A 229,665-nucleotide genomic window follows, 5' to 3' on the forward strand; every position below is an offset into this window, starting at 1 on the left:
TGATCAGCAGGAATTTGCCGATCGCCGACGCACACGCGTGCTGAGACGACTCGTGACCGCGTTGGCAGCTGCGTCGGTGATCGCTCTCGTGTTGGCGGTGGTCGCCACCGTCGCCGGTATCGGCGCGAATCGTCAACGTGTCCAAGCAGATACCGCGCGCGACGAGGCGATGTCGCGTCAGGTGGCCACCGAGTCGATCAGGATGCGTGAGCGGGATCCGTCGCTGGCGTCGCAGCTTGCTCTGGCGGCATTTGCGGTCAACGAGACGACCGAAGCCCGCTCGGCATTGCTGGATGCGTCCGGCGTTCATTCGGCTACCCGCATCATCGGACCACCCGGCGCGATGAAGGCCCGGATCAACCCAGCCGGAACTGTTGTGGCGGTTGGTGGTTCGGATGGAAAGGTCAGAATGTATCCGATGGTGAACGGTGTGGCATCAGCCGTCCCGCAGGCGGAGTTCCTCGGAGTCTCGGAGGGCACGGCTCTCTTTGCCGTCGCCTACAGTCCGGACGGCCGGCTGCTTGCCACTGGTGGTGCCGGCGGCGCTGCACTGTGGGACGTGTCGGATCCGAAGAATCCGGTTCGTGGAACACTTCCCGTCGACGGTGAACGCGTAGTGCAGGATATGGAGTTCAGTCCCGACGGAACCAAATTGGTCGCCGGTACCTCGACGCCCGACGTTCTTCGATGGAACATCGACGCCTCCGCGAACGCCGTTGCCTTGCCTGCTCTTCCGCACCCGGCTGACGGGATCGTCACCGCGACCTTCAGTCCCGACGGACGTTTCCTCGTGGCGGGTGGGCGTCAATCGACATTGCGTGTGTGGGACGTCGCGAAGTGGAGTGAGGAATCGGCGCCGATCTTCGCGACCGAGCCCAACGGCACTACCGTCCACTACCTCGGCGTTGCCTTCAGCCCGGACGGACGTGAGCTTGCGGCGGGAACCACTGGCAGAGAGGTGGTTCGGTGGGACATGAGCGATCCGGCACGCCCTGCTCCACTGACGGCACTGACGGGATTCTCCAGTTACGTCAACGAACTCAACTACGGCAAAGATGGAACACGCCTTGCTGCAGGGAGTTCCGACAACTCCGTGCGCGTATGGGACCCCCGAACCGGGGCGTTGATCGAAACACTTCCGGACAGTGGGGCGGTGACCACCGTCGACTTCAGCGACGACGGCCGCAACCTGGTCACCGGGGGACTCAACGGTGTGACTCGCGTGTGGGCTCTACCGGGTCCGGTCTGGGCGGGAGCTCGGGACACGATCTTCACCAGTCCCTTTGCCGCGGACGGCTCGCGTCTGGTGGCCGGCGTCGGCGCCAGGGGTGGCGCGATGTTGGCGTGGAACACCGAGGATCTCGATCGCCCCGCGATGATGCCCGAGTTGAAACCGCAAGGGGCCGACTCTTTCAGTGGTGCGTCGGCGGTGTCGGCAGACGGGAACCTGGCTGTGAGCGGCACCGGCGGCGGCGGTGCCTATCTCTGGGACCTGAGTGATCCGGCGTCGCCACGGATCTACAGCGAACCCGCTGTGTACGTGAAGGGCATCGTGGCGGTTGTCGCCCTGAATCCGGGCGGAGATCTGCTGGCAGTGTCCTCGCAGGACGACAACAGTGTGGCCTTGGTCGATGCCTCCGATCCGTCGGCCCCGAAACTGTTGTCGTTGACCGATGTCGGCTCTTACCCGCAGATGATGGCATTTCAACCGGGTGCCGACATACTGGCGATCGCGAACGCCAAGAATGACGTTGATCTGTGGGACGTGTCGAACCCAGCGTCGCCCAGGGTGGCGGCAACGGTGGGCGGGTTCCAAAGTTACGCACTAGCAGTGTCTTTCAGTGCCGACGGAACTCTGTTGGCCGCCGGAAGCGCGGATCACGGTGTCGCCGTCTGGGACGTACGCACACCGTCGGCACCCGAGGAACTCGCCCGTCTTCTCGGCCCAGAGGGCGCAATCTATTCGATCTCGTTCAACCGTGCCGGTGATCGGCTCGCTGCCGGTGTCGGAGACGGAACCGTGTGGCTGTGGGACATCGAAACGCCTTCACGGCCAACACGGTTTGCGACGCTGTCCGCCTACCCGGGTCGCGTCAACGACGCTCAGTTCGCCGGTGAGAGTGACATAATCGCGGGCAGTGGGTCGGACAAGACCGTTCGCTTGTGGGGAATCGACCCCGACAGCGTCGTTGATCGATTGTGCCGCACCGCAGGTTCTCCCATCACGGAAGCCGAATGGGAGCGTTACCTGCCCGGTGTTCCCTACCAAGATCCGTGTGCCGGCTGACGTGGGTCAGTTCATCCAGAACTCGATGGCGGCTTCCCTACCCAGCTCGCCTCCGCTGCCGGTGATCACCAGTCCGCCGGAGGTGAGCTTGTATGTGACGTCCTTGTTGGTGACGGTGAATCCGTTGCCGGTGGGGGTCGGATCGTCGAGTTCGATTGTGGCGCCGTCGCTCAGCCGCTGACCCTTGTAGTAGTAACGGCCGACTCCGGTTTCGCAGATGACGATTCGTGATCCGGTCGTGACGGCAATGGCGACGGCAGGATTGGTGGAGTTGCAACTGGGACCGCCGGAGATGAAGCCCTGACGGTCGGTGCCGGAGACGGTAGGCGCTGAACCGACAGAGGTCGTGGCGCGTGGGGGCGTCGTCGTTCTCGGCGCTGTGGTGGGTGCACTCGGCGCCCGAGTCGTGGTCGTGGAGTACGAGTACGGCGTCGTGTAGGTGAAACTCCGCGAACTCGCCTCGTTCGCGGCGTTGCCGAAAGCGGCGGCGAGCAACCCGAAGAACGCGATCCACACCACCACTGCCAGGATGCCCAGTGCGGTGAAGATGTATCCGATGATCAGGCCGGCAAGAGCGAGTCCGTCGCCTTCTTCGCCGGTCCGTTTGATCTGGCCGCGTGCGATGTGCCCGAAGACGATCCCCAACGGCGCGATGAGGAAAGCGAAGACAAGAGCGAGTACCGCGAGCGTGTTCGTGGGCCGCCTGCCGTACGGATCAGGCTGCCCGTACGGAGCCGGTTGCCAATTCTGATTGCCCTGGTACCCGTACCCACCCTGATCGCTCATGAGGTGAATCTTGGCATGGACTCGGCCGAAGAGTGCAGGTGATCGCTAGTTTCGGGTACGTGTCTCGAGCTGAGGTGCGATGGTCGGCCAGTCGTCGTCGGTCATCGCGAACAGCGCCGTTGTGCGCCAACTGCCGTCGAGGCGGCGTCGGTGCTTGCGCAGCAGGCCCTCGAACTGAGCGCCGAGCTTTGCGATCGCTGCCCTGGACTGTTCGTTGAACTCGTCCGTGTGCCATTCGACGCGTACGGCTTCGAGCTGGTCGAAGGCATGGCGAAGCAGGAGCAGTTTCGATTCGGGATTGATCCCGGTTCCCTGAACCGATCGCGACAACCACGTGTATCCGATTGCAAGACTGCGGTTTACCGGGTCGATCTGGTACATGGACGTGGTGCCGACCACGGCGTTCGTCGCGATGTTCACCTGCGCGAAGGCGATCCGATTCGGGTCGTCGGTTGCTGCAGCGATGTACTTCTGTGCCTGTTCCCGTTCGGTGATCGGCGCCGCGGTCCAGCGAAAGATCGCCGGGTCGTCGGCGGCCGCGAGCAGTGCGTCGGTGTGCGCGACGCTCAGGGGTTCGAGTCGTACTCGATCACCGGTCAACGTCGGTGATTCGAACCACGATGCAGTCATCAGGCGTGCTCCCGTGAGTGAGTCGGAAGGTTGTTGTCGGAGTTGGCAATCTGATCGGTCCCGCCGGCAAGTGGATAGCGCAGTGGGACTCGCAGGAACAGGAAGAAGAACACGGCGAGCAGGATGACGTGGCCCCAGACGCTCGCCTGGACGACGGCCTCGTACTTGCTCGGATCGAGATTCATGTCCAGTTGGTAGAAGTACCGGAAGACGCCGATGCCCAACGCCGCATCGACGATCAGATAGGCGACGATCCAGAACCACCGGATCTTGAACAGAACGAGGAACGGCAGGATCCACAGCGTGTACTGCGGTGAATTGACCTTGTGCAGCAACACGAATCCGCACAGCATCGCGGCACTGACGGCAATCCACGGAAAGTAGCCTTCGCGGACGTAGCGTCGCCAACCCAGATACATCGCGAGCGCGAACGACGCCAGGATCATTACTGGGGACAGGATGCTCACCAGTGCGTCGTAATCGGCGTTGAGTTCGCGAACTCCGAAACCGTAGAACGGTCGCAACCCCCAGAACCACAGCGAGTTGGTGGTGATGTCGGCGCTTCGCTTCTCCTGGAAGCTGAACGACGCGCGCCAGCCTTCGTACGAGATGAGGGCGAACGGCAGGTTGACGAGGACGACGGTGGCGATCGCCGCACCCGCCGTCATCAGCGCTCCACGAACGTCGTAACGCTTGCTTTCGTTGCCGCGTAGGAGCACGTAGGCCATGAGCGGCAGCACGAACATTCCCGGGTACAGCTTCAAGCAGAAGCCGATCGCCAGGATGACGGCTGCCAGAATCGCACGGGTTCGCAGCGGGATCCGCTCGAACGTCATCAGGAAGATCGCGCCGACGCTGGTGGCTACTACCGGGAGCTCCCAGTTGTGGAATGCGTACAGGACCAGCGGCGGTGTTGCCGACCACACCAGCGCGTACGCGCCGCTCATCTTGCCGAGCATCCACGCGGTGAGCAGTCCGAAAGGAGCCAGGATCAGTGCCGAGTGCAGAAGGAAGTCCGTGTCGGTGTGTGAGCCGATACCGCCCAGCCACATCAGAATTCCGCTGAGTACCGGATATTCGACGGTTCCGCCGGTCAGGAATCCTTCGGGCGTTATCCCTCCGGTGACGAAGGGGAACAGATGCTGATCGATACCTCGTCCGAGCCAGAGCAACTGAATGTCGGAGTAGCAGACGTCGATGTTCTTGTTGACGTCGAAGTTCAGGCTTCGGCCGTCGGGAGCGAACGGTGCGCCGCCGCATCTGGCCTTGTTGAAATAGCCCAGTGCCAGCGTCAGGCCGCACAATCCGACGACCAACGCCAGGATCGACGCCGGGGTCTTGCGGTCTGTTCGCATGATTCTCACCCTAGGGGGCGGAGTGGCTCGCGGGGCGACGTGTCTGCACCACGCGTCGCGTATCGACCTGGTGATCTTCCCGGAGGGCCGGGACGATTTCCCTGGTCAAGGCCCCTCGTGTAACCTACGAGGGTTGCTGACGCAACGACCCTCCTGCCACGGATAGTCCGTGGCCGTTTTCACTTAGTCCACAGGAGGTGATGAGGTCTTATGCGTCATTACGAATTGATGGTCATCCTTGACCCCAGCCTGGACGAGCGCACTGTCGCTCCTTCACTGGATACGTTCCTCAATGTTGTGCGCCAGCACGGCGGCACGATCGACAAGGTCGATGTCTGGGGTAAGCGTCGTCTCGCCTACGAGATCCTGAAGCATGCTGAAGGTATCTACGCGGTGATCGACATCAACGCCACTCCCGCCACCGTCGCTGAGCTCGATCGTCAGCTCGGTCTGAACGAGTCGGTTCTGCGCACGAAGGTTCTGCGCCACAACAAGTAATTACTGTCGGTAGCGAGCTCTACTCTCGCGCCCAACGGTCTTACATCAATGCAGGAGGAACCACATGGCTGGCGACACCATCATCACCGTCATCGGAAACCTGACGGCTGATCCTGAACTTCGTTTCACCCCGGCGGGTGCCGCGGTTGCAAACTTCACGGTTGCTTCCACGCCCCGCACCTTCGACCGTAATTCCAATGAATGGAAAGACGGCGATGCACTGTTCATGCGTTGCAACATCTGGCGCGAAGCAGCCGAGAACGTCGCGGAGAGCTTGACCCGTGGCTCACGAGTAATCGTGAGCGGCCGGCTCAAGCAGCGTTCGTACGAAACTCGCGAGGGCGAAAAGCGAACTGTCGTCGAGCTCGAAGTCGATGAAATCGGTCCTTCACTGAAGTACGCCACGGCAAAGGTCAACAAGGCCAACCGTGGCGGCGGCGGTGGAGGCGGCAACTTCGGCGGTTCCTCCGGCGGATCGGGTGGCGGACGTCCGAGCGCTGCACCTTCGGGTGGAGACGATCCTTGGGGCAGTGCGCCTCAGGCTTCGGGCTCCTTCGGTGGTGCGGGCAGCGACGAACCGCCCTTCTGATCCGTACCTGATCAGGAACATCCAGAAAAGAGCAAAGACATGCCGAAGCCGCCCTTGCGCGACAAGGTTATGAAGAAGAAGGTCTGCACCTTCTGTAAAGAGAAGAACACGCAGATCAACTACAAGGACACGACGTTGCTGCGTAAGTACGTCAGCGATCGCGGAAAGATCCGTGCTCGCCGTGTCACCGGCAATTGCGTCCAGCACCAGCGCGACGTTGCCATTGCCGTCAAGAACTCACGTGAGGTAGCACTGCTGCCTTACGCCACCGTGGCTCGCTAAGGAAAGGGAGGAAAGAACATGAAGCTCATCCTCACCGCTGACGTGGACAACCTCGGTGCGCCTGGCGACACCGTGGAGGTCAAGGACGGCTACGGCCGTAACTACCTGCTCCCCCGCGGACTGGCAATCGTCGCCACCCGTGGCGCCGAGAAGCAGGTCGAGGGCATCCGTCGTGCACAGGAAGCGCGCGCTGTGCGCGGCCTGGATCACGCCAAGGAGCTCAAGGCAGCTATCGAGGGCCTCGAGTCCGTAAAGCTGACGGTCAAGACCGCCGGTGGCTCGGGCAAGCTCTTCGGTTCGGTTACCGTCGCTGACGTCGCTGCTGCGATCAAGGCTGCCGGTGGACCGGTTGTCGACAAGCGCTCCATCGTGTTGCCGAAGGCTCACATCAAGAACACGGGCAAGCACGCCGTGGTCGTGAACCTGCACCCCGATGTGGTTGCCAAGTTCAACCTGAACGTCGTCGGCGCATAGTCGACTGTTCGTCTCGTCGGCGCATTGTCGACTGTTCGTCTCGTCGGGCCCCGCACACTTCGGTGTGCGGGGCCCGATGTTTTGTTTCGAGGTTGTGCGACCGCGCGTCAGGGTCCCGAATCGGACCTGGGGATAACTCTCACACTGTGATGTTCGACTTCGGTGATCGGTGACGAATCGGGCGAGGCAACACGCCCGACACGCCGACGCGCCGACTGTGGAAGAACTATTTTCATCAACAGGCCTGTGAAATTGTGGATAGCCGTCTACCTGGCCTTTTGTAGTAATTGCGCAAAGTAGTCCCCAAATGCTCCACAGGCGGTGCACATCGTGGGGCGGGAGTTTCCACAAAGCATCCACAGGTTTATCCACAGTCCGGTTTGTATGCGGACCTACTAGTCCCTAACGTCATCTCGGCGTCTATCTACAGACCGGCCGTCAGCGGCTAGGGGATGTCGGTGGGGGCAGGTACAAATGATGAGGGCGCTGCGGTTTCTGGCAGTGTCGTCGAGTGTTTTACGGGAAGGTCTCGCTTGTGGCTGTTGTAGATGATCGAGGACCTTCCGACTTCTCAGGGCCGGACTACCCGGGCCCTCCCGAGGCTGAGCCCGACCAGGAGTTCGGACGCCAGCCACCTCAGGACATGACTGCCGAGCAGTCGGTGCTCGGCGGCATGCTGCTGAGCAAGGACGCCATCGCGGACGTCCTCGAGGTACTGCGTCCGGGTGACTTCTACCGGCCCGCCCACCAGTCCGTCTACGACGTGATCCTGGACCTCTACAGCCGTGGTGAGCCCGCCGACCCGGTGACAGTTTCCGCCGAGCTCGACCGTCGAGGTGAGCTGCGCCGTATCGGAGGTGCTGCCTATCTGGTGACCCTGACCCAGACAGTGCCCACTGCAGCCAACGCCGCCTTCTATGCCGAGATCGTGGCTGAGAAGTCCGTGCTGCGTCGTCTGGTCGACGCCGGTACGCGCATCGTCCAGTACGGCTACGCCGGCACCGAGGGCCAGGATGTGGCCGAGGTTGTCGACCGCGCGCAGGCCGAGATCTTCGAGGTCACCGAGCGCCGCACCACCGAAGACTTCGTACCCCTCACCGAGCTCCTTCAGCCCACGATGGACGAGATCGACTCCATCGCCAGCCGAGGCGGAATCTCCCTCGGTGTGCCCACCGGATTCAAGGATCTCGACGAGATCACCAACGGTCTTCACGCTGGTCAGATGATTATCGTCGCGGCCCGTCCCGGCGTGGGCAAGGCACTTGCCCTCGACACTCCCCTCGCAACACCCAGTGGCTGGACCACGATGGGTGACGTTGCCGTCGGCGATCTGTTGATCGACAACCACGGCAAGCCGACGCGGGTTGTTGCCGCTACCGATGTGATGGTCGACCGCCCTTGCTACGAGGTCGAGTTCTCTGACGGCACGGTTCTGGTCGCGGATGAGCAGCATCAGTGGCTGACGGAGACCTCCAGCGTTTCGGTCCGCACTACCGCCGATATTTACTCCGATCTGGATTCCGGGCATCGAGTTGCCAACACTGCTGCCTTGGATTTTGCGGCCCAGGAACTCGTGACTCCCGCTTACACACTCGGTGCGTGGTTGGGCACCGATGGTGCTCTCGATTCGGTTGACCCCGAGATTGCCATGTTTCTCGAGGGCGAGGGTTCCGCTCAGGTTTCCTTGGAAGACAAGCGCATTCCGGCCGAGTACCTCCGTGGCTCCATGGGGCAGCGACGCGACCTGCTGGCAGGCATCCTCGATGTTGCGGGTGTTGTCGGCGACGACGGTTCGATTGCATTGGTACTTGCACATCAAGGTCTGTCAGGCGATATCGCGAAGTTGGTTGTTGGTCTCGGTTTCGGGGTAACAATTGCAGGCGAATCAGTTCTGTCGCTTGTGGCAGACACCGATGTGTTCCGCGTTTCTCGGAAGATGTTGTTCCACAAGGAATTGCGTGCCGAAGGTCGCGGATCACGCTACATTGTCGACGTTCGGCCAATTGCGAGTGTGCCGGTTCGCTGCGTCGAGGTCGACAACGCCGATCACATGTACCTGGCCGGTCATTCGATGGTCCCGACGCATAACTCCACTCTTGGAATGGATTTCCTGCGTTCCTGCTCCATCACCCACGGCATGGCCAGCGTCATGTTCTCCCTGGAAATGAGCAAAACCGAGATCGTCATGCGTCTGCTGTCGGCGGAGGCAAAGATCAAGCTCGGTGACATGCGCTCCGGAAAGATGACCGACGACGACTGGACCAAGCTCGCGCGTCGCATGAGTGAGATCAGTGAGGCGCCGCTATTCATCGACGACTCCCCCAACCTCACGATGATGGAAATTCGCGCAAAAGCGCGGCGACTCAAGCAGAAACACGATATTCGCCTGATCGTGATCGACTACCTCCAGCTTATGAGCTCGGGTAAAAAGGTCGAGTCCCGTCAGCAGGAAGTTTCCGAATTCTCCCGTAGCCTAAAGCTTTTGGCGAAGGAGCTCGAAGTTCCGGTCGTCGCGATCTGTCAGCTCAACCGTGGTCCTGAGCAGCGAACCGACAAGCGTCCTCAGGTCGCCGACCTTCGTGAGTCCGGTTCCCTCGAGCAGGACGCCGACATGGTGATTCTGCTGTACCGCCCCGACGCGACCGAGCGAGACGATCCCCGTGGCGGTGAAGCCGACCTGATTCTGGGTAAGCACCGTAATGGTCCGACCGCGACAATCACTGTGGCGCACCAGCTTCACCTGTCCAAGTTTGTCGACATGGCCCGGGGGTAGTGGCTACAAAAGCAGGCTGAGGCCTCTCTCGACTCCTGAAGGGGTAGCTGCGATCTGGTGGAGGCGACCGATATTGTTCTGCCCGGGGATGTCCGGAGTCTTTCCCGGACGGTCGTCGCCGAGCATGCCAAACGGGTGATGGGGAATCGCGGCCGGGGTGGTCACGCGACGGAACGGCTTTGTTCGGTCGATTCGATTCCGATACCCCAGAACCGGTGTGAGCGGGTTCTGAGGTATCGGAGTATCGGTTTCGCTACCGCACCATGAACTTGTGGACCGCTAGTGCGACTGAGCCTGGGTCAGCGAGATTCGCGAAGTGGCTTTGCCCCTCGAGTACCACTTTCTCGACATCAGGGAGTGCAGTTTCGAGGTGTGCAGACGCTCCAACAAGGCGCGCCGGACTCTGTTCACCCACCAAGAGCAGCGTTCTGGCCGCAAGCGAGCCGTACTCGGGTACTACCGAGACACACCTGTCGATCTCGGCTAGTTCGCGAGTCCAGGTCGGTGCGAGCGCGAGGAATTCGTCCCAGAGAGGAGTCGCCGCAATCATTTCTGTTTCCGCGCTGGGAGCTCGAATGAAATGCTCCATCGCGATGCGCATCGCCGCGTCGTTGTCGGAGGCAGCGATCGCCGCTGCGTACGGTTCGAGATGTTCCCCGGCGACCGGACCGTCCACTGGAAGCGGGGGTTCGTACAAAACGAGGGAGGCGACCTGCGCTCCGCGGCGTACTGCTTCGAGGGCGCAGATCGCTCCGTACGAGTGACCGACGAGAGCCGGCTCAACGCCGGTCTCTTCGGCAACTCTGGCGAGAACCGTCGCGATATCCGACGCCTCCGTGGCCAGCGAGTAGTGTTCCGTGTCGCCGCTCAGCCCGCGCCCGCGTCGATCGAGCACGAACACGGAATGAGTCGATGCAAGAATCGATGCCACCGGTAGCCATGATTCCGCCGTTGAGACGCTGCCGTGGACGATCACGACTGGCGAGCCGGATCCCAACCGGTGGATCCCCAGCGAGGTTCCGTCCGGGGATGTCACGGTATCTGTCCTGACATCGGTTGCCGCTGAATCGGTTTGGGCCATGTTCATTTCCTTCTGGTGTGTTGGTGGTCGATGTGTGGACTGTGTCACTTGAGGAGGCGAATCGAATGCTCGTCGACGTATTCACGCATCCCGGCTCCGCCGAATTCGCGACCGATACCGCTTTGCTTCACGCCGCCGAAAGGCATTCTGAGATCGAGTGATTCGAATGCGTGGGTGTTGACGAACGTGCTGCCTGCCTCGATGCGCCGCGCAATGGCAACCCCTCGATTGTGATCGGTGGTCCACACCGAGGATCCGAGTCCGTACTCGGAGTCGTTGGCCCAATCGATGACCTGGTTTTCGTCGTCGTACGCGATCAGTGGGATCACGGGTCCGAACTGTTCGCTGCTGCTGATTGGTGCGGAGTGTTCGACGTCGCGAACCACATGCGGTAGCACGTAGTAACCGTCGGTAGCAGAATCGAGCTTACGTCCGAGCTGCACGATTTTTGCCGATGAGTTCTTGGTGTTCTCGATGAGCGCGTTTACCGAATCGAATTGGGTCTTGTTGTTGAGCGGACCGAAACTGGCGTTCTCGTCCAGACCGTGTCCTACCGCGTACTGATCGACACGCTCGGTGAAGGCGTCGGCGAACGCTCCGTATAGGGTACGCGGGACGTAAATGCGCTTGACCGCGAAGCAGATCTGCCCTGATCGAGTGAAAACACCCTTGAGTATTCGATCGAGCGCGGCGTCGATATCGACGTCGTCGAGGATGATGGCCGGATCGTTGCCGCCGAGTTCGAGGGTCAGATTCTTGATTGTTCCTGCCGCGGCCGCCATCACCTGGCGTGCAGTGGCCGTTCCTCCGGTGAATCCGATCTTGCGGACGAGCGGGTGTGAGGTCAGCGCCTGTCCGACATCGGAGTTGCCGTGCACGACGTTGATCACTCCGGCCGGCAGCTTCTGAGCCATACGATGGAGTGCGAGAGTGAGCGCGGCAGGCGCAAAGGGGGACGGTTTGATGACGATCGTGTTGCCGGTTGCCAGCGCGGGAGCCAGTTTTATCATTGTCAGAATGACCGGCATGTTCCACGGAACGATCGCGCCTACGACTCCGCGGGGAATGCGTTCGACGCTGATGAAGCTCTCGGGGTCGTCGTACTGAACGGGCTCGAAAAAGCTCTCGACGAGGCTCGCGGTGTGCTGGAGAGCTCCGGTGCCGAGTCCGAAGTCGGTCTGGGCCTCCCAGAGCATTCCGCCATGCTCGCGAACGAGCAAGGGGGCGAGATCTTCCGCGGAAGCCGCGAGGACGTCTGCGATCTCGAGGAGCAGGCGGGACCGTTCGGAGGGTGCGACGTTCTTCCACGACTTGAACGCCTCGTGTGCCACTTCCACTGCTCGATTGACATCTGCGGGGGTACCGACGGCGACTCGTGCAACGACGTCATCCAAACGGCCTGGATCGAAGAGGTTGTCGTAGTTGTCTGCAACGGTGAGCTCGTGGCCGATGAGGTGGCCTACCGACAAGACTTCGTTCGTTGTTGTCATTGGCTTTTTCTCCTTGTTGTGGCGCTGTTGGGCGAGTGTGTAGCTGTGGGAGGAGGATTCAGAAAACGACGATAGGTTTGATGGTCGATCCGTTCTCGGAATCCGCGAACGCGGTGTTGATGTCGTCGAGTTTGTAGTTCTTGATGAGTTTGTCGATGGGGAATCGTCCCTGCTCCCAAAGGAGAACAAGGCGAGGTATGAACTGCTGTGGGACCGAGCTTCCTTGAATGATCGTTTTGAACGTCCAGCCCTTCACGAGTGAAGCGCCGATCTCGAATGTCACGTCCGTCCCTGGTGCTGCCGCGCCGACAAGGGCCACGGTGCCGCCGATGCCCAGCGAGGCGGCGGCCTGCTGGAGGACTGCTGGAACGGCGGTGGTGTCGAGTGCGAAGTCCAGTCCTTCACCGCCGGTGATCTTCTCGAGTTCGATAGCCACGTCGGTCGTCCTACTGTTGATCGTGTGGGTGGCCCCGATGGTCTTGGCCAATTCGAGTCGCGAATCGTGGAGATCGATCGCCACGACCGTGCTACATCCGGCAATCTGTGCCGCCATGATCGCGGCGGAACCGACAGCGCCGGTTCCGAACACGGCGATGGAAGTTCCCGGTGAGGGACGAAGGTCGTTGAGAACCGCTCCGGCACCAGTCTGCAGACCGCAACCCAGGGAAGCGATGATCTCCAACGGAGCCTTCTTGTCGACCTTGATCACGCTGGTCTCGACCACGTTTGCATAGGACGAGAACGAAGACTGTCCGAAGAAGTGAGAAGAAATAGGTCCGTCGTCATCGGAGAGTGAGGTGGACCCGTCGCGCCGCGCACCTCCGAAGTCTTCCGCAAATAGGTTCTCGCAGTAAGCGACTCGGCCTGATCGGCACTGCACGCACTTCCCGCAGTAGGCAGCTGAAAGAACAACATGATCGCCGACGTCGACGGTGGTGATGTCAGAACCGATCCCTTCGACGACACCCGCGCCCTCGTGGCCGAGTACGGCAGGCAGCGGGGTGGGATAGACGCCGTCGCGGACGATCGCATCGGTGTGGCATACACCCGACGCGACGATTCGTACGCGGACTTCGTTAGGGCGTAGGTCGTCGAGTTCGAGACATTCGACGGTCAGTGGTTCGCCGGTGGCGCGGGCAACGGCGGCAGTAACTGTGGTGGTCACGGGTGAACTTCTTTCGATTCGGCGACGACGCGGGGTGTGGTCGACGGCTGTGTGGGTGTCGGTGTGGCGACCCGCGGCTTGTCCTGCGCGTCGGAGGCGGGGCGTTTATTCCCGACGAGAGCTACTGCAAAGCAACCGATTCCGGCGAAGGCTGCAAACGCGTAAAAGTTCCATTCGACATCGAGTGCCGAGGATGCGATCCAGCCGTCCAGGATGGGTCCGAAGATCGCCCGACGCGACCGAGGCCGGCCATTACGACGACGGTCATCGCACCGTAGAGCGGAAGGCCGAAGCCCAGGGTAAGGATGGCAAGCACGGCGAGGAGGAACGACGTCACTGTGACCGGTTTGCTTCCGAATCGATCTGCAATTCTCGAGGCGATCAGCGCCCCGGCGACGGCGCCTACGTTCAGCACGAGAAGGAGGCCGAGAGAACTGCCGAGGGAGTACGCGGCATGCCGCATGATGTTGGGAAGCCATGTGTCGGCGCCGTACACGAGCAACAGTCCAGAGAAGGGGGAGATCAAGACTAGCGGCAACGGTAGCTTGCGTGGACCGTTGGTAGGCGACCAGGTCGTAGCCGTCGGAGACGATGATCACGAAGCAGCGTGCTACGACGGCCGAACTGGCGCGGCGAGCGCACGATGCGTAGAGACGCGACGCGGCCTGGGAATTCACCCGATTCCTCCGATGATGAGTTTTGAGAGACTGGTGCCGAAGTCGCTGGTGTGCAGTCGCCATCCCAGGTGAGAGTCGGTTCAGTGCGTGAACACAGTCACTATGTGTCACAATGTATCAAGAAGTCAATATAAATGACACATTTAAAAGTCGATGGACGGCTGATATTTGCGAAGGAGGCACCGATGCGACCACGTGCTCTGGTGTTTGATCTGTATGGCGAGTACTTCCGATACATGGGTGGGTCGGCCAAGTTGGGAGCCTTGACCGAGTTGATGGCTGTCTTCGGGATCGAGTCGGCAACGGTTCGCGTGGTGATGGCGCGCCTGCGGAAGGAGGGTTGGTTCGACTCGACGAAGAGTGGCCGGGAGGTCTCCTACGTGCTCAGCGAGAAGAGTTGGCGACTCCTCGACGATGGCCGTGCACGAATCTTCGAAAGGCACTTCGATGACTGGGATCGCACCTGGACGCAGGCTCTTGTAGATGAGGGTGGGCTTGGTCGCGAACAGCGTAAACGCATCGAAACCGCGCTGAACTGGTACGGCTTCGGGGCATACGGCAGCGCTAGTTGGTTTTCGCCGCACGACAGGGAGAAGCAACTCCGAGAAATGCTCAGAGGCGACGACGAGTTGAGGATTCAATTCCTGAGAAGCCACACGGTCGGACTGACCAGTGACCGCTCTATTGCGGAGCATTGTTGGGACCTTGCCGAGCTCGGTGTCGAGTATCAGCGGTTCATCGAGGAGTTTCAGCCGCGATTGGCCGGCTTCCGTCGTGGTCTGGACGGGGAGCGTGCGCTGGTTGAGCGTATGAAACTGATTCAGGAATACCGTCGGTATCCGTTCCGGGATCCTGATCTGCCGGATTCGCTGTTGCCGCCTCGATGGCGAGGGCGGGACGCGCACGAGATCTTCACCGAGTGTCACGACGAGCTGCGTGGAAGTGCGGAGGAATTCGTTCTGCTGGTGGCCGGCGATTCGGCATCGACAGAATCAGGTTCCGTAAATATGTAACAAAAATATTGACTTGAATCACTTCAATGACACATGATTAGGTCAGTGGCCCGAAATTCGGGCCCACACTCCACGCGAGGGGCCGACATCGATGTCTATCCCAGATCGACAGCAAGATTCCACCGCTGCGCCACTGCGCATCGCATGCATCGGTGGCGGGCCGGGCGGACTCTTCGCCGCAATCGCCTTGGCGCACAACGTCCCCACTGCGATAGTCGACGTCTTCGAACGAAACCAGGAAAGTGACGTCTTCGGTTTCGGCGTCGTGTTCTCCGATGCCACGCTCGACAACATCGATCGCGTCGACCCGATCCTTCGGAACACGTTGGCCGAGCACGGTCGGCACTGGGACAGTATTGAGGTACACGCACACGACACGATCACCGCCGCAGGCGGAAACGGTATGTCCGCGGTCCATCGCCGAGTGCTCCTGGGCGCACTCAGAAATCGCGCAACCGCGTTGGGTGCCACACTGCACTATTCGGCTGACACCTCGGTGCTATCACTTGACGCGACCGGCGACTACGACTTGGTCATTGCGGCTGACGGAACCAATTCGGCTTCTCGTGAGTCGTTCGCCGACGATCTCGGACACTCCGTCGAAGAAGCTGCAGTGAAGTTCATCTGGTTCGCTACGACATTCCAGTTCGACGGACTGACATTCCTCCACAAACAATCCGAACACGGCAATTTTGCGGTACATGCCTATCCGATCGGTTCCGGCCTGAGCACATTCATCGTCGAGACCGACGAAGACACCTGGAGCCATGCCGGTCTCGACGGCTTCGACATGACTTCACCGCCCGGTGAGTCGGACATGGTGTCGCAGCGTTACCTCGAAGAGCTCTTCGCGGACCAGATCGACGGTGCGACATTGGTCGCCAACAACTCCCGCTGGTCCAACTTCCGCACTCGCCGCACCCACCATTGGCACAGCCATACCGACCGTGGAACCCCGGTCGTGTTCCTTGGCGACGCAATGCATACTGCTCATTTCTCGGTCGGATCGGGAACGAAGATGGCGATGGAGGACGCAGCCGTCCTGGCGCAGACAGTGGCCGAACACTCGTCCGACCTCGATACCGCCCTGGAGGAGTTCGAGCAGATTCGCAAGCCGCAGGTAGCGAAGGTCCAGAACTCCTCGATACCGAGTCTTGCCTGGTGGGACCATTTCGGCGAGTACTACCGCGAGTTGGAGTCGTGGCAGTTCGGTTTCCATTTCTTCACTCGGTCCATTTCCGCGGAGAAGATTCGTCTGCGTGATCCCCGGTTCGTCGAAGACGCGGAACAGTCCTGGTACGAACAGAACGGGGCGAAGCCTCTCGACACTCCGCTGAACCTTGGTCCCGTAGCCCTCGATTCACGGTTGTTGACACTCGAACAAGTGGACACCTATTTGCTACGTCTGACCGACGGAAGCGGTATGTCCGACGCGTTGCCTGTGTACTCGGCTTCCGACTCCGACCGTACGAGCCTCGACGCAGACGCTGTTTCGCGACTCGACGTGTTGTGCGCCGGGGGCGCAGATGCCGTGATCGTCCGTGACGGAACAGAGCTCTCACGCGTACTCGCCGCCGAGTACGTCCGCCTGCGCCGGCATGTTCCCGCCATCATCGTAGACAGGGAAACATCGGTGCGAACGCGACGCGCAGTCGACGAACGAGACTGCGCAGCCACGCTGGTCTTGTCCGGTCGGGCCGATGCAGTCGTTTTCGAGAAGAGCCAAGTGTACGACGCCGCGAACACGACACCGGAGGTCTCGAAGTGACCGCAGTGCAGGCAACGTCGATCGCGGAATGTGCTGACGGCGCACGGTCGCTCGACCCTATGTTCCGGCCGTCGTCGATAGCAGTGTTCGGCGTGTCGACGTCACCGGGGAAGCTCGGCTCAGTGATGTTTGATGCCGTCGGACGCGGAGGCCATGGGTCGATCGCGACCTTCGGAATCAACCCGCGCGGCGCCGAAGACGGCTATCACACCTCGATCGCAGCGGCCACCGAAGCGCATGGCGCTCCGATCGACTTGGCCGTTCTGTGCATTCCGGCAGCGGCAACGCCTGCCGCCCTCATTGATGCGGCCGCGTGCGGAGTTCGTGCAGCTCTGATTTGCTCCGGTGGATTCGCAGAGGCCGGCGAACGGGGCGTCGCACTTCAGAACCGCCTGGCGACGATCACCGCCGAGACCGGTATACGTCTGCTGGGACCGAACACGTCCGGCTTCTTCCGTCCACAACAGACCACAGTCAGTTTCGTACCGACTGTCGAGCACATCTCCAACGGTACCGTCGCCGTCGTCGCCGCAAGCGGAGGTATGAATCACGCTTTGTCGTTTCTACTGTCGGAGAGCGGAGTCGGCGTCGGACTCGGGGTTGGACTCGGAAACAGCGTCGATGTGACCGATGTCGACGTTCTGCGCTACCTGCAGTACGACGAGTCGATCACCGCGATAGCCCTGTACGTCGAATCGGTCGAAGACGGACCTGCCTTGCTGTCTGCTGTTCGCGACGTGAGCGCGGTCAAACCCATTGTGGCCATTGTGGTCGGACGCAGTGACATCTCGGCGTTCTCCGAATCTCACACAGGCGCGCTCGCCACGTCCTGGCGCACCACGCGAGCGTTGCTCACCGAAGCAGGCGCTGTCGTGGTCGACGACGAGAACCAACTGGTCGACGCGCTCGCGGTGCTGAGCCGAACCCGTCTCCCGGCATCGGCATCGCCTGGCATCGGCCTTGTGACGGCTCAGGCGGGGCCAGGCCTCATGGTTCTCGACGCGCTACTCGCGGGCGGCGTGCGCGTACCGACACTCACTGAGTCGACGCAAGCTGCATTGTCGGATCTTCTGCCTCCGTTGACTTATCAGGCTAACCCGGTCGACACCGGCAGGCCGGCAGACACGTTCTCTGCCGTACTGCGCGCCACGGCCAACGACGCCCAGGTCGACGGACTCGCCGTGTACGCGTTGGCCGAGCCGGACGCCATCGATTTGGCTTGGGTGGTGGGGGAATCCGGCGTGCCTACCAGCCTGCCGGTGGTCCTCGGAATCGGTGGGCCGCGGCAGGCTGTGTCCTCCGCGACCCAGTCCGCAGCGGAGTTCGGCCTGCCTGTACTGGGTAGCCCGACGTCTCTTGCCAACGGTGTTCGCGCACTTGTCGACGATGCGAAGGTTCGACACGGTCGCCGCGACGGGAAGACCTCGCGTACGTCGATTGCCCCGGCGGTCACGTTGCCGGTCGACGAAGCGGAAGGCAAAGATCTTCTCGATGCGTTGGGGATTCGCACACCCGATCGGCGCGTCGTACGTGACCGGGCCGACGCGCACCGAGCCTTCGCGGAACTAGAACACCCTGTCGCTGTCAAGATTCTCGACGCGTCGGTACTGCACAAGACTGAGATCGGTGGCGTGCACCTGTCCATTCGAACCGCGACGGAGCTCGATACGGCTCTCGATGCGCTCGACGCGATCAACTCGCCGGCTTACCTGCTGGAGAGCATGGCCGGTTCTGGTGTCGATCTGTTTCTCGGTGTGCGGAGAGATGCGGTGTTCGGGCCCATTGTGGTCGCGGGTCTTGGTGGCACGACAGCCGAAGCAATCGGTGACGTCGCGATTCGCAGCGGTGATGTCACATTGGCTGCAGCAACGACGATGCTCGACGAGCTCCACACGACCGCACTCCTGCATGGGTGGCGTGGCGGTCCGAGTTTGGACCGGGACGAGTTCGGCCGTGCTGCAGTAGCTCTCGTCGAATATGTGAAAGAGCACGAGGAGATCGGTGATCTGGAGGTCAACCCCTTACGTCTGACAGTCGACGGTTTGATCGCGCTCGACGCCGTGGTCGTCGGAGCGTCGCTCTCTGCTACTGAAGGAGTTTGGTGATGAGTACGAAGGCAACTCTCTCCATCGACGGCGTCGTGCCGTGGCCCGAGGACGTGGCCCGGCAGTACCGCGAAGCGGGTTACTGGAGTGGACGCTCGCTGGGCTCCTACGTAGCCGAGCAAGTGCGTTCTGCCCCGGACGCGGAAGCTCTCGTCGACGGATCGACCAGGTTGACCTACCGCCAATTGTGGAACACCTCAGCGGCGTTCGCACAGAAGGTGCTCGATCTGGGCATCGCCCCTGCCGACCGAATCGTTCTACAGCTTTCCAATTCGTGGGAGTTCGTCGCTCTCACGTTGGGATGCTTCCGAATCGGCGTCGTCCCGGTCATGGCACTGCCCGCGCACCGGCGGCACGAATTGACCCACCTCGCTGCGCTGTCCGGCGCCGTCGCGATCGTCGTGGCCGACAGCGACAAGGACACCGATCTGCGGACAACGGCGCAAGAGGTCGCTGCGGAGGTTCCGACGGTCAAAGTGGTTCTGGTTCACGGAGCGCTCTCGGTTGGGCCTACCGCGACCCCTGAGTGCAGCCTTGCCGAAGCCGCGCGGACAGTCCCTGTCTTCGCCGAGAACGAGTACGAGCCCTCGGGCGGCGACGTGGCGTGCTTCCTCCTCTCCGGCGGCACCACCGGTCTCCCCAAGCTCATCGTTCGTACGCATGACGACTACGCGTACAACATCATTCGCTGCAATGCAGTCACCGAGATCACCTCGGACAGCGTGTACCTGGGCGCGCTGCCGAGCAGCCACAATTTTCCCCTCGCATGCCCCGGAATTCTGGGAACGTTGTTCGCGGGCGGTCGGACGGTCATGCTTCCGTCTGCCCGACCCGATCGAGCATTGGTTGCGATCGACGCCGAGGGTGTGACCGTTGCTACCGTCGTTCCCGCAGTCGCACAATCCTGGATAGAGCATCAGCGTGAGCATCACACGCTGACGGGGTCGAGTCTGAAAGTTCTGCAGGTCGGCGGTTCGCGTATGCCGGACGAGTTGGCGGTGCGGGTGGAACCGGTACTCGGTGCTCGTCTTCAGCAGGTCTTCGGTATGGCCGAAGGTCTCATCAACATGACGCGATTGGACGACGACCTGGAGGTCATCACCAACACGCAGGGACGGCCCGTTAGTGAAGCCGACGAGATCGCCGTCGTCGACGAACACGGAGATCCGGTCGAAGACGGCGCACCCGGTGCGCTACTGACCCGTGGTCCGTACACGCCGCGCGGGTACTTCCGTGCGCCAGAACACAATGCACGCGCATTCACTCCGGACGGCTGGTACGGCAGTGGTGACATCGTGGTCCGGCGACCGGACGGCAACCTCATTGTTGCCGGTCGCGACAAGGACATGATCAACCGTGGTGGGGAGAAGATATCCGCAGAAGAGGTCGAGAATTTCGCCTACCAGGTCGACGGCATAGAAATGGCGGCCGCGGTCGCAATGCCCGACTCGAAGCTAGGTGAACGACTTTGCCTCTACGTCTCGGTGGTGCTTGGGAAAACGGTGGAACTGGACGATGTGGTCCGCGTGATGAACGCAGCAGGCGTGGCTCGATACAAACTGCCGGAGAAGCTGATCGTCGTCGATTCCATTCCAACCACCAAGGTAGGCAAGTTCGACAAGAAGGCGATGCGCGACGACATTCTTGCCCGCCTCGCTGCAGATCAGGAGAGACACCGATGACCGACACCGATATACAGCCCGTAGATCCGGCACTCGATCAGCTCTATCGAGACTTCGAGACCGAGAACCTCATGCCGCTCTGGACTCAGCTGGGTGACCTCATGCCCACGGCGCCGAGGTCCAAAGCAATTCCCTTCGTGTGGAAGTGGTCGACGCTCTACCCGCTCGCGCAGCGCGCAGGCGACCTCGTGCCGGTGGGGAGAGGCGGTGAGCGTCGCGCAATCGCACTGGCGAACCCTGGTCTGGCCGGCGTCCCGTACATCACTCCGACGTTGTGGGCGGCTATCCAGTATCTCGGACCGAAAGAGGTTGCGCCCGAGCATCGTCACGCCCAGAACGCATTTCGATTCGTCGTGGAGGGCGCAGGGGTGTGGACCGTCGTGAACGGTGACCCCGTTGCAATGCGACGAGGCGACTTCCTGCTGACTCCTGGGTGGAACTTCCATGGCCATCACAACGAGACCGATCAGCCCATGGCCTGGATCGATGGACTCGACATTCCGTTCGTCCACTACACGGACACTGGATTCTTCGAATTCGGTTCCGAGAAGGTCACCGACGACTCGACACCCGACATTTCGCGCTCGGAGCGCCTGTGGGCCCATCCTGGTCTTCGCCCGCTCGTCGGATTGGATGCCAAGTCGAGTTCCCCGATTGCGGCATACCGGTGGGAACACACCGAGGCGGCTTTGAGGGCACAACTCGAACTCGAAGACGAGGGTTTCGCGGCCACGACCGAACCTGGTCACGCGGCCGTCCGCTACACCAACCCGACAACTGGCGGCGACGTGATGCCCACTGTTCGCGCCGAATTCCACCGTCTTCGTCAAGGCGCCCACACCCGACCGCGACGCGACGTCGGCTCCACTGTCTACCAAGTATTCGAGGGCAGTGGACGATTCGTGCTGAACGGCGAGAGCAAGCCGGTCGATACCGGTGACATGGTCGTCGTTCCATCGTGGACCGAATGGTCGATCCAAGCGGACACCGAGTTCGATCTGTTTGCATTCTCGGACGCGCCGATCATCGAGAAGCTGCACTTTGCCCGCACCATCGTCTCCAAAGGAGCTTGAACTATAATGAAGCTTGCAACTCTGCGTCGAAATGCGAGCACAGTCGCAGTTCGTGTCAACGACTCGTCGGCAACCGTCATAGATGGCTACATCGATCTGACCGCCCTTCTCGAAGATCCCGCCTGGCGTGAAATTGCGGAAAATGCGGCCGGTGAACTAGTCGACTTGTCCGATGCAGACTATGCACCGGTAGTGCCGCGTCCGGGAAAAATCGTCTGCGTCGGACTCAACTACGCCAACCACATCAAAGAGATGGGACGCGACCTCCCCGAGTTTCCGACGCTGTTCGCCAAGTTCCGCGAGGCTTTGACGGGCCCGTACGACGACGTGGTGGTGCCTGCCTATGCGGCGAATCAGCTCGACTGGGAAGGTGAGCTGGCGTTCGTCGTCGGCAAGCAGGCGTATCAGGTCTCCGAGGCGGACGCCGAAGAGTACATCGCAGGATATTCGGTTATGAACGACTACACGATGCGTGACTACCAGTACCGCACCCTGCAGTGGGATCAGGGCAAGACCTTCGAGAAGACCAGTGGATTCGGTCCGTTTCTCACCACGACGGATTCGTACGCGTTCGGCGGAACGCTCGAAACCACACTCGACGGAGAAACGATGCAGACCACCACAACCGACGACCTGGTATTCGACCCTGCCAAACTAGTCGAATACATCTCTCACATCGTCACGCTGCAGCCAGGCGACGTCGTCATCACCGGTACACCCGGGGGCGTCGGGCATGCCCGTAAGCCAGGGGTCTACATCCAGGACGGTCAGACCGTCGAGGTGTCGATCGAAGGCTTGGGCTCCGTTCGCAACAAGACCATCGTCAAGTAGAGCATCCGACGTGAGCTTTCACGAATCCAGTCTCGAGGAACGGCTACTCGTCGTTCGTCGAGGAACGTCCTACTTCGCGCAGCGGCTGTCGGAGCTGACCGACGCCGAACTCGACGAGCCGTCTTTGTTGTCGGGTTGGACCAGAAGGCATCTCGTCGCACACGTCGGGTACAACGCTGCTGCACTGTGCCGACTGATGGATTGGGCGGCATCCGGAATCGAGACGCCGATGTACGAATCGACCGAGCAACGTGGGCGGGAAATCGAAGAAGGGGCATCTCTGTCTCCGGCCGCGATTCGAAACCTGTTCGACCACACCGTCGCTCGTCTCGACGAAAACTGGAGAAACCTTCCGTCTTCGGCGTGGGGAGCCGAGGTGAGGACAGCCCAGGGCCGAACGGTCCCCGCCTCGGAGGCGCTGTGGATGCGCACGCGCGAGGTGTGGACCCATGCTGTGGACCTCGGCAACGGTGGGCGGTTCGGGGACTTTCCCGAGGTTGTCGACGAAGGGTTGCTCTCCGACATCGTCGGCATGTGGCGGAAGAAGGGCGAGGGCAGCGGTCTTGCGTTGTGGGTTGAGGGGCGCAAACAGATCGAGGTAACGTCCGACGTCGCGGTCACCACGACGATCCACGGATCGCTCCCCGCCGTCACCAGGTGGGCGGCTGGGCGCGGTGGGATCGGAGTGACGGTAACCGGCGAGGGTGGTGAACCACCTCGTTGGTTGTAGAACAGAATCCCCCAGCTGGTGATTACGGTCAGACATCGCGCCTCGACGGTCATCATCAGCTCAGCGCTTTATCCGCAGGAGTTGGAGCTGGCGGCACCGGACAGAGAGATCAGCTGCGGAGCGGGAGCGGCGCAGCAACCGCCTTCGGCTTCCGCGGTGTCGGGTTCGTCGAAAACGCCTGCACCACCGCAGACTCCGGTCTCGGGGAGGATCAACTCCACCCGCGTAGCGGCTTCGTGGTCACCGGCCAATTCGGCGGCGATGCTGCGCACCTGCTCGTATCCGGTCATGGCCAGGAACGTCGGTGCGCGGCCGTAGCTCTTCATCCCGGCGAGGTACACGCCCGGTTCGGGATGGCGAAGTTCCTTCGCGCCGTGCGGGTACACGGTGCCGCAGGAGTGGACGTTCGGGTCGATCAACGGAGCGAGTTGCGTCGGCGCCTGCAGTACCGGGTCGAGGCCGAGGCGGATTTCCGACAGCCACGACAGGTCCGGGCGGAATCCGGTCAAGGTGACGACGTTGTCGACGTTCTCGATCCGGGCACCGGCGTCGGAAATCAGTGTGAGCTGCCGATTTTCGGCAGATTCGACGGCTGCGGTGCGGAAACCGGTGACGACGGTGAGAAGCCCGTCGTCGACGGCCTTCTTCGCACGTAGTCCGAGGGCGCCGCGAGCGGGTAGCTCGTCGGATTCGCCGCCGCCGAACGCGGAACCGACGCTCCCGCGGCGAACAGCCCACGTGATCCGGGTACCGGGGGCATCTTCCTCGAGACCGGCCAACGCGACGATCGCGGTCAATGCGGAATGGCCGCTGCCTGCGATGACAGTGTGCTTGCCGACGAACTGGGCACGCACTGCCGCGTCGTCGAGATCAGGCACACGGTAGGTGATCGCGGCTGCGGCAGCCTTCTCGCCGAGGGCGGGCAGTCCTTCCCCTCCGAGCGGGTTCGGGGTGCCCCAGGTGCCGGAGGCATCGACGACGGCCTGAGCGAAGACGCGGTCCTCGCTGCCGTCGCCGCGGCGCAGGTGAACGGAGAGGGGCTCGGTATCGCGGCCGGCGTCGACGACCAGGTCGCGGCCACGTCGGGCGACACCGACCACCTCGGTGTCGAACTGCACGGCATCACCGAGGGCTGCGGCGAGGGGTTCGAGGTAGAGCTGTCGCCACTGCTGTCCGGTCGGATATGCATCTCCGTCGGGAGCGCTCCACTCGGTCTGCTCGAGGAGGAGGCGGGCAGCTGGATCGACCAGCTCTGACCAGCGGGAGAAGAGCCGGACATGATTCCATTCGGCGATCGCCGCACCAGCGACGGCACCTCGCTCGAACACCAGCGGCGTGAGTCCTCGTTCGCGCAGTTGCGCGGCAGCGGCGAGGCCGATCGGTCCGGCTCCGATCACGACAACGGGTAGTTCGGTCATCACTATTTCCTTTCATCGACAACAATCGATCTTTAATGGACTGTATCGATATCGATCAATGAAGGCAACCATCGACGAAGATCGATATAGTGTGTGCATGACATCGCTGCAGACCCCGACGGTGCGCGTCGGCGATTCGGATCAAGGCTGGATCGACTCGAACGTGCTCGAGCAGGCTGACGCTGACACGTACGCACAGTGGTTCGCGTGCCTGGCCGAACCGATGCGAGTGCGGCTGCTGCACCGCGTCGCGAGCGCTGCCGGCGGGATCACGATCGGGGCTCTCGCCGAGGCGTTGGGAATCGGGCAGCCGACGGTCTCCCACCATGTGCGCAAGCTCGCCGATGTGGGATTCGTCAGCCCGCGCAAAGAGAGGACCAGCACCGTGGTCGCGATGAATCCGACGTGCTGCGTCGCTTTGCCGCAGGCCGCCGACATCGTGATGGGAGTTCTCGCGCCGCGGCCGTGCTGCCCGAGCGATCTTCCCGACGACGTCGCCGTCCGGGTCATGTCCGATGACGACTGGGACGCCGTTCTGCGGATCTACGGCGAAGGAATCGCCACGCGCAACGCCACTTTCACCACCGAAGTCCCCAGCCGGGAGTACCTCGATGCGCTGTGGCTGCCGAACCATCGCTGGGTCGCCACCATCGACGATGTCGTCGTCGGCTGGGCAGCCCTGAGTCCGGTGTCCGGGCGGGACTGCTACCGCGGAGTCGCCGAAAATTCCGTCTATGTCGCCGACGGTATGCGCGGGCGAGGGGTCGGAAAAGCGTTGCTACGCAAGCAAGTCATGTTGGCGGACGACGACGAGCTTTGGACCTTGCAGACATCGATCTTCCCCGAAAATCGCGCCTCGGTCTCATTGCATCACTCGGCAGGTTTCCGCACCATCGGGATCCGGGAAAAGATCGCCCAACTCGACGGGATCTGGCGCGACACGGTCCTGCTCGAACGGCGATCAGCGGCTGGCCCCACCTGAGTTTCCCTGACGGCGGTAGTGCTCACTACGGCATTCGAGTGCGGTCAACGCGTGCTGGAAGTACGCATCTTCCTGTTGCGAGTTGATTCGAAAACTGTCAATATCGAAGCATGTCGAATCAAGACTTGCCGGATTCAGGCGCCTGCTGCTCCCCGCTGGTTCGTGAACCGCTGACCGAGGACTGGGCCCGCGACCTGTCACGGATGTTCAAAGCGCTCGGCGATCCGGTTCGCCTGCGGCTGCTCAGCTTGGTGGCAAGCCACGAGGGCGGTGAAGCCTGCGTCTGCGACATCTCGGATACGTTCGACCTGTCCCAGCCGACGATCTCGCATCATCTCAAAGTGCTGCGCCAGGCCGGACTTCTCGACTGTGAACGCCGCGGCACCTGGGTGTACTACTGGGTGATTCCCGCTGCACTGCAGCAACTCTCGGCCGTGCTCCTGGTCGAAGGCTCCACCGTGACCGCAGCGGACGCGTGCGCGGAGGTCACTGCATGAACAACAATGCTGCCACCACCGAACACCCCGCTGTCGTCGGAAAACTCTCCACTCTCGACCGCTATCTGGCGGTCTGGATCGGCGTGGCCATGGTCGTCGGCCTGCTGATCGGACGCTGGGTCCCCGGCGTGAACACTGCCCTGGACAAGGTGCAGATCGACGGCATCTCGTTACCGATCGCCCTCGGCCTGCTGATCATGATGTACCCGGTCCTGGCGAAGGTCCGCTACGACCGCCTCGACACGGTCACCGGGGACAAGAAACTCCTCGCCGGCTCCCTGTTCCTGAACTGGGTTCTCGGCCCGGCGCTGATGTTCGCCCTCGCCTGGCTGTTCCTGCCCGACCTCCCGGAATACCGAACCGGTTTGATCATCGTCGGTCTCGCTCGCTGCATCGCGATGGTGATCATCTGGAATGACCTGGCCTGCGGAGACCGCGAAGCCGCCGCGGTGCTGGTCGCCATCAACTCGGTGTTCCAGGTGATCATGTTCGCCGTGCTCGGTTGGTTTTACCTCTCGGTCCTGCCCGGGTGGCTCGGCCTCGAACAGACCACCATCGACACCTCGCCCTGGCAGATCGCGAAATCGGTCCTGATCTTCCTCGGTATCCCGCTGCTGGCAGGTTTCCTGTCCCGCTTCTTCGGCGAACGCGCCAAAGGCCGCGACTGGTACGACAACAAATTCATCCCCAGGATCAGCCCGTGGGCGCTCTACGGTCTGCTGTTCACCATCGTCGTGCTCTTCTCGATGCAGGGCGAACAGATCACCTCCCAGCCCTGGGATGTCGTCCGGATCGCGTTGCCGCTGCTGGCGTACTTCGCACTCATGTGGGGCGGTGGCTACATCCTCGGCGCCGCAATCGGATTGGGCTACGAACGCACCACGACCCTCGCATTCACGGCTGCGGGCAACAACTTCGAACTCGCGATCGCCGTCGCCATCGCCACCTACGGAGCCACCTCGGGACAAGCATTGGCGGGTGTCGTCGGTCCGCTCATCGAGGTACCGGTGCTCGTCGGATTGGTCTACGTCTCCCTCGCTCTGCGTAAACGCTTTGCCGTCAAGGAGATTTCACCCGCGCCCACCGGTACGTAAGTCCCGACACGATCGACCAGCCCAGTCGGCGCACCCTGACTTCTCAGGTCCAACGAAAGGAACCTCGATGAGCAAACCTTCAGTGCTGTTCGTGTGCGTCAAGAACGGCGGCAAATCCCAGATGGCTGCCGGTCTCATGCGCAAAGCCGCCGGCGACAACGTGGACGTCTATTCCGCCGGTACCAAACCCGGCGACGCGGTCAACGCGCTGTCCGCCGAAACACTCCTCGAAGTCGGCGTGGACATCACCGGTCAGACTCCGACATTGGTTGACCCGCAACTCGTGCGCGATGTCGACCTCGTTGTCACACTGGGCAACGAAGCAAAGGTCGAACCCATCCCCGGCACCGACTTCGAGAACTGGGACACGGACGAGCCGTCCGAACGCGGCATCGACGGAATCGAACGAATGCGCCTGGTCCGCGACGACATTGCTGCCCGCGTCGACGCTCTCGCCGAGCGTCTGGCGACCCGCTGACGCCGGATCGACAGAACCGGCACCATAAGCATCGTCGAAGTATTCGAACCCGCATAGTGCTGCAACGCCGGCGTCTGCGGCGACGATGTCGACCAGGCATCGCGCCTCAACTGTGGATCCTGTCAGGCGCTGACAGGATCTAGGAGGCTGGCAAGTCGACTCGCAATCAGACCTTCTGACTCTGTGACAATCCGCTCCACTAATGCACCCACGGTGGGGATGTCGTGAATCAGTCCTTGCACAGTCCCAGCCGTCCAGATGCCCACCTCCGGGTCGCCGCTGTCAAACACCGCTCGGCCTCGCGCCCCGGCCACAAGATGTCGAACATCTTCGAATTTGCCACCATTGGCGAGAATTTCGACAACTTCTGCGCTGATGCTGTTGCGCGCTACGCGAGCGGTATTGCGTAGTGACCTGAAAATCAGTTCGGTGTCGACCTCGGAGGCGGCGACTATCGCATCCTTGATGTTGCGGTGAATCGGAGACTCCTCGGTACACATGAACCGAGTGCCCATGTTGATGCCGTCGGCGCCGAGCGCGAGGGCAGCCACCAATCCTCGCGCATCGGCAAATCCACCGGACGCGATCATGGGAATGCTGATGCGCTCAGCTGCTGCAGCGATGAGTACGAGACCCGGTACGTCGTCTTCTCCTGGATGTCCGGCGCATTCGAACCCGTCGATGCTGATGCCGTCGACGCCGAGGGCCTGGGCTTTGACCGCGTGTCGGACGCTGGTGCACTTATGGAGAACCTTGATGCCTGCGCCGTGAAAGTGTGGCAGATGGGGTGCGGGAGACGAGCCGGCCGTCTCGACGACTTTCACTCCGCAGTCGATGATCACGTTTCGATACTCGTCGTAGGGCGGGGGCGTGATCGTGGGGAGGATTGTGAGATTGACTCCGAACGGTTGGTCGGTGAGCTCGCGGGTTCGGGATATTTCTCGGGCAAGATCGTCAGGTGTTGGCTGTGTCAGAGCAGTGAGCATGCCGAGCGCGCCGGCGTTTGCAACTGCCGCTACGAGTTCTGCTCTCCCCACCCATTGCATGCCGCCCTGCACGATGGGATGGCGAACTCCGAACGTCCCGGTAAATGCGGTGGTCAGCACAGGACATCTCCTTGATGGTGCATGGATATCGGTTTGTCAGTTTCGTTGTTGCCAAATCAATTTCGGCCCACACGCCGCATTCAAGGCGTCGACGATGCCCACTCGTTCAAGGCAGGAACCTGCGAAAGCCCAGTTCGTGCCATCGGAGGCTCGGCGCGATAGGGCGTGGCAGGCGTCAAGTATTGCTCGCCACGCTCGTTGGTGCCGGGGATGAAGGTACGGTTCGCGATCACATCGTCGGCGCAGATCACCTGGTCGTAGTCACGCACAAGTGCGGCAACCACTCCGGCCGCAGTAAGATGCTCTACCGCTTCAGCGGCGCTACGGTGGCACAGCTGCTTCTCGATCGTGGCGACGAGGTCAACACGGTTTTCCACGCGCAGCGCGTTGGTGGTAAACCTCGGGTCGTCGGCCAACTCGGGTAGGTCGATCGCCTTGCACAGTTCGATCCATGCGCGCGGTTGGTATCCGCTGATCACCAGATCGCCGTCGACGGCACGAAAGACGTCTGCCGCGGGTGCGACGCTTGGTTGCCCGTTCCCTTTGCGAGTCATTGGCTTTCCTGACACCTGCCACTCGATCCAGTTGGCGGTCTGCAAGTGGATTGCGACGTCGAGCAGGGAAACTCGGACGGAGGATCCCTTGCCGGTGCGCTCACGTCGCAGTAGCGCTGCCAGTACCGCTTGAGCGACGACGTAGCTCGTTGCATGATCTATGACCGGTGCGCCCACACGTTGCGGTGGGCCGTCAGCCTCGCCCGTCACCGACATCAAACCACTCTCCGCTTGCGCGGCGATATCGAGCCCGGCGCGGGTCGCGGACGGGCCTTCCGCCCCGTACCCGCTCACCGAGACGCTGATGATTTCTGGTCGCAGGCGTTGGAGTTCGGTAGAAGAGAATCCCAATCGATCAAGGGTTCCCGGGCGCAGATTGTGCAGCAAGATGTCGCTCGACGCGATCAGGTCCCGAGCTCGCTGCAGATCGGCGGAGTCCTTGAGGTCGAGGCAGATTGAACGCTTTCCTCGGTTGTACCCGTAGAAGATGCCACGCGCGTAGTCGGCGTCGATTTGTCGGGCTGGTTCACCGCCTGGAGGCTCGAGCTTGATGACCTCGGCGCCGAGGTCGGACAACTGCTGCCCGGCGCTGGGTATTGCGATCAGCTGACCGATCTCCACCACCCGGACACCTGCCAACGGCAGGTCTATTTCGTCGGTCATCGAATGATCTCCACATGAGGCGAAGTGACGTCCTCAGCAGGCTCCAGGCAGCGCGCCAACAGAATTCCTTCGGTGTGGTTGCAGGGGTTCAGCCGGTTTCTGTCGCCTTCTGCTCCCCCGATTCGGATCGTCACGGTTCCGTCGTCATTGCGCTCGAAGTGTGCGTCGTTGAGGTTGACGGTATGGTCGCGGTACTCGAAGGACTCGAACCAGTGGTTGTACAGCATCACTCCGAAGTAGGTGCAGTCCGGGATGGTGAATGTAATGTCGACGGCAGTGGCGTCTTTCAGCGACCACCACCCGGCAACGTACTGGTTGGAGCTGGTGCCGTAGAAGTCTCCCCAACCTCGTTGCTCCGAGGTCACGCGAATCTCGTTGGGCGACTGACTGAGTGTTTCGATGAGCTGAAGACTGCGTCGGAGGCTGACGTCCATACCCCGGGCAAGTTTCGTGAGACGTTGGACCAGCCATGCCGTATCGAGATCGGGGCGTGCACCAGGCGGCGGGCCGAGGCGCTCGATGTGGAGCACGGGATCGATCTCCGCGCTCCGCGTCTTGTGGTACACACGAACCACTACGTCGAAGCAGCGCTCGTCCAGCCGAATGCCGTTGCGCCCCTCAAGTTCTTGTGCGACGAAGATCTCGAAGTTGCCGTCCGCGTCGCACACCTTGTCGTCGATGACGATGTTGTCGGCGACCCTGTCGGTCCCAGACGCGCCAACACGATTGGCAAGGACGGCGACGTAGGGCACTGTGCCACGGTTACCGTGAATTCGATACGTCTCTTTGGGGTCGATCATCGCAGTCCAGTAGTCGACGTCGATGCCGTCTCCCCAGAACTTTCGCATCGGTGACATCAGAGTGAAGAGTTCAGGTCGGAGCACGTCTTGGCGTTCGATATTCATCTCGGCGAGGTAGCCGAACAGGCGAAGTGCGTGCCGCACACCTTCGGCGCTGTCCAGCGGCGATCCGGTGGCGGCAGCTGTCGAACCAAATGTGGCAAGGCTGTCGGTGACCGTGGACCATGCCTCTGTGAGCTGCCGGCGATCGTGCTGAGACTCGGATTGGGTTGCCTGGTCGGCGAGTTCTGTCATCGTTTCTTCTCTTTCGGTAGTTGTCGAACTGGTGTGTATGGCGTTCGGTCAGCAGAGGGGGTCGAAAGGTACGTCTGCGTCGGTCTTGCCCGAGGTCTGGTTGTTCACCCATGTGACGTTCTGTGTCCATCGGTGGGGTGAAATTTCGACCGGCCAGAGGTTCTTCTGAGAAGCCCACACCTCGGTGGCTTTGTCGGCAGGAACATTCATTCGCTCGTTGAGAAGTTCAGCTCCTGCTTGCTCGTTCGCGGGGTCGGCAATCCACCCTGCGGCGGCTTTGAGCGCAGCACAAACGGGGGCGGCGGCACCGGATTCAGCGAATGTAGCGGTCGTGACGAGCACGGTGCCCAAGCCGTATGAGCTCACGCCGTCAGAGTCCACTGGGTCTACTTCTGTAATCGGTGTCATCGGTATTCCTTGAGCATCGAATACGGCTTGACTGGCAGCGGTGAGAACGGCGGCATCGATGTCGCCCTTTCGTGCGAGTGGTATCTGACTCGCTGTCGGTGCCGCTGCGATGAATTGCACCGTGGAGGCATCGATGTTTCTCTCTGCGAGAAGCTGATTGACGAATTGCTCGGCCGCACCGCCACGTGACGGTATGGCGATCCGCTTGCCGGGTAAGTCGTCGACGGTGGTGATGCCGCTGTCTTTCGTTACGGCGATGGCAAGATCGATCGACCCGAAGGGGGACAGCGGACGCAGTCTCTGCCCTTGCTCTATGGCCGGCACGACGGTGCCGGGTGCACCGACTGCGAGGTCGGTCGTACCGCCGATGAGACCGCTGATGAGCTCGGGCCCGTTCTTTCCGTCGATGAGTTCGACGTCAAGGCCTTCCTTGTCGAACATTCCTTGTTGGGCGGCGACGTAAACAGGCAGGGACAGCGCGCTCGCAGGGTAGACCCCGATGGCGACGCTACCGTCGTTCGCGCGACCTCCCCCTCCACATGCGGAGAGCAGTAGGGCCGCTGCGATGACGGTGCCGACGAAAGGTCGAAGTTTCATGGATTTCCTGCTCCTTGATGGCTGGGCGCATCAATAGTCGAGCTGAGTTGGCTGGGCACATCAGTGGTCGAGCTGACCGCGCAGCCGGTTGAAGATTTCGATGTATCGAGGTTCGGCGGTGAGGGTTTCGAGTTCGCGGGGGCGTTCGATGTCAATGGAGACGTCGTCGATCACTCGGCCGGCCCCGAGCAGGAGAACGCGGTCGGACAGACAGATGGCCTCACCGAGGTCGTGGGTTACGAAGATGACCGTCCGGCCGACCTCTGACTGCCAAAGCTCGAGGAATTCGCGCTGTACTTCGACGCGGGTTTGCGCATCGAGGGCGGCAAACGGCTCGTCCATCAACAAGATGTCCGGATCCAGAGCCCACGTCCGGGCCAACGCGACACGCTGGCGCATCCCTTGGGACAGCTGCCAAGTCCACAGCTGTGAGGCCTCGGACATTTGAACGGCAGCAAGCCAGCGCGCTGATTGAGTTCGTCTCTCTGCCTTGGGTACTCCCCTCAATTCGAGACCGTACTCCACGTTCTTCCGCGCTGTTCGCCACGGGAACAGGGCATCGCGCGCCATCATGAAGCCCATCCGGGAGCGAGCCTCGAATGGTGTTGTGCCGAGGACCTCGGTCTTGCCTTCCGTCGCGTCCACCAATCCAGCGAGCGCGTTGAGCAGAGTGGTCTTTCCGCAACCGCTCCTGCCGACCAAGCTCACGAACTGTCCGCGAGGGATGGTGAGGTCGAGATTGTCGACCACTGTCTTCGCCGACCCGTCGGGCGAGGGGAAGGATATCGTCAGTCCGTTGAGTTGTACGGCGGGTGTAATCACGTTGGTATCCATGATGATTCCTGTCATCGTCGAGTCGGGGGCTGCCACCGAAGGAGGTAGCGCTCTGCGAAATTCATGGCCTGGTTGAGGACGACTGCGACGATTGCGAGAAGGATCAGGATCGCGTAAACGGCTTCCATTCGGAACTGGGCCGAGTAGATCGACACAAGCTGGCCCAGCCCGTCCCGCGAGGAGATCAGTTCCGAACCCACCACGCCGAGTAGCGAGTAGATCAGCCCCAATCGAAGACCGGCAAAAATGCCGGGGGTCGCGACGGGGAGAAGAATGTGCCAAAACACCTGCGTCTTACTGGCATTCAGGACAGTGGAAAGTCGGAGCCACTCGTCGTCGACCGACTTCACACCGGCTCGTGCGCTCGAACACACGATGAAGAAGACAAGTGTGAATGCGAGAGCGACCTTCGCCGTCATCGTGATCCCGAAAATGACGATAAGCAGAGGTGCCAGCGCAAGACGTGGCATGGCATTCGCAGCATCCAAGAACGGACTCATGATGCGTTCGAGGGTCGGGAGCAGGCCGAGCGAGAGTCCTACCGCCACGCCGACGGCACTCGCAAGGATCCAGGCGATCACGACTGCAGTCATCGTGGCGCGCAAGTTGGACGAGATCTCACCCGAATTCACCGCTGCGGTGAAGTAGCTCCACGCTTCTCCTGGCGTTTTGGCCAGAACCGGCTCGATCCAACCTCGTGATGCGACCAGCTGCCACGCTCCGAGTAAGACCAAAAGCAACGCGAACTGGGCCAGTCGCACCACGATGGTGAGTCGAGTGCCCGTGCGACGCTGTCGAGCGGGCTTCGGCTCAGAGCGTTCCCGCCCCGCAGCGTTGGGTGACATAGTGCCGGATGACGCACTCGTGGAGATGGTTTCGATCATTTCCGTGCCACCTCCCGAGTGCTCACAGGCGGCGATGGGTGCTCGACAAAAGCAGACGTATGCGTCTCGTCGAATCTCCCCGGGTTGTTGCTCACTGCGTTCATATGTGAAGCAGATCACGCGATTATTCTTCCCGTCTACGCCACATTCGAGAGGTATGCCATAGGGTTTCCCTATGGCTTGCGGGGCGCGGAACCGCGCGAGCACGCAGACTTCTACAGAGACGGGAGCCCCCGATGGACCGACGTCACCTGGAATACTTTCTCGCCCTTGCTGATCGCGGCAGCATTTCGGCTGCTGCTCGCGGACTCGGAGTGAGCCAGCCGACTATCTCGGAGGCTCTGGTCAGAATGGAAAACGAGTGCGGGCTGGCGCTCGTCCGGCGCGGCTCGCGGGGAGTCACCTTGACCGACGCTGGACGTGCGCTCACCGGTCCGGCGGCCCAAGTACTTCGGGCGTACCGGGATCTGGATCACGCTTTACACCCATCGAACGTGGTGGAGCGTGGGCGGTTGACGATCGTGTGCCCGCGGACATTGGCGCGTGATCCAGCGGCCACAGCCCTGGGCGCGTTCAAAAGTAAGTTTCCGAATGTTGCGGTGACGATGCTCAGCAACGACACCGACGGAATCGGAATGGTGGTCGCCTCGGGTCAGGCTGACGTGGGTCTCGGGGTGGACGAGGTGTTCGACGAAGGTGTTGAACGTAGCCTCCTCGGCCGGCAACGAATCGTGGCGCTGGTGCCGGCTGCACGAAGTAGAGGCGAGGGAGTAGCTGAGTTGACCGATCTGTTGCGTATCGGCTTGATCACCAGTCCACGGGGTGATGTGACTCGGCGACTACTGGCAGAACGCCTTGGCGAAGGGACCGTGGACGAGGCGGTGGTTGCGGAGACCATCTCTGCGGCCTCGATGATCCCCCTTGTACGCGCGGGAGTCGGAGTCGCATTCCTTCCCGAATCCGTCGCCGATACCGTTGGAGAAGGTGTGGTGCTGTGTCGTACTCGGCCCCCGCTCAGTCGAGATATGTGGATGTTTCACGGTTCGACGCCATCGCCTGCGGCACAAGCGTTTATCGAGACGACTACTCGCTTACGTGACGAAGGCGGCCTGGGGAATGCCGGATGAGCAACTTCGGAGAGTCTCCGGCGCCACGAATCGATCCGCGGCAACTTCAGGACTTCCTTGCGGTCGTTGAACACGGCAGTATCACGGCGGCAGCGGCGTACCGATTCACGGGAACATCGAGTGTCTCTCAATCAATTGCGCGACTCGAAAGGCGCATCGGGGGAAAGCTTTTCAACCGCGGTCGGGCAGGGGCGACGCTGACTGCGCGTGGACGGAATTTCATCGATCCAGCGCGCGATGCGCTGGCCGCACTCGACCGACTGGTGGTTGAGAGCGAGTTTGTGCTGTCGGCATTCCCCCACCTCAGTGTCGCCACGACAGCGAGTCTTGCGGACGATCCCACCGCGGTTCTGCTCGGAGCGCTGCGTACACAGGTGCCGAACCTGAGAATCACCATCTCGGATCCGCCTGGGTCATCGGTGGCCGATGCGATTCACCCGGTCATGGCCGGCACAGCTGACGTGGCAATAATGGAGTCGCCGCCTACCGGTGTCCCGGGGACGCGAATGGTGCGCCTGCCGGACCACAACTTGCGGCTCGTCTGCCCGCCTGGCACTCCAGCCCCGGCTGACGGGGTATTCATCGGCGAAGACCTCATGCGTATCGGCCTGGTCGTCGCACCGCGGTTCGAGACATCCGACGTCTATCGCCACTTGCGTTCGATCGAACCGCGGATCGACCACGCCTTCGTGATGAGGTCGCAGCACCGCGATGCCTTCGCGGACTTCGCGTTCGAAGGGATCGGTGCTGTCATCCTCGAACTCGCCAGTGCTGAGCGCGCATCCGCACGCGGTTGCACTGTGGGTGAGATATTCGAACTGCCACCGCGCAAGATCGCAGCCGTAGCAAGGGAAGGCCAGAACACCCAGATCGTCGAACATTTCTTACGGCTGTGCGCCGAGCAATCCGCGTGCAAGCCGTAGTAGGAGGCGATTTCGGCTTAGGGCTGCGGGTATTCGCGACCACCGACAGGCTGCCGAGAACGACGATTTTGTTTACAGACACAACACTTCTCGGATTATCGGTTTCCTCGAACAAAGCCGGCGCTTCGCCTCCCAGTGAACATGTAATACGCGTCACTTCGAATCAACTTCGAAAGGTTGACCTTCATGCGAAAATCTCGGAAATATTTCGCGAATGCTGCAGCGACGGTTGCGCTGTGCGCGACACTCGGACTCACAGGCGCGACCGGAGCGGCGTCGGCCGATACGCCCGGCATTCCGAGCGTCGGGCACGACTGGGCGAGTGCAGGGCCGTACACGCCAAGTGTCTCGATCGGGCTGGTGCACACTCTGTACTACCCGCGTCAGCTCGGCGCACGCGGCGAGAAGCACCCGGTTGTGATCTGGGGGAACGGAACCGGCGTGCTCCCCGGTGCATACACCTCGTTGTTGCGCCACTACGCGAGCCACGGATTCATCGTGGTCGCCGCCAATACCCCGGCAAGCAACTTCGCCATCACCATGCGGTCGGGAATCGACCTCATCGCAGACAATGCTGCCAACCCGTCGAGCGTCTTCTTCGGCAAGGTCGACCTGGAACACATTGGTGCGGTGGGGCACTCGCAAGGCGGGTCTGCAGCGATCAATGCCGCGATCGACGCCCGCGTCGACACCGCCGTCGCGATCCAGCCGGGCCCGCTCAATGACGTCGACCTCATCGACGAGCCCGTTCTCTATCTCGCTGGTCAGGCCGACGCAATCGTGTGGCCGGCGATCGTGCGGGCGATGTACGAGGACGCCGACCACGTGCCCGCCGAGTATCTGGAACTACGGGGCGCCACGCACTTCGGTACGGCGATCACCGGCGGCGATATGCGCGGACCGAGCACGGCGTGGCTGCGGTACTGGCTACTCGACGATCCGAACGCCCGCACCGAGTTCTTCGGAGCGAGCTGCGGATACTGCACTGACACCCAGCAGTTCTCGGACTTCGACCGCAACGATCTGGCCCTGCAGATCCCAGGCTGACGGTCAGCCTCGTCGAGTTATTCGGAGGTGAACAGCCGCTTCGGCGGGGTCGGCGGGGATCTGAACATCAGATGACGACGTAGCCGTACATTCGTTCGCCCTGAGCCACAGCTCTGGCAGCCAGTTCGGCGAAGGCGGTCAGGAACGGCACCGATTCCTCCGACGGTTCACTCGTCTCATCGATCGCCCAGGCAGCCGCCGCAGCTGCGACGCCGTCATCGTTCAATTCGGCTAGTGCATCACGCAATTCGTCGGAAACAGCGAGCACAAGAGTGTCGCCGTCGTCGCTCATTGCGACGAGTGTCCCGCGGCGTGGACCTTTTGCCACCTCGTCGTAGGGGCGACCGGTGAGAGAGGCCTCGAGCCGGCCGAGCGAGACGGCCGGATCGATGCCCTTCGCCTGCAGAATTGGAGTCCCGCTCGCGGCCAACTGAATCCGCGGGCGGGTGGCGACGTCCGGAGAGGTTCGGTAGAGGGCTTCGTTGGCCTCGATCACTGCCGGATCCAGGTCGACGAGTCCTTCGAGTGCAGCAGCGGCGTGCTCATCCGAGGGCGCCGTGAAGTAATCGGTGATGGCGGACATGGCGCGATCATCCCATACACGATGCTCACCAATGTCCCGGAGTCCCTCTGCGACTTGATTGATCGCCGTCAGGCAGGGCTTTGGTGTGCTTTCTCGACGGCCTTCGCGAACTGGCGAAGGCGGGGACATTCGAGATCGGTTCGCCACACGAGACCCAAAGCGGATTCGGGTAATCCATTGATCGGTACGAATCTGATGTCCGAGCGCTGGTTGTAGGCGGCAGTCGCGGCGCACAGGATGAGGCCGACCTGGCTGAATGCGACCTGCGACAGGCCTTCCTGGACCGTGCTCGCGCCACCCTGCGTGAGAACCTTGGCTCCGCCCGGAGTTGCGCTCGGGGAGTTCACACGCCGCCAATAGTCAGGGGCGGGTCCGGTGATGGGTACCAGGCATATCTGCGCTAACTGCTCGGCGTCGATCACGTCCAGTTCACTGAACGGGTGATGGACTGAGACGGCCAGCGTCTGGGGCTGTCGAGAAAAGACGAGCCCGGTTGTCAGTTCGGGTTCTTCTACGGGGAGCAGGGCAACCGCCGCATCGATTCGCCCGGCGAGTACGTCACTGAACGGATCGCCCAGCGGTAGTTCTTTGATGGTCACGCATGTTTGCGGATGCTGTTTCTCGAAACGAGAGACGGCCGTCGCGATCGAATCGTAAATTGCTCCTTGGAAACCCACCCGAAGCGGTGTCGGTATGTTGCGCGCCTTCGTTTGAGCGTCCTCGATAACTCCGACGAGTGCTCTGTGGGCGGGAGCCAACGACTCGAGAAATTCGGCGCCGAATTCTGTCAGCTGCACGCGGCGACTGGTCCGCGCTACGAGGCTTGTGCCGATACGACGTTCCAAGGCGCTGATCAGTTGACTGACCCGGCTCTGGGAGATGAACAGCCGTTCTCCGGTGCGACCGAAGTGCAGTTCTTCAGCGAGAACGAGGAAGCACTCGATCTCACGCATCGGAGGCTCCGACATGTTTCACCCCGATCCTCGACTTATTCGACCACTCCATCATGGCTCATCGATGAATTGAGCTAATGGGTGGATGAGCGATTCGCCGTTGATCCGGTGACCTGCGAGGGCTTCTCTGGTTACATGCCCCACTCTGCATCCGCACAGAACAGCGCTGCGCCCACTTCCTCCACCCGCGCACACAGCGTCGAGAACCACTGGGCTGCCATCGCCCTGATCGCAGCGTCCACATTCATCGTTGTCGCGGCGGAGATGATGCCAGTCGGACTTCTTACCCCTATCGGTGCCAGCCTGGTGGAGAGCGAAGGGACCATCGGGCTGTCGCTGGCCATCACCGGATTGGTGGCAGCGGCCACCGCGCCGTTCGCGCCCGTCGTGACCCGCCGCTTCGATCGCCGGTCGACGCTCGTCGTCTTGATGCTGTTGGTCGCAGCGGCGAACGCCCTCACGGCCCTTGCGCCGAGTTTCGCTGTCCTCGCTGTGGCTCGCGTCCTTCTCGGAGTGAGCATGGGCGGAGTCTGGGCACTTGCCGCAAGCCTGGCTCCCAAGTTGGTGGAGACCAGATCCGTCGGGTTGGCGACGACGATCATCTTCAGCGGAATCGCTGTTGCCTCAGTTCTCGGTGTTCCTGCGGGGACGTACATCGGGGCGGCCGCCGGGTGGAGCGTGGCCTTCTGGGCTCTCAGCTGCGCCGCGACGCTGATCGCGCTCGCCATGTTCGCTGTCCTGCCAACCATGCCTGCTGATCAAGCCCTGTCGCTCGGCAGTCTCGTGGAGGCTTTTCGGAACCCGGGAGTCCGGGTCGGAATCGCTATCACCGCTCTCCTCATCACCGCTCATTTCGCGGCCTACACCTATGTGCGTCCGGGGCTGGAGTTCTTCGCCGGGTTGAACGCTTCGCAGGTCGGCACGATGCTCCTGATCTACGGCGCTCTCGGTGTCGTCGGCAACTTCATCGCCGGGCCATCCGCCGCCAAGTCCCCGAAGACGGTGGTCGTCATCCTCAGCGTGGGAATAGCTTTGACACTCGCCCTGTTTCCGATCTCGGCTGCTACCTTGATCACCGCCGCTCTGCTCATGGCGGCTTGGGGCCTCTTCTACGGTGGTGTGTCCGTGAGTACTCAGACATGGATCGCGCATGCAGCTCCCGCCCACCGAGAGGCTGCATCCGCACTCTGGGTCTCAGTCTTCAATGCAAGCATCGCCCTCGGCGCGATCGCCGGCGGACGCATTCACGACCACGCCGGTTCCCAGTCGGTCTTCTGGATCGCAGCGGGAATCGCTGCTCTCGCAATCTTTCTCGCGACGGTCCGCAAACCCGTCGTAGCGGACATGAACTGACAACCTAGTCGACCACGCAAAACTTTCAGACAGGCTGGACAACAGATATGCGCCAGACACCCGATTCAACCTTCATGGACGTGACCGAGATGCTCCGGCGCTACCGAGACAAATCGCTGTCTCCGGTGGAAGTGCTCGAATCCACTATCGAACGTATCGAGACGCTCAACCCAACCTTGAATGCAGTGGGGCACACTTTCTTCGATGCTGCACGAGCACAAGCGAAGTCAGCGGAACGCCACTACGCCCGCGGCTCGGATGCAGGGCTTCCGCTCGCTGGTGTTCCCGTTGTCGTGAAGGAGGACGAACCGATCCAAGGGCAACCGTGGACTCAGGGTTCCAAAGTCTATGAAGATGTGATTGCCACCCACACTTCGACCTTCGTGCAGCGAATTATCGACGCCGGTGCGATCGTTCATGCGCGATCGACCGCCCCGGAATTCTCCTCGGCCGCGTTCACGCAGTCCGAACTGTGGGGAGTGACTCGCAATCCGTGGAACACGAAATACTCCTCCGGTGGTTCGTCCGGCGGGTCAGCGGTCGCGCTTGCCACCGGTATGACTGCCTTGGCCACCGGATCCGACGTTGCGGGATCGATCCGAACTCCGTCGTCGTTGAACGGCATTGTGGGGTTCAAGTCGCCTCACGGTCGTGTCCCGGTCGACCCGCCCTTCAATCTCGATCGCTATTGTCACTGCGGTCCGATGGCCCGTACCGTAAGCGATTGCCTCACAATGCAGTCGGTCATCGCGGGATCGACCTCCACCGACATTGCCTCGCACGTGCCGGCATCGCAGCTGCCCGACCCCGCAACGCATTCATGCGCAGGAATGCGTATCGCCGTGGTACCCGCATTAGGTGACTGGCCGGTCGATTCGGACGTCGCCGCCAACACCGCCATTTTGGTGGATACCCTCACTGTGCTGGGCGCACGCGCCGAGATCATCGAAGTCGACCTGTCCCGTACTGCCGTCATGCGCGCTGCCGCCATTCACTACGATCACGTATTCGGTGCCTCGATCGCCGCCGAAGCATCCGCGCACCCCGACAAGGTCACGGAATACGCGAAGGAATTTGCCCGATGGGCACGCCGCACCCGTGGTGACGCGACGTTCCTCGACGGACTCGCGATCGAAGCCGAACTGCATTCATCGATCGGATCCCTGTTCGACACCTATGACGCACTGATCACTCCGGCAGTGGCGACGGACGGCTTTCTTGCCGGTGACGACTACGTCGGGCACGGAATCGAAGTGGCTGGAACTGAATTGGAGTTCTACCTCGAGGCCGTACCGGCCATCGCCTTCAACATTCTGAGCAGCTGCCCGGTGCTGACAATTCCGACCGGTTTCGCTCGGAACGGAATCCCAACGGGCACACAGATCGTCACGCGGCCGTACGACGACCACACGGCCTTCGCGATTGGTCTCGCCCTCGAGAAGGTCCTGCCCTATCTCAGTACTCATCCGGACTGTCATGCCTTCGCGTGAGAATCTCGGGCAGGCGAGTGAAATCACGCCACGCAGAATTCGTTGCCCTCGGGATCGGCCATGATCACATGGTGACCCTCGAATCTTTCCAATTCTGATGCGCCCGCGCGTAGTAGCCGCTCGACCTCGCGAAGGATTGTCGCCCACTTCTGAGCCGGGGTTCCGTCTCCGGATACCCGGAGATCGAGATGTAATCGGTTCTTGGCCACCTTGGATTCAGGAACCTGTAGTAGACAGAGTCGAGGAGCCACTCCGAGCGGGTGGTGTAACCAAGCGCCGCCCATCCCGTCGTCTTCGTCATCGAAAGTGGCCAGCCACTCCTCCCGACTCGAAAAAGGCTGCGGTGGTGGCTCATCGATGTATCCAGCGGCGATCTTCCAAAATGTAGCCAAGCGGTCGGGGTCTGTGCAATCCATCGTCAGATCGACTCGAGTGAGCATCTGTCGATGTTAACGCCCAAGGCAATCGAGCGTAGGAAGGGAGAAAGAGGAGAAAGCTCGCGGTGTTGCTCCTACTACGACGCGCCTGGATGTGAACATCCAGACTGCTCACGCGGCACACAGGAATTGCGAGAGGTTTGAAACAAACTCTGGTGGGGTTGACCAAAATTTAGTTAGGTGCCATATTAGTTGCATGGCAGTGGACGGAACCGATCACGACTCACCCACGTTGGATCAGGCCCGGCGGCAGTTGGAGCATTACGGCCTCGGGGCCGACCCGCAGGCGGTACTTGTTGCGGTGCGGTTGATCTCGGCGGGCGCGCGGCTCGGCCGAGCGACCGAGGTTCACTTTGCGAGGTATGGCCTGTCGACTGGCCGGTATCGACTTCTTGCGGATTTGGAAGACCACGACGGGGAGAAGTCCCCCTCGCGTCTGGCGGCCGATCTCGGCGTATCGCGGGCCACGGTCACCGGCCTGGTCGACGGGCTTGAACAGGAGGGATTGGTCGCTCGGCGGCCCTCCGCGGAGGACGGGCGCGGTGCCGTGGTCGTCCTGACTGCTCGCGGTGCTCAGCGTTTGCGTGACATGGCGCCCGAGCATTTTGCTCGTCTCGAGGAAATGGTTGATGAGCTCACAGTCGACGAGCGTGCGGTGTTTCTGGATCTGCTCTCGCGGGTCGTTCGCGGAATCGGTGCGCTGACTGCGGAGTAGTCGACCTGGGTCCCAGATGTTCGCGTAACGATCCGAATCGCCGTCAATCTCGACAGTGACTTCTCTTTCCATGCCCAAATAGTTAGCCACCTAATCATAATCGGAAAGTTGGTCTCCTTCATGTCCGGACTCACCCCACCGATCTCACGCGAAAACAAAAGGGAGATAACCAATTCCAAACGAAGAGCCTCAGTTGCCGACCGTCGCGCCGCACGACCCTTCACCCTGTGGCGCGAGGTGCTGGTCGCCTACCTGGCCCCCGCGGTGATGGCGGGGGTGGGCGGACTCGCGTCTCGGCAGGCGGGTCTGACGCTTGCGGCATTCACGTCAATCGCGGGTACGTCGGCAGTGGTGGCGTTGCTGATCGGCTCCTGGCTGCAGCGCCGCGCAGGGTCGCGACCGTGGACCACGGCCCTGCCTCGCATCTTGGTGGCAGCAATTCTTGCCGTCGGAGCTGCCGTAATCGCCGGACTTGTCGGATGGTTCGCCTCTCAGTGGTTACCCAGCCACACGAACGTGGTCGACACCGCTTGGCTCGCTCGGCTGCAGTTCGATCTGCCGATATCTGCCGTGGTCGCTGCCGTCATCGTGAGCTGGCGATGGCGCCGTCAGAATCCTTGACAGGCAACACATATCAAATGGTCCCGGTTTTCCGGGGAACAACCGAAAGGAACACGATGATCGTCATCATGGGAGCGTCCGGAACCACAGGCGGCGCGTTGCTACGCAGTCTTGCTTCCTCGGGTGTGCCGAGCAGAGCGCTGTCACGCGACCCGGACGGGCTGCGCGCCCAGCTCGGCGACTTGGCCGACGGTTTGGTAGAAGTGGTGTCCGCCGATGCCGCAGACCCCACTTCGCTACGCACGGCCTTCAAAGGGGCCGAACAGCTTTTCCTCGCCATGGCCAACGGCCCGGAACAGGTCGAGCTCGAAATGCGTGTCATCGACATAGCCGCCGAGAGCGGCATCGAACACATCGTCAAGATCTCCGATCCCGCCGCCGCAGCCGACTCCCCCATCGCGCTATCCCGCGGCCACCATGCCGTCGGAGAACACCTGCGCACCTCCGGTCTCCGCCACACTCTGCTCCGCCCTTATGCGTTCATGCAGAATCTGTTGCTTCTGGCTCCGGCGGTGGCTGCGCAAGGGGTCATTCTGGGCGCGATGCGGGACGCGCCGTGCAACTGGATCGACTGCCGAGATATCGGTGACGTGGCCGCCGCCGTGCTCACGAACGCCGACCTCGCCGGCGGCACCTATGTCCTGACAGGCAGCGAGGCAGTCGGCTACGGCGGGATCGCCGATTCTCTGGCCAGCATGCTTGATCGCCCCGTCCGCTACATAGACCTGCAACCGCACGAACTGCGGCAAAACCTCGTCGACAATGCCCATATGCCTCCATGGCTCGCCGAGCACATTCTGGAGATCCAGCACCTTGCCATCTCGCGCCCGGAATCACCCACCGACACGGTGGTCCGTGTCCTGGGGCGCGAGCCCCGCAGCCTGGAAGCGTTTCTGCGTGAGCATCTGGACCGTTTCCGCTGACGTCACGCTGCGAGAGCAGCGCCCGGCAGAAGTCACTCGGTTGGTCAACGAGCCCAGCGAATCCTTATCGGACCTCGTGCGGATTCAAGGTCGACGACTTCGCCGCCCTGGGTGATCTGGACTTCGCCGTCAGCGACCATTCGGCGGGCAGCCTCTCGGACGGGTTCCATCAGCGGACGCCAGTTCTCGGGCGCCACCGCGCGAGCCACGTCTGAGGGGCAGATGCTCGACTCGGCTGATCGCGTGCTGAGTAGTTCGCGGATCTTCGCCGACAGATCCTTTTCTTCCACCATATGAAACACCTTCCGGTCGTGACCGCTCGCAGTCAACAGCGTATGAACCTTCGGTCCGGCGCGTTGTAGCGAAAGAAAGGTGCACATCGATAATTATTGACGGCGTGGAGAATTCGAGTGTAAAGCGCCGTGACGTAGTCCGAGAGTCGTATTCGACCCGATCCCAGGAGTACACGGATCTCTTCGGTTCCATGGATTCGACGCACGCATCCGATCGGGCCCTGGTGACCAGTTGGGCCGCCGCTCTGACCGGCCCCGTGCTCGATGCCGGGTGCGGGCCGGGGCAGTGGACAGACTTCTTGGCCCAGAGCGGGCTGACTGTGAGCGGAATCGATCTTGTGCCCGAGTTCGTCCAACGGGCCCGCACCCAATACCCAGATCTTTCCTTCGAGGTCGGGGGCTTCGAGGCATTGGACGCAAAACCAAGTTCACTGGGAGGTGTGCTGTCCTGGTACTCGCTCATTCACCACCACCCGCACGATATCGAGGCACCGCTCGCTGAATTTGCGCGAGTGATCCGGCCAGGTGGTGGTTTGCTGGTCGGCTTCTTCGAGGGCTCAATCGTGGAGCCTTTTGATCATGCCGCGACGACTGGCTATCGATGGCCGGTGACCGAACTTGCCCAGTTGCTGGTCACAGCGGGTTTCGACGTGATCGAGACCCATACCCGCACGGGGAGCGGTTACAGGCCGCACGGCGCAATCACTGCCAGAAGGCGCAACGGCGAATAAGAGATCGAGACCGAGCGAGCAGTCCTCTTTCATTCATTTCACGTGAGTGGTGTGCTGGAAGGGTCACTCACCCGTTTTTCAGCACCGGATCATCCACAGTTGAAGGAAGGCGCCATGACCACGATTCATCTTCACCAGACGACCACCGCGACGCCCGAACAGGTCCTTGCCGGCCTGACCGACTTCGGGCCGGGCCGCGAGGAAATCTTCGGCCGCAGCGCGGACAGCTACCTGAAAGTGCACCAACAAGGACCCCATGACGCGGATGTCACGGAGGGCTCCAGCGGTATTTGGGAACGCCTGCACTACGACTGGACCGATCCCCGTCATGTCGTGATGACAACCACCGACTCCAACTTGTGGGGCGGGGCGTCGAGCCACACCTACACCCTGACCCAGCAGCCCACCGGCCTGACCGATGTCGACGCTGTGGTGGTCCGTGACGGCAAGAACCTCAAGGGAAAGCTCCTGGCATCGGTACTCGGACTGTTCGGGACTCAGGTGCTGGGTAAGTCGTTCACGAAGTCCATCGAGGCCATCGAAGCTCGAAACGGCGGAGCCAATCGGCAGTCGGGCGAGGTTTGAAATAACAGTTCTCAGTCACACGATAGACGCCAAAACGGTTCAGAAGACTGCCCGATTCGGCGGAGCGAACACGTCGTCAGTGCACTTACAGCGATTACCCCCGGTAAGGATCGTCACTGGGTAGCCATATTCCGTCTTCGTGGATTCCGAGATCGGCAACGTCCCGAGTGAGGGCGTCGACGGCCGCGAGAACTGCAGGGCGCGTTTCATTCTCACGGCAGAGGAGTGACCACGTCCAGATTGCTGCCGGTTCGACCATCGTGCGTGCGGTGAGATCAGTTGGTAGCGTTGCGGTTTGGCCCTTGGGTGAGTTGGCTACGGGTCGTCCGATGGCTCGGACGTGATCGAAGAATGCGGGGCCGGTGATACCGCCGTCGTTGATACGCAGGATCTGCGCGCCGGTATCGCGGGCGAATTCTTCGGCGAAGACGTTCCACGACAACCAGGAGGTGGTGTCGTCGTCGACCAGTAGGACGACGTCTCGCGCCTGCACCGGTGCGGAGTCCGCACCGGCGGAGACCGCGTAAATCCGATCCGCGCCGAGCAGTCGGGCCGTCAGACCATGCTGGGCGACATCGGTTTTCCGCACCCAGGCGATGGCAAGGTCGAGGCTGCCGTCTGCCACACGCGCGGCCTGCGCATGCGAGGGCACCACCCACGGGTCGACGTGCAGTTGCGCGACCCCCGAGGTACGCGCGATCAGGTCCGTCGGAAGCCAATTGACGTAGCCGATCCGGACGGGCTCGGCCCCCGACAGGCGTTCCGCTCGACGACGCAGATTCTCGGCTCGCTCGAGCAGCGCGCGGACGTCGGGGAGCAACGTCGCGCCGGCCGGGGTAAGCGCAACAGAACGGCGGTCGCGGACGAACAGCTTGACGCCGAGGTCGCGTTCGAGCGCCATGATCTGCTGCGACAACGAGGGCCCGGCTATCAGCAGCCGTGCCGCTGCCCGGCCGAAGTGCAGTTCCTCGGCGACGACCTCGAAGTATCTCAGCTGACGAAGCTCCACAATCACAGATGCTACGTGCGGTGGGAGGCTGTGCCTATCAGTCAGGAGCAAAGCGGTCGTGGCGGCGGGCGCGGACGAGGCACAGGATAAATTCATGACCTCAGCCCAGAACGGAGTCTCCTCGCGAACGCACGCTGTCCAAGCTGCCGCTGCGCTGGCCGCGAGCATGGGAATCGGTCGATTCGTCTACACACCGATCCTGCCGTTGATGCACACTCAGGCTGGTCTGTCCGCCTCGCTCGGCGCCACCTTGGCGACTGCCAACTACATCGGGTATCTCATCGGCGCGCTCGCCGGAATCCTCGTTCCCGGGGTCGTGCGCTCGGCAGTGGTGATGCGTACTTCGTTGGTGATCCTCGTCGCGACGCTGGCGCTCATGCCCACCACGCACGACGGATCGATCTGGTTCGCCCTGAGGCTCGTCGCAGGCATCGCCAGTGCGCTCATCTTCATGATCGCCGTCAGCGCTTTGCATGCGCACCTTCGGGGAAAGTCCCAACACCTCGCCGGATGGGGGTTCGGTGGAGTCGGGCTGGGTATCGCGTTGTCCGGTGTCCTCGTGTTCGTCATCCGCTTCATCGGCACCTGGGCCACTGCCTGGTTGGCGTCCGCGGCCCTGGCAGTGGTGTGCGGGGTCATAGCCTGGGGGCTGACACCGGAACCGCGTCCGATCATCACACCGGACGCCCCGGGAACTACCGGTCCCCGACGCGCCCATCGCTGGTTCACTGCCCTGTTCATCAGCTACTTCCTGGAAGGGATCGGCTACATCATCGCGGGCACGTTCCTCGTTGCCGCCATCGATCTCGCCGCACCCGAATGGGTGGGCAGCGGCGCCTGGATCGTGGTCGGGTTGGCCGCATTTCCGTCCTGCGCCCTATGGGCCTGGCTCAGCCGGCGTTGGTCGCGACCGACCTTGCTGCTCGTCGCGCTGTTGATACAGGCGATCGGCATTGCGCTGCCTGCCGTGATCGGCGGCGTCGGCCCCGCGCTGATTTCCGCTTTCCTGTTCGGCGTGACCTTCCTCGGCGTCGGGTCCATCGTGTTGGCAATCGGCGCATACCTGCAGTTCCCACGCGCCGTGGCGCTGCTGACCGCTGGCTACAGCGTCGGTCAGATTCTCGGTCCACTCGTTGTCACTCCGTTGCTGCGAGACGGGTATCGCGACGCTCTGATGCTCGGCAGTGCCGTCGTCCTAGCCGCGGCAGTCGTGGCCGCAGCATTGCGGTTCCGATTCCCTTCCGATCTCGATGCGGTCCCTCGGATTGGCACCCAGACTGAGGAGGTAGTTTTTGATGTCAGATGATGAAACCGCCGGAGCAGTATCCGGCGGAGCACTATCCGTCGAAGGACTGGAGATGTTCGAATGAGCGCACTCACAACCGATCTCGATCTGAAAGTTCCGGTCATCGCGGCCCCCATGGCCGGCGGTGCGTCAACACCGGCTCTCGTCGCAGCTGCTTCTCGGGCCGGCAGTCTCGGCTTCCTCGCCGCCGGATACAAGACGCCACAGGCTCTGGCCGACCAGATCGATATCGTTCGTTCCGAGGGAGTGTCGTTCGGAGTCAATGTCTTTGCGCCCAACCCGGTACCCGTCGACGCCGCCGCGTTTCGGACCTATGCCCAGGCGATCCAGGTCGAGGCGGATCGTTATGGCGTTGCACTTGCCAAGGGCGAACCGGTCGAAGACGACGACTATTTCGAGGACAAGGTCGATCTGCTCCTGGCAAACCCGGTTCCGTTGGTCAGCTTCACTTTCGGCTTTCCTGGGACCGCGGTGATCAACGCGCTGCGCGCGGCCGGTTCACTAGTCGTGCTGACCGTGACTTCGGAGGCAGAGGCAATTCTCGCCGTCGAGGCGGGAGCTGATCTCTTGGTCGTTCAATCTTCGGCTGCTGGTGGTCACTCCGGAACCATTGCTCCCTTGCGAGTTCCGGCTGAAACACCGATCGCCGAGCTGATCGCTCAGATCCGTCACCGCACGTCGGTTCCGTTATTGGCGGCCGGCGGACTGGCGACCTCCGCCGACGTCGCAACGGTACTGCGCGCCGGAGCGGAGGCCGCGGTCGTCGGTACTGTGCTGCTTCGCACCGAGGAGAGTGGTGCCTCGGCCCCGCACAAGGCGGCTCTGGCCGACACATCGCGCAGAAGCACCGTCGTCACACGAGCTTTCACGGGACGTCCCGCACGGGCACTTCGGAACGAGTTCATCGACCGTTACGACACACAGGCGCCCCTCGGATATCCGGCCATCCATCACCTGACCAATCCCATGCGCAAAGCCGCCGTCGCGCAGAGTGATCCCGAGCGAATGCACTTGTGGGCCGGGACCGGGTACCGCCACGCCACTGCGGAATCGGCAGAGGCAGTGCTCACGCGATTGACTAACTTGTGATGGCGCGGACACAGGACATCACATTGCCGGAGGTAGTGACGTACGACGGTTTGCCGGCCTCTGCGGGTGGTGCACACTCGCTCCGAGCCAAGCGGCCTGACAGGGCATTTGAGTGCCTGCGCACGTTCGTGGAGTCCTGCACCGAACCAGTGTCGTTGCCGTCGTGGACGTTCGAAATCTACAAGGGTGCACCGCAAGTGCCGACTGAGCAGTTGTCATCTCTTGCCACCGAGCTCTTCGGTGGGCCCCGCCACAAAGCGCCAACCCATACCGAATGGAACGTTGCGTCCGGATCCGTCAACGAAGCGCTCGACGCCCTCGTTGCGGTCGGCCCCGAGGCCGTGACGGCCTACGGGCGCTCGCTCGCGGCATTGACCTACAGTGCGCGCGTGCGTCTACTCGACCCGGACACCAGCGCGCCGTACCCCGATGTGACTCCGGACGCGTTCGGCCGATTCGCCGTTGACGGGTACGGTCGGCTGTTGGGGGATTCTGGAATTCGCGCAACGTTCGGCAACGCCGCGTCCTCACTGTCCCTGTGGCTCAACCTGCCTGCAGACGACCGGTTGTCGCCCGGTGCGCGTCACCTACAAGACCATCTCCCGTTCCGGCTGTCCACAAAACACTGGCGTCTCTGGCGGCCGAACCGGAGCGGAGACTCCTACCGTTCCAACAAGATTCCGTCGCAGGTTCTCGATCAGGTTTGAATCACGCAGCAAGCGTTCTCATCTCGAGCAGAGTTCGCCGATCTCTGCGACTATGCGATCCGTGCTTCGAACCACCCATACTGCGCGTCCGTCTCGTATTGACGGCATCAAAAATCGATCTTTCTCAATGGGCCAGTGCACAAAGGGAAATCCGCGGGCCAGCTCATCTTGGACTTCTCCGGCGATCAGAGCCCTCAGCTCCTGCGCAGGCTGTTCGATGTGTGGCCCGCCGAACCCGAAGCCCCTCAGTGGGCTGGTTCCTGCACTCTTGTACTTCGGTCGCGGACCAGCGTCGAGCGCGAGGTGACAGTAGCCGTCATCGAGCATCGACACCGTCCACACGCAGTTCTGCATGTAGGTAGAAGGGCCGTGCCAGCGGCACTGCAGATCCCTGCCGACAGCCTGGCACGCAGTGGCGACATCCTAGAACGCTTCTTCCTCCAGTTCCATGATCTCGTTGTCGAGGGAACTCAGGATTTCTTTCGTCGACGCCAGGATGGGCAATATATTCTTCGCGAAGTACGACGCGATGACCACCTTGCCCCGATAGAAGTACCGATCCTTTTCCGACGCGTCGCGATCCAAGGCTGCCAGCGCGATTTCGGCCTGTACGAGTAGTCGCCATCCGATGAGCAGGTCACCCACCGCGTACAGAAAGCGCACCGAGCCGAGGCCTATTTTGTACAACTCGGAAGGCTGGTCTTGGGAACCCATCAGATAGCCGGTGAGCGTCCCGGCCATCTCTTGCACGTCGGTCAACGCGGTTTCGAGCAAGACCCGCTCGGCCTTGAGGCGACCGTTGCCGGCCTCGCTCTCGATGAACTCTCGTATGCGACCGGCCACGTGAGCGAGTGCAACGCCACGGTCACGGGCGATCTTCCGAAAGAAGAAGTCCTGCGCCTGGATTGCCGTGGTGCCCTCGTACAGGGTGTCGATCTTGGCATCGCGTATGTACTGCTCGATGGGGTAGTCCTGTAGATAACCGGAGCCGCCCAAAGTCTGCAGGCTCTCGGTGAGCAGTTCGTAGGCTTTCTCGGATCCGACGCCTTTGACGATGGGCAGCAGTAGGTCGTTGACCCGCGCCGCCAATTCGGCGTCGGCGCCCGAAACCAATTCGGCGACATCGGCGTTCTGATGCGCGGCGGTGTAGAGGTAAACAGCTCTGAGGCCTTCGGCGTACGCCTTCTGCATCGCCAGACTGCGTCGGACGTCGGGGTGGTGGGTGATGGCCACGCGGGGTGCGGTTTTGTTTGTCAGTTCGGTGAGGTCCGCGCCTTGAATTCGTTCTTTTGCATACTCCAAGGCGTTGAGGTAGCCGGTGGACAACGTTCCGGTAGCCTTGGTGCCCACCATCATCCGGGCATTCTCGATCACCTGGAACATCTGGGCGATACCGTTGTGAACATCACCCACGAGCCAGCCTACGGCGGGAACGTCAGTCGCCCCGAATGTGAGTTCGCAGGTTGGGGAAGACTTGAGGCCCATCTTGTGTTCGACACCTGTGACGTAGACGCCGTTTCGCTCGCCCAATTCGATTGTCTTCGAATCGAAGTGGAACTTCGGAACGTAGAACAGACTCAACCCTTTGGTGCCGGGTCCGGCACCCTCGGGGCGGGCAAGCACCAAGTGGAAGAGGTTCTCGGCAGTGTCTCCGACGTCGCCGCCGGAGATGAACCGCTTGACACCCTCGATGTGCCACGTGCCGTCATTCTGCTCGATTGCTTTCGTTCGGCCTGCGCCAACATCGGATCCGGCGTCGGGTTCGGTCAGTACCATCGTTCCGGCCCAGCCACGCTCGAATCCTTCTTTGGCCCAGTGCTTTTGCTGTTCGTTGCCGATGCTGTAGAGCACGCTCGCCATCAGCGGACCCATGTTGAAAAAGCTCGCCGATCCGTTTGCCGCGACCAACATTTCGCCGATCGCCCAGACCAACGGCGCAGGAGCAGGAACGCCGCCCATGCCCTCCGGTAGTCCGAGCCGCGACCAACCAGCCTCGTTCACCGCCTCGACGGTCTTGCGTAGAGGTTCCGGGACCACGACGGCGTGGTTGGGTGCGTCGAATTCGACAGGGTTCCGATCCGCGTCGGCAAAGGATGCGGCGACCGGGCCCTCCGCCAGCCTCGCTACTTCGGCAAGAATGTTGCGCACAGTGTCGGTGTCGAGGTCCCCGTAAGTACCGGCATCCAACAGTTCGCCGATCCCGAGTACTTCGAACAGATTGAACTCGATATCGCGCACGTTGCTTTTGTAGTGACCCATTGTTCTCCGACCCTGGTGTTGTCAGCAATACGGTGTTGTCAGCAATACGGCTCGTCAGCGGTACACAAGAAAGCCTGCCCCACAAGGAATTCAGTACGCAACCGTAGGTTGAGACTGGTGCCGTTGCTGTGAAGTAACGCCGTTGCGGTGTGCTTCGAAACATGCACTCTTACAATCGGTTGCCGAATGTGGGCGGGAGGCGGTCGAGGAATGCCTGTGCGGCGCCCAGATCGGTTCAAAGAGGTTGCACACCAAACGAAGTAATGATCCTCACCTCAGGGATTGCGCGCAGTCGCCGTGATCAGTGTGTACGCAGCTCGGTGAACCAGGAGTGTCCCCCGTTGGTAGCGGAGGTGTTCCTTGATCGGTCGCGGCGGCGCCGAACGCCAAGTCGCTCCCGTTTCATGGACCAATTCGCGCTACCGTCGGGGTAATTACTGTCCGAACAGGGGAGAGGCGCCCATGACACGACGACAGATCCGAGGACTGGGCGCCGCCGTGCTCGTATCAGCCTTGATGACTGCTTGCAGTACCGAGGACACGGAAGGGCCTGGTCCGGGGGCAAGCACGGCAACACGATCGGCGCCCGCCGCGGCGTTCGGCGAACCCGAGACCTTCGCCGACGGCTTGGACGCGCCCTGGTCGATCGCTTTCCACGGCCGGACGCAACTTGTCAGTGAGCGCGACACCGCGCGAATCCTCGAAGTCGACGACAGCGGAAGCGCCCGTGAGGTGGGAGTTATTGACGGCGTCAGCCCTAGGGGCGAGGGTGGTCTCCTCGGGATCGCAGTACACGAAAACGACCTGTATGTGTACTTCACCGCCGACGGCGAAAACCGGATCGAACGTCATGGAATCACCGGCGATCCCGGAGCGCTTGCCCTCGGGCCGGCCGAGACGATTCTCGACGGCCTCCTGTCGGCCAACTACCACAACGGAGGTCGCATCGCGTTCGGCCCGGACGGGATGCTGTACGCCACCGTCGGTGATGCCGGTGGTCGCGACCGGGCTCAGGATCTCGATTCGTTGTCCGGGAAGATCCTTCGCATGACGCCGGATGGTGATGTGCCGCAAGATAACCCGTTTCCGAACTCGTTTGTTTACAGCTACGGGCATCGCAACTCGCAGGGTATTGCCTGGACCGAGGACGGCACGATGTATGCCAGCGAGTTCGGGCAGGACACCTGGGACGAGCTCAACAAAATCGAAGCAGGCGGAAACTACGGGTGGCCCGAGGTCGAAGGGATTGCGGGCGAAGACGGATTCATCGACCCGCTCCAACAATGGTCACCTGATGACGCCAGCCCCAGCGGAATCGTCATCCACGAAGGCACGATCTACATCGCCAATCTCCGCGGTGAGCGACTCCGGGCTGTGCCGTTGACCGACCCCACAACGGCTGACGAGCAGTTCGTCGACACATACGGACGCCTTCGCGACGTTGCCATCGCTCCCGATGGATCGCTGTGGATACTGACGAACAACACCGACGGTCGCGGCGATCCGAAAACTGGCGACGACCGCATCATTCGCGTCCCGTTGCGCTGACGTCGATATCCGGTGAACGCGCCCTCCATCTCGAGGATCCTCGCCGCGGCCAGTGATTCATTACTATCGGTGCGACGGATAATGAGGGCACGGATCGGAGAGACGGCATGGGGACTTGGGGTTCAGGACCTTTCGACAACGACGTAGCGGGCGACCTGCTCAGCGCAGTACAAGCGGGTGACTACGACATCGACGATTACGCACGCCACCCCGACGACGGCTACCTCGATGCCGACGATGCTCAAACAGCGATCGCTGTCGCCGAGATCCTTGCGGTTGCGCACGGGGTTGCGCCGAAGCCTGTGCAGCTAAGCGAAATTGATGCCGCCGGTTACGTCGGAACCTTGAGTCCGGAGCAGAAGGCGTGGGTCCTCGCCGCTCTCGAGCGCGCAGTCTCCGGCAGCGACTCGTCGGAGTTGCACGAGTTGTGGGAAGAGAACGGTCCGGAAGACCTCGAGGCTTGGCGGGCACCGATTCTGAGTAGATTGGCCAGTCTCAAAGCCCTGGGATGAGTGTCACCCGCCAAAAGGATCTTGGTCATGCGGAGTTCGACGAGGACAGGCTTTGCTTGACGTATCGGGTGGTGTCGTCGGCGAGGATCTCGGCCAACCCGCTTTCGATACCGTCCAGTGCTTGAGTGGCGACATCAGCGGGATCGGTTTTCTGTTCGGCGGGTACGCCCGCGGCCATGTCGGTGTCCATGTATGCGACATGTAGTGCCGAGACGGAGATTCCGCGCGGCGCCAGTTCTTCACGAACGGCGTCGGTCATCGCCCACGCCGCGGCTTTCGATGCCGCGTAAGACCCGAGTGCGGCCGGATGGAACCAGGACAGTACCGAAAGAACGTTGAGTACTGTTCCGCCGCCGTTGTTTTCGATGACGGGGGCAAAGGCTCGGGTCACGGTGAGTGGGCCGAAGAAATTGACGTCCAGTTCGCGGCGAACGTCGGCTATGTCGCCCCCGATCAACGGCGCCGAGGTAGAGATTCCGGCGTTGTTCACCAGTAACGTCGCATCGGAGGCGGTGCGTGCCGCGGCCGCGATCGATTCGGCGTCCGTCACGTCCAATTTCAGGGGGATGACACCGGGCAGATCGACACTCTCCGGATTGCGGGCGGCCGCGTACACCTTTGCGCCGCGTTCGACGAGTCCCGCGGCCAGATGGCGTCCGAGCCCGCGATTGGCTCCGGTCACAATGGCAACCGTCTTGTTCAGATCCATGATTCTCCCAGTGCTGTGGCTAGCATCTGTGGCCAGCGTCGGCGGCTCCGACAATTAGATTATGAATCAAATCTAAGTTCGAGCTAGGATAGATGTCAAGTGAAATCCAAACAGGAGGGATTTGATGGGCCGCGTATCGCAGCAACAAGCGGAAGAGAACCGTCGGCGCGTCGTGGAAACCGCAGCTCGCCTGTTCCGAGAGAAGGGCACTCAGCTCAGCGTTGCCGACTTGATGAAGGCGTCGGGGCTGACCCACGGTGGTTTCTACAAGCAGTTCGCGTCCAAGGACGCGCTCATCGACGAGGCGACCGCCCATGCCTTTGCGGAACTGACTCAGCTGCACGCTGCGGGCCTGGAAAGGCATGCCGGGCAACGTGACGAGGCTCGGCAAGCCCTGATCGACAACTACCTGTCCGTGGAGCATCGCGACAACCCGGCAGACGGATGCCCCGCTGCCGCGCTCGCCGCCGACATGGCGCGCGAGCCTGCAGACAGCGAGGCCCGTCGGGTTTACACGGAGGGAGTGGGTGATTTTGCCGCAGCCCTTGCCGATGAACGAGCCGACGAACGAGCCGACGGTCTCGTCCGGCTCTCCACCATGCTCGGTGCACTGGTCCTTGCGCGCGCTACCAAGGATTCTCCTCTCTCCGAGGAAATTCTCGATTCTGCGCGTGCTGCACTGATCAGAGGGCTTCGAGAGCCTCGGTCATCTTCTTGACGGTCTCGGGTGCCACTTTGGCCTCGAATCCCGCTTTCAGGAGTGGGGAGGCGATCTTGGCCGCTCCGTTGAATTCGACATTCGCGCGATAATCGATTTCAGTGGAGTTCGCGCCGATCGCGGTCAAGGTGATGTCGTCGGTACTGGTGGCGGTCTTGTTCTTTCCTTCGAGCACAATGTGATTCGGCTCGTCGGTCACCAAGGTGTACGTCAATTCGGTCCCGATGCCGAACAGCTTGGACACGTTGTGCCACTGGGTTCCGATTGCGATCGAACCGGTCGAGGTCTGGGTGCAGCTCTGGGTGCCCGGATCCCAGAGTGGAGCGTTGGCGAAGTCGCGGAGAAACGCGGCCGCCTTCTCGATCGGTACTTCGGCGGTGAACTTTCGAGTGACTTCGACCATGTTTCGTGCCTTTCGGTTCGGTCTCGTGGGTCTAGCTCTCGCGCATCTGGCTCCAGGAGTTGGACGCCGAGATTCTCGATTGAGCGCCCTAGTTGATTCCGACGACTTCCTGGGCAATCGCCGCGAGCCTTGCCTGGGCGGCGGAGACGACGCCATGTCGGTTCTTGTGCGCTTCCTCGTAGGCGACGATATCGTGCACCTGTGCGGCCTCGGTCAGTTCCTTCACCGCGGAAACGGCTTGGGTGACGTTGAGTTCGTCGAAGTCTTCTATGGGAAGTTCCGTGGGCTCGAGTAGCCCACTCGACTTCCGTACCGAACGGAAGACATCTGCGGCACCGTCCGCGCCTTCTCGGCGAGTGACTTTTTCTGCAGTGGCAATGGCCGCATCCCTACTAGCCGAGAGCGTCTTCACTGTCACATCGCCGGCGTATGCGCCCCAGCTGATCAGCTCACCCAATACCGGCGGTGAGGTGCGAACAGCGTCGATGGCACGGTCGAGACTGCGGGTAGACCAGGAGACCGGAACGTTGACCAGCCGTATCGCTGCGCCGGTGGCAGCTTGCATCGGAGTGCGCCGCAAAGCTGCCGGTCCGCCGAGTGCCTCCTCAGCCAGGACGGTCGTCAGCCAGTCCACAGTCGCCGAATGTGCAGTGATGAGTCGGTCGGCCAATGTTGCGACGGTCTGATCGCCGCCGGCGGTGGCCAGTGCCTTGAGATAGCGGGAACGGTCGAGGAGCTGATGTTCGAGCCCGAGGTCGCCGAGGATCGCCTCGTCGAAGGGCTGAGCCTGTTCGACCATTGCTTTCATTCCGGCAGTCGCCCGTCCGATGAACGGACCGATCAGTTCGGGTACGCCGCCCAGATCGCGAATGGTGGCCTCGATCGAACCGGCCCTTTCGCGACCGTTCTCTGCATTTTCCGTGAGTTCGCGTCGAACAGCTTCGGTTCTGGCCTGCGCGACGCGTGTTTCGGCGACCTGAATTTCGGCGTTCGTCAAACCCAGCAGGATTCGTAGCTGCGTGATCAAGTCAGCCGTGGTTTCGGAGTTACTCATAACGGGGTCGTCCCTTCGTCGGTGCGTGCTTTACGTGATGTTCAGCTTCTGCTCGACGAGTGCTCCGCGGGCCGCGGATCCACCGCCGCTACGCGGGCTACCCCGACCTACCGTGTAGTAACCACGAAAGATGAAGGGATTGTCATTGCCTGGCCGAGCGAGATGCCGGCCACTCCGAGGTTTCGATTCTTATTCGGCGGGAAGATGGCATGTGCAGTGCGTCCAGCCAGAAGTACATCCAGAAACTGCGTCAACCGAGGAGCACCGACATGCCGGACCAGTACGAAATGCAGGACCCGACGACGCGTTTTCCTGCCCCCGAACGTGAGCGGCAGCCCGAGATCGCCCATCCCGGTCTCACCGCAGACATGATCTCTCCTCCAGACCACGGTGAAGAGACTTATCGGGGGAGTAGTCGACTCGAAGGTAGACGCGCGATTGTCACCGGAGCAGATTCTGGAATCGGACGAGCGGTCGCGATTGCGTTTGCGAGGGAAGGCGCTGACGTTGTCCTGAGTTATCTCGACGACGAAGAACAAGACGCTCGGGAAACCGCACGCTGGGTCGAGGAGGCAGGTCGGAAAGCCGTCTCGGTGCCGGGAGATCTCCGAAGTGAGGAACAGTGTTCTGCGCTGGTCGAAACCGCGGTGCGTGAACTCGGAGGACTCGACATCTTGGTGAACAACGCAGCGTTTCAGATGGTGCAGATGGGCGGCATCGCCGATATCACCACCGAACAATTCGACCGTGTGATGAAAACCAACCTCTACGCACTCTTCTGGCTCTCCAAGGCAGCGATTGCGCAGATGAAGCCCGGATCGACGATCGTGAACACCTCGTCCATCCAAGGTGCGTCCCCTTCTCCCGAGTTGCTCGATTACGCCACGACGAAGGCCGGAATCATCGACTTCACCAAGGGGCTGGCCGCCGATGTCGCGCGAAAGGGGATCAGGGTCAATGCCGTTGCACCTGGGCCGATTTGGACGCCACTGATTCCGGCGACGATGCCCAAGGAGAAGTTCGAGACATTCGGGGACGACGTTCCGCTGGGGCGGGCAGGTCAGCCGGCTGAGCTTGCACCCGCCTATGTATTTCTCGCATCCGGCGAATCCAGCTACACCACTGGGGAAGTCATCGGCGTGACGGGCGGGAAACCACTCACCTGATTGCCCTGGCCTAACCGTGCTGAGTTACAACCTCGACTTCTGCACCTTTCCGGTTGCAGTCAAAGGTAGCGCGTCGATGAACTCGACTGCATGAATACGCTGATAGGGAGCCACCTTCCCGCTCACGTATTTCACGAGTTCAGATGCCGAAACCCCTTCCATGTCAGCTGATCTGACGACAAAAGCCACCGGGATCTGTCCGACTTCGGGCTTGGCCCTGCCGACCACCGCACTCTGCGCGACGCCGGGGTGGGAGCACAGCACCTCCTCGAGTTGAACCGGATATACGTTGTACCCCTTGTAGATGATCATGTCCTTGCTCCGGCCGACGACAAACAGATTGCCTTCACTGTCGAATCTGCCCAAGTCTCCGGTCTTGAGCCAACCGTCACGAAATTGGAGTGCGGTCAGTTCGGGTGCGGCAAAGTACCCGGCGGTGACTTGCGGTCCACTCGCCCATATCTCGCCCACTTCGCCGGTGGCGACTTCTTCTTCGGTCTCCATGTCTCGCAGTGAGATTCGTGTGTCGAAGACCGGTAGGCCTACACTGCCGATCGGTGATCGCGCATCTGGGTTGTTGAGTTGATTGGTGAGAATGGTTGTCGCCTCGCTGAGCCCGTAACCCTCGATGACCTTCGCGTTCGGGAATGTCTCGCCCATTCGACGCAACGTGGTCGTGTCGATGGGTGCGGCACCTGAGAACACCGAACGCACCGAACTCAAATCGTGAGTCGATGTGGTCGAGGCCTCGAGGAGTAGGTGGTAGAACGCCGGTGCGCCGATCAGTCTGTCGATCTCGAGGCGCTCGATGGTTGCGAGGTACTCGTGTGGATCGAACCTGCCCATTACGAGGGTGGTGGTACCGGCAAGTACGTGATTGCACTGTCCGACGAGAGCCAGTCCGTGAAAGTACGGTGCAACGACGGCAATGACCCCTTCGCCCATTCGCTCCGAATTCTCGTGTACAGCAGCGGGTACCGGAACCATCCGAATGCCACCGTCTTCGTCGCTTTCCGGAAGAGACGAGCTACGCCACGCTGTGGTCTGAATCGTGCTGGCCACCAGATTGCGGTGCAGAACCTGAACGCCCTTCGAGCGACCGGTGGTGCCGCCGGTGAGCTGAAGATGCGCGACGCCTTGTGAACTTGCCAGTCTTCGGGTGAGGGCCGGCGACTCGAGAAGTTGAGCGAGATCGACGTCCCCGGTTGCGCGGTCTTGCGACGGGCAGTTCTCCGGGGCGGCCGCGGTCGGGGGAGTGACGACGGTGAATTCGAGGGCCGAGTTCTGTGCCTCATGGAGTGTTGCCACACTGGTCGGGTGAACCACTGCGGCCCGAGGTGCGAACTCTGCCAATAATTCTCGCAGTGTATCCGTCGGCTGAGTGTGGTTGACCGGGCACGCCACGGCTCCCGCACACAGAATTCCGAAGTAGACGACCGGATACCACAGGGAATTGGGCATCAGGAGAACTACGCGATCGCCAGGACGAATGCCCCTGTCAGACAACCCTTGCGCTATTCGGAGTGCGTGATCGTAGAGTTCGGTGAACGTGAGAGCCTCGTCGCCGTCACGAAGAGCAACACGGTCTCTGTAGGCGCGTGCGGAGCCGGCGAGAATAGCGTCGAACGCAACATCCGGGTAATCGAGAGATACTGGCATGAAGGGCATTCCGTGCACATCTACTCCTGACGTAGTTAACCTGCCTGAATGGTCGCGGCGAGCTTCGGCCGCGTTTCGATAGTTGGTGCGTACTTTTCGCGAAGAAGAACTTCCTGAGTGACCGTGGCAACCAAAATTCCGTTGCCAGTCCAGAATTCGCCACTGGCCAGACCCCGTCCGTCTCCCGACGTAGGGCTGCGTTGAACGAACAGCAACCATTCGTCGGTTCGGCAAGGGCGGTGGAACCACACGGCGTGATCGAGTGAAGTGAGAAAAAGCCTCTGGGGCGGACTTCCACCGCCGAGCAGGTCGAGATGGCCGAGAGCAGCGGTTCGGGCCAGCGTGAGGTCCGAGCAGAACGCGAGTGCGGCGGAGTGCATCCCGTGATCGCTCGACACATCGCCTGCGATGCGAATCCACATGCGGCGGTCCCTGCCGCCGCCGTGGTCGGCCGCATCGTCGTCGGCCGAATCGCCGCTTATCGGGCGCACCTGCACTGCCTGACGGATAGCCGAGGATGTGATGCCCGACCAAAATCGATCAACGGATTCACTTTGTGCCGGAAGTGATTCCGGTGTGGGAACGTGGGGCATCGCAATATGGCGATCGGGTCCGAATTCCTCCTTTTTGAAGGAAGCGGTCAGTGTGAGCAACGCATTGCCGCCCTGGAAGGCGGTCACCTCTCGCAGTGCATAGGTGCCACCGTCTCGGAGGATTCGCACTCGGTACTGCACCTCGGCGCCCGGTCGACCCATGGACAGGAAGTACGCGTGGAGCGAGTTCACGTACCGTACAGGGTCGACGGTGTGGTGCGCAGCGAGTAGGGCCTGCGCGACAACATGACCGCCGTAGGCGCGATCTGGGCCACCGGCACAGCATCTTCCGCGAAATTCAGGTGCCCCGTCGAAAGCGTTGCCGGCGTGAGTGAGCTGCAACAGTTCGTCCATCGGGTCTCCTACCGGCTCAGGGATTTTGCGATGATCGTTTTCATGACTTCGCTGGTGCCGCCGTAGATTCGCGACACCCTCGTGTCCGCGTACAACCGTGCGATCGGATATTCGAGGATGTACCCGTAGCCGCCGTGCAGTTGTAGACACTTGTCGATCACGCGGCCTGCCATCTCGGTGCAGAAGAGCTTGCAGATTGCAGCATCGACGGCGCTCAACTCGCCGGCGTCTTCGAGCGCGACGGCGTGATCGACCATTGTCTGACCTGCGGCGAGATCCGTAGCGCATTCGGCAAGAACGAATTTGGTGTTCTGGAAGTCCGCGACCGGTTTCCCGAAGACGCGTCGGTCGCTGGTGTAGGAAACCGCGTGGGCGATGGCAGCGGCCGCGGTGGCGCACCCTCCGGCCGCCATGGCGAGGCGTTCGCGGGGCAGGTTCTGTCCGAGGTAGCCGAAGGCTGCTCCTGCCTCGCCGAGTACATCGGTGACCGGTACTGGGACGTTGGTAAAGGAGACCTCGCAGGTATCGCTGAATTTCAAACCGATCTTGTCCAATCGGCGACCGACTTCGAAGCCTGCGGATTCGGTGTCGACGACAAACAGCGAGAGCCCGCCCCTGCGATTCTCACCTGGATCGTCGGTACGGGCGACCACGACCATGTGTGTTGCCTGAGACGCGTTGGTGATAAAGGTCTTTGCACCGTTGAGGATGTAGCTTTCTCCGTCGTCCGAGAGCTTCGCGGTGGTGCGAATGGCAGCCAGATCCGAACCCGTCCCCGGTTCGGTCATCGCCACGGCAAGCACGGCCTGCCCACTTGCGCAGGCGGGCAGCCAGCGCTTCTTCTGCTCCTCGTTTGCGAGAGTGAGCAAGTAGGGCAGAACGATTCCGGCGCTCGCGTGGTAGTTACCCAATGAGACACCGGCCAGCGCAGCTTCCTCTCCGATGATCATCAGATAGCGATAGCTCGTCGGCCCGGCGCCGCCGTACTCCTCCGGGATGTCGAAGCCCATGACTCCCAATTCGCCGAGCCTGCGGTAGAACTCGCGTGGGGCGTATCCCTGCTCCTCCCACTTCGCGAATTCCGGGACGACCTCCTTGTGTAGAAAGGCCCGGAACACCTCGCGAAAGGCATCGTGCTGATCGTCGAAGATTGTGCGCTTCATGGGAAGTCTCCTTGTTCCGCGGACGACGCGGGGTTGGCTAGGTGTAGAGGCCGCGCAGTGACCGTTTGTCGGTCTTACCGGTGGCCGTGGTCGTCAGTGCTTCGACGAAGGCGACTGTGCGCGGCGCTTTGTACCCTGCGATTTGGGTTTTGACGTGCTCTCGAATCTCTTCTGCGGTGGCAGTCAATTGGGGGTTGAGGACCACGACTGCGTGCACGCGCTCGCCCCACTGATCGTCGGGCAGACCGATGACTGCGCAGCGCAACACTGCGGGGTGGTTGGTGACGGCGTCCTCCACCTCGGCCGAATAGACGTTCTCGCCGCCGGTGATGATCATGTCCTTGGCGCGATCGACGACGAAGATGTACCCCTCGTCGTCCATGTACGCGAGGTCTCCGGTGTGCAGCCAGCCTCCGCGTAGCGCTTCGGCGGTCTCTTCCGGGCGGTTCCAGTATCCGAGCATGATGTGCTCGCCTCGGGTGACGATCTCTCCGACGGCGCCCCGTGGCACCTCGTTGCCTTCTCGGTCGACGATGATGATTTCGGCGTGCAGGCTTGCACGGCCCGCAGAGCGCAGTCGAGGACCGCCGGCACGGTGGTCCGAACCGAGCAGGGAGACGATGACCGCGGTCTCCGTCATGCCGTATCCCTGGACGAAGTTTGCGTTGGGGAAGCTCGACATCGCGCGGTGCAGGACGGCCGCGGGCATCGGGGCGGCTCCGTAGACGATCGATCTGACGCTGGTGACGTCCGTGTCCGGGAAGGCCGGATGGTTGTAGAGCATCTGCAACATGCTCGGGATCGAGGTCATGGTGGTGACCCGTCGGCCCGCGATCAGCGCGAGCACTTCGCCGGCGTCGAAGCGGTTGGCGAACACCACTGTGCCGCCGACTACGGTCTGGGCCAGCATGCCGAGCAATGCGGCAATGTGGAACAGAGGAGCCATCACCAGAGTGATGCCACCGATCTCGCAGGACCGGGCAAAGCCGGTTCCGCCGAGCAGGGCGGTCGAGAGACTGCGATGAGAGTGCATGACGGCTTTGGGAGTGCCGGTGGTTCCGCCGGTGTAGATCAGCGCGGCCAAGGTGTCGCCGCCGGCACGCACGTCGTCGACTTCGGGGCCTTCGATGATCAGGTCTTCGAAACCCGCCATTCCGGCGGGAGCCGGCTCGTCGCCCATGTAGACGAGCGTGACGGTGGCGTCGAGTCCGGTCACCAGTAGCCGGCATTCCTCGTCGACGAGTACAAAAGCGCTGCCGACTCCGGTGACCGCGTCGGTGACTTCACGGACCGAACCGTGACGGTTGACGAGATTGACGACAGCGCCGATCCACCACGTCGCCATCAACGACTCGAAGTAACGGTCGGAGTTGAACGCCAGGATGCTGACCCGGTCGCCCGGACCGACGCCGCGCTCTCGCAGGGCTCCGGCGAGTCGGGCGACTCGCTTCGCGATCTGTGGGGCGGTGCGCTCGCGATGCTCGCAGACGGTCAAGGGTCGGTGCGGCTGTTGTTGAACCGCCCTGTGCAGAAGGTGGGTCAGATGCATGGGCTCGCGTGCTCCTCGAGTCGGGTGGTGCAGACGGCGGATGGTCGGGGCGCCGACGAATCGACACCCCGACGACGAGTTAGTCGATCAGGAATTCCGCGTCTCCGACGAGGGCGTTGACACCGTTCTGACGAGCGCAGACAAGTTCGACACGGGCACGTCGACCGTCCTCGGCCTCGTAGATGTCGACGACGACAGCAGAGCAGGTGAGTTCGTCACCGGGCCAGACCTTGTCGGCGAATCGAATCTTGAACCGACGCAGGTTCTCGACACCCAGCCATTCGGTGACGTAGCCGGCCAGCATGCCTGCCTGAAGCATGCCGACGGAGAACACGGACGGGAAGCCGGTCTCACGGGCGAACGTGTCGTCGTGGTGCAACGGATGGAAATCACCCGAGGCACCCTGATACTTGACGAAGTCGGTGCGAGTCAGTGGAGGGAAGGTCTTGCTCTCGGCCTGCTGTCCGGTTACGACGGTTTCGGTCGTGGTGGTCATTTCCCCTCCTCCTTGCCGCCCGTTGTGGCGGTCTCGATGATCGTGCTGTTCTGCGTCGCGATCAATTCTCCGGACTCGTCACGGAACTCGGTGATCATCTTCGCGAAGGTCATCACGCCACCGCGTTTTCCGGGCTTTTCGAAGCGGTCACCGACGGTGGTCTCGGCGGTCAGCTTCTGGCCGGCTCGTGGAAGTGGCCCGTGGAAGATGTACTCCTCCTCTCCGTGCAGGATGCGACGACGGTCGAATCCGAGCTTGGCGAAACCGGATTGGTCTGCGGGCTCCCAGATCATTCGGCCGCTGGTGAGCATGGTCGGCGGGATCACCGCATCCTCACCGGCATGCTGTTCGGGGTTTGCCTTCACGGCCCGGACGAATTCCTGGACCTTGCTGTAGTCGAGCGGGAAGGTGTAGCTCACTTGGTTTCTCCTTCGATCTTCGGGATGCCGGCGCGCCGGGTCTCGACCGACTTGAGGAAGGCATCGTCGCCGAGAAGCTTTGTCAGTTCACCGATGTCCAGCTGTCGGTCCTCGCGAATTTCGTCGGCGATCGAGTAGCCGCCGTAGAGACCCACGTAGCCGCCGTAAACGGCAAAAACCTGTCCGTTGAAAGCGCATTCGGCGCTCGACAGATATGCCACGAGCGACGAGCAGTTGGCGGGGTTGTAGCGGTCGAAGACAGCCTCGTCGACGGGCTCACCGACCAAATCCTTGATGCCGGGCGTGGCTTTGACAGGTTCGGTGCGCGCGACGGGAGCGATGGCATTGGCCTTGACGCCGAATCTCTCGAATTCGCGAGCGGCATTGACTGCCTGGATGGCCAGACCGGCCTTGGCTGCTGAGTAATTCCACTGTCCGTAGTTGCCGTGCAGTCCGGATCCGGAACTGGTGTTGACGAGGTTGCGTGTCTCGTGCACGCCTGCCTTCGACTGGTCGCGCCAGTATCTTACGGCGGCGCGGGTAGCCGAGAAGGTGCCCTTGAGGTGCACAGCGATAACCGAGTCGAACTCTTCCTCGGTCATGTTCCACAGCATCGCGTCGCGGATGATGCCGGCGTTGTTGACCACCGAGTGCAAGTTGCCGAAGGTGGATACTGCTGCCTCGGTGAGCTTCTCACCGACAGCCATCTCCGCGATCGAACCCTCTACCGCGATGGCCGAGCCGCCGGCAGCAACGATTTCGTCTGCCACCTGTTGCGCTCCGCGCAGGTCGTTGACCACGATGCTGGCGCCTGCGGCTGCCATGAGTAGTGCGTGTTCGCGGCCGAGACCTGCGCCGGCCCCGGTGACGATGGCAACGCGTCCGTCGAGTTGTCCCATGATGTTTCCTTTCGTTCTTCGCACCGAGCTGCGGCGCATGACTAGTAGTGGTGAAAGAAGCTGCTATGCAACCTTTTCGTAGAGCGTGATGACGCCGGCACCACCGAGCCCGAGGTTGTGCTGCAGTGCGAGCTTTGCGCCGTCGACCTGTCGTGCGTCGGCGGTGCCGCGCAACTGCCACACCAGTTCGGCGCACTGAGCCAAGCCGGTGGCGCCGAGCGGATGCCCCTTGGACAGCAGACCGCCGCTGGGATTGACCACAACGCGGCCGCCGTAGGTGTTGTCGCCGTCGAGGATGAACTTCTCGGAGCACCCTTCTTCTACCAATCCGAGGGCCTCGTACGAGAGCACCTCGTTGACCGAGAAGCAGTCGTGCAGTTCGACGACCTGGATATCGCGCGGATCCACTCCGGCGTTCTCGTAAATCCGTTGCGAAGCAACGCGAGTGATGTCTGCGCCGACGACTTTGAACACGTCGTCGTCGGTGAAGACGCTGGGGAAGTCCGTGACCAGTTCCTGGGCTGCGATCGCCACTCCGGGCGTGAGGCCGTGGGCCCGCGCGAAATCTTCGCTGCAGATGATGGCAGCGCCGGCTCCGCAGGTGGGCGGGCAGGCCTGCAAACGAGTCAGCCCGCCGTACAGTGCCTTTGATTCGAGCACTTCCTGCTCGGTGACCGGCTCACGGAAAACCGCGTACGGGTTGTTGGCAGCGTGCTTGCGGGATTTGACCGAGATCTTCGCGAACAGATCCGGCGAGACCCCGTACCGCTTGGAGTACTCCTGCGCGGCGGCACCGAAGTACTGCATTGCCATGGACGGGTTGGCGGGGTCGATGCCGTAGGTGCGGTCGAGGACTTCGGCGTGGCGCTCCATCGGAGCCGGGCGATCGCCCCAATGGTTGACCAAGGCGCCGGGCTGCATCTGCTCGAAGCCAACGGCGAGTGCGCATTCGACGACGCCGGACTCGACGGCCTGCCTGGCCAACCACAGCGCGGACGAGCCACTCGCGCAGTTGTTGTTGACGTTGACAACCGGAATTCCGGTCATACCCGCGCCGTAGATGGCGCGTTGGCCGCTCGTCGAATCTCCGTACACGTAGCCGGCGTAGGCCTGCCCGATCTTCTCGAATCCGATTCCTGCGTCCGCGAGCGCGTTGGCAATGGCCTTCGCGCCCATCTCGTAGTAGTGCTCGCTGCGCCCTGGCTTCGTGAACGGGATCATTCCGACCCCGGCGACTAGTACTTTGCGACTCATCGGTGCTCCCTTGTGATTACTGGTCTTCGTGCTTTGGTGGTTGATTCGTTGTGTGTGAGGCGTATTCACAGCAACTCGAGGATGGTGGCGTTGGCCATGCCGCCGCCCTCACACATCGACTGCAAGCCGTAACGGATTCCCTCGTCACGCATGTGGTGCACCATCGTGGTCATCAACCGCGCGCCGGAACCTCCCACGGGATGCCCGATGGCCATGGCGCCGCCATTGGGGTTCATCAGCGAATAGTCGGCTCCGGTCTCGCGCAACCAGGCCAGGGACACGGCGGCGAATGCTTCGTTGATCTCGAACGTGCCGATGTCGGAGAGCGTCAACCCGGACTTCTTCAGCGCCAACGCCGTTGCCGGGATCGGGCCCTTGAGGATGCTCACCGGATCGGTACCGGTCACCACTGCTGTATGAATGCGGGCGATCGGTGTCCAACCGTGTTCACGTGCAATGTCACTGGTCGTCACGAGGAGAGCGGCGGACCCGTCGGAAACCTGCGAGGCGTTTCCTGCGGTGATCTCGGTTCCCTCGAACGCCACCGGCAACTCGGCGAGGCGTTCCATGGTCCCGCCGCGACGGATACCTTCGTCCGCCTCGATGATCCGGGTACCGCCTTCGGCATCGGTGACCGTGACCGGTGCGATCTGGCCGGCGAAACGACCGGCGTCGACAGCGGCAGCAGCACGGGCATGCGAGTCGAGGCCGTGTCGGTCCATGTCGGTGCGACTGATGCCGTACTCGTCGGCGATCATCTGAGCGCCGAGACCCTGGTTGAATCGTTCGATGTTGTAGCGCCCCAGTACGAGTGGTCCGTGCATCGGACCGTAATCACCGGCACGGGCAGCCGCGCCGAGGGGGATGACGCTCATCATCTCGACTCCGCCTGCGACTGCGACGTCGTACTGGCCCGAGATCACGCCGGCTGCCGCCTGATGTACGGCCTGCTGCGAAGAGCCGCATTGACGGTCGACGGTCACGCCAGGGACATGTTCGGGCCATCCTGCACCGAGTACTGCCGACCGGGCGATACAGCCGGCCTGCATGCCGAGGGTTCCGACGCAACCCCAGATCACGTCGTCGACGATTGCGGGGTCCAGCCCGGTTCGCTCTGCCAGCGTGCGCAGAACGTGCGCTGACAGATTGACCGCATGCGTGGTGGACAACCCACCACCACGTTTGCCGACCGGTGTCCGTACCGCGTCGACGATAACTGCATCACGCATGAAAACTCCTGTGTCCGAGTCGGTTGGAGATCAGAGACCGATGTCTTTGGCGATGATGGTCTTCATGACTTCACTGGTACCGCCGTAGATGCGCGAGACTCTCGTGTCGGCGTACAGGCGAGCGATGGGATATTCGAGGATGTACCCGTAGCCGCCGTGCAGTTGTAGGCACTTGTCGATCACGCGCCCGGCCATCTCGGTGCAGAACAGCTTGATGCGTGCAGCATCGGCGGCGGTGAGCTCTCCGGAATCGTCGAGATCGAGTCCCTTGTCCACCAGGGCCTGCGCGGCAGCGACTTCTGTAGCGCATTCGGCAAGAACGAATTTGGTGTTCTGGAAGGATGCAACCGGCTTACCGAAGACTTGGCGCTGGCGGACGTACTCCGACGCGTATTCGATCGCCGAGGCCGCACAGGCGGTCTGGCCGACACCGATGGAAAGTCGTTCGCGGGGGAGGTTTTGGCCGAGGTAGGAGAAGCCCTTGTCCTGCTCGCCGAGGAGATTCTCGACCGGAACTCGAACATCGGTGAACGACAGTTCGTTGGTGTCGGAAGACTTCATGCCGATCTTGTCGAGCTTGCGTCCGAAATTGAAGCCGACACTGTCGGTGGGAACCACCAGCAGGCTGAGCCCGAAGCGTCGGTCCTCCTCGGACGGTGCGGAGGTTCGAGCGGCCACGACGCAGAGTTCCGAGTTGCGGGCACCGGTGATGAAGGTCTTGGCGCCGTTGAGGACGTAGTGGGTGCCGTCTTCGGACAGGCGCGCTGTGGTCTTGATGCCCGCCAGATCCGATCCGGTCCCCGGCTCGGTCATGGCAATGCAGAGCATGGTCTCGCCGCTCGCCACTCCCGGAAGCCACCGTTGCTTCTGTTCGTCGTCGGCCAGGCGCAACAGGTACGGCAACACGATGCCGATGCTCACGCCGTAGTGTCCGAAACTTACTGCTGCACGGGCTGTTTCCTCTTGCATGACAGCTTGGAATTTGAAGCTGGTGGGTCCGGCGCCGCCGAACTCCTCGGGGATGTCGAAACTCGTCGCTCCGAGTTCTGCAAGCTGGTTGAACAACTCACGCGGTACCTGATTCGCGTTCTCCCACTCCGGGTAGTTCGGCGTGACCTGCTTGGCGATGAAGGTCCGGATGGTCTCGCGGAATGCCTCGTGCTCGGGGGCATAGACGGTACGTTTCATGATGCGCTCCTGAAAATCTGTGATGAGATGACGTGTTTTGGGTCAGACGCGTCCGGCGTCGACGACGAGGCACTGGCTGTTGATGTAGTCCGATTCGGGCGTGCACAGCAGGTACACCGCCCCCGCGGCTTCCACCGGAGTGCCGCCTCGGCCGAATGGGATCATCTTCGACGCGACGGCCAAGCGATCAGGGTTGACGCCGACGCGAATCTCGCGGCCGTCGATCGTCAACGTCGCGTTCGCGTCCGCGGACACCTCGGTCATTCTCGTGATGATCAGTCCGAAAGCCACTGCGTTGACGTTGACCCTGTACCGGCCCCACTCCTTGGCAAGGGTCTTGGTCAGTCCGATCAGGCCGGCCTTGGCGGCGCCGTAGTTGGATTGGCCGGCGTTCCCGTAGTACCCCGACACCGACGACACGTTCACCACCTTGCGGTGGTACTCGGTCGGATTGGCTTTGATGAAAGGCTGCGCCGCACGCAGGATGCGGAACGGCGCTTTGAGATTCACGTCCACGATGGTGTCCCACTGCTCGTCGGTCATCTTCTGAATCACCGAGTCCCAGGTATATCCGGCGTTGTTGACGATGATGTCCAGACCACCGAAGGTCTCGACCGCAGTGCTGACGAACCGCTCCGCGAAACCGTCCTCGGACACTGAACCCACAACGCTTACTGCTTGTCCGCCGGCCGCCTTGATGTCGTGCTCGGTCTGTGCAGCAGCTTCGGGATCCAAGTCGTTGATCGTCACCGCTGCGCCCTCGCGGGCAAATTTGAGTGCGATTTCTCGACCGATCCCACGGCCAGACCCGGATACGAGAGCGACCTTTCCCTCCAGATTGCCAACGGTCCCAGTTCCCGCGATCCCATTTCCCACGATGTTCCCTTTCGAGTGAAGAGTGTTGTAGCGAAACGTAATTGGCGGCATTCCAGACCGGCGGTTGCTCCGGCGCTGCGATGTCCCGAGGCGTCGTGGCTCCGGCAACTTCTTTCGCAATTACTGATGATTCACTTTTAGGCCTTAAAAGTATGTATGTCAAGCATCTTCGCTGTAACTGCTGGTCAGATACTGTTGTAATGCATTCACACTGACGCGGGAATCTGGCTGGATGTGGCGCCGGTGGCGAGTGACGGACGCTCTCTTGCGTCGGAAGTTGTCGATTGTCACCGCACGAATTGGGGCATTGTGTGGGTGGGTTTCGGAGGAACTGACCTTTCGGCAAGGTCGCCAGTGTCGTCAGTAGTTCGAAGTGACCCTTGACACAGTGGGGAAAATAGCTCAAAGTGAATCTCAAGTAATTCTCTGAAGCGACATCGCGTGAGAATGCCCGCGTGCGGACAGCTGAACTGAAGACGTTCACTTGAGGGAGGCGGGCATCCACCTGCGTGCTTCTTCCTATCTGGCAGTGCTATTCGGTGTTTCGCTCTCGAAGAACGACCAACTGACGCGTCTACTCTGCGAAAGCGGAGCGTGATGGATCTCGATTCCGAACATCGATGTGAACCCGAAGTGTCACCAATCCCAGCGGCAAGTCTGCCCTGCACTGCGTTGGCAGCGCCCGTTGATCAAACCGTCTCCCCAAAGGATCCGACAGTGACAACACCCCGGGCAACAGCCCAGACAACACCCAAGGCAACGCCTCGTCAAGTGGCAACACACCAACAAGCATCTTCGGGCACAGCAGTGCCTGCACCTCCCGAATCACGTCGCCGTGCTTGGGGTTTGACCTCGCTGCTGGTCTTCCTGACCGTCATCAACTGGGGCGACAAAGCGGTGTTGGGCATCATTGCCCAACCGCTGTCCAAGGAGTTGGGGTTGACAGCATCCCAGATCGGTCTCGTGGGTAGCTTGTTCTTCCTCACCTTCACGATCGGCGGTTTCTTTTCCGGAGCGATTGCCCGAATAACGACACTGAGATGGGCGCTGGCGGTGTTGGCCTTGCTCTGGTCGGCGGCAATGCTTCCGATGGTCATCACGGCGAGTTTTGCTGTGTTGGTGGTCAGTCGGATGCTGTTGGGTTTGGCTGAGGGGCCGAGCGGACCTTTGACACACACCGCCGCGTTCTCCTGGCATCCGCCGGCGAAGCGCGGGCTTCCGGGTGCGCTTCTCGCGGGGTCGGCCTCGCTGGCGAAGATTGCCGTGGCTCCGGCGCTTGCCTTCGTGACGGTCACGTGGGGGTGGCGTGCGGCCGTGGTCTGCATGGCGGTGCTCGGCGTGTTGTGGTGCGTGCTCTGGTTGCCCCTGTGGTCGCAGGGCCCCTACATCCGAGGTGGAAAGCGTCGAGACGAGGCGGGAGCCAGTGCAGCCGAGACTGACGAGCCGGCGGTGCCGTGGATGCGTATCTTCCGAACGCGGACGTTCATCAGCTGCACCATGCTGGTGATGGCGATATACGCCATCGTCGCGGTTGTGCTGACCTGGCTTCCGTCGTACTTCGAAGTGGGTCTGGGATACAGCCGACTACAGGCCGGTTCGATGTTCGCATTCCCCAGCATTGCAGGCCTGATCTTGATGTTGATCCTTTCCTCTTCCGGAGATCGTCTGACTTCACGCGGCGCCACCTCCCGCCTGATTCGAATAATCGTTCCCTCGGTGGGTGTGCTCGTCAGCGGAATGATCATGGTGTTCTTGCCCTACGTGTCGACCCCTGCGCTGGCAGTCGCGATCGTCTCGGTCGGATACGGGTTCCTGGCGTCCGGCTATCCGCTGATCATCGCCACGATCTCTGAAATATGTCCGCCCCGGCAGACTGCCGGAACGCTCGGAGTTTTCATGGCAATGATGGGAATCGGGGGTTTGATCGGTCCCTACGTGACCGGACGGATCGTCGACGCTGCCGATACTCCGGCCGCCGGGTATGCCACTGCGTTCCAGGCCTTCGGATTGGTTGCGGTCCTGTTCGCTTTCGGAACCTTGATTTTCGCCAACCCCGAGCGTGACAAGGCGATCGTCTGGAAAGCTACGAGTCGAACGTAGTTGCGTGATGCTCCCGAGTGCGCAGAATTGTGGGTAACTGGACTTTTCTGGCAAAAGCGCATCTTCATGCGAGTACACTCAGTTTGTGAATCTGCCGCAATGACTGAATCGACGATAGGATGACGGCGTGCCACGTGAAAGGGAACCGATGACTGCCGTCCGTCGACCCCGCGACCGTAAGCAACAGATACTGGCAGCAGCAAGCGAGCTGTTCCGGGAGCATGGGTATCACAACATTTCTGTTTCGGATGTCACCGCTCGTGTGGACATCACGACGTCCGCGCTCTACCGCCATTATCGAAACAAGAACAGCCTGCTTTATCACGCGGTTCTGGCCGGGATCGAGTCTCTCAATGAATCTGTCGGCGGTGCAACAGATCTGTACGCGTTGCTGACAACGCTGTCGGCAACGTCGGTCGAGCGCCGCGGGCTGCCGCTGTTGTGGCAGCGCGAAGCCAGGTACCTGGACGACGACCAACGAGAGATGTTGCGTAAGAAGTTGCGGGTCAGTACCTCTCGTATCTCGGAGCTGGTGCAAGTGCACAGGTCTGACCTTTCCGACTCCGACAGTCGGCTGCTGGCGTATTCGATCCTTGCGGTGTTCAGCAGTTCGTCGAGTCACCGAATCTCGATGCCTCCTCGCCAGATGGAGGCACTGCTGTTCGACCTGTCGGCGCGTGTTGCTTTGTCCCCCATCGGGTCTGCAGACCCCGATGTTCCCGCTGCGCGCACAGAGGTCATCTCCATACCCGTTTCGCGACGCGAACAACTACTGACTGCGGCGATTAAACTGTTCGACGAACGCGGGTATCGAACGGTCAGCAACGAGGACATCGGTGCGGCCTGCGGCACGACAGGCCAGAACGTGTACAACCACTTCGACACAAAGCTCGATATTCTGTCCACGGCAATCACCCGCGGTTTCGACCGACGTGACCTTGCCGTGAGGCAGGCACTGTCGCAAGTCGGCGATTCGAGCGAGACGCTCGGCATTCTCTTGGGTGTTCATATCGCGTTTGCCCTGGAAGACGGACATCTCATCGGTTTGATGGCGACGGAGCTCGCCGAGCTTCCCGACAACACCCGAAAGGCATGTGTCCAAGCTCAGCGGGACTACCTCGAGTTGTGGGTTCGAGCGCTCAGTGAAGTTCACCCCGGCCTGGATGCAACCGAGGCGAAGTTCACCGTGAGTGCAGCAATGACATTGATCGGCAACGCTATCCGTATCGGAAGCGTTCGGCGTCGTGTCGACCTCGCGGACCGACTGGCGGAAATTTGCACTGCTTTGCTGACGGAGACTTCGGATCCCGCTGCGGCATTGGTGGGCGCCGGCCTTGGTGCCGCTCCGTAGTCTCAGAGCGGCACATCGGCACCGACAGAACGAGTCAGTCGCGCCCGGCTTCGACCAGCTTCTCAGCGAGAGTCGCCGGTGTAGTGAAAATGGCTTCGTGGCTTCCTGCCATCTGAATGATCCTGCACAGGCCGAGCCGACTGGAAAATCTTGGATGCCAAGCGAACTCGCCGTGCGGCATCGCGGTGTCTTCCGTGCAGTTCAGGTAGGAAGTCCTCATCGTCCCGGAGTTGACGAGTTCATAGAACTTCGTGAGATCGAGTTTGTCTTCCAACATAGTGACCGGTGTCGGACATAGAGACTCGTAGGCGCGCATGGCTGTCTCGTGATCGGCGTCGTTCAGGAACGCTTCCCTCCACACGTTCCAAGGCAAGGAAAACATTCCGCCCACCGCTCCTGCTCGCACCATCTCTCGATAGTGAGCTGGGGACTCGTCGTTGATGCTGTTGCCATCCGCTGGAACAAAGGCATTCCAATAGACAAGTCGCCGAATGCGGTCAGGAAATACCTCTGCGACTTTGGAGATGACCGTGCCGCCGAAACTGTGTCCCACGAGAATGAAGTCCGTGATATCCCGCTCGGTGATGTACTGAACGATCGACTCGACACCGTCCGCGTGTCGGACGCTCGGCAGTGATTCCCCGAAACCCGAGACCGTAGGTGTGTACACGCGATGACCGGCTGCAATCAGGTGTTTCGCCACCGGTGCCCAGTGCTCCCCCGTATGCCAAGCTCCATGAACGAGAACGAAAGTGTATTGCTGCGCCACGACTATTCCTTCACGTGAGTTCGCTCGCCAAAAAGAAATTCAATTATTAGGTCGAATGTGTTTACCGCTCTGCGGCATTGGGGACAACTACCAATTTCGTTCGAGGTGCCCTAGCGTACTGCCACAGCTTCGATCTCGACCAACATCGCCGGGTCGGACAGCCCGGTGGTCTCAGCCATCAAGCTGGCTGGTGAGCATTGGTAGGTTTCGAGGGCATCGAGAACGACATCGTAGTTCGAGGTTGCAGAAGCTATATCTCTGACGAAGATGCGGATCTGTACTACGTCTCGGAAACTGAAACCCGCAACTTCGAGGGTGTGGTCGATATTGACAAAGGTCGTTGCAACTTGGGCTCTGAAGTCGCCGACGCCTCCGTGTGCATCCACGCTGCTGCGTCCCTCATGACCCGATACGAACAGAAATTCCGAAGGTGCGCTGATTCTGACCGCCGAGTTGTATCCGAACCTGCCCATGATGAGTTGTGGGGCAATGTTTTCGCGCTGCATGCCGAGTCGCGTCCAATCTGAATTGTCAGTGGTTTCGCCGTTGATCGAGTCAGCGGTCGTAGGACAAGATCTGCTTAGCGACCGCTCGGGGAGCGGAGATCATCCCGTCGTGCCCGGTATTGATTCGATCGAGTTGCCACTCGCGCGAGTTGTTCAGCACCCGCTGCTTCGACGCCTGGATGTCGGTGAAGGCGGGCTCAGTGAAGTCGATGTAGTGGCGTGGAAGTCCCGCCCCGGCCGGACCGGCAAGAGTGACTGTGTCTCTCCAGGTCGACCACGGGTGTGCAGTGAGTTGTCTTTTCGCCCACTCGATGTCATTTCGATCGGTAAGACCGAACATAGTGGGATCTGTCGGTGCGGGTACAGCGTGCCCACCGGTAGCAGCGACAAGCGTTCGGAGGACCTCCTGGCTGCCGAGTGGCATTGTGGACAGCACTGTCTCACCGTTTTCGATGACCACGGCGTCGAGGTAGACCAATCGACGGATTTTCTCACGCATCCGGTCAGCCACCGAAGTTATGTATGCGCCACCGATGCTGTGGCCGACCAGCACGAAGTCAGTGAGCTCCTCTGCTTCAATCGTCCGAATGATGTCGTTGACAGCGTCGTCGTAGCTCAACTGTGCATGGAGGAGGTGGGATCGGTCCCCTACGCCGGTGATGGTCGGGGTGATCACTCGGTTCTCACCTCGTTGCAACATCGGCGCGAGTTTGCGCCAACACCAACCTCCATGGCTGCCACCGTGTACGAGAAGGTAGTCCGGTCGCGTGGGGGAAGCTGAAGAGATGCCGGTGCCTGCAGTTGCAGGGGCTGAGGCTGCGGCTGCGGCTGCGAGTGCCGCCGCCCCGGCGAACATCGTGCGCCGGTTCACTCGCGAGTGCATCCTCGACGGCTGGCCGGTTACAACTCGCTCGGAAGCATCTGACATTCTGCTGCGGGTTCGAGTTGCTTTGTTCGGGGCCGTCCAGGTTCCGAAGGGCATGGGAGTTGTCATCCATCCAGCCTGCCGGTCTACGCACCCTGCTGAACATGTTGGTCAAGCCACAAAACATGTCCTTGCGTTCGCTTGCTTCGCCTATCGGTGGACGGGCTTGGACGCTGCAGGCTCGAGACTCACTGTGAGCGTGACTTACGGCTCGCCAATCCGTCGGACTCCCGCAAACGATCACACAACGAAATCAGCATCTCCTGAGAATCAGACGACAATCCGTTTGCCAGTCCGAGAAGATGCTGCACCGTGTCATCCGACAACTGGGCGATGAGCAAGGCATCCGAGTGTCGCGAATCTTCGGTTCCGAAATCGACACGGCTGTCGAAGAAGTGGCTGACAGTGACACCGAAGAACTGTGCGAGGCCACGCACCACCGTTTCTGACGGCGCGCGGCGGACCCCGGTGCGAAGCTGAGAAAGGTAGGGAGTCGATATGCGACACCCCTGCTGACGAAGCGCGTCGCAGACTCGGGCATTGGTCAATCCAGGTTGGCGGGTTTCGAAAAGAGCGTTCAATCTGATGCAGAAAACGCTGTATCCATGCTCACTCAGCAATTCTCTGCTCTCCGTGCAACGTAGCGGTTCGGTCCGACGCCCCCCGAGCGGACCGGGGATCTACCGCTCGGGGGGTGAGTAATCGGGTGGTCAGACTTGAATTTCGCTGAGCGCGTCGACGATCAAGTCGGCAACGGCTGATGGCTGCGACGCCAAGGACGCGTGCCCAGCCGGCAGTTCGACGAGTTTGCGGGGGTTCATTCGCCCAGCCATCATTCGCTCGTTGTCGGGATGGATCATTCGATCTTCACTGGAGACCTGGTACCAGGTCGGCTTGACCTTCCACGCCGGTGCAGTAACCGCGTCACCGAAAGCGCTTGCCAATGGCGCCTTTTGGGTTACTGCCATGATCAATGAGTCGCTGACGTCGAGATCCTGACAGAAGCTTTCGCGATACTTTTCCTGGATGATCCACAGGTATCCGTCGGAGTCCGGTGCCAGGTTTGCGGCGGCGGCAGGCGGGTTCTGTTGGGTGATACCGCCAGGGCTTTCGCCGGCGTCGGGTGCAAACGCTGCGATGTACACCAGCCCGACGACGTTGGGGAGGTCCCCCATTTCGGTGATGACTGCACCGCCGTAGGAGTGCCCGACCAGCAGAACTGGGCCTTGAATCTGCTTGACCATCTTGCGCGTGCGTTCGGCATCGTCAGCGAGTGATGTCAGAGGCAGTTCGACGGCACGGAGTTTCGAATATCCCCGGGCGTCCAGATCGACGATTACTTTGCCCCAGTGGGCCGCGCCGCCCCAAAAACCGTGTACCAAAACAATAGTTACGTCACTCATGCCGTTCCCTTCGGTTGATGATCTTTGCTGTCGGCAGTAGCCAGGCCACTGGTGTTCGTGGTCAGCCCGTCAAGCACCGCACGCGGAGTTGACGGGTGCCTTGTTGATTCGGTCCCACAAGAATTTTGCCGCAAGCGGCATTCCGGTCACTGTTCCGAAATCGTGACTGAGAGTTGATCCCGGTAGCAGAGGCGGTGTGATGTCGTCCTGTGTGAATTCGACTTCCGCTCCCAATGCACACCACCTGTCTCTCAGTGCTGCAACGGAATCAGCGGGAACGATGTCGTCGTTAGTGGACGTGTGCAGGTATACCGGGGCGGATGGGGCCGTGCGTCCGATTTGTTGATCGTCGACGACCGCCGCGAGTTCCGGCTCCTCGGACAGGATCTGAGAGAAGGATTTTCCGTCGACGGTGTAGTCGGTACTACGAGTACCCAACGATGTCAGCCCGGTATCCGGCACGCATTGCGTTGCGCTGGTCGTCAGCCATTGCTTTCCCTTGTCGTTGAGTCGCTTGTCGAAGATCGGCCCTAGCTCGGGGTACCTCGCCATCAAGCTGTTGAGGGTGTAGCCGACCGCTCCGGTGAGCAGGGACCCGTCTGCCTTGCGGAGAACCTCACGCAGGTCGGGATCGGCTGCCCCCGCGTAGGTTCCGAGCACGTTCAACTCGGGCGCTCGTTTGCCGACGATTTCTGCCGCGGACGCGCTCGCGCCGCCACCTTGGGAGTAACCCCAGAAGGCGATCGGTGTGGAGTCAGGCAGATTCCACAGTTGATTCGAGGCGCGCGCGGCATCGACGACGGCGTTGCCCTGCTCAACTCTGTTGACGTAGGTGTGGATTCCGGGAGTGCCGAGCCCGATGTAATCGGGCATGACTACACGAAACCCTGCGGTGAGCAGCAAGCCGGCGTCTGCGACGTTGTAGTTGACCGGCAGGCTCAACTGAGGGCTGATCTGAATGTTGAAGGCCCATGCAAGGTTCTTCGAACCGGCGCATTGATCGCCCTGACCGAACGTGCCCGGAGCAACGACGACGGTGGGCCGTTCACCGGGTCCGCGCCAGGGAAACGCCGGGGTGATGGCTGCGCCCGTGGTAGCGACGGGAGTCCCGTCCACGAGTGTGGAGGTGTACATGATCCTTTCCCCGTTGCCTGGCCACGTGCCGGATATGCCGGGTATCTGCCCGAGGAGGGCAGTTGTCTCGGACTTGATCATCGCTCCCTCCCCTGTCGGCAACGTCGCGGGTGGTTGATAAAAGTCCTGCGATTCCGCTTGTGCGAGAGCAGGAGTCATAGAAACAGCTCCTGCAGCGAGGAAGCCCACTGCCGCGAGACGGAGTAGTGCAACTTTGTGCATTTCTTCTCAGATCTTCCGTGTAAGACATTGTTGTCTAACTTTCTTTCAAAGTAGCGCACTTGTGACGGGACTCGCAATGGTCATCGCTCACCGGGGTTCGCCACAGCGGGCGCCCATGAGAGTGTCTGCAGGGTGAGCTTCGGCCGCAAAAGATCTCTGACCTGCGAGAAGTATCGGAACGCCGAACGGCTCCGGAGAGATGAGGGAGGTCGGATCAGCCGATCGAGGTGTCGGTGCCGATCAGAGCGCTCAGAATCGTGGACATGACTTTGACAAGACTGTCGACGGGCGGGCGAGTGGGCGTAGTGCTCCACTGATGCACGAGAGCTATGAGTGCGCCGATGAAGGCCGTCGACGCCATGTCGTATCCGCCGGGAGGAACAAAATCCTCACCCACGGCATTTTGCACTGTCGATTTGAAGAACGCGGCCCATTCTGTGCGCCGCTCTACTCGGTGTGCTTCCACTCGGGGGCTGACCCCGACGATGTCTACGTACGAGATCTGAGCTCGCCGAGGATCGCTGCCGATCGACTCGACGAACGCCGTCATCGCCGTTTCTGCGAGATCGGTGAGTGTGACGGGCTTTTCGTCAGCGATCGCAGTCAACATCGCGTCCCGCGCATCGCTTTGAATCTGGTCGTACAGAGCGATCAACAGATCTTCGCGGCTGTCGAATTCGTCGTAGAACTGTCGTCTTGCAAGGCTCGCGGCGGTGCAGATGTCTGCGACCGAACTCGATGCGTAGCCCTTGTCCGAGAAGACTTCCAGCGCAGCCCAAATGAACTGCAGCCGCCTTTCGGCACGCCGAGCCGATACCGGTCGACCACCGTAGTTTCGAGTCTCGTCGCTCACCTCCTGCACGTCGTACATGATAGTCCCTCGCTCGGTGGGCGACGCAGAGACCTCAGGCGTAGATCGCCTCCACGTCGGAAGCGTAATTTGCGAGGACGATGTCACGCCTGAGCGACAGCTTCGGCGTCAGTTCCCCGGCATCCTGAGACCATTCGGTGTCGAGGATGCGGAACTGTTTGATCTGTTCCGCCTTCGAGACCATCTTGTTGGTTTCCGCTACAGCACTGTCGATTTCGGCGTGCAGGCCGTGAACGAGCTCGAGATCGGAGACAGTTACCTCCTGGGGTAGGCCTCGCCGCTCCCGCCACGCCCGAAGTGCGGTGGAATCAAGAGTGATCAGCGCACTGATGAATGGTCGTGCGTCGCCGAGCACCATTGCCTGATTGATCAGGGGGTGAGCACGGAGGGCATCCTCGAGTGGGGCCGGTGAGACATTCTTTCCTGCAGCAGTGACCAGGATTTCCTTCTTACGGCCGGTGATGAAGACGTAGCCATGCTCGTCGATGGTCCCGAAGTCTCCGGTCCTGAACCATCCGTCGTCGAAGGCCTCCGAAGTGGCGTCCTCGTTGTGCCAGTATTGGTCGAAGACGACGGGACCCTTGACGAGAAGTTCTCCATCCTCGTCAACTTTTGCCGAGTGCCCGTCGAAAGGTCTTCCCACTGAACCGATCTTGTGGTGGCTGGGTGTGTTCAAGGTGATCGCGGCGCTGGTTTCCGTCAATCCGTAGCCCTCGAGTACGGGGACGCCGATGCCGTTGAAGTAATGCCCGAGTCGCGCCCCCAGGGGTGCGCCGCCTGAGACGACGTGGGTGCACCGGCCTCCGAGCACGGTCTTGATTCTCCGGTAGACGGCCCAGGAGAAGATCCGGTGTTTGAGCGCGAGTCCTGGCCCCATGCGCTCAGGCGACTGACGGCAGCGGCTCCATTCGATGGCCACATCTGCCGCTGCGTCGAAGATTTTGCCTCGGCCTGCGTCCTGCGCATTCTGCCTGGCACCGTTGTAGATCTTCTCGAAGACGCGCGGTACGGACAGGACGAAATGCGGTTTGAATTCCGCGAATTGGTCAACCAACGTGGTCCAATCAGACGTGTGCCCGACGGTGACCTTTGCATCGAAGGCGCTGAGCGAGACCACTCGCGCAAAGATGTGCGCCAACGGGAGAAACATGAGTGTGCACTTCCCGTCGCGCAGAGCTGCCGAGAGTGCATTTCGTGCAGCCATGGATTCGGCGAACAGGTTGCCGTGTGTCAACACGACCCCTTTGGGGCGTCCGGTTGTCCCGGACGTGTACACCAGGGTGGCGGGCGTCGAAGCTTTGACGGTTCGGCGCCTGGCCTCGACTTCTTTCCGGTCTGTCACCTTGCCGCGCCGGACGAGTTCGCCGATGGCGCCCGCATCGATCTGCAGCGTTTCGCGGAGTTTGTCCAGGGAGTTTCCGATCGTGTGCACGAGTTCGCGGTGAGCGGGGGTCTCGACGACGAGGAGGACGGCCCCGGAATCGTCGAGAATCCACGACACCTGCTCGGCGGACGAGGTCTCGTAGACGGTGACGGTGCATGCACCAACGGTCCAGATCGCGTAGTCGAGAAGCACCCACTCGTAACGCGTCGATGCCATGATCGCCACGCGATCCCCCGGCGTGATACCTGAGGCGATCAACCCGGCAGCAGCAGCTGTGACCTGCTCCGCGAATGCTGCCGCCGTGACATCAGCCCACTGCCCGTCCTCGCCGCGTTTCTTGAACGCGACGAAGTCCGGTGACTCGTCGGCGTAGCGAAACACGTTATCGGTCAGAGATATCCGGCTCGGCACGGTCAAAGTGACTGGTGAGGTGAAAGCGCGCATGTCTGTCGATTCCCTTCGAGGGCAGCTCGATGGCAGTCTCCCGCCGAGTTCGACAAATGTTAGACACACGTATCTCACTTTGTCGAGTGCTGCCTCCGCGTCGCGCGCAACGTCCGGCCCCGCCGAGCCTAAGAAGTGCGGGGTTCGTCGACGTCGATCAGGTCGACATCGTCCAACTCCCATTCTTTCGACATCACTTCGGGTCCGACGCCGTAGAAGCGGAACATCAGCTCGAACGTGACCGAGGCTCCGGTTGCAATGAAGTTCGACTCCAGTCCGGGAATTTCCTTCGGTCCGAAGTACACGTCGAGGGATCCGTCGTCGTTGACTTTCACTCCGGGAGTTTGAGAGGAAACCGAGAACTTCGTAGCGTGACGGATGAAGGTGTGGTCGTTGCCGTCATACATCGTGACGGACCAGTATTGGGAGACAGGTACGCCGGACGGTACTCGCATCCGGTACGTGCGATCGGAGCGGAACAGATTGCCTGCGCGATCGCGAATGTTCACAAGGTAGAACTGCCCGACGCCCAACCGTTTGAGACCGATGAAGGCCATGTGATAGACGACGGCGCGGTCGGTGTACGGGTAGACCTCGCCGTTCGCGAAGTTGCGATTCTGTCCTTCGATGAAATCGCGCCCGGCCGGAAAGAACCATTGTCGGCCTTCGAAGAATGCAGGCTCGTGCTCGTACAGCTCCCGCAGCCACTCGTGTGCTTCCTGTAACGCTCTCTCCAACAGCGCGATCCGCTGGGACGACGGCGTAAACGGCCGTCCGCGCTCGATGCCGATCGTCTTCAGCATCTCCGCAAAGGCGCGATCACGTGGAAGCCAGGGCTCGGCCTGCACCGTGCGGTCCAACGCTTCCCAATATCGGATGTCGTAGGGAATCCGTGTGTCGACCAACTGGCCGCGCAGGTCTCTCCTCGTCGTCGACCGCGGATTATCCGCCTCGGCGAGCGGATAGATGCCAATCTTGCTGCAGTACTCCAATCCTGAGTCGAGGGCAGCCTGGGTCGGGGCGGGGAGTACCGATCGCAGCAATGCGTACACCCGATTCGTATCGGATTGCAACACAACATATCCTTCGGGTATCGGGCCGTCGTAGCCAGGCGGTAGGACGAGATAACGGGCGCCCCTGCCCTCGTCGGCGCCGAACCTTCCCACGTCTTCGAGCGGTACCTGCCAGACGTTGCACACACTGCCGTTGAGTACGTGATGGTCGGATCCTGCCGGGATGTCTATGACCATCGGCCCGTCCCGCCCCGGGTCTATGAAGGCCATGTAGTAGATCAGGTCCGGATTGGGCGTCAATGTTTGATTCTGCCAGTCCAAAAGACCTGACCAGAAGAGGAATTCGTTCTTTCCCTCGGGCGCCATCTTCGAGCGCATGATTTCGTAGTTCACTGCGGCCATCCCCCAGACTGCCGCCTCGACGGCACGTCGGTGAATCACGCGCTCGATCGCATTCCCATCTGATCGATTCGACATCCTCGAACCCTCCTCGTTCCACCCGCCGTATTGACGCTCCCCATAGCCTGGCTGCTCCCGGCGCATCGCGACTCACTCGAAACGGGTGATGTGCAGGTCGGGATTATTCGGTCCGAGCTCGAGAGGGGTACTGAGAAGGTGACACCCCGTAATACGTCTTGAACGCAGTGCTGAGATTGAACGCATCCGAATATCCGGTCTTCTTCGCCAAACGATCCAACGTGAGCGTTGGATCGACGATCAGCGAGTCCGCGACCAGCGCCAGCCTCCACCGTCGCAGATGCTGCATCGGGGGTTCACCGACGGAACTTTTGAATTCAGAGACGAACATGGATCGAGACATGCCGGCGATGGCGCTCATCGCCGGCAGGGTCCATTTCTTCTCAGGATTCGAGTAGACTTCCCGCAGTACTGCGCTGATCGATTGACGGGGATCGTGTGACAGGTTTCCCACACTCCAACCTGCAGACCACTCCGCGAGCATCAAGCAGACAATCGACTCGAGGAGTCTGACCGCCGCGGACGGGAAACCTTTCCCATCGGCCCAGTTGTCGTGTTCCCGAGCAAGCGACTGCAGGGCATGGGATACCGAGCTGACCTCTGAGGTTTTGGACGTCAAGAGATTCGGAAGGTGATGCTCCAGAATCGAATACAGATTCCCCGCCGACTCGAAGGAGAATATGAGGGCGGATGGATGGCTCGACTTTTCCGCTCGATCCGAATCGCGATACGGTTCGGACAAACGAAAGTTACCTTCGCCGGACAGGCACAAGATGCCGACCCCACCAGCGTGGATCACTGTAACTTCTCCGCGTGAAGTGGTGGATGTAATCTCCAGTGATACTTCAGTATTGCTGAAAATGAGGAACTTTCGCGAGGATCCCATTTCGAATGTCGACGACTCTGGAGATGCACTGAAGTCCTCGATGCCGGGCTTCAGGATACCGAAGTTCACGATACGAAATGCCGAGAGTGCGCTGTCTACGGGACTGAGCATCTCCTGATCCTAGGCACATGGAGAGTGGGAGGGGCGAAACGCAATCACATGGATCCTGAACTCGCGCGCATGGTGAGTTGACCGGTCACGAACCTAGCGTTCAACCATGGCAAAAGGTAGAGAGATTCTGGTACTCGGAAGCACTGGCCAAACCGGCCGGATAGTGGCGGATTCACTGGAGAGTGAAGGATACGCCGTACGGCGAGCCTCCCGTTCGTCTGTGTCCACGCCCTTCGATTGGTTCACGCAGGGCACCTGGCGGCAAGCAGTCGAAGGCGTCTCGCGAGCGTACGTGGTTTTGCCCGAAAGATTGGTGGATTTTGTTGCCTTCGTGAACCTTCTGGAGAATTGTGGAGTTGAGCATGCAGTTGTTCTGACGGCTAGAAACCCATCCGTCAGCGGTGACGGCATAGCTGTCGGCGCCGAATTCGCGTTTGCCCAGTCGGCGGTCAAGAGCACTTTCCTTCAGCCGAGTTGGTTCGCGCAGAATTTCACGACGGGTATGTTCGCGGGACAACTTCAGGCCACCGGCGCATTGAGGCTCCCAGCGGGAGCCGGTTCTGAGCCGTTCATCGATTACCGAGACATCGCCGAAGTGGCCTCCGCCATCCTTTCCATGGACGACCCGTCACCGAGCGGTCCTGTGCCGCTGACGGGTCCGAAGTCCTACTCATTCGAGGAAGCACTCCGGGTCCTTGCTGATGTAACCGGCACGGATGCAGGGAGATTCGAATCGATCTCCGTTCTCGAATGGAAATCCGATGCAGCACGTATGGGAATTCCTGAATCCTTCGTGCAGTCGCTGACAAACCTGTTCGTTGCGATATCCAAAGGTCGTGACGACTACATTTCCAGCGGTGTGTACGAGGTGCTCGGGCGGGAACCTCGTACACTTTCCGACACTTTCAGTGATCACTCGAACGTGACGAGTTGAGCAACTTGTGTCGCGAGACGGAGGTACCTTCCTCGTGATCATCTACCCTTGGACGGTCTGCTGAATCGAGCGCGCCTACCGGGACGCTGACGAGCACGAAGACCCGACTAGCTCTGTGCTAGTAGAGATTCCAGGGACGTTTCGGTAACGACGCGCTGATGCGAGTGTTTGCCAGTCCGCATTCATCACTGGAAGTCGCGTGTAGCACCCCTCCAAATGTCCTCGCGGCACATCAACGTCTCGCCACCACCGTCCACGAACAGGGTCTGCCCGGTGATCCGCGTATTGGCCGGACTGAGGAAGAACGAGATCGCCGGTGCGACGTCCCTTGACTCTCCCCGTCCACCGAGCGGCATAGGACGTGCCGCCATTACGCGAGCGACCTCCGCCGGAGTCCGATCGCGGTTGGTCATCGGCGTGTTGACCCATCCAGGTGCAACTGCATTGAGTGGGATGCCTGCACCCGCCCACTCCGCGGTCGGAGCAGTGCGTCGTAGCCATCGGCCCGCTGCTCGTTTGCTGCTGGCATATGCCGTGTGCTCGGCGTCGCCGGGTAGCGCGTCGACCAGGCGGACGGCGAGCCCCTCATTTCCGGCTAAGCAAGCTTCGACCACACCGTCGTCAACGGGGAGGAGGACAGCACGCGACGTGATCAGCACCGCGCGGGGTGCGTCGCGACGCAACAAGGGGCGCAGTCCCTCGAGGCTCGCGATCGCGCCGAAGTAATTGATCCGCACCGTCATACTGTCCTGACGATGGACACCGGCATTGGCGACGATACCGTCGATGCCGGTCGGTGCGAGGTCATGAATTGCATCGAACAGAGAGGTGCGGCCGGTGAGCGTCGCGAGGTCCGCGATTACGTCGACGTCGGCCAGGTCGACACCGATGACGCGGTCTCCCTGGGCGCGGAGGTGTTCCGCTGTGGCCGCGCCGATGCCACTTGCGGCACCGGTGACGACGATGGTGCGTCCACCGTTGGATTCGTTGTCAGACATAGAGGGCGTCTATCTCAGCGGCATACTTCTCGTGTACGAGCTTGCGCCGTACCTTGGTTGTGGCGGTGAGCTCTTCGCCGTTGGTGTCCCAGTACAACGGCAGTACCCGGTGTGCACGCACCTGCTCCACGCGAGACAACTTCTCGTTGCCACGGGCAATGCCCTCGGCGATCTCGTTCATTATCTGTGGATCCTGTGAAAGCGTCTCCGCGCGAAGGTCCGTGATACCGCGGGTGGCCGCGAATGCGGCGACCTGCTCGCGGTCGAGAACCACCAGTGCCGCGATGTGTGACCGGCCGTCGCCGACCGCGACGACCGAACCTGCAAGGGGACAAGCAAGTCGGAGGGCGTTCTCGATGTTCGCCGGGGCGAGGTTTTTACCCGACGAGTTGATGATCATGTCCTTTTTACGGTCGACGATCCGGACATAGCCGTCCTCGTCGAGGGTGGCGATGTCGCCGGTATGGAGCCATCCCTCCCCATCGACCGCCTCGGCCGTTCTCGTCGGGTCGTTGCGATAGCCCCGCATCACGCCGGGACTACGGAGCAGTAGTTCACCGTCGTCGGCGAGCTTCACCTCGACACCGTTGCGCGCCTGGCCCACGGTGCCGATCCGTATCCGACGAGGGTGGTTGGCGATGCCCGATGCCGCGCTCTCGGTGAGCCCGTAGACCTCGCAGACCGTAACGCCGAGCGCGAGAAAGAATTCCAGTGTTTCCGGCGCGATCGGTGCTCCGCCGGAAGTCGCGTAGTACAAGGCATCGAGGCCGAACCGTTGCCTCCACCGGTTCAAGACGTTCACGTCCAGCGCGGCGTGTTCAGTCGCAAGCGCCTTGGAAACAGATGCGCCGGCGAGCTCCAGACGGATCTTTTCCAGCCCGACTGCGAGCGCTCGCTCGGTCATGTCCCGTTCGGCGGTGGACTCCGCGGCGATCGCATTTTCGATCATTGCCTTGAGCTTGTACCAGATCATCGGTACGCCCATGAAGGTCGAAGGGTGCACCTCCAAAAACGCTGTCAGTACCGATCTTCCATCGATTACGTCTGTCACCGTTGCCCCGGTCACCATCGGTAGGTAGTGCGCGGCGAACCTGTTCGCGAGGTTGGCGTCAGGCAGATACGACAACACGCGCTCCTCCGCATCAGGGGTTGTGAATTCCTGTTGCTGCGCCGCCCTGGTCGACGCGGAGTAGAGCAAGTTGGCATGGGTGATCTCGACGCCCTTGGGATCCCCTGTTGTGCCCGAGGTGTAGATCAATGCGACCAGATCGTCGCGCGCGACGGCGCGCCAGGACGCCTCGAAGTCGAAATCCGGATCGGAGAGCGCGTCGAGCGCGTCCAGTGAGATCTGGTCGGCGGCAGTGCCGTCGACGCAAACCACGCTAGTACCCGGGTACTGCCCTGCAGCCGGGCGAATGACCTCACTGAACTGCGCCTCACACACGACCACCTGGCTGCCGGCAGTGCCGAACAACGACGAGACCTGATCGGCGGTGAACGTGTTGTAGATCGAGTACGACACCGCACCGAGATGCATCACTGCTGCGTCGACGAAGTGAAATTCCGGCCGATTTCTCAACATGATCGCAACTGTGTCGCCAGGGCGCACCCCGAGTCCGGCGAGACCGGCGGCGATGCGTCGAACCTGTCCGTCGTACTCGCGCCAGGTGAACGCCCGCCCGCCCGCCCAGTCATGCAGCGCGACGCGATCGGGGTGAGCGGTGACTGTGGACTGGAATACGTGGCAGAGGCTGGGCGCCTGAGCGACCTGTTCCGTGGTCAGATGAGTCGGCACGTGAGGCCTTCCTTGGTCGAGGGGTCGGGACTCACAGGGCATTTGGGGGCCAGAGTTGGAGCACCTGTCCCGACATGTGGGTCGTGGCGGGTGAGACGAGATAGCACACGGCCTCGGCGACCTCTTCAGGTGTCCCGAGACTGTCGGCGATCTCTTTCTCGCGCTCGGGCTGTTCGCTGAGTCGCTTGCGCAGCCTGCCGGTCGAGATCAGACCTGGAGCAACGCAGTTGACCCGAATTCCCTCGGAGGCCAGCTCGTTCGCGAGGTAGCGGGTGTAGTGCATGACGGCTGCCTTGGTAATTCCGTAGTGGGCGTAAGTGCCCTGCGAGTTGGCGACCACCCCGGTGACCGAACCCATGGTGACGATCGCGGGATTGGTTGCCTTTCGCAGTGCCGGGAGACATGCCTGCACGGTCGTGATGGTGCCGTGAAGGTTGCGACGCAGAACGTCGTCCAATGCATCCAAATCTATTGTGGTGGCGGTATTTTCGGCAAGTCCTCCACTCCCGCCGCCAGCGTTGCACACCACGGCATCGAGTTGTGACCACTCCCGGAGGATCTGTTCGCCGAGCGCATTCATCGCCTCGACGTCGGTGGTGCTGGCCTCGAGTGCGATGGTCGGCGCGCCGATCTCGCTCAGTTCGTCGAGGACCGAACCGGCGGCCTCGCCGAACGTGCGGTATCCGTCGAAGTCGGTATCGACGACAGCGACGGCGAACCCCTCGCGTGCGAGGGAGAGGGCGATCTGGCGGCCGATGCCGCGAGCGGCCCCGGTAACGAGTGCGGTGGTGGACATTATTGCCTCCTGCGAGTCAAACGATCATTTACTTGTATGTGCCCCGACTGCGCCCTGTCAAGGGCCGAGGAGGAAATTGATGTAACAATCTGTTCGGGATGTGGCATTGCTTTTTATCTGATCAGCAGGATAATGATGTGAATAAGTGAATAACAACTAGAGTTCAATCGAACACTCAGCCTCTGGAGATTGTATGACACACGCAGTCGATGTCCCCTTGTATCCGATGCCTCGAAGCGTCGAGCGCTGCCCGTTCGATCCGGCAGAGGGACTGTTCGCGATCCAGCGTGGCGACGGGCTACGCCGGGCGCGGATCTGGGATGGCAGCCAGCCCTGGCTCGTAACACGGCACGCTGACGTCCGGGCAGTGATGGCGAGTCCGCTGGTCAGCGCCGACACCGACAACCCGGCATATCCACACAGCTCCGCTGCGATCAAGGCGCGCCGGGCACGGGCGAAAACTTTCTTCACCGAAGACGGTGCCGCTCACGACATCCCGCGCCGCGCGCTGGCCAGGGACTTCACGGCCAAACGCATGCAGGGAATGCGCGAGGTCGTCCAGACCATCACCGACCAGTGCATCGACGAGATTCTCGCCGGCCCGAAACCGGTGGACCTCGTCGCGGCGCTGGCTCTCCCGGTGCCGTCGGTCATGATCTGCGAACTGCTCGGAGTGCCGTACGACGAGCACGATCGTTTTCAGGTGCTCACCAAGGTGTTCACGGCGGCGACATCTACGGCGCAGGACACAGTCGCAGCGGCGGAGGAAATGATCGAGATGATTGCCGTGGTCATCGACGGCAAGATGGACAATCCGGCTGACGACACGTTGAGCCGACTCGTCGTCGAGCAGCTGATTCCCGGACACATGACCGTCGAAGAGATCGCACGGATGGGGTTGCTACTTCTGACCGCCGGCCACGAGACGTCGGCGAACATGATCGCCCTCGGGACTGCAGCTCTGCTGTCCAATCCGGCGCAGGCCGCCTTGATCCGCGACTCCGACGATCCCGCGGTCGTCGCAGGCGCAGTCGAAGAACTACTGCGCTATCTGACCATCGTCCACTCGGGCGCCCGGCGCGTCGCGATTGGTGATTTCGAGATCGCCGGGACACAGATTCATGCCGGCGACGGTCTGATCCTCGACTTCGGTGCCGCCAACCGTGACGCCGACGCCTTCACCAGCGACGACCACGCCGAACCTGACGTCCTCGATATCAACCGACCCGCACGTCACCACCTCGCATTCAGCTTCGGTGTTCACCAGTGCCTCGGCCAGCAACTCGCCCGGGTCGAACTGCAGGTCGTGTACTCGACCCTGCTCAAACGAATCCCCACCCTCACACTTGCCGAACCGCTCGAAAATCTCGAATACAAAACCGACATGTCCATCTACGGCCTGCACAGCTTGCCGGTGACCTGGTAACCGAAAGGACCGATCTGATGAGAATTCACATCGACGAAGACAAATGCGTCGGCGGTGGGCAGTGCGTGCTAGCCGCACCCGAAGTGTTCGACCAGCGCGATGAGGACGGCATCGTCGTCCTTCTCCAGGACGCACCCTCGACGGACCTCGCAGCGCAGGTACACGAGGCCGCACTACTGTGCCCGGCACTTGCAATTGTGGTCGAAGAATGACCATCGACCAAGTTGTGGTCGTCGGAGTCTCGGCAGCGGGTCTGACTGCCGCCGAGACACTGCGCCGCGAAGGCTACGCCGGCCGACTGGTGCTGGTCGACAGCGACACGCGGCCTCCGTACGATCGGCCACCGCTGTCGAAGCAGCTCCTTCGGGGGGAGTGGGCAGAGGAGAAGCTCACATTGCGCCCGCCCGCCGCGCTCGAAGGCCTCGACGCCGAGTGGCGACTTGGAGTACGGGCCGAGCAACTCGACCTGGTGTCCCGCGAGGTCGAGCTCTCGGATGGCTCCCGAGCGCCATTCGACGGTCTGGTCGTCGCGACTGGTGTGCGTCCGCGGACGTTGCCGTTCGCGGCTGGCCGTCAGGGTGTACACGTACTGCGCTCCGTTGAGGACGCGCTTGCACTGCGACTGGGAATGGTGCCTGGCGCCGAGGTTGTCATCGTGGGCGCGGGCTTCCTCGGTACGGAGGCAGCCGCGGTGGCTGCTGGACTCGGCTGCCGAGTGACTGTGATCGATCCACTGGACCTACCGCTGGAACGCCAACTCGGTCCTCGGATCGGCAAGCGGGTGGCTCAGCTACACCGCGACCACGGCGTCCAGCTTCTCTGCGGGAACGGGGTTACCGGTGTCCGTGAGATCGGCGGCCGCGTGTGCGGCGTCGTTCTGAACGACGGTGCGGAAGTCGCGGCCGACGTGCTGCTCGTTGCGATCGGCGCCGAGCCGGTCACAGACTGGCTGAAGGATAGTGGACTCGTCATCGAAAACGGCGTTCACTGTGACGAGTTCTGCCAGGCCGCGCCAGGGGTCGTCGCAGCCGGTGATGTCGCGTCGTGGCAGCACCCGACACTGGGCCGGCTCCGGCTCGAGCACAGAATGAACGCCACCGAGCAGGGGATGGCCGCCGCCCGGACTTTGTTGGGGCAACGGACTCCGTTCTCGCCGGTGCCCTACTTCTGGAGCGATCAGTACGACGTGCGGATTCAGGTTTACGGCCGTCCCACAGCAGCCGACTTCACCGCTGTGGAGGGATCCCTCGACGACGGACCCTTCGCCGCAGTGCAACGCTCCGTATCGGGTCGTATCACCGCCGTCGCCGGGTGGAACATGCCCCGCCAGCTACGTGGGCTCCGTCAAGAACTCGTGAATCAGCAGGCTGTCCAGTGCAGTGCTGATCGGACGGATTCGAAGTAGTTTCAATCGGCGAAGAGATATCTGGCCGGGCGGTGTGGCATCGCCACCGCGCCCGGCCAGATTTCACATCTCCGAGATTGTCAGCCGAGGGCGGAACTCGTCAGGGATCGGCCACGGCTTGCGGGTCTCCTCGTCGACGAGCACGATTACCGCCTCGGCAGTCACTGCAGGATCGGCGGCGGTGCACGTGCGAATTGCGCTGTGCACGCGGAAGGACGTCGTTCCGACAGCGGATACCCACACGTCGACGAATAGCGGCGTGGCCTGGTACCAAAGTTCTTGGTGATACTCGAATTCCTGCTTGCGGACCAAGTGCCTCACAGTGGTGGGCAGCGGCTCGAGCAACCCACGTGCGGCGTGCAACGTCACCGGTCGGCCGAGATAGGTGCGCCGCGCCTCTTCGATGATCCGCACCGACGCGACATTGTTGATGTGGCCCTCGGGGCCGAGGTCGTCGTACCGGACCGCGACGGACACTGTCCGTACGGTGTCGAATTCAGTTGACGACATAGGCAGCACGCAGTTCGTCGATCCGTGTCGGTCCAATTCCCGCAGCGAGCAATACCGTCCCGGTGTCGGCTCCGACGACGGGCGCAGCGACCGGTCGCGGCAGTGGCGTCCCGGAGAATCGCGGCATCGGTGCAGGTTCGATGCTCCCGGATGGACCGACGAGAAAAGTCTGACGCGCCCGGTTGTGCGGGTGGTGCGGTGCCTCGGTCATGTCGAGAACGGGGGAGAAGCTTGCGCCGCGGCCGTCGAAGGTCGTCTCCCACTCGTCACGTTCGTGCTGGATGAACAAGGCGGCGAGAGTCTTACGCATGAGCGGCCATGCGGCACTGTCCGTTCGGTTCGCGAACGTCGGATCCCCAGCAAGGCCCAGGACGCCGAGCAGCGCGCGGTAAGAACGCTCGTCTCCGATGCCGAGAGCGACATGGCGGTCGTCGGCGCAGCGGTAGATGTCGTAGCAGGGGTTGCCGCCGTCGATGCCGTTGGTGCTTCGTTCGACATTCCATCTGCCCGCGTTCCGGAAGTCGTGCACCATCGCCATCATCGTGGCGCTTCCGTCGACCATCGCAGTGTCGACAACCTGACCCTGGCCGGAGGTGCGGCTGTTCAGGACCGCACCGAGAACCCCTAGCGCGAGGAACATTCCGCCTCCCATGTCCCCGACCAGGTTGAGCGGCGGCACCGGCTCGTCGCGGGTACCAATTGCCCCGAGAACGCCGGTGAGTGCAATGAAGTTGATGTCGTGACCAGGATCTTGGGCGAGCGGGCCGTCCTGCCCCCAGCCAGTCATCCGGCCGTACACGAGAGCGGGATTACGCGAGAGCAGCTCCTTCGGCCCGACGCCGAGCCGTTCGGCTACCCCGGGGCGAAAGCCCTCGATGACAGCGTCTACGCCACTGACGAGATCCAGAACGAGATCGGCCCCGCGAGGGTCCTTGAGATCGACGGTGATCGAGCGTTGATTGCGGTGCAGCACAGGGAATGGGTTGTCCCGGCCGGCGTCGCTCGGGCGGTCGACTCGGATGACCTCGGCTCCCATGTCACCGAGGAGCATTCCGGCGAAGGGCGTCGGACCGATGCCGCCCAGTTCGAGTATTCGGACACCGGTGAGCGGACCCCGTGAGGTGGCTGATTTGGTGGTCATAGGGTCAGCTCACGAACTTCGGGGCGCGCTTCTCGACGAACGCCAGCCGGGCTTCTTCGGCGTCCGGCGACGCCAGGCAGGTTGCGAACTGCTCGGCCTCTAGCGACAGGTAGTCGCCGAGAGACAGGGTCGCAGCGGCCTTGAGGTTTCGCCGCGCAGCGGCAAGCCCGCGAGGCGATTTCGAGGCGATGTGGGCGGCGACCTCCCGAACCCGCACCGAGAGTTGCTCGGGCGGTAGTACCTCGTTGGCCAGCCCCCATTCGACGATCTCCGCGCCGCGGATTTTCGGCGAGAGCAGCATCAGCTCTGCTGCCTTGGCCGGGCCGAGCATCCGCGAGAGCTGCCACGGCCCACCGAGATCGCCGCCGAAGGCGACGTCGACGAAGGCCGTGCGCATCACCGTCGTCGTCGAGACGTATCGCAGGTCGGCACTGAGGGCGAACGACATGTTCGCACCGGCGCAGCCGCCCCTGACCTCCGCGATGACCGGCGTGTTCATGTCGTGCATCTGGGTGATCAGACGGGTGTAGCGCATCAATCCGGTCCGACCCGAGAGGTGGTCCCCGGGAGGGTACGGTGCCGGATCGGTGCCGGAGTTGTCACGGCCTACGCCGAAATGGTCACCCGTACCGGTGAGAACGACGACTCGGACGGACGGATCCATCTCGGAGCGCTCGAGCGCGTCGAGAAGTCCGTCGGCCATTTCGAAGTTGAAGGAATTGCGACGCTCGGGACGGTTCATCGCGATAGTCGCGATGCCGTCCTCGATTGTGAACAGAACGGTGTCGGTCATGGTTGTCCTCCAGGCCTTACAGGCCCATGTCCTTCGCGATGATGGTCTTCATGACTTCGGTGGATCCACCGTAGATGCGGTTGACTCGCAAGTCGGCGAACATCCGGGCGATGGCGTACTCCCGCATGTAGCCGTAGCCGCCGTGCAGTTGCAGGCACTTGTCGACAACGCGGCCGGCCATCTCCGTGGTCTGCAACTTGATACGCGCCGCATCGGCTGCGGTTAGTTCGTGATCGCTTTCCAGTTCGATGCCACGATCGACCAGGGCCTGACTCGCTGCTACCTCGGCGTCGCACTCGGCGAGCACGAACTTGGTATTCTGGAACGCCGCGACAGGCTTGCCGAAAACCTTCCGTTCTTGAACATATTCGCAGGTCATATCCACTGCGGCACGCGCACGCGCGACGGCGTCGACACCGACGATCAGCCGCTCCCGGGGAAGGTTCCGCCCGAGATAACTGAAGGCCGCCCCCTCCTCGCCGAGCAGATTCTCGACCGGAACATGCACGTCGGTGAACGACAGTTCGTTGGTGTCGCTGGCCTTGAGTCCGATCTTGTCGAGGTTGCGGCCGAACTCGAAGCCATCGGCGTCTGTGGGAACGACGATCAGGCTCAATCCCGCGCGTCGGTCGGTTTCGCTCGGCGTCGCCGTACGGGCCGCGACGACGCACAACTCGGAGTTTCGGGCACCGGAGATGAACGTCTTCGCGCCGTTGATCACGTAGTGGCGGCCGTCGGGGGAAAGCCGGGCCGAAGTCCGGATTCCGGCGAGATCGGAGCCGGTGCCGGGCTCGGTCATCGCGATGCACAACAGGATGTCGCCTGATGCGATACCTGGCAGCCAACGCTGCTTCTGCTCGTCGGTGGCAAGGCCCAGCAAGTACGGCAGTACCATTCCGGTGCTCAGGCCGTAGTGGCCCAAGTGCACGCACGCTCGCGCGACTTCTTCGGAGATGATCGCCTGGTATTTGAAGCTCACCTCGCCTGGCCCGCCGTACTCCTCGGGGATACCGAAACCGGTGACGCCGATCTTGCCCATCTTGCGGAAGAGATCCCGCGGCACCATCCGGTCGTGCTCCCACTCCGTGTAGGAGGGTGAGACCTCGGTTGCGATGAAGCCGCGAATCATGTCACGAAACGCATCGTGGTCGGCGTCGTAGATCTTGCGTTGCATTGTCGAACTCTCCTTGTGTCGTCTGGCTCAGCTAGCCGCGATGGTGTCGCGCAGCTTGCCTTTGATGATTTTTCCGGTGCCGGTCATGGGCATTTCGTCGACAATCGTCAGACTGCGCGGTGCCTTGTACCCGGCGATCCGGTCCTTGACGAAGGCCCGTACTTCCTCGATCGACGCGTCCTGTCCGGGTCGTAGAACGACGACGGCGTGTACCCGTTCCCCCCAGTCCGCGTCCGGGACGCCGATCACGGCGCAAGCCGCGACGGCGGGATGCCCTGCGAGCACGTTCTCGACTTCGGCGGGGTACACGTTCTCGCCGCCGGAGATGATCATGTCCTTGAGACGGTCGGCGATCCAGAGGTAACCATCCTCGTCGAGGTAGCCTCCGTCGCCGGTTTGGAGCCAGCCATCACGGATCGTGGCTGCCGTTTCGTTGGGTTTGTTCCAGTAGCCCGCCATCACATGGTCACCGCGGGTGACGATCTGGCCGACCGTCCCCGAGGACACCGGGTTACCGTCGGGGTCGACGACCTCGAGTTCGATGCACGGGGTCGCCCGACCGACCGATCCGAGCTTGCGGCCGGCCCGGTGGTCGGGCCCGTTGAGCATTGTCAGGCAACCGGTTTCGGTCATGCCGTAGACGTGGACGAGCTGCGTGTGCGGCAAATTTTTCATGACCAGCGCGAGCAGGCTGTCGGGGGTCGCCGACGCGCCGTATCCGATGAATTCGAGGCTGCTCAGGTCGTACGACGCGAAATCCTCGTGCTCGCAGATTCGTTGGATCATCGTCGGTACCAGTGCGCATCCGGTGACGCGGTGTTCCTCGATCGTGCGCATTGCGTTTTCCGGCGAGAATGTCGGTACGAACACGAGCTTGCCGCCGAGCAGTTGCTGGGAGTACCAGCCCAGTAGGGCGCCGATGTGAAAGAGCGGGCCGGTCAACATGGTGACGCCATCCGCGCGGACTGCCGCCCCGGACATCTGATAACTCAGTAACCCGGTGAGAAACGAGCGGTGGGTGATCATCGTGCCCTTGGCAGCGCCCGTGGTGCCGCCGGTGTAGAGCACGAACGCGAGGTCGTCATCCGATCGGTGCGCGTCGGCGACCGGTTCAGCACCCGCGATCAACTCGTCGTAGGCCGCGGCGCCCTGGGGCGCCTCACCGCGTCCGATGTAGACGATGGTCGCGAGGCCGGGGACCTGCTCGCGTATCACCGGCACCATGGGGGCGAAGGCTTCGGGAACGAACACTACCTTGCACCCAGAGTCGTTGAGCGCGTATGTGATTTCGGCTGCCGACCACCGTGTGTTGAGCGGGCTCGGTACCGCCCCCGCCCACCAGCTTCCATGGAAGACTTCATGGTGCCTATCGGAGTTGAGCGCGACGATCGCAACCCGGTCGTTGTCGCCGACGCCGAGCGCGTGTAACGCGCCCGCGAGCCGGGCGACGCGATCAGCCGACTGCGTCGAGGTGAAGACGCGGTCGGCGTCGATGGTCAGGACGTCATCGGCCCAGTAGCGAACCGCGCGGTGCAAGGCATGGGTGAGGTACATCGGGTCAGACCTTTCAACTCATGATGTTCGGGCGAACGATCTCCAGTGCGTGGGGAAACGACTCGTCTTCCATGATCGCGGCGAGTTCGGTGACGCTCCAGCTGTGGTCGGCCTCCACGACGTGACCGACTGAGAACCCGCGATAGAGGCCGACATGACCACCGGTCACGGAAAAGACCTGCCCGGTGAACGGGCAGTCTGCTTTGACGAGGTATGCGACCAGTGGCGAAGCGTTTCGCGGGTGGAACTTGTCGAACGCATCTTCGTCCTTCGGCGCGGCGACGGCTGCAGCGAGTCCGGGCGACGAGGTAACCATCGCGGTCCGGGCGGCCGGCGAGATCGCGTTGGCGCGGACGCCGTAGTGGCCGAGTTCGGCCACCGCGAGGAGTGCCTGCGCGGCAAGACCGGCCTTGGCCGCGGCGTAGTTCCATTGTCCGACGTTTCCGTGCAGGCCCGCGGCCGATGTGGTGTTGACGATCGAGCGGTCGGCCTGACGGCCTGCCTTGCTTTCTGCCCGCCAGTGCCGTGCGGCTGCCCGGGTTACCGAAAAGGCGCCCTTGAGATGGACGTCGACAACGAGGTCGTAGTCCTCCTCGGACATGTTCCAGACCATCGCGTCGCGAACGACGCCCGCGTTGTTGACGATTGCATGCATGTCACCAAAGGTGTCGAGCGCAGCCTCGACAAGGCGCTCGCCGGTCGCCATCTCCGCGACGCTGCCAGCGACGCCGACCGCTTTGCCGCCAGCTGCGATGATTTCCGATACGACGTCGGCCGGGTCGGCCAGGTCGTTGACGACAACCCGCGCCCCCTCACGTGCCATGAGGAGTGCGTGCTCGCGACCGATGCCGGCGCCTGCGCCGGTCACGATGACGACCCTGCCGTCCAGTTGTCCTCTGTGTTGACTCACTTTTCGTCCTTTGTGTTGGAAAGAAGCCGGACCACCGACTCCTGGGCGGCGCTGGCAACCATCGTTCCGTTGGGGGACCAGAAGGAGCCCTGGTTGAATCCCCGCCGAGACGCGATGCTGATACTCGCCTGACGCAGAAGCAGCCAGTCGTCGGCACGCAGCGATCGATGAAACCAGACGGAGTGATCGATCGAAGCCAACCCGACTCGACCGGGCTCGCGGCGCAGCGGATACATCACCTCGTGCTCGATCGCCGAGGACTGCGCGAGTGTGCTGTCCGACAGATATGTCAGAGCGCAGGCGTGCACGAGCGGGTCGTCGGGCAACGGGTGGCGTGAGCGCAGCCAAATGTCCTGACGGACAGCGCCATCGCTGTCAGGTGCGGTGGGACCCGTCGGCCGCGGCACGATGCGCGCCTCGATCGCGCCGGCGTAGACCGCCTCGGCATATGCCTCGGGATGTAACGAGCGCCACACGTCGTACATGTCGGGTGCAGTGTCGGGAGCGGGCACGACCGGTGCGACCAGATGTCGCTCGCTGTCGGCAGTCGGACGCACGAAAGACGCTGTCATCACGAATATTTCGGAACCGTCCTGAACTGCAGCCACCTGGCGTGCGCTGTAGGTGCGGCCGTCTCGGCTTCGTTCGACGTGGTATTCGATGACCTGGTCCGGTCGGCCTTCGCGCAGGAAATATCCGTGTAGCGAGTGTGGAACTCGATCGGCATCGACGGTCGCTCCCGCGGCGGCGAGTGCCTGGGCGGCGACCTGGCCACCCATTACTCGCTTCGGTGCGCCCGCGTGGCCGAGTCCGTGGAAGGTGTCCGTGCGGTGCGGCCGAACGGAGACGAGGTCGGCCAGTGGTGCGGCCGTGGTGAAGTCAGGGTTTGGCTCGGGACCGTCGATCGAAGCGTTCGTTTCGAGCTTCGTCGGACTTGTCTGATGGGCCACGGCATCCTCCTTTTCGCTGGCGAACAGCCCCTACTTGCTACCGTTCTGACTCTAACGATAATTCACTTTACCCTGCTGGTGTCAAGATGGTTCCCGAATCGTCAGTTACTTTGCGGATCGCAGCCCCTTCGTTGACGACCTGGATCCGACTCCGCCTCGCGCAGTCTTGACAGTGCGCCTCTCGACGTTTAAAAGTTAATAGCTATTAGGCGAGGAGGCCAAAATGAAATCTCGAGTGCTGATAGCCGGCGCAGGGATGATCCCTTTTACCAAACCCAGTGTCGGTGCACGGTATGACGATATGGGTGTCGCAGCTGCCCGAGCAGCCCTCGACGATGCCGGCTTGAGTTACGATCAGATCGGCCAGGTCTACGCTGGATATGTTTACGGTGACTCGACTTCCGGCCAAAGGATTGCGTACCAGCTGGGGATGACTCGTATTCCCGTCCTCAACGTCAACAACAACTGTGCGTCCGGGTCGTCGGCACTGTGGTTGGCCCGCCAGGCCGTCGCGAGTGGTGCAACCGAATGTGCGCTAACTATCGGTTTCGAGCAGATGCCGCCGGGCGCCCTCACCGCGAAGTGGACGGACCGGCCCGCTCCGCTGTCGGCGTTCCAGTCCTCACTCGAGGACATCTACGACGTCGACCCCGCACTGCCGATGACGCCGCAGTACTTCGCCGCCGCAGCGCAGGAGTACTTCGACATCACGGGCGCCACCGTCGAGACGCTGGCCGCCGTCGCTGTGAAGGCTCGTAGGCACGCGGGCAACAACCCACTCGCCGTCTTCCGCACTCCGATCACCGTCGAGGACGTGCTTGCCTCGCCCACCGTCGCTGGTCCGCTGACCCGGCTGCAGTGCTGCCCGCCAACTTCCGGCGCAGCCGCTGCCGTCGTGTGCACAGAGGAGTTCGCCCGCAAGCACGGCGTCGACCCACAGGTCGCGATAGTGGCGCAGGCGCTGGAATCCGACGACGCGGACCTCTTCGACACTCGGAGCGCGATCTCCCTCGTCGGGTCGGACGTGACCCGTCGAATTGCCGAGCGCGTGTACGACGAGGCCGGAGTAGGCCCAGCCGACATCGACGTCGTCGAGCTGCACGACTGCTTCACCATCAACGAGGTGCTCACCTACGAGGGGCTCGGTCTCTGTGAAACCGGCGGCGCCGAGAAGTTCATCGCAAACGGCGACAACACCTATGGCGGCCGCGTGGTCACTAACCCGTCCGGCGGTCTGCTCTCCAAAGGCCATCCCCTCGGTGCCACCGGGCTCGCGCAGATCGTCGAGCTCACTCGACAACTGCGCGGCACCGCAGGCGACCGGCAGGTGCCGAACGCCCGGCTCGGCCTACAGCACAACCTCGGCCTGGGAACGGCCGGCGTCGTAACCCTTCTGGAGAGGCTCTCGTGAGATGACTATCCCTATCGATCCCTCGCTCGTCGGTACCCGCACCGAGGAGTTCTCGACCTCCGCGGAGCGTGGACGGCTCCAATTCTTCGCCGAGGCCACCGGCCAGACCGACCCGCTCTACCGCGACCTCGACGCGGCACGAGCCGGCGGCCACCCGGATCTCCCGATCCCGCCGACCTTTTTCTTCTGCCTGGAGATGGACAACCCCAACCGCAGCGACTTCCTCACCCAGCTCGGCGTCGATGTCCGCACCATCCTTCACGGCGGACAGAAGTTCACCTACCACGCGCCCGCGCACGCCGGCGACGTACTGACCTTCTGGACCGAAGTCACCGACGTCTCCAGCAAGAAGGGCGGCGCGCTGCAGTTCATCGTCCGCGACACTCACGTCGGCGTTGCAGGAAAACCCGTCGCGACACTCACCAGCACGATCGTCGTGCGCGATCCCAAGGCGGCTCGATGACCTCGCCAACCACCACCGGCACCGACCTCGTCCACGGCCAGGAGATCTACCTCGCCTGCCCTCGGATCACCCGCACCGCGCTGGCCCTCTACGCCGGCGCCTCTGGCGACCACAACCCGGTGCACATCGACACCGACGCGTGCCGTGCGGTCGGCATCGACGACGTCTTCGCCCACGGGATGCTCTCGATGGCCTATCTCAGTCGGCTGCTCACCGACCACTGGGCGCAGGAGCAGATCGTCTCCTTCGAGGTCCGCTTCAGCGCGATCACCCCCGTCAACAGCGCGCCGACCTGCACGGGCACCGTCACGAGGGCCGACGACAGCGTCGCCCATCTCGACCTCACCGTTGCTCTGCCCGACGGCACCGTCACGCTGCGTGGCGCTGTCGTCGTGCGGCTCGGCTGAACCAGACCCTCTCTCACAAAGGAAGAATTGACATGCCCACACTTCAGGACAAAGTAGCGGTCGTCACCGGTTCCGGTCGCGGAATCGGACGCGCCGTGGCGCTCAAGCTGGCAGCCGAAGGAGCCAAGGTCGTCGTCAACGACCTCGACGACGCGCCCGCCAAGGAGACCGTCGAGGACATCGTCAGGGCAGGAGGGCAGGCCGTCGCTTGCGTCGGCTCGGTCACCGCGCCCGACTTCGCTCAGCGCTTCGTCGACACCGCAGTCGAGAACTTCGGCGGCATCGACATCATCGTCAACAACGCCGGCTACATCATGGACAACGTCATCCAGCGGATGACGGACGAGCAGTGGGACAGCGTCCTCGAGATGCACCTGACCGCGCCGTTCAAGATCCTGCGGGCGGCCGCCCCGTACATCAAGTCGAACCCGACCGAGTACCACCGCAAGGTCGTCAACGTCTCGTCGGTCTCGGGCGTCTACGGCAACCCAGGCCAGGTCAATTACGCTGCCGCGAAGGCCGGCGTCATCGGTTTGACCAAGACCCTCGCCAAGGAGTGGGGCCGCTACCGGGTCAACGTCAACGCTGTTGCCTTCGGCTTCATCCTGACCCGGATGACCGAAGCTGTTGCGAGCGAGGACACCGTTGTCGAGATCGAGGGCCGCAAGATGAGGGTCGGTGTCAGCCAGGCCGCAATGGACAGTGTGCAGAAGACCAGCCCGCTCGGACGCCCGGGTACGCCCGAAGAAGCAGCAGGGGCGATCTACGCATTGTGCCTGCAGGAGATGAACTACGTCTCTGGTCAGTGCGTCACCGTTGATGCGGGTGCCCGATGATGCGTGACGCCGTTATCGTCGAGGCTGTTCGGACTCCGGTCGGGAAGCGCAAAGGTTCACTCTCCCAATTGCATTCGGCAGATCTCTCTGCCATCGTCCTCAACGCGCTCATTGAGCGCACGGGCCTCGACCCCGCGCTTGTGGACGACGTGGTTTGGGGCTGCGCCATCCCCATCGGCATGCAGAGCGGTGGCATCGGCCGAGCGTCGGTGCTCGCCGCGGGCTGGCCCGAGTCCGTCCCGGCTGTAACGGTCGAGCGCCAGTGCGGTTCGTCTCAGCAGGCGGTGCACCAGGCCGCTGCGGGTGTCATCTCGGGGCAGTACGACATCGCCGTGGCCGGTGGTGTGGAGATCATGAGCGCCGTTCCGGCGCAGGCGGCGCTCGGCGACGGTTCGTGTGGAGAACCATTTGGTCCTTCGGTGTTGCAGCGTTACAACGGAATGCGCTTCCATCAAGGTGTGGGCGCACAGATGATCGCCGACGAGTACGGCCTCACCCGCACGGACCTCGACCAGCATGCGCTCGATTCTCACGCGCGTGCCGCGCAAGCGATCGACGAGGGGCGATTCAAGAACCAGATCGTGCCCGTCGAGGTCGTCGAAGAGGACGGCGCAACAAGACTTTTCGACACGGACGAGGGCATCCGTCGCGGCTCCACGATCGAGGGGCTCGGTGCACTCAAACCGGCCTTCGGGGGCGACGGAACCATCACTGCCGGCAACGCCTCGCAGATCTCCGACGGTTCGGCCGCACTGCTCGTCACGACCAGTGAGATCGCACAGAAGAAGGGCTGGCGCCCACTGGCGCGTATCCATACTGCTGTGGTCGCGGGTACCGACCCGGTCACCATGCTCAAGGGCCCGATCCCCGCGACCGCCAAGGCGCTGGCCAAGGCGGGTCTGGACATCGACGACATCGGAGTCTTCGAGATCAACGAGGCTTTCGCACCGGTAAGCCTCGCGTGGCTGCGCGAGACCGGCGCGTCGTACGAGCGGATGAATCCGAACGGCGGTGCGATGGCGATCGGTCACCCGATCGGCGGTTCCGGCGCCCGACTGATGACAACAATGGTCCACCACATGGTCGACCACGCCATTCGATACGGGCTCCAGTCGATGTGTGAGGGCGGCGGGATGGCCAACGCCACGATCCTCGAACGCCTCTGACCCCCGAAGAAACCGAGCAGGAGTAAAAGCTATGGACGAGCTGCAGAAATACGCGTTCGACAACCTCGCCACCACCCGTCGCGGTGCGGTCCTCGAGGTCCGCATCGACCGCCCCGACGACTTCAATGCGATCAATCACGCCACGCATCGTGACTTCATCCGACTGTGGCGCGAGCTGCGCCGCGACACCTCGGTGCGGGCCGTCGTGCTGACCGGAAATGGCAAGGCTTTCTCGGCCGGCGGCAACCTGAAGGGTCCGCGGATGTCGGCGGGTCAGGAGCTCGACGACTTCTTCCGCGACGCGCGGTCGATCATCGTCGACCTGCTCGAGGTGCCGCAGCCGATCATCGCCGCCATCAACGGCCCCGCAATCGGTTTGGGTGCGACGATTGCCTTGCTCTGCGACGTCACTTACGCCTCGCGCACCGCCATTATCGCTGACCCCCACGTCAACGTGGGTGTCGTCGCCGGTGACGGCGGCGCGATCGTCTGGCCCTGGCTGGTCGGCATGGCCCGGACCAAGGAGTATTTCTTCACCGGCGACAAGATCGACGCGACGGAGGCTGAACGCATCGGCTTGATCAACCACGTCGTCGAACCCGACGAGCTGCTCGACGCCGCGCACACGTTGGCCCAGCGGCTGGCCGGTGGGCACACTCGGGCCATTCAGGGAACCAAGCAGGTCCTCAACGCGATCCTGCGCGATACCGCCAATACGGTCCTCGACTTGGCACTGTCTGTGGAGAAGGAGTGTTTCGCCTCGGGCGACCATGCCGTAGCGGTCGAGCAGTTCTTTGCCCAGCGAGCGATGGAAAATCAGAACGCTTGAACTGCAAAAGGTTTCGTTGTCTGCCGCCGAATTTCGAGTGGCCTTGACGTACCCCGGGATCCGGCCGTGCTCCTACGGTCGGATCCAGATCGGGTTGCAATGGCATCACAGACAAACGTATTTCGGCAGCATCACGTGCCGCCGACCACCTTAGATCTGACTCCTCTCAGACCAGCAGGTTGGCGGTGTCGAACTTCTCTTCGATGCCGAGGACGGCGTGCCCGAGCCGCCGAAGAGGTTGGCGCTGCTCGGTTTTCCGCAAGGGAAGGTGATGTCGCATGGAGTCGATCACGCGCTGCGCCGACCGGACCAGTGCTTCTGTGTCGGCCTGGCTCAAGTCTTGCCGGCTGGCTGCGAGCAATACTGCCCACTCGTTGATGTAATCCTGCTGCGCCCGCCGGATCGGGGTGCGCTCCTCTGCAGGGACGTTGACGATCCCGGTTGTCAACGCCACGAGTGCGTCACCTTGAGCGACATTGATCCGGACGAATGACGCGAGCGCCAACTCGAGTGCCTCGGCGGGGTCGTCAGTACTCGACAGCACCGCTGCCAGGTCGAAATTCAGCGCTTCGAGACAACGCAGGATAATGTGCGAGAGTATCGCCGACTTGCCCGGAAAGTGGTGGTAGAGAGTCGGTCCCGAAATGCCGGCCGCAGCGCCGATATCGTCCATGCCGACTGCCTGGAAGCCGCGTTCGGCGAATAGGTGAACGGCAGCAGCCAATGCGGCCTCACGCCGGGATGCGAAGCTCAGCTCGCTGGACGGCGGTGGAGGCAGCGGTGCCGGTGCCGCGGGCAGCAGTCGGGGCATCTCGGTTACCGCGGTGGCGGCGGCGACCATGAGCTGTCGACCTCGCTCGCGGTCGACCTTTGCGCGCTCGAAAGCTCGGGCACTGTTCATCACTGCATGGACGGCCCACGTCAGTGCGTCGGCGTCGGATTCGGTCAGATCGGGGCGCGCCTCGACGAGCGCGGTTCTCAACGGCTCCAGCGCTGCGAGATGGCGTTCGGTGAGCTTCGACTGTATCGCCGGCTCGAGGAAGGGGCTGGTGCGTTCCCACAGGGTATTGACACGGCCCGGACGCAAGAGGGCCTTCGCGGCCTCGTCGAGGATCGCGGGTAACTCCGTTGCGCTCGTGTAGATCCGTTCGATCTGTTCGATTTCGAGTTCGATCGCGGCCGTCAGCAGGTCGGCCTTGCTGCGGAAGTGGCGATAGAGGGCTGGACCGGTGATACCCACCTCGGCGGCAATATCTGCTACCGAGGTGTCGTGGAAGCCCTTTCTTTCGAACTGTTGCGCGGCGGCCGTTACGATCAGTTGTTTGCGATTGCGCGGGCGGCGCTGAGGAGACCCCTCGGACATTTAATGGCCCTCTCGTGGCGGAACGCCGATCGGCGTAGCGCAGATGTTAGCAGGCGTTCGAATTTCTCGACGTGATTCTCGACCTGCTCGGAACTCGTTCACGAATCGATCGAAGGCAGCACTCATTTTCGTAAAGTAAATGACTTCGTCATTTTTGAGAAAACTGAGCTCTCCTCAAAAAATGCTCATATGCACTGTTGACGTGGGGGACTCTAGGTGCAATGTTATTAATGACTCGGGTCGCGTACGAATTCGAGTTCTGGCGTCGCGGAGCGTAGGCCCGCCGCAACTTAGGAGCCCTCATGTCGCAAATCACTGCCGACGAGCAGTCGATGCATCGCAAGGACGACGTGCCGCCCGGCGCGCCGGTACCCGCGCCGGTGAAGGACCGGCGAACGCGAACCGCGCGGAGATCGACGCTGTTGATCCGCGGAGCGCAACTTGCGCTCGTGGTCGTCTGGCTCGGCGCGTGGGACCTGACCGCGCGCTACCAGTGGATCACTCCGATTCTGGCCAAGTCGCCGAAGCAGTCATGGGACTACTTCGTCGCGGCCGTGAAAAACGGGGAACTCTGGTCCAACGGCCAGGCCACGATGCTTGCCGTCGTGATCGCCTGGGTCGTTGCCAGCAGCGTCGGCGTTGTCGCTGGTATCACTCTTGGCCTCCTGCCGACCTTCGAGCGCATTCTCGCGCCGTTCCTCGACGCGGCCAACGCAATGCCCCGAATCGCTCTCGCGCCGTTCTTCATCGTTGCCTTCGGCATCGGCACAGAAGCCAAAGTGGCACTGGCCAGCACGCTCGTGTTCTTCATCGTGTTGTCAGCGTCACGGGCCGGAGTCCGGTCGGCCGACTCCGAATGGCTACGCCTGTCGGCAGTTCTCGGCGCGAAGAAGCACCACCTGTTCTGGAAGGTCATGCTGCCGGTAGCGACTCCCGCGATCATCGCCTCGCTCCGACTCGGTCTGATCTACGCATTGCTCGGTGTCGTCGGATCCGAGTTGATCGCCGCCGAAAACGGCCTCGGCCAGCTGATCGCCAAGTACTCGTCCCTGTTCCAGCTCGAGGCGGTCTACGCGATCCTGATCTTGCTCGCCGTCATCGCCGTCGCTCTGAACCAGGTCATGGGATCCATCGAGAGGCGTCTCCTCCGCTGGCAGCCCCCGGTCGACCACTGATCCCAAGGAGACAACCGCCATGAACAGCACCACCGTCAGAGCCGCTACCGAGAAGGTCGAGCGCGGCGACACGATGATCCGCCTGCACCAAGCCCGAGTTACCTTCGACAAGCCCGAGGGCGGTACCCGCACGGTGCTGCACGACATCGACCTCGACATCGCGGCCGGACAGTTCGTCGCCCTGGTCGGGCGCAGCGGCTGCGGCAAGACCACCCTGCTGAATATGATCGCTGCGCTGGTAGAACCGTCGTCCGGCTCGATCGAGGTCCATGGCACCACTCCCAGAGAGGCCCGCCGTCATCTGGGTTTCATGCTCGCCCGAGACGCGCTGCTCCCATGGCGTTCCGCGCAGGGCAATGTCGAGTACGGGCTGGAACTACGCGGCATCGACCGCACCACCCGGCGCAAGGTTGCCCGTGACTGGCTGGGGCGCGTACACCTCGGTGGCTCCGAACGGCTGTGGCCGTGGCAGCTGTCCCAAGGCATGCGCCAGCGGGTCGCTCTCGCCCGCACATGGGCCCTCGATCCTGACGTTCTGCTGATGGACGAGCCCTTCGCAGCTCTCGATGCCCGAACTCGGATCTCGGTTCAGCAGGAGTTCCTCGAGTTGTGGCAGTCGGGACCCCAACGCACGGTCGTCTTCGTCACCCACGATCTGGGTGAGGCAATCGCACTCGCGGACCGCGTCGTCCTCCTGGGCGAGGGCAAGATCCTCGACGATGTCGAGGTTTGTATCGAACGACCTCGTGATCTGGAGAGTGTGGCCGCCCACCCGCGTTACCAAGAACTGTACGAGCGATTCCGAGCATCCCTTTGAATTTTCGGTCCCTTCGAATCCAGGAGATCCAGGCGTGATGAAAACCAAGATTCTGTCCCTCTGCGGCGCGCTTGCGCTGCTTGCGGGAGCCGTTGCGTGCGGCTCGTCCGACGCTGACAGCGGCAATTCCAACAAGATCAATGTCGGCTCGTTCCCCGGCACCATTTACACCTACCCACTCGGTGTCGCCGAGACGAAGGGCTTCTTCACCAACGAGGGCCTGGATGTGACACTGATCGACGGCAAGTCCGGCCCCGAGATTCTGTCAGCGATGATCGGCGGCAGCACCCAGATCACCTTCGGGCAACCAGGCGTCATCGTTCCCGCCGGAGCCCAGGGCCAGGAACTCAAAGTGCTCGGCCCCTACTCGCGCGGCAGGGTCGTCATGGTGGCGACCGAGGAATCCGGCATCACCTCGCTCGACCAACTCCCGGGCAAGAGGTTTGCGGTCCCGCAGCGCGGCGATTCCAACGAACAGCGAACCCTGAACGTACTCGACGAGTTCGGTATCGACGGCACGGCGATCACCTTCATCGGCACCGGTTCGCCGGCCACGACGGCTGCCGCTATCGCGAACGGTCAGGCCGACGCGAGTGTCCTCGGCCTGACGACGTACGAGTCGCTACTTGCCAAAGGCACCAAGCTTCGCATCATCGCCGGTTCCACCGAGGGCACGATGGGTGAACGAGGCAAGAATGACGTGACCGGCATGTTCGCCACCACGAAGCAATTCTGGGACAAGAATCCCGACGCTGTCGGCAAGTTCTGCCGAGCGATGAGATCCTCGATCGAGTGGATTGCAGACGACGCCAACTCCGATGAGGCCACCAAGATTCTCGTCGAGTGGACCGGTCTGTCCGAGGACACCGCCCGCGGCGTTTGGGAGAGCGAGCGCAATACCTTCAGCATGGATCTGAGCGAGCAACTTTGGGACGCCAATGTTTCCTACGTCGATCCGAATATCGACCCGAAGTACAACGCTATTGTCACCAACGGATGCCCTTCGAGCTAACCAACGCGAACAGGGGCGATTATCCCGTCCGTGACAGGCCTGTTCGGACTCGACGACTTCAACCGTCCTTCGAACCCCCAAACAGGTCATCGCATCTGATCGAAGTTCAGGTGGCGGCCGGATCAGCCCTTGACGAAGCTCTCGACTGAGTTGCCAGTGCGCTACGTTGCCAGCATGGACGTGCGGCAAATGGAGTATTTTCTTGCGGTTGTCGACAACGGCGGCATCAACCGTGCCGCATCGGCGCTCCATGTGGCTCAGCCGTCGTTGTCCCAGTCGATTCGCAAGCTCGAGAGTGAACTGAAAACGGAGTTGTTTCACCGCGTCGGCCGGGGTCTCGTACTCGCCCCGGCCGGCGAGGCGTTGGTCGGCCCGGCGCGCAGAGTACTGCGCGAAATGGACGCGGCACAGGTCGCTGTTCGTGAGGTTCGGGCGCTCGAGCGAGGCCGCATAGACATCGCAGCTCTATCCGACATGTCCACCGATCCACTGTCGGTCTGGGTTGCGCGCTTTCGGGTGAAATACCCCAACATTCGTATGCGCATCGAGGAGCGTGACGACCTCGCCGGGGTGCTCGAGTTGGTGAAGTCCGGCGCCTGCGAACTTGGCGTGACCATGTTGCCGCTTCCCCGAGAGGAGTTTGCGAGCGCAGACGCCGTCCGTCAACGATTTGTTCTCGTACTACCGCCGGGTACTGGTGACGATTTGCCCGACCCCGTCCCCCTCGAGATGCTCGACCGTATCCCTTTGGTCATGGGTGGACGTAACACCGCCAATCGGGATTACGTCGAGAGAATGCTTCGCGAGAGTGGTGTCGAACCTTATGTTGCCGTCGAGGTACCTCAGCGCGGCGCTGTGGTTCCGATGGTTCTCTCCGGTGGTGGTGCAGCGATCCTCTCGATGCGCGTCGCGGTTGAGGCAATGCAGCGCGGTGCAGAGGTCAAAGATCTGACTCCATCTCTCAGCCGCGACATCGGGTTCGTACACCGCGTCGGTCGAACCACCGAAACTGCTACGGCATTTCTGGACTACTCGAACCTCCTGGTCGGACAGTGGGACCGAGCTGTGGACCGACAAATGGCCCTAGGACATTCACGGATAGAAGCAACCTCGACGATCGTCGCGGCAATGGAGCGCCGCAATGTGGCGGCGTTTCGCAACGAATCCCCGGTCGAGCGGGTTCCCGACGATCTTCTGCCGCCCGACCTATAGGCAATTGCAGTCGATGCAGCCCGAATTGCGTCTTTGACGCTGTCGATATCTCGTCGTTTGATGTGATGAATGCCGTTGCGAACAAGGATCTTCGGTGGCTCACAATCACGAAAGGCAATCGATGACAAACAGGGGTGCACGCTCGGTCGTCTCATGTTCGATCGAGAACGGTATCGCGACAGTCACACTCAGCAATCCTGAACGTCGAAACGCGCTTTCGCTGCAAATGTTCGGCGAATTGTCCGAGACGCTCTGCGAGTTGGAAAAGTCGGTCGATGTGCGCGTTGTGGTTCTCACCGGTGAAGGCTCGACGTTTTGCGTCGGTGCCGATTTGGCCGCTGAGCCTCGACTACGTTCCCTACAAGGGGATTCCGTCGAAGGGGACACCTCACGCCTGCGAGCCTCCACACGCGTTGCGGAGCAGTTGTATGAATTTCCGCGCCCGACGATCGCGGCGATCAATGGTCCGTGCGCCGGCGCCGGGCTTTCCCTGGCTGCAGCCGCCGACTTCCGTATCGCTTCGGACACAGCGGTCTTCAATACCGCATTTCTTTCTGCGGGATTGTCCGGCGATCTATGCGGTATCTGGTTTCTGATGCGAATGCTCGGTGGTGCAAGAGCGCGTGAGCTCTTCTTGACGCCGTCCAAGTTCGATGCGCAGTCTGCCTACAGGCTGGGATTGGTGAACTCGGTCGTGTTCTCCGACGAACTTGACGCAGCAGTCCGGCAGCTCGCTGATCGGCTGGCTGCATCTGCTCCGGTCGCGCTCCGGGCGATGAAGCAGAATCTCATTGCAGCCCAGACGATGTCATTGAGCGAGTACGCGGGTGCCGAGGTGGCCGCAATGGTCCGATCGTTTCACACCGAGGATGCGCGTGAGGCAGCGTGTGCATTCCTCGAGAAGCGTGCCCCCGTCTTCATGGGTCGATGAATCCAGCACACTGACCACTTACACACTCGTTCAGGAGAATTCATGTACAGGGATGTCTACACTGCCGATCACGACGCGTTCCGAGAGACTGTCGGACAGTTCATCGACAAGGAAATTGTTCCCAACATCCGAGAGTGGGAATCCGCCGGGGTGGTTCCGCGGGAGTTGTATCGCAAAACAGCGGAACTGGGCATCAACGGGCTGCAGATTGCCGAAGAATACGGCGGCGGCGGTGTCCAGGGATTCCGTTTCAACGCGGTAGTGCTCGAGGAAACCGGTTATGCTGCTGCGACAGTCGGCGGATTGCAGGTCCACCTCAACACCGTACTTCCCTATTTTCTCGAGTATGCGAATGACGAGCAGAAGGCGCGGTGGTTTCCGGGTTTCGCCAATGGTGATCTGGTGACTGCGATCGCGATGACCGAGCCCGGAACGGGTTCGGACCTCGCTGGGATGTCAACCACTGCTGTGCGCGACGGCGACGACTACGTGCTCAACGGTGCCAAGACATTCATCACCGGTGGAATCAATGCCGATCTGGTCATTGTCGCAGCGCGGACAGAGAAGTCGAGTAGTAACCGACGGAAGGGCCTGTCACTCTTGGTGGTCGAGGCCGGTATGGCAGGCTTTCTACGCGGCAGAAACCTCGACAAGATGGGCCTCAAAGCCCAGGACACCGCGGAACTCGTGTTCGACAACGTCCGGGTTCCTGCCGCGAACCTGTTGGGTGTCGAGGGCGACGCATTCACCATGCTGACTGCGAACTTGCCACAGGAAAGACTCACCGTTGCGATCGCCGCTCAGGCAACTGCCACCGCGGCTTTGAAATTGGCGATTGATTACGTCAAGGACCGCAGGGTTTTCGGGCAACGAGTTGCAGATTTCCAGAACACCAAGTTCGTTCTCGCCGATTGTGCTACGGACCTCGAGGCAGCGCAGGCGCTCGTCGACCGAGCGCTCGTTGCACTGGACGACGGACGACTTTCGGTTTCCGACGCAGCCAAGGTAAAGCTTTTCTGCACGGAGAATCAGGCCCGCATCATCGACAAGTGTTTGCAGTTGCACGGTGGATACGGATACATGAGCGAATATCCGATCGCCCGCCTTTATACCGACGCCAGGGTGTCCCGGATCTTCGGCGGTACCAGCGAGGTGATGCGAAGCATCATCTCGAAGTCGTTGAATCTTTAAGACATATGGTGGCCGATGTTGCCGGGTAGGCAGTTGCCGACGAACTGAAACGGAGTGGTGGGCGGCGGCGCCGATCTTGGTCGTGGCGTCGTTGGTGTTCAATGCCTTTCGCGGCGGCGTCAAAATGGGCGCGCACCCGAGTTCTTGCCGACGTATTCCCGATCGTGACCCCTCTCGCTCGACGGACCCGCTGCGGGAAGTCAGAGCGCACTGGGCAGGCGCAGCGACAATTAACGTCTTTGTCGGTAATCCCGCCGTTCTCGTGGTGCGAGATCCGCTCGAGTAGTCCGGGACACCGCTGCCATCCGGCGGGGGAGTGTCCGGGTACTGAACCGACCTATCGGTGAATCTGTTTGCCGAGCAGACATATTCAGAGAATCTACACCCCGATCAAGAAGTAAGCTCTCGCCAGATAGACCAGGGTAAGTCCTGCCAAGACCCACGCCATGTAAGGACGGATGTAGAGGCGCCGCAGTCGGTGCATTCGCAGTGAGGTTCGCAAGAACGCGCCCACGGTCCCGAGCAACAACATGAGGCTCGGGACGAAGACCGCCAGTCGGCGATCTTTCGGCGAGCACAGCAAGGTATCGGTGGCGATGCATTCGCCTCGTCGGGAGCCCAGCCACACGATCGCGAGAACCAACACCGCGCTGGCCAGAACGACGGACAGGCCGTAGGTCAGGGTTCGCCTGTTGATCTTTCGCTCTCGACGCTGAATTACATCTGATGCGTCAGAACTGTCGGTCATCACACCCCCTCCTGAACATCGCACCTCACTTAGCGGATCGACGGTGGCAGAGGGCGTACATAGATACCGGCGCCCAGAACGTCTCGAGGATGAACACGAAAAGGAGTGGGCCGGTTATCGCCCGGGTGAGAACGTTCGTACCGCATGTGCAAGGGTTCATCCTGTCTTCATGGTGACATGCCGCCACCTCAGGACCAGTCACATACCCATTGGCCGACGTTTCAAACGTAGGTTGCTCGCTTTCCCGTACTTTGCTTGTAGGTGAATTGCAGAAGTAGAGACTGGAGGACGAAGTGGCCCAAACAACGGTTGCCGCAGTGATGGACGAGTTGGCTGCGCTCGAAGATCCGAAGGCGCGTGCGGTGAACGAGAAGCACGGCGACGATCACGGCGTGAATCTCACAAAGCTGCGCGCTGTTGCGAAGCGATTGAAGACTCAGCAGGAACTCGCACAACAGCTTTGGGCGACAGGCGACACCGCGGCCAGGTTGCTGGCCATTTTGATCTGTCGCCCGAAGGCGTTCGAGCGTGACCAGTTGGACGTCATGTTGCGTGAGGCTCGTATTCCCAAGGTGCATGACTGGCTCGTCAACTATGTCGTGAAGAAGAACCCGCACGCCGAGGAGTTACGGGTGGCCTGGACCGCTGACCCGGATCCCGTGGTCGCGAGCGCCGGGTGGGCTCTGACTACCGAACGTGTTGCGAAGAAGACTGAGGGCCTTGATCTTTCAGGACTGCTCGACGTCATCGAGGCGGAGATGAAGGACGCCCCTGATCGCCTGCAATGGGCGATGAATCACTGCCTGGCCCAAATAGGGATCGAACATGCCGAGTACCGCGCCAGGGCAATCGACATCGGTGAGCGGCTGCGAGTGCTCGAGGATTACCCGACGCCCCCGAACTGCACCTCGCCGTTTGCGCCCATCTGGATCTCGGAAATGGTGCGACGACAGGCCGCCGAGTAGAGAGGTCAGCTCTTCCCGCGGCGGCCCGGTGACGGCAAGCGTCAGTTACGCGATTATCGGCGTTCGGAAGCTATCGGGTCGCAAAAGTGTTCGGCGTGTTGTCCCTTCCTGTGGCTACCTCGACCGTGAAGCCTTCATTTCGAGGATCGTTTCGCGGAAAGCGATGTGCCACTACGGAGCCGAGAATCTCCCCTGCACGGACGGCCACGTTCGACAGAAGTGACGCAGTCAAACCGTGTGTCTTTTCGGTGCCGCCTTGCAGGTAAATGCCGGCCCGGACTTCCGGTTTCGTGGTGAGGCGGTAATCCCGCGCCACTTCCGTCGCCGAATCACCCACGGGTGCGAGGTCACCGAGGATCTCTCGCAGCGGCATCGGCGTGAACCCGGTTGCGAGCACGACAGCGTCGCAGGAAAGCGTGTCGGTGACGCCGTCGAGAGTGCTGCGGACGCTGACGTCGATACCGTCCTGGCCTTCGATCACGTTCGTGATGTACGACGCCTTGCGCATGAACAAGCGCCGTTTGCCGCGGACAATCTCCTGGTACTCGGTCGTGTAGAGCTCGTTGATCAGCTCGATGTCGACTACGGAGTAGTTGGTTCCCTTGTGAAGGGAGAGTAGGCGCTCCCGTTGTTCCGGTGTCGTGGCATGCAATTCGTCGACGGTCGAGGGGTCGAAAATCCGGTTGGCGTACGGGCTGTCGTCGGCGGGGCTGTAGCCGTAGCGAGAGAAGACGCTGTGCACCTCGGCATTCGGATAGTGCCGGTGCAGGTACTGCACTACCTCTGCGGCGCTCTGTCCGGCTCCGAGCACGACGAAACGCTGATGGCGCAGTTCGGGAAGGTTCTGGAGGTGGAACAGGAACTGGTGATTGTGGAAGCACCGGGGTGACGGGGCTGCCCATTCAGGCAGCCGCGCACGCAGACCCGCACCGACCACGACGTTGCGTGTCCGCAGGATCTCACCCGCGGACGTCTCGACGCTGAACTCGTCGACGGTGCCGCTGGAGGATCTGGATCCGGTGATCCCAGTCACAGTGGCGCCGTATTGGACGTCGGCGTCGACTCGATCGGCCGCCCACCGGAGGTAGTCGTCGAACTCGTGGCGAGTGGGGAAAAAGGTTTGGTGATTGACGAAGTCCACAAGTCGACCCTTGTCGAACAGGTAGGTGAAGAAACTGTAGGAACTCCTGGGGTTCCGAAATGTCACCAGATCCTTCGGGAACGCGATCTGCATCGTTGCTCCGTCGAGGAGCATGCCTGGATGCCAGGCAAAGGCGAGTTGTCGTTCGACGAAGCGGGCGCTGATGCGATCGGCGGGGATACACGTCGCGTTGTGCTCCTCGATCGCAATCGCCAGAGCCAGGTTCGAAGGTCCGAAGCCCACCCCGACGATGTCGAGTGCGCCTGGTGTCGAATCTTCTTTCGCCCGAGTCGAAGTCATGGCATCAGTCCATCCTCGCCGTTGGCGGCGGTACGAATATGTCGTCGGCCCGGTCTCGGCCAAGTAGTAGTGCAGCCTAACCTGATTCTGCGTTGCGGTGGGGTCCGCGTGCTTCGTCCGGTCCGCGTTCCGGAGTCTCGGACGTTTGTCCATGACGGTTTCACGAAAGGCCCTGTGCAGCACGGATTGTCTCTGGCCCTGGGGGTTCGCCGGTGGGCCCGGCAGATCGCACCGCACCGGTCCCCTTTGGTGGAATTGCTACAACCCACCGATTGCTTGGGATAGGCTACCCTTCTGAACGTGAATCGAATCATGCTCTCAGGGAAGATCCACCGTGCAACCGTCACACAGGCCGATCTGCACTACGTCGGATCGGTCACGATCGACGTAGATCTCATGGAGGCGGCCGATCTACTCGAGGGGGAACAGGTCCACATAGTCGACATCGACAACGGCGCGCGGCTGGAGACCTATGCGATCGCCGGCGCACGCGGTTCTGGCGTAATCGGCATCAATGGCGCTGCTGCGCACCTTATTTCACCAGGTGACTTGGTGATCATCATGTCCTACCGACACCTCGACGATCGCGAGTTGGCCGATTTCGTGCCCCGAGTAGTGCACGTCGACTCGGCGAACACGATCGTCGAGCTGGGATCCGACCCAGCTGAGCCGGTTCCCGGCGCCCAGGACCAGTACGCCAGTCGCTGACAGCCGGGTCGCTGAATCTTTCACGCGGGGTTCGGAATCAAGTCATTTTCTTTACATTTTCATGGGGATTACGAGGGATCGAAGGGTTGGGCTGTGCAGCGACAGGCGACAGGGATGGACGACGTTCGAGCAGTCGTGGCGGAAGCGATAGGTGTCGCGCCGTCCACAGTCGGTGACCATGTCAATCTCTTCGAACTCGGCCTCGAATCGCTGGTCGTCATGCGGTTGGTGGGGCGCTGGCGCCGCAGCGGGCTGACCGTGACGTTTGCCGATCTGGCCGAGGTTCCGACTGTTGCACACTGGTCGACGATTCTGACCGAGACGAACGAAGTCGAGGCAGCCTCGGCGGCATCGGACGACCGCGCGGGCAGCGACGCTGCCTTCGATCTCGCAGTCCTACAGCACGCCTACTGGGTGGGCCGCGGTCACGACCAGTTTCTCGGCGGCGTCGCCCCTCACCTCTATACCGAATTCGACGGTCCGATCGTCGATCCAGAACGGCTTCGAAGCGCCTTGGCGACGGTCACCGCGAGGCATGGAATGCTGCGCGCCCGGATTACCGACAACGGGCAGCAGGTAATCCTGCCGAGCCTCGATCGCACCCTGCTCACCGTCGCCGATCTCACGGCAGCTGCTGAGTCCGAGATCGACGCCCACCTCGACGCCACTCGTGATCGACTTTCCCATCAGATGCTCGACATCGAAGCTGGGCAAGTCTTTTCGGCCGAGTTGACCGTCCTGCCTGGTGGCCGGTCGAGATTGCATCTCGACGTCGACATGATCGCCGGAGATGCCGTGAGCTACCGCATCCTTCTCGACGACATCGCCCGGGTGTACGGCGGAGAGACGCTGCCGCCCCTCGGCTACGACTACGGTAACTACCTCGCCGACCGCCCGACGGAGCGCCGCGAATCCCGTTCTGCTGCACAGTCCTACTGGCGGGCACGCCTCGACGATCTGCCGGGCGCGCCGACTCTGCCGCTGGTGGACGGGGATTCCGGTTCCGCCACTGCGACCCGGCTGTCGTTCCACCTCGACGCTGACGGATACGACCGGCTTCGCATTGCTGCCCGAGCCAACGGAGTGACGCCGGCAGTCGCGGTGGCCACGGCGTTCGCCGAGGTAGTCGGCGCGTGGTCTCGTGAATCCCGTTTCCTGTTGAACGTTCCGATGTTCGACCGCGCCGACACCCACCCGGACGTCGCAGCACTGGTCGGCGACTTCTCCAGTTCGGTGATGCTCGACGTCGATCTCACCGAGACCGTGTCCTTCCTCGAACGGGCCAAGGCCGTTCAGGCGACCCTCCATGCGGACGCCGCCCATGCCGACTACTCCGGTGTCGAGGTCCTGCGGGATCTGAGTCGTTCACGGGGAGAGCAGGTTCTGGCGCCGGTGGTGTTCACCAGTGCACTGAGTCTGGGGGAACTCTTCCATCGCCGGGTCCGCGAGACGTTCGGCGATCCGGTGTGGATCATCTCCCAAGGCCCTCAAGTGGTTCTGGACGCGCAGATCACCGAACTGGACGGCGGACTCCTCGTCAACTGGGACATCCGCGCCAACGAGTTCCTTCCTGGAGTGCCCGAGGCGATGTTCGGCGCCTTCGAACATCTGGTGTCCTCGATCGTCGACGGAGGGAAATCATTCTGGGACAACGCAGTTCCCGCACTGACTGCGCCTGTCGGCGCCTGGAACTCTGACGTCATGAACTCTGACGTCATAGAGGCGCCGGTACCGGAGGTCCCGAATACGGCCTCGTCGCTGCTGCATGCCGCATTCTTCGAGAGGGCCGCAGCCACCCCGGATGCGGTCGCGCTGACGTGGGCGTCGGGCACCACGATGACATACGGCGTACTCGCCGACAGCGCTCTGCGGATGGCGGCAGCACTCGTCGGGGCCGGAATCGCGGCTGGTGACACCGTCGGAATCACCCTGCCCAAGGGTTCGGACCAGGTCGTCGCGGTCCTGGGCGTCCTCGCGGCTGGGGCCGTGTACGTACCGGTGGGAGTGGATCAGCCACACTCGCGCGCAGATCTCATCGCCGACGCCGCAGGATTCCGCACGGTAATCGGGCGGGACTTGTCCGTAGCTGCGGCCCTTGCACACGATCCGATCGCCCAGCCGCATCTCGGATCCCCCGACGACCCGGCGTACATGATCTTCACCTCGGGATCGACCGGTCGCCCCAAGGGCGTCGTGGTTCCTCATGTCGCGGCGATGAACACGATCGGTGACATCGTCGACCGGTACCGCTTGGACGAGTCGTACCGTCCACTGTGCCTGTCCGAGTTGGACTTCGACCTGTGCACCTTCGACTTGTTCTCGTGCCTGTCCGTCGGAGGCACCGCCGTGCTGATCGAGGAACACGAACGGCGCGATCCGCAGCGCTGGGCCCGGATGATCGTCGAGCACCGGGTCAGCGTCCTCAGTTGCGTACCTCCGCTTCTCGACATGATCCTGTCCACCGGCATCGATCTCGGAGCCACGTTGCGAGTGGTGATGCTCGGTGGGGACAAGGTGACAACCGATCTGTACCGTCGGCTGACTGCAGCGATACCTGGATGCCAGTTCGCCGGACTCGGAGGCGCTACCGAGACTGCGATTCACAACAGCATCTGCGAGGTGCGGACTGTCGATCCGCGATGGCGCACGGTCCCTTTCGGAACGCCACTGCGGAACATGAAGTTCCGCGTGGTCGACAGGCACGGTCGTGACGTTCCCCAGTGGGTCGGCGGCGAACTGTGGGTGTCCGGCATCGGCCTGGCCACCGGCTATCTCGACGACCCGCAACGCACGGCAGAACGGTTCGTCCAAGCATTTGGTCGTCGCTGGTACCGCACGGGCGACCTCGTTCGCTACGTCGAGGACGGCATGGTCGAATTCATCGGCCGTATCGACAACCAGGTGAAGATCAACGGTTTCCGGATCGAACTCGGCGAGGTCGAGTCCGTGATGAACCAGGATCCCGATATCGTCTCCGGTGCTGCTGCTCTCGACGTCTCCGGTTCGCCGAGTCTGGTTGCTGCCGTCGTACTCGAGGACGGCGCTACAGCATCGGGCGCTACGGCATCCGTCGACATGATTCTGGAGCGTCTGTCCACTGCACTTCCGGCACACATGGTGCCCGACCGGATCGTGGTCACCACTGCACTGCCGGTCACGATCAACGGCAAGATAGACCGGGACGCAATCGTCGCCGCCGCCCGCACCTTGTCCGACACACAGCGCCGCGCCGCTCACGTGGCTCCCCGTACTCCGTTGGAGGAGAACATCGCCGACGTGTGGCGATCGGTGCTCGGTGTCGACCGTGTCGGTGTCACCGACACCCTCTTCGCGCTCGGTGGAGACTCGGTCCTCGCCACCACGATCGTCGCGCGACTGCGCGATCGTCTGAACACGGACGCGATAACCGTGCGGATGGTGTTCGCGGCGCCCACCGTAGCCGGCCTCGCCGCTCGGATCGAAGCATCGGGCGGGCTCTCGGAACGGGCAGCGACAGTCGCATCGGATGCGCCGCTGCTCAGCCTGACCGACGACGATCACGCTGCGATCGCCGACCGGTTCGGCGACGTCGAGGACATCTGGCCACTCTCACCGCTCCAACGTGGGCTGTACTACCAGATCAGCCTCGACCCGGCCGCGGCCCTGCTGTACACGGTGCAGAACGTCGCCGCCCTCGACCGGCGCCTCGACGACGCACGCATCGACGCGGCAGTGTCCACCGTGATCTCCGAAAACCCCACCTTGCGAGCGGCATTCACGGTCACTGCCCTCGGCGAACCGGTGCAGGTGATCCGTCGCCGAGTCGACGCCGCCGTCCGTGTGGTCGACCTGACCACACACACCGACGTCGATCGACAGGTGATCCGCGAGCTCGCTGAGGACCGGGCGGCAGGTTACGACGTCGACGCACCGCCACTGTTCCGGGTGACCCTCCTGCATTTGCCCGGCAACGAAGACCGGCTGGTCGTCAACTACTGGTTCGGGGCCTTCGACGGCACCTCGTCGTGGCTGCTGGCAGACCGTATTCTCGATCTCCACGACAACCGCGCCGCGCCGGCACCCGAAACGAGCTACCGAGATCATCTCGCGTGGCTGACACGTCAAGACCGCGGCGCGTCGTCGGCGGCGTGGCGAGATATGTTCGCAGACTTCGATTCTCCGACACTCCTTACCAACCGCACCGCTGATCGCGCAGGGGCAGCGTTGCCGCAGCGCCTCGAACGGCTCCTGCCCGGCGCCACCTCGGCTCGTCTGGCCGACATCGCCCGGACCGCCCAGGTCACTCCGTTCACCCTTCTCGCCGCTGCATGGGGAGCGGTCCTGACAGCGGTCACCGGACGCACGGACGTCGTATTCGGCACCGCGCTGTCCGGACGCCCGATCGAGGTCGCCGGCAGTGACCGGACGATCGGCGCCTTCATCGACACTGTTCCGGTGCGCGCGTTCGGTCGTGGATCCGACACTGCGGCGACGCTGGCGAGACGGATCCAGGATCAGCGGCTCGATCTGATGCCTCACGATCACCTCGGGCTCGGCGCCGTCCAGAAGGCGATCGGACTCGGAGAGTTGTTCGACACGCTGCTGGTTCTGCGGAATGCGGCCGCGCAAGATTCGGGTACGGCACCGCGCCTGCGGCATCTGTCGACCGTCGACGGCTCGGAATTCCCGATCTCCATCGCCGTCGACCCCGGTGACCGACTCAATCTCAGCGTCACCTACCTGCCGGATCTGGTCGACGAGTCCACCGCCCGCGATCTGCTCGACCGATTCCACGACGCCCTCGAGACGATCGCCGACGAACCTGATCGGCCGCTCGCCCGGTGGGCAACCAGTCGAATTCCCAGTTACCCGAGCCTGACCGGCACCCCCGACATCACGATTGCCGAACTACTTTCCGAGCGGGCCGAACTCGATCCGGATCGGACCGCGGTAGTTCTGGGCGAGGAGTCGGTGACCTTCGCCGAACTCTCCTCGCGTATAGACTCGTTCGCTGCTGCACTGATCCGCCGGGGAGCCGGGCCCGAACGTATCGTGGCGCTCGCTCTGCCTCGCACCGTGGAGACCGTGGTGGCCTTGTTCGCAGTGCTGCGTACCGGGGCGGCCTATCTACCGCTCGAACTCGATCACCCCACGGATCGGCTGAACGTGATACTCGCCGACGCACAGCCGAGCATCCTGGTGAGCACCAGTGCCGTCGTGTCGCGGCCGTTTGTCACTGACGCCGATGTAATGGTGATCGACGACGCAGAAACCGTGGCAGAACTACGCGCCGATCGGGTGCTGACGGCCGCCGACCAGGTGGCATTCGCCCCAGGCGTCCCGGGCAGGCTCGAGCATCCCGCGTACGTCATCTACACCTCCGGGTCGACGGGGGCGCCGAAGGGTGTCCTGACGCCCTATCGGGGCCTGACCAACATGCAACTCAACCACCGTAGCAAGATCTTCGAACCCACGATCGCCGCTGGTGGTGGTCGGACATTGCGTATCGCCCACACCGTCTCGTTCTCCTTCGACATGTCGTGGGAGGAACTGCTCTGGCTCGTCGAAGGACACGAGGTACACATCTGCGACGAGGAACTACGCCGCGACGCACCACGTTTGGCGGCGTACTGTGCGCAACGGAAGATCGACGTCGTCAACGTCACCCCGACCTACGCGCAGCTCCTCCTCGACGAAGGCATCCTCGACGGTGACCGCCGGATGCCGCTCGTGCTGCTCGGCGGCGAAGCCGTCCCGGACTCGTTGTGGTCCAGGCTTCTTCACGAACCGGGTGTAGAGGGCTACAACCTGTACGGGCCAACCGAGTACACGATCAACGCGCTCGGCGGAGGGACAAGCGACAGCGAGACGGCGACCATCGGTTCGCCGGTCACCGAAACCCACGCCTACGTCCTCGATCCCTGGCTGCGCCCGGTTCCGGAAGGCACGATCGGAGAGCTGTATCTGGCCGGAGCTGGTCTCGCACGCGGATACCTCGGCCGGTTCGGCACCACCGCAGCTCATTTCGTGTCGAACCCGCTGGCGGACGGTGGCCGGATGTATCGGACCGGCGACCTGGTACAGGTGCGTCCGGACGGTCTATTCGACTACTGTGGCCGCGCCGACGACCAGGTCAAGATCCGCGGCTACCGCGTCGAACTCGGCGAAGTCGAGGCGGCGGTCACGTCCTGCCCGGGCGTGGGGTCCGCAGTGGTCCGAGCGATCACCGCACCGGCAACGGGGACCCGCCAACTGACCGCGTACCTCGTCCCTGACGGGAGCGTCGAAGCGGAAGGGCTGTTTGCTTCCGTCCGAGACCGTCTCGCGTCACGGTTGCCGGACTACATGGTGCCGACGTCGTTCGCGCTACTCGATCGAATTCCGATGACCGTCAACGGGAAGCTCGACGTCCGTGCCCTGCCGGAACCCGACTCCAGCGGCAGCAACCATCAGCCGCCGCGCAGTCCGGTCGAAACCGTCCTGTGCGAGATCGTCGCCCGCATCCTCGGCGTCGACCGGGTCGGCATCGACGACGACTTCTTCGGGCTGGGTGGGGACAGCATCACCTCCCTCGCCGTGGCATCTGCGGCTCGAAGCGCCGGCATCGGCCTCACCCCTCGCGCGATCATGCAGAAGCGCACGGTGCGACTGTTCGGGACCGAGTTGACCGTCGAAGAGAACCCGGCGGCTGAGGAACGTGCCGCCGTGACGAGCGTCGAGGTGACGGACCTCAGCGCCGACGAACTCGACGAGTTCGAGAACAGCCTGTGAACGCACAAGCCCGGGCCGAAGCCACAGCAGGCCGATCGAAGATCCTCGAAGTCCTGCCGCTGACGGCGCTGCAGACCGGAATGTATCTGCAGTCCAGCCTGGCGGCGGCGGAGAGCGATCCCTACCTCTCCCAGACGGTGGTGACCTTCCGGTCGGCGGTCGACGCCCGGATCGTCACAGCGAGTATCACCGCGATGCTCGACCGCTACCCGCACCTGAAAGCTGTTCTCCGACAGCGGAGCAACGGAACCCTCGTATGGGTCGTGCCACGGGCGACGGTGCCACAGATCTCGCTGTCGGCGGCGGGAGCAGACCTCGAGGAAGCCAGAGCGGTCGATCGCGCCGCAGGATTCGAATTCCTGCGGAGCCCGCTGATCCGGTTCACGGTCGTCGATCGTGCACTGGTGATCACCTACCACCACAGTCTGATGGACGGATGGTCGGAAGCACTGTTCGTTCGCGAACTGCTGAGCGTTTACGAAGCGGGCGGCACGGCCGATCGGCTCGAGCCTGCGGCCGAATTCGGAACCTTCCTCGGGTGGATGGCGAAGCGGGACGCCGACGCTGCCCGCACGGGCTGGGCCGGCTACCTCGACGGTCTGGACGCGCCCACCCTCGTCGCATCCGGCACCGAGGTGGTGGAGAGTACCCCGGTTCGGCTCGATGTCGTTCTCCCACCCGATCTGGGCGAGCGGGTCACGTTGTGCGCCAAGGACGCCGGGGTGACGGTCAATGTGGTGGTCCAGCTCGCCTGGGCGCTGGTCCTCTCCTCCTTGACCGGCAGGCGCGACGTCGTGTTCGGGATGGCCGCATCCATCCGTCCGTACGACCTACCCGGTGCCGCCTCGATCGTCGGTCTGCTACTCAACACCGTCCCGGTGCGCGTGCGGGTCGATCGGACCGTCACTACCCGTGATCTACTCGCCCACATCCAGTCCGGACACCTCGACCTCGACGACCACCGACATCTCGGCCTGTCCGACATCGCCCGCACCGCCGGTCATTCGACGCTGTTCGACACGACAGTGGTCTACCAGAACTATCCCAGCGCAGTCCCGGACGACGGCGCCAGTGTCGACGACGTCACCGTGCTCGGTGCACCGATGAGTTTCCCCCTCGCTCTGGTCGCGGGCCCCGATCCCTCGCTGTGGGCGTTTGTCGTCTACCGACCCGAATCGATCCCGGCCGACGTCGCATCCACCGTGGGAAAGCTGTTCACGGACCTGCTCGACGAGCTGACTGCCGATTCGGACGTACCCGTGTCGCTGGCGCTTGCGAACGCGCGGACAAGCACAGAGGTCCACGACACAGGCCAGATCGTCGCCGTACCGAGATTGGAACAGCAACTGGCGCACAGGTTCGCGGAGTCCGCAGCCGAGGTGGCGATCGTGTCCGGTGCCGACACCGTGACCTACGCCGAGTTGGCAACCCGGGTCGCAGACTTGTCGGCGGCACTGCGCGATGCCGGGACAGGGCCGGAATCCACTGTTGCAGTCGCTGTCCCACGCGGACCCGACATGGTCGCTGCACTCCTTGCCATCCTCGACGTCGGTGCGGCGGTGGTACCGATCGACATCCGGTACCCGCGGGATCGCATCGAGTACCTTTTGGCCGACGCGAATCCCCACACGATGATCGTCGACCCGGACACCAGCACCCTTCTCAGCGCACTGGTACCCGCGACCACGCGCATCACGACCTCCGAGATCCCTCAGGATTGTGGGCCGGCGCCTTTCGTCTCCGAGTGGACCGGAGATCTGCCCGCGTACCTCGTCTACACATCCGGCTCGACCGGCGCGCCGAAAGGTGTCCTCGGTACCCGAGACGGGCTTGCGAATCGTTTGCACTGGGCCGTGAATCGATGGGGTCAGCCACGTAGCCGTCTGGCCAAGAGTTCTCTGAGCTTCATCGACGGAACCACCGAACTCTTGACCGGTCTACTGGCTGGGCAACGTGTGATCCTGGCCCTCGACGACGAGTTCACCGACGCCTACGCGCTGGCCCGGTTGGCCACCACTCATCGAGCGGAACAGATGACGGCAGTCGGATCCCTCGCCGCCGCGCTCTGTGATGCAGCTGCAGCCGACGTCTCGACGGTTAACCACTGGATCGTCAGCGGTGAAACGCTGACGTCGGGCGTGATCGAGTCGATCGCACAAGCCTGCCCTGCAACACATCTGACCAATTCCTACGGGTCTTCGGAAGTGGTCGGCGACGTCGCCACTCATGACGTGTCGATTCCGCGCAACGATTCCTCGGCGGCCAGCGTCGTCGGTTCGGCAGTGCCGAACACGACAATCCGGATCCTCGACGAGTTTCTCCTTCCCGTTCCTCGCGGTGTGGTGGGCGAGATCTACGTCGCGGGAATTCAACTCGCTCGCGGCTATCACCGGGCGCCGACGGCGACAGCGACTCGATTCGTTGCCTACCCGGACGGCGCCACGGGGGAGCGGATGTACCGCACCGGGGACCGCGGGCGACAGCTGCCGGACGGCACCCTCGACATCGTGGGACGCACTGACCGGCAGGTCAAGATCCGGGGACATCGAATCGAGCTCGGGGAGATCGAAGCTGCGACCGCCGCAAGTGGACTCGTCGACGACGTGGCCGTAATTGCCGTATCCGACGCTGCCGGACGACCGCGACTGGCCGGGTTTGTTGTTCCGAGTAGCGGTGAAGCCGAGCGGGGCACCGAGGAATCACACGTCGCCGACACGATCGGCGACGAGATCAGCGTGCGACTGCGTCAGACATTGCCGGAGTACATGATTCCCGCCTCGTGGATGGTATTGGCTGCGCTGCCGGTCACTCCCAACGGAAAGCTGGACCGGCTCGCTTTGGCTCGCATCGAGATCCCCACGACCTCGACGGGCGGCGCCGCGCCGCAGTCTGCGACCGAACTGGCGCTGGCGGCAATCATTGCCGACCTCGTGGGGATCGACGTCGCCGAGATCGCCGCTGCCGACGACTTCTTCGCTCTGGGGGGCGACAGCATCGCGGCCATCACGTTCGTGCACCACGCCGCCCGTGAGGGGATCGTGCTGAGCACGGCGGACGTATTTGCCAGGCGCACCGTCGCGGCGATCGCTGCGTGCGCGGACGCCGCAGTTCCGCGTAGCGCGCAGCCGGTGGGCGGCGGAGCCGCTCCCCTGATCGCGCTCGACGACACCGAACGTGCGGAACTCGCAGCCTCGGGAACCGATATCGACGACGTTCGTCCCGCGACCGCTTTGCAGCAGGGTATTGTCTTCCAATCGCTGACCGCGGCCGAGGATTCGGACGAAATATACATAATTGCAACACAATTCGAAATCGACGGCGTGCTCGAGAGTGCCCGACTCGAAGAGGCGTTGCACGCACTCCTCGATCGGCATCCGAGTCTGCGATCGACGTTCACGACCCTGCAATCGGGTCGCACAGTCGCAGTACTCCGACCACATCGCGACATCGAGGTGCGCCGATACACCGTCGACTCCCTCGACGGTCCGAACGCAGAGTCCCTGATCGCAGCAGACCGTCGAACCTTCGACGTCGAGGATTCTGTCTTGATCCGCGTCACCGTGCTCGACGAATCACCGGTCCGCCACCGGGTGGTCCTGACGATGCATCATCTGCTCGTCGACGGATGGTCGATGGGGACCGTCGGCACAGACCTGTTCCGCCTGTACCAGGGTCGAACCCTCACTGCCCCGGCTTCGTTCGACGACTACCTACGGTGGTTGACCTCTCGCGAGAGCGCTGCGGCGACAACCGCGTGGCGGAAGGTGCTCGGTCGCGATCCCGAGTCACCTGGAAGCCCGGTCCGCCCCTGCCTGGTGTCCGACTCCGACGGCCGTGCCTCACGAGTGGCTGCCGAGGAGATCATCGTCGACCTGTCCGAAGCATGGACCGGGAATCTCAAATCCTTTGCTGCTCAATCCGGGTCGACGCTCAGCGAACTGGTGCACGCGGCCTGGGCCGTGGTACTCGCGGCCGTCACCGGGCAGAACGACGTCGTGTTCGGATCGACGGTCTCGGGTCGACCTGCCGACCTCGACCGCTCGGCCGACATGGTCGGACTCTTCGTCAACACTGTTCCGGTGCGCGTGGACGTTCCTGCTGCCGCGACAGTGTCCGACGTCCTCGGTCGCCTGCGCGAGCAGACCGTGTCCGTCCTGGATCACCACCACGTGGGACTCGCCGACATCCAGCGGATCGGTGGCGTCGGCCGGTTGTTCGACACCCTCGTCGTGTTCGAGAACTTCGCCGAAGCAGACACTGCCGGTATCGATTCCGCCGACTTCACGGTCCGCGTCGGAGATTTTCACACGATGACGCACTATCCGATCACCGTGACCGTCTTTCCCGGAGACCGCTTGCGGATCGTCGTGGAGTTCCGGCCCGATCTGGTGGACACCCGCAGCGCCGCCACGATGAGTGACGCCCTGCATGCGGTCTTGGCGTCGATGAACACCCCCGAAGCCCACCGTGTATCCGACCTGGCGCTCGTCGACGCCGCAGAGCGCCGACGCATCCTTGGTGAGTTCGCCGGAGCCGAATTGCCCTATCCGGGTGGCACGTTGGTGGAAGTCTTCGACGCGCAGTGCGTCCGAACGCCCGAGCTTGTCGCAGTCACCGATGCCCGGACCACTCTCACGTTCTCCGCGCTCGACACCCTCGCGAACCGTATCGCCCGAGCACTGCTGCGTCTCGGAGTGGGAGCCGAGGACGTCGTCGTCGTACCCGCGACGCGGTCTGCGCTCACTCTTGCCTCCATCGTCGCGGTGATGCGGTCGGGGGCTGCGTACCTGCCGATCGAACCGGATGCGCCCGCCTCACGCACCCAACGCATTGTCGACAGTGCCCGACCCGCCGCGATCGTGACGACACCGGACGACCGCGCTGTCGACAATGCCTTGCTCGACGGATCGGTGACACTGGGGGCGTGCACGATCGTCGACACTTCGACGCTCGCCGAATCCGACTACGACCACCGCGTCGTCACCGACGCCGAACGACGCACCCCGCTGCACGCTGACTCGCCGGCGTACCTGATCTACACCTCCGGCACCACCGGCGTCCCGAAAGGTGTCGTCGTTCCGCATCGGGGGTTGGCGAACCTGTACTTCAGTCATCGTGATCGGGTGCATGATCCAACGGTCGCACGCACCGGACGCTCTCATCTCAACGTCGGTCACGCCTGGTCGCTGGCATTCGACGCCTCCTGGCAGCCGCAGCTGTGGATGTTCGGCGGCCATGCGGTCCACGTGTTCGACCGTGACGCCGCGGCGGATCCGACCGCGCTGCTCCGCGAACTGCGCCGAGTGTCCGCCGATTTCGTCGAAGTGGTGCCATCGGTCCTCGAACACCTGATTCGCGCCGGGCTCGGCTCCGAGATCAGTGCGCTCGGTGTGGGCGGAGAAGCCGTGACCCGGGAGCTCTGGGACAGGATGCGGTCACTGGATTCGGTTGTGCTGCACAACTTCTACGGCCCGACCGAGGCAACTGTCGACGCCGTCCACACCTCGACGGAACGCTCCGGAGAGCCTCTCATCGGACGGCCCGTCGCGGGTCTGCGTGCCTACGTCCTGGATGCCGGCCTGCGCCCGGTGCCCGTCGGGGTGGTGGGCGAGTTGTATCTCGGTGGCCCCGGCGTTGTGCGCGGCTACCGTGCTGCCCCGGCGCTGACAGCCCAGCATTTCCTGCCGGATCCGTTCGCCGCCGACGGGACCAGGATGTACCGCACCGGCGACCTGGTGTCGTGGACGGACCACGGATTGCTCGACTACACCGGCCGCGCCGATCACCAGGTCAAGATCCGCGGGCACCGGGTGGAACTGGGCGAGATCGAACACTGCCTGCGCGCGCTCGACGGCGTGGCCGATGCCCGCGTCGTAGCCCGCACCGATGGCACTGGCACAGAACGGTTGTCGGCGCACGTCGTGCCGGAACCGCGGCGCACGCTGGACATCGGAGAGTTGCGTGCCGGCGTCGCCGGCCGGTTGCCGTCGTACATGGTGCCTGCCACCTACACGGTCCTCGACCGGTTCCCCTTGCTGTCCAACGGCAAACTGGACCTCGCTGCGCTCCCCGAGGGCAAGGTTCCCGACCGAGTGCCCAGCCCGCCGGAGACCGACCTGGAATACCGGCTGTGCGCCGAGATCTCCGACCTGCTCGGCATCCCCGACATCGGAGTCGACGACGACTTCTTCGACCTCGGCGGCGACAGCATCATGTCGATGGAACTGTCCGCCCGTCTGCGTGCGCGCGGACTGACGGTCTCGCCCCGAGACGTCTCGACGGGGCGCACCGTACGCGCTCTTGCTGTATCCGCCGAGGCATCTGTTGGTGCACAGGTTGATTCGCGCTATTCCTCACTTTCGCCGTACGGCGAAGTACCGCTCACTCCCATCGTGGCCTGGCTAGCCGGCGTAGACGGGCCGATAGACCAGATCTCTCAAGCGGTGCTGCTTCGGATCCCGGCCGAGTTCACCGAGCAGAGGATCGTCGCGATGATCGACGCGCTCGCGCGGCGGCACCCGATATTGCGGGCACGATTCGACGGTACCCAGTTGGATATTCCTGAGCCCGATGGTTTTCCCTCCGAATGGCTTTCGGTACTGGACATCACCGGTGAGCGCGACGATTCCGCCCGGGAGGCGGTTCGCGCCGGGTCGCGGGCAGCAAAGGCACGACTGCGTCCGACTGACGGGCGCATGATCGACCTGGTGTGGTTCCGGCGTGACGAAGAGCCCGGCGAACTGCTCATCACCTTGCACCACCTGGTGGTGGACGGAGTGTCGTGGCGGGTGCTGTTGCCCGACCTCCACGTCGACGGTTGCGGCTCCTCCACGACGCCCGCGGCGGCACCAGCCCCCGACTCGTTCCGGCGGTGGGCGCATGCGGTGCACGATCACGCGCATTCGGCGTCGATCCTCGATGATCTCGACCGGTGGGCAGCCATCGCCGCACCCGGCGCTCGGATACCGCTGATCCGCCCCCTCGATCCCACTGCCGACGTCGGCGCCACGTTGGACCGGGTGTCGTTCACGTTGACCGAGGACGAGACGGCCGCGCTCCTTGCCGGTGTGTCCACCGTGCTCGGGGGGTCGGTGGACGACGTTCTGCTCGGCACGTTCACCGCCGCGCTCGCGGCCTGGTCCGAGGCCGGAACAGAAGGTGCGGACGCCGAATTCGTCGTCGACGTCGAGGGGCACGGCCGCGGAGACGTCGGCAAGAACTCTGTCGACGGATCGGGGGTCGTGGGTTGGCTCACCGACGTCCATCCGATCAGGATCACCGCACGCACCGATCGATTCGACGCGGTGCTCGCCGGTTCGGTTGCCGCGGCGCGTGAACTCGTCGCCGGGGCCAAGCGCGCACGGTCGGCGGTGCCAGGGGAGGGGATGTCCTACGGGGCGTTGCGTTACCTGAATCCGCAAGGGCGGAAGGTACTCGGTGAATATGACTCGGCAGCAGTGGAATTCAACTACCTGGGTCGATTCGACCTCGGCGGTCACGACGACGGTGACGACGGCGGCGGCAGGTTCAGGGCAAGCCCGCTGCGCGACAGTATGGATTCCGGACTCGGTGACGCCGTGCCGTGTTCTCATCCCGTGGTGGTGGACGGTTACGTGCACGATCGCCGTGGCGTCGGCGGCCTGACCACCTCCACGCTGGGCGCCACCGTTTCCTGGCCGCCTGCGGTGGTGGCTGAGGTGCCACGGTTGGTCGACGCGTGGGCAGCGGCGTTGCGATCCGTCGCCGCGATCGTTTCCGGTGGTGACGGGGGCTAATGAATCTGAGGCAAGGGTAACCTTCGTGCTACGTTAGGCGCCGTCACCCGCTGGGGGTGTATGAGCAGATCGATCGGTCGAGAGGTGTTGGAGTGAAAAGGATTATGGGAAGAGGGCCGTCAGAGCGGCGCAACCGGAGCGGTGGCAAGCGCGTCCGCGGAATGGTAGCTGTACTGGCGGCATGCGGCCTCGTGGCTGGAATGGCAGCCTGCAGCAGCAACGACGACAGCGGTAGCACCGAGACTTCGTCGGCAGCGAATGCCGCGTTCCCGGTGACGATCAAGTCTGCTCTCGGCACGGCCGAGATCAAGGAGGAGCCCAAGCGGGTCGCAACCTGGGGATGGTCCAACCAGGACGCCCTCCTGGCGCTCGGCGTCGTCCCGGTTGCGATGCCCACCTTCGCGGGACCTCAGTACGGGGCCGACGACAAGGGCATTCTGAAGTGGGACGCCGAGGCGCTCGACAAGCTCGGTGGCGAGCAGCCGACCTTGTTGTCGGGTGACGGAACCGGTGAGGCACCCGTCGAGCAGTTCGCCAAGGCAGAACCGGATCTCATCTTCGCCCCGTACTCCGGTATCACTCAGCAGGAATTCGACGCGCTGTCGAAGATCGCGCCTGTGGTGTCCTTCCCGGACGAGCCGTGGACCGCGTCGTGGCAGGACCAGGTGACCATCGCCGGTCAGGCGCTGGGCAAGCAGGCCGAGGCCACCGCACTCATCGACAAGACCAATGCCGCGATCAGCGCGACAGCTGCGAAGAACCCTGCGCTGCAAGGTAAGACCGTGACCATCGCACTCCCGAACAGCCCGAGCACGTTCGCGGTGAGCAAGGACGCCGACGTGCGCGTCGAGTTCCTCGAACAGCTTGGACTGAAGAACGAGCCGTCGATCCAGCAGGCAGATCCGACCAAGGACCCTGAGGCCGTGTACTTCGAGCTGAGCACCGAGCAGGCGCCCCTGATCGCGGCCGACGTGCTGTTCGTGGTCGCTTACGACAAGGACTCTCTCAACGCGTTCCTCGCCGAGCCTTTGGTTGCCGCACAGCCGGTGATCGTCGACGGCCGCACTGCATCCACCAAGGACTTCAGCGTCGACAAGAACTTCGCCTTCGGCGGACTGACGGTCCTGACCATCCCGTACATCCTCGACGACGTCGCCACGGTGCTGAACACCGCCGCAGGCAACGTCAAGGGATAGTCGAGGGACAAGGGCCGGATAACGGCCAGGGAGGAAACACCATGAGCGGCAAGGCTCTACTGCTGGACCTGTCGCCACTGCGCGAGAGCCCACCGTTCCGGAGCATCGTCATCGCACGCACCATCGCGGTGTTCGGAATCGGCATGCTGATCGTCGCAGTGCCCGTGCAGATCTTCGCGTTGACCGGATCGACGGCACACGTCGGATTCGCGTCGACGGTCACGGGCGTCGCCACCCTGGTCGGTCTGCTCACCGGGGGCGTACTCGCCGACCGGTACGACAGACGACGACTGATCGTATGGACCCGAACATTGTGCGGCTTGGCGTTTGTCGGGCTCGCGCTCAACGCGGCGTCGGCGGACCCGAGTGTATGGGCTATCTACGCACTCGGCGCCGTCGACGGCGCGATCGGTGCGATCAGCATCACCGCGCTCCTCGCCGTGACTCCGGCTCTGATCCCGGAGAACTCGTTCGCCGCGGCCGGAGCCATCAACGCACTCACCGTCCAGCTCGGCATGATGGCGGCCCCCGCGCTCGGTGGCGTGGTAATCGCCACCGGTGGGGTGACCTGGAACTACTGGGCTGCCGCAGCAGGCACCCTGCTCACTGTTCCACTTCTGGCGACTCTGCCGGAATTGCGGCCGGACGAGACGGACGAGGAGTCGCCGTGGGCGTCCCTCACCGGAGGGTTCCGGTTCGCGTTGAGCCGGAACATCGTTCGGTCGGTTCTCATCGTCGGAACCATTGCTTTGCTCGGCGGCGGTGTCGGGGTACTGATCCCGGCCTTCGTGGAGCAACGCTTCGACGGAGATCCGCGCACCGCCGGCCTGCTGTATTCCGCGACCGCAGTCGGGGCGGCCCTGGGATCGGTGGCCAGCGGGTGGATCAGCAGGGTGCGGCGCAAAGGCTACGTACTCGTACTCGCGCTCGCGGCCAGTTTCCTGGCGCTCGCCGGAGTCGGACTGGCACCGATGGTCTGGGTAGCGCTCGTCCTGTTGGCCGTGGCCGGGGCATTCGGTGCCGTCCAGGAGATCGTGGCGTACACCGTGATCCAGACCAACACGCCGGACCGGCTGCTCGGCCGCGCGAACAGTTTGTGGAGCGCACAGAACGTATTCGGACTGTCCGTGGGATCGGCGGTCGCAGGTCTGATCGGCACCGTGTTCGTCGCCTCCACCGCCTTGATCGTGTACGGCGTCATCATGGTGTCTCTGTCCGTACTCGCACTGATCTCGTTGGCGTCACTACGTGACTACGTGGACCACACCGTCGACCACGCTGTCGGCAACATTGTCGACCACATTGTCGACGGCAGCTCGCCGGGCGTCACACCCGAGCATTCCGGCACAGAATCACTCGAACGCGAGGAACTACGATGACCGCAGAGCTCTCCACGAACATCGACGTCGTACCGTTTTCCGTCGAGCGGGCCCAACGGTACGCCGACGCCGGCCTATGGCGTGGACGTGCCATACCCACGGAATTCGACACTTGGGTTGCCGACCATTCACGTCGCCGAGCCGTCGTCGGTAGCGATGGGGCATTGTCCTACTCCGAGTTGGGAATCCGGGTACGTGCCACCGCTGCCGGCTTCGCCGAACGCGGCGTCGGTGCTGGGGATCGGGTGATTGTTCAACTGCCCAACACACCCTCGTTCGTCGTGGTGCTCTTCGCCTTGCTCGAATGTGGCGCCGTTCCGGTATTGACCCTGCCCGCCCATCGTGCCCGAGAGATCGTGCACCTCGCCGGCTTGTCCGAGGCGACGGCATACGTGATCGCCGACAGCGACGGGGGTTTCGACTACCGCGACCTCGCCCGTGAGGTCGTCGGGTCAGTTCCCAGTGTGACAACGGTGTTCGTCGACGGTGACGCAGCGGAATTCACCTCACTCGCAGATGTTCACGCCGAGCGACGCGCCTTCGATCGGGCCGATTCACGGGACGTCGCGGTGCTGCTGGTGTCCGGCGGAACCACCGGATTGCCGAAGCTGATTCCCCGCACCCACGACGACTACGCGTACAACGCCCGAGCCAGCGCGCAGATATGTGAACTCACCGAAGACGACGTGTATCTCGCGGTCCTTCCCGCGGCTCACAATTTCCCCCTTGCCTGCCCCGGCATTCTCGGTGCGTTCGGTGTCGGCGCCGCCGTGGTCCTGACGCGCGATCCCAGCCCGGACCACACGTTCGGACTGATCGAACAGCACGGCGTCACCGTGACCGCTCTCGTACCGAGTCTGACCCATTTGTGGTGTGAAGCAACCGAATGGGAGAGTGCAGATCTCTCCAGCCTTCGGTTGCTGCAGGTCGGGGGAGCCAAGCTCACCCCGGAGGTCGCCAAACTCGTCCGGCCCGCCCTCGGATGCACCCTGCAGCAGGTGTTCGGCATGGCCGAGGGATTGCTGAACTACACGCGCCTCGACGACACCGACGATCTGGTGCTGACCACGCAGGGCCGTCCTCTCTCCGAACTCGACGAGATCCGGATCGTCGACGAGGCCGGTGACGATGTCCTACCGGGCGAGGTGGGGGAACTCCTCACCCGTGGGCCTTACACCATCAACGGCTATTACCGTGCCGCCGAACATAATCGGACCGCGATCACCGCCGACGGGTTCTACCGAAGTGGCGACCAGGTCCGCATGCTCGCGACCGGCCACCTGATCGTCACCGGCCGGATCAAAGACGTCATCACCCGGGGCGGCGAAAATGTCGCCGCAGACGCTCTCGAAGACCTGTTGCTCACCCACCCGGCGGTGTCCAGGGTCGCGGTGGTCGGCATCCCGGACCGTGATCTCGGAGAGAGCGTGTGCGCGGTGATCGTCACCCGCGCAACCGAACCCACACTGGGGGAGTTACGATCCTTCCTCGTCGGTCTCGGATGCGCCGCAAACACCCTTCCCGATCGTGTGGTGACTCGCCCGTCGCTGCCGATGACCGCAGTCGGGAAGATCGACAAGAACGCGTTGGTCGCTGCCGTCGGGAGCCGTTCGTGACATCATCGACCGTCGACGATCTCGATACCGATCTCGATCCTTCCCGTCTCCCGGCAGGGAACCTACTCGACCGAGACCTCGCCAAGGTCGTCGCCTTTGCCGAATCCGGCCTGTTCGAGGAATACGTGGTCTACGAGAACCACGGGGACTGGGTGATCGCGGCAGGCATTCTCGGCTCCGTGGTGATGACAGGCCGGACCGTGACCACCACCTGGGACGGCGTCGACAGCGTGTCCGAGTGGTCGGACGACCCGGCGCTCGCGCTGCAGGACTCCCTCGCGGCGCTCCCGGTTCAGCACTGGAATGCCTACGGCTGGGTGAGTTTCGAGTTCTCGGCGTACACCCATTGTGTGCCGGCCGGCCGGCCGCTGGGCGAGTCCACCCTGGCGCACCTGATCATCCCGCGCGTCGAAATCACCTTCGGCCGATCCCTGGGCGACGACATCGTCGTGACCGGCGGTACGCCCGCCGACGCGGCTGCGCTCACCGATGTCCTCCGGCGTGTTACCGCCGTGGCACCACCTTCGTCAGGTGCCGTCGACGTTTTCACCGACACCGATAGCTACCGAGAACGCGCCGCCGCGGCGATCGACGAAGTGCGTCGTGGCGACTACACGAAAGTCATTCTCTCCCGGACTGTTCCGGTTACTTTCGACGTCGACCTGCCCAATACCTACCGTGTCGGGCGACTCGCCAACACACCGGCCCGCTCCTTTCTGTTGAACCTCGGAGACATCGCAGCGGCAGGATTCAGCCCCGAACTCGTCGTCGCCGTCGACGGCCGGAGACGCGTCTCGGCCGAACCGCTTGCCGGGACCCGTGCCCTCGGTGTGGGACCGGAGGCGGACGCGGCAGCACGCAATGATCTGGAGGAGGACCCGAAAGAGATTGCCGAACATGCAGTGTCGGTCCGCACCGCGTTCCGGGAGGTCGCCTCCGTCTCTACCGGCGACTCGACCACGGTCACCGACTTCATGAGTGTTCGTGAACGTGGCAGTGTGCAGCACCTCGCCTCGACCGTGCGCGGCCTGTTGCGCGACGACCTCTCACCCTGGGATGCGTTCGCGGCCGTCTTTCCCGCCGTCACCGCGTCGGGAATCCCTAAACGCGAGTCGATCGACGCGATCGCACGTCTCGACAACGGTGAACGCGGCCTGTACTCGGGGGCGGTGGTTCGCGCCTCGTCGACCGGGACGCTTGAAGCCGCCCTCGTTCTCCGGGCCGTCTACCAGCAGCAAGGACGCACGTGGTTGCGTGCCGGGGCAGGGATCGTCGCGCAGTCCACTCCGGACCGAGAGTTCGACGAGACCTGTGAGAAGCTCACGAGCGTTGCACCGTATCTGATTCGGCGGCAGCATCCCAGTGCTGTCGAAGTGAGCGGCACCGAAGTGAGCGGCGCCGACGCATTCGATGTAAGCGCATTCGACGTAGAAGGGTAATAGCGACACATGGCCAGATCCCACCGGCAACAGTTGGTGCATCCCGAGGTGATCCGGCGTGCCACGGTCGTCGAGACGTCCGACATCGACGCCGGGATGCGACGCATCGTCCTGCGCGGCCCGGAACTTGTCGCGTTCGAGAAGGACGGGTTCGAGTTCCCGGCGCTGTGCAGTTCCGGATTCGACGACTTCGTGAGACTGTTCTTTCCCACCGAGTCCGGCGAAGTGGTGCTTCCGCAGCAGCGCGCACGCACGGTCGAGTGGCCACGCGACCCCAAGCCCGTCACCCGCAACTACACCGTGCGCAAGTTCGATCCCGCTGCCGCCGAGTTGACGCTCGATTTTGTCACCCACGAGACCGGAATCGCGTCCACCTGGGGACGACGATGCTTGCCGGGCGACTCCATCGACCTCCTTGGTCCGGTTCGTTCGGGGCGTGCGCCGGAAGATGTGGACTGGGTACTCGTCGTCGGAGACGAAACTGCGATACCGGCAATCGCGCGTTGGCTCGAAGAGATGCCCGCCGGTCTGGACGCTCGCGTCGTTGTCGAGGTCACTTCAGCCGAGCACACACTCGATCTGCCCAGCGCGGCTTCGGTCTCGCTCACTCGGGTAGGCCGAGACGACAGTCCGGCCGGTGAACTGTCAGCGCTCGAGCAGGCCGTGCGCTCCGTACCGTGGCGTGACGGCGCCGTGTTCGCCTGGGTAGCCGGAGAATCCACCTCGCTCAAGGGGATTCGTCGGTATCTGCGTGAAGAGCGTCAGTTGCCGGCGGAGATGGTGGACATCACCGGCTATTGGCGACGTGCCGAGGTCGTCACTCTCGCCGACGATCCCGCCGTGCCCGATCTCGCGGCCGCGACGACCGAACCGTTCGACAAGCTCGCCGAGCGGGCAGAGATCGTCTCCCCGTTCGCGATCAGGGCGGCAAACACTCTGCGTATTCCTCACCACGTTGCCGAAGGTGCCGACAATCTGGGCGAGTTGGCCTCTCGCACCGGAACCGACTCTCGAGCCTTGGCGAAGTTCGTCCGCTACCTGATCGCCACCGAGGTTCTCGCCCGGGGAGCAGGGGAGACGCTGACCCTCGGCGAAGTGGGTGAGGCGATGCTGGGCGACGAGTGGGTCTCGAGCTGGCTCGACCTCGAGGGAATCGAGGCACGGGTCGAGTTGTCCATCACCGGGTTGGTCGGCGCCGTTCGATCCGGAACGGCCGCGATCAGTGCCGTTACCGGCCGCACCCTCGACGAAGACTTGGACGCCCATCCACTGCTGGCCGACAAGCATCACCATCACATCGCCGACGAGGCAGCATTTCTGGGATCGGCCCTCGCAGCCGAATATCCCCTCAGCGACGTCACGCGCATCCTGGTCGCGGGCAGCGGTTCCGGCGTCGTGATGAATGCCGTGCTCGGTGCCGAACAGCACCTCGCGGCAACGGTCCTCGGTTTGCCCAGTGAACTCGAACGGATCGACAAGGACGTCGACCCCGCGGTGTCGGACCGGATCAGCCATCTGACGCAGAGTGTTCTCGCGCCGGTGACTGCCCACCCGTTCGACGCGTATCTCCTCCTCGAAGCGACTGGGCGTCTTCCGGACAACGACCTGAGCCTGCTGCTCCGTACAGCCAGTGAGGCTGTTGTGCCCGGTGGCAAGATCATCGTTGTCGAGCGGTTGCTCGACGAAGGTGCCGCCGGAACCTCGATCAGTGAGGACGCTGCCGAATTCGATCTGCTGATGCTCTGTATGCACGGCACCGGAATACGTACCGAATCCGAGTTCGCAGCTGTCGCGGAAGATGCAGGTCTGGTCGTGTCTGCATCACGACTCGTCGGCTGGGGAATCGCAGTTCTGGACCTGCGCCGCCAGCTCTGAACTTGGCTACGACCTTCGCCGGCTTGACCTTGACACAGTGACAAGGACTCCAATGGTCGACGAAGGAGGTGGTTGTCGTGAACACAACCAACCACGGTGGGCAGAATGCTCACCTCGTCGACGCATTGGCCGCAGCTGATCCCTCGGTTCGGCTGCGCGCCGCGCTCGCCGCCGGCACACGCCCGGACCCTGAGCTGACGGTTGCCCTGGTCGATCGGTGTGCCGTCGAGCCGGATTTCTTCGTCCGCGACATGCTGACCTGGGCGTTGTGCCGCCTGCCGGCCGAAATCACGGTACCGAAGCTGATCCGTGAGCTCGGGTCCGATGGTTCGCAAGCCCGCAGTCAGGCGCTCCACACCTTGTCCAAGATCGGCGATCCGATCGCGTGGCCCGCGGTCTCTGCGCTGGTTCACGACCAGGACGACGAGGTCGTGCGCAGTGCGTGGCGTGCGGCTGTGGCCCTCGTGCCGTCAAGAGACGAGGGCGCGCTCGCGGCCGAGCTGGCCACCGAACTCGGGCGGGGTGAACTCCAGATGCAGCTCAGTCTCAGCCGAGCTCTGACAGGATTGGGCGAGGCTGTACTCCCGGTGCTCGACGCGGCCGGTGCAAGCCCGAATCCGCATGTTCGGGCGCATGCTGATGCTACAAAGCAACTCTGGCACGACCCTGACGGTGGGTTCGCTCTCTCACACGAGTTGGCGAAGCGCGTCGCGGCAATCGGCCCGGACGCGTAGGAAGGGGAGACGGATGTTGATCGGCGAGGTCTCGCGGCGTTGTGGTGTCAGCACACGGATGCTGCGGCACTACGACACGTTGGGACTGGTGAGGCCGACGGGCCGCACGTCCGGCGGTTACCGCGAGTACTCCGCCGACGACATCCGTCGGCTCTTCCACGTCGAGAGCCTGAGGACGTTGGGGCTCTCGCTGAACGAGGCCAAGCGTGCACTGGACGAGCCCGACTTCGCCCCCGCCGATTTGGTGGGTGAACTCATGCAACACACTCGGCAACGGATCGCGGCGGAGGAAGAATTGCTGACCAAACTCGAAAGGGTCGACGCGTCCGCCCCTTCGGAGTGGGATGACGTCCTGCGCATGGTCTCGCTGTTGCGTGCACTCGAATCCGAGTTCGCCGCCCACCGTCAGCAAGCGATCCTGTCGCAGGAGCTGAATGCGGCGCTGCCCGTCGACGCACTCGTCGAAGCCATCCTGTCGGAGAAGGATGCCAACGTGGCAGGCGCGTTGCAGTGGGCGTTGGCGAGGACTGAAGGTGCGGGACTTGCAGGCCTCGCGAAGGGCCTCGAATCGAAGGACGTCGAGGTTCGACGCCGTGCGACGTCCGCCATCTCCGGGATTCACACCGAGGAGGCAACTCGGTCTCTGAAGCGAGCTCTCGATGATTCGGACGAGATAGTCCGCGCCGACGCTGCCCTCACCCTTGGATCTCGCGGAGAGGCCGTCGCGATGCCCGCTCTCCTCGAGATGGTCGCCGACGGGCGACGCGACGTCGAGGCCGGCGAGGTACTCGGTCTTCTGGCGGAGCGCTCACCAGCAAGCGGCGAAGTCGTCGATGCAGTGCAGGACAGGCTCGACAACACCGCCGACGTGCCGACGCGGTTGCGGATCACGCAGGCGCTCGCCGAGATTCCCGGCGCGGCAGCACGGGAAGCGCTCGCCCGGCTCACCCACGACGACGACAAGACGGTCGCGTCAACGGCAGCCGCGATCCTCGAGATGCGGGACCGTGGACCCCGCCGACGCGAACGACCGCGTATCGGGAACTGAAATCGGAGAACGAGGGCACGTCTGACAACTGCGGCCCAGGCTGTCAATGCCGCAACGATTTTGCTGCGGCGTTGCCCTTCAACGCCGCACAGAGCAGGACGACGAGCACTGCTAGAAACACGACCGTTGAAGTGACAGCCGAGCCCACAGATCCGAAACCCGTCACGACACCGATCGCGACCTGCGTGCAGAGTCCCACTACGGCTGTCCACACCGTCCGGCGCAGAAGCGGCCGCGCAATCCGATGGGCCAATTGCCACGCCTCGGGGCTCGAGATCGTTGCCCTCGTGCGTATGCCGACAACGGGATTCGGTTCATCACCGACCAGTCGCGGCATGAGCCCAGCAACGAAGGCGAGGATAAGCGTCGACGACGACAGTGAGGCCGTCAGACCCAGTAAGTCAGGCGATCCCACCCGTCCAGCCCCCTGTCGGCAGATTTTGAACACAGCGGACATTCCAGTCTGGGTGCCGCTGGACACATCCGACTGTATGCGAACGAATGTATGTACTGCTGATCAGGTGACGCACTTTCAAGCTTTGTCGGATGAGCAGCGGACTCGATCTCGGACGGGTTGTCAGACAGACCCTAATGCGGATCACCTACGCAGAAAAGGTTTCCCGCCGGATCCGCCAACACGTCCCAAATTGATCCGCCCGACTCATGGCGCTCGACGTGGGCTGCTCCTGCCGCGACGAAGGTCGCGACGACCTGGTCCCGCGGAGGATCCTGCGGTTCGAGGTCGAAGTCGAGGTGAACCGTATTCCTTTGGCTGCGAGCCTGATCGATCCGTTGGAAACCGAGAGTGAGTGGGAGGTCCGGGGCCGTCACCGTCAGGAAATCTTCGTCACCATCGATACTCGCCTCGCTGAATCGCTCCGACCACCAGGTGGCAAGTGATCGGGCATCCGTTGCATCGAACGTAACCATGGCCAATCGCACCATCGCACACCAACCTCTTTACACGTGACTGCCTTTCGATCGATCTTAGGCAATGCCCTGCAACTGATGCGCACCCGCTGCGCAGTGATCAACGGATATGGTTTCTCACGTGGTGGATCAACGGCGAATGAGTTTGCGACGCAGGTACCTGAGCCTCGGTCTTGGCGAACTGGCCGCCGCGGGAGTGTTTGCTGCTGTGGCTGTCGGCGTCGTGGTGCCTCGGCTCGAAGGTCCGCACGACTCCGCGGCGCTGTGGTCGGCGCTGGCCCCACTGCTCGTGGTTCTCGTGCAAGCGGGTGTCTATTGGCTGCTTGCCCGAGGCTGGGTCGAGCAGGCGCCGATGCCGGCCCGCCTCGCGGCGCTCTACCGTGCGTTTCGAGTCCTCGACATTGTCGTCTTGGCAGTCGGTCTCCTCGGCGTGCTCATTTGGCTACCAGATCATTTCGTCACTGCGGCGGTCATCATGGTGGTGTGGGCTTTCGGCGTCGTCGAATACGTCAATTACTTCGTGGCCCGTCTCGCTTATCCGCTGCGGCGGTGGCCGTTCGAGGTCGGCAAGTGGCGGACACCTCAACTTGTGCGCGACCTGCATTCGGCGCGGTGATACCGGCAGTAAAGCCGGCCTTTGCCGCAACGGCAAAATTTGATGCGGGATCGGCGTGAGTTCGGAAGGATCGGTACTGCCTAGCCAGGAATGAAGCCTCTTCGTCGTTCTTCACCGAGGAAGGAGATCCACCATGGCAACGTCGCGTCGGAGCCGCCGTGATGTCCCACCACCCCGGACAGGGAATAGCGAGACCGATACGCTGCGCGCGTTTCTCGACTACCTGCGTGATTCGATCGCTGTCAAGGTTGAAGGTGCTCCGGAACCTCAGGTGCGCACCACAATTGTTCGGTCGGGAACAACCTTGCTCAGGCTGGTCAATCATTTGACCTTTGTCGAACGATCGATGTTTCTCGCCGAAAACGTGACGGATTGGAAAGCGACGTTTCAGCGAAGAGACCGGACGCCATGCCGGGCACGCTGACATCCTCCGCGAGCTGATCGACGGTTCGACCGGTCGGTGACATCGCAACATCGATCACAACAGTGGTTCGAAGTCGTCCATCTCGCCGACAGCTTCCGCGCTTCATCGAGGCGAATGTCCACGACTGAAATCGGGGCCCACAGGTATCGGGTCGGTCGCTCCGTCGGGAGTTGTTACTTCCCAGTGCAGTTCGGATGCAGTCGGGGGAACGAGCGCGCCGATCCACTCGGCGACGACACCGACGATAACTTCCTCGAGTTCCGTGCGTGACCACTCTCGCGGACGAGTGGGAACCGGTGGCTCCCAGCCTTCCTCACCCCAGATCACGCCGAAAAGCTCCCGCTCGTCGCCGATCTGCTGATTCAAACTGAACGCATCAGGGTCGTCGAATCGCGCCCAGACGCCGAAAGTGCCCTCGCCGTCCTGGTCCACGGAGACGTCGATGACAATGCCTTCGGTTTGTGCTGTCGCCGCGGCGCGCATCGCCGCCAGCCGGCTTTCGACTACCGACGATGCGGTGTCGAGGACGGACCTCAGCGCGTCACGGTACTCGGCAGGTTCCATCGGCACAGGATATAGAATTTCAGGCAATCGACTTCGAAGTCAGTGCCCCCGACATGGCAGCCCATTGAAGAAGAATGACCGTCTTACCGTCGACGATCTCTCCGCCGGCGACCATGTCGAGTGCCGTGTCGAACGGCAACTCCAGGACTTCGATGTCCTCGCCTTCGTCTGGCACCCCGCCGCCGCTGCCGGTTCTGTCCGCCGGACTGTATCGAGCGGCGTAGAAATGCACTCTCTCGGTGACGGATCCGGGGCTCATGTACAGATCGAACAGATGCTGCACCTCACCGATCGCGACGCCAAGCTCCTCGCTCGTCTCTCGCCGAATGGCTACTTCCGGGGTGTCGTCGTCGAGCAAACCGGCTGCGGTCTCGATCAGCATTCCGTCGGGGTGCGCGTTGACGTAAGCGGGAAAGCGGAATTGCTTCGTCAGCAGGACGGTGCGCCGTTCGGGGTCGTACAGCAAGATCGTCGCGCCGTTCCCGCGGTCGTAGGTTTCACGTTGCTGCGTCTCGCGAGTCCCGTCCCGACGCCGGTACGTGAAGGTGCTGCGACGCAACACATGCCAACCGTCTGAGGTGACCTCGACTCGTTCGACTTCGACATTAGGATTACCGTGCAGCCCGAAGCCTGTTCGGTCGAGGCCGGTGCGACCCCGGCTGTCCGGTATGTCGACGCCGACACAACCCTCGGTTGAAGTTGGGTGTACCAGCGGGTCGCAGTCGGGTTCGGTCATGTCATTCACCGTAGCGAAGATCGGCCCCTCGCCGTTATTGGGCAACAACAGTTTCAGAGGTTGAGCGCTGTAATGACAGAACCTCTCAGCCCAACTGAGAAGTCCCGCCCCCGTCCGGAGACGTGAGCGGGGCTCGGGTATCAGCGAATTCGGCAGCGCGTCAGACAGCTTCCTTGCTCGCCTGCGCAGCAAGGGTGAGCGCGATATCGACGATCATGTCCTCCTGGCCACCCACCAGACGGCGACGTCCGGCTTCGAGCAGCAGTGTGCGAACGTCGATTCCGTAGCGCTCCGACGCAGCTTCCGCGTGGCGCAGGAAGCTCGAGTACACGCCTGCGTAGCCCAGTGTGAGGGTCTCTCGATCGACGCGGACCGGCCGGTCCTGCAGCGGACGGACGATGTCGTCGGCAGCATCCTGCAAGGCGAACAGGTCGCAGCCGTGCTCCCACTCCTCGATGTTCGCAACGGCGATGAATGCTTCGAGGGGGCAGTTGCCGGCTCCGGCACCGTGTCCGGCCAAGGAAGCGTCGACGCGCGTGACGCCGTTCTGCACGGCCACAACAGAATTGGCGACCGAGAGTGAAAGGTTCTCGTGGGCGTGGATACCGATTTCGGTACCCTCGTCGAGAATGTCGCGGTATGCGCGAACACGATCCGCGACGTCGTTCATCACCAGGCGCCCACCCGAGTCGGTGACGTAGACGCAGTGCGCGCCATACGATTCCATCAGCTTGGCCTGCTTCGCCAACTCCTCGGCCGGTGCCATGTGGCTCATCATCAGGAAGCCTGAGACATCCATGCCGATCTCGCGGGCGGTCTCGATGTGCTGCGCGGAGACGTCGGCCTCGGTGCAGTGGGTGGCAACGCGAACGGAACGTACACCCAGGTCGTAGGCATGCTTGAGTTCACTGATCGTGCCGACACCGGGCAGAAGCAGCGTGGTGAGGCGAGCGTGCTCGAGTACCTCGGCTGCTGCTTCGATCCATTCCCAGTCGGTGTTGGAGCCGGGACCGTAGTTGAGCGAGCCACCAGCGAGGCCGTCACCGTGCGCAACTTCGATCGCGTCGACGCCGGCAGCGTCGAGAGCTGTGACGATCCGCTTGACGTCGGTCGGCGAAATGCGGTGGCGAACAGCGTGCATGCCGTCGCGAAGGGTGACGTCCTGGACGAAGATCTTGCGGTTGCTCACTTGGTTGCTTCCTTCTGCTGGGCGATGCGCTCCGCGATCTGCATTCCGGCGGACGTCATGATGTCGAGATTGCCGGCGTACGCGGGCAGGTAGTGCGCAGCACCCTCGACCTCGAGGAATACCGACACCTGGTGGGTAGGGCGATTGCCGTCGACGAGCAACGTCTCGACCGGCTGGTCGGCCGGGATCTCGGTGATCTGGACTTCCTGCTTGAGGCGGTAGCCCGGGACGTATGCCGAGACGTCGCCGACCATCTTCTCGATCGACTGACGGATCTCGTCGTGAACAGCCGTATCCGGCGCGTCGACGAGGCAGAAGACCGTGTCGCGCATGATGAGCGGCGGCTCAGCGGGGTTGAGGATGATGATGGCCTTGCCGCGACGAGCGCCGCCGACTGCCACGATCGCCTCGGACGTGGTTTCGGTGAACTCGTCGATGTTGGCGCGCGTTCCGGGACCGGCCGACTTGGAGGCGATGGACGCGACGATCTCCGCGTACGCCACCGGAACCACCCGAGAAACAGCGGCAACCATCGGGATGGTGGCCTGGCCGCCACACGTCACCATGTTGACGTTGGGTGCGTCCAAGTGCTCGTCCGCGTTGACGGCCGGTACGACGTACGGTCCGATCGCGGCAGGCGTCAGGTCGATCATGCGCTTGCCGAGGGGAGCCAGACGCGCGTTGTTGGCCACGTGAGCCTTTGCCGAGGTGGCGTCGAAGACGATCTCGATCTCGTCGAAGTTCGGCAGACCGACCAGGCCTTCGACGCCTTCTGCCGTGATCGGCACGTTCAGACGTGCCGCACGAGCGAGCCCGTCCGACGCGGGGTCGATACCGACCATCGCGCCCATCTCCAGGTAGTCGGAGTTACGCAGCACCTTGATCATCAGATCCGTGCCGATGTTGCCCGATCCGATGATCGCGACCTTGACCTTGCTCATGCGTTGTCCTCTTCGCTGGAAAAACTGGTGGTGACGGAACCGAGCCCGGAGACGGTCACGGTGACTTCGTTGCCTGCGGTGACCGGCGCCATGGGGCCGAGTGCGCCGGACAGGATCACCTGGCCTGCGGTCAGCGGCTGCCCCAACTCGCGCGCCGTGCGGGCGAGCCAGACGACGGCTTCGATCGGATCGCCCAGGCAGGCGGTTCCGACGCCGGTGGACACCTCGGTGCCGTCGACGGACATCGACATGACGACGCCGGCGGGTTCCACCTCGTCGAGGGTGCGGCGTTCGGTTCCGAGGACGTAGACGCCCGAGGACGCATTGTCGGCGACGGTGTCACCGAACTTGATGTCCCACGACTCGATGCGGCTGTCGCAGATCTCGATCGCCGCGACGGCGTAGTCGATCGCGCCGCGGACCTGGGCGCTGTCCAGTGGCCCGTCCACAAGGTCGGCGCCGAGCACGAAGGCAACTTCCGCTTCGACCTTGGGCTGGATCAAACGACTCATGGGGATGGCGCCGCCGGCCGGGAACTCCATGTCGGCGTACAGCACGCCGAGGTCGGGCTGGTCGACGCCGAGCTGCTGCTGGACTGCCACCGAGGTCAGGCCGATCTTGCGGCCTACGACCACGGCCCCGCCCTGCCGACGGATTTCGTCGACGCGACGCTGGACGGCGTAGGCGGCGACGAGGTCGTCGGCGCCGATCAGATCGCGCACTGGCGCGCAGGGAGTACCGCTCGCGATGGCGGCTGCGAGGCGGTCCGCAGCAGCTGCGATGTCGGTCTCGCTAGCTGTACTGGTATTCGTGGGCTGGCTCATGGCCACTACTTTCGCCGCGGCGCCGAGATTGCGCCAGGGAACTGTCTCACTCAGCGATACGCTGGGGAGGTGACTGGCAGCGCAAACCTCGACACCGTGCTCGGCAAGGCGGTGACGATCCTTCGTGCCTTCCGGGCCGACGACCATGTGTTGCCTCTGGCCGTCCTGGTCCAGCGGACGGGACTGCACAAGGCAACCGTGCACCGCCTGGCCAACGAACTGGTTGCGAACCGGTTACTCGACCGACTCGACGGTGGTTACCGACTCAGCGGTGGTCTCTTCGAACTCGGAATGCTCGCCTCTCTCGAAAGGAGCCTTCTGGAGATGGCGATGCCGTTCCTCCAGGACTTGTACGAGCGGACCCACGAGACAGTCCACCTGGGGGTCCGTGACGGCCACGACGTCGTCTATGTGGCGAAGATCGGCGGCCATCGACAAGCCAACTCCCCTTCTCGGACCGGCGGCCGGATACCGCTGTATTGCACCGCAATCGGAAAGGCGCTCCTCGCTTTCTCCGACAACGAATTTCGTCGCGAAGTGTTGTCGGAACCGATGACGCGCCGAACCCCGCACACGATTGTCGCGCCCGGCATTCTCAACACCCAACTGAACAGAGTGGTCGAGACCGGCATTGCGTTCGAGCGCGAGGAATCGGCGCCGGGTCTTGCGTGTGTTGCGGCACCGGTCTTCGGAACCAATGACAAACCCGTCGCGGCCATCAGTGTCACTGGTCCCACCAGTCGCTTCGTCCCCGAGAGCCAGGTGTCCTACGTGCGCGCTGCTGCCGAAGGCCTACACAGCACGATCGCTCGTCGCGAACGATTGCGGTGACCTCGCCGTCCCGACCTCGACGAGTCCGGTCAGGGCCTGCGGCAACGGACCCTCGTGCAAGACGCCCAGACGTTGGGTGGCGCGGGTGAGGGCGACATAGAGTTCCGACGCACCGCGCGGGCCGTCGGCAATGATCCGCTCCGGTTCCACGACGAGCACGGCATCGAACTCCAAACCCTTCGTTTCCGAAACCGGCACAGCGCCTGGCACATCCGCAGGTCCGATGACGATGCTCGTACCTTCGCGTCCGTCCTCGTCCTGATTGAATTCGTCGACGGCGGACGCCAGTTCGTCGGCGGAGATTCGCTTGGACCACGGTTGGCCCCCGCAGGCGCGAACGGACTCGGGTGGTTGGACTCCCGGCGCGAACTCGGCGAGCAAGGCGGCGGCGACGCTCATGATCTCGGCTGGAGTGCGGTAGTTCACCGACAGTGATCGGTAGATCCAGCGACCGGGGACATACGGCTCCATCATCGTCGCCCACGAGCGGGCACCTGCGGGTGAACGTCGTTGCGCGAGATCGCCTACCACCGTGAATGACCGGTCCGGGCAACGGCGCATCAGGACCCGCCAGTCCATCTCGGACAGTTCTTGTGCCTCGTCGACGACGATATGCCGGTACGTCCAGTCTCTGTCTGCAGCAGCGCGTTCGGCGAGTTCCCGGGTGTCACGTTCGACGAAACGGTCGGCCAGGTCCTCGGCGTACAGCATGTCCTGGGCGAGAAGATGGTCTTCGTCGTCCATCAGGTCTTCGCGACTGATCATCATGTCCAGCACACCCGCCGCATACGCGGCCTCGTCCTGGCGTTCGCGTTCGGCGCTCTGATCCACAGGCTTGTCCCGGCCGAGCATGTCCACCAATTCGTCGAGAAGAGGAACGTCGGACACCGTCCAGGCATCGCCATCTCGGCGCAACAGTCTCTCGTCCGCACCTGCCGCCCGTAGGCGTTCCGGAGAAGTAAACAGCTGTGTCAGTAGCTCTTTCGGTGTCAGGATCGGCCAGAGTGCGTCGAGCGCTGCGGCAAACGCGTCATTCTCCGCCAACTCTGCGGTCAGATCTGCGCGCACTTGCTCCCACGCTTCACGGTCACTGCGGGTCAACCATCCCTTTCCGATGCGCGCTATCGCCCGTTCGGTCAGTGCCCAGGTGAGGATTTCGGTGAACACCGTGCGAGCGTCGTTGTGGGGGAGCTTGCTGGCGCGGGCTTCTTCTCGGGCCCACTCCGCGGTTTCGGCTTCGATCCGCACTGTGACGTCCGCCAGTTCGATCGACAGCGGGCTCTCGGGCAGTCGCTGATGATCGGCGATTGCCGCGCTGAGCACATTCAGGATCTTCAGTGAACCCTTGAGTTCAGCGGCGCCCGGGATGTCCTCGGCGGTGACGCGTAGGCCGGGGACAAGATCACCGGTGGTCATGAAGACCACGTCGGACTCGCCCAGTGAGGGCAGTACGCGGCCGATGTGGTTCAAGAACGCCGGGTTGGGCCCGACCACAAGAACTCCGTGACGTTCCATACGTTCTCGCTGCGTGTAGAGAAGGTAGGCGACGCGGTGCAAGGCGACGACGGTCTTCCCGGTGCCCGGGCCACCTTCGATCACCAACACTCCAGGGTGCTCGAGACGGACGACGTCGTCTTGCTCGGCCTGGATCGTGGCCACGATGTCCCGCATGCCCTCACCTCGCGGTGCGTTGACCGCCGCGAGCAGGGCGGAGTCCCCGCGTGCGTCGCGTTCACCACCCTCGGGGCGCCCGAGTACCTCGTCGGTGAAATCGACCACGCGTCGACTCCGCGTGTGGAACTGACGGCGTCGACGCATGTTCTCCGGGTTCGCAGCGGTGGCGACGTAGAACGGGCGAGATGCCGGCGCCCGCCAATCGAGCAGAACCGGTTCGTAGTCGTTGTCCGCGTCCAGAAGGCCGATCCGCCCGATGTACGAAGTCGCACCCGACAGTGAGTCCAACCGGCCGAAACACAGTCCGTTGTCGGCTACATCCAGCCTTTTCACCTCTTTGGCAAGCGCGCGTACCTCTGCATCGCGTTCCATTAGTGCTTGGCCGTCTCCGCGCAGAGCGGTGCTGTACCGACCCTTGACTCGGGCCCGTTCGGCGTCGAGTCGCGCGTAGAGCGCCTCCACATAGTTCCGCTCGGATTGAAGTTCGTCTTCGTATCCCTGGATTGGCACATGCCCTCACTTCCGCTGGCTGTTCCGATCCGGTAGTCGGTCGTACGGGATCGGAAGAGCCATTCTGCGGCACTACCCGGGCCTTGCCGCAAGCCCCCCGGTGGGCTATATATTGGTAGTGGAAGGGAGTGTCGATCCTCCCCCGCTTTCCCACAAATCCTCTCGCGACCCCCAGACTGATGCACGGCTCCCAGCCTGGTCGATGTTTGGACCCCGAGTGCCACGGGTACAAATCCAGTGACCGGTGTTCCAAAATCGGTTCCCCTCATGAACTTACGTGGATCGAGGGATTGTGAAGGCGATACTGGCAACGGCCGCGAGCATCCTTCTGGTGGTTGCCTTGGCCGTCGCCGTCTTGCTTCTCCTTTCCGGATCACCGCGCGAAGGTACTTCGCACGAACTCGCCGACACGGTTCACACGATCGGCGGGCAACCGACAACCTGTACCGAGTTGTTCGGTGAAACATGCAGCTTTACTTTGCAGTCCGACTACAACCAGTGGGGACAAAACCTCGAGAGTTTTGTCAATGCCGGGACTCTCGGACCTTTCGCCCGCAGCATCGGCTTCGTGGCGGAGGCGAAGCTGAGCTTGCAGGCATGCGAGGTCAGCGCTACCGCGGGTAGGACGATCCTCGATTTCTACAATCTTGCGGGGATCGACCACCCCACGGCCACCACCACCGACCTCTTTCCCTTCTGGAACGAGTCACGCCAATTCTTGTGCCCGGTAAACAGTTTCTGAGACTGTTGTTTGCTACTTGAGACCGGACTGGACGAACGCGTCGCGCACGTAGCGCTGAAGGAACAGATAGATCAGGAAGATCGGCAGACACGCCAGTCCGGACGCCGCCATGATGGCACCCCAATTGTTCCCTTCGGCACCGAGGAAGCTGCGGATACCGATCTGTAGCACCGAATTCGACTGGCGCATGATGAGCGCGGGCCAGAGATATTCGTTCCAAGCAGAGATGAACAGCATGATTCCCAGCGCCGCGAGAGCAGGCTTCATGTTGGGCAGCACAACCTTCCACAGCGTTGCCCACGAGTTCTGTCCGTCGATCTGACTGGCGTCCAGTAGCTCCCGCGGAAACGCCTCCATATGCTGTCGCATCAGCAGGACTCCGAAGGCCGAGCACAAGTTCGGGATCACGATGCCTGCAACGGTGTTGAGCAAGCCCATCTGGGAGATCAGCAGGTAGTTGGGGATCATAGTGACCTGAAACGGAACCAACCACGACCCGACGAAGAGTAGGAACAACGCTTGCTTGCCGAAGAAGTTCCACCGGGCGAACCCGTACGCGGCGAGGATTGCGACGAACAGCTGGCTGACCGACATGGCCAACGCCATGGTGAAGGTGTTCACCATCATCGACGCCATCGGGATCGTGTTCCACACGTATCGGAAGTTCTCGAGGCTGAAGGGCGAGGGGAGCGGGCTCGCCGACAGCGAATCGTCAGGGCGACGAAAGGCCGTGGCAAACAGCCAGTAGATCGGAAAAATGCTGAACACGGTCACGGCCGCGAGGACAACGTGCCCGACCACCCGTCGCGTTCGAGACCGGGACCGTACCGGTCCGTCGTTGCTCTCACTCCGGGCGTTGAGGTGCTCCACCACCGGGATCGCATCGGAACCAGGTGGATGGCCGGGTGCGTCGACCAGAACAAATGCCATGTCAGTTCCTAATTGTCGTAGAAGCTCAGCCGGTCCGACAGGCGGACGAAGATGACTGCGATGATTCCGAAGCCGAGGAAGAAGAGAGTGCCTGCGGCAGCTGACAGTCCGGCGTCGAAGTTCTGGAAACCGAACTGGTACAACAGGTAATAGATGTTCGTGGACGCGCCGCTCGGTCCACCCTGGGTGAGAATGTCGATCACGGGATACGCCCACTGCGCACCCAACAGGATCGTCATGAGGGCCAGGAACACCAGCGTCGGGGAGAGTAGCGGCAGTGTGATCTTTCGGGTGATCGTCGCCTCGGACGCCCCGTCGAGTGATGCAGCAGAAGCATAGTCCGGATTGATGCCCGCCAGCCCAGCTGAAATGACCAGCACTCCGAAGCCGAGCATTTGCCATCCGACGATCACGACCACACCGAGTAGTGCGAACTTCGGATCACGAAAGATGTTGCCCATCTCGATTCCCCACGTTGCGGCCACCCTCGGGACAGCACCGCCGTCGGGATTGAAGAGCCAACGCCACACGGCACTGCCCGCGATCGGTGTCACCAGGAACGGGACGAAGATCAGAGCCTGATAGATCGTCTTCGACCGTCCGGATATCCGTTTGGACACCAACGCGATGAGGATCGGCAGCAACAGCGAGAACAGCATGAAGGCGAGTGTGTAGACCACGGTGTTCCGCAGCGCCTGATGCAACTCGGGCAACGAGAGAACCCGCATGTAATTATCCAGTCCTACCGACACTTTGGGAGTGGTAGGAACCATGTTCCACTTGTAGAACGACAGGTTGACAGTCTCGCCGAGCGGTTTGTAGATCCACACGATCAACAGCACCACTGCCGGCAACAGGTACAGGTATGGCACCCAGACACGGGGTGCCCACCCGGAACGGGCCGGGCGCGCCGCTATGGCACGCTCCGACCCGACGGTACTTGGAACTTCGACAAACATGTTCGTGGCTCAATTCGCCAGTGCAGTGACTGAGCTGGACGACTTGAACGCTGGAACGAGCTTGTCTATCGCCTCCTGAAGGTGATCAGTGCTCATCTCGTACACAGTCGCCGACTCCTCCACTGGAACTACCGTGTGCAGTACTCGATCTCGGTAGACATGGACCATGTTGAATGCCTGTGCACCGTTTTGGCCACGCAGAATACCTGCGCCCGCGAGAACATCCTGTGTGTAGCAGGAAGCCGAGGCGACCGAGACGGGAATTCCCGCGAACGTGCAGGTGGTCGAGTAGTGCAGGTGGCCACCGAGGATGCCGCGGACATCGGTGCCCTCGAGTACCGCGGCAAGTTTGTTCTGTTCCTTGAGTTCTACCAACGAGAGCACATCCAGAACCGACGGGACTGGCGGATGATGCAGTGCAAGAAGGGTGCCGTGTGGTGCCGGAACGGCAAGAACCGATTCGAGCCAAGCGAGTTGTTCGTCGGTGATCAACCCGTGATGGCTTCCGGGAACAGTGCTGTCCAACACGATGATACGGAGGCCGTTCACGTCGACCACCGAGTCGACGGATTCCTGGGTCGGAGCGGCGTCCAGCAGGCCGCTGCGGAATGCCGGGCGTGCGTCGTGATTACCCATTACCCAAATCACTTTTGCGCCGAGCCGTTCGGCTGCCGGCTCGACGATCTTGCGCAGTCGGACGTATGCCTCGGGTTCTCCCACGTCGGCCAGATCGCCGGTGAAGACAATAGCCTCAGGACGCTGGCCAGTCCTTTCCAGTCGCTCGAAGATGCGTGCCAGATTGGCATCACTGTCCACGGAATCGTGGAGAAGATCTCCGTCGGTGACAAAGTGAGTGTCGCTGAGGTGCAGGATGTAGTGATCGGGTTCGCCGTACTGGGACATGAATAATTCTCCTGTGACGTGTGGGTTAGTTGACCAGTGCAAGGTGTAGGCGATCGAGTTCCGCGGAGCTCAATCCGTGGGCAAGAAGGTATTCGGAGGCGCTGCCGTACGAGTTGTCGACGGATTGCAGACTTGTCCGCATGAGTGCGGCCGGGCTTGCCCCGACCAGTTGGGCAACGTCGGCTCCGTCGCCAACGCCGTATTCGCGCAACTTGACGGCCATCGCCGATGCCCATTCGCCGGCCAACATGACCTCGGAGAGCGAATAGTCTGCGACGATGTCGCGGTAATCCACACCGACTGCCGCCAATGCAAGCGCAATGACGAGACCGGTACGGTCTTTGCCTGCCGTGCAGTGCACCAGCACTGCGCTGTCGTCGGATTCTGCGATTGCGCGTACTGCGCGAACCAGCCGGACTCCGCATTGATCGATGACCTTGGCGTAGATTGCTGCAAGGTCCAAACTCGTTTCGCGGGTGTTTATTTCACTCTCGAAGATGGGCAGATGGAACTGCGTCAGGTCAAGACCTTCGAGCGCGTTCGGCGCCGTGTCCAACTCCTCCTGCTCGCGCAAGTCGATGACGAATGCCAGTCCTCGACCGCGGAGAACCTCGCGATCCACCTGGTTGAGACGGTGAAGAGCGTCTGATCGAAAAAGCTTGTTCCACTTGGTGGTAAGACCGTCACGAGTGGCGTATCCGCCGACGTCGCGAAAGTTGTAGGTACCGTTCAGGTCGAGACGACGGTTGGCTCGCTGAACCGGAAGAGCTGTAGTCATAGTTGTTCCCGATCCGGAAGTTGGGTTCGCTGGGATTGGATTGGGCAGAATCAGCCGATCATGTCCTGAGCCCGCTGCTGTGCGGCTTGCATCGTCGACTTCGGATCCTTGCCGTAGAACACGGATTCCTCGATGGCTTGCGCGAGAATGTCGTCGACCTGGACGTAGCTGTTACCGGGGTAGGACTGCCAGGGCTGGAGTGAGTCGAGCTGCTTGAGATTGGGTGCCAGCAGTGGGTTGCCGTCTGCCCACGGCTTGAGTGCAGCGGGATCCTGCGTCAGCGACGAACGAAGGGGTAGGTATCCGATCTTGGTGGAGATCTGCGTGTACGCATGATCACTTGTCATGAATTTGATCAATTCCCAAGCAGCGCGCGCCTTCGCCGGGTCCTGCGAGAAGACAGACAGGACGGAACCTGAGTTCGTGGGAACCGCTGCACGTCCGTCGAAGGCAGGCATCGCGGTTGCTCTCAAGTCCCAACCGGCCTTTGCCGCGGAACTGACAAACATTCCCTGCAACGCCGACGTGTTGAGATCGATAGCGATGTCACCCTTCGCGAAGCTCTCGTACTGTGTCGCCGCATCTGCGTTGACCAGGACCCCGTCTTCGTAGAGTCCGCGGAGCATGGTGACAGCCGAAACCGAGTCAGGCTCGCCGAATTCGATGGTCTTGCGATCTTCGGACAGCACACCACCGCCGGCCGATTTGAAGAGCGCCTGCATGCACCAGCTGCCGCCCTTGACCGAACAGCTGACGCCGAGCGACGGCTTTCCGGTCTTGGCGGTCACTGCCTTCGCGGCAGCGGCCACCTTGCTCCAGGTCGAGAGGTCGGTGTCTGCCGGGAGGCCGGCTTCGATCAGTGCAGTGGAGTTGTAGAACAATGTGGGAGTGGAGAACACATACGGAACGCCGTAGGTGTCGCCATTCCAATCGCCGAGTGTTGCAGCTCTGGGGTGGAAGGGATGGTCTCCGCCGAAGTTGGCCTGGACTGCGTCCTTGCCGACCAGTTCGTCGAGATTTCTGGCTTTCAGTGCTGTGACTGCGAAATCGAGAGTGTCGAAGGTCAATTGAGCGACATCGGGTGGTGACCCGGCGAGCATTTGTGTCTGCACACTGCTTGCGGTGCCGGAACCGGCCGCGCCACCGCTTTGCGGCGGCTGTGCTTTTACGTGAATGTTCGGGTGGGCGGCCTCGAAGTCGGAGATGAGACCGGTGATGGTGTCTGTCCACAAACCGGCCTGGGCAAGGTTGTAGGACTCGAAGACGATGTCGACCTGCTGGTTCGGGTCGAGTTCCGGCACCTGTTCCGCGGAATCCGAGCCGCCGGTGGTGGCGCCGCCCGTGGCACAGCCGGCAAGGGCGAGGGATGCCGCTAACGCTATGGCGATCTTCCATCGTGTTTTGCGCATGACAAAGCTCCTCGTGATGAAATTTTCGTGTGAGAGGGCGAACTGAAGGTTCAGCTGAGAACTGATGAATCGAGATTCAATGTTGCTGGTATGTCCAGCCATTCGAGGCGACGCCCGCTGGCTCGGTCGAAGAGGTGAAGGTGGCGCAGCTCGGCGGACAGTACCGCGGGCTGTCCTTCGTGGAGGGCGATCGGTCGCGGAGCGCGCACGCAGATCGTGGTCGAACCGACCAGGCAGTAGGCCACCTGCTCGCTTCCGAGATTCTCGACCGACGTGACATCGACCGTGATACGTGCGCCGGGGCCGGAATCCGTGCCTGGATGGATCGGTGTGAGATGTTCGGGACGAATGCCGAGTACGACGTCGCGGGAATCGGACTCTCCTGGCCAGAGTGAGGCTTCGATGCCTTCGGCCGTAACCCTCACGCTCCCGCCGGACGAAAATACCCTTGCATCAACAAGATTCATTGCAGGGCTGCCCAGAAATCCTGCAACGAATACTGATGCCGGGCGATCGTAGACATCCTCGGGGGTGCCGAGTTGCTCGAGTCCGCCGTTGTTGAGCAGCGCGATACGCGTCGCCATTGTCATAGCCTCGACCTGGTCGTGGGTGACGTAGACGAAGGTGGCGCCCAACCTTCGGTGGAGGTCGGTGAGTTCACGACGAGTTGCTGTTCGGAGCTTCGCATCGAGGTTGGAGAGTGGCTCGTCCATCAAGAACGCCTTCGGATTTCGGACGATCGCTCGGCCCACCGCTACGCGCTGACGCTGACCACCCGACAGCTCCTTGGGCTTGCGCTCCAGCAGATGTGCGATCTCCAGTTGCTGTGCTACTTCCTCGACACGTGCTACTGCCGACGCCTTGTCGATCTTTTTGACCTTCAAAGGGAAACCGAGGTTCTTCGCGACGGAAAGGTGCGGGTAGAGGGCATAGTTCTGAAACACCATGGCGACGTCTCGCCGACGGGCGGGAGCCGTAGTGATGTCTTCGTCGTCGAGCAGTATTCGGCCACTTGTCGGCTCGAGGAGACCGGCGAGCATCCTGAGCAACGTAGTTTTCCCGCAGCCGCTCGGTCCGAGGAGGACCAGAAAATCCCCGTCACGAACATCGATGTCGATGTTGTCGACTGCGGTGACATCTGCGAATTTCCGACTCAGATTCTCTATTCGAATCCTGCCCATTGGCTTCTCCCGATGAAATGACGTTACCCAATCGCGTCGGATTGGGGATTTTCGTTACATCAGAAGTTAGCCAGTCGAAGATGAACGGTGACCGAACGCCGTCGTAATTGTCCGTAATTCTCAGGGCAACTATTCGAACCGAAACGTGCGACGAACCCGAATTTCAGGTGGTGGAACCGTGATTGAGGATTCCGATGACGTGTTCGAGGGACTGAGCTGCAGCTTCGGCTGACCCGCCACGGCGTTCACTGACCGCGATCTGGAGACCGATCAGAAAGGTCAGTTGAATGACGGTCGCGGAGGCGCCGTGTGCGCCCCACGGCCCGGTTCCGCCACCGAGAACCAACCCCATGTCGGCCAGTTCCACCAGCGGGGAACGCGCGTAGCCGGTGACGCCGATGACGGTTGCGCCGGCGTCTTTTGCAGCTTGGGCGGGCTGGAGAGTCAGTGAGTTGAGCCCACTGTCACTGATCGCCAGACAAACGTCGCGCGAAGTGAGGTGCCGGGCTGTGAGTTGCTGCATCACTGCATCGGTGGGCGCTTCAGCTGTGCGGCCGTTCAGTATGAACCGAACAGCCACTGCAGATGCCGACGGCCCGGACACCCCGTTTCCCACAACGAGTACGCGTTCGGCGTCGGCAATTGCTTCGACAGCCCGGTCGAAAGCGTCGCGATCCAGAGGTGTGAGTGCGGCGCCGAGATCGGCCGCCACTTCGCCGAGTACTGCCTGCAGCAGTCCGTTGCTGTCCTTGGTGTGCGCCGCGTCCTGCACCCGTGATTCTGCTGCGCCGAGATCTCTGAGCAGCAGCATGCGCAGATGCTGAAATCCTTTGAATCCGAGATTCTGACAAGCCCGAATGACAGTTGCCGTCGACGTGGACGCGTGCTCGGCCACATCTGCCGCCGACCACCAGGCAAACTCATTGGGCCTGGCGATGCAGATGTCGGCGACACGTCGCTCGCTCGGGGCCAGGGTGGGCGCAAGCGCGCGAATCGTGGACAGGGTTCCGCCCACGGGGGGATCGGTCTGTAACTGGCTCATCTGCACTGAATAACACACGAGAGTGAACGACACTCCCCTCGGCAGTCGGTGCATGTCTGTGCCACGTGTTGTCGATGCGCGAATGTTTATGCGAATTACGACCGGGTAGGGCTTCTGTGTGGGAATCCTGCGCGGCAGGAATCTCGAGCGCGAATCCGAAACGACCTGGAGGAACAACGTGACAGATGACAAGAGCGGCCCCAGCGAGGGCATCAAAGGCGTCGTAGAGGACGTCAAGGGTAAGGCCAAGGAAGCCGTTGGTGCGGTCTCCGGGAACGACAGTTTGACCCGAGAGGGTCGCGCCCAGCAGGACAAGGCCGAGAGCCAGCGAGAAGTGGCGAAGAAAGAGGCAGAAGCCGAGAAGGCTCGCGCGGAAGCTGCTGCGGACGAAGCGCGGCAGAAGTCCGAGCAATAGCCCCGACGCACTCGTCGCCCTCGGCCTGGGATTGATCCCAGTCCGGGGGTGAGTCGTGGCTCCGCGTTCAGAGAAAATCTCTACTTCCTTACGGCGTAACAGAATTCGTGCGCCCAGCATCACGATCAAGAGGAGCTGTTCGATGCCTTCATCCCAGTCCGTCCCAGGTGCACCGGCCCCGAAAACGCCGGACCTGACAGAGCCGGTCAAGCCTCGACGGCCGTTGCCTCCCAAGGACGACCAGAGGCAGCCGGAAGTGCGTACCGTAGCGGGTGCCGAGGAAAAGGTGAAGGGAAACGGTCGCGGCCAGCGGGGTGAGTACCTCACCACCGCAACCGGAACGCGACTCTACGAAACCGACCACTCGCTCACTGCGGGTGAGCGGGGACCGACTCTTCTTCAAGACCACCACCTTCGTGAGAAGATCACGCATTTTGATCACGAGCGAATTCCGGAGCGAGTCGTCCACGCTCGCGGCGCGGCCGCACACGGTACGTTCCTGGCAAACGGTGCAGCCGAAAACATCTGCAAAGCTTCGCTTTTCGCTTCAGGTGCTCGAACACCCGTATTCGTGCGATTCTCGACGGTTCTGGGTTCACGCGGTTCTGCGGACACCGTCCGTGACACACGCGGGTTCGCCACCAAGTTCTACACCGACGAAGGTGTCTTCGATCTGGTCGGCAACAACATCCCGGTGTTCTTCATCCAGGATGGAATCAAATTCCCGGACATCATCCATGCCGCGAAACCTCACCCGGACCGCGAGATTCCGCAGGCGCAGAGCGCTCACGACACCTTCTGGGACTTCGTGTCGCTACACACCGAGGCCACCGCGCACACATTGTGGAACATGTCCGATCGAGGCATCCCGCGCTCCTATCGCATGATGGAGGGCTTCGGCATTCACACATTCAGGCTCGTGAACGCCGACGGCGAGACGAATCTTGTTAAATTCCACTGGAAGCCGGCTGCCGGAGTGCATTCACTCGTGTGGGAGGAAGCTCAGATCGCAGGCGGTGTGGATCCAGACTTCCACCGACGCGATCTTGCCGACGCCATCGAGGCAGGCGCATATCCGTCCTGGGATCTGGGCGTGCAGGTATTCCCCGACACCGAAGACGAAATGTTCGAAGGTATAGATCTTTTGGATCCCACCAAGATCGTGCCCGAAGAACTCGCGCCGGTTCAGGTCATCGGAACGATGACGCTCGATGCCAATCCGACCAACTTCTTCGCCGAGACCGAACAGGTGGCATTCCATCCAGGCCACTTGGTTCCGGGCGTCGACATCACCAATGATCGGCTCCTGCAGGCACGATTGTTCTCCTACCTCGACACCCAGATCACGCGACTCGGCGGTCCCAATTTCGATCAGATCCCGATCAACCGTCCTCACTCGCCCGTCAACGACATGCTTCGCGACGGCTTCCACCAGGACGGTGTGCATACCGGGATCGCGCCGTACCATCCCAATTCGTTGGACGGTGGCTGCCCCTTCTTGGCCACGGCAGACAGTGCCGCCTATATCGAGGTGCCCGAGGAAGTTTCAGGGCGCAAGGTGAGGCAGGCGCCGGCATCGTTCGACGATCACTTCTCGCAAGCTCGACTCTTCTATCGCAGTCTGTCCCCTGTCGAACAGGAGCACGTCGCACAGGCGTACACCTTCGAATTGGGGAAGTGCTACGAGGAGAACATCAAGATACGGAATCTGGGCATTTTGGCCAACATCGATGCGGCTCTCGTATCGATCGTCGCAGGCGGGCTTGGCCTTCCGGTCCCTGAACCGACTGAGCCGTTGAGCGATCCTGAGCCCAGCCCGGCACTGTCCCAGGTGGGTGAGGAATGGCCCGTCGAGGGAAGGATCATTGCACTACTGGTCGACGAGAACTCCGATCTCGACACGGTTGTCGCCGTTCGAGACAAGATCTTCGACGCCGGTATGGTGCCGCTGATCCTCGGCCCGCACGGCGGAACCATCGGGGACGGTGACGACGCGGTGACGGTGCAGCGGACTTACCTCACAGCTCGTTCGATCGAATTCGATGCAATCCTGCTGAGCGGCGACGTTTCTCGGATCGGCGAGGGCAAGTTGGATCCACGGGTGGAGACTCTGCTGAACGAAATGTATCGTCACAGCAAGGCGATTGGTGGTTGGGGTGAGAGCATGAGTGCGCTGGCCGCGGCCGGTATCGACGAGTCTGCATTGGGAGTCGTCGTCGATGCCGACGCGGAAGGAGCCCTCGCCTCACTGGCTCAGCTTCTGAAGACGCACCGCGTGTGGGGGCGTTTCGAGGTGCCGCCCACATCCTGAGTGCCGACGTACGTTCGAACTTGCGGTGTGGCCGAATTGCCAGTTCGGCCACACCGTCGGAGTGAAGACGAGTGAAGGGACGAACAGTGGCTCGCAAGGACTCACAACCTCAACTCAAGGATCAAGAACTCTACGAAGAGTTACGCGAGAAGGGCGATTCCAAGGAAAAGGCGGCCCGAATCTCCAATGCAGCCGCCAATCGAGGGCGGTCGAATGTCGCCAAGTCCGGTGGTCAATCCTCACCGTACGAGGAGTGGACGGTGGACGACCTGAAGCAGCGCGCCAAGGAACTCGATCTGCACGGCTATTCGAAGCTGAACAAGGGCGAGCTGATCGAGAAACTCCGCAATCACTGAGCTGTAATTCTGCTCGAGTCGTACTCTGCGTGTGCAGAATACGACTCGAGCGTTCGGTTCAGTGCCCTTCTTGATCGAAGAGTTCCTGACCTTCCAGTCGCTTGACCCGACGGTGTTCCATCAAGATGGCCAGTGTTCCGACGATGAAGGACACCACGCACACGGCGCCGGCAATGACTGCCCATCCACGAAATCCGTAACCTGCTGCCACCAAGGTCAATCCGAGTGTTGCCAGGCCCAGCCCGATCAGCAGGTATCCGGGATAGTTGCGGCCGTCGCTGATTGCCTCCCCGACATGCGATCGATTGGTGTGTTCGTCATCTACCGGTGAACTTCCGCTCGCGTTTGTCACGGCACACTCCGTCCTGATTTCGTGAAGACCTGCGATTTGCCGCTTGTCGTCGGCTCACAGGGCACTACCCGATCGGTGAGTGGGTGAAACCGATGGCGTAGTGCCGAAAGGCGAAGAAGGTCGTAGGCTCGAAGTACCGGATGTGGAGGAACACCGGTGCAAGGAAGTGCTATGAGTGCGAAGCCGACTCCCGACCTGTTCTCCTTAGGTACACCGACTCTCGGTGTGGAGGAAGAGTTCTTGCTCTGCGATCCGCAGACCGGGCATCCGAGTCTGCGCAACGTCGAAGTTGCGGCCGCCGGGCGAGAACTCGGTATCTCGCTGCAACTCGAACTCACGCGCTGTCAGGTGGAGACGTCCACGTCGATCGGAAACCATATTCGTGATCTTCGTGATCAACTCTGTGAATCTCGTGCCGTCACCGCCGATGCCGCTGCTCGCGTGGGTTGTCAGCTCATCGCAGTCGGGACGCCGTTCTTCGATCCGCCGGTCGACGAGATCACTCAGAAGTCGCGATATCAGCGGATGGCCGGACAGTTCGGTGCGATCACCGAAGGTGTGATGTGTGGCTGCCACATTCATGTGGGTGTGGAAGATCGAGAACGATCGGTCCAGATCGTCAATCATCTGCGCCCATGGTTGCCGACCTTGCTGGCGTTGACGGCGAACTCCCCGATCAGCAGTGGGCGCGATACCGGCTATGCGAGTTGGCGTTACGTTCTGTTCGGCCGATGGCCCAGCTCGGGTCCGCCGCCCTACTTCGAGTCTGTCGGGCACTACGAAGATGCTGTAGCCGCGATGCTGGAGACAGGGGTCATTCTCGATCCGCACATGGTTTATTGGGACGTGCGCATGTCGGATCACCTTCCCACCGTGGAGATTCGGATCAGCGACGTGCCGGCCACCGTCGAGGAGACGCTGACTCTGGCCGCGTTGGTGCAGGCCCTTGTCGGCACCGCATCCGCCGCGATCACCAAAGGTGAGGTGGCGCCCGCTGTGGATCATGAGTTACTCCGGGCGGCTTGCTGGCGGGCGGCACGCGACGGACTCGACGGGAGGTCGCTGGACGTGGAATCCGTGCGTTTGCTGACCGCTCACCAGGCGGTTCGGCGATTGGTGGATCATGTCGAACCTGCTCTGACCGCATTCGGCGAGTTCGAGCAGGTCACGGCTTCCTTGGACAAGGTCTTCAGCAATGGAAACGGAGCGATCGTGCAGCGCCGACAACTCGCGCGTCGGTCACGTGTGGCTGATGTGATCGACGAGTGCGCCCGACGCACTTTCGAAGGGTGCAGTTCGCAAGGGGGGAGTGAGCTGTAGGCAACAGGGACAGGCAACGGGGAGGCGTTGACTTCCAATTTTGTGCCGAGTTCACTGGAAATGAGAACTTGTCGACTCCCCCGTGCAGAAATCATCCCGTCTGTAGGCCGCGTCGCGAGTTGCATGATGGCGAAGGGTTAGTCATGAAAAACGAATCTGGCGAACGGGCGTCCGAAGAACCTCAGTCTGCGCGTGGAGCCCCGGGCTCCCGAGGCACAGGCTCGAATGAACCCGGAGGCGGTCCGGTAGATCGCCCAGCCGGTTCGTTCGATGACGAGGAGACGATCTCGGGGGTAGAAGGAACCGAGACAACTCCCGCCGAGCCCACCGCATCCGAACCGGCCGTGCCGCCGTACGAGGGACGTCAGGAGGCCGCAAAGAAGTCGGCCTTCAAGGAGGCCGAGAGTTCTGGTGGACCGAATACGGGTGGGGCCGGCAAACCTGTCGTCGATTCTGAGCTCAAGGCACCACCGGCGGAGGAGACTCCTGGTGGTGGACGAACTGCATCTCCTGCAGACGAGCAACCCGCCGCGGAGGCGGCTGAATCAGCTTCCAGCGAAAGCGGAGTGGGGCCGGCACATCAGACCGGCGTAGGGAGGAGTGAAGACAAGAAAACGTGATGACCTGACAGATCCATTGTGTTCGCGTTCACGTCGGTGCGTCGGACGTGTTTTCTTGCTGCATCGGCCATCCGTGTCGATCAGTCGGCCGGAGGGACTACATATGAATGACGATCCACGCCCCACGCTTCTGTCGGACAAGGACCTCGACGCGCTGTGCAGTCGGCTCGCCACCTTGGTCGAGGAGCGCGGCCTGACAGTCGCTACCTCGGAATCGCTGACTGCCGGGAATATCGCCGCGCACCTGGGGAAGGCCCCGAACGCCGGATCGTGGTTTTGTGGTGGGATCGTCGCGTACACCCGTGCGGTCAAGCATTCCCTACTTCATGTTCCGGACGGGCCAGTGGTCTGTGAGGAAGCTGCCCGGGTCATGGCACACAGCACTGCCACGCTGATGGGCGCGACTTTGACGCTGGCCGTCACCGGCGAAGCCGGACCGGAAACACAGGAGAACGATCCACCCGGAACTGTGTGGTTCGGAGTCGTGGACCACGGGACCGCTGAAACGGAGAAGCAGGTGTTCTCGGGTACCCCCGAAGCTGTCCTGGGAACAACTGTAGAGCACGCGATTCAACTACTTCTGCGTCACGCTTCCGCTCGCGACAGAGCGAGTTCGAGAGTTGTGAACTAGTCGAGTATTCAACTCTTCGAACGGTTCTTCTTGTGACGACCCGTGTGTTTCGCAGGCGCCTGAGAGGTTGGAACCAGATGACCGTCGGCCGTGTATTTTTCGACCACGAGATTCTTGCTGACCCCTCGGTTGGCATCCACTGCGCAAGTGATTGCTTCCTTGTCGGAGTTGAAAGGTTCCTCGGTCGAAGAGCCGTCGGGCATCGTGATCTTGTACCGATCCATACATCGACTATTGCGGGTTGATTCGCCTCCGACAACCCGAGCTCACGGAAATTCCGGTCTGGCGGATCCTGCGGATCAGCGAGTCCAATAGTCTTCGGGCCTTTTACCTGAACGGAATCCGTAGTGCTCGAGCATCGCTGTCGCTTCCGGGAAGTTGGCTGCCAGAGCTTCGGGCACATGGGCATCGCTTCCGAATGTCACCGCTTTGCCTCCCTCTTCGCTCCACCACTGGGGTATCCAAGGCCACAGCCGACGGGTGTTCATCTCTAGGGCTCGGCCGCTGTCGGCGATGGCGCGCATGGCATTTCGGAATCCGTCTTCGAATCGGCGGGGATCGAAAGGTCCGGCGCTTTCGGTCGGCCATGCGCGCACCGCGTAGTCGATGTGGGTGAACACTTCGAAGACGCGGGAATCAGCGACCATGCGCGGAATCTCTTCCAGGTACGCCCACATGACCTCGTCAGCGCCCCAAATTCGGAACAGAGTGTTCGGTTCACTCCGATCTTCGCCGACTTCTAGCGTGTGCAAGGAACCCAATACTCGGTCGATCCCGTCGAGATCGAGAAATTGCGACGCGTGCGCTTCGTGCAGGTGGGGTTGTCCGAACTCGACTCCGGTGAGTATCCGCAATTCAGGAAAACGGTGGCGGCATCGTTCGATGCTGTCGAGATAGCCGTCGACGTCGAGGATCGGTACGCGAACGTAGCCGTCAGCGGTGAGGAGGTGACGTTGGTGGGGCATCAGGTCTGCGGCGTTTGTGCGCCAGCGGTCGTCGAAGTCGAAATGCTCGGTGAACACCAACGCCGGCAATCCGATTGCTTCGGCACGCGCGCAAGTCTGTTGCATTCGCCCGGAAGCGTCGGACTGGGGTCCGCCGGTGTCCCACGACCACTCGCTGTGAACGTGACTGTCCGCGGGTAGTTGCATGTCCAGTTCGTACCAGAGCCCGGGAGTTCTGGTGTGATTACAGTTCGGACTGGCGTACGAAGTCGCCCTGTGCGTGGGTGCCCCAAATTTCGGAGGACTGAGTCTCAGGTTCGCTGTCCAACTTTCGAACGTCGTGAATGAATTCCACACCGTGCAGTTCGTCTGAAGGAACCGACAGAAGCTTGCACGTGGTGCTGACGAAGAATCGTTGGACATCTTCCAACTCGAGACGCCCACCTGGCCGGTACCAGTGCGCGACCCCCGTGCACATCTCGAGTATCGCGAGTCGGCTCAATGCAAGATCTTCGATATCGAAGGCACCCACGCGTTGGCCGCGTTCGAGGATCTGTCCGAATAGTTGCTCGTACTCGTCGCGCAGCGTCTGCAGCTCGATGCGGTTGTCTCCGGTCAACCCGCGCATCTCGTACTCGGCGACGCGGGCGGTCAGTTGGTTGACGGCGGTAATGCCGACGTGTGACGACACCAGACCGGCGAGCTGGACTACGGGGTCGGCGCTGCGGCGCATTGCCTGCTCTCCCGACTGCGTCAACTCGTCGAGGCACGACCGAATGATCGAAGCCAACAGCGACTCTTTGCTGCCGACGTAGTGGTAAAGCGTTGCCGAGTTGATGCCGGCTTCTGCTCCGAGTTCACGAATGCCGGTGGCGGCAAACCCTTTCGTCGCGAACAGCGTGACTGCCGCCCGTTGTACGCGCCCCAGGTCCATGATCCTCATTTCGGTTGGTTGCCCAATCATGCTAGCATCGCCGCCGAAATCGACTGGTCGTCAATCAATTGATTGATAGCTATCTGTGTACTGGTCAATTGGAATCCAATTCATCAATCGATCGATTGAAAAAAGCTTGACTGTGCTGTGGGTCACTGCATATTGTCCTAGTCGAGCCTCCCTCTCGGTGCGCGAGCTAACAGGGCACTCCATACAAGGAGCAATGACATGAACGACGCGAATCCCCCATCTCCCGCAACTGTCGACAGGCCTGCCCTACGGCGGGTGGCCGGATCAGTTCTGGTCGGCACCACGATCGAGTGGTACGACTTTCAGATCTACGGTGCCTCCGCCGCTTTGGTCTTTGCGCCGCTGTTCTTTTCGGGCGCAGATCCCGCGCTCGCGACGATTCTCTCCTTCGCCACCTTTGCGGTCGGCTTCCTGGCACGGCCGCTCGGCGGCGTTGTGATGGGCCACTTCGGGGACCGCATCGGACGCAAGAAGGTCTTGGTTCTTGCACTTCTTCTGATGGGAGCCGCGACGTTCCTGGTCGGCGTTCTTCCGACGTCCAACCAGATCGGTGTATGGGCCCCGATTCTTCTCGTATTGCTGAGGCTGATCCAAGGCTTCGGTGTCGGCGGCGAGTGGGGCGGCGCAGTTCTGACTGCTGTGGAATATGCACCGAAGAATCGCCGAGGCTTCTACGGCAGCATGCCGCAGGTCGGTGTGCCGGCCGGTCTTCTGCTGGCCACGGCAGTCATGTTCGGCACCAAGGCGCTCACCGGAGACCAATTCCTGGTGTGGGGGTGGAGAATTCCCTTCCTGCTGAGTATCGCGTTGGTCGCCGTGGGACTTTACATTCGCACCGCGTTGGAAGAGACTCCCGCATTCGCTCGCGTGAAGCAGCAGAACACCGCGGTCAAGATCCCGATGGTCGACGCGTTCAAGAACTATCCTCGTCAGATCATTCTTGCCGCCGGTTCGATGATCAGCACGGGTGCCTACTTCTACATCCTCAACACGTACAGCCTGACGTACGCCGACCAGTTCGATCTGCTGTCCGGAAACCTCATGCTCGGCGCGGTCATGGTGTCTGCACTCGTGGCGGTCATCTTCATTCCGATCTTCGGTCAACTGTCCGAGAAATTCGGCCGACGCCGGATCCTGATGGTCGGCATCACCGGCATGGGTGTGTGGGTCTTTGTTGCCTTTGCCGCAATAGATACCGGCAACTTCTGGATCACCACCGGGGCACTGGCCGTCGGCGCCTTCATGCTCAGCATCTCCTACGGGCCGCAGGCGACGTTCATCGCCGAATTGTTCGACGCTCGGGTGCGGTACAGCGCAGCGTCCATCGCTTTTCAAATCGGTGTGCTCTTGGGTGGTGCAATCGCGCCGATGGTTGCCGCCATGTTGGTCCGTGCAACCGGCGGATCGTTTGCGGTCGCTGTGTATATCGCTGCCCTGTCGGTTATTTCGCTGATCAGCGTCTACTTCGTCCGTGACTCGGACCTCGACGAAGGAAGCCGCGACATGTACATCGATGACAACGGGGCCTATCTGCCGCCCGTCGAACAACGCTCCACGGTTGTCAACTAATAAGGGAAACTTCAATGATCACAAAGAGTTTCGAAGAGATCTCTGTCGGAGACATTGCGGTAACGGACCCGCGGGTCGTCACCGAAGACTATGTGCGAAGCTTCGCGGACCTCACTTGGGACCGTCATCCCCTTCACCTCGACCCCGACTATGCACAGCAAACACGCTTCGGTCGCCAGATCGCCCACGGCGCCCTCATGCTGTCCACCTTGCTCGGCCTCGTGGAGTTGGATCCTCGCTACCTCCAGTGTTTCTACGGACTTGACCAAGTCAGGTTCCACCGGCCGACGTACCTGGGTGACTCGGTGCACGCAGTGTCGGAAGTGCTGTCGGTGCGCCCTCGGTGGGACGGTGAGACCGCGATCGTGACGTCCAAGGGCTCACTCGTCAACCAAGATGGAGACCTTGTCTTCTCGGGCGACTTCTCCTTTCTGGTAGGCGCGACGCATTCGCTCCATCTCGAAGTGGGTGCTCGGTGAGCTCTCGGCCGCACTTGTCCTGGTGGCAGGACCTCGAGGCAGAACACTTCGAATGGTCTGTGCCAGAGCACTTCAACATCGCGCACGCATGTGTCGATGTGCAGAATCCCGATGATTTGGCCCTCGTCGTAGACACCGGTGGACACTGGGCGCGGTACACATTCGGTGAAGTCGCCACGATGAGCCGAAAGTTCGCGACCGTGCTCGCAGATCTCGGCCTGGTCTCGGGCGATCGCGTCGGTGTGATGGTCCCACAGGGTATCGAGGTTCTCGCGACACATCTGGGCGCCTTCCGATCCGGAATGGTTACCGTTCCGCTCTCGGTCAAGTTCGGGTCCGACGCATTGGTGCATCGAATGCGTGACTCCGGTGCGAAAGTTCTTGTGGTCGAGAAGGACTGCTATGAAAGAGTTGCCGACGGAATCGGTGAGATCCCGGGTCTCGAAGCCGTAATCGTGGTCGGAAGGCTCGATCAGCTCTCCGATTCGACGCCCGTGCAAATCCTCGACTTCCACAGCCTCGTCGACGATGCCGCAGAAAGTAGTGAACTGGTAGCCACGGGCCCCGATTCACATGCCATCATCATCTACACCTCGGGAACGACCGGGAATCCGAAAGGCGCGCTCCACGGGCACCGAATCCTTCTGGCACACATGCCCGGTATGCGGACGGCATTCGACGATGCGCCGCAGCGGGAAGACGTCTTCTGGACGCCTGCAGACTGGGCCTGGATCGGTGGTCTGTTCGACGTGCTGTTCCCCGCACTTGCGTTGGGGTGTCCCGTCGTTGCGACACCCGACAAATTCACGCCGGCGCGTGCGGTCGAGATTCTGAGCCGTCACAAGGTGACGGGCGCCTTCATTCCGCCCACTGCGCTCAAGCAGATGCGAAGCATCGGCGTCGACAAGACTGCTGCGCGTGGTATTCAGCTGCGGGCATTGGGAACTGGTGGTGAGGCACTCGGTGACGCGCTGCAAGCCTGGGTTGCGAGCACTCTCGGCGTAGCTGTCAACGAGTTCTACGGGCAGACGGAAATGAATCTGACCATCGGCACGTCGCGGTCGAAGTGGAGTCCCGCGAGCGGCTCGATGGGTCGCGTCTTCCCCGGCTTCGAGGTCACCCTTCTCGATCCGCTCGGCGAGCCGGTCGAGGTAGGTGAGGTAGGCGAGATCTGTGTGAAGGCAGGCAATCCCGGACAGTTCCTCGGATATTGGAACCAGCCGTCGAAGACCGACGAAAAGGTGTACGACGGTTGGATTCACACCGGCGATCTGGGTCGGACTGATGACGCCGGGAACTTCTGGTACCAGGGACGTGCCGATGACGTCATTTCGTCCGCGGGGTACCGAATCGGCCCCGGAGAGATCGAAGAGTGCCTGCTCTCGCACGACGAGGTAGCCATGGCAGGCGTCATCGGTGTTCCGGATCCGTTGCGCGGCGAGGCGGTGCACGCTTTTGTCGTACTGTCTGAGGGATCGAACTCCTCGGAGGAGCTCCGTCAGGAGTTGCAGACCCACGTGAAAAGTCGCCTTGCTTTCTACCAGTACCCGAGGGAGATCACGTTCATCGACAGCTTGCCGCTCACCACTACCGGCAAGATTCTCCGACGTGAACTCCGAGCGTTGGCCACCGCCGCGAACGGACTTGGCTAGCAGAGGGCTACATGTTGGGTAGGACCACCACGAAGAACCAACCGCTCAGCGCAAGACCGATGAATCCGGTGAAGAGGCCGACTATTGCATCCCAGGGCAGCTGGCGGGCATTCGAGAGCAGATGCCCGCCAGTCCTCCTCGGGTGACGTCGGAGCGCAAAGATCCCTGTTGTAATCGCGCCGGCACCCAACAGGATGCCGAAGCCGAAAGCCCAGAACAGGAGCACCGACAGCGCACCGAGCATCTCCGATCTTTCACTCCAGCGCGCGACGCGCTGTGTTTCGGTAGGAGGAGGCCACTTGTGAGAAGGCGTCAGCGCTGCTCCGAAACGGCGGGTGCGGCGACGGATCGACTGGTCGCTGAGAAACATTTTTCACCACCGCAGGAGTTGAGTTGACGTGCTCGGTCGATGAGCCGTTGGTATCTACTCGTCTACCCCGTCTTGGCGGATGTATGCCGCTGAATTGAGGGCTAGATGGTCGGCGCTTCTTCCCAGGAGTTTCCGTTCCACACGATGGAGATGGGGTATTCGTTGTTGATGCCGTTTTCCCAGTAGTCGATGACGCCGTGGCGCTCCGATTCGAGTTCGATCCAGCCGATGCTGAATCCCCCGCGAAGTACGCGTTGAGCCAGTTGGTCGATGTTGTCCAGCGAACTGCAGAGCCCTCGGACTCGGGACTCGATCCAGTCTGCACAGGGGTCGGGGATGGTGATCTCCAAGATGCTCGCGTCGCTCAACGGAATCTCGATCAGAAGCTCACCGGAATCTCGTACCTCTCGGGTCGACCGATTCTCGTAGGCGTGCAACAGCTCTCGCGGATCGAACAACGAGGGGTTGCTACCGGACCGTCGAGACCAACCGAAGCGCAGCACGGACATATTCTCTCCCACGAATTGCAGGAATGTCATTCGATGTGAACAAGGCCCTCCAGGGCATCCAGGACCCGGTCCAGTCCGAACTCCCACGCCGCCTCGGGGCTGTACGGGGTGTTCTTGGCTTCGCCGGCAGCACCGCCGACTCGCTGCGCCAACGGGAAGTCGTCTCCGAGGTAGGCGGCCAGACGCTGGTTCCAGGAGGTCCACACCTCGGCCATGTCGGCTGCTCGAGGGTCGGGGCGCCGCGCTTGCGCCGAGGATCGAGCGAAGTCGGCCACGAAGGTCAGGGCGGAGTCCCGGTCGATGTCGGTCAGTCTTGTGCCGTCGAAGGCATGAAGTTCGTGGTCGTATTTCGCGATGGTCCCGGGACCCAACGCAGAGCGCTGGTCGGTGATGTCGAGGAGCCACCAATGCTCCGCATAGAGGGCAAACTCTTCCTCGGCGACCTGGCGCACACGTTGGCGCCAGGTCATGTTTCCGTACGGCAGGCGTGGGCTGTTTCCGTGTACGGCGTCGACCATGAGCACCAACAGATCGTCGCGGGATCCGACGTGGGTGTACACCGCCATGCCGGAGATTCCCAGTTCGGCGGCCAATCGGCGCACCGTCACCGCGTCCAGCCCTTCTGTGTCCGCGAGGGAGAGGGCGACCTCGACCGCCTGTGAGGTCGTGACCTTCGCCCGCGGGCCGCGGGCGCCACCCTTCGGCGCGAGGGGGTGATCGCGCCAGAGTAGGTCGATCAGTTCGCGTGCCATCAGTCGTCTCCAAGAATCGGGAATACCTCAACCGTGATATACCTTATACGGTGCATACTGTATGCACTGCACAAGGTTTATGATCATGGAGGCCACGATGAAAATCACCAGCACCGCACTGTCCTTGAACGTCGCCGACACCGGCGAGTCGGCGCGCTTTGCGAAAACCCATTTCGGTTTCACCGAGGCCATGGCCGACGACGGCTTCGTTTCCCTGAATCATCCGGATGCAGGGGTCAACGTGGTCTTCCTGCGCACTGGCCTCGGGACGTTCAAGCCCGACTTCGTCGCAGGTCCGGCCGGTCAGGGCATGCTCGTCGCATTCGTGGTCGATGACCTCGACGCCGAGTTCTCCCGAATCGCCGCCGAAGGTGCCTCCGTCGTCACCGAGCCGGAGACCGAACCGTGGGGCGAGCGCTACTGCCAGTTCGTCGACCCCAACGGAATCGTGTGGCAACTCGTTCAGTGGGTGTGAACCCGAGTGTTCGGCTCGGCGGCGCGCGGCACCGAACGTAACCAGAGGGCGCGTTCGACGGACTGAGCTTGGAAACGCTGCGGTGAGATCCCGTGCGCAGTGCGAAACGCGCGGCTGAATGCGGACAGGTGCGCGTAACCCAGGTTTCTCGACACCGTGCCGGGTGCAATCCCGAGTTGGAGTTGGGTGCGCGCCTGGGTCATCCGGGAAAGGGAGCGCCATTGCGGATACGTGGAGCCGGTCTCGGTCCGGAACTCCCGGCGCAGACGGGCCGCGTCGGTGCCGAACTCTTGCGCCCACTCGTCCAGTGTGCGAGGGTCGGCCGGCCGAGCGGCGATTGTCGCTGCCAGTCGTGTGGCAATCGAATCGGCGACGGATTCGTTCGAAACCGATTGCGCGAGAGGGCCGGTGGCGATGATGTCGAACACCGCGGTGCCGTCGTGGCCACGTGGCCGCAAGGGTGTGTATGCGGCGACGAATGTGTGCAACAGGGCCAATTCGTGTTCGGGGGAGAACTGGACTGTCTCGAGGGCGTCGGCAGGTACGGTCGACCCGTTCGAGGCACGGAAGCCGAGCGGTAGCAGCAGTGAGCCCGTCGGAACTGCGACGGTATTGCGGACGCCGGCAGGCAGGATCATTGCCTCGCCGGTGCGCAGTTCCCAGCTGCGGTCGGCGACATCCACCCGAGCTTCGCCTCGGTAGACCCACACTGCGACGTGGGCGCCGTTGACGCGCGGCCACGTCGCGTTGGCCGGGATCGGCGGCGCGGTGTCCCCGGATTGTTCGGGCTCTGCGAGCATGCGGACCAATGCCTGGTCATTGTCGATGCGCGCACTGCGTTCGGTTGGGCGGGAGAGGGCCCGTCGGCGATAGTCACTCGGGCTCTCTCCTAACTGGGCTCGGAACGCGCGAGTGAATCCGCTGCCCGTTTCGAAGCCGACTTCGTTTGCTATCCAACCGATCTCGCGGTCCTGCTTCAGATACTCCAACGAGGCGGCGATCCGCGCTCGAAGCCGCCAGCGTGTGAAGGTGAGGCCGGTCTCCTCCACGAAATACCGCTGGAGCGTTCGAGTGCTGATCCCGGCGCGCTTCGCGAACTGTCCCTCGGTGTCGTCGGCGCCAGGTGTTCGCAACAGGGCGTGCGCGATCTCGAACGCTTCCCGTGACTGCGGCAATCGCGGCAGCGACGTGCATCCGTCGTCCGCCCGGGCGATCATTTCGAACAGAGACGTCGGCCTTTCCGCGTCTCCGCGCAGATAGCCCAGGTTGTGAACGAACTCGTGGATCAGTCTGTCTTCCCACCCCGGCGGCACGCGCAGGCGAGTCACGGCCGTTGGTCCGTCGGTTACGCCGTCAGAGGGCGGAAGCAGGATGGGGAACGCGACGGAATTCGAATCCGTCTCCATCGCGTATCGCACGCCGGCCGGGATCCACAGCAATTCGCCTGCCGGTATCTCGTGGACGGCCGATCCGGCTCTGACGCGTCCGCTGCCTGCAAGAACCCAGAACAAGAGTGGTGAGCGGCCGGTGCTGAGTTCGGTGCTGCCGGCGCGGATCGGCCCCAAGTCGACCGTGTCCGACCCTCCCGATAGTGGTAACACGTTGGCGCTCCTGGACAACCCTTGCTACTTAAGTATGGCTAACTTTACCTCTCGGTCGGTCTGCGTTCGCAGCGGCAACTCTCGTACCGTCAGAAAGCCACATACTCATGCGCAGATCTCTACGCCCGGCGGCGGCAATACTCGCCGCGGTCGTCGCCCTCGCTCTAGCCGGCTGCTCGAATTCGTCAGGTAGTGACACCGGAACCGAGGGCACCCAGAAAACCTCCGGGTTCACCGAGGGATGGCCGCGCACCGTCGAGCACGGTGGCCGCAGCACCGAGATCACCGCAAAGCCGACTCGGATCGTGTCCACCTCGCCGTCCTTGACCGGCACGCTGCTCGCGATCGGTGCACCGGTGGTCGCGAGTGCGGCAACAACGCCGTCGGGAATGACTGACAGTCAGGGATTCTTCTCTCAGTGGTCGGACGTGGCGGCTGATCGTGGCGTCGAGGTGCTCTACCGAAATCTCGAGCTGGACCTCGACGCGATCGAGACCTTCGAGCCCGATCTGATCATCGGGTCCGCCAACGGCGGCGACTCGACGCTCGACGCCTACGCACAGCTGAGCGATATCGCGCCCACCGTTCTTCTCGACTACGGCGCCAGCTCCTGGGAGGAGCTTGCGGCTCAGCTCGGAGCGGCGACCGGACTCGAGACCGAGGCCGACAAGACCGTCGACGAGTACGACAGCTGGGTGACCACGCAGGCCGGGAAGGTGAAACTTCCCGAGCAGCCGGTGACGGCACTGGTCTACATGGGTGCCGACGGGGTCTGGACGTTCCGAGCCGACAGCCCGCAGGGCAATCTGCTGACCTCGCTCGGCTTCACTTATGCCGAGCCCTCCGAACAGTTTGTCGCCCCGGACAAGCGGGGCGCCTCCGGCGTCGCGATCGTCAGCTCCGAGAACATGTCTGCCGCACTTGACGGTTCGCAGACGCTGTTTGCCGTCTCGATGGGCCCCAAGGACGTGGAGAAGCAACTCGCGGCCGACCCGCTCCTTGCGAATCAACCTGCGGTCAAGGGCGATCGGGTCTACGCGATGGGAACGGCAGCTTTCCGTCTCGACTACTTCAGTGCAAAGCAGACAGTCGAGCTACTGGTGTCCACGTTCGGTGGATGATCGCGTGACCACTTCTGCGCAGTCCCGGACCGAAGCGCCGCTGCGGTCTGGGACAGCCGCGCGTGCGGGGTTGTTGGTCGTCGTCTCCATTGTCGTGATCGTGCTGGCATCCATCGGTGGACTCGTCCTCGGCTCTCGTAACATCCCGGCCTCCACTGTGATCGACGCAGTGCTTTCCTACGACGCCGGCAATGACGAGCACCTCATCGTGATCGAATCGCGGTTGCCTCGAACAATTCTCGGGCTTGTCGTCGGGGCCGCGCTTGGACTGGCCGGTGCGCTGATGCAGTCGATCACCCGCAACCCTCTGGCCGATCCGGGGTTGCTGGGGGTGAACGCCGGAGCGTCAGCGGCAGTTGTGATTGCGATTGCCTATCTGGGGGTGACCTCGGTCGGCGGTTATCTGTGGTTCGCGCTCGCCGGCGCGGCCATTGCCTCGGTAGGTGTGTACATGTTGGGGTCGGCGCATCGCAGCGCCGCGACCCCAGCGCGCATGGCGCTCGCCGGTGCCGCTGTGGCGACGGCGATCACGGCGCTCACCAGCATGGTTCTCATCAGCGACGAGGCCGCATTCAATCAGTTCCGATTTTGGGCGGTCGGCTCGTTGCAGGGCCGCGGCGGGGACGTGATCGTCACCATCCTGCCCTTCGTCATTGTCGGTATCGTGTTGTCGTTGTTACTGATTCGACCACTCAATGCGATCGCGCTCGGCGAGGACGTCGCCAAAGGGCTCGGCGCCCGCACCGGACCCGCCCGGGTCGGTTCCGCTGTTGCAGTCATCCTGCTGGCGGGAGCCGCCACTGCGGCCGCAGGCCCACTCGGCTTCGTGGGGCTCGCTGCGCCGCACATCGTGCGTGGCGTTGTCGGACCGGATCTGCGGTTGCTACTGCCGTGCGTGCTCGTCGTCGCGCCGGCGTTCCTGCTCTTGGCCGACGTTCTCGGCCGCGTTGCCACCGCACCGGGAGACCTCCAGACGGGGATCGCAGTGGCTGTGCTCGGAGGCCCGTTGTTTGTCGCGCTCGTTCGCTCGCGGCGGGTGGCATCACTGTGAACAATATTGCAGCGCAGCCGGTCCCACCGCTGTTTCGCGGCTGGGTGATTCGAATCGGGTCAGTGTCGTGGCGAATCGTCCCGCGAGCGCTGTTCGTAGCCATGACAATCAGTGCGGCACTGGCGGTACTCTCTTTTGCCACGCTGATGTACGGGACCCTGGACCTGTCCTTGGGTGAGGTGTGGCGCGCCCTGCACGGCGAAGGCAGCGCGGCGGCGGTTCGGTCCGTCCAGAATCGCCGTCTGCCACGGCTGATCACGGCGATCGGGGTGGGCGGCAGCCTCGGTGTGGCGGGCGCAGTTTTCCAGACGCTTTCGCGCAACGTTCTCGGCTCGCCGGACATCATCGGTTTCACGACGGGCGCTGCGACAGCGGCGGTGGTCCAGATAGTGTTCTTCGGCGGCGGGGTACTGCAGACCGCGGGCGCCGCTGTTCTCGGCGGCATGCTGACCGCCTTGCTCGTGTACGCCCTGGCACGTAAAGACGGGGTCAGCGGCGGCCTTCGCCTTGTCCTGGTCGGAATCGGAGTGGGCGCGATGCTGAGCGCCGTGATGTCTTTCCTGGTGGTGCGCGCGGATATCGACGACGCCACCGTGGTGCAGCAATGGACGGCCGGTTCGCTGACCGGGCGCGGTTGGCCGCACGCGGTCAGTGTTGCGATCGCCGTTGGTGTTCTCGTTCCCGCTCTCGTCGTGGTGTCCAGGCGCGTCACCATGATGGAGATGGGTGACGATGCAGCGTCTTCGCTCGGAATCTCGGTGGAGCGATACCGATTCGCCGGCATCCTGCTTGCGGTCGCGCTCACGGGAGCAGCGACAGCCGCCACCGGTCCTATCGCATTTGTGGCGCTCGCAGCTCCCCAGATCGCACGCCGGTTGGCGCGGCGCAGCGGTGTTCTTGTCGCAACCTCCTTCCTGCTCGGCGCTGTCCTGTTGGCGGGCGCCGACTTGATCGCGCAAGCGGTCGAGGTCGGTCTCCGCACGCCGGTCGGTCTTGTGACCAGTCTGCTCGGCGGTGCCTATCTGATCTGGCTGCTCGCCCGTCAGGCCTGAAAAAACCTCGTTACGAAAGAGATTCATGACCACTTCGACATCAAGGCTGCGCGCTGAGAAGATCGAGCTTCGGTACGCCGATCGAACCATCGTGGACGAGTTGAGTCTCGAGATCCCCGACGGCGGGTTTACCGTGGTCGTCGGACCGAACGGGTGCGGCAAGTCGACTCTGCTCCGAGCGCTCGGCAGAATGCTCACACCCCGATCGGGCCGGGTTGTGCTAGGCGGTAACGATATTCGGTCCTACCGCACCAAAGAAGTGGCCCGGCGAATCGCTCTGTTGCCGCAGTCCCCGCTTTCCCCCGGAGCGATCAGTGTCGCCGACCTCGTCTCCCGCGGCCGATATCCGTACCAGAGCATGCTGCGCCAATGGTCACCCGAAGACGAGCGAGTTGTCTCCGAGGCGCTGACCGAGGTCGGAATGCGCGATGCAGCAGATCAATTGGTGGACGAACTGAGTGGTGGGCAACGACAGCGGGTGTGGATTGCCATGACCCTCGCGCAGCGCACCCCGGTGTTGTTGCTCGACGAGCCGACCACCTTTCTCGACATCGCCCATCAGATCGAAGTTCTCGACCTCTGTTCCCAACTTCACCAGTCCGGTCGAACATTGGTCGCGGTCCTGCACGACCTGAACCTCGCGGCCAGATATGCCACGCATGTGGTCGCGATGCGGTCCGGAAAAATCATCATGCAGGGCAGTGCCTCGGAGGTCTTCACCCCCGAGTTGTTGCGCGAAGTGTTCGACCTCGAGGCTCTGGTTCTCGACGATCCGGAAACCGGACGGCCACTTGTTGTTCCGCGCGATCGCCGACCTGTCACCCCGCTACCCGTCCAAAGCTGAAACCACGATCAGGAGAAAACGATGACCACCACACCTAGACCTGAAGAATCCCGACCCGAAGAAACTGAAACCACTGCGTCGGCAAAAGCGCCACGCGGCGAAGATCATGACCGTGGCCTCAACGACGTGGTCGCCGTCGTCGAACGCGTCGAACGCCCGACCGAGAGCATCCTGCGCATCACGGTCCACTTGACCTCGTCGGCGGATGATCCGAATTGGTTGCGTCCCAACGTCGCATTTCGCATCCAGCTAGGTCCGCGATACGACGACGTTTCTCGTGTTTACACAGTGCGCACGTTCGACGCGTCGAGTGGTTCGATGACTTTCGACGTCGTGCTGCACGGGCACACCAGTCCGATGATGAGGTGGGCCGACGAGCGCCGTGTGGGTGACTCGTTCTCGCTCACCGGTCCTCGCCCGCACTTCCTCGTTCCCGAGATCGCTGGTCGTCGTGTCGCGCTGTTCGCCGACGACACCGCAATACCCGCTCTCTATTCGATTCTGCTTCAGTGGCCCGAGGGCCTGACCGGCGTCGGCTGGGTCGCCACCGGTGACGCCGAGGCGTTCGCGGAACTGCCCGTGATCCCCGGCCTCGAATTGCACCACGTCGAGGAACGCCTCGCCGAGTATGCTCTCGAGCTCGAGAATTCGGGGGACTACGCGGTGTGGGGAGCCGGGGAGCGCGACGAGATGCGTTCCATCCGAGCGCATTTCCGTAAGACCGTCGGCCTGGCGAAGGATGACGTGGTTGTTTTCGGCTACTGGAAGCGCGGGGTCAGCACCACCGAGATCGATCAGAACCGACTTCGGAACTACACGAGCATCCTCGAAAGCGGCGGCACGCTTGCAGATATCGACGATCTGGCAATCGGGATCTGACTACGCGGGATCTGACGACGCGGGATCTAACGACGTCGGTTGGATTGTTCAGCCCACCGCGTGCTCTTCCGGCGCCAGCGAGTTACCCGGTGCGATGTTCGAGCAGTTGTTCGGCGCTGGGTTCCCGTTGAAACGGTCGTTGAGCCAGGTTATGGCGCCGGGGAGCCACAGCGCGCCACCGGGAACGTGACTGATGGTGTCGTACTGGTCGTACTGGATGGGTAGACCTGCGTCGCAGTAACGAGTGGCGAGTGTGCGGACGTCCCCGGCAACCATGACGCCGTCGCCGGGGCCGACGCCGGGCCCACCTGGCTGGGTGCCTTCGAGAACTCCGTTTGCCGCCTGGGCAATGAACATTGGGATGGTGGGTATCGGCGCGCTGCCCATGTTGACCTTGTTTGCGACGTCGACGTACTCGGATACCGAGTTGGGATTGGCGTACTCGGGTTTGGCAATGTCCTGCCAGGTGACTCCCGGATACTGCAGGATCACGTTCCCGATCGAGGCGTCCTCGAGGCGAGGCAGGAGTTCACGTCCCCGATCGCTGATGTACGGATCGAAATCGATGTCGTAAGCACGGGCGAGTCCGACGACTGCCATCCCGACAACGCCTGCCCAACCGATACTTCCGTTCGCGTACCGGAGGTTGTTTGCCGGGTTGACCAACAGTCCACCCTGGGCCGCGCCGATCAGGTCTTCGTTGATGTCCGGGGCGTAGTCCGGTGCGAGGATGGACGCCCAATTGGTGGCTATTGCACCACCCGAGTACCCCATCAGGCCGATCTCGGCTGAGTCGGAAATACCTGTCTCGGGAGTGTTGCGAGCGGCGCGGATGGAGTCGAGAGTCATCATCCCGTACTCGGGTCCCGCCGCGAAGTCTGCGTTCGGGCCCTCGGTGTCGGGAATGACGACGGTGTAGCCCAGCGCCAGTAGAGGACCGAACATGACGGCTTCGCCGGAAGCGAGAGTCCCGCCGAAGGCGACATTGCGTCCACTGGTGGTCAGGCTGCCGATCGGGGTGTCCCCCGCGACGGCCCGTGACGGCCCGTCTTCTGGGTTCAGTGAGTCGTAAGCCGACTGGAACGAGACGACTTTGTCCGGCTGGGCGTTGGGCGGTCGAAGAATCGAGGTGACATTCGCAGACGGCCGGCCCAGAGCGTCGGTCGACCGGTACAGCACCTGTACGGCCTGAAGCGGGGTGGGGATGTTGACGACGTGATAGGGCAAGGTTCTCGTTTTGAGAACGGCCCCAGGCTGATACGAAGACAGCGGTGCCAAACCGTCGTACTGGTAGAAGGGATCTGCCGACGGTTGCGCGGCGACAGTTGGTGCTGTGATGCCCGTGAGTGCAATGGCTGTCAGTGCCACCACTCCCCGAAAGAGAATCCTTGATGCCACGGCCGACCCCTCGATTTCGTATGTCACTTTGCGCTTGACGAACTGTTGTGATGGCGCCCACACGTTATCTTACTTTTGAGTAATAAACGAGGGGGTTTGTCTTGTTCATTCGAATCAGATTTGGATGCAATGGCTTTGAGGGATGATCAGCTGCCGTGAGGCTCTCATTCTGCTGTCATGTGTACGATACGACTAGTAGCTATCGCATCCATCGGGTGCCTCGGGCCGTATGCGCTCGACATCAACAAAGCCCCTGTGCTGCAAGGGGTTGACGGGCAAAGGAGGACGCATGGGCAAACGCACTCCCAGCGAGGGGGTGTCTCGCAATCCCGGCAATACCGAGACGGGATTGCTCACTCCTCCAAGTGGCACACGTAGTGAAGTGGCCCACGAGAAGGCCCTCCGATCGGCGGAATCCCTTCTGAAGTCCGGTGGGATGAAGGCCGCGACCATCGATGCGATCTCCGAACAATCGGGCGTCAGCAAGGTAACTCTGTATCGGCACTGGCCGTCGCGCCAGGCGATCGCCGCTGAAGCGTTCGGTGTGCTCATGGCCCGGCACTTGACGTTTCGGGAGTCTGACAGTGCGCAAGCCGATTTGAACGACTACCTCGGGGACATCGGAAAGTTCTACGGAGGACCGCTCGGTTCGATCTTCGCTGAACTTGTCGGCGCGTGTGCCAACGATCCGACGACGGCAGCGTACTTCCGTACCTTCTTCCTCGACGAACGTCGTCGTGGCTTCGCCGAGCTGATTCGACGATGTGTGGAGTCCGGATACTTCCGCGACGACATCGAGATCGAGGAAGCGATCGATCTCTTCTTCGGACCCTTGATCTATCGGACGTTGGTGGGGCACGCGAGTATCGACGACAACACGGTGCGCTCGATCATCGATCATGCAGTTCGTGGGCTCCGGAACGGTATCTAAGGGGCCTATTCGTTGAAATCCTTTGTGCTGGAGAGGGTGAACTGCCCTCTCCAGCGTTGTTATGCGTGTCAACTCGGCACCGTCAGCTGAGCATTTTCAGCACGTTCTGGTACTCACCGTTGACCTCGGCATGGCGAAGTGGCTTGGCGGCCTCGACCACAATCTCCGTGGCGTTGTCGTCAGCTTTCAACAGCGCAATGGTTTCGGCGATGTAATCGTCAAGGGGTAGGGCCGATTCCGAGTTCTCCTGGTTCATCAGTGTGGTGCGGACGCCCGGTGGGATGAGCTCGATGCACTGGATCGAAGTATCGGCGAGTTGAACTCGCATGCTCTCGGTGAAGAGATGAACAGCAGCTTTCGTGGCGTTGTAGGTCGGAGTGATGGGTAGCGGGACGAAGCCGACGGCGGATGACACAGTAACGATGGTGGCTGTGGGCTTCGTCAACAGATGCGGAATGAACTGGCCGACCAGTCGAATGGTCCCGAGTAGGTTCGTCGTGATCGTTCGCTCGGCGACGTCGAGGAAGTCCGGGCTTTTCAGATCCTCCGGGTACATGATTCCCGACATTGTCACAAGGACGTTCAGGTCGGGAAAGTCTTGCGTGACAGACTCATACGCCTCTCGGATGGAATTCGTGTCGTCTACGTCGATGACGACGGTACTGATCTTCGGATGCTCGCTCGAGATCTCTTGCAGCAGAGTGGATCGCCGTCCACCGATGATTACCTTGTTCCCCTCGTTCTGCAATGCCAGTGCAAGTTCGAGGCCGATTCCGGAGGTTCCGCCGGCAATGAAGATGGTATTTCCCGTGACGTTCAACTTGTGAATCCTTGCTTTGACGGGGGAGTCGACGTGACTACAGTGATCGATTTGAGTTGGGTGTATTCGTTGAGCGTTTCGAGGCAGAACTCTCGCCCGAGACCGCTTTCCTTGAATCCCCCGAAGGGAACGCCGCCTCCCAGGTTGAAATACTGATTGATCCAGATACAGCCCGCCGCAAGACGATCGGCGGTTTCCATCGCGTTCTTCAAGTTCGACGTATAGATCCCGGCAGCGAGTCCGTATGGAGTGTCGTTGGCTTCTGTGATCACTTGCTCGTAATTGTTCCACTTGAGGACGCACAAAACAGGTCCGAAGATTTCGTCCTGCGCAATTCGCATCGAGTTCGTGACCTCCAGAATTGTCGGTTCGATGAAGTTTCCGGCTTCGAATCCCGGCACTACTGTTCGTTTGCCGCCGGTAAGTAGTTGTGCGCCTTCTTTGATTCCGGAATTGATCATCGAGATCACACGATCGGCATGTTCTTGGTGAATCAGGCCACTCAGTTCGGTGTCTTCGCTCAGAGGTGGCCCGACTCGCAACGATCGGAATGCGGCGACGAGTTTTTCCACGAAGGTGTCGTAGATATCCTCGTGGATGAACAGACGTGTTCCGGCTAAGCAGGATTGGCCATTGCACATCAGGACGCCAGAGGTTGCGTCGGCGACCACAGCATCGACGTCGTCGATGTCAGGAAAGACGATGCTCGGACTCTTGCCGCCGAGTTCGAGAGTGGTCGAGATCAGTCGGGTTGCTGCGGCGTGTGCCACCAGTCTGCCGACTTCGGTGCTCCCGGTGAAAGCGAGCTTGCTGACTTTCGGATGACTGATCAGGGCTGCGCCGGCCTCTTCGCCGAGGCCGGGTACAACATTGAGAACGCCTTTCGGGAACACTTCGGCGGCGATCCTCGCCAGTTCCATGACTGAAACACAGGCATTTTCATCAGGTTTGAGTACGACGGTGTTTCCGGCAGCGAGAGCGGGCGCAATCTTGAATGCCGTCATCACAACGGGATCGTTCCAGGGAATGATCTGTCCGCACACGCCCAAGGGCACCCGTTTCGCAACCAGGTACCCCGAGGCCAATTCGCGGCCGAAACCGTGGTGCGCCAACGAAACTGATGCAAAGTATCGTAGGTGCGACACTGCGGCCCGATAGTCTTCTCGCATCTCCCTGATGTGTCGCCCGGTGTCCATACACTCGAGTTGGGCAAGCTCTTCAGTTCGTTCCTCCACCAGTGCGGCAAACTGCAAGATTTGTGTGGATCGTTCTTCGGTCGTCAGGCCTGCCCACGCCGGAAACGCCCGTCCGGCGGCTTCGACCGCATCATTGATTTCTTCGGCCCCACATCGGGACAGTGTGGCGAGCAGAGCGCCGGAAGCGGCGTCGCGTGCCTCGAATGTGGATGTGCCCATGGCTCGGAACGATCCATCGATGAACGCACCGTATTCACGAACTGCTTGACCCTCCATGGAACCTCCTAGATCGGTCAGTCGCTGACGAAGATAACTGTACTGTACGTTTCGTACACTTGTCGATGGTTGGCTGTTGAACTGGCCTCTCCGTCAACGGCGGAGTCCGTTGGCTACTCTCACTTTGATCAAGTCGAGAATGCGGCGGTGAGAGGCGGGGCGGTGACGGCGAGAATTACCGAGGGCGTGTTCTTCACTACGCCGCCGGATTTGCCGCGAGGTAGGCATGAACTGAGTAGGGATGACGTTCTGACTGCGCAGCGTGAGCGGTTGATGATCGCTACGACGGAACTGATGGCGGAGTCGGGCTATCAGGGTGTCGGGGTTCGTCAGATCGCCAAGCGAGCCAAGATTTCGCCAGCCGCCTTCTACGAGTGTTTTCCCGACAAGGATGCGTGCGTCTTTGCCGCGTACGGCAGGTTCATCGAAGTGCTGCTCACTCGTATTCGGGGGATCTTGCCGGTCGGTTCTTTTGCCTGGGAGCGCCACGCCATCTCCGATGTGGTCGAGGGTTACCTCACAGCGTTGAATGCGGATCCTGTTGTGGCACGAGCATTTCAAGTGGAGATGGATGCGCTCGGGCGACGCGCGCGCGTGCAACGAAGGGCGGCGCTGGTCGGGATGTCCGAGGTGCTCAAGGCGGAGCGTGAGCGCGCCCCCGGTAATCCGCGAGTTCCGCTGAGTGCGTATGTCGGAGCCGTCTATGCCATTCGGCAGCTCGCGTCCGATGCGCTCGACGAGCCGGGAAGCGGGTCGATCGAGGCTCTGTCGGCAGAGGCCGGCGTGTGGGTCGAGGCCATGCTTTCAGCCGTGTCGAACTGAGCTGTGTCGAACTGAGCAGTGTCGAACTGAGCAGTGTCGAACTGAGCAGTGTCGCACTGAGCTGAGTCGACCTGTGCCTTGCCGGGTCGAGAAGTGCCTGGATGGTGCGTCTCGAAGAAGTTCTGCGTGACTTGCGTCATACGAACCTGTATAAAAGAAACGCCTGTAACTTTTATGGCTCGAACAGAAAGACTCCCTCATGATCCTTCGTAGCGTGATACCCGCGATTGCGGCATCCGCACTTCTCGTAATCACGAGCGTCGCCCAAGCGAACGCGGAACCATTCACTGGTTCAACCGGTTCCGCCGGCTCGTTCGGCTCGACGGGCCCTGTTGCGGCCTGCCCCGAGTCGATCGACCCGGCATCGTTCGCCACGGCTGAAGATCTGCGCGACCTCAATGCAAAGATTGCCGGCTTCGGTCTTCGATCGACGGCAAGCGCCGAGCACGAGAGCATGATCGACTGGGTCGAAGACAGCATGCGTGCTCTACCTGGCGTCGAGACCGCATCGGACGAATATCAAATCAAGCGCTGGCAGCCGTCGCCACTGGCGACAGGCGGCGCTGGCCGCGACCTTGTGGCGGCCGGCAAGCTGGCGGTGTTGCAGCCGGATACTGCACCCGAGGTTCTACGAACCGCAGGCGCAGTCCCGTACTCACTGCCTACGGGCGACGAAGGCCGCACGGCCCCACTGGTCTATCTTCCACCCGGCACCGCGATCACACCGGAGAACTCAAAGGGGCGCATCGTGATTCGCGACGTCCAGACTCCGGCAGTGCCCTATGCGACCTTTGCTGCATTCTCTCACTACATGACACCCGACTTTCCGCTGGCGGGTGACTACGAACGGCCGTTCACTGCCGAGCTCGGAAAAGACCCGCTGGCAGCAGGACTCGCTGGCGCAGCCGGGCTGATCCTCGCGTGGAACGTTCCTGCGGAACAGATTCAAGGCTACTTCGACCCGCACAACGGCACACACTTCACCGTGCCCGCGGTGTGGGCGGGTATCGACGAAGCTGTCCGGCTCAAGCAGTTGGCGGAGTCCGGAACCGAAGCGAAGATCTCAGTTCTGGCGGACGTCGATTCTGCTCCCACTCGAAACCTGATCGCCACGATCCCCGGGCAGAGTCAGGAAAGGATCGTGATCAACACCCACACCGACGGGGCAACCTGGGTACAGGAGAATGGCAGCGCTGCAGTTCTGGCACTTGCACAGTATCTTTCGCGTCTGCCGCTCGAATGCCGTCCGCGAACCTACGAGTTCGTCTTTGCCAGTGCACATCTACATATGTCGCGAGAGGGAACGGATCGGTACGCGACGGAACTGGACAAGGAATACGACAGCGGATCCGTCGCCTTCGACTTCTCCGTGGAGCACATGGGTACACGCGAGATTCTGCCCGTCGATCGAACTGATGGACCTGGTCAGAGGCTCGAATTTACCGGGGCCGGCGAACCGTACTCGTGGTTTGCCGGAACTGAAAGTCCAGCACTGGTCAACGCATTGGTCGCAGCGGTCAAATCTCATCCCCTCGATCGAACGGCAGTTCTGCGGGGCTTCGACCGGCCGCAACCGACTCGGGTTCCCATGTTCTGCAGCTTCGGTGGCCTCGGTACCAGCTTCCACAATCGACTGATTCCGACCATTGGAGGAATCTCCGGCCCGTGGTCGCTGTGGGCTCCGTCGTTCGGCGCCGACGCGATCGACTTCGAACGGATGCACCAGCAGACGCTGGTCATGGGCGACGCCCTGCTTGCGCTCGACAGCACTCCCCGTGAGGAACTCGCGGGTGGTTATCCGGCGGAGAGAGTAGCGCGTGCGGCCGGTGCAGAGACATGCGCTCACTTGCTGCCTCCGGAAGATGCACCGACTCGGTAGTTGGTATGACGAGTAGTTGGCATGACAGGATCGGCTGGGCGACAATGATTGTCGCTCAGCCGATTGCCAGTGCAGTCGTCATACCTTTCATCGCCGGCGAGACGTAACCGGTGCCGATCTTGACGCCGCTCAGCCACTCGGTGAGGCGCACTGCCTCGGCGTCGAGAGAGCGTCGTGCAGATGCCGGCACGGTCTCGAGCAATCGAACATGCACCGCACCCACTTCGTCCTGGATCCAGCAACCTACGACGCGACCATCGACCCATGCTGTGGTGCCGGCGTTACCGCGGGTGTCGAAGAGTTGGTTGCGGTGTGGACCGAGATAGAAGTCGCGGTCCTTCCAACCCATGATCGTGGGATCGAGCACCGGTAAGAGCGCCACCCAGGGCCCCGGATCGGATACTTCGGCGACATCATCCGGTAGCAACCACCCCGTGCCGCCACCGTCGAGTGAGACTGCAACGGCGTCGAGTTCGGCGAGGGCGGCCCGGACGACCGTCTTCGTCGAGCCCAGCCACCAGACGATGTCGTCTTCCGTTCCCGGTCCGAAGGTGTAGAGCCAGCGCCGGACTATTTCTCGGTATCCTTCCCCAGATTCGAGGTCGGCGGGGGCGTCGTCGAGCCAGTGTCGAGTGAGAGTCCACAGTGGGCGTGAGACGGGGAAGCGGGCAGTGTTGGTGCCCCGCATGATGTCTGCGGTCGCCCCGAGGTGCGTGAGAACCCTGGGTGCCGACCAGATTTCACCTGCCGAACCCTCGACCTTGACGTCTATCATCGGCACGGCCTGACGAATCTCTACCGCTGAAAGCCCTTCAGGCCTATCGGTGAGCAACTTCAGTACTTCCGTCCGTGCGCGATCGAGCCAGTCGTTGCCGTCGAGGGTGAGTCCGGCTTTGACCACATCCTTGGACATTCTGGCGCGCTCGGTGTTGGCGACGCGCGCGGATGCACTCGACCACGCGGCCGGTAGCAAGTCTCGGGAAAAGGTGAAAAGCGTGCGGCGCATAGCCAATTGCTTGACGAGACTGCGTTGGTCGTACAAGGCGCGGTCGACATCGGCGGCATCCAAGGATCGAACCCTCGCCCAGCAAGACAGATAGACCGTCGCTGACTCGGTGGCGTGAAGCACCGTCATCGCCCGAGTCGCAGCTTCCGGGGAATCGACACGGAACGAGGGCGCCAGCGCATGACGTACGCCCATGCGTGCACGGCGTTCGTCGTCGGAGACATGGCGCATCAAGCCATCGTGCCACAGTCCAGGTGCGAGGTATCGGCTAGCTGTGCGAGAGTTCGATTGCGCCAGTAGTCGTCGTGCTGGAGATGAGTGATTGCACCCGGTGTGGTCGCGAAAGTTGCAAACCCTGCGGCTTCGATGGGGATCTGCAGCCAGGCGGAGACTACGAATGTGTGTGCAAAGCCGTGTGTTACGACAATATGATCGTGGTCGAGATCGGTCATCAGTTCGCGGGTGCATTCGCCGACCCTCGATGCGACGTCGCGGCGGGTCTCGGCACCGGCAACGGGGCCACGGTGATCGAGGCGGTTGTTGTCGGGAGCCGGCACCTGGCGCTGGGCGAGCCACGAGTTCGGGCGTCCTTCGGCTTCTCCGAAGCTGATTTCGCGTAAACGTGAATCCGTTGTCACCGGAGTGTCGAGTGTCCGGGCAATAATCGTAGATGTCTCGGCGCAACGACGGAGGTCCGACGAGGTGATGCGGATCGGGCGCGAATTTCCTGTGCGTCGTCGCTTCAGGGCTTCCGCGATCAATTCTGCATCGCGGAGACCGGCAGGGGTGAGAACCGAATTGTGCCAACCGCCGACGACGTCCTGCGCTGTGTGTTCGGCATGAGGATGAGTGACGACGTAAAGATCCTGCACGCGACCGCCTCTTTGCTTACCCGACCTTTTCCGGCAACAGTATTCCAGGATTGAGGATTCCACGCGGGTCCCAGGACGATTTGATCAACTGCATCGCAGCGATGTCGGTCTTCGTGCGCCCCAGCGTTATCCACGGAGACTTCGCGCGACCTATCCCGTGCTCGGCGCTGATGCTTCCGTGGTGGTCGGCGACGAGTTGGAACACCGTATCGGTCAGTTCGTGCGCGACCCCTGGATCGGCGTCCAGAAGGTTCACATGAATGTTTCCGTCGGCGAAGTGCCCGAACAAGATTGGCCGCACGAGGGGGAATCGCTCGTCCAACGTCTCTCGAAGGTTCCCGATGAACATGCCCATCACGGACAAGGGCACGGAGATGTCCAGCTTTACAACCGGTGTCGTCGACGAAGCGCTGATGCTTTCGGTGTGACTCTCCCGCAAGGTCCACAGTTTTCGAGCGGGTCCAGGTTCGACCGTCGCGTCCTCGATGAGATCGGCAGAGTCGGAGAGAACTTCCAGGAGTGACTCTTCCGTCTCGCGCGGCGACGACACCTCGATGAGTGTGTACATCGGCGAAGGGGCGCCGAACGGACGACGGGCGTCGGTGTGTGCGCAGACGAGGTCGATGCCGTCGTCAGTCATGATCTCGGCGGCTTCGACGGTCAATCCGCTCTGCCGCACGCGATTACATAGATGCAACGCTTGCTCGATGTCGCTTACGCCGGCGAGTACAACCTGGGTGTCGGTCGCCGGGGTGACCAGCTTCATCAATACTTTGGTGATGACGGCAAGAGTTCCCTCGCTGCCGGCAAGAAGGCCTGGAATGTCGTAACCGACATTGTCTTTGACGAGTGGCGTCCATCTGCTCAAGACGGAACCGTCGGCGAGCACTGCCTCGATACCGAGGATCTGTGCCCGCGTGTTTCCGTATCGGACCATGCGCGTACCACCGGCGTTGGTAGCGACGATGCCGCCGAGTGTCGCGGATTCCTTTGATGCCAAATCGATTCCGAACCGGAGACCGTGTGCAGATGCGGCCAGGTCGGCGCGGGCAACGGTCACGCCGGCGCCGGCTGCGATTGTCCGGCCGATGGGATCGACGGACTCGATCGTCTCCAACCGTCTGGTACTCAGCACCACGGACCCGGCCGAGGCGATTCCGCCACCGACCAGTCCGGTGTTGCCGCCTTGGGGCGTCACAGGTACCCCCGCATCGAAGCATGCTCGAAGGACCGCAGACACTTCGGCGGTGTTGACCGGACGAACTATCGCGATCGCGTCGCCGATCCAACGTCCCGTCCAGTCGCGCGTGTAGCCCTCGATCAGTTCGGGATCGGTGAGGACATGCGTTTCGCCGACGATCTCCGCGACGGCGTCGAGGAGTCTCGCGTCCGTTGCGGGTTCGCGCGGTTCGGCGAGTGTTCGGGGGTTCATGTGCAACCTTGTGATCGTTCGGGAGACAATATTTCGGGAGACAAGCGGTAGAGCAGCGTGACCTCGATCCTCCGACCTCAGGTGATGCCATGTCCAAGACCAAGTAGTGACACCACCATCTGTTCTTCTTATAATCGCCGTATGAACCTGCAGCGCGCCCGTTATCTGATCGCTCTCTCGGATCATGGCAGCTTCACTCGCGCCGCCGCGAACGTCCACGTCGCGCAGTCGGCGCTCAGTCAGCAGATCAAGGTTCTCGAGCGCGAACTCGGAGTGCCTTTGGTGGATCGTCGAGGTCCGCAGTTCACCTTCACTGATGCCGGCCGAGTAGCGGTACGAGAGGCGCGCTTTTTGCTCGGGTGTGCGGACCGGGCGGTCGATCGAATTCGATTGGCTGCGCGCGGCGTGGACGGAGAACTGCGCATCGCTTACACCCGCTCGTGGGCCGGCGGCGCAGTAGCGGATCTGGTCAGCACCTATCGAAAGCTCTACCCGGGCGTGGAGGTCGTCGTTCATCGTGGCACGTCGGCGCAGACAGTTGATCTCGTCCGAAACGGAGCAGTCGACGTCGCGGTCGTGCGGCCGCCACTGGAAGACGGTGATCGCGAACTTCCCCTGATCGTCCTCGACACCGAACCCATCCTGGTTGCGGTGCCCGCAGATCACCCGTTCGGGGGTCGAGCGAGTCTCGAACTCGGAGATCTGGTGGGTATCCCCGTCGTGTTCTGGCCCGAGGCAAACGCTCCGGGGATGTATTCGCGTACCCTCGAACAGCTTTGGCCGAACAGCACCCCCAATATCGTTCGATCCGAAGCTGACGACGAGCAGGTTTTACATGCCGTATCGGACGGAGTGGGAATTGCGCCGATCCCGCAGGGTCGGGCACGGATGCTCCGCATTCCGGGTATCCATCTGTGCGAGATCGATGGTGAGCAACCAACTCTCGATGTTGCTGTCACCTATCGGCTGGATAATCCAAATCCGGCACTTGCGCCGTTCGTTGCGCTCGCCGAACGAGAAAGATCGTCAACCGCTTCAGGGTGACTGATCCGGGGCAGGATTTATCCGGCGTCGAGGACCAGCATCATTGCAGTTGCGCGCGCACGGTTCTCGATGGTGTCGACGTGAAACCCGACGTACCGAGATAGCTTTGCCAATCGGTGCGCGACGCTGCTGTGATGAAGATGCATGGCATCGGCCGTGGCTCTCAATGTTCCGGATCGTAGATATGTCCTCAAGGTGCCCAGCAGCTCTGATCCCTGCTTGGTATCGCCAATCTCTTTGGCAAGAACCAAATCCGGGATTTTCGAATGATCGATGTGCGATCCCGGCGCCAGGAGGTTGAGGGCGCCGAAGCCGTCAGCGTTCACGATCGGTGTGGTTGCCGAGGTCTGGGTGCGAGCGAATCGTGCTGTGCTGGTCATCATGTGTACTTCGGAGGCGGCGGCAGCCAAAGATACTCCGGCGCGGAGGGATGACGACAACGCTGCCTCGGACAGTTCGGTTGTCGGCGCGAACGAACTCGTCACGAGATTCAGATACTCGCTGTCGGCTTCTATCCCAACGGCTCTGCCAGGTGTGCAATCGTGCGAAATAACAAGGCGTGCAGCGACGTGGACCATATCTGAGACTGTCTTGGTTGCCATTACACGGACTGGGGTGTGGGGTGCGATACCGAGACCGGCGCAGGAGGTGAGCACCGCGAGTTCATCCATCGGGAACAACAGATTTCGAGTGTGCTCGGCTTCGGTAGGCAAGCGTCGGGGTTGCAGGATTATCGAGGCAGTCAGAGCCATTCTGTCGACGAGCATCTCGTCGAGCGGCAAGTGGGCACCAGGACGCTCGATCCATACCTTCCCGAGAACGTCATCGTCGACCGCAATCTCCCTGGTAATGCTGGGGGCGAGACAAGGTTCGGGTGACCATCGGCCGCGCTGATCACAACGACGTGAACTCTTCTTGCTGCCGTGTTCGACGATCTCGATGCCCACAACGCAGTCCGCCAACTGTGCGCTCGCGCGTAGTAAGGATGCTGTGTCGGCGCCGTGCCGCACGAGGGTGTCGAAGTAGTCGATGACACGTACCAGGCCTGCCGAGTCTGCTTCGAGCTCGGCAAGCCGGTACATCAGTCCTTGCATCTCGCAACGCTACGAGACGCGTGCCAGCTAGCGCAACCCTCTCTGGATCGCGGTGAGTGCTTCGGCGGCACCTCGTTTGCTGACCTCTGCAGTCGCGACAAGTGCCGACCCGTGAAAGGTGCCGGAGAAGGAGTGCAGCTCCACGCTGACGCCGGCTTGGAGTAGACGAGCGGCGTACTCGATTCCTTCGTCGCGAAGTGGATCGAGTTCCATAGTGCAGACGTAGGTCGGGGGCAAGTTGCTGAGATTGGTTGCGCGGGCGGGCACGGCGTAGACCGAAACATTCGGGTCTTCGGGCCCTGTATACGACTCGCCGAGGTAGAACTTCCACGACTGAATCGCGTTGGGTCGGTGCCATATCGGAGTGTCGATGAAGTTTGTCATCGACGTTGATGTCAGTCGGTCGTCCAGTGCCGGGGCCTCGAGAAATTGAAACGCGACGGGGACGATGCCCTCATCTCGGGCTTTCAGTGCTATTCCGGCGGCAAGTCCACCACCCGCACTCTGACCGCCGACTGCGATGCGACTGGGATCGATACCCAGTTCTCCTGAATGGGCGTGTATGTACGTGAGCGCGGCGTAGCAATCGTTGAGGGGGCCGGGAAAGGGAGTCTCGGGGGCAAGGCGGTACTCCACGTTGGCAACGGCGAATCCGAGTTCGCGCGCTACCTCGATGCAGAAAGGATCAGAGCCTTCTGCTGTGCCGATGGCGAATCCGCCGCCGTGAATCCAGAGAAGAACCGGGACTGGACCTACTGCGGTGTCCGGAGTGAAGAAACGTACCGTGATCTCTGGATCGTCATCGAGTCCCGGGACGGATATTTCGCGAAGCGTGACTCCGTCATATGACAGGTCCGCCAGCGAGGCGCCTACCTGCGCGTCGTAGGAGGTTCTCGTGGCGGGGAGGTCCGAAAAGTCGACCTTCGGGAGCATTGTGAGTGCCACAGCGAATTCGGGGTCGAGGGTGGGGAAATTCGTCATGTATTCATCATCGAGCCTGCAAGTGGCTCGCGGCATCAGTAATTTGTAGGGAATTGGGGAGCCTTTATCCGACGCCTGTCGGATATCTCTAGGATGACGCCGGTGGACAGACTACAGCTCGGAGTGGATTCGAGCGATTCGGCGATCGGGGCGCGGATCGGTGGACGGCCCCCGCAGGTTTTCGATGGTCAGCCGATTCTGGAGTCGCACGAATACCTTCTGACGCTTGCGGCACACACGGCTGCGTGGCTCGGTGAGCGAGAGCTTTCCGTTTTCATCCGTCGCGGCTTCTCTATCAGCGACGACGACCTCGAATACCCGAACATCGGGGTTCGCGCAGTCCCGCATGCGCCGTCATCGCGAAGTGCGGAATCGGTCGGGAGGCATGGGAGCTTGGGGAGCGCGGCGTTGATCAAGACTCCAACGGATGACGAGGTGATGCCGTTGGTGTTGATCGCTCCGCAACCCGTGCTCATCCAGAACGAGCCGTCCTATGCCAATGCCGTCGAGTCAGACGGACACAATTTCCTGTTCCAGATCAATGAGGAGGGGTGGCCGGTGGGTTCGCAGTCGCAACCCGAGTTCGTAGAGGAGTACCTATTCGGTTACGGGTCGGTGTATTTCTACGGGAGCACTGACGCGAACGGCCTCGTTCGTGACGTTGTGGCGGGATTTCTCGACTTCTGACCTGCCAGACGACCCGTCTGCCGATAGCGTGAGCAGCGCATCACGGCCGACGGTTTTGTCCTCGGAAAAAAACTTTCGGAAGTGTGTCGATCGGTGGGTGCGCCGTTCGACGTGTAGGCAGAGGGGCCGAACGGAACGGCCCACAAACGAAGGAGATTCTCATGAAGTACATGCTGATCATGCGTTCCACCGACGAGGCCATCGAAGCGTCCAAGGACATGGACTTCAACGAGATCATTGCCGCGATGGGCCAGTACAACGAATCCCTGATCAAGGCCGGTGTCTTGTTGGCCGGTGAGGGATTGGCCATGGAGGAGGGGTTCATCGTCGATTTCGAGTCCGATCCTCCGCTGGTTTCCGACGGCCCGTACGGGGAGACGAAGGAGTTGTTCTCCGGCTTCTGGATCATCCAGACGTCGACCAAGGATGAAGCCCTGGAATGGGCAAAGCGCTGCCCGTTGGGGCCGGGCAGCAAGCTCGAAGTGCGCCGCGTGAGTGAGATGTCGGACTTCGATCAGGACAACGAGTACATCCAGAAAGAAGCCGGCTGGCGCGAAGAGCTCGGCACCGATCGTCCGGTCGCAGGCTGAACCATGACCGACGAGGCGGTGCGAGAAGCAACGAGAACGGCTGTCGACGCGGTCTGGCGTATCGAATCCGCGAAGATCGTCGCCACGTTGACTCGCACCGTCGGGGATCTTGATCTTGCCGAGGACCTGGCTGCGCAGGCTCTGCTCGAAGCCGTCGAGCAGTGGCCTGCCACCGGGGTTCCGCGAAATCCAGCTGCCTGGCTGACGTCTGTTGCGACGCGACGGGCAGTTGACGGGTGGCGACGACGCGAGAGGTTGGACGAACGCTACGCCCACTTCGCGCGTGAACTCGAGAACGACGCTTCGCACTTCGATGACGTCAGCTGGGATCCGGATCGGATCGACGACGACGTTCTTCGGCTGATATTCATTGCCTGTCACCCTGTGTTGAATCGAAAAGCGCAGGTAGCCTTGACTCTTCGGGTAGTGGGCGGGTTGACCACAGAAGAAATTGCCAGAGCATTCCTGACGCCGACGGCAACAGTGCAGCAGCGGATAGTGCGCGCTAAGAAAACGTTGACTGCCTCGAAAGCGGTATTCGAAGTTCCAGGACGAGAAGAGTTTTCGAAAAGGTTAGGCGCCGTACTCGGAGTGCTGTATCTGGTGTTCAACGAAGGCTATGCGGCCAGTTCCGGGGACGAGTGGATGCGCGCGGATCTGAGTGCTGAAGCGCTGCGGCTGGCTCGAATACTGGCCGAACTGGTCCCGGGGGAATCCGAGGTGCACGGCCTCGTCGCATTGATGGAACTGACGGCCTCGAGATTCGGTGCCAGGACAACGTCGACGGGTGAGCCCATCCTGCTTGCGGACCAGGACCGGACTCGGTGGGATCGCCTTCAGATCGCACGGGGGTTTGCCGCGCTGCAGCGGGCCGACGCCGTCGGGCGCGGCCGCGGCCCGTACGGTTTGCAGGCCGCGATAGCGGAATGTCACGCGCGGGCTGCAACTTTCGATGACACCGATTGGAAGAAGATCGTCATACTCTACGAGGCTTTGGCGCAAGTGGCGCCCTCGCCCGTGGTCGACCTCAATCATGCGGCGGCGGTATCCATGGCATACGGTCCGGCCCCGGCGCTCGAATTCGTCGACAAGCTTGTCGCTTCAGGTGAATTGGCGGGTTACCACCTGCTTCCGAGCGTTCGGGGTGAGTTGCTCAGTCAACTCGGCCGATCCAAGGAAGCTCGAACCGAACTCCTCGAAGCGGCCCGGCTGGCTGGGAATGAGCGTGAGCGTGCAGTGCTGGTCGCGAAAGCAGATGCGCTTCTGCCGGATCAGTAGTCACGCGATTTGTAGTCAGGACTCAGTCGGATCGTCATTCGGCACCATGGGCGGCATTCCGACTCCGTATGGGTCGAGCATGTCCGAGACGCGACGACCCCATCGTTCGTGCGCGGACTGTCGGGTCATTCCGGCCGCGCGGCCGATGGTTGCCCATGTTGCGCCGAATCTGCGCAGGCTCATGACGCTTGCCGTCGAATCGATGCCCGCGGCAAGCTGGATCCGGAAACATGCCAGCTGCCACGCCATCTGACGCTGCGCCGGGATATCGGTGTCTTGTTCCGCCTCCCACTCGGGGCTGCCAGGGAGGGGATCCATACCGACAATTTTGTCCGCCTGAGCGCCGGCCTCAGTGATCGCGGCGTTGGCCGTAGTAATAGCGGCAGCATCGATCTTTGCGGTCAGAGCGTGCTCGATCAGGTCTTCCATAAGAAGTTGTCCTTTCGTCAGGTTTAGCCTGACAGTTCTAGTTGAATGTTGTCAAGACATGCCTGACAAAGCGCCATTTAATTAATGCACGATCTATTTGTGTACTATCTAAAAAGTCTCCGGTCTTGTTGGCCGACGTCGAAGGGGTTGCTGGTGAAGATCGTGGTTCTGTCATTCCTGTTGGCGCTGACCTTGATGACGGTCGGAATCATCGCGGCACGCAACCGCAGTACTCGACCAGCGGTGACTGGGGTAGTTACCGCCGCGTCGACGGTTCTCGCAGCCGCCTGGACACTCTTCGCCGTGGCCTTCGTTTTGGCCTGATCGCGCTGCTCGACCTAGATGCCCGAGCTGGAAAGTGGGTATGACGGATTCCATGCCCGTTGGTGAGAAGTCGCACTGGAACCGGCGATGCGGAATTCCCTCCCGGTGAGTGCGTTTCATCCAGGGGAGCGTTCTCCGGGGTTTCGTGTCCCCGGGTTCCTGACTACGACGAAAGGTTGCGCGATGACAAAGCTGTTGTTTGCAGTCACTTCTGCAGATCACTGGACGCTGAACGACGGAACAGCCCACCCGACTGGGTACTGGGCGGAAGAACTGGTCGAGGCGCATCGCGTTTTCGTCGATGCCGGCTACGACATCGTGATCGCGACGCCGGGCGGTAAAGCCCCCGTTGTGGACGAGGGGAGCCTGGCGCCCGAGGTCAACGGCGGGCAAGAAGGCGCTGACCGTGTGCGCAAGTACATCGCCGATCTGAAGCCGGTGCTCGATTCGCCGGAGATTCTCGAGAACGCAAACGCCGCCGATTACGACGTGGTCTTTGTGCCAGGTGGACATGGACCGATGGAAGATCTTGCGGTGTCGGCATCCTTCGGCGAGCTTCTCGTGAACTTCTTGGATGCGGACAAGGTGGTCTCGGCGGTCTGTCACGCACCGGCGGCACTCCTGCCGGCCCAGAGATCCGATGGGAGCTGGCTGTTCGATGGCTATCAGTTGACCTCGTTCACCAATGAAGAGGAGACGCAGGCTGGTCTGGCGGACAAGGCTCCGTGGTTGCTCGAAACTCGACTACGCGAATTGGGTGGCAAATTCTCGAAGGCTGATGCCTGGTCGCCTTATGTCGTGGTGGACCGGAAGCTCTACACCGGTCAGAACCCGGCGTCGTCGAAGCCACTCGCCGAGCGGATCGTCGCCGACTTGGGCTAGGCATGGCTTTTGGCACCGCATCGAGATCTCCTCGGTGCGGTGCTGGGCCGTATTCTGTTGTGCCTGAGAAGCTGTTCTCAGGTTTTGAAGGTGGTGTTCGCCGGACGCGGGTGCCGCTGCGGGTCGATCGAGGGTGGTGGGATGAACCACGGTTTGTTGTCGACACCGATGCGGATTTCCCACTTTCCGACGAACCCGGTTTTGCGGTGCATCAATCGGTGATGTGAACGGCACAGCAGGACAAGGTTGTTTATCACTGTCGGGCCGCCGTTGGCCCAGTGCCGGATATGGTGTGCGTCGGTCCACGCCGGTACGCATGAACAGCCGGGGAACGCGCAGCCTTTGTCTCGGGCGATCAACGCGACGCGTTGTTCAGCGGCGACCAACCGTTTTCCCGGTTTCGCATCCAACGGTGCGCCGTGAGCGTCCAGTAGGACCGTCGACAGGAAGCAGTCGCACCCGAGGAGTCTGGTCTGCGACACCGACAACGGTCCCAGCCACGGCATGTGCCCCACATCGAGATCCGACACTGACTCTTCACCATTCGAGGGCGCGGCCGCACAATCCCGATGCTCAGCGAGATCACGCGCGTTGATGTGCACGTTCACATGCGGACGTTGCCCACCATCGGTGCCGGTCTTGGCGCAGTCCAGATACCGGCGGATCAGTTCGGTGAACCCGTCCGCCGTCCGCTTTGCTGCGGACCGGGCATCAGGGGTTCCATCGGGTGCTGGGGTGGGCATCGTCAGATTCGACAACGCCGACAGCAGCATTTCGCCGGTGAGGGCGTCGAAATCACCGCGCACCACCACCCGACCGTTCAAGGTCGAGGCGATGCGGAGCTCATTGCGATCCACGTCTTCGGCAGGTGGAATCTCATCGGATTCGAACAACCGCTCCAAGGTTGCGATGACGTGCCGCACCTTCGTCGTCGTCGCTTCCACCCCCGACGCAGCAGCGAGCAGCAGGTCGATGCACTTCGGTAGCGCTTCCTCCGGCATCCCCTTCGGCGGCGACTCGCAGAACGTCACGATCAAGACGGCGTGATCGAACGAGCAATCCCCAACATCGAAGCCTGCTGCCACGGCCGGGAACGCGCGCAGCGCTGCACCCAACGCGGCGATCTTCTTACCGTCACGAACCTGCAGCATCGTGTTCGCCGCCAACCACGCACCCACCCCGCGGCTGGCGATCACCTGATCGTCCGGACGCATCGAGAGTTCGTCGACTACCGCCACCCGCACGGCTTCCAAGCGCAGAATCTCCGCACTCGCCGACACCGCAGCAGCGCGTAACTCAGCAGCGGTCAACCGCCACAGGCGTCCGCGTAACCCCGCCGCAGAACCCGAAACCACTTCCGACAATAAGACACTCATTGAATCCCCCGATCCCCTGCACACAACAATACTCGAACATGCGTTCGAGTCAGGAGGGAATTATTCGAGGCCGCGAATGAGTGGAGCCAAGTCGACAACTACTGCGGAGTCGCTGGGTGGCTTGGATAGCGCTCCGTTGCCGCGAGCCTTGCGCCGGCCATACGGGGAGCCTGGCTACCGGCAATGTGCAGCGCAGATACCAGCTTTATCCTGCGTCGCAATGTATCTCGCGGCGCCCCGAGGCGTCACGTTGCGCTTCCTCGCTGCGCGATCGACGCCACACCGTCCAGGATGAGAGTGACTCCGAATTCGAATCTTCGGGCGGGATCGTGATGAAGTGCGAAGACCGATGCATCGCGTCGATCAGCGGGTGCACTGTCGAAAGCTCCGCGTCCCAATTGAATTGCGACGTGTCCGGTTACAAAATCATGCAGGGCGCCGTACGCGTACGTGGCCTGTTCGTCCTCGAGGCCGGCCAGGGAAAGGGCGCTGACGACTCGGTGGGCAGTGTCGTCGGCGCCGGGTGCTTCCAGTGATGCCTGTCGATGGGCTTCCAAGACCAGGGGATGGCGCATCAGGAGATCGTGGAGTCCGTAGGCGAACGTGCGGGCAACCTCGCGCCAGTCGGTCGGCCAGTCGATCGACGAGACCGCTTCGCCTACGAGGGTGGAGATCAGGTCTCGCCTCAAGGCGTCGATGCCGCCGGTTGTGCGGTGGACGGACATCGGCGATATGCCGAGTCGCTCGGCGAGTACCCGAAATGACACCGCATCCAGGCCGTCCGTATCGGCAATCTCTGCCGCGGCATCGAGAATCTGTCTGTGACTCAATGCTTTTGGTCGGCCGGCCCTTGCGGAGCCGGCGGATTCGGATACCATGCTGACAACAATAACGATACGCGTATCGAAATTACAAGTGTCTATCGACCTACAAGGAGTGTTGCCAGATGACTGATCTCCATCAACTGTCCGCCGTCGAACTTGCCGGTGTGATCGCCGCCAAGCAGGTGTCCATTCCCGAGGTGACCAGGTACTTCGTCGACCGTGTGACCACTTCCGACGACGTGGGCGCGTTCACGACGATTGCCGGGGAGCACGCAGTTGCACTGGCCGAACAAGCCCAGCTCAGGCTGGACGAGCGGGACGCCGGACCGCTTCCGCGCCTGTTCGGAGTTCCGACGGCAATCAAGGATCTCGACGCTACTCGCGGCATCCGCACGACCTTCGGATCGGCGCTGTTTCGGGACTTCGTGCCCGATGCCGACGACGAGATCGTCGAGGCGATCCGCGAAGGTGGGCTGATCGACATCGGAAAGACCACAGTGCCCGAGTTCGGGGCGGCGTGTTATACCGAGCCGGAAGTTGCTCCGCCCGCTCGCAGTCCGTTCGATCGCACACGAAGTGCCGCCGGCAGCAGTGGTGGTGCGGCGGCCGCCGTCGGCGCTGGTCTGGTGCCGTTTGCCCAGGGAAGTGACACGGCAGGGTCGTTGCGTTCTCCGGCGAGTGCGTGCGGTGTGGTGGGCCTCAAGCCGAGCCGCGGTTTGATCACGATGGGAGTGGCAGGGCACGATAACTTCGGATTTGCGAGCAAGGGGCCGATCGCCCGGACAGTTCGCGATACCGCTGCGCTGCTGGACGTTCTGGCAACACGACCTGGCGCAGGCACTATCCACCCGCCTCGGCCGAAGTCGTTCGAAGAGTTCGTTGTACAGGCTGGGGGAGTGCAAGCTCGCCCCTTGACCGTCGCTCTTGCTCATGGATCGGTCTCCGGCGGAGCCGTGGATCCGCAGCTCTCGGATGCTGTATCGAAGGTTGGTACTGTACTGGAGGGGCTGGGACACAACGTGTTCGAGCGACCGCAAGCCCGCGATGACGTCTTTGTTGATGCCTTCACCAAAATGTTCTCATCCTTGGCCGGAACCAAGCCGATCCCGGAAGAGTACGAACACCTTCTCCGTCCGATTGTGCAGCACTTGCGAGTTCAAGCAAGCGAGGTGCCGTCCGGCGATCTGGCAGCGGCCATCGGTGTGGTGCAAGCATGGGCGCGGCGATGGAGCCTCGACTACGCCGACGCCGATCTTGTCGTCACCCCGACTGTGACCAAGCCGCCATTGGCGATCGGGGAGCTACGCAACGACGAAGACCCCGCGACCGAACTGATCGACATGGTCGCATTCACCGGAAACACCATCGTCGCCAACGCAACTGGATTCCCGTCGATCAGTTTGCCGCTGGGTTGGACGGAAGACGGTGTTCCGCTCGGCGTGATGATCTCCGCGAAGTGGGGGTGTGACGCGGAATTGCTCTCTGCCGCTGCACTGCTCGAGGCCGCGATGCCGTGGAAGGATCGGTACCGATTCGACCGCGCAACCGTGCTCTAGTTCGGGAGCGGTACCCGGTCGCTCGCCGATGCAAAGCCCAACCACGTGTGGCGGTTGCCCCACCAACACCACCCGACTTTCGGGGCGTTGCGGTTGTCTTTGCCATCCCGACCGGTTCCGTTGCTGATCCACACGGCGGGAGTTCTGGTGTCGAAAGATCCGTCAGGCTTACGCAATCGGGAACCGATGGTCATGAAGCACTTTCCGCGTTCGAGAATGTCGGGACGCTGCAACAACCAATGGATGCCTTCGGTAAGCGTCAGCGGCGTACGGTCTGCGTCGACGATTGCAGGCAGCGCTTCGTCCGGGCTCCAATTGGCGAGGTGGTCCCCGCGGTCGACTCCACCGAGCAGATGCAATGCGCTTTCTGGCAGCGTTGCCTGCTCGGTGGGTGCGAACAAATCAACATCCGCCATGTCGACGACAACGAATCCGCTCTTGTTCTTATGCTCGAGCAGTGGAGTCAGAACTGAAGCTGGAGCTAGTTTTTCGTGCACCGTAAGCAGTCCCGCATCACCGTGTCCGGCTGCGGCCGCCCTGACGTCGCCGGCGGAAAGTCCGGCCATCTCGTGTATGCCGAGTTCGATCAATCGCTCGGCCTGCTGATCGATGGGCGGGAGGTCGAAGTGCATACCTGCGATCCTACCGATCGTGGGCAGGCCGATCGGCGGGTTCGGCGGCGAGGGAAGTCGGCCACGCAACGCCCAAAGCGCGCATGATGAACGGGACGGTCGTCGCTACGACGGCGTCCACTCGGCCGCCGGCCATGAGTATCGGTCGCCGGCTTTCCACGCAAGCGAGAATGAGTTGCGCGGACGCGGCAGCATCGGAATCGACAAAAACACCGACGTCGATACCTTCCCGGACGAGTTGTTCGACCAGAACCGACAGCGGGACAATACGTTTGAGAAAGCGCTCGCGATCCTGCGCGGACAACAATTCGACCAACGCGATTCCCGTGAATCGCTGCAGCGAGAACTCGACGAGCGTCAGTTTGACGAGGATTTCGATACGGTCGACAGGATTCTCGCGATCCGCGAGTTCACGCTCGGCCAGGAGTAGGAATCTATCCATCTCGCGGGTGGACCAGGCGAGCAGTAACGCAGATTTGTCAGGGAAGTAGTTGTATACCGCTGTCCGCGAGACGCCGGCTGCCTGGGCCACGGTCTGCAGCTTCACGTTCTGCCAGCCCTGCTCGTGAAGTTCGTGTATGAAGGCGTCCAGCATGGCTTCTCGGGTGGCGATCTTGTGTTCTACCGTTGTCGCGCCACCGGTCAGCTTCGGCATGGTCGATCCTCCTGGGTCTGATTCACGGTCACGGGGAGGTCGAACAGATCCGCAACAAGGCGTGGATCACCTTGCCACATCGAGACGGGTACGAGCATCATCTGCTGCGCGATCGAGCGTACGGATCGGCTGACCTCCCGCTCTTCGGCGGGGGTGAGCGTCGTGCGTTTCCGCAATCGCTCCATCTCCGCGGCAGTCAGGCCAGTGATCCATTCCTCGGCCGCAAGCGAGAGGGGTGAATCCGGTGTCACGACCGATCCAACTCGGCACTGGAGAACCGCGAAGTCATCACTGACAGCGTGATGACGGCGACGACCGAGACGGCGTGTGCCGCCGCCAGCCAGAGCGACTCGGGTGCATGTTTGTGGAGTGTCGGCGCCATCAGCATGGCCATGAGGAGGGCGAGAGCAGACAACATTGCTGGACCGTTGGGTCGGCCGACAAGCAGGGTGACCAGAAGAACGAGCGCGACGACGCTGCAGGCCACATCTGCAGGCGGGTACGTTGCCGGAACGATTCCGCGGACAGTGTCGGTGAAGGTCAGCCCGATCGACACCAATTGCGTGAGCCCTGTCGCGCCGGCCAACCACGCTGTCCACCGCAAGCCGTGGAGACCGGCTTTCCGAATCCCGGTGAGGGGTCCTTCCACGGACTCCCACGCTTCGGGCGTCGGTGTTGTCACGGGCCTTCTCCTTTTTATGACGAGGTGTCGTCATAACGTAGCAGTGCGCGATCGTGAGATTCCTGCGGGTAGGTGACTCGCCTGCGTCGAAGGGATAGCGTCGAAGTGCCGGCCGAAATGACAATCGCGGGGAGGTGGCTCGATGACGACCCCTGTCCGCACGGATCGGCCCTCGTCAAAACAGCGTTGGTTGGCGCGCGCGGCATTTGCGGCGTTGGCCTTGTCGGTTGGGATGCTTCTAGTCTTCGCCGGCTTGAAGACCCTGACGATGCTGCTCCTGGGGATCGGCGGCGTGATTGTGTGCGTCGTAGCGATGTACTGGTTTCTGACGACCCGCGGGTTTCTGCGCTGGATCTCGTTGGCGGTGGCGGTACTGACGCCGATCGTGGTGCTCACCTTCCTGGTCCGAGAACGCCTCCTGTGGGTGGTGCTGCTCGCGATCGGGTTGTTCGTCGTAGCCGGTATCTGTGCCCGCGCCGCCTTGGAAGGGGAGGAGAAGGAATTGCCGGTGGTCGAGCGACCGGCACCGCCGCCCACCAAACCGTTTCTGGTCATGAACCCGAACTCCGGCGGTGGCAAGGTCGAGAAGTTCGACTTGAAACGCAGGGCCGAGGAATTGGGTGCCTCGGTTGCCCTGCTCGAGGGGCCGGAGAAGATCGACGTGACGGCATTGGCCAGGGAGGCGGTCGCGGACGGCGCCGATCTGCTCGGCGTTGCCGGCGGTGACGGAACTCAGGCTCTGGTTGCCGCTGTCGCGGCCGAACACGACCTGCCCTTCCTCGTTGTCAGCGCCGGGACGCGCAACCACTTCGCAGCCGACCTGGGTCTCGACCTTGAGGATCCGTCACGGTGCCTCGACGCACTTGTCGACGGCGTCGAGGTCACGGTCGATCTGGGGAAGGTCGGCGGTAGAACCTTCGTCAACAACGCATCGTTCGGTGCATACGCCGAGGTCGTCCAGAGTCCGGAGTACCGCGACGCCAAGACCAGCACCTTCCTGCAGATGCTCCCGGATCTCCTCGCCGGACGCGCCGGAGCGGTACTGACTGCCCGCTCCCCGAGCGTGTCCGCGATCGGGCCCCAGGCGGTGTTGATCAGCAACGGACCGTATGAGATGAACGACTTGGCGGGGCTCGGCCATCGCCCGCGTTTGGACCGGGGCACTCTCGGGATCGTCGCGATCTCGGTCGTCAGCGCCCGTCAGGCCGTCGGGTTGCTCCATCGGGCGCATCAGCACGGGCTGGCTCAGGGCACCGGATTCGAGGTGATCATCGACGCCGACACCGACGAGATTCCGGTCGGCGTCGACGGCGAGGCTCTCGTGATGCCAACTCCAGTCAGGTGCACAGTCAGCCCACAGGCACTGCGGGTCAGAGTCCCCCGAGATCGTCCGGGCGTCCGTCGACCCAGGCATGCCTGGGATCTGGTCCGGTTGCGAGAGTTGGCGAAGTTCACGAAATCCGGCGCATGACCTGGCCGACGGCCAGCACCCCCTGTGGATCATGCGTGTTCGCCAAAGCGCTGAGCCAGTGGGCGGTGTCCTCGTCGTAGGTGCGGGCGATCTTCTCCGGGTCGACGCTGGGCGCGAAGTTGGGCAGAGCATGCCCGTTCGTCCATGGCGCCATCGCTCGACCGAGAGCCTCGGCGTGCGGGACTACAGCGTCGATCATCGGCGGGGCAAGAACTCCGACGGTGAACAACGTGAAGGCGGCATCACGATGGCAGAAAGCGCTGCGGTGCTTCGGTTCCCGAGCGAGGGCGCCACCGAGAAGGCGCAGTTCGACGACGGTTTGAGGTGAACCGGATCCGGAGCCGGCAGCGGACAGCAGTGCGTCGACGGCCTCGTGTGACAGCTCGGTCGTCAATGCCGTGGATTCGTGCGTCGGCATCGGGTCGACAGGATCGGCGTGCACTGCCCCGATGGCGGCATACGGCAGTACGCAGACTGCGTCGATCAGTGGTGTTGCGACTGAACGGATTCGGTCGAGCAGTGCCTTTGCATCGGATTCCTCGGCAAGACTTGCGAATCTGACCGCGAAGGTGAGTCTGCCGGCCAGCGGCGGCGGAACCTGTGGAAGCGGCGGAAGTTGCAGAAAGGCGATCGAGGTCGAGCTGTGCTCAGGCAGGTCGGCGCACCAGTCCAGCCAGGCGTGCGCAACCGCGCTTGCGTCTGCGCCGTCGAAATAGAGCGCGCCACCGTAGAAGTGGGTGAGGGGTATCAGGTCGATCTCGACGGCTGTGACGATGCCCAGAGTGGCTTTTCCGCCGCGCAGCCCCCAGAACAATTCGGCGTGTTCATCAGGGGTGACATGAATGAGTTCGCCACTGCCGGTGACGATGTCGAATGACCGGACGTGATCGGAGGACAGGCCGTACGTGCGCACCATCGGGCCGATGCCGGCGCCGGTGAGGAAGCCGGCGACGCCGACGGTGGGTGAAGAACCCGCCAGTGGCGCCAAGCCGTGGGGAGCGGCAGCGTCGATGACGTCCTGCCAGATCAAGCCCGCGCCGATTCGGGCAGTGCGGTTTTCGGGGTCGATGACACACTCCGTGAGCTTGCCGGTGTGGACGAGCAGAACGTCATTGCCGAGAGGGACAGCGCCGTGGCCGGTGCGCTGAACACCGACGCGCAGGCCCAGCTTCGCCGCGAATCGCACAGTGGCGGCAATGTCTTGCGCGCTCTCGACTGCCACCACAGCGCCGGGAGCGACCGGAACCGCAACATTCCACGGAGTCGCCAACTCGTATCCCGTCCCACCCGGCAGGGCAACAGAGCCAGCCACCTCTGCGCGCAGTGATTCGACAGCTGCGTCGAGCATGGGGGTTTGAAGGTTCATGGTCTTCCTTCCTCAACCGTGTTTCGGTTGTAGAGGAAGACTGCCCGAACAGGCTTGGCTGGTTCTTGACGTGCGTATTCGAACGGATCCAAGTTTTATCCAAGTGCAGATGCGCAGCTCAGAGCGATATCGATCGAGCCCGTGCAGCTACGCCGAGCATGCCGAGTGCCTCCGATTCGGTCGCCACTTCCGCCAGCTCCCGTTCACGTTCGGTCGACGGCTCTCGAAGTTGGGCCCGAAGCAGTCGGCAGCGCAGCAGTGTTGGTGCTCCGCCGGAATCGGTGGCGATCATTTCTGCCTGTCCCAAGAGAGTCGATGCCTCTTCGGCGCGATCCAGAAGTGCATGGAGTCGCGCGGAGGCTTCGGCGACCGAGCCCAGCTCACCGACGTGGCCTACCGTTGCGATGCAACCGATGTGTGGAGCGAGAAGGTCGATGAACGTATCGGCATATTCGATCAGTTCCAGATCTGCCACGACGCGCGCAAGTAGTGTCTGGTGCCCCAGCGTGGTCCACGTCTGCGGCCCTCGATTGATCAGCCACTTCTTGATGCCTTCGGAAGCGGCCTCGCGCTCACCTCGGGCTGCATCGATGGCAATGACCCACGAATCGGGTTCCACGACACCGGGATCAGATTCGGCCAACACACCTCGCTCCCATTCCAAAGTGTTGAACGCCAGGTCGGCGCTGCCAGCCGTGTACAACTCCGTTTGCAGATGGATCTGCCTGGCCGTCTCGTACTGTCGCCGAGCTTGCGTGAAGTCTCCGTGCCACTCGGCGAGAGTTGCTTCCATCCAGCGTAATTGGACCCGGACAACCGGGAGCCTCAGTAGTTCGCAGCCGATGATCCCCTGCCTGACGTGTTTGACGGCGGCATCGACATTTGCCAGATTCATCTCCGTCATGCTCGCGACGGCGTGTGCGACGACGCTGTCGACACGCGATTGTTGGTGCGGCAGTTCGAAAAGCTCGTGCAGTAGACGCATCGACTCGGCGCTGTGCACCGCGACTCCGGAGAAAAGCAGAATCCGTCCTAGTAGGGCGTCGGCGATCACATCCGGATTGTCCAGAGCGCGAGCGCTGTCGAGAGCTCGGGCGCTCCATCGATTCGGGATCTCGGCATCGGGGTGGTAGCAACTACCTACCGCCAGGGCGGCAAGAACCCTTGCGTGAGCGGCTCTGTCGTTCTCGACCAGCGGCTCCACCGCCGCGAGCCGTTCGAGCAATGGTCCCGGATCGGTACCGTAGGAAACCCACGGCCAGGCACCGGCTGCCCGAAGCAATGCGCCCGCCAATCGTCCGACGGCGGAGGTCCGTCCTTCCCGAACAGCCTCGAGGAGACCGGCATTGACGACGTCGAGAACTGTCTGCCCTCGACCGGCCCGGGCGAGGGCCTCGACTCTGGCCACCAACAGGTCGTCCCGATCGTCAGCGGATTGCCGGGACGTCGGAAGCGAGTCGAACGCGTGGACAGCGGCCTCCCACCACTCGGCCGCGGTTTCGGAGCTCCATCGATCGGTCGCGTCCTGCGCTGCAGCCGTGCACGCCTCCAGAACGGCGAGTGGATCGACCAGGGGAAGGGCCGACATCAGATGTTGTGCGCGACGGCTCAGTCGGTCCGGATCGGAAGAGTTTTCAAGCACTTCGGCAACTCGGGCGTGTATCCGCTGGCGCCGAAGCGTGGGTATCGCTTCGAGTACTTCGTCTCGGAGAAGTCCGTGAGCAAAGACGTAACCACCGATTGCCGGGTCCGCGACGATGATTCGTTCATCGGCTGCCGCATCGAGATAGTCGGCGAGAGTGTCGACATCGAGACGGGCGGCCGCGGCCAGCGTGTCCATCTCGATGGCGTCGCCGATAACTGCGGCCACCCGAAGGCACTGCAACACTACCGGTTCGACGGCGGATAGACGTCGGCCGAGGACGGATCGAACCGCGACGGGGATGCTGTCGCCGAGTCGCTCGTTCCTCGGAAGCCTGGCGTACTCCGAGACGAACAGCGGGTTGCCGCCGGTTCGTTCCGCCAGGGTTCTTGCCTCCGCCTCGTCGAGTGTGTCCCCGGAGACGCAACTGGCAAGGGTTGCCACCTCGGCCTGGGCGAGCGCGGGCACAACCATGGTTCGATTTCCTTCGCCGTGGAGTACGGCATCTTCGAACTTGCGCACCGCCGGAACGACTTCCGAGTCACGGAGCGTCGAGACGAACCAGACTCTGGCACTGGACATTGCGCCGACCAGGTAGGTCAGACAACGAAGGGACGTGGGATCTGCCCATTGAATGTCGTCGATGACGACGGTCAACGGTGCATCGGTCGCCGCAGCTTCGATGGTGGTGCGAACCCGTTCGTAGACAGCAAATCTCGCTTCGTCCGGATCGATATCGGTCGGCGGCGTCAGTACGGCGTCTGCGTCGGCGCCGAGTTCGCGAATCAGTCTGCGAATCGGCCACCATGGCGGCGTTCCGTCGTCTTCCGGGCAACGTGCCCAGACGGCGGCTCCTTGGATGGACGTTGTTCTCGACGAACACTCTTCGGCGAATCGGGTCTTGCCGATGCCGGCGGGACCAGTCAAGATCAACCAGCGGGGCGAGCCCCGGCGGACGTCGTCGAGCATCTTGTCGGCGACACCCGTCTGTGCCGCGCGCCCGACGAACAACCGTGAGGAATTCGTCTCGGGCATGGCTGTTACGGCAGGGGGAGAAGTCGGGACCGGAACGTCCTCGGCCCCCGTCCATCCCGGAGTGCGCGGCCAGGCGACCAAACCCGGCTCGTGGCGCAAGATCGCGCCTTGCAGTGCTGTCAGCTCTCCGCCGGGCTCCAGTCCCAGCTCGGCGTCGAGCCGAGACGCGTGTAATTGAAACTGCTCCAAGGCTTCCGGTGATCTTCCTGCCCGGTGCAGGGCAACCATTCTCAGCCAACAGGTCCGGTCGCGGAACGGGTATTCGCTACATAGTTGAGCGGCTTCGACCAGTGCGGGTGCCAGGCGGCCGAGAGCAAGAAGTGCCGTTATCCGAGTCTCGCGACATTCGGTCCGCACTTCCTCGAATGCCGCGGCCTCCATCTCCACCCAGTGTGCGTCGTTCAGATCGTCGAGGAGTTGCCCGCGGACCGAGTCGAGGGCTCGGTTCGCGGCTGTCAGTGCGTCCTGCCATTGGCCGTCCTCCACGTTTCGCCGTGCGGCCTCGGCGTCTTCGAGAAACACCGACAGATCGACCTCTGCGGGAGCGACGTCGAGAACGTAGCCGGGTGGTTGGCGCACTATCGGCGACGCCGCGCCAGTTTCGACGCGCAGTGCTCGGCGCAGGTTGGAGATGTACGCCTGGATACTTACCATCGCGCTGGCCGGCGCGTTGTCGTGCCAGAGAGCGTCGATCAACCGGTCGGTGGAGACGACGCGTCCACGGTTGAGCAGTAGGACGGCGAGGACCGTTCGTTGTTTTCGTGGGCCCAGATCGATCACGTCGCTCGCCGCTGGCCCCCGCACGACCTCCAACGGCCCGAGCAGTCGATAGATCATCCGTATCCCCTCGTACCTGCGGATGCAGGACGGTTCGATTCTAAGGAGTGAAATTCATACATGCAGGACAAAACGGTCAACTAGTTGTCGACAGCACCTGCTCAGATTCCTCGGAAAGCGTCTGGTTGACGCTGGTTGTGCGCAGCGTCGCCGCACAGACCAACGCACCGAGCGCGGCGACGAAGGCTGCGACAAACAGTGCCAGCCGAAGTCCACTGACAAAGTCGTCCGGTGATCCGCCGGGCAGCATCGACTGCGCCGGAAGGAAGGCCCCGAGCGCAGCAACACCAACTGCGATGCCGGTCTGTCGGAACGCGTCGTTGATCCCTGCAGCCAATCCTGAATGGTTCGAAGTACTTTCGCCCAGAACCAACCCACTCATGACGGGGTTGAACACCCCGGCTCCCACGCATGCGACAACAAATCCGGGAAGTATCGCGTACGGCGAACTTGTCACGTCGACGACGGTCATCATGACCAGCCCCACGGAGACGAGTAGAAGCGAACACGTCAACGAGATCGAGACGGGGATGCGTCCGTCCAATTTTGCGGTGGCGCCAGCGACGACGAACATCGCGATCGTCGCCGGCAGATAAACCAGGCCTGCGTTCACGGGGGACAGATGCAGCACGTTCTGCAGGTAGATCGTCGTGTAGACGAAGACGGCGAACAGGGAGGCGGAGATCGAGAACGCTGCTATCTGCGCTCCGGCGAAGGCGCGATTGGCGAGCAGATGCGGGGGCAGCATGGGCTCGGCAGCTCGACGTTCGTGCAGGTAGAAACCGATCAGGGCGGCCCCGGCGATCACCGCGGCGATCATCGACTCGGGTTCGAACCATCCGGCCTCGTTGCCGCGCAACAATCCGAAAACCAGAGCTGCCAGACCCGTGGACACCAGAATTTGCCCGAGTACGTCCGCTCCGCGAGGTCGAGGATCGCATGATTCGGGAACCCACCGGACAGTCAATGCCAGGGTGATCAGCCCGATCGGAACGTTGATCAAAAAGATTGCGCGCCAATCCAACATCTCGGTAAGCAGCCCGCCGACCAGTGGGCCGACCGCAAACGCGCCGCCGATCGTGGCGCCGTAGGAAGCCAAGGCAGTTGCGCGCTGGGGTCCCTTCTCGAACACGTCCGCCAGCAAGGCAAGTGAGCAGGCGAAGAGCACTGCGCCGCCGATGCCCTGAGCCGCCCGCGCGATGTCGAGGACCCAGATGTTCGGTGCCAATGCGCAGATCAGAGATGCCGTGGTGAACCACAGAATGCCGACGACGAAAACGTGGCGTCGACCCCGTCTGTCCGCCCACGACCCGGCACTCAGCACCGCCGTCGCCAATGCCAGCGTGTACGCGTCGATCACCCATTGCAGGGCGCTGACACCGGTATCGAGATCGGATGCGATCGACGGCAGGGCGGTGTTGACGACGGCGATGTCGAGCATGAGCATTGCGGTGCTCACGCATACCGCCACCAGGGTTGCTCGTCGTACTGCGGTGTTTCGTACTGCGGTGTTCGGTGCGGTCATGGCCCGTCCTGATGTGTCGAAGGAGTGTGTACTCGTAACACCCTGCGCCCCGGCACTTGGGACATACCGGGCGAAATGCTTGGAGCCCGCATGGTCGATAACTGCCGTGTTACTCGGAAACCGTCACCACCCGCTCGGTCGAATGCGCACTGTCCCAACAGTTAATCTCTGGTCATGGAGACCAGCCAGTGGGTGCGACGGGTGTTGGTGGTGGAAGACCAACCACTCATGCGTGCACTCGTCGGTGACGCGCTCACCCACGCCGGGTTCGTGGTTCATACCGCCGGATCGGCGGTCGAAGCGCTCACGGAGTTCGACGGATTCGATCCGGATCTCTTGGTCACGGACATCGACCTGGGTGTGCGGCCGAACGGCGTCGATCTCGCGAACATCGTCACCGTGAAGGCTCCGCATTGCGCGATCGTGTTCCTGACCAACTACCCCAACGCATCGACGGCGCCAGGTTCTGCGGGTGTGCCGCCGAAATCGCTGTTCGTGGACAAAGCGGCTGTCCAGTCGGCGGATCAGTTGATCGGTGTAGTGGAGGCGGCATTGACGGAAACCGAACCGCCGACAGGCACCGGCGATAGGGATTCGCCCTTGTCGAGCCTCACGCGATCACAGCTCGATCTTCTGCGGTACATCTCGCTCGGCTGGTCGAACAGTGCAATCGCAGCCCATCGTGGGTCCTCGATCCGCGGGGTGGAGAAGCTCATCGCGCGCACCCTCGAGAGCCTGGGGTTGGCGCACGATTCGTCCACCAATCCGCGAGTGCTTGCCGCGAGCATCTTCATCCGTCATTTCGGTGTACCCGAAGAGATAGGTGTTCCCGAAGTGACCGGTGTTCCCGAAGTGACCGACTCGGCGTGAACCTGCGCGAGTGGTGGCTTCGGCTCGGTGATCGGAACATAGTCACCAAGTGGTCGTGGATTCTGACGCTGCCGTTCGCGGTGACCGTGATGGCCAATTACTACCTGTGCACCGGGGTCCGCGAGGTCGGTGCGATGGCGGTCGGCGCCTTTGCGACCCACTGCGTTGTCGGGGTGATGCTGCTGATTGCGAGGGCCGTCCTTACAACGCACCGATCGCAGTTCACAGCCCTGGCCCTGTTCACAGTGATCGGTGCGATCCGCCCGTTCGTCCTCGACGCGATCACCCGCGCGCTCGAACTCCCCGTCGACCCCAGACCGATGCTCGTCCGGGTTGCGCTCAACGTCGTGTGCAGCGTTGTTTTCTTGTCGTTGACCGCCGTATTGGTAGGTGCTCTCCGTGACCGCATCGCGCTGCAACGGAGTTTGAAGGTTGCCGGGGCCGCCGTCCAACTCCAACAGACCCGGGATCGATTCCGTCTCGACCAGACCCGTGCGCAGTGTCGGCGAGAGCTCGAGCGCAGCATCGAAACAGTCATGCACACGGTTGCTGAAACGGAACTCGAGGGAGTGCGCGGGGCAGCGCTCTTGAAGCGAATCTCCGACGACGTGGTTCGCCCGATGAGTCATCGGCTGTTCCGGGAGATTCCACAGATCGAATCACCGACGCCGATTGTGCGGCTGACGGCGAGGGATCGATTGATCGGCGTCGTACGTAGCGTTGAACCGGCGCCACTGTACGGACCGGTGTTCGCATACACGGCACTGGTGACCGTCTACCTGCTCGGAACGTACGGCGTGACGTTCACGGCGGTCCAGATTGCCGTCGGTTTCTGGATCTTCGTCGGTGGCAATGTGTGCGCTCGCCGAGCCGTTCGCAACGGAGGCGGCCCTCTGAGACGGATCGCGACTCTTTTTGCGGTGTACTGCTCGAGTGCGCTGATCAGCAGTACCGTGACGTGTCTGCTCCTGACAGTCTTCGGCCGTACCCCGACTTTCTATCTCTCGTCGATGGCCGTCTACCCGTTGGTTGCGCTGTCCGTCTGTCTGATCAGGGCTGCGGATACGCAGCGTCAGGACGAGGAGCGTCAACTCCGCAGTGCCCTGAGCCGGCAAGCGCGCGATGCAGCTCGTATCCATGCTGAGCTCATGCACACCCGACGTGGACTGGCCAGGCTGTTGCACTCGTCGGTGCAGGGTGAACTCGTAGCGGCCGCATGGTCTTCGGGCACCGTTGCCGGTCGTCGAGTCGATGTTGCGGCAACCATTGCCCACATTCTCGACGGCTTGGAAAGCGACCTGTCTGCGTCATCTGATCAGCCGGCTGACTCCGATGCCCGAAAGCATATCGATGATCTTGTCACGGTGTGGCGCTACGCAATTCCGATCGTCAGTCACGTCGACGACGAAGTCTGGACGGTGATTGGATCGGGCTCTACTCGGCTCGACAGTGTGGTGGAGATTCTGTCGGAGGGACTGACCAACGCCGTGAAACACGGTGCAGGAGGGCCCGTCTTCCTCGAGGTGGCACTCTCGGATGCTCGGGCGGTAGTAGTGCGGATCAGTTCGCCGGGTCGGTTGCCGGTGGCACGGGACTCAGGGATCGGGTTTGAATCGCTCGCCTGTACGGTATCGTCCCTCGAGCTTGTCGAGGAGGAAGACCGGGTGGTCCTCACGGCTGTGCTTCTGTGACACTGTGAGTGGCAATGTCGTGGAGGCCGAACATTTCGCCAGTGGCCGGATTGGCCGCTTGTACGGTCGCAGAAATGGAATCGATTACTGCGCAGCTCATCCCACTCGCCACCGGCGTCGTCATCAGCCCGATTCCTCTGGTTGCGATAATCGCGATCCTGCTGTCCACTCGGGCGAAGGCAAATGCTTTTGCGTACACCGCGAGCATCGTCCTGGCCGCGACTGCGATTACAGCAGCGACAGCACTTTCGACCACCGGAGTGGAATCGAAGTCCAGCGGCAGCGCGCATACCGTCCAGACGGTGTTCGCCGTTGTGTTCACTGTCGGTTTTCTGGCGCTCGCATGGTCGAGTTGGCGTGGCCGTCCGAAAGGCGATGCCGAGCCGGCGATGCCGTCGTGGCTGGCGCAGATCGACTCGATGCAACCGGCAAAAGCTGCGGTCCTGGGACTGTTGTTGACCGTACCCAACGCGAAGAACCTGCCACTCGAACTCAAGGCAGGTTCGATCATTGGTGGCGCGCACCTCGGCTGGGTATCCGTGGTCGCGTACTCGGTTTTGTTCGCGGTCGGGGCGTCCATCGCCTTGATCGTTCTGTCAGCCTTGGCTGCTGTGCCCTCGGCGAAGGTGACTGATGCACTGAGCGCCACCAAAAGCACTCTGATCCGCCACAATGCGGCAATCATGACCGTTTTGTTCCTGATGCTGGCAGCATTGGAACTCTCGCACGTTGTCGAAGCCCTGTCGAAGTAGCAACTTGTTTTCGAGGAGAAATCGAATGACGATCACACCCAGCGCGCCGGTAGTCGAGACAACGTACGGGCCGGTTCGAGGATCGACGAAAGGCTCGGTATCGAGTTGGAAGGGTATCCGCTACGCGGCGCCTCCGGTCGGTCCACTGCGATTTCGCGCACCGGTTCCGCCGCAGCCGTGGACCGAGATCCAGGACGCAACAAAATTCGGACCGTGCGAACCGCAAAGTCGACTCGCGATGATCCCGCTCGGCGAGAACGTTCCGATGGACGAAGACTGTCTGTTCCTCAACGTGTGGGCGCCGGGTCCCGTCGGTTCTGATGCGCCGGGTAAACCGGTCATGGTCTGGATTCACGGCGGCGCGTACTTCCGCGGAGCAGCGAGCCAACCGCTTTTCGACGCAACCACATTGGTTGAAAACGGTGACGTAGTCGTAGTCTCGATCAACTACCGGATCGGTGTGTTCGGCTTCGTCGATTTCTCGTCCTTCAACTCGAGTGAACATACCTTCGAGCCCAATGTCGCGCTCCGCGACATGATTGCAGCACTGCAGTGGGTTCAGGACAACATCGCGGCCTTCGGTGGCGATCCGAATCGAGTGACGTTGTTCGGTGAGTCGGCAGGCGGCGGCGCTGTGACGACGCTGATGGCCGTGCCGTCCGCGCGTGGCCTGTTTCATCGCGCCATCGCCGAAAGTTCCCCCGCTACTTCGGTATACGGGAGTGAACGTGGCGAGATCGTCGCGAAGCTGTTTCTCGAGATATTCAGCGGCGGCGGCGATCTGGGCCTGTTACGGTCCACGTCCGCCGAAGACTTGGTCGGGCCTTCGGACGAGTTGTTTGCTCGTGTCCCTCAGGAGACGCCGGGAACTCTTGCGTTCGCGCCTATCGTCGACGGTGATCTGCTCCCCGACTACCCGGTGCGAGCGTTCCGACACGGCAACGCACACCCGATTCCGCTCATCATCGGGACCAACAGGGACGAGTCTTCGCTTTTCCGGATGATGAAGTCGCCGTTGATGCCGATCGATCCCGTCGTGATCACGTCGATGTTCGCGGAGATCGCCGACGAGCACCCCGGGCTCGAGTTACCCGATCATTCCCAGATCGAAGGGGCGTACTCGGGGCTGTCGAAGTTGGGCGCCGGCCTCGGTCTGACCCGAGACTTCGGATTCCGTCTGCCGACACTGTGGATTGCCGAGGCGCACAGCAAGATTGCACCGACGTGGTTATATCGCTTCGATTACGCGCCGCCGATGCTCAAGGCGCTGAAGATCGGTGCGACCCACGGCACCGAACTTGCCTACGTCTTCGGCAACATCAATCACGGAGCGCGGGACATCACCTACAAGTTGGGTGGGCTGAGCGCGGCGCGTCATGTATCGGAGCGTATGCAGGCGAGGTGGTTGGACTTCGCCAGAGCTGCAGGCGATTACGCCGACGGGACTGATTGTGAACTGGGTACAGATCCAGGGTGGCCAGCGTACGACACTGACCGACGTGCGACGTTGTTGATCGACAAGCACGATGCCGTCGTCGCTGACCTCGACCGCGAGATCCGGGAGGCATGGGGTGACACGGTGATCGCATTCACCTGATGGTTTCGGTCTGCCCTAGGTTCGCCAGATAGTGCGAGACAGGTCCCGCAGTGAGCATTCCGCTTCCAGCGCCGGCAATTTCGGATGCGGCAGACAGGAGTGCCGCTCGGGCTCGCTCCTTGACTCGGCTGTCGCCGACTGCAGTCGCCGCAGCAGCAGTCAGGCACCACAGTGCCTCGGAGAGTAAATCTTTAGGCGGGTCTGGCAATGCGTCGACTGCCTGGGCGGCCTCGTTCACCTCTCCGTGTGCGAGAAAGAGGTGTGGCCGGGCCCAGGCTTCGTACGGGCCCCACTGCGTCGTGGCGTCGAACCTTGCCGGCAAACCGCGCCACACTCGGAGTGACAGAATTGCGAGAGGGAGTATTCCGTCCTCGAGTCCGGGCATGCCGGAATCGGAAAGGTTCACCGCCGCAGCTTCGTACAGCTTCTCGCAGTGCGCGGTTTCCACGCCGGTAGCGGCCGTTCGCATTGCGCGGAACCAGGTGGTGAATACCGCTGCCAACGGCCGTTCGTGACGTCCAGCTAGTCGATCAACTGTCTCGGCATGTAACGCTGCTGCATCGAATTGCCCCAGTGCGCCGAGGGCTTGCATGCGGATCAGACGGCCGAGGATCTCGAAGGTGGCCAGGCCGTGTCGAACGGAGAGGTCTACCAGTTCACGGCCGATGCTGTCGCGCTCGGAGGCCAGACCGGTAGTCCAGAACGTCTGCATGAACAACCCGTTCAGGGCGAACGCCAAGAGTCCTGGATCGTCGAGAGCGCGACCGATCTGTACTGCAGCACGGGCACATTCGATCCCGCGATGATCGGACACTCCGCGCGATTCGAGTGCGATCGTCGCCAACAGTCTGGCCCGAGCGGGTTCGTTGCCGTCCGGAAGGCGATCGAGGGTGCGCTGTGCGGCCTCGACGATCCGCGCAGCCTGCCGAGGATCGTCGGATCGTGTCCAGATTCCGGGCACGTCGTAGTTGCCGATGATCCGTGCGGTGAGTTCGACATCGTCCAATTGTTCAGCGGCGCCGATGACTGTCAGTCGCTGGTTTCGGGCAGTCTCGAGTCCGCTTCCGCCGGCAACTGCCAAACTTCGGAGGAGGCCGACGGTTGACTCCAATCTCGATTTCGATCCGGCCGCTACGGTCCTGTCGTACGCTGCCGAAACCTGAGTGAAGATCTGTTCTGCCCCTACAGGATCCAGGTGCGTCTCCCGGCGGAGAATGTCGGACTCGAGGTCGTTCAGTCGTGGACCGGGGTCGATGCCCAACTCTTCGGCGAGTAACTTTCGTGCGCGACGTAGGACTGCCAGAGCATCGCCCTGACGGTCGGAGCGGTACAGTGCGAGGGCGAGTAGTCGCCAACCCTCTTCTCGCCAAGGGTGTTCCGTCACGTGGGCATCCAGATCGGGAATCGCTTCGGCTGCTCGCCCGAGATCGAGTTGCGCGGATGCCAAGCGTTCGACGGCAGTCAGACGCAGTTCCTCCAAGCGCGATCGCTCCGTTCGGACCCAAGGCTCGTCGGCGAACTCCGCGTAGGCCGGCCCTCTCCACAGCTGCAGCGCGGTTCGGAGCAGTTCGAGTGCTTGCGCCGACGTCGAATCGGCGGCCTCACGCACCAGCCTTTCGAATTCCCAAGCGTCGACCGCGTCGGGTGCAGCATGAAAGGCGTAGCCACGCCCTTCGGTGACAATGACTTTCGGCTTCGTTCGCGGCGCACGATCCGGTTCGAGCGCGCGTCTCAGTGCGGAAACGAACGTACGTATTGCGCTGGTCGCCCCGGCCGGAGGATCGACCCAGAGGTCGTCGACGATCACGTCCACCGGAACAACACGTCCGCGGGCGACGATCAGACGAGCGAGGACCGCTCGGTGTCGTGGGCCCTTCAGATCGATCTGGTGTGAAGACTCGTTCCACGCGACCACGGGTCCAAGAACGCCGAAAGCCGGGCCCTCAAAAGTGTGGTCTCGCATTTGCCCACGCTATCGCGCTCATCGAACGCTCATCGACTCCGGCGAGGCTGATTGCCATCACCCCGACTTGCCATCACCCCTACAAACGAGAGCGACCGATGACGATCACCATTCCAGGCTTCGAGTACCAGCAGATTTCTACAACAGACGGGGTGCGGCTCAACGTCGCGGTCGGCGGAAGCGGGACACCACTCGTGCTTCTCCACGGCTTCCCCCAGACTCACCTCATGTGGCGTCACGTCGCGACCGCATTGGCGTCGGATCACACCGTCATCTGCCCAGATCTGCGCGGATACGGAGCCAGCGACAAACCGGTCGAGGAAAACGCCGACACCTACTCCAAAAGAACAATGGCTACCGACATCGTCGAGGTGGCGAAGAAGCTGGGACACGAGAAGTTCGCCCTCGTCGGCCACGATCGTGGGGCACTGGTTGCCATCAGAGCGGGGCTGGATCACCCAGATGTGATCACGCATCTCGGTTCGTTGGACGTGCTCCCCACCTTGGATATGTGGGACATCCTGCACGGATCGAATGCCGCTGTTGCATTCCATCTGTATCTCATGGCTCAGCCACCCGGTCTCCCCGAGCAGATGATCAGCGCCAGCGCCGACGCGTTCTTCGAGTACTTTCTCGACGCATGGACGCAAAACCGCGAGGCGATTCCGGATGACGTGCGGGCGGAATACCTGCGCGCCTCACGCGAGGCAGTGCCGTCGATCGTTGCCGATTACCGGGCGTCGGCAGGCATCGATATCGAACACGATCAGGCGGATCGCGATACAGGCAACCAACTGCACATGCCGGTCACGGTCATCCAGCAGGACTGGGGTTCGATGCTCGGTTACGACGCCGAGGCCCTGTGGAAAGCGTGGGCGCCCGATCTCGAGCACCGCACGCTGTCCGCTGGTCACTTCATGGCAGAGGAGGCGCCTGCCGAAGTGGTCGACGCGATCCGTGCCCTGCTGAAGAGGTAGTCAGCGCTTGACCCCGGCAGCCAAGTCGTCGACGAGGACCTTGGCAGTCAAGGCGTATCCCGCGGCCTTGTAGTAGTCGAACGGAATCACGCGACCGGCCTGTGCGGCGGGCAGTCGCTGCCACGTCGGCGAGGTGTACACGCTGCCGGAGGCGCTGCGATCCAAGGCGAAGATGACGTCGGCTTCTTCGAGACGATTGAATTGCTCCGACCCGAGCATGACGCGAAGGTCGGGGCCTTCCCGGAGCACCTCGAACCCGAGGTCCTCGGCGACGGCGGTGCGGAAATCGTTCTGGAACCACGCGATCTGATCCTCCGCGGCAGCCACGAAGGCAACCTTCTTGCCGGCCATCAGCGGTTCGACGGTCGGGCGGACCTGAGCTACATGGGCGTCGTACTCGGCGAGTACTTCTTCGGCGCGATCGCTGCGCCCGATGCCGGTGAGGAAGTCCACCATGACCTTGCGCCACTCCGGGGTGAAGTCCTTGCCGACGGGCAGGACCGGTGCAATCTGCTGCATCCGGTCGTTGCCGTACGACCCGGTGTCCCACCAGCCTGCGCTGAGGACGAGAAGGTCGGCGCCGAGGGTCGAGATGTACTCGAAGTTGGGATCGGAAGCACCTTCGGCGAAGATCTCGACACCCGTGGCATCCGGGACCTCACGGCGCAGGTGTTCGGCTGCGCCGGTCGGGTAGGCGGTCACCGGGTATCCGGCGAGGATCGACAATTCGAGGCCGTCCCGCGGGTCGAGGGCGACGACGTTCTGTGGGTCCGTCGGAATGATCAGCTTCTCGTCGCCGCGAGTGAACTCGAAGTTCTCCGCGTTCTCGGGCGTCGAACTTTCCGTGCTGGCGCAGGCGGCGAGAAACGCGGTCGCAGCGACGCCCGCGCCGATGCCGAAGAAACCGCGTCGCGTCAGGTTGTCCACGATCGCCCAGTAGTCGTGATCGGTCGTGGAGGGAGAAAGGAGTCGAGTCATGCTTGTTAGGTTAGCCTTAGTGGCTGGCCTCGGGAATGCTGAAACAGCTCCCGCGAGCGCCAAGAAATACGGCGAACACGCCAGCGTGGAGAGTGTTGTCGGCGTCACCTACCTGTCTGATTCACAACCCACTTTCGACCTCTGACGTGCATGACGTCACAACCGGCCGCCTCCTCGATCGCGATTTGGCCCTGATCGCGCCGACTATGCTGGGTTGACCAGCAGTACGATTTCGGAGGTTGCAATGCAGATCACCAGCGTCGGCCACGCAGGATTTCACATCCAGACCGAGGCCGGATCCATCCTGTGTGATCCATGGGTGACCCCGACGTATTTTGCGTCCTGGGTGCCGTTCCCCGACAACACCGAGTTGGACTGGGACGCTCTCGGCAACTGCGATTACCTCTACGTCTCGCACCTGCACAAGGACCACTTCGATCCGAAGAATCTGATCGCGCACGTCAACAAGGACGCCACCGTCCTGCTCCCCGATTACCCGGTGCCGGACCTCAAGCGTGAGCTCGAGAAGCTCGGCTTCCACAAGTTCTTCGAGACCGAAGACTCCGTCAAGCACACCGTCAGCGGTCCCAAGGGCGACCTCGACATCATGATCATCGCTCTGCGCGCTCCCGCAGACGGTCCGATCGGTGACTCGGGCCTCGTCGTCTCGGACGGGGAGACCACCTGTTTCAACATGAACGACGCCAGGCCCGTCGACCTGGACCCGCTGACCGACGCCTTCGGGAAGGTCGACATCCATCTGCTGCAGTACTCGGGCGCGATCTGGTACCCGATGGTCTACGACATCCCGAAGGGCACCAAGCGCAACTTCGGCAAGCAGAAGCGTCAGCGTGGCATGGACCGCTGCCGCAACTACATCTCTCAGGTCGACGCTGCCTGGGTTGTCCCGTCGGCCGGCCCGCCGGTCTTCCTCGACGACGACCTGCGCTACCTCAACGACGATCACGGCGACGAGGGAAACATCTTCCCCGACCAGATCACGTTCCTCGAGCAGATGCGCATCAACGGCAACGATCGCGGCCTGCTGATGATCCCCGGCTCGGCCGTCGAACTTCGCGGTAGCGAGAAGGTCGCGCTGACGCATCCCATCCCGGACGCAGACGTCGACAAGATCTTCTCCAACAAGGCCGAGTACATCGAGAAGATGGCGCAGAAGATGGCCCCGGTCATCGCCGCGCAGAAGGCCACGTGGGCTCCGGCCGAAGGCGAGTCGCTGCTCGACGGTCTCAAGGCCAAGTTCGAGCCGATCATGGCTCAGTCCGATCTCATCTGCGACGGAATCGGCTACCCCGTCGGACTGGTGATGGGGGAGGAGACTGTTGTCCTCGACTTCCCGAAGCGGATCGTTCGTGAACCCATCGACGGAGAAGGTAAGTACCGCTACGGCTTCCGCATCGCTCCCGAACTGGTTCGCACTGTTCTGCGTGACGACGAGCCCGACTGGGTCAACACCATCTTCCTGTCGACGCGCTTCACCGCGTGGCGCATCGGTGGCTACAACGAGTTCCTCTACACGTTCTTCAAGTGCCTCACCGACGAACGCATCGCCTACGCCGACGGCTGGTTCGCCGAGGCCCACGACGACAGCGCGTCTATCGAGCTGGGCGGGTACGAGATTCAGCGTCGTTGCCCCCACCTCAAGGCTGACCTGTCGAAGTTCGGTGTCGTCGACGGCACCAACCTCACTTGCGATCTGCATGGCTGGCAGTGGGATCTCGAAACCGGCCGCTGCAAGACGTCCAAGGGTCACGAGCTGCGCACCACCAAGCTGAGCTGAATCGAGCTCGTCGGGTGACGGGATACAGCAGGTCGCTGATCGGCCTGGCGACAGCGCTCGCCGGGCTGGCCGGTTACGTCGACGCGCTCGGATTCATCACGCTCGGTGGGCCTTTCGTTTCCTTCATGAGCGGCAACATGACGCAGGCGAGCGTCGCATTTGCCGACGGAGTGTGGGCGGCCGCGCGGGTGGCCGGCGGGATCATCGTGCTCTTCCTCCTGGGAATCGCATTGGGAACCGTCGTCACCCACTTCACGGAGCGGTACTCCGTCCGGACCCGCAAGGTCACGGTGCTCGCGGTTGTGGCTGGGCTGCTGGCCATCGGTTCGGTGATGAGCAGCCTCGACGTCACCCCCGGCGCGATCTCGTCGATGGCCTTGGCGATGGGAGCCGTCAACTCGGTGTTCCAGCGCGACGGCGAGGTGACGATCGGTGTCACGTACATGACCGGTGCGCTGGTCAAGATGGGCCAGCGTCTGACCGGAGCCTTTCTCGGCGGCCCGAAGTGGGCGTGGCTGCAGCACTTCGGGATGTGCGCGGGTTTGATCGCCGGCGCGGTAATCGGTGCGTTGGTTCATCGGTGGATCGGCCTTCACGCTCTGTGGCCTGCGTCGGCATTCACGGTTGTTCTGGTCGCCGTTGCCTGGCGGGTCTCGCCCCCGGCGCCGGCACAGGTGTAGAAAGAGCCAGACACACAAGCCGGGGGTACAGGGGGAAGCAGTGGATGCTCTGATCATCGTGGTGCTCGGTCTGCTCGGAATCGTCGCGGCCTCGACGCTCGGAGCGCGTATCGGAGTCGCAGCACCGCTGATTCTGGTGATGGCCGGGATCGTTGTCAGCCTCCTACCCTTTGTCCCAGCGGTGGACATCGACCCGGAATGGATTCTGGCAGGCGTGCTTCCGCCACTGCTGTACTCCGCCTCGGTCTCGATGCCGTCGATGGAGTTTCGGCGTGAGTTCGGTGCCATCGGTGGGCTTTCCGTTCTGCTCGTTGTCGTGAGTGCGCTTGTTCTCGGTGTGTTCTTCTCTTGGGTGATACCAGGACTGGGCATCTGGTGGGGCATTGCACTCGGTGCGATCGTGAGTCCGACGGATGCCGTCGCGACATCTATCGTCAAGAAGCTCCCGGTCTCGCCGCGGGTGGTGTCGATCCTCGAAGGCGAAAGCCTGCTCAACGACGCCACCGCTCTGGTTTTGTTGCGTACTGCCATCGCCGGAGCCGCCGCGTCGGTGTCACTGTGGAGTGTGTTGGGCAAGTTCGCCTTTGCCGTGGTCGTGGCCGTGGTCATCGGTGTTGTCGTCGGCAAGGTCAACCTGATGGTTCGTGCCCGTGTCACCGATTCGACGGTCAACACGGTCATCTCGTTCACGGTGCCGTTTCTGGCGGCGATCCCCGCCGAAGAGTTGGGTGCGTCAGGGTTGGTTGCTGCCGTCGTGGCTGGGCTCGTCACCGGCTACGACGCTCCTCGGAAGCTGTCACCGCGACATCGGTTGTCGGACTCCCAGAACTGGCGCACAGTCGAATTGGTCCTCGAAGGCGCGATCTTCCTGGTGATGGGCCTCGAACTCTCGTCGATAGTCGACGATGTCCGGGTCGACCACGAGGGCATATCCACGGCGGTCTTCGTGGCGGCGGGGGCTCTGTTCCTCACGATCTTGGTGCGGGCTCTGTACGTAGCCCCGCTCCTGCGAGCGCTCCAAGCGCGGGCGAGATTTCGTGAACGTATGAAGCCCAGACTCTCCGACATCGCGAATCGACTCGACAATCCGGAGGACTACCCGCCAGACGAACGACGCCGCAGTAGGCGTCGGGAGCCTTCGGCGAGCCAGATGGAACGGTTCAAGATTCGGGTGCGGCGCACGGTTGCTGATATCGACTACTACCTTGCTGCGCCGTTGGGATGGCGTGAAGGCACGATCGTCATCTGGGCCGGCATGCGCGGGGCGGTCACTTTGGCTGCCGCGCAGACTCTGCCGGAAGACACCCCGAGTCGATCGCTCCTGATCTTGGTTGCGTTCCTGGTGGCAGCAGGCTCGTTGATCCTTCAGGGCGGGACGTTGAAGCGCGTCGTAGTGGCGGTCGGTCCGGCAGCACAGGACCTCACCGATTCCGAACTAGACGAGCATCGCAGGTTGCTCGAGCTTCTCGAAGATGCGTCGGCGAGTGTCGTTCCGCCAGAGGGTCGGTCGAAGAAGAGGATCCGTCTCGACGTGATCGACGCGCAGCGTCAAGCGTTACTCGACGCGCGGGACGACGGCCTGTTCGACGCACGGATGCTCGGATCGGCACTTGCCGCGCTGGATGCCGATCAGATCAGTCTCGAACTCAAGGGCGGTCCGGACGGTTGATCACGTGCACAGCCTCTTTCGCGCCGACGTCATCATCGCCCGAGTGATGACGCCGTGCAGTATCTGAACGGGTGCGAAGTAGATTCGGCCCGCTCTACTCTTCAGCTCCACGGCAGTGACGACGTGCAAGAGGCCGGCGTCGTTGTCGGCCTGAACCGAGGCGACAAATCGTAGGTGTTTCTCGTCCGCTTCGATGAGGGCCTCGCCGTCGGCGATTTTGTCGACGGCAAAGGTGTCGGGGCGTCCCTGGGCGATACCGAGCAATCCGACTACCCGCTCCCTCAACCAGAACATCGCGAGAACTGGAGCGGGGACATTTCTGACGTCGAAGACTGCCTGTGCCCACTCCTCGGAAGTATGGGTCGGAACAGGCGGGATGGTGATCGTGGTGGCCTCTGCCCAGTCCGGCGCAGGCATGGCCTTGAAAGCGAGTGTCATTTCGTCCTCCGTACGGTGCCGTATGGAACCTGCCCATACGGTACCGTACGGAGGTGACGAATGCCCGCGCCCGACTTTCTCGCGACCAGTGGATCGATGCAGCTTTCCAGGCTCTGGCCAGCCATGGGCCTGATGCAGTTGCCGTGGAAAAGGTGGCGCGCACGCTCGGATCGACCAAGGGTTCCTTCTATTGGCACTTCGCCAACCGCGACGAGTTGCTGCAGGCTGCGCTCGATCGGTGGGAAGTTGTGGCAACCGAGAGACTGATCTCGTCCGTCGAGTCCTCTGGTGAACCGGCGGAGGCGCGATTGCGTCGTCTGGTGGATTCGGTCACGACCGGATTGGCCGATCGCCGTGCGGAGTTGGAACTACTTGCCGGGATCGACCATCCATTGGTTTCGGCGGCGGTTCGACGTGTCACCGAGCGTCGCGTTGCGTACATCGTGACGTTGTTGGCCGATCTGGGTATGGACAGGCACAAGGCGGAACATCGTGGCGTACTTGCATATTCGATGTACCTCGGGCAGATGCAGCTGGTGCACAGTGCACCCGATGCGGTTCCTCGCAGCGGTGCGGGCCGTCACGCACTCGCTGACGAGTTCGTGAACATGGTTCTAGCCAGGTAAGTCCGCCGTCGAAATCGGCGTGATCTGCGCATCACCCTGCGCTTTCAGGTGAGGGACCACACATTGCGCGTAACCCATAGTTACATATACTTTGAGGTCAGCTGAAGTGGGGTGCCGGATATGTCGACATTTCCCGGAGGCGCAAAACCGTTTCACGACAGGAAGAAAGGTGACTCACCATGAGCGTTGTGCTTATTTCGTTGCTGGTCGCCGCTGGACTCACCGTGCTGGCCACCAGTGACGGTGCCGGTCTGGACTTCGGGAGTCGGCAGCTGAACCGCCAGTTGAAGACCCGCACGCACCGGTAACCCCGGAAAACGGCCGGCTCCACGCGATCCTTCGCGGAGCCGGCCGTTTGCGCTGTCCGGTCAGTTCACCCCGAGATCTGTCAGCCAGGCCTGGGTGTTGCGTGCACTGATGCCCAGGACAGCGGCAGAACCCGTCGCAGAGTCGAACGCGACGTTGTCGGCAGTTGCGAGTCCTGCGTAGAGCTGAGCAACCCCGGCCGCCGCTCCCGCTCCGATGATCGGCGTGATCGACGCACCGAACTCCTCGGGTGTCACGGCTTCGAAAGTTACCGCGTGCGAGAGGTGTTCGGCGAACGCCTCGGCCAATTCGACGCCGGTGATCGCCGGAATCTGTCCGATGTCGACTGCGTCCGGTGCTACGTCGAGGGTCAGAGCTGCAACGGCTGCATCAGCGACATCGAGGTGCGAACCCCATGCGACCGCGAGATCTGCACGCAATGGGTACCGCAGGACACCTTCGTCTTTCACTCCCGACAGCACGGTAGGGAGAAGCAAATTTTCGAGGAACAGTCGCGGGGTCAGGACTGTCACTGCGATTCCTTCGGCACGAAGCCCGTCGACGAGTTCGGCGAGAACGGGTGTGTTGGGGCCGGTAAGCGGCGAAGTAGCGTCGCCGATCACCGTACCGCTGGTCGAGATCACGAACCTCGAAGGACGTGCCACTTTCGCTGCTGCCAGAACGTTTCGGGCGTATCCCGCGAGCGTCTCCGTGTCACCGGCGAGTGGCAGATGGAAGAACACCCCGTCTGCCGCGCGATACGCGTCGGCGAGAGAGTTGACGGACGTATTATCCGCGACGACGGTGTTCGCGCCCTCGAACGTCTGGTCAAGGTTGCGGGTGATTGCTCGGACCTCGGCGCCGGCCGATCCGGCGAGGGCCGTAACCAATCTCGTGAGGACGGGAGAACCTTGGGCGCCGGTGGCGCCATGCACTGTGTAAGTCATGACGCCTATAGTTCACATCGGGAACCAGTTACTTCAAGTGAACTAATGGGGAATCGATGAGTGAATCAGGTCACGTACTTCCGGAGTGTGGCGTTGCGCGCTTCCTGCTGGTCCTGGACGGACCGTGGGCGACCCTCATCGTTCGTGAGCTCACGCACGGCCCCATGCGCTTCACCGAACTACGACGCGCTCTGCCGGGTATCAGTCCCAGGACACTCTCAGCCAGGCTCAAGCGATTCGAGGAGTTCGACCTGGTGACCCGGACCGCCTACGCCGAGGTACCGCCGCGGGTGGAGTACGAACTCACCGCGACGGGGATGGAACTGCGCACAGTGCTCGAAGCGATGGTCGAGTGGGCGGATCTGGCACTCCCCGTTTCGTGACCTGCCTTCAGTGCGGGCCCGAAAGTCCCACCCGCAGAGCACCGCAGGCCTCGAACATCGCATCTTGACCGGTATGGCCGACACCGGTGGTGTTTACGAAGGCATGGATCAATCCACTGTGACGCCTCAGTGCGACCGGAACTCCGGCCTCTCGCAGCCGGTTCGCGTATTCCTCACCCTCGTCGCGCAGTGGGTCGAAACCGGCGACGGCAACGTAGGCCGGCGGCAGGCCGGCCAGATCCGGAGTGAGTAGCGGGGAGACTCGCGGGTCGTGAGCCGAAGTGCCACCCGACAGGTAATGGGCTGCATACCAATCTAATTGGGCATCGGTGAGAAAGAAGTCCGTGCCGAACATCTTGTGCGACGGACGCTTCGACGAGAGGTCCACCCAGGGAAAGAAGAGCAGCTGGAATGCCGGCTTGACGTCGTCTTCTGTTGTGGACTGCGCGACGACAGCCGCCAGGTTCCCGCCGGCGCTGTCTCCGCCCACCGCAATGGATTTCGGATCGATGCCAAGTTCCGCGGCATGCTCGACGCAGTAACGGAATGCGGCGACGGCGTCGTCGACCCCGGCGGGGAACGGGAACTCCGGCGCAAGCCGGTAGTCCACCGACAACACGCTGATTTCGCCGTGACGGGCCAGGAAGCGGCACACACTGTCGCCGCTCTCGAGGCTGCCGAGGACGAACCCGCCGCCGTGGAAGTACACCAAAAGTGGAGCGGGCGTTGGCACCCCGGCCGGTCGATACAGCCGTGCGGGAATGGTGTGGTCCGCAGCCGGGATCTCGATGTCTCGAACCGTCTCGATGTCGATGGGAGTACCGCCGAACAGCCGCGATTCGGCGTCGATCTGGGCTCGCCCCTCTTCGACCGGAAGATGCTCGAAGCTCGTGCCTTCGACTGCGGATAGCAATCGCAGTGCAAGTTGGATCTCGGGGTGCAGAGTCTGCCCGTCGATTTCCTTCGGCTTGCCACCGAGAATGCGCTGCGCGCCGGTCGGCAGGGCACCAACGACATCGAGAACCACCCGCGCAACACGATCTTGGACAGACATCTTCTCCGTGGACATACTCGCCTTCCGTCGGCTGATCACCCGTCGCTTGTACGTTACGAAAGAACTGGACAAATATCCAGGAACTCTGACACTCGAGATCAGGCTGCCGGAGTGACCGTGACTGTGACCGGACCCGTGTCATCCGCGGTTTCCACTGTGAGAAGGCGGCGTTGGGGGTTCCAGTTCACTATGTCGGCGCCCGCGACGTCGACGCCGCCGGGAAAGCCGCTCTCGGGTAGATAGATCTCGGTTGGTGCCATCACTGCGGGGTCCGGATTGAACGTCAACTGAAGGTGGTCAACGGCTGACGACCATTCGGTGGGTGTGCCCGCGACGGCACGCGGATAGGGCTTGTTCAGAGTGTCGACGAGGAGTGTCTGCGTTCCGTCCGGCAGGTACGGGCCCCAAGGTCCGGGGTCGCTCGACCAGTACGAGACACCCGCGCCGAGTTCGCGCGCGGTCGTGTAGACGCGGTTGATGTAGTCGGCTGCGCCGGGCAGTGTTGTGTCGAGCCCGAATTCGCCGAGGATGATCGGAGCGCCGCCGAGTACGTTGCCTGCGATGTGTTCGACGCTGTCGCGCCAGGTGTCGATGGTCGCGTCGGTGAGAGTGCGCGAGATGCCTGAGTATCCGTCACCGAGGTCGAGGGGCAACGGATACAGGTGCGGGCAGTACGCGATTCGCTGTTCGCCTGCTCGTGGGTCGTTGATCTTCGTGAGCCCGCTGGGGACACCTTGGTTGACGCCGACCGCTTGCGGGGCCACACATACCCAACTGTCCTGATCCACTTCCCTGATGGCGTCAGTGGTTCGCTGATACAGGGCGGCGAGGGGTCCACCTTCGAATGCAGGTCCCTGCAGGGAACCGCCCCACGGCTCGTTCATCAGGTCGTATGCCACGACGGTGCCATTGTCGGCAAAACGCTCGGCCACTGCCTGCCAGGCGTTCGCGTAGTGCTCGACCAGTTCGGGGTGTTGACCGGTCGTGTTCCAGAAGTTGTCGAAGGCGCGCATCACACCGGGTTGGATGTAGTACAGCTCCCACCGGTCTTGAGGGCTGACCGGAAGGCCGTCCATGTAGGTCGCCCAGGCCGGTGCGCCGTTGCCGATGTTGCCGGCGCCGTTGCCACTGTTGCCTTCTGGAGTGATCGCGCCGGAGTAGACGTCTTGATGCATGTCGAGCATGACCTTGTAGCCGCGATCGGCGTACCAGCCGACTCGGTCCTCGACACGGTCCAGATACTCCTGGTCGTACTGTCCAGGCTCGGGTTCCACCGAACGCCAGGAGATCAGGAAACGCACGAAATTTGTTCCCATGTCGGCATGTTCGCGTTCGAGATCCGCTTCGGTGAACTCCGGCATGCCGTCCGGTGAGCTTTTCGCGCTCGACGCCGTGTTGAACCCTCTCAGGATCAGCGAGCGGCCCGCGTCGTCGGTCAGATACGACGGTGGCACATCGGTGCCGCCGGCACTCCCTGGCATGGGCAGGCTGCTCTCGGCCGCGGCAACGCCGCTGCCCAAAACCAACGAGCCAGCGATGATCAGTGCTGAGAGCGGGATTCGACGCATGGAGCCTCCTACGGGAAGTGTGACTTGATTGACCTGTCCCACTGGGAATTCAGATCTGGGCTTGTTTACTCGGTGCAGACTCACGTCGGTTGGCTGACACTGGTCCGCCCGTTCTCGATGTGTCCGACGAGCAGTCGCCGGAAATTCGGATCTTCGTCGACCGTCACGGCGGCCTGATACCAACCGTCGACTGACGGCACCGTCCACCGACCGCGTGCACCCGCTCCGAGCCTGCGTCGATCCCCGTCCACATCGACGGACAGTGCGCGGTTACCGGAATTGGTCGCGGACAGAACAAGCGTGCGTGACCCCGTGTCGACGGTGGTGTAGACGTCGAGCGAAGCTGCCGCACTGTCGCTCGCTCCGGCGAACTCTCGTCTGAAACCATTGGGACCCAACAGGGTCAGGCTGTAGACCTGGTCAGCGAGCGCAACGACGTCGTCGACTTCACCGACGACGTCGTAGTGTCGCGGCTCGTCGAACTCACCCGCATACGGGTACAAGGCCAGGTGCGTTGATGCGGCACCGGTATTGGCCAGATGGACCGTCAACGAGCCGGCGCCCGGATCCACCGTCGCATAGGCGTCGGGCTGATAGGGAAGTGCTCGCGCAGGTCGAGTTCCCCCTTCCTGCACGGGCATCCTCTGTTCGGTGGGAGGTGTTGGCGTCCATCGCGGTTCCAGCGGCGGTGTCGGTTGCGGGCGCGCCAACGTAGGCCGGCTACGCGGGTTGGCGAAGTCGAACGCCGACGTGAGGTCGCCACTCACCGTACGTCGCCACGGGTCGATTTCCGGTTGCGTGATTCCGAACCGCTTCTCCAGAAACTGCGTGACGGACGTGTGGTCGAATACCTGCGAACAGACGAAACCACCGACGGTCCATGGCGAAATGATCGTCATCGGCACCCTCGGACCGAGGCCGAGCGGCTGATTGCCGACCCATTCGGTTTCGATCGAGCGCGGTGGTCTGGGCGGCGGTACGTGGTCGAAGTAGCCGTCGTTCTCGTCGAAGTTGACGATCACGGCCGTCTTCGCCCATAGATCCGGATCGGAGGCGATGGCGTCGAGCACTTGGTAGAGCAGTGTTGCGCTCGCCGCTGGTGACGATCCCGAAGGATGCTCCGAATCCACTTCGGACGGAACAAGATAGCTGACTCGAGGCAGTGTCCCCGACTCGACGTCTTTCCTGAACTCGGCGGCCAGCGTGCCGGGCCGGGATCGGTACAACGCGCGATCGTAGAGTTGGCGATCAGCAGGGGACAGTTGATCTGCAGCGGTCTCCAGCGCACGCACCGCTGCGTCCTGGGCCGGTGGCGGCATCGACGGCAGAGCGAGATAGAACCCGGCCAAGGTCTGCAGTTCGAAAGGGAGCAGGCTAGGCCGGCCGAGCAGCCCTGCCGCCACCTTCTTGAAAGCAGTGAAGTATTCGAGGTTGTTGTCGCCGAAGTTGTCCCACTCCTGGTAGGTCTTCCAGGAAATGCCGGCGGACTGCAGCCGCTCGGGGACCGTCGTCCATCCGTAACCGGCGTGCCAGGGGTTGTAGGCCGCATTGGTTACGGCTCGCCCCTCCGGGCCCGGTGGATCCGAAGGAATTACCGACTCTGTTGGATTCGGCGAGAGTGGCTCGTATCCGGTGTATCCAGAGACCCAATAGTTCCGGTTGGGGCTCGTCGATGTCGGCACGGAGCAGTGGTAGGCGTCGCAGATCGTGAACGCGTCCGCCAGTTCGTAATGGAACGGGATGTCTTGCCGGTCGTAGTACGCCATTGTCGTACTGGTTTTTGCCGCGATCCAACCGTCGTGCCAGCCGTCGGCGAGTGCGGCATGTCCGCCCGACCAGCCGTGGTCGAGTCCGGTCACGTTCTGGGTGTCCATGCGTTGTGCCGCAGCGGAATCGCGGATGGGGAAGGGGAGCACAGGACCGGTAGGACCGGGTTGTTCGAAGACGCTGTGGCCGCTGCGTAGACGCAACGCATTCGGATCACCGAAGCCGCGAACACCCCTCAGCGCGCCGTAGTAGTGGTCGAAAGATCGGTTCTCCTGCATGACGAGGACTACATGCTCGATCGAATCGAGCCCGCCGGAGTTTGCGGGTGTCGCCAGTACACGTTGAAGCGACGGCGGCAGAAGGGAAGTAGCGGCGACTGCAGTCGCACCGACCCCGGCGGCGAGAAACGACCGTCGAGAAAGAGAATTCCTGGACACTTGTGCTCCATCGATAAATCAATCAGTTCTATGACCACGGCCGCGACATGCTGCTGCCGCTGCTCCGAATCGGTGCAGCGGCAACAGTGTCGAGAAGAATTCGATCAGGAACCGAAGAGACCGCCCAGTGAACCGAGGCTGCCCGAACCGCCGTTCCCGCCGTCGTCAGGCGCAGCAGAAACCTTGACGACGGATTCGTCCGACGCGGACTGTGTGAATCCACTTCGCCCGGCGTATGACGCCTTGATCCGATGATCGCCCGTCGATACGAAAGTGTGCGTCAGTCGCGCCACTCCATCGACTCCGACGACAACGGGCTGTCCGATGGGTTGGTCGCCGTCGTAGAACTGAACCGAGCCCCGGCCGGGGTTGGGGGTGACCGTCGCGGACAGTTCTGCCGCGACATTCTGCTTGGCCGTCGCGGGAGCTGCCAGTGAGGTCGAGGTGGTGACATCGGACGGTGCGGGATCAGACACGGTGACCGTTTGAGCGGATGCCATCGACGGCATGAATCCTGTTGCGCCGGAGTAGTAGGCCGAGACGGCATGAGATCCAGCCGAGGTGAAGGCATGTTCCAGAGTGGCTTTGCCGTCAGCGCCCACCGGGATCGGAGCGCCGATATCTGCAGCGCCGTCCTTGAACTGGAGAGTGCCACCGGCGGGTGTCGGCGTGACCTGCGCCCTCAGCGACACCGATATGCCCGTCTTCGCATCGGTAGGAACGTTCACGGCAGTGTCGGTCTGCTTGACGACAGGTGCGGCAGTCACCGTGACCATTGCCTCGGTCGAGTTGGAACTCTGGAATCCGTTGACTCCCTGGAACGTTGCGGAGACCCGCGCGGTTCCGGCGGTGAAGAAGGTATGCGGTAGCCGGGCAGTGCCGTCGGCGCCCGGAGTGACCGGTGTACCGACGTCGGCGCCGTCCACCCTGAACTGCACGTTTCCGTTGACCAGAGCCGGATCCACCTTTGCGACAAGCTCGGTCGGTGTGCTGGCTTGGATCGAGCCGGGCATCTGGATTGTGGTGGTTGTCGGTTGGCTGACGTAGATGGTGGTCAGGGCCTGCCCACCGGCGTTGAGGCCGGAGTTCCTGTTGTCCCGCGGGGAGCAGTTGTAGCGCTCCCAGTAGTTGACTGTGAAGACATCCTTTTCGCGCTGGACGAATGTGAGCGCATTTCGGTCGTCGTCGTAGTTGGCGGAACCGGGATCGGAAACCCTCAGCGAAGGCTTGATCTCGGTACCGGCCGCACCGGCTTTGACCGTGACGTCGACTGCGGGGAGTCGGAACTTGGTGTTGGCACCGACGATGATGCCGTCACTCGATCGAACTGCGGAGGACGGACCGTTTCCGGTGGTTCGATTCGATCCGGAGATACGCAGGTGCGTACCGGATGCCGATGGATTACCGCCGTCGTCGATCCGTGTGACTGTCGGGGTGGCACTGTCGGATCCGAGGCCGTACGCACTGTCCGCCACAAGCTGGGAACTCACGAATTCGACGCCGGACGGGATGTCGAAGTCGTACTTGATACGGGCCCAATGCACGACTCCACGGCTGGCATGGCCGCCGCTGTTTGCCTTCATCTCGTTCGGCTGCACGCGGTAGGTGATGGTCTCACCTGGTGCCGCGGTGGTCGGCGCGGTGATGGTGACCCCCGATCCGAGCGTCTCGTTGAACGTGATCGGGCTTGCCACACCGTCCATCTCGCGCACGTGGCATGCAGTCGTGAAGGGCACGCTCTTAGTCTCGGGGGCCGCAGAGGCGATCCCGCCGCCGGCGATCGAGAACAAGCCGCCGGCCAGCACCGAGACGGTTGCAATCGCAGAGCCGCGTAGCAGTTTCGAGTTCATCGACGAATCCTGGTT

The 229,665-nt window shown here is 62.2% G+C and carries 209 protein-coding genes and 1 pseudogene (1 of these 210 cut by a window edge); 105 read left to right on the forward strand and 105 right to left on the reverse strand.

Going from position 1 to position 229,665, the window contains the following annotated elements; all coding sequences use genetic code 11:
- Nucleotides 1-2,287, forward strand: partial view of an nSTAND1 domain-containing NTPase gene (locus ACWF6P_RS03315; RefSeq protein WP_452619958.1) — the 3' portion only. Its footprint begins 1,556 nt before the window's first position; only the last 2,287 of its 3,843 coding nucleotides appear in the window; its start codon lies off the left edge, out of view; it ends in the stop codon at nt 2,285-2,287.
- A gap of 6 nt (nt 2,288-2,293) precedes the next feature.
- Here ACWF6P_RS03315 and ACWF6P_RS03320 read toward each other — a convergent pair whose 3' ends face one another.
- From ACWF6P_RS03320 to ACWF6P_RS03330, 3 genes are read right to left on the reverse strand one after another with little or no spacing between them, the layout of a single operon-like run.
- Nucleotides 2,294-3,073: a DUF4190 domain-containing protein gene (locus ACWF6P_RS03320; protein WP_452619959.1), complete on the reverse strand. Its 780-nt coding sequence runs from the start codon at nt 3,071-3,073 to the stop codon at nt 2,294-2,296.
- Between the two features lie 45 nt (nt 3,074-3,118).
- Nucleotides 3,119-3,703 carry a GNAT family N-acetyltransferase gene (locus ACWF6P_RS03325; RefSeq protein WP_452619960.1) on the reverse strand — a complete coding sequence of 195 codons (585 nt, stop codon included), beginning with the start codon at nt 3,701-3,703 and terminating at the stop codon, nt 3,119-3,121.
- On the reverse strand, nt 3,703-5,058 hold the full coding sequence (locus tag ACWF6P_RS03330; protein ID WP_452619961.1) for a glycosyltransferase family 87 protein: 1,356 nt from the start codon (nt 5,056-5,058) through the stop codon (nt 3,703-3,705). The genes ACWF6P_RS03325 and ACWF6P_RS03330 overlap by 1 nt, the downstream gene beginning before the upstream one ends.
- Before the next feature lie 210 nt (nt 5,059-5,268).
- Here ACWF6P_RS03330 and rpsF point away from each other — a divergent pair, with 210 nt between their 5' ends.
- From rpsF to dnaB, 5 genes are all read left to right on the forward strand, one after another.
- Complete coding sequence (gene rpsF / locus ACWF6P_RS03335) at nt 5,269-5,556, forward strand: 30S ribosomal protein S6 (protein WP_003941237.1); 288 nt, start codon at nt 5,269-5,271, stop codon at nt 5,554-5,556.
- Nucleotides 5,557-5,620: 64 nt separating this feature from the next.
- A complete protein-coding gene (locus tag ACWF6P_RS03340; RefSeq protein WP_003941248.1) occupies nt 5,621-6,145 on the forward strand; it encodes a single-stranded DNA-binding protein in 525 nt (174 codons plus the stop codon).
- Nucleotides 6,146-6,184: 39 nt separating this feature from the next.
- Entirely contained in the window at nt 6,185-6,427 is a 243-nt protein-coding gene (gene rpsR / locus ACWF6P_RS03345; RefSeq protein ID WP_003941245.1) for a 30S ribosomal protein S18, read from the forward strand.
- 18 nt (nt 6,428-6,445) lie between these two features.
- On the forward strand, nt 6,446-6,901 hold the full coding sequence (rplI, locus tag ACWF6P_RS03350) for a 50S ribosomal protein L9 (protein WP_452619962.1): 456 nt from the start codon (nt 6,446-6,448) through the stop codon (nt 6,899-6,901).
- A 535-nt stretch (nt 6,902-7,436) separates the two neighbouring features.
- The gene (dnaB, locus tag ACWF6P_RS03355; RefSeq protein ID WP_452619963.1) at nt 7,437-9,674 is read left to right on the forward strand and encodes a replicative DNA helicase; all 2,238 of its coding nucleotides are present in this window, start codon (nt 7,437-7,439) and stop codon (nt 9,672-9,674) included.
- Between the two features lie 253 nt (nt 9,675-9,927).
- Here dnaB and ACWF6P_RS03360 read toward each other — a convergent pair whose 3' ends face one another.
- From ACWF6P_RS03360 to ACWF6P_RS03375, 4 genes are all read right to left on the reverse strand, one after another.
- Entirely contained in the window at nt 9,928-10,755 is an 828-nt protein-coding gene (locus tag ACWF6P_RS03360; protein WP_452619964.1) for an alpha/beta fold hydrolase, read from the reverse strand.
- Between the two features lie 44 nt (nt 10,756-10,799).
- Nucleotides 10,800-12,245, reverse strand: coding sequence for an aldehyde dehydrogenase family protein (locus ACWF6P_RS03365; RefSeq protein ID WP_452619965.1), 1,446 nt, complete (start codon nt 12,243-12,245; stop codon nt 10,800-10,802).
- A gap of 58 nt (nt 12,246-12,303) precedes the next feature.
- Complete coding sequence (locus ACWF6P_RS03370) at nt 12,304-13,410, reverse strand: NAD(P)-dependent alcohol dehydrogenase (RefSeq protein ID WP_452619966.1); 1,107 nt, start codon at nt 13,408-13,410, stop codon at nt 12,304-12,306.
- A gap of 121 nt (nt 13,411-13,531) precedes the next feature.
- Nucleotides 13,532-13,948 carry a hypothetical protein gene (locus tag ACWF6P_RS03375; RefSeq protein ID WP_452619967.1) on the reverse strand — a complete coding sequence of 139 codons (417 nt, stop codon included), beginning with the start codon at nt 13,946-13,948 and terminating at the stop codon, nt 13,532-13,534.
- 324 nt (nt 13,949-14,272) lie between these two features.
- Here ACWF6P_RS03375 and ACWF6P_RS03380 point away from each other — a divergent pair, with 324 nt between their 5' ends.
- From ACWF6P_RS03380 to ACWF6P_RS03410, 7 genes are all read left to right on the forward strand, one after another.
- Nucleotides 14,273-15,100 (forward strand): PaaX family transcriptional regulator, encoded by an 828-nt coding sequence (locus ACWF6P_RS03380; protein WP_452619968.1) that lies wholly within the window; start codon nt 14,273-14,275, stop codon nt 15,098-15,100.
- A 91-nt stretch (nt 15,101-15,191) separates the two neighbouring features.
- Complete coding sequence (locus ACWF6P_RS03385) at nt 15,192-16,868, forward strand: FAD-dependent monooxygenase (RefSeq protein WP_452619969.1); 1,677 nt, start codon at nt 15,192-15,194, stop codon at nt 16,866-16,868.
- The gene (locus tag ACWF6P_RS03390; RefSeq protein ID WP_452619970.1) at nt 16,865-18,973 is read left to right on the forward strand and encodes an acetate--CoA ligase family protein; all 2,109 of its coding nucleotides are present in this window, start codon (nt 16,865-16,867) and stop codon (nt 18,971-18,973) included. Before ACWF6P_RS03385 ends, ACWF6P_RS03390 begins: the two co-directional genes overlap by 4 nt.
- Entirely contained in the window at nt 18,973-20,655 is a 1,683-nt protein-coding gene (locus ACWF6P_RS03395) for a (2,3-dihydroxybenzoyl)adenylate synthase (protein WP_452619971.1), read from the forward strand. Before ACWF6P_RS03390 ends, ACWF6P_RS03395 begins: the two co-directional genes overlap by 1 nt.
- Entirely contained in the window at nt 20,652-21,728 is a 1,077-nt protein-coding gene (locus tag ACWF6P_RS03400; protein ID WP_452619972.1) for a cupin domain-containing protein, read from the forward strand. The genes ACWF6P_RS03395 and ACWF6P_RS03400 overlap by 4 nt, the downstream gene beginning before the upstream one ends.
- A 6-nt stretch (nt 21,729-21,734) precedes the next feature.
- Entirely contained in the window at nt 21,735-22,559 is an 825-nt protein-coding gene (locus ACWF6P_RS03405) for a fumarylacetoacetate hydrolase family protein (protein WP_452619973.1), read from the forward strand.
- A gap of 10 nt (nt 22,560-22,569) precedes the next feature.
- Nucleotides 22,570-23,289 (forward strand): maleylpyruvate isomerase family mycothiol-dependent enzyme, encoded by a 720-nt coding sequence (locus tag ACWF6P_RS03410; RefSeq protein WP_452619974.1) that lies wholly within the window; start codon nt 22,570-22,572, stop codon nt 23,287-23,289.
- Between the two features lie 68 nt (nt 23,290-23,357).
- Here ACWF6P_RS03410 and ACWF6P_RS03415 read toward each other — a convergent pair whose 3' ends face one another.
- Nucleotides 23,358-24,707 (reverse strand): NAD(P)-binding domain-containing protein, encoded by a 1,350-nt coding sequence (locus ACWF6P_RS03415; RefSeq protein ID WP_452619975.1) that lies wholly within the window; start codon nt 24,705-24,707, stop codon nt 23,358-23,360.
- A 97-nt stretch (nt 24,708-24,804) separates the two neighbouring features.
- Between ACWF6P_RS03415 and ACWF6P_RS03420 the strand changes: the two genes are divergently transcribed.
- From ACWF6P_RS03420 to ACWF6P_RS03435, 4 genes are all read left to right on the forward strand, one after another.
- Nucleotides 24,805-25,689 (forward strand): helix-turn-helix domain-containing GNAT family N-acetyltransferase, encoded by an 885-nt coding sequence (locus tag ACWF6P_RS03420; protein ID WP_452619976.1) that lies wholly within the window; start codon nt 24,805-24,807, stop codon nt 25,687-25,689.
- A gap of 110 nt (nt 25,690-25,799) precedes the next feature.
- Nucleotides 25,800-26,186, forward strand: coding sequence for an ArsR/SmtB family transcription factor (locus ACWF6P_RS03425; RefSeq protein ID WP_452619977.1), 387 nt, complete (start codon nt 25,800-25,802; stop codon nt 26,184-26,186).
- Complete coding sequence (gene arsB, locus ACWF6P_RS03430; protein ID WP_452619978.1) at nt 26,183-27,280, forward strand: ACR3 family arsenite efflux transporter; 1,098 nt, start codon at nt 26,183-26,185, stop codon at nt 27,278-27,280. Before ACWF6P_RS03425 ends, arsB begins: the two co-directional genes overlap by 4 nt.
- 67 nt (nt 27,281-27,347) lie before the next feature.
- Complete coding sequence (locus ACWF6P_RS03435) at nt 27,348-27,758, forward strand: arsenate-mycothiol transferase ArsC (protein WP_378530193.1); 411 nt, start codon at nt 27,348-27,350, stop codon at nt 27,756-27,758.
- A 122-nt stretch (nt 27,759-27,880) separates the two neighbouring features.
- Here the strand turns inward: ACWF6P_RS03435 and ACWF6P_RS03440 are convergent, their stop codons facing one another.
- The 6 genes from ACWF6P_RS03440 to ACWF6P_RS03465 form a co-directional block, all read right to left on the reverse strand.
- A complete protein-coding gene (locus ACWF6P_RS03440) occupies nt 27,881-28,864 on the reverse strand; it encodes an NAD(P)H-dependent flavin oxidoreductase (RefSeq protein ID WP_452619979.1) in 984 nt (327 codons plus the stop codon).
- Nucleotides 28,865-28,944: 80 nt separating this feature from the next.
- Nucleotides 28,945-30,081, reverse strand: a complete 1,137-nt coding sequence (locus ACWF6P_RS03445) for a CaiB/BaiF CoA transferase family protein (RefSeq protein ID WP_452619980.1) — start codon at nt 30,079-30,081, stop codon at nt 28,945-28,947.
- The gene (locus tag ACWF6P_RS03450; protein WP_378530204.1) at nt 30,078-31,175 is read right to left on the reverse strand and encodes a hypothetical protein; all 1,098 of its coding nucleotides are present in this window, start codon (nt 31,173-31,175) and stop codon (nt 30,078-30,080) included. Before ACWF6P_RS03450 ends, ACWF6P_RS03445 begins: the two co-directional genes overlap by 4 nt.
- A 48-nt stretch (nt 31,176-31,223) precedes the next feature.
- Nucleotides 31,224-32,180 (reverse strand): ABC transporter substrate-binding protein, encoded by a 957-nt coding sequence (locus ACWF6P_RS03455; RefSeq protein ID WP_452619981.1) that lies wholly within the window; start codon nt 32,178-32,180, stop codon nt 31,224-31,226.
- 60 nt (nt 32,181-32,240) lie between these two features.
- On the reverse strand, nt 32,241-33,014 hold the full coding sequence (locus tag ACWF6P_RS03460) for an ABC transporter ATP-binding protein (RefSeq protein WP_452619982.1): 774 nt from the start codon (nt 33,012-33,014) through the stop codon (nt 32,241-32,243).
- Between the two features lie 11 nt (nt 33,015-33,025).
- Nucleotides 33,026-33,898: an ABC transporter permease gene (locus ACWF6P_RS03465; RefSeq protein WP_452619983.1), complete on the reverse strand. Its 873-nt coding sequence runs from the start codon at nt 33,896-33,898 to the stop codon at nt 33,026-33,028.
- Between the two features lie 236 nt (nt 33,899-34,134).
- On the opposite strand from ACWF6P_RS03465, the gene ACWF6P_RS03470 reads away from it, so the two are divergent.
- The 3 genes from ACWF6P_RS03470 to ACWF6P_RS03480 all read left to right on the forward strand — a co-directional run bounded on the left by ACWF6P_RS03470 (nt 34,135) and on the right by ACWF6P_RS03480 (nt 36,995).
- On the forward strand, nt 34,135-35,025 hold the full coding sequence (locus ACWF6P_RS03470) for a LysR family transcriptional regulator (protein ID WP_452619984.1): 891 nt from the start codon (nt 34,135-34,137) through the stop codon (nt 35,023-35,025).
- Complete coding sequence (locus ACWF6P_RS03475) at nt 35,022-35,948, forward strand: LysR family transcriptional regulator (protein ID WP_452619985.1); 927 nt, start codon at nt 35,022-35,024, stop codon at nt 35,946-35,948. Before ACWF6P_RS03470 ends, ACWF6P_RS03475 begins: the two co-directional genes overlap by 4 nt.
- Nucleotides 35,949-36,134: 186 nt before the next feature.
- Complete coding sequence (locus tag ACWF6P_RS03480; RefSeq protein ID WP_452619986.1) at nt 36,135-36,995, forward strand: alpha/beta hydrolase family protein; 861 nt, start codon at nt 36,135-36,137, stop codon at nt 36,993-36,995.
- A gap of 67 nt (nt 36,996-37,062) precedes the next feature.
- Here ACWF6P_RS03480 and ACWF6P_RS03485 read toward each other — a convergent pair whose 3' ends face one another.
- Together ACWF6P_RS03485 and ACWF6P_RS03490 are read right to left on the reverse strand one after the other, a co-directional pair.
- Nucleotides 37,063-37,578 carry a hypothetical protein gene (locus ACWF6P_RS03485; protein ID WP_452619987.1) on the reverse strand — a complete coding sequence of 172 codons (516 nt, stop codon included), beginning with the start codon at nt 37,576-37,578 and terminating at the stop codon, nt 37,063-37,065.
- A gap of 68 nt (nt 37,579-37,646) precedes the next feature.
- On the reverse strand, nt 37,647-38,546 hold the full coding sequence (locus ACWF6P_RS03490) for a LysR family transcriptional regulator (protein WP_452619988.1): 900 nt from the start codon (nt 38,544-38,546) through the stop codon (nt 37,647-37,649).
- A 120-nt stretch (nt 38,547-38,666) separates the two neighbouring features.
- Between ACWF6P_RS03490 and ACWF6P_RS03495 the strand changes: the two genes are divergently transcribed.
- Both ACWF6P_RS03495 and ACWF6P_RS03500 read left to right on the forward strand, forming a co-directional pair.
- Nucleotides 38,667-39,884 carry an MFS transporter gene (locus tag ACWF6P_RS03495; RefSeq protein WP_452619989.1) on the forward strand — a complete coding sequence of 406 codons (1,218 nt, stop codon included), beginning with the start codon at nt 38,667-38,669 and terminating at the stop codon, nt 39,882-39,884.
- Nucleotides 39,885-39,958: 74 nt separating this feature from the next.
- Nucleotides 39,959-41,374, forward strand: a complete 1,416-nt coding sequence (locus ACWF6P_RS03500; protein WP_452619990.1) for an amidase — start codon at nt 39,959-39,961, stop codon at nt 41,372-41,374.
- A gap of 23 nt (nt 41,375-41,397) precedes the next feature.
- Here the strand turns inward: ACWF6P_RS03500 and ACWF6P_RS03505 are convergent, their stop codons facing one another.
- Nucleotides 41,398-41,814 (reverse strand): VOC family protein, encoded by a 417-nt coding sequence (locus ACWF6P_RS03505; RefSeq protein ID WP_452619991.1) that lies wholly within the window; start codon nt 41,812-41,814, stop codon nt 41,398-41,400.
- Nucleotides 41,815-42,007: 193 nt separating this feature from the next.
- Between ACWF6P_RS03505 and ACWF6P_RS03510 the strand changes: the two genes are divergently transcribed.
- From ACWF6P_RS03510 to ACWF6P_RS03520, 3 genes are all read left to right on the forward strand, one after another.
- Nucleotides 42,008-42,526, forward strand: a complete 519-nt coding sequence (locus tag ACWF6P_RS03510; protein ID WP_452619992.1) for a MarR family winged helix-turn-helix transcriptional regulator — start codon at nt 42,008-42,010, stop codon at nt 42,524-42,526.
- A 120-nt stretch (nt 42,527-42,646) separates the two neighbouring features.
- Complete coding sequence (locus tag ACWF6P_RS03515; protein WP_452619993.1) at nt 42,647-43,147, forward strand: hypothetical protein; 501 nt, start codon at nt 42,647-42,649, stop codon at nt 43,145-43,147.
- Between the two features lie 56 nt (nt 43,148-43,203).
- Nucleotides 43,204-44,070 (forward strand): NmrA family NAD(P)-binding protein, encoded by an 867-nt coding sequence (locus ACWF6P_RS03520; RefSeq protein WP_452619994.1) that lies wholly within the window; start codon nt 43,204-43,206, stop codon nt 44,068-44,070.
- 44 nt (nt 44,071-44,114) lie between these two features.
- On the opposite strand, the gene ACWF6P_RS03525 is transcribed toward ACWF6P_RS03520, so the two are convergent.
- Complete coding sequence (locus ACWF6P_RS03525) at nt 44,115-44,363, reverse strand: DUF3253 domain-containing protein (RefSeq protein ID WP_452619995.1); 249 nt, start codon at nt 44,361-44,363, stop codon at nt 44,115-44,117.
- A gap of 104 nt (nt 44,364-44,467) precedes the next feature.
- On the opposite strand from ACWF6P_RS03525, the gene ACWF6P_RS03530 reads away from it, so the two are divergent.
- Both ACWF6P_RS03530 and ACWF6P_RS03535 read left to right on the forward strand, forming a co-directional pair.
- Nucleotides 44,468-45,094, forward strand: coding sequence for a class I SAM-dependent methyltransferase (locus ACWF6P_RS03530; RefSeq protein ID WP_452619996.1), 627 nt, complete (start codon nt 44,468-44,470; stop codon nt 45,092-45,094).
- A gap of 114 nt (nt 45,095-45,208) precedes the next feature.
- On the forward strand, nt 45,209-45,679 hold the full coding sequence (locus tag ACWF6P_RS03535; protein ID WP_452619997.1) for a hypothetical protein: 471 nt from the start codon (nt 45,209-45,211) through the stop codon (nt 45,677-45,679).
- 94 nt (nt 45,680-45,773) lie between these two features.
- Here the strand turns inward: ACWF6P_RS03535 and ACWF6P_RS03540 are convergent, their stop codons facing one another.
- Nucleotides 45,774-46,688, reverse strand: coding sequence for a LysR family transcriptional regulator (locus ACWF6P_RS03540; RefSeq protein ID WP_452619998.1), 915 nt, complete (start codon nt 46,686-46,688; stop codon nt 45,774-45,776).
- A gap of 94 nt (nt 46,689-46,782) precedes the next feature.
- Here ACWF6P_RS03540 and ACWF6P_RS03545 point away from each other — a divergent pair, with 94 nt between their 5' ends.
- Genes ACWF6P_RS03545 through ACWF6P_RS03555 form a run of 3 tightly spaced genes read left to right on the forward strand, consistent with a single transcriptional unit; the run spans nt 46,783 to nt 49,790 of the window.
- Entirely contained in the window at nt 46,783-47,994 is a 1,212-nt protein-coding gene (locus ACWF6P_RS03545) for a YbfB/YjiJ family MFS transporter (RefSeq protein ID WP_452619999.1), read from the forward strand.
- 60 nt (nt 47,995-48,054) lie between these two features.
- A complete protein-coding gene (locus ACWF6P_RS03550; RefSeq protein ID WP_452620000.1) occupies nt 48,055-49,083 on the forward strand; it encodes an NAD(P)H-dependent flavin oxidoreductase in 1,029 nt (342 codons plus the stop codon).
- Nucleotides 49,080-49,790, forward strand: a complete 711-nt coding sequence (locus ACWF6P_RS03555; protein ID WP_452620001.1) for a hypothetical protein — start codon at nt 49,080-49,082, stop codon at nt 49,788-49,790. The genes ACWF6P_RS03550 and ACWF6P_RS03555 overlap by 4 nt, the downstream gene beginning before the upstream one ends.
- Nucleotides 49,791-50,213: 423 nt before the next feature.
- On the opposite strand, the gene ACWF6P_RS03560 is transcribed toward ACWF6P_RS03555, so the two are convergent.
- Complete coding sequence (locus tag ACWF6P_RS03560) at nt 50,214-52,049, reverse strand: acyl-CoA dehydrogenase (protein ID WP_452620002.1); 1,836 nt, start codon at nt 52,047-52,049, stop codon at nt 50,214-50,216.
- A 462-nt stretch (nt 52,050-52,511) separates the two neighbouring features.
- Here ACWF6P_RS03560 and ACWF6P_RS03565 point away from each other — a divergent pair, with 462 nt between their 5' ends.
- Together ACWF6P_RS03565 and ACWF6P_RS03570 are read left to right on the forward strand one after the other, a co-directional pair.
- Entirely contained in the window at nt 52,512-53,597 is a 1,086-nt protein-coding gene (locus tag ACWF6P_RS03565; RefSeq protein WP_452620003.1) for a PQQ-dependent sugar dehydrogenase, read from the forward strand.
- Between the two features lie 107 nt (nt 53,598-53,704).
- Nucleotides 53,705-54,109: a DUF4259 domain-containing protein gene (locus ACWF6P_RS03570; protein WP_378646721.1), complete on the forward strand. Its 405-nt coding sequence runs from the start codon at nt 53,705-53,707 to the stop codon at nt 54,107-54,109.
- 25 nt (nt 54,110-54,134) lie between these two features.
- On the opposite strand, the gene ACWF6P_RS03575 is transcribed toward ACWF6P_RS03570, so the two are convergent.
- The gene (locus ACWF6P_RS03575) at nt 54,135-54,818 is read right to left on the reverse strand and encodes an SDR family oxidoreductase (protein ID WP_452620004.1); all 684 of its coding nucleotides are present in this window, start codon (nt 54,816-54,818) and stop codon (nt 54,135-54,137) included.
- A gap of 124 nt (nt 54,819-54,942) precedes the next feature.
- Between ACWF6P_RS03575 and ACWF6P_RS03580 the strand changes: the two genes are divergently transcribed.
- Nucleotides 54,943-55,536 (forward strand): TetR/AcrR family transcriptional regulator, encoded by a 594-nt coding sequence (locus ACWF6P_RS03580; RefSeq protein WP_452620005.1) that lies wholly within the window; start codon nt 54,943-54,945, stop codon nt 55,534-55,536.
- Here the strand turns inward: ACWF6P_RS03580 and ACWF6P_RS03585 are convergent.
- The gene (locus tag ACWF6P_RS03585; RefSeq protein WP_452620006.1) at nt 55,502-55,939 is read right to left on the reverse strand and encodes an SRPBCC family protein; all 438 of its coding nucleotides are present in this window, start codon (nt 55,937-55,939) and stop codon (nt 55,502-55,504) included. The genes ACWF6P_RS03580 and ACWF6P_RS03585 overlap by 35 nt on opposite strands.
- Nucleotides 55,940-56,027: 88 nt before the next feature.
- Nucleotides 56,028-56,993, reverse strand: a complete 966-nt coding sequence (locus ACWF6P_RS03590) for a ferritin-like domain-containing protein (RefSeq protein ID WP_452620007.1) — start codon at nt 56,991-56,993, stop codon at nt 56,028-56,030.
- Between the two features lie 269 nt (nt 56,994-57,262).
- Between ACWF6P_RS03590 and ACWF6P_RS03595 the strand changes: the two genes are divergently transcribed.
- Nucleotides 57,263-58,159 (forward strand): SDR family oxidoreductase, encoded by an 897-nt coding sequence (locus ACWF6P_RS03595; RefSeq protein ID WP_452620008.1) that lies wholly within the window; start codon nt 57,263-57,265, stop codon nt 58,157-58,159.
- A gap of 24 nt (nt 58,160-58,183) precedes the next feature.
- Here the strand turns inward: ACWF6P_RS03595 and ACWF6P_RS03600 are convergent, their stop codons facing one another.
- The 11 genes from ACWF6P_RS03600 to ACWF6P_RS03650 form a co-directional block, all read right to left on the reverse strand.
- Entirely contained in the window at nt 58,184-59,818 is a 1,635-nt protein-coding gene (locus ACWF6P_RS03600) for a class I adenylate-forming enzyme family protein (protein ID WP_452620009.1), read from the reverse strand.
- Nucleotides 59,819-59,853: 35 nt separating this feature from the next.
- On the reverse strand, nt 59,854-60,765 hold the full coding sequence (locus tag ACWF6P_RS03605; RefSeq protein WP_452620010.1) for an acyl-CoA thioesterase: 912 nt from the start codon (nt 60,763-60,765) through the stop codon (nt 59,854-59,856).
- 8 nt (nt 60,766-60,773) lie between these two features.
- Nucleotides 60,774-61,928, reverse strand: a complete 1,155-nt coding sequence (locus tag ACWF6P_RS03610) for an acyl-CoA dehydrogenase family protein (protein WP_452620011.1) — start codon at nt 61,926-61,928, stop codon at nt 60,774-60,776.
- A 37-nt stretch (nt 61,929-61,965) separates the two neighbouring features.
- Complete coding sequence (locus tag ACWF6P_RS03615) at nt 61,966-63,477, reverse strand: long-chain-fatty-acid--CoA ligase (RefSeq protein ID WP_452620012.1); 1,512 nt, start codon at nt 63,475-63,477, stop codon at nt 61,966-61,968.
- A 79-nt stretch (nt 63,478-63,556) separates the two neighbouring features.
- A complete protein-coding gene (locus ACWF6P_RS03620) occupies nt 63,557-63,973 on the reverse strand; it encodes a MaoC/PaaZ C-terminal domain-containing protein (protein WP_378448404.1) in 417 nt (138 codons plus the stop codon).
- Entirely contained in the window at nt 63,970-64,392 is a 423-nt protein-coding gene (locus ACWF6P_RS03625; protein WP_007735631.1) for an FAS1-like dehydratase domain-containing protein, read from the reverse strand. Before ACWF6P_RS03625 ends, ACWF6P_RS03620 begins: the two co-directional genes overlap by 4 nt.
- On the reverse strand, nt 64,389-65,291 hold the full coding sequence (locus tag ACWF6P_RS03630; protein ID WP_452620013.1) for an SDR family NAD(P)-dependent oxidoreductase: 903 nt from the start codon (nt 65,289-65,291) through the stop codon (nt 64,389-64,391). The genes ACWF6P_RS03625 and ACWF6P_RS03630 overlap by 4 nt, the downstream gene beginning before the upstream one ends.
- 63 nt (nt 65,292-65,354) lie before the next feature.
- Nucleotides 65,355-66,545, reverse strand: coding sequence for a lipid-transfer protein (locus ACWF6P_RS03635; RefSeq protein WP_452620014.1), 1,191 nt, complete (start codon nt 66,543-66,545; stop codon nt 65,355-65,357).
- A gap of 65 nt (nt 66,546-66,610) precedes the next feature.
- Complete coding sequence (locus ACWF6P_RS03640) at nt 66,611-67,774, reverse strand: thiolase family protein (RefSeq protein WP_452620015.1); 1,164 nt, start codon at nt 67,772-67,774, stop codon at nt 66,611-66,613.
- Between the two features lie 30 nt (nt 67,775-67,804).
- Nucleotides 67,805-68,962, reverse strand: coding sequence for an acyl-CoA dehydrogenase family protein (locus ACWF6P_RS03645; protein ID WP_378448400.1), 1,158 nt, complete (start codon nt 68,960-68,962; stop codon nt 67,805-67,807).
- A gap of 42 nt (nt 68,963-69,004) precedes the next feature.
- Nucleotides 69,005-69,826 carry an SDR family NAD(P)-dependent oxidoreductase gene (locus tag ACWF6P_RS03650; protein ID WP_452620438.1) on the reverse strand — a complete coding sequence of 274 codons (822 nt, stop codon included), beginning with the start codon at nt 69,824-69,826 and terminating at the stop codon, nt 69,005-69,007.
- Nucleotides 69,827-70,609: 783 nt separating this feature from the next.
- On the opposite strand from ACWF6P_RS03650, the gene ACWF6P_RS03655 reads away from it, so the two are divergent.
- A complete protein-coding gene (locus ACWF6P_RS03655; protein ID WP_452620439.1) occupies nt 70,610-71,938 on the forward strand; it encodes an MFS transporter in 1,329 nt (442 codons plus the stop codon).
- A gap of 127 nt (nt 71,939-72,065) precedes the next feature.
- A complete protein-coding gene (locus ACWF6P_RS03660) occupies nt 72,066-73,289 on the forward strand; it encodes a TetR/AcrR family transcriptional regulator (protein ID WP_452620016.1) in 1,224 nt (407 codons plus the stop codon).
- A gap of 34 nt (nt 73,290-73,323) precedes the next feature.
- Here the strand turns inward: ACWF6P_RS03660 and ACWF6P_RS03665 are convergent, their stop codons facing one another.
- From ACWF6P_RS03665 to ACWF6P_RS03710, 10 genes are all read right to left on the reverse strand, one after another.
- Complete coding sequence (locus tag ACWF6P_RS03665; RefSeq protein WP_378640039.1) at nt 73,324-74,058, reverse strand: alpha/beta hydrolase; 735 nt, start codon at nt 74,056-74,058, stop codon at nt 73,324-73,326.
- Nucleotides 74,059-74,168: 110 nt separating this feature from the next.
- Nucleotides 74,169-74,564: a RidA family protein gene (locus ACWF6P_RS03670; RefSeq protein ID WP_378640041.1), complete on the reverse strand. Its 396-nt coding sequence runs from the start codon at nt 74,562-74,564 to the stop codon at nt 74,169-74,171.
- A 49-nt stretch (nt 74,565-74,613) separates the two neighbouring features.
- Nucleotides 74,614-75,558: an alpha/beta fold hydrolase gene (locus tag ACWF6P_RS03675; protein WP_452620017.1), complete on the reverse strand. Its 945-nt coding sequence runs from the start codon at nt 75,556-75,558 to the stop codon at nt 74,614-74,616.
- 119 nt (nt 75,559-75,677) lie between these two features.
- On the reverse strand, nt 75,678-75,926 hold the full coding sequence (locus ACWF6P_RS03680) for a hypothetical protein (RefSeq protein WP_378640045.1): 249 nt from the start codon (nt 75,924-75,926) through the stop codon (nt 75,678-75,680).
- A gap of 273 nt (nt 75,927-76,199) precedes the next feature.
- On the reverse strand, nt 76,200-76,892 hold the full coding sequence (locus tag ACWF6P_RS03685; RefSeq protein ID WP_378627349.1) for an alpha/beta hydrolase: 693 nt from the start codon (nt 76,890-76,892) through the stop codon (nt 76,200-76,202).
- Between the two features lie 69 nt (nt 76,893-76,961).
- Nucleotides 76,962-78,185: an alpha/beta hydrolase gene (locus ACWF6P_RS03690; RefSeq protein ID WP_378627371.1), complete on the reverse strand. Its 1,224-nt coding sequence runs from the start codon at nt 78,183-78,185 to the stop codon at nt 76,962-76,964.
- A gap of 277 nt (nt 78,186-78,462) precedes the next feature.
- A complete protein-coding gene (locus ACWF6P_RS03695) occupies nt 78,463-79,119 on the reverse strand; it encodes a TetR/AcrR family transcriptional regulator (protein WP_378627374.1) in 657 nt (218 codons plus the stop codon).
- A 34-nt stretch (nt 79,120-79,153) separates the two neighbouring features.
- A complete protein-coding gene (locus tag ACWF6P_RS03700; RefSeq protein ID WP_378627379.1) occupies nt 79,154-80,947 on the reverse strand; it encodes an AMP-dependent synthetase/ligase in 1,794 nt (597 codons plus the stop codon).
- Between the two features lie 128 nt (nt 80,948-81,075).
- Nucleotides 81,076-82,437, reverse strand: coding sequence for a DUF1214 domain-containing protein (locus ACWF6P_RS03705; protein ID WP_378627381.1), 1,362 nt, complete (start codon nt 82,435-82,437; stop codon nt 81,076-81,078).
- A gap of 103 nt (nt 82,438-82,540) precedes the next feature.
- Complete coding sequence (locus tag ACWF6P_RS03710) at nt 82,541-82,798, reverse strand: helix-turn-helix transcriptional regulator (RefSeq protein ID WP_378627385.1); 258 nt, start codon at nt 82,796-82,798, stop codon at nt 82,541-82,543.
- Between the two features lie 742 nt (nt 82,799-83,540).
- Between ACWF6P_RS03710 and ACWF6P_RS03715 the strand changes: the two genes are divergently transcribed.
- Nucleotides 83,541-84,368, forward strand: a complete 828-nt coding sequence (locus ACWF6P_RS03715; protein WP_452620018.1) for a dTDP-4-dehydrorhamnose reductase — start codon at nt 83,541-83,543, stop codon at nt 84,366-84,368.
- 185 nt (nt 84,369-84,553) lie between these two features.
- Here ACWF6P_RS03715 and ACWF6P_RS03720 read toward each other — a convergent pair whose 3' ends face one another.
- From ACWF6P_RS03720 to ACWF6P_RS03730, 3 genes are read right to left on the reverse strand one after another with little or no spacing between them, the layout of a single operon-like run.
- Nucleotides 84,554-85,366 (reverse strand): SDR family oxidoreductase, encoded by an 813-nt coding sequence (locus ACWF6P_RS03720; RefSeq protein ID WP_452620019.1) that lies wholly within the window; start codon nt 85,364-85,366, stop codon nt 84,554-84,556.
- Nucleotides 85,359-87,161, reverse strand: a complete 1,803-nt coding sequence (locus ACWF6P_RS03725) for an AMP-dependent synthetase/ligase (RefSeq protein ID WP_378627395.1) — start codon at nt 87,159-87,161, stop codon at nt 85,359-85,361. Before ACWF6P_RS03725 ends, ACWF6P_RS03720 begins: the two co-directional genes overlap by 8 nt.
- Nucleotides 87,162-87,192: 31 nt before the next feature.
- The gene (locus tag ACWF6P_RS03730) at nt 87,193-87,957 is read right to left on the reverse strand and encodes an SDR family NAD(P)-dependent oxidoreductase (RefSeq protein ID WP_378627398.1); all 765 of its coding nucleotides are present in this window, start codon (nt 87,955-87,957) and stop codon (nt 87,193-87,195) included.
- A gap of 193 nt (nt 87,958-88,150) precedes the next feature.
- Here ACWF6P_RS03730 and ACWF6P_RS03735 point away from each other — a divergent pair, with 193 nt between their 5' ends.
- Genes ACWF6P_RS03735 through ACWF6P_RS03745 form a run of 3 tightly spaced genes read left to right on the forward strand, consistent with a single transcriptional unit; the run spans nt 88,151 to nt 90,788 of the window.
- Nucleotides 88,151-89,383 carry a cytochrome P450 gene (locus ACWF6P_RS03735; RefSeq protein WP_378627401.1) on the forward strand — a complete coding sequence of 411 codons (1,233 nt, stop codon included), beginning with the start codon at nt 88,151-88,153 and terminating at the stop codon, nt 89,381-89,383.
- A 17-nt stretch (nt 89,384-89,400) separates the two neighbouring features.
- Nucleotides 89,401-89,595: a ferredoxin gene (locus tag ACWF6P_RS03740; protein ID WP_378627404.1), complete on the forward strand. Its 195-nt coding sequence runs from the start codon at nt 89,401-89,403 to the stop codon at nt 89,593-89,595.
- A complete protein-coding gene (locus tag ACWF6P_RS03745) occupies nt 89,592-90,788 on the forward strand; it encodes an NAD(P)/FAD-dependent oxidoreductase (RefSeq protein WP_452620020.1) in 1,197 nt (398 codons plus the stop codon). The genes ACWF6P_RS03740 and ACWF6P_RS03745 overlap by 4 nt, the downstream gene beginning before the upstream one ends.
- 63 nt (nt 90,789-90,851) lie before the next feature.
- Here the strand turns inward: ACWF6P_RS03745 and ACWF6P_RS03750 are convergent, their stop codons facing one another.
- From ACWF6P_RS03750 to ACWF6P_RS03780, 7 genes are read right to left on the reverse strand one after another with little or no spacing between them, the layout of a single operon-like run.
- Nucleotides 90,852-91,265 (reverse strand): acyl-CoA thioesterase, encoded by a 414-nt coding sequence (locus ACWF6P_RS03750; RefSeq protein ID WP_378627410.1) that lies wholly within the window; start codon nt 91,263-91,265, stop codon nt 90,852-90,854.
- A gap of 19 nt (nt 91,266-91,284) precedes the next feature.
- Nucleotides 91,285-92,439: a CaiB/BaiF CoA transferase family protein gene (locus tag ACWF6P_RS03755; protein WP_378627414.1), complete on the reverse strand. Its 1,155-nt coding sequence runs from the start codon at nt 92,437-92,439 to the stop codon at nt 91,285-91,287.
- 4 nt (nt 92,440-92,443) lie between these two features.
- On the reverse strand, nt 92,444-93,232 hold the full coding sequence (locus ACWF6P_RS03760; protein WP_452620021.1) for an enoyl-CoA hydratase/isomerase family protein: 789 nt from the start codon (nt 93,230-93,232) through the stop codon (nt 92,444-92,446).
- A gap of 16 nt (nt 93,233-93,248) precedes the next feature.
- A complete protein-coding gene (locus ACWF6P_RS03765) occupies nt 93,249-94,406 on the reverse strand; it encodes an acyl-CoA dehydrogenase family protein (RefSeq protein ID WP_378627423.1) in 1,158 nt (385 codons plus the stop codon).
- Between the two features lie 27 nt (nt 94,407-94,433).
- Entirely contained in the window at nt 94,434-95,960 is a 1,527-nt protein-coding gene (locus ACWF6P_RS03770; protein ID WP_452620022.1) for a class I adenylate-forming enzyme family protein, read from the reverse strand.
- Nucleotides 95,961-95,973: 13 nt separating this feature from the next.
- Complete coding sequence (locus ACWF6P_RS03775) at nt 95,974-96,870, reverse strand: SDR family NAD(P)-dependent oxidoreductase (protein WP_378627431.1); 897 nt, start codon at nt 96,868-96,870, stop codon at nt 95,974-95,976.
- Nucleotides 96,867-97,820, reverse strand: a complete 954-nt coding sequence (locus ACWF6P_RS03780; protein WP_452620023.1) for an acyl-CoA thioesterase — start codon at nt 97,818-97,820, stop codon at nt 96,867-96,869. Before ACWF6P_RS03780 ends, ACWF6P_RS03775 begins: the two co-directional genes overlap by 4 nt.
- Nucleotides 97,821-98,043: 223 nt before the next feature.
- Here ACWF6P_RS03780 and ACWF6P_RS03785 point away from each other — a divergent pair, with 223 nt between their 5' ends.
- From ACWF6P_RS03785 to ACWF6P_RS03810, 6 genes are read left to right on the forward strand one after another with little or no spacing between them, the layout of a single operon-like run.
- Nucleotides 98,044-99,231, forward strand: a complete 1,188-nt coding sequence (locus ACWF6P_RS03785) for a lipid-transfer protein (protein WP_378627462.1) — start codon at nt 98,044-98,046, stop codon at nt 99,229-99,231.
- 1 nt (nt 99,232) lies between these two features.
- Nucleotides 99,233-99,694, forward strand: a complete 462-nt coding sequence (locus ACWF6P_RS03790) for a MaoC family dehydratase N-terminal domain-containing protein (RefSeq protein ID WP_452620024.1) — start codon at nt 99,233-99,235, stop codon at nt 99,692-99,694.
- Nucleotides 99,691-100,101: a MaoC/PaaZ C-terminal domain-containing protein gene (locus tag ACWF6P_RS03795; protein ID WP_452620025.1), complete on the forward strand. Its 411-nt coding sequence runs from the start codon at nt 99,691-99,693 to the stop codon at nt 100,099-100,101. The genes ACWF6P_RS03790 and ACWF6P_RS03795 overlap by 4 nt, the downstream gene beginning before the upstream one ends.
- A 32-nt stretch (nt 100,102-100,133) precedes the next feature.
- Nucleotides 100,134-100,937 carry an SDR family NAD(P)-dependent oxidoreductase gene (locus tag ACWF6P_RS03800; RefSeq protein ID WP_228401825.1) on the forward strand — a complete coding sequence of 268 codons (804 nt, stop codon included), beginning with the start codon at nt 100,134-100,136 and terminating at the stop codon, nt 100,935-100,937.
- A complete protein-coding gene (locus ACWF6P_RS03805) occupies nt 100,937-102,103 on the forward strand; it encodes a thiolase family protein (protein WP_452620026.1) in 1,167 nt (388 codons plus the stop codon). Before ACWF6P_RS03800 ends, ACWF6P_RS03805 begins: the two co-directional genes overlap by 1 nt.
- A gap of 31 nt (nt 102,104-102,134) precedes the next feature.
- Nucleotides 102,135-102,932 carry an enoyl-CoA hydratase/isomerase family protein gene (locus ACWF6P_RS03810; protein WP_378627471.1) on the forward strand — a complete coding sequence of 266 codons (798 nt, stop codon included), beginning with the start codon at nt 102,135-102,137 and terminating at the stop codon, nt 102,930-102,932.
- A gap of 166 nt (nt 102,933-103,098) precedes the next feature.
- Here the strand turns inward: ACWF6P_RS03810 and ACWF6P_RS03815 are convergent, their stop codons facing one another.
- Nucleotides 103,099-104,295, reverse strand: coding sequence for a TetR/AcrR family transcriptional regulator (locus ACWF6P_RS03815; RefSeq protein WP_378627474.1), 1,197 nt, complete (start codon nt 104,293-104,295; stop codon nt 103,099-103,101).
- A gap of 302 nt (nt 104,296-104,597) precedes the next feature.
- On the opposite strand from ACWF6P_RS03815, the gene ACWF6P_RS03820 reads away from it, so the two are divergent.
- The 6 genes from ACWF6P_RS03820 (at nt 104,598) to ACWF6P_RS03845 (ending at nt 110,633) form a co-directional block, all read left to right on the forward strand.
- Nucleotides 104,598-105,470, forward strand: coding sequence for an ABC transporter permease (locus ACWF6P_RS03820; protein WP_452620027.1), 873 nt, complete (start codon nt 104,598-104,600; stop codon nt 105,468-105,470).
- A 19-nt stretch (nt 105,471-105,489) separates the two neighbouring features.
- Nucleotides 105,490-106,287, forward strand: a complete 798-nt coding sequence (locus tag ACWF6P_RS03825; RefSeq protein WP_378627500.1) for an ABC transporter ATP-binding protein — start codon at nt 105,490-105,492, stop codon at nt 106,285-106,287.
- Between the two features lie 37 nt (nt 106,288-106,324).
- The gene (locus ACWF6P_RS03830; RefSeq protein WP_452620028.1) at nt 106,325-107,299 is read left to right on the forward strand and encodes an ABC transporter substrate-binding protein; all 975 of its coding nucleotides are present in this window, start codon (nt 106,325-106,327) and stop codon (nt 107,297-107,299) included.
- Between the two features lie 174 nt (nt 107,300-107,473).
- Nucleotides 107,474-108,511: a LysR family transcriptional regulator gene (locus tag ACWF6P_RS03835; RefSeq protein ID WP_378627505.1), complete on the forward strand. Its 1,038-nt coding sequence runs from the start codon at nt 107,474-107,476 to the stop codon at nt 108,509-108,511.
- 121 nt (nt 108,512-108,632) lie between these two features.
- Nucleotides 108,633-109,442 carry an enoyl-CoA hydratase-related protein gene (locus tag ACWF6P_RS03840; protein ID WP_452620029.1) on the forward strand — a complete coding sequence of 270 codons (810 nt, stop codon included), beginning with the start codon at nt 108,633-108,635 and terminating at the stop codon, nt 109,440-109,442.
- 42 nt (nt 109,443-109,484) lie between these two features.
- Nucleotides 109,485-110,633 carry an acyl-CoA dehydrogenase family protein gene (locus ACWF6P_RS03845; RefSeq protein WP_378627510.1) on the forward strand — a complete coding sequence of 383 codons (1,149 nt, stop codon included), beginning with the start codon at nt 109,485-109,487 and terminating at the stop codon, nt 110,631-110,633.
- A gap of 379 nt (nt 110,634-111,012) precedes the next feature.
- Here ACWF6P_RS03845 and ACWF6P_RS03850 read toward each other — a convergent pair whose 3' ends face one another.
- On the reverse strand, nt 111,013-111,381 hold the full coding sequence (locus tag ACWF6P_RS03850; protein ID WP_452620030.1) for a hypothetical protein: 369 nt from the start codon (nt 111,379-111,381) through the stop codon (nt 111,013-111,015).
- Between the two features lie 293 nt (nt 111,382-111,674).
- Here ACWF6P_RS03850 and ACWF6P_RS03855 point away from each other — a divergent pair, with 293 nt between their 5' ends.
- A complete protein-coding gene (locus ACWF6P_RS03855; protein ID WP_452620031.1) occupies nt 111,675-112,346 on the forward strand; it encodes a DNA alkylation repair protein in 672 nt (223 codons plus the stop codon).
- 70 nt (nt 112,347-112,416) lie between these two features.
- On the opposite strand, the gene ACWF6P_RS03860 is transcribed toward ACWF6P_RS03855, so the two are convergent.
- On the reverse strand, nt 112,417-113,787 hold the full coding sequence (locus tag ACWF6P_RS03860) for a lysine N(6)-hydroxylase/L-ornithine N(5)-oxygenase family protein (RefSeq protein WP_452620032.1): 1,371 nt from the start codon (nt 113,785-113,787) through the stop codon (nt 112,417-112,419).
- Nucleotides 113,788-114,099: 312 nt separating this feature from the next.
- Between ACWF6P_RS03860 and panD the strand changes: the two genes are divergently transcribed.
- The 10 genes from panD (at nt 114,100) to ACWF6P_RS03910 (ending at nt 138,307) form a co-directional block, all read left to right on the forward strand.
- Entirely contained in the window at nt 114,100-114,495 is a 396-nt protein-coding gene (panD, locus tag ACWF6P_RS03865) for an aspartate 1-decarboxylase (RefSeq protein WP_378532694.1), read from the forward strand.
- Between the two features lie 114 nt (nt 114,496-114,609).
- Nucleotides 114,610-121,245 carry an amino acid adenylation domain-containing protein gene (locus ACWF6P_RS03870; RefSeq protein WP_452620033.1) on the forward strand — a complete coding sequence of 2,212 codons (6,636 nt, stop codon included), beginning with the start codon at nt 114,610-114,612 and terminating at the stop codon, nt 121,243-121,245.
- Nucleotides 121,242-129,020 (forward strand): amino acid adenylation domain-containing protein, encoded by a 7,779-nt coding sequence (locus ACWF6P_RS03875; RefSeq protein WP_452620034.1) that lies wholly within the window; start codon nt 121,242-121,244, stop codon nt 129,018-129,020. The genes ACWF6P_RS03870 and ACWF6P_RS03875 overlap by 4 nt, the downstream gene beginning before the upstream one ends.
- Before the next feature lie 92 nt (nt 129,021-129,112).
- The gene (locus ACWF6P_RS03880; RefSeq protein WP_452620035.1) at nt 129,113-130,216 is read left to right on the forward strand and encodes an iron-siderophore ABC transporter substrate-binding protein; all 1,104 of its coding nucleotides are present in this window, start codon (nt 129,113-129,115) and stop codon (nt 130,214-130,216) included.
- Between the two features lie 41 nt (nt 130,217-130,257).
- The gene (entS, locus tag ACWF6P_RS03885; RefSeq protein WP_378530329.1) at nt 130,258-131,595 is read left to right on the forward strand and encodes an enterobactin transporter EntS; all 1,338 of its coding nucleotides are present in this window, start codon (nt 130,258-130,260) and stop codon (nt 131,593-131,595) included.
- Complete coding sequence (locus tag ACWF6P_RS03890; protein ID WP_452620036.1) at nt 131,592-133,211, forward strand: (2,3-dihydroxybenzoyl)adenylate synthase; 1,620 nt, start codon at nt 131,592-131,594, stop codon at nt 133,209-133,211. Before entS ends, ACWF6P_RS03890 begins: the two co-directional genes overlap by 4 nt.
- Entirely contained in the window at nt 133,208-134,650 is a 1,443-nt protein-coding gene (locus ACWF6P_RS03895) for a salicylate synthase (protein WP_452620037.1), read from the forward strand. The genes ACWF6P_RS03890 and ACWF6P_RS03895 overlap by 4 nt, the downstream gene beginning before the upstream one ends.
- A gap of 9 nt (nt 134,651-134,659) precedes the next feature.
- A complete protein-coding gene (locus ACWF6P_RS03900; RefSeq protein WP_452620038.1) occupies nt 134,660-136,525 on the forward strand; it encodes an SIP domain-containing protein in 1,866 nt (621 codons plus the stop codon).
- 68 nt (nt 136,526-136,593) lie between these two features.
- The gene (locus ACWF6P_RS03905; RefSeq protein WP_452620039.1) at nt 136,594-137,259 is read left to right on the forward strand and encodes a HEAT repeat domain-containing protein; all 666 of its coding nucleotides are present in this window, start codon (nt 136,594-136,596) and stop codon (nt 137,257-137,259) included.
- A 13-nt stretch (nt 137,260-137,272) separates the two neighbouring features.
- Nucleotides 137,273-138,307: a HEAT repeat domain-containing protein gene (locus tag ACWF6P_RS03910; protein ID WP_452620040.1), complete on the forward strand. Its 1,035-nt coding sequence runs from the start codon at nt 137,273-137,275 to the stop codon at nt 138,305-138,307.
- A gap of 43 nt (nt 138,308-138,350) precedes the next feature.
- Here the strand turns inward: ACWF6P_RS03910 and ACWF6P_RS03915 are convergent, their stop codons facing one another.
- Together ACWF6P_RS03915 and ACWF6P_RS03920 are read right to left on the reverse strand one after the other, a co-directional pair.
- Complete coding sequence (locus ACWF6P_RS03915; protein ID WP_452620041.1) at nt 138,351-138,722, reverse strand: SdpI family protein; 372 nt, start codon at nt 138,720-138,722, stop codon at nt 138,351-138,353.
- A 173-nt stretch (nt 138,723-138,895) separates the two neighbouring features.
- Complete coding sequence (locus ACWF6P_RS03920; RefSeq protein WP_378541551.1) at nt 138,896-139,237, reverse strand: VOC family protein; 342 nt, start codon at nt 139,235-139,237, stop codon at nt 138,896-138,898.
- A 139-nt stretch (nt 139,238-139,376) separates the two neighbouring features.
- Here ACWF6P_RS03920 and ACWF6P_RS03925 point away from each other — a divergent pair, with 139 nt between their 5' ends.
- From ACWF6P_RS03925 to ACWF6P_RS03935, 3 genes and pseudogenes are all read left to right on the forward strand, one after another.
- Entirely contained in the window at nt 139,377-139,853 is a 477-nt protein-coding gene (locus ACWF6P_RS03925) for a hypothetical protein (RefSeq protein ID WP_452620042.1), read from the forward strand.
- A 133-nt stretch (nt 139,854-139,986) separates the two neighbouring features.
- Nucleotides 139,987-140,145, forward strand: a pseudogene (locus ACWF6P_RS03930) (mini-circle protein); the annotation flags it as partial.
- Between the two features lie 79 nt (nt 140,146-140,224).
- Nucleotides 140,225-140,317, forward strand: coding sequence for a mycothiol transferase (locus ACWF6P_RS03935; protein ID WP_370852753.1), 93 nt, complete (start codon nt 140,225-140,227; stop codon nt 140,315-140,317).
- A gap of 62 nt (nt 140,318-140,379) precedes the next feature.
- Here the strand turns inward: ACWF6P_RS03935 and ACWF6P_RS03940 are convergent, their stop codons facing one another.
- The 5 genes from ACWF6P_RS03940 to ACWF6P_RS03960 all read right to left on the reverse strand — a co-directional run bounded on the left by ACWF6P_RS03940 (nt 140,380) and on the right by ACWF6P_RS03960 (nt 144,531).
- Entirely contained in the window at nt 140,380-140,841 is a 462-nt protein-coding gene (locus ACWF6P_RS03940; protein WP_452620043.1) for a DUF6389 family protein, read from the reverse strand.
- Nucleotides 140,842-140,860: 19 nt separating this feature from the next.
- Complete coding sequence (locus ACWF6P_RS03945; RefSeq protein ID WP_452620044.1) at nt 140,861-141,577, reverse strand: NUDIX domain-containing protein; 717 nt, start codon at nt 141,575-141,577, stop codon at nt 140,861-140,863.
- Nucleotides 141,578-141,737: 160 nt separating this feature from the next.
- Nucleotides 141,738-142,766, reverse strand: coding sequence for a 4-hydroxy-2-oxovalerate aldolase (dmpG, locus tag ACWF6P_RS03950; protein WP_030537431.1), 1,029 nt, complete (start codon nt 142,764-142,766; stop codon nt 141,738-141,740).
- Nucleotides 142,763-143,707: an acetaldehyde dehydrogenase (acetylating) gene (locus ACWF6P_RS03955; RefSeq protein WP_452620045.1), complete on the reverse strand. Its 945-nt coding sequence runs from the start codon at nt 143,705-143,707 to the stop codon at nt 142,763-142,765. Before ACWF6P_RS03955 ends, dmpG begins: the two co-directional genes overlap by 4 nt.
- Nucleotides 143,704-144,531, reverse strand: coding sequence for a 2-keto-4-pentenoate hydratase (locus tag ACWF6P_RS03960; RefSeq protein ID WP_452620046.1), 828 nt, complete (start codon nt 144,529-144,531; stop codon nt 143,704-143,706). The genes ACWF6P_RS03955 and ACWF6P_RS03960 overlap by 4 nt, the downstream gene beginning before the upstream one ends.
- Before the next feature lie 69 nt (nt 144,532-144,600).
- Between ACWF6P_RS03960 and ACWF6P_RS03965 the strand changes: the two genes are divergently transcribed.
- Complete coding sequence (locus ACWF6P_RS03965) at nt 144,601-145,362, forward strand: IclR family transcriptional regulator (protein ID WP_452620047.1); 762 nt, start codon at nt 144,601-144,603, stop codon at nt 145,360-145,362.
- Here ACWF6P_RS03965 and helR read toward each other — a convergent pair.
- A complete protein-coding gene (gene helR, locus ACWF6P_RS03970) occupies nt 145,324-147,546 on the reverse strand; it encodes an RNA polymerase recycling motor ATPase HelR (RefSeq protein ID WP_452620048.1) in 2,223 nt (740 codons plus the stop codon). The two genes, ACWF6P_RS03965 and helR, sit on opposite strands and share 39 nt — an antisense overlap.
- Before the next feature lie 277 nt (nt 147,547-147,823).
- Here helR and ACWF6P_RS03975 point away from each other — a divergent pair, with 277 nt between their 5' ends.
- Nucleotides 147,824-148,288, forward strand: a complete 465-nt coding sequence (locus ACWF6P_RS03975; protein WP_378541565.1) for a hypothetical protein — start codon at nt 147,824-147,826, stop codon at nt 148,286-148,288.
- A gap of 12 nt (nt 148,289-148,300) precedes the next feature.
- Here the strand turns inward: ACWF6P_RS03975 and ACWF6P_RS03980 are convergent, their stop codons facing one another.
- The 7 genes from ACWF6P_RS03980 to ACWF6P_RS04010 form a co-directional block, all read right to left on the reverse strand.
- The gene (locus tag ACWF6P_RS03980; RefSeq protein WP_452620049.1) at nt 148,301-149,218 is read right to left on the reverse strand and encodes a carbohydrate ABC transporter permease; all 918 of its coding nucleotides are present in this window, start codon (nt 149,216-149,218) and stop codon (nt 148,301-148,303) included.
- 8 nt (nt 149,219-149,226) lie between these two features.
- Nucleotides 149,227-150,177: a carbohydrate ABC transporter permease gene (locus tag ACWF6P_RS03985; RefSeq protein ID WP_452620050.1), complete on the reverse strand. Its 951-nt coding sequence runs from the start codon at nt 150,175-150,177 to the stop codon at nt 149,227-149,229.
- Nucleotides 150,178-150,186: 9 nt separating this feature from the next.
- Entirely contained in the window at nt 150,187-151,080 is an 894-nt protein-coding gene (locus ACWF6P_RS03990) for a phosphodiesterase (protein ID WP_452620051.1), read from the reverse strand.
- 25 nt (nt 151,081-151,105) lie between these two features.
- On the reverse strand, nt 151,106-151,858 hold the full coding sequence (locus tag ACWF6P_RS03995) for a tyrosine-protein phosphatase (RefSeq protein WP_452620052.1): 753 nt from the start codon (nt 151,856-151,858) through the stop codon (nt 151,106-151,108).
- A 50-nt stretch (nt 151,859-151,908) separates the two neighbouring features.
- A complete protein-coding gene (locus ACWF6P_RS04000) occupies nt 151,909-153,267 on the reverse strand; it encodes an extracellular solute-binding protein (protein WP_452620053.1) in 1,359 nt (452 codons plus the stop codon).
- A gap of 50 nt (nt 153,268-153,317) precedes the next feature.
- Nucleotides 153,318-154,448 carry an ABC transporter ATP-binding protein gene (locus ACWF6P_RS04005; RefSeq protein WP_378643522.1) on the reverse strand — a complete coding sequence of 377 codons (1,131 nt, stop codon included), beginning with the start codon at nt 154,446-154,448 and terminating at the stop codon, nt 153,318-153,320.
- Nucleotides 154,449-154,611: 163 nt separating this feature from the next.
- Entirely contained in the window at nt 154,612-155,490 is an 879-nt protein-coding gene (locus ACWF6P_RS04010; RefSeq protein ID WP_452620054.1) for a MurR/RpiR family transcriptional regulator, read from the reverse strand.
- Nucleotides 155,491-155,668: 178 nt separating this feature from the next.
- Here ACWF6P_RS04010 and mbp1 point away from each other — a divergent pair, with 178 nt between their 5' ends.
- The 3 genes from mbp1 (at nt 155,669) to ACWF6P_RS04025 (ending at nt 158,572) form a co-directional block, all read left to right on the forward strand.
- A complete protein-coding gene (mbp1, locus tag ACWF6P_RS04015) occupies nt 155,669-155,905 on the forward strand; it encodes a microaggregate-binding protein 1 (protein ID WP_283306332.1) in 237 nt (78 codons plus the stop codon).
- 142 nt (nt 155,906-156,047) lie between these two features.
- Nucleotides 156,048-158,216 carry a catalase gene (locus ACWF6P_RS04020; protein ID WP_452620055.1) on the forward strand — a complete coding sequence of 723 codons (2,169 nt, stop codon included), beginning with the start codon at nt 156,048-156,050 and terminating at the stop codon, nt 158,214-158,216.
- Nucleotides 158,217-158,302: 86 nt separating this feature from the next.
- Nucleotides 158,303-158,572: a DUF7218 family protein gene (locus ACWF6P_RS04025; protein WP_452620056.1), complete on the forward strand. Its 270-nt coding sequence runs from the start codon at nt 158,303-158,305 to the stop codon at nt 158,570-158,572.
- A 58-nt stretch (nt 158,573-158,630) separates the two neighbouring features.
- Here ACWF6P_RS04025 and ACWF6P_RS04030 read toward each other — a convergent pair whose 3' ends face one another.
- Nucleotides 158,631-158,924: a hypothetical protein gene (locus tag ACWF6P_RS04030; RefSeq protein ID WP_378530383.1), complete on the reverse strand. Its 294-nt coding sequence runs from the start codon at nt 158,922-158,924 to the stop codon at nt 158,631-158,633.
- A gap of 171 nt (nt 158,925-159,095) precedes the next feature.
- Between ACWF6P_RS04030 and ACWF6P_RS04035 the strand changes: the two genes are divergently transcribed.
- The 3 genes from ACWF6P_RS04035 to ACWF6P_RS04045 all read left to right on the forward strand — a co-directional run bounded on the left by ACWF6P_RS04035 (nt 159,096) and on the right by ACWF6P_RS04045 (nt 161,495).
- Nucleotides 159,096-160,244 (forward strand): glutamate--cysteine ligase 2, encoded by a 1,149-nt coding sequence (locus ACWF6P_RS04035; RefSeq protein ID WP_452620057.1) that lies wholly within the window; start codon nt 159,096-159,098, stop codon nt 160,242-160,244.
- A 143-nt stretch (nt 160,245-160,387) separates the two neighbouring features.
- Nucleotides 160,388-160,864: a hypothetical protein gene (locus ACWF6P_RS04040; RefSeq protein WP_452620058.1), complete on the forward strand. Its 477-nt coding sequence runs from the start codon at nt 160,388-160,390 to the stop codon at nt 160,862-160,864.
- 103 nt (nt 160,865-160,967) lie between these two features.
- A complete protein-coding gene (locus tag ACWF6P_RS04045) occupies nt 160,968-161,495 on the forward strand; it encodes a CinA family protein (protein WP_452620059.1) in 528 nt (175 codons plus the stop codon).
- A 299-nt stretch (nt 161,496-161,794) separates the two neighbouring features.
- Here the strand turns inward: ACWF6P_RS04045 and ACWF6P_RS04050 are convergent, their stop codons facing one another.
- A complete protein-coding gene (locus ACWF6P_RS04050) occupies nt 161,795-162,646 on the reverse strand; it encodes a PHP domain-containing protein (protein WP_452620060.1) in 852 nt (283 codons plus the stop codon).
- 37 nt (nt 162,647-162,683) lie between these two features.
- Nucleotides 162,684-163,382: a TetR/AcrR family transcriptional regulator gene (locus ACWF6P_RS04055; RefSeq protein ID WP_452620061.1), complete on the reverse strand. Its 699-nt coding sequence runs from the start codon at nt 163,380-163,382 to the stop codon at nt 162,684-162,686.
- Between the two features lie 219 nt (nt 163,383-163,601).
- Here ACWF6P_RS04055 and ACWF6P_RS04060 point away from each other — a divergent pair, with 219 nt between their 5' ends.
- The 3 genes from ACWF6P_RS04060 to ACWF6P_RS04070 are packed head-to-tail and all read left to right on the forward strand — an operon-like array spanning nt 163,602 to nt 167,103.
- Nucleotides 163,602-164,972, forward strand: a complete 1,371-nt coding sequence (locus tag ACWF6P_RS04060) for an MFS transporter (RefSeq protein WP_452620062.1) — start codon at nt 163,602-163,604, stop codon at nt 164,970-164,972.
- A gap of 14 nt (nt 164,973-164,986) precedes the next feature.
- The gene (locus ACWF6P_RS04065; RefSeq protein ID WP_452620063.1) at nt 164,987-165,451 is read left to right on the forward strand and encodes a MaoC family dehydratase; all 465 of its coding nucleotides are present in this window, start codon (nt 164,987-164,989) and stop codon (nt 165,449-165,451) included.
- A 14-nt stretch (nt 165,452-165,465) separates the two neighbouring features.
- Nucleotides 165,466-167,103, forward strand: a complete 1,638-nt coding sequence (locus ACWF6P_RS04070) for an AMP-binding protein (protein WP_452620440.1) — start codon at nt 165,466-165,468, stop codon at nt 167,101-167,103.
- A 7-nt stretch (nt 167,104-167,110) separates the two neighbouring features.
- Here ACWF6P_RS04070 and ACWF6P_RS04075 read toward each other — a convergent pair whose 3' ends face one another.
- From ACWF6P_RS04075 to ACWF6P_RS04085, 3 genes are all read right to left on the reverse strand, one after another.
- A complete protein-coding gene (locus ACWF6P_RS04075; RefSeq protein WP_452620064.1) occupies nt 167,111-167,473 on the reverse strand; it encodes a hypothetical protein in 363 nt (120 codons plus the stop codon).
- Nucleotides 167,474-167,574: 101 nt separating this feature from the next.
- On the reverse strand, nt 167,575-167,982 hold the full coding sequence (locus ACWF6P_RS04080) for a hypothetical protein (RefSeq protein ID WP_452620065.1): 408 nt from the start codon (nt 167,980-167,982) through the stop codon (nt 167,575-167,577).
- A 26-nt stretch (nt 167,983-168,008) separates the two neighbouring features.
- Nucleotides 168,009-168,734 (reverse strand): TetR/AcrR family transcriptional regulator, encoded by a 726-nt coding sequence (locus ACWF6P_RS04085; protein ID WP_452620066.1) that lies wholly within the window; start codon nt 168,732-168,734, stop codon nt 168,009-168,011.
- Between the two features lie 97 nt (nt 168,735-168,831).
- Here ACWF6P_RS04085 and ACWF6P_RS04090 point away from each other — a divergent pair, with 97 nt between their 5' ends.
- A complete protein-coding gene (locus tag ACWF6P_RS04090) occupies nt 168,832-169,209 on the forward strand; it encodes a VOC family protein (protein ID WP_452620067.1) in 378 nt (125 codons plus the stop codon).
- Here the strand turns inward: ACWF6P_RS04090 and ACWF6P_RS04095 are convergent.
- Complete coding sequence (locus tag ACWF6P_RS04095; RefSeq protein WP_452620068.1) at nt 169,197-170,810, reverse strand: helix-turn-helix domain-containing protein; 1,614 nt, start codon at nt 170,808-170,810, stop codon at nt 169,197-169,199. The genes ACWF6P_RS04090 and ACWF6P_RS04095 overlap by 13 nt on opposite strands.
- A 107-nt stretch (nt 170,811-170,917) precedes the next feature.
- Here ACWF6P_RS04095 and fepB point away from each other — a divergent pair, with 107 nt between their 5' ends.
- From fepB to ACWF6P_RS04120, 5 genes are read left to right on the forward strand one after another with little or no spacing between them, the layout of a single operon-like run.
- The gene (gene fepB, locus ACWF6P_RS04100; RefSeq protein WP_452620069.1) at nt 170,918-171,931 is read left to right on the forward strand and encodes a Fe2+-enterobactin ABC transporter substrate-binding protein; all 1,014 of its coding nucleotides are present in this window, start codon (nt 170,918-170,920) and stop codon (nt 171,929-171,931) included.
- Between the two features lie 4 nt (nt 171,932-171,935).
- Entirely contained in the window at nt 171,936-172,982 is a 1,047-nt protein-coding gene (locus ACWF6P_RS04105; protein WP_452620070.1) for a FecCD family ABC transporter permease, read from the forward strand.
- Nucleotides 172,979-174,034: a FecCD family ABC transporter permease gene (locus tag ACWF6P_RS04110; RefSeq protein WP_452620071.1), complete on the forward strand. Its 1,056-nt coding sequence runs from the start codon at nt 172,979-172,981 to the stop codon at nt 174,032-174,034. Before ACWF6P_RS04105 ends, ACWF6P_RS04110 begins: the two co-directional genes overlap by 4 nt.
- Before the next feature lie 25 nt (nt 174,035-174,059).
- Nucleotides 174,060-174,878, forward strand: a complete 819-nt coding sequence (locus ACWF6P_RS04115) for an ABC transporter ATP-binding protein (RefSeq protein WP_452620072.1) — start codon at nt 174,060-174,062, stop codon at nt 174,876-174,878.
- Between the two features lie 21 nt (nt 174,879-174,899).
- Complete coding sequence (locus ACWF6P_RS04120; protein ID WP_452620073.1) at nt 174,900-175,757, forward strand: siderophore-interacting protein; 858 nt, start codon at nt 174,900-174,902, stop codon at nt 175,755-175,757.
- A 48-nt stretch (nt 175,758-175,805) separates the two neighbouring features.
- Here the strand turns inward: ACWF6P_RS04120 and ACWF6P_RS04125 are convergent, their stop codons facing one another.
- A complete protein-coding gene (locus tag ACWF6P_RS04125; RefSeq protein ID WP_452620074.1) occupies nt 175,806-177,155 on the reverse strand; it encodes a lipase family protein in 1,350 nt (449 codons plus the stop codon).
- 289 nt (nt 177,156-177,444) lie between these two features.
- Between ACWF6P_RS04125 and ACWF6P_RS04130 the strand changes: the two genes are divergently transcribed.
- Nucleotides 177,445-178,086 (forward strand): TetR/AcrR family transcriptional regulator, encoded by a 642-nt coding sequence (locus ACWF6P_RS04130; RefSeq protein ID WP_452620075.1) that lies wholly within the window; start codon nt 177,445-177,447, stop codon nt 178,084-178,086.
- A gap of 82 nt (nt 178,087-178,168) precedes the next feature.
- Here the strand turns inward: ACWF6P_RS04130 and ACWF6P_RS04135 are convergent, their stop codons facing one another.
- Together ACWF6P_RS04135 and ACWF6P_RS04140 are read right to left on the reverse strand one after the other, a co-directional pair.
- Entirely contained in the window at nt 178,169-178,906 is a 738-nt protein-coding gene (locus ACWF6P_RS04135; RefSeq protein ID WP_452620076.1) for an SDR family oxidoreductase, read from the reverse strand.
- Nucleotides 178,903-180,378: an aldehyde dehydrogenase family protein gene (locus ACWF6P_RS04140; protein WP_452620077.1), complete on the reverse strand. Its 1,476-nt coding sequence runs from the start codon at nt 180,376-180,378 to the stop codon at nt 178,903-178,905. The genes ACWF6P_RS04135 and ACWF6P_RS04140 overlap by 4 nt, the downstream gene beginning before the upstream one ends.
- Nucleotides 180,379-180,540: 162 nt before the next feature.
- Here ACWF6P_RS04140 and ACWF6P_RS04145 point away from each other — a divergent pair, with 162 nt between their 5' ends.
- Together ACWF6P_RS04145 and ACWF6P_RS04150 are read left to right on the forward strand one after the other, a co-directional pair.
- Nucleotides 180,541-181,200, forward strand: a complete 660-nt coding sequence (locus ACWF6P_RS04145; RefSeq protein WP_452620078.1) for a TetR/AcrR family transcriptional regulator — start codon at nt 180,541-180,543, stop codon at nt 181,198-181,200.
- 199 nt (nt 181,201-181,399) lie between these two features.
- Nucleotides 181,400-183,079 carry a hypothetical protein gene (locus tag ACWF6P_RS04150; RefSeq protein WP_452620079.1) on the forward strand — a complete coding sequence of 560 codons (1,680 nt, stop codon included), beginning with the start codon at nt 181,400-181,402 and terminating at the stop codon, nt 183,077-183,079.
- A gap of 55 nt (nt 183,080-183,134) precedes the next feature.
- On the opposite strand, the gene ACWF6P_RS04155 is transcribed toward ACWF6P_RS04150, so the two are convergent.
- The 3 genes from ACWF6P_RS04155 to ACWF6P_RS04165 are packed head-to-tail and all read right to left on the reverse strand — an operon-like array spanning nt 183,135 to nt 186,389.
- Entirely contained in the window at nt 183,135-184,316 is a 1,182-nt protein-coding gene (locus ACWF6P_RS04155) for a winged helix DNA-binding domain-containing protein (RefSeq protein ID WP_452620080.1), read from the reverse strand.
- Nucleotides 184,316-184,957 carry a histidine phosphatase family protein gene (locus tag ACWF6P_RS04160; protein WP_452620081.1) on the reverse strand — a complete coding sequence of 214 codons (642 nt, stop codon included), beginning with the start codon at nt 184,955-184,957 and terminating at the stop codon, nt 184,316-184,318. The genes ACWF6P_RS04155 and ACWF6P_RS04160 overlap by 1 nt, the downstream gene beginning before the upstream one ends.
- A 16-nt stretch (nt 184,958-184,973) precedes the next feature.
- Nucleotides 184,974-186,389 (reverse strand): FAD-binding oxidoreductase, encoded by a 1,416-nt coding sequence (locus tag ACWF6P_RS04165; RefSeq protein WP_452620082.1) that lies wholly within the window; start codon nt 186,387-186,389, stop codon nt 184,974-184,976.
- A 141-nt stretch (nt 186,390-186,530) separates the two neighbouring features.
- Between ACWF6P_RS04165 and ACWF6P_RS04170 the strand changes: the two genes are divergently transcribed.
- Nucleotides 186,531-187,433, forward strand: coding sequence for a LysR family transcriptional regulator (locus ACWF6P_RS04170; RefSeq protein ID WP_452620083.1), 903 nt, complete (start codon nt 186,531-186,533; stop codon nt 187,431-187,433).
- Between the two features lie 17 nt (nt 187,434-187,450).
- Here the strand turns inward: ACWF6P_RS04170 and ACWF6P_RS04175 are convergent, their stop codons facing one another.
- Nucleotides 187,451-188,527 carry a helix-turn-helix domain-containing protein gene (locus ACWF6P_RS04175; RefSeq protein WP_452620084.1) on the reverse strand — a complete coding sequence of 359 codons (1,077 nt, stop codon included), beginning with the start codon at nt 188,525-188,527 and terminating at the stop codon, nt 187,451-187,453.
- A 27-nt stretch (nt 188,528-188,554) separates the two neighbouring features.
- Nucleotides 188,555-189,508, reverse strand: coding sequence for an alpha/beta hydrolase (locus ACWF6P_RS04180; RefSeq protein WP_452620085.1), 954 nt, complete (start codon nt 189,506-189,508; stop codon nt 188,555-188,557).
- 93 nt (nt 189,509-189,601) lie between these two features.
- Between ACWF6P_RS04180 and ACWF6P_RS04185 the strand changes: the two genes are divergently transcribed.
- From ACWF6P_RS04185 to ACWF6P_RS04195, 3 genes are all read left to right on the forward strand, one after another.
- Nucleotides 189,602-190,195 carry a hypothetical protein gene (locus tag ACWF6P_RS04185; protein WP_452620086.1) on the forward strand — a complete coding sequence of 198 codons (594 nt, stop codon included), beginning with the start codon at nt 189,602-189,604 and terminating at the stop codon, nt 190,193-190,195.
- Nucleotides 190,196-190,356: 161 nt separating this feature from the next.
- Nucleotides 190,357-190,785 carry a YciI family protein gene (locus ACWF6P_RS04190; RefSeq protein ID WP_452620087.1) on the forward strand — a complete coding sequence of 143 codons (429 nt, stop codon included), beginning with the start codon at nt 190,357-190,359 and terminating at the stop codon, nt 190,783-190,785.
- 3 nt (nt 190,786-190,788) lie between these two features.
- Entirely contained in the window at nt 190,789-192,063 is a 1,275-nt protein-coding gene (locus ACWF6P_RS04195) for an RNA polymerase sigma factor (RefSeq protein WP_452620088.1), read from the forward strand.
- 15 nt (nt 192,064-192,078) lie between these two features.
- Here ACWF6P_RS04195 and ACWF6P_RS04200 read toward each other — a convergent pair whose 3' ends face one another.
- Entirely contained in the window at nt 192,079-192,492 is a 414-nt protein-coding gene (locus ACWF6P_RS04200; RefSeq protein ID WP_452620089.1) for a hypothetical protein, read from the reverse strand.
- 153 nt (nt 192,493-192,645) lie between these two features.
- Here ACWF6P_RS04200 and ACWF6P_RS04205 point away from each other — a divergent pair, with 153 nt between their 5' ends.
- On the forward strand, nt 192,646-192,816 hold the full coding sequence (locus ACWF6P_RS04205) for a hypothetical protein (RefSeq protein ID WP_317555728.1): 171 nt from the start codon (nt 192,646-192,648) through the stop codon (nt 192,814-192,816).
- Nucleotides 192,817-192,999: 183 nt separating this feature from the next.
- Nucleotides 193,000-193,698: a type 1 glutamine amidotransferase domain-containing protein gene (locus tag ACWF6P_RS04210; protein WP_452620090.1), complete on the forward strand. Its 699-nt coding sequence runs from the start codon at nt 193,000-193,002 to the stop codon at nt 193,696-193,698.
- 77 nt (nt 193,699-193,775) lie between these two features.
- Here the strand turns inward: ACWF6P_RS04210 and ACWF6P_RS04215 are convergent, their stop codons facing one another.
- Both ACWF6P_RS04215 and ACWF6P_RS04220 read right to left on the reverse strand, forming a co-directional pair.
- Nucleotides 193,776-195,074 (reverse strand): DUF222 domain-containing protein, encoded by a 1,299-nt coding sequence (locus ACWF6P_RS04215; protein ID WP_452620091.1) that lies wholly within the window; start codon nt 195,072-195,074, stop codon nt 193,776-193,778.
- A 245-nt stretch (nt 195,075-195,319) separates the two neighbouring features.
- The gene (locus ACWF6P_RS04220) at nt 195,320-195,952 is read right to left on the reverse strand and encodes a TetR/AcrR family transcriptional regulator (protein WP_452620092.1); all 633 of its coding nucleotides are present in this window, start codon (nt 195,950-195,952) and stop codon (nt 195,320-195,322) included.
- A 68-nt stretch (nt 195,953-196,020) separates the two neighbouring features.
- Between ACWF6P_RS04220 and ACWF6P_RS04225 the strand changes: the two genes are divergently transcribed.
- Nucleotides 196,021-197,454, forward strand: a complete 1,434-nt coding sequence (locus ACWF6P_RS04225; RefSeq protein ID WP_452620093.1) for an amidase — start codon at nt 196,021-196,023, stop codon at nt 197,452-197,454.
- On the opposite strand, the gene ACWF6P_RS04230 is transcribed toward ACWF6P_RS04225, so the two are convergent.
- From ACWF6P_RS04230 to ACWF6P_RS04245, 4 genes are read right to left on the reverse strand one after another with little or no spacing between them, the layout of a single operon-like run.
- Nucleotides 197,451-198,086, reverse strand: a complete 636-nt coding sequence (locus ACWF6P_RS04230) for a DUF5701 family protein (RefSeq protein ID WP_452620094.1) — start codon at nt 198,084-198,086, stop codon at nt 197,451-197,453. The two genes, ACWF6P_RS04225 and ACWF6P_RS04230, sit on opposite strands and share 4 nt — an antisense overlap.
- A 10-nt stretch (nt 198,087-198,096) precedes the next feature.
- Nucleotides 198,097-198,741, reverse strand: a complete 645-nt coding sequence (locus ACWF6P_RS04235) for a TetR/AcrR family transcriptional regulator (RefSeq protein ID WP_452620095.1) — start codon at nt 198,739-198,741, stop codon at nt 198,097-198,099.
- Nucleotides 198,729-198,992: a hypothetical protein gene (locus tag ACWF6P_RS04240; protein WP_452620096.1), complete on the reverse strand. Its 264-nt coding sequence runs from the start codon at nt 198,990-198,992 to the stop codon at nt 198,729-198,731. The genes ACWF6P_RS04235 and ACWF6P_RS04240 overlap by 13 nt, the downstream gene beginning before the upstream one ends.
- Nucleotides 198,989-199,423: a hypothetical protein gene (locus tag ACWF6P_RS04245; RefSeq protein ID WP_452620097.1), complete on the reverse strand. Its 435-nt coding sequence runs from the start codon at nt 199,421-199,423 to the stop codon at nt 198,989-198,991. The genes ACWF6P_RS04240 and ACWF6P_RS04245 overlap by 4 nt, the downstream gene beginning before the upstream one ends.
- Nucleotides 199,424-199,565: 142 nt before the next feature.
- Here ACWF6P_RS04245 and ACWF6P_RS04250 point away from each other — a divergent pair, with 142 nt between their 5' ends.
- Entirely contained in the window at nt 199,566-200,894 is a 1,329-nt protein-coding gene (locus tag ACWF6P_RS04250; protein WP_452620098.1) for a diacylglycerol/lipid kinase family protein, read from the forward strand.
- Here the strand turns inward: ACWF6P_RS04250 and ACWF6P_RS04255 are convergent.
- The 3 genes from ACWF6P_RS04255 to ACWF6P_RS04265 all read right to left on the reverse strand — a co-directional run bounded on the left by ACWF6P_RS04255 (nt 200,875) and on the right by ACWF6P_RS04265 (nt 207,299).
- A complete protein-coding gene (locus ACWF6P_RS04255; protein WP_452620099.1) occupies nt 200,875-202,260 on the reverse strand; it encodes an FAD-binding oxidoreductase in 1,386 nt (461 codons plus the stop codon). The two genes, ACWF6P_RS04250 and ACWF6P_RS04255, sit on opposite strands and share 20 nt — an antisense overlap.
- A 118-nt stretch (nt 202,261-202,378) precedes the next feature.
- A complete protein-coding gene (locus ACWF6P_RS04260) occupies nt 202,379-205,774 on the reverse strand; it encodes a BTAD domain-containing putative transcriptional regulator (RefSeq protein ID WP_452620100.1) in 3,396 nt (1,131 codons plus the stop codon).
- Nucleotides 205,775-205,850: 76 nt separating this feature from the next.
- Nucleotides 205,851-207,299, reverse strand: a complete 1,449-nt coding sequence (locus ACWF6P_RS04265; RefSeq protein ID WP_452620101.1) for an MFS transporter — start codon at nt 207,297-207,299, stop codon at nt 205,851-205,853.
- A 174-nt stretch (nt 207,300-207,473) separates the two neighbouring features.
- On the opposite strand from ACWF6P_RS04265, the gene ACWF6P_RS04270 reads away from it, so the two are divergent.
- The 4 genes from ACWF6P_RS04270 (at nt 207,474) to ACWF6P_RS04285 (ending at nt 212,209) form a co-directional block, all read left to right on the forward strand.
- A complete protein-coding gene (locus tag ACWF6P_RS04270) occupies nt 207,474-208,169 on the forward strand; it encodes a response regulator (protein WP_452620102.1) in 696 nt (231 codons plus the stop codon).
- Nucleotides 208,166-209,860, forward strand: coding sequence for a two-component system, sensor protein (locus ACWF6P_RS04275; protein ID WP_452620103.1), 1,695 nt, complete (start codon nt 208,166-208,168; stop codon nt 209,858-209,860). The genes ACWF6P_RS04270 and ACWF6P_RS04275 overlap by 4 nt, the downstream gene beginning before the upstream one ends.
- Before the next feature lie 74 nt (nt 209,861-209,934).
- Nucleotides 209,935-210,612 (forward strand): GAP family protein, encoded by a 678-nt coding sequence (locus ACWF6P_RS04280; RefSeq protein WP_452620104.1) that lies wholly within the window; start codon nt 209,935-209,937, stop codon nt 210,610-210,612.
- 25 nt (nt 210,613-210,637) lie between these two features.
- The gene (locus ACWF6P_RS04285; protein ID WP_452620105.1) at nt 210,638-212,209 is read left to right on the forward strand and encodes a carboxylesterase/lipase family protein; all 1,572 of its coding nucleotides are present in this window, start codon (nt 210,638-210,640) and stop codon (nt 212,207-212,209) included.
- Here ACWF6P_RS04285 and ACWF6P_RS04290 read toward each other — a convergent pair.
- Complete coding sequence (locus tag ACWF6P_RS04290; protein ID WP_452620106.1) at nt 212,202-214,172, reverse strand: AfsR/SARP family transcriptional regulator; 1,971 nt, start codon at nt 214,170-214,172, stop codon at nt 212,202-212,204. The genes ACWF6P_RS04285 and ACWF6P_RS04290 overlap by 8 nt on opposite strands.
- 98 nt (nt 214,173-214,270) lie before the next feature.
- On the opposite strand from ACWF6P_RS04290, the gene ACWF6P_RS04295 reads away from it, so the two are divergent.
- Nucleotides 214,271-215,149 (forward strand): alpha/beta fold hydrolase, encoded by an 879-nt coding sequence (locus ACWF6P_RS04295; RefSeq protein ID WP_452620107.1) that lies wholly within the window; start codon nt 214,271-214,273, stop codon nt 215,147-215,149.
- On the opposite strand, the gene ACWF6P_RS04300 is transcribed toward ACWF6P_RS04295, so the two are convergent.
- Nucleotides 215,150-216,127 carry an ABC transporter substrate-binding protein gene (locus ACWF6P_RS04300; protein WP_452620108.1) on the reverse strand — a complete coding sequence of 326 codons (978 nt, stop codon included), beginning with the start codon at nt 216,125-216,127 and terminating at the stop codon, nt 215,150-215,152.
- A 244-nt stretch (nt 216,128-216,371) separates the two neighbouring features.
- Here ACWF6P_RS04300 and ACWF6P_RS04305 point away from each other — a divergent pair, with 244 nt between their 5' ends.
- From ACWF6P_RS04305 to ACWF6P_RS04315, 3 genes are read left to right on the forward strand one after another with little or no spacing between them, the layout of a single operon-like run.
- The gene (locus ACWF6P_RS04305; protein ID WP_452620109.1) at nt 216,372-217,925 is read left to right on the forward strand and encodes a Rieske 2Fe-2S domain-containing protein; all 1,554 of its coding nucleotides are present in this window, start codon (nt 216,372-216,374) and stop codon (nt 217,923-217,925) included.
- Nucleotides 217,926-217,939: 14 nt separating this feature from the next.
- The gene (locus ACWF6P_RS04310) at nt 217,940-218,605 is read left to right on the forward strand and encodes a YoaK family protein (RefSeq protein WP_452620110.1); all 666 of its coding nucleotides are present in this window, start codon (nt 217,940-217,942) and stop codon (nt 218,603-218,605) included.
- Between the two features lie 40 nt (nt 218,606-218,645).
- Nucleotides 218,646-220,274: a cation:proton antiporter gene (locus tag ACWF6P_RS04315; protein ID WP_452620111.1), complete on the forward strand. Its 1,629-nt coding sequence runs from the start codon at nt 218,646-218,648 to the stop codon at nt 220,272-220,274.
- Here the strand turns inward: ACWF6P_RS04315 and ACWF6P_RS04320 are convergent, their stop codons facing one another.
- Nucleotides 220,275-220,712, reverse strand: a complete 438-nt coding sequence (locus tag ACWF6P_RS04320; RefSeq protein WP_452620112.1) for a DUF2867 domain-containing protein — start codon at nt 220,710-220,712, stop codon at nt 220,275-220,277. It lies immediately after the preceding gene.
- 53 nt (nt 220,713-220,765) lie between these two features.
- Here ACWF6P_RS04320 and ACWF6P_RS04325 point away from each other — a divergent pair, with 53 nt between their 5' ends.
- Both ACWF6P_RS04325 and ACWF6P_RS04330 read left to right on the forward strand, forming a co-directional pair.
- Entirely contained in the window at nt 220,766-221,338 is a 573-nt protein-coding gene (locus tag ACWF6P_RS04325; RefSeq protein WP_378530489.1) for a TetR/AcrR family transcriptional regulator, read from the forward strand.
- A gap of 179 nt (nt 221,339-221,517) precedes the next feature.
- On the forward strand, nt 221,518-221,646 hold the full coding sequence (locus ACWF6P_RS04330; protein ID WP_003943237.1) for a hypothetical protein: 129 nt from the start codon (nt 221,518-221,520) through the stop codon (nt 221,644-221,646).
- Between the two features lie 60 nt (nt 221,647-221,706).
- On the opposite strand, the gene ACWF6P_RS04335 is transcribed toward ACWF6P_RS04330, so the two are convergent.
- Nucleotides 221,707-222,591 carry an SDR family oxidoreductase gene (locus ACWF6P_RS04335; protein ID WP_452620113.1) on the reverse strand — a complete coding sequence of 295 codons (885 nt, stop codon included), beginning with the start codon at nt 222,589-222,591 and terminating at the stop codon, nt 221,707-221,709.
- A gap of 56 nt (nt 222,592-222,647) precedes the next feature.
- Between ACWF6P_RS04335 and ACWF6P_RS04340 the strand changes: the two genes are divergently transcribed.
- Entirely contained in the window at nt 222,648-222,974 is a 327-nt protein-coding gene (locus ACWF6P_RS04340) for a winged helix-turn-helix transcriptional regulator (RefSeq protein ID WP_452620114.1), read from the forward strand.
- Nucleotides 222,975-222,981: 7 nt separating this feature from the next.
- Here the strand turns inward: ACWF6P_RS04340 and ACWF6P_RS04345 are convergent, their stop codons facing one another.
- The 4 genes from ACWF6P_RS04345 to ACWF6P_RS04360 all read right to left on the reverse strand — a co-directional run bounded on the left by ACWF6P_RS04345 (nt 222,982) and on the right by ACWF6P_RS04360 (nt 229,650).
- Nucleotides 222,982-224,043, reverse strand: a complete 1,062-nt coding sequence (locus ACWF6P_RS04345; protein WP_452620115.1) for an alpha/beta hydrolase — start codon at nt 224,041-224,043, stop codon at nt 222,982-222,984.
- 83 nt (nt 224,044-224,126) lie between these two features.
- The gene (locus tag ACWF6P_RS04350; protein ID WP_452620116.1) at nt 224,127-225,596 is read right to left on the reverse strand and encodes a cellulase family glycosylhydrolase; all 1,470 of its coding nucleotides are present in this window, start codon (nt 225,594-225,596) and stop codon (nt 224,127-224,129) included.
- A gap of 80 nt (nt 225,597-225,676) precedes the next feature.
- Nucleotides 225,677-227,800, reverse strand: coding sequence for a phosphocholine-specific phospholipase C (locus ACWF6P_RS04355; RefSeq protein WP_452620117.1), 2,124 nt, complete (start codon nt 227,798-227,800; stop codon nt 225,677-225,679).
- A gap of 104 nt (nt 227,801-227,904) precedes the next feature.
- Nucleotides 227,905-229,650, reverse strand: a complete 1,746-nt coding sequence (locus ACWF6P_RS04360; RefSeq protein WP_452620118.1) for an Ig-like domain-containing protein — start codon at nt 229,648-229,650, stop codon at nt 227,905-227,907.
- Nucleotides 229,651-229,665: the final 15 nt, after the last annotated feature.

This window comes from Rhodococcus sp. NPDC055024, from assembly GCF_053608585.1.

Excerpts from the sequence above, each read along its gene's own strand:
- ACWF6P_RS03320 (WP_452619959.1), bottom strand. The coding sequence starts at position 3,073 with ATGAGCGATCAGGGTGGGTACGGGTACCAGGGCAATCAGAATTGGCAA.
- ACWF6P_RS03325 (WP_452619960.1), bottom strand. The coding sequence starts at position 3,703 with ATGACTGCATCGTGGTTCGAATCACCGACGTTGACCGGTGATCGAGTA.
- ACWF6P_RS03330 (WP_452619961.1), bottom strand. The coding sequence starts at position 5,058 with ATGCGAACAGACCGCAAGACCCCGGCGTCGATCCTGGCGTTGGTCGTC.
- rpsF (WP_003941237.1), top strand. The coding sequence starts at position 5,269 with ATGCGTCATTACGAATTGATGGTCATCCTTGACCCCAGCCTGGACGAG.
- ACWF6P_RS03340 (WP_003941248.1), top strand. The coding sequence starts at position 5,621 with ATGGCTGGCGACACCATCATCACCGTCATCGGAAACCTGACGGCTGAT.
- rpsR (WP_003941245.1), top strand. The coding sequence starts at position 6,185 with ATGCCGAAGCCGCCCTTGCGCGACAAGGTTATGAAGAAGAAGGTCTGC.
- rplI (WP_452619962.1), top strand. The coding sequence starts at position 6,446 with ATGAAGCTCATCCTCACCGCTGACGTGGACAACCTCGGTGCGCCTGGC.
- ACWF6P_RS03360 (WP_452619964.1), bottom strand. The coding sequence starts at position 10,755 with ATGGCCCAAACCGATTCAGCGGCAACCGATGTCAGGACAGATACCGTG.
- ACWF6P_RS03365 (WP_452619965.1), bottom strand. The coding sequence starts at position 12,245 with ATGACAACAACGAACGAAGTCTTGTCGGTAGGCCACCTCATCGGCCAC.
- ACWF6P_RS03380 (WP_452619968.1), top strand. The coding sequence starts at position 14,273 with ATGCGACCACGTGCTCTGGTGTTTGATCTGTATGGCGAGTACTTCCGA.
- ACWF6P_RS03385 (WP_452619969.1), top strand. The coding sequence starts at position 15,192 with ATGTCTATCCCAGATCGACAGCAAGATTCCACCGCTGCGCCACTGCGC.
- ACWF6P_RS03395 (WP_452619971.1), top strand. The coding sequence starts at position 18,973 with ATGAGTACGAAGGCAACTCTCTCCATCGACGGCGTCGTGCCGTGGCCC.
- ACWF6P_RS03400 (WP_452619972.1), top strand. The coding sequence starts at position 20,652 with ATGACCGACACCGATATACAGCCCGTAGATCCGGCACTCGATCAGCTC.
- ACWF6P_RS03405 (WP_452619973.1), top strand. The coding sequence starts at position 21,735 with ATGAAGCTTGCAACTCTGCGTCGAAATGCGAGCACAGTCGCAGTTCGT.
- ACWF6P_RS03415 (WP_452619975.1), bottom strand. The coding sequence starts at position 24,707 with ATGACCGAACTACCCGTTGTCGTGATCGGAGCCGGACCGATCGGCCTC.
- ACWF6P_RS03420 (WP_452619976.1), top strand. The coding sequence starts at position 24,805 with ATGACATCGCTGCAGACCCCGACGGTGCGCGTCGGCGATTCGGATCAA.
- ACWF6P_RS03425 (WP_452619977.1), top strand. The coding sequence starts at position 25,800 with ATGTCGAATCAAGACTTGCCGGATTCAGGCGCCTGCTGCTCCCCGCTG.
- arsB (WP_452619978.1), top strand. The coding sequence starts at position 26,183 with ATGAACAACAATGCTGCCACCACCGAACACCCCGCTGTCGTCGGAAAA.
- ACWF6P_RS03435 (WP_378530193.1), top strand. The coding sequence starts at position 27,348 with ATGAGCAAACCTTCAGTGCTGTTCGTGTGCGTCAAGAACGGCGGCAAA.
- ACWF6P_RS03445 (WP_452619980.1), bottom strand. The coding sequence starts at position 30,081 with ATGACCGACGAAATAGACCTGCCGTTGGCAGGTGTCCGGGTGGTGGAG.
- ACWF6P_RS03450 (WP_378530204.1), bottom strand. The coding sequence starts at position 31,175 with ATGACAGAACTCGCCGACCAGGCAACCCAATCCGAGTCTCAGCACGAT.
- ACWF6P_RS03455 (WP_452619981.1), bottom strand. The coding sequence starts at position 32,180 with ATGAAACTTCGACCTTTCGTCGGCACCGTCATCGCAGCGGCCCTACTG.
- ACWF6P_RS03460 (WP_452619982.1), bottom strand. The coding sequence starts at position 33,014 with ATGGATACCAACGTGATTACACCCGCCGTACAACTCAACGGACTGACG.
- ACWF6P_RS03465 (WP_452619983.1), bottom strand. The coding sequence starts at position 33,898 with ATGATCGAAACCATCTCCACGAGTGCGTCATCCGGCACTATGTCACCC.
- ACWF6P_RS03470 (WP_452619984.1), top strand. The coding sequence starts at position 34,135 with ATGGACCGACGTCACCTGGAATACTTTCTCGCCCTTGCTGATCGCGGC.
- ACWF6P_RS03475 (WP_452619985.1), top strand. The coding sequence starts at position 35,022 with ATGAGCAACTTCGGAGAGTCTCCGGCGCCACGAATCGATCCGCGGCAA.
- ACWF6P_RS03480 (WP_452619986.1), top strand. The coding sequence starts at position 36,135 with ATGCGAAAATCTCGGAAATATTTCGCGAATGCTGCAGCGACGGTTGCG.
- ACWF6P_RS03485 (WP_452619987.1), bottom strand. The coding sequence starts at position 37,578 with ATGTCCGCCATCACCGATTACTTCACGGCGCCCTCGGATGAGCACGCC.
- ACWF6P_RS03490 (WP_452619988.1), bottom strand. The coding sequence starts at position 38,546 with ATGTCGGAGCCTCCGATGCGTGAGATCGAGTGCTTCCTCGTTCTCGCT.
- ACWF6P_RS03495 (WP_452619989.1), top strand. The coding sequence starts at position 38,667 with ATGCCCCACTCTGCATCCGCACAGAACAGCGCTGCGCCCACTTCCTCC.
- ACWF6P_RS03500 (WP_452619990.1), top strand. The coding sequence starts at position 39,959 with ATGGACGTGACCGAGATGCTCCGGCGCTACCGAGACAAATCGCTGTCT.
- ACWF6P_RS03505 (WP_452619991.1), bottom strand. The coding sequence starts at position 41,814 with ATGCTCACTCGAGTCGATCTGACGATGGATTGCACAGACCCCGACCGC.
- ACWF6P_RS03510 (WP_452619992.1), top strand. The coding sequence starts at position 42,008 with ATGGCAGTGGACGGAACCGATCACGACTCACCCACGTTGGATCAGGCC.
- ACWF6P_RS03515 (WP_452619993.1), top strand. The coding sequence starts at position 42,647 with ATGTCCGGACTCACCCCACCGATCTCACGCGAAAACAAAAGGGAGATA.
- ACWF6P_RS03520 (WP_452619994.1), top strand. The coding sequence starts at position 43,204 with ATGATCGTCATCATGGGAGCGTCCGGAACCACAGGCGGCGCGTTGCTA.
- ACWF6P_RS03525 (WP_452619995.1), bottom strand. The coding sequence starts at position 44,363 with ATGGTGGAAGAAAAGGATCTGTCGGCGAAGATCCGCGAACTACTCAGC.
- ACWF6P_RS03535 (WP_452619997.1), top strand. The coding sequence starts at position 45,209 with ATGACCACGATTCATCTTCACCAGACGACCACCGCGACGCCCGAACAG.
- ACWF6P_RS03545 (WP_452619999.1), top strand. The coding sequence starts at position 46,783 with ATGACCTCAGCCCAGAACGGAGTCTCCTCGCGAACGCACGCTGTCCAA.
- ACWF6P_RS03550 (WP_452620000.1), top strand. The coding sequence starts at position 48,055 with ATGAGCGCACTCACAACCGATCTCGATCTGAAAGTTCCGGTCATCGCG.
- ACWF6P_RS03560 (WP_452620002.1), bottom strand. The coding sequence starts at position 52,049 with ATGGGTCACTACAAAAGCAACGTGCGCGATATCGAGTTCAATCTGTTC.
- ACWF6P_RS03565 (WP_452620003.1), top strand. The coding sequence starts at position 52,512 with ATGACACGACGACAGATCCGAGGACTGGGCGCCGCCGTGCTCGTATCA.
- ACWF6P_RS03570 (WP_378646721.1), top strand. The coding sequence starts at position 53,705 with ATGGGGACTTGGGGTTCAGGACCTTTCGACAACGACGTAGCGGGCGAC.
- ACWF6P_RS03575 (WP_452620004.1), bottom strand. The coding sequence starts at position 54,818 with ATGGATCTGAACAAGACGGTTGCCATTGTGACCGGAGCCAATCGCGGG.
- ACWF6P_RS03580 (WP_452620005.1), top strand. The coding sequence starts at position 54,943 with ATGGGCCGCGTATCGCAGCAACAAGCGGAAGAGAACCGTCGGCGCGTC.
- ACWF6P_RS03585 (WP_452620006.1), bottom strand. The coding sequence starts at position 55,939 with ATGGTCGAAGTCACTCGAAAGTTCACCGCCGAAGTACCGATCGAGAAG.
- ACWF6P_RS03590 (WP_452620007.1), bottom strand. The coding sequence starts at position 56,993 with ATGAGTAACTCCGAAACCACGGCTGACTTGATCACGCAGCTACGAATC.
- ACWF6P_RS03595 (WP_452620008.1), top strand. The coding sequence starts at position 57,263 with ATGCCGGACCAGTACGAAATGCAGGACCCGACGACGCGTTTTCCTGCC.
- ACWF6P_RS03600 (WP_452620009.1), bottom strand. The coding sequence starts at position 59,818 with ATGCCAGTATCTCTCGATTACCCGGATGTTGCGTTCGACGCTATTCTC.
- ACWF6P_RS03605 (WP_452620010.1), bottom strand. The coding sequence starts at position 60,765 with ATGGACGAACTGTTGCAGCTCACTCACGCCGGCAACGCTTTCGACGGG.
- ACWF6P_RS03610 (WP_452620011.1), bottom strand. The coding sequence starts at position 61,928 with ATGAAGCGCACAATCTTCGACGATCAGCACGATGCCTTTCGCGAGGTG.
- ACWF6P_RS03615 (WP_452620012.1), bottom strand. The coding sequence starts at position 63,477 with ATGCATCTGACCCACCTTCTGCACAGGGCGGTTCAACAACAGCCGCAC.
- ACWF6P_RS03620 (WP_378448404.1), bottom strand. The coding sequence starts at position 63,973 with ATGACCACCACGACCGAAACCGTCGTAACCGGACAGCAGGCCGAGAGC.
- ACWF6P_RS03630 (WP_452620013.1), bottom strand. The coding sequence starts at position 65,291 with ATGGGACAACTCGACGGACGCGTTGCCATCGTCACCGGGGCCGGCGCA.
- ACWF6P_RS03635 (WP_452620014.1), bottom strand. The coding sequence starts at position 66,545 with ATGAGTCGCAAAGTACTAGTCGCCGGGGTCGGAATGATCCCGTTCACG.
- ACWF6P_RS03640 (WP_452620015.1), bottom strand. The coding sequence starts at position 67,774 with ATGCGTGATGCAGTTATCGTCGACGCGGTACGGACACCGGTCGGCAAA.
- ACWF6P_RS03645 (WP_378448400.1), bottom strand. The coding sequence starts at position 68,962 with ATGAAACGTACCGTCTATGCCCCCGAGCACGAGGCATTCCGCGAGACC.
- ACWF6P_RS03670 (WP_378640041.1), bottom strand. The coding sequence starts at position 74,564 with ATGCAGCGCGAAAACATTGCCCCACAACTCATCATGGGCAGGTTCGGA.
- ACWF6P_RS03675 (WP_452620017.1), bottom strand. The coding sequence starts at position 75,558 with ATGACAACTCCCATGCCCTTCGGAACCTGGACGGCCCCGAACAAAGCA.
- ACWF6P_RS03685 (WP_378627349.1), bottom strand. The coding sequence starts at position 76,892 with ATGAGTGACGTAACTATTGTTTTGGTACACGGTTTTTGGGGCGGCGCG.
- ACWF6P_RS03690 (WP_378627371.1), bottom strand. The coding sequence starts at position 78,185 with ATGACTCCTGCTCTCGCACAAGCGGAATCGCAGGACTTTTATCAACCA.
- ACWF6P_RS03695 (WP_378627374.1), bottom strand. The coding sequence starts at position 79,119 with ATGTACGACGTGCAGGAGGTGAGCGACGAGACTCGAAACTACGGTGGT.
- ACWF6P_RS03700 (WP_378627379.1), bottom strand. The coding sequence starts at position 80,947 with ATGCGCGCTTTCACCTCACCAGTCACTTTGACCGTGCCGAGCCGGATA.
- ACWF6P_RS03705 (WP_378627381.1), bottom strand. The coding sequence starts at position 82,437 with ATGTCGAATCGATCAGATGGGAATGCGATCGAGCGCGTGATTCACCGA.
- ACWF6P_RS03710 (WP_378627385.1), bottom strand. The coding sequence starts at position 82,798 with ATGAGCGCCATCGCCGGCATGTCTCGATCCATGTTCGTCTCTGAATTC.
- ACWF6P_RS03715 (WP_452620018.1), top strand. The coding sequence starts at position 83,541 with ATGGCAAAAGGTAGAGAGATTCTGGTACTCGGAAGCACTGGCCAAACC.
- ACWF6P_RS03720 (WP_452620019.1), bottom strand. The coding sequence starts at position 85,366 with ATGTCTGACAACGAATCCAACGGTGGACGCACCATCGTCGTCACCGGT.
- ACWF6P_RS03730 (WP_378627398.1), bottom strand. The coding sequence starts at position 87,957 with ATGTCCACCACCGCACTCGTTACCGGGGCCGCTCGCGGCATCGGCCGC.
- ACWF6P_RS03735 (WP_378627401.1), top strand. The coding sequence starts at position 88,151 with ATGACACACGCAGTCGATGTCCCCTTGTATCCGATGCCTCGAAGCGTC.
- ACWF6P_RS03740 (WP_378627404.1), top strand. The coding sequence starts at position 89,401 with ATGAGAATTCACATCGACGAAGACAAATGCGTCGGCGGTGGGCAGTGC.
- ACWF6P_RS03745 (WP_452620020.1), top strand. The coding sequence starts at position 89,592 with ATGACCATCGACCAAGTTGTGGTCGTCGGAGTCTCGGCAGCGGGTCTG.
- ACWF6P_RS03755 (WP_378627414.1), bottom strand. The coding sequence starts at position 92,439 with ATGACCACCAAATCAGCCACCTCACGGGGTCCGCTCACCGGTGTCCGA.
- ACWF6P_RS03760 (WP_452620021.1), bottom strand. The coding sequence starts at position 93,232 with ATGACCGACACCGTTCTGTTCACAATCGAGGACGGCATCGCGACTATC.
- ACWF6P_RS03765 (WP_378627423.1), bottom strand. The coding sequence starts at position 94,406 with ATGCAACGCAAGATCTACGACGCCGACCACGATGCGTTTCGTGACATG.
- ACWF6P_RS03770 (WP_452620022.1), bottom strand. The coding sequence starts at position 95,960 with ATGTACCTCACCCATGCCTTGCACCGCGCGGTTCGCTACTGGGCCGAT.
- ACWF6P_RS03785 (WP_378627462.1), top strand. The coding sequence starts at position 98,044 with ATGAAATCTCGAGTGCTGATAGCCGGCGCAGGGATGATCCCTTTTACC.
- ACWF6P_RS03790 (WP_452620024.1), top strand. The coding sequence starts at position 99,233 with ATGACTATCCCTATCGATCCCTCGCTCGTCGGTACCCGCACCGAGGAG.
- ACWF6P_RS03795 (WP_452620025.1), top strand. The coding sequence starts at position 99,691 with ATGACCTCGCCAACCACCACCGGCACCGACCTCGTCCACGGCCAGGAG.
- ACWF6P_RS03800 (WP_228401825.1), top strand. The coding sequence starts at position 100,134 with ATGCCCACACTTCAGGACAAAGTAGCGGTCGTCACCGGTTCCGGTCGC.
- ACWF6P_RS03805 (WP_452620026.1), top strand. The coding sequence starts at position 100,937 with ATGCGTGACGCCGTTATCGTCGAGGCTGTTCGGACTCCGGTCGGGAAG.
- ACWF6P_RS03810 (WP_378627471.1), top strand. The coding sequence starts at position 102,135 with ATGGACGAGCTGCAGAAATACGCGTTCGACAACCTCGCCACCACCCGT.
- ACWF6P_RS03815 (WP_378627474.1), bottom strand. The coding sequence starts at position 104,295 with ATGTCCGAGGGGTCTCCTCAGCGCCGCCCGCGCAATCGCAAACAACTG.
- ACWF6P_RS03820 (WP_452620027.1), top strand. The coding sequence starts at position 104,598 with ATGTCGCAAATCACTGCCGACGAGCAGTCGATGCATCGCAAGGACGAC.
- ACWF6P_RS03825 (WP_378627500.1), top strand. The coding sequence starts at position 105,490 with ATGAACAGCACCACCGTCAGAGCCGCTACCGAGAAGGTCGAGCGCGGC.
- ACWF6P_RS03830 (WP_452620028.1), top strand. The coding sequence starts at position 106,325 with ATGAAAACCAAGATTCTGTCCCTCTGCGGCGCGCTTGCGCTGCTTGCG.
- ACWF6P_RS03835 (WP_378627505.1), top strand. The coding sequence starts at position 107,474 with ATGGACGTGCGGCAAATGGAGTATTTTCTTGCGGTTGTCGACAACGGC.
- ACWF6P_RS03840 (WP_452620029.1), top strand. The coding sequence starts at position 108,633 with ATGACAAACAGGGGTGCACGCTCGGTCGTCTCATGTTCGATCGAGAAC.
- ACWF6P_RS03845 (WP_378627510.1), top strand. The coding sequence starts at position 109,485 with ATGTACAGGGATGTCTACACTGCCGATCACGACGCGTTCCGAGAGACT.
- ACWF6P_RS03850 (WP_452620030.1), bottom strand. The coding sequence starts at position 111,381 with ATGACCGACAGTTCTGACGCATCAGATGTAATTCAGCGTCGAGAGCGA.
- ACWF6P_RS03860 (WP_452620032.1), bottom strand. The coding sequence starts at position 113,787 with ATGACTTCGACTCGGGCGAAAGAAGATTCGACACCAGGCGCACTCGAC.
- panD (WP_378532694.1), top strand. The coding sequence starts at position 114,100 with ATGCTCTCAGGGAAGATCCACCGTGCAACCGTCACACAGGCCGATCTG.
- ACWF6P_RS03870 (WP_452620033.1), top strand. The coding sequence starts at position 114,610 with ATGGACGACGTTCGAGCAGTCGTGGCGGAAGCGATAGGTGTCGCGCCG.
- entS (WP_378530329.1), top strand. The coding sequence starts at position 130,258 with ATGAGCGGCAAGGCTCTACTGCTGGACCTGTCGCCACTGCGCGAGAGC.
- ACWF6P_RS03890 (WP_452620036.1), top strand. The coding sequence starts at position 131,592 with ATGACCGCAGAGCTCTCCACGAACATCGACGTCGTACCGTTTTCCGTC.
- ACWF6P_RS03900 (WP_452620038.1), top strand. The coding sequence starts at position 134,660 with ATGGCCAGATCCCACCGGCAACAGTTGGTGCATCCCGAGGTGATCCGG.
- ACWF6P_RS03910 (WP_452620040.1), top strand. The coding sequence starts at position 137,273 with ATGTTGATCGGCGAGGTCTCGCGGCGTTGTGGTGTCAGCACACGGATG.
- ACWF6P_RS03920 (WP_378541551.1), bottom strand. The coding sequence starts at position 139,237 with ATGGTTACGTTCGATGCAACGGATGCCCGATCACTTGCCACCTGGTGG.
- ACWF6P_RS03925 (WP_452620042.1), top strand. The coding sequence starts at position 139,377 with ATGAGTTTGCGACGCAGGTACCTGAGCCTCGGTCTTGGCGAACTGGCC.
- ACWF6P_RS03940 (WP_452620043.1), bottom strand. The coding sequence starts at position 140,841 with ATGGAACCTGCCGAGTACCGTGACGCGCTGAGGTCCGTCCTCGACACC.
- ACWF6P_RS03945 (WP_452620044.1), bottom strand. The coding sequence starts at position 141,577 with ATGACCGAACCCGACTGCGACCCGCTGGTACACCCAACTTCAACCGAG.
- ACWF6P_RS03955 (WP_452620045.1), bottom strand. The coding sequence starts at position 143,707 with ATGAGCAAGGTCAAGGTCGCGATCATCGGATCGGGCAACATCGGCACG.
- ACWF6P_RS03960 (WP_452620046.1), bottom strand. The coding sequence starts at position 144,531 with ATGAGCCAGCCCACGAATACCAGTACAGCTAGCGAGACCGACATCGCA.
- ACWF6P_RS03980 (WP_452620049.1), bottom strand. The coding sequence starts at position 149,218 with ATGGCATTTGTTCTGGTCGACGCACCCGGCCATCCACCTGGTTCCGAT.
- ACWF6P_RS03985 (WP_452620050.1), bottom strand. The coding sequence starts at position 150,177 with ATGTTTGTCGAAGTTCCAAGTACCGTCGGGTCGGAGCGTGCCATAGCG.
- ACWF6P_RS03990 (WP_452620051.1), bottom strand. The coding sequence starts at position 151,080 with ATGTCCCAGTACGGCGAACCCGATCACTACATCCTGCACCTCAGCGAC.
- ACWF6P_RS03995 (WP_452620052.1), bottom strand. The coding sequence starts at position 151,858 with ATGACTACAGCTCTTCCGGTTCAGCGAGCCAACCGTCGTCTCGACCTG.
- ACWF6P_RS04000 (WP_452620053.1), bottom strand. The coding sequence starts at position 153,267 with ATGCGCAAAACACGATGGAAGATCGCCATAGCGTTAGCGGCATCCCTC.
- ACWF6P_RS04005 (WP_378643522.1), bottom strand. The coding sequence starts at position 154,448 with ATGGGCAGGATTCGAATAGAGAATCTGAGTCGGAAATTCGCAGATGTC.
- ACWF6P_RS04010 (WP_452620054.1), bottom strand. The coding sequence starts at position 155,490 with ATGAGCCAGTTACAGACCGATCCCCCCGTGGGCGGAACCCTGTCCACG.
- ACWF6P_RS04020 (WP_452620055.1), top strand. The coding sequence starts at position 156,048 with ATGCCTTCATCCCAGTCCGTCCCAGGTGCACCGGCCCCGAAAACGCCG.
- ACWF6P_RS04035 (WP_452620057.1), top strand. The coding sequence starts at position 159,096 with ATGAGTGCGAAGCCGACTCCCGACCTGTTCTCCTTAGGTACACCGACT.
- ACWF6P_RS04040 (WP_452620058.1), top strand. The coding sequence starts at position 160,388 with ATGAAAAACGAATCTGGCGAACGGGCGTCCGAAGAACCTCAGTCTGCG.
- ACWF6P_RS04045 (WP_452620059.1), top strand. The coding sequence starts at position 160,968 with ATGAATGACGATCCACGCCCCACGCTTCTGTCGGACAAGGACCTCGAC.
- ACWF6P_RS04050 (WP_452620060.1), bottom strand. The coding sequence starts at position 162,646 with ATGCAACTACCCGCGGACAGTCACGTTCACAGCGAGTGGTCGTGGGAC.
- ACWF6P_RS04055 (WP_452620061.1), bottom strand. The coding sequence starts at position 163,382 with ATGAGGATCATGGACCTGGGGCGCGTACAACGGGCGGCAGTCACGCTG.
- ACWF6P_RS04060 (WP_452620062.1), top strand. The coding sequence starts at position 163,602 with ATGAACGACGCGAATCCCCCATCTCCCGCAACTGTCGACAGGCCTGCC.
- ACWF6P_RS04065 (WP_452620063.1), top strand. The coding sequence starts at position 164,987 with ATGATCACAAAGAGTTTCGAAGAGATCTCTGTCGGAGACATTGCGGTA.
- ACWF6P_RS04075 (WP_452620064.1), bottom strand. The coding sequence starts at position 167,473 with ATGTTTCTCAGCGACCAGTCGATCCGTCGCCGCACCCGCCGTTTCGGA.
- ACWF6P_RS04080 (WP_452620065.1), bottom strand. The coding sequence starts at position 167,982 with ATGTCCGTGCTGCGCTTCGGTTGGTCTCGACGGTCCGGTAGCAACCCC.
- ACWF6P_RS04085 (WP_452620066.1), bottom strand. The coding sequence starts at position 168,734 with ATGGCACGCGAACTGATCGACCTACTCTGGCGCGATCACCCCCTCGCG.
- ACWF6P_RS04090 (WP_452620067.1), top strand. The coding sequence starts at position 168,832 with ATGAAAATCACCAGCACCGCACTGTCCTTGAACGTCGCCGACACCGGC.
- fepB (WP_452620069.1), top strand. The coding sequence starts at position 170,918 with ATGCGCAGATCTCTACGCCCGGCGGCGGCAATACTCGCCGCGGTCGTC.
- ACWF6P_RS04115 (WP_452620072.1), top strand. The coding sequence starts at position 174,060 with ATGACCACTTCGACATCAAGGCTGCGCGCTGAGAAGATCGAGCTTCGG.
- ACWF6P_RS04120 (WP_452620073.1), top strand. The coding sequence starts at position 174,900 with ATGACCACCACACCTAGACCTGAAGAATCCCGACCCGAAGAAACTGAA.
- ACWF6P_RS04130 (WP_452620075.1), top strand. The coding sequence starts at position 177,445 with ATGGGCAAACGCACTCCCAGCGAGGGGGTGTCTCGCAATCCCGGCAAT.
- ACWF6P_RS04140 (WP_452620077.1), bottom strand. The coding sequence starts at position 180,378 with ATGGAGGGTCAAGCAGTTCGTGAATACGGTGCGTTCATCGATGGATCG.
- ACWF6P_RS04150 (WP_452620079.1), top strand. The coding sequence starts at position 181,400 with ATGATCCTTCGTAGCGTGATACCCGCGATTGCGGCATCCGCACTTCTC.
- ACWF6P_RS04155 (WP_452620080.1), bottom strand. The coding sequence starts at position 184,316 with ATGCGCCATGTCTCCGACGACGAACGCCGTGCACGCATGGGCGTACGT.
- ACWF6P_RS04165 (WP_452620082.1), bottom strand. The coding sequence starts at position 186,389 with ATGAACCCCCGAACACTCGCCGAACCGCGCGAACCCGCAACGGACGCG.
- ACWF6P_RS04170 (WP_452620083.1), top strand. The coding sequence starts at position 186,531 with ATGAACCTGCAGCGCGCCCGTTATCTGATCGCTCTCTCGGATCATGGC.
- ACWF6P_RS04175 (WP_452620084.1), bottom strand. The coding sequence starts at position 188,527 with ATGCAAGGACTGATGTACCGGCTTGCCGAGCTCGAAGCAGACTCGGCA.
- ACWF6P_RS04180 (WP_452620085.1), bottom strand. The coding sequence starts at position 189,508 with ATGACGAATTTCCCCACCCTCGACCCCGAATTCGCTGTGGCACTCACA.
- ACWF6P_RS04185 (WP_452620086.1), top strand. The coding sequence starts at position 189,602 with ATGACGCCGGTGGACAGACTACAGCTCGGAGTGGATTCGAGCGATTCG.
- ACWF6P_RS04190 (WP_452620087.1), top strand. The coding sequence starts at position 190,357 with ATGAAGTACATGCTGATCATGCGTTCCACCGACGAGGCCATCGAAGCG.
- ACWF6P_RS04195 (WP_452620088.1), top strand. The coding sequence starts at position 190,789 with ATGACCGACGAGGCGGTGCGAGAAGCAACGAGAACGGCTGTCGACGCG.
- ACWF6P_RS04200 (WP_452620089.1), bottom strand. The coding sequence starts at position 192,492 with ATGGAAGACCTGATCGAGCACGCTCTGACCGCAAAGATCGATGCTGCC.
- ACWF6P_RS04210 (WP_452620090.1), top strand. The coding sequence starts at position 193,000 with ATGACAAAGCTGTTGTTTGCAGTCACTTCTGCAGATCACTGGACGCTG.
- ACWF6P_RS04215 (WP_452620091.1), bottom strand. The coding sequence starts at position 195,074 with ATGAGTGTCTTATTGTCGGAAGTGGTTTCGGGTTCTGCGGCGGGGTTA.
- ACWF6P_RS04220 (WP_452620092.1), bottom strand. The coding sequence starts at position 195,952 with ATGGTATCCGAATCCGCCGGCTCCGCAAGGGCCGGCCGACCAAAAGCA.
- ACWF6P_RS04225 (WP_452620093.1), top strand. The coding sequence starts at position 196,021 with ATGACTGATCTCCATCAACTGTCCGCCGTCGAACTTGCCGGTGTGATC.
- ACWF6P_RS04230 (WP_452620094.1), bottom strand. The coding sequence starts at position 198,086 with ATGCACTTCGACCTCCCGCCCATCGATCAGCAGGCCGAGCGATTGATC.
- ACWF6P_RS04235 (WP_452620095.1), bottom strand. The coding sequence starts at position 198,741 with ATGCCGAAGCTGACCGGTGGCGCGACAACGGTAGAACACAAGATCGCC.
- ACWF6P_RS04250 (WP_452620098.1), top strand. The coding sequence starts at position 199,566 with ATGACGACCCCTGTCCGCACGGATCGGCCCTCGTCAAAACAGCGTTGG.
- ACWF6P_RS04255 (WP_452620099.1), bottom strand. The coding sequence starts at position 202,260 with ATGAACCTTCAAACCCCCATGCTCGACGCAGCTGTCGAATCACTGCGC.
- ACWF6P_RS04260 (WP_452620100.1), bottom strand. The coding sequence starts at position 205,774 with ATGATCTATCGACTGCTCGGGCCGTTGGAGGTCGTGCGGGGGCCAGCG.
- ACWF6P_RS04265 (WP_452620101.1), bottom strand. The coding sequence starts at position 207,299 with ATGACCGCACCGAACACCGCAGTACGAAACACCGCAGTACGACGAGCA.
- ACWF6P_RS04270 (WP_452620102.1), top strand. The coding sequence starts at position 207,474 with ATGGAGACCAGCCAGTGGGTGCGACGGGTGTTGGTGGTGGAAGACCAA.
- ACWF6P_RS04280 (WP_452620104.1), top strand. The coding sequence starts at position 209,935 with ATGGAATCGATTACTGCGCAGCTCATCCCACTCGCCACCGGCGTCGTC.
- ACWF6P_RS04285 (WP_452620105.1), top strand. The coding sequence starts at position 210,638 with ATGACGATCACACCCAGCGCGCCGGTAGTCGAGACAACGTACGGGCCG.
- ACWF6P_RS04290 (WP_452620106.1), bottom strand. The coding sequence starts at position 214,172 with ATGCGAGACCACACTTTTGAGGGCCCGGCTTTCGGCGTTCTTGGACCC.
- ACWF6P_RS04295 (WP_452620107.1), top strand. The coding sequence starts at position 214,271 with ATGACGATCACCATTCCAGGCTTCGAGTACCAGCAGATTTCTACAACA.
- ACWF6P_RS04300 (WP_452620108.1), bottom strand. The coding sequence starts at position 216,127 with ATGACTCGACTCCTTTCTCCCTCCACGACCGATCACGACTACTGGGCG.
- ACWF6P_RS04305 (WP_452620109.1), top strand. The coding sequence starts at position 216,372 with ATGCAGATCACCAGCGTCGGCCACGCAGGATTTCACATCCAGACCGAG.
- ACWF6P_RS04320 (WP_452620112.1), bottom strand. The coding sequence starts at position 220,712 with ATGACACTCGCTTTCAAGGCCATGCCTGCGCCGGACTGGGCAGAGGCC.
- ACWF6P_RS04330 (WP_003943237.1), top strand. The coding sequence starts at position 221,518 with ATGAGCGTTGTGCTTATTTCGTTGCTGGTCGCCGCTGGACTCACCGTG.
- ACWF6P_RS04335 (WP_452620113.1), bottom strand. The coding sequence starts at position 222,591 with ATGACTTACACAGTGCATGGCGCCACCGGCGCCCAAGGTTCTCCCGTC.
- ACWF6P_RS04340 (WP_452620114.1), top strand. The coding sequence starts at position 222,648 with ATGAGTGAATCAGGTCACGTACTTCCGGAGTGTGGCGTTGCGCGCTTC.
- ACWF6P_RS04345 (WP_452620115.1), bottom strand. The coding sequence starts at position 224,043 with ATGTCCACGGAGAAGATGTCTGTCCAAGATCGTGTTGCGCGGGTGGTT.
- ACWF6P_RS04350 (WP_452620116.1), bottom strand. The coding sequence starts at position 225,596 with ATGCGTCGAATCCCGCTCTCAGCACTGATCATCGCTGGCTCGTTGGTT.
- ACWF6P_RS04360 (WP_452620118.1), bottom strand. The coding sequence starts at position 229,650 with ATGAACTCGAAACTGCTACGCGGCTCTGCGATTGCAACCGTCTCGGTG.